Source organism: Roseicella sp. DB1501, assembly GCF_013112485.1.
Classification (GTDB): Bacteria; Pseudomonadota; Alphaproteobacteria; order Acetobacterales; family Acetobacteraceae; genus Paracraurococcus.
Genome location: NZ_JABFHG010000003.1, coordinates 1 through 223,116, shown reverse-complemented (window position 1 = coordinate 223,116; position 223,116 = coordinate 1). Strand labels below are relative to the sequence as shown.

The 223,116-nt window shown below is 71.6% G+C and carries 208 protein-coding genes and 1 tRNA gene (1 of these 209 only partly in view); 105 read left to right on the top strand and 104 right to left on the bottom strand.

What is annotated here, in order from left to right:
* Both HJG45_RS07350 and HJG45_RS07345 read left to right on the top strand, forming a co-directional pair.
* A protein-coding gene (locus tag HJG45_RS07350; RefSeq protein WP_171611453.1) for a sensor histidine kinase crosses the window boundary here: on the top strand, positions 1–521 show its 3' portion. The gene continues 172 nt to the left of window position 1, outside the view; 521 of the gene's 693 nt are visible here — the last part of the coding sequence; its start codon lies off the left edge, out of view; its stop codon occupies positions 519–521.
* 454 nt (positions 522–975) lie between these two features.
* Positions 976–1,347: a hypothetical protein gene (locus HJG45_RS07345; protein ID WP_171611273.1), complete on the top strand. Its 372-nt coding sequence runs from the start codon at positions 976–978 to the stop codon at positions 1,345–1,347.
* A 98-nt stretch (positions 1,348–1,445) separates the two neighbouring features.
* On the opposite strand, the gene HJG45_RS07340 is transcribed toward HJG45_RS07345, so the two are convergent.
* Positions 1,446–1,667: a hypothetical protein gene (locus HJG45_RS07340; protein ID WP_171611452.1), complete on the bottom strand. Its 222-nt coding sequence runs from the start codon at positions 1,665–1,667 to the stop codon at positions 1,446–1,448.
* Positions 1,668–1,952: 285 nt separating this feature from the next.
* On the opposite strand from HJG45_RS07340, the gene HJG45_RS07335 reads away from it, so the two are divergent.
* Together HJG45_RS07335 and HJG45_RS29170 are read left to right on the top strand one after the other, a co-directional pair.
* Positions 1,953–2,795 carry a DUF6502 family protein gene (locus HJG45_RS07335; protein ID WP_171611451.1) on the top strand — a complete coding sequence of 281 codons (843 nt, stop codon included), beginning with the start codon at positions 1,953–1,955 and terminating at the stop codon, positions 2,793–2,795.
* Positions 2,792–4,234 (top strand): DUF5666 domain-containing protein, encoded by a 1,443-nt coding sequence (locus tag HJG45_RS29170; protein WP_171611450.1) that lies wholly within the window; start codon positions 2,792–2,794, stop codon positions 4,232–4,234. Before HJG45_RS07335 ends, HJG45_RS29170 begins: the two co-directional genes overlap by 4 nt.
* A 14-nt stretch (positions 4,235–4,248) precedes the next feature.
* On the opposite strand, the gene HJG45_RS07325 is transcribed toward HJG45_RS29170, so the two are convergent.
* Positions 4,249–5,751, bottom strand: a complete 1,503-nt coding sequence (locus tag HJG45_RS07325) for an aldehyde dehydrogenase family protein (RefSeq protein ID WP_171611449.1) — start codon at positions 5,749–5,751, stop codon at positions 4,249–4,251.
* Between the two features lie 178 nt (positions 5,752–5,929).
* On the opposite strand from HJG45_RS07325, the gene HJG45_RS07320 reads away from it, so the two are divergent.
* Positions 5,930–6,121: a hypothetical protein gene (locus HJG45_RS07320; protein WP_171611448.1), complete on the top strand. Its 192-nt coding sequence runs from the start codon at positions 5,930–5,932 to the stop codon at positions 6,119–6,121.
* Positions 6,122–6,148: 27 nt separating this feature from the next.
* Here HJG45_RS07320 and lspA read toward each other — a convergent pair whose 3' ends face one another.
* The 4 genes from lspA to HJG45_RS07300 all read right to left on the bottom strand — a co-directional run bounded on the left by lspA (position 6,149) and on the right by HJG45_RS07300 (position 11,200).
* Positions 6,149–6,610, bottom strand: coding sequence for a signal peptidase II (lspA, locus tag HJG45_RS07315; RefSeq protein ID WP_171611779.1), 462 nt, complete (start codon positions 6,608–6,610; stop codon positions 6,149–6,151).
* A gap of 64 nt (positions 6,611–6,674) precedes the next feature.
* Positions 6,675–9,503 carry an isoleucine--tRNA ligase gene (gene ileS / locus HJG45_RS07310; RefSeq protein ID WP_171611447.1) on the bottom strand — a complete coding sequence of 943 codons (2,829 nt, stop codon included), beginning with the start codon at positions 9,501–9,503 and terminating at the stop codon, positions 6,675–6,677.
* A 294-nt stretch (positions 9,504–9,797) separates the two neighbouring features.
* Positions 9,798–10,736 carry a bifunctional riboflavin kinase/FAD synthetase gene (locus HJG45_RS07305; protein ID WP_171611446.1) on the bottom strand — a complete coding sequence of 313 codons (939 nt, stop codon included), beginning with the start codon at positions 10,734–10,736 and terminating at the stop codon, positions 9,798–9,800.
* Positions 10,733–11,200 (bottom strand): MaoC family dehydratase, encoded by a 468-nt coding sequence (locus HJG45_RS07300; RefSeq protein ID WP_171611445.1) that lies wholly within the window; start codon positions 11,198–11,200, stop codon positions 10,733–10,735. The genes HJG45_RS07305 and HJG45_RS07300 overlap by 4 nt, the downstream gene beginning before the upstream one ends.
* A gap of 234 nt (positions 11,201–11,434) precedes the next feature.
* On the opposite strand from HJG45_RS07300, the gene HJG45_RS07295 reads away from it, so the two are divergent.
* Both HJG45_RS07295 and HJG45_RS07290 read left to right on the top strand, forming a co-directional pair.
* Entirely contained in the window at positions 11,435–12,565 is a 1,131-nt protein-coding gene (locus tag HJG45_RS07295) for a M20 family metallopeptidase (RefSeq protein WP_171611444.1), read from the top strand.
* A gap of 82 nt (positions 12,566–12,647) precedes the next feature.
* A complete protein-coding gene (locus HJG45_RS07290; RefSeq protein WP_171611443.1) occupies positions 12,648–12,806 on the top strand; it encodes a hypothetical protein in 159 nt (52 codons plus the stop codon).
* Positions 12,807–12,909: 103 nt separating this feature from the next.
* On the opposite strand, the gene ptsP is transcribed toward HJG45_RS07290, so the two are convergent.
* The 5 genes from ptsP to HJG45_RS07265 form a co-directional block, all read right to left on the bottom strand.
* Positions 12,910–14,685 carry a phosphoenolpyruvate--protein phosphotransferase gene (gene ptsP, locus HJG45_RS07285; protein WP_408902017.1) on the bottom strand — a complete coding sequence of 592 codons (1,776 nt, stop codon included), beginning with the start codon at positions 14,683–14,685 and terminating at the stop codon, positions 12,910–12,912.
* Between the two features lie 112 nt (positions 14,686–14,797).
* Entirely contained in the window at positions 14,798–15,067 is a 270-nt protein-coding gene (locus tag HJG45_RS07280) for an HPr family phosphocarrier protein (protein WP_111469390.1), read from the bottom strand.
* Positions 15,068–15,129: 62 nt separating this feature from the next.
* Positions 15,130–15,570 (bottom strand): PTS sugar transporter subunit IIA, encoded by a 441-nt coding sequence (locus HJG45_RS07275; RefSeq protein WP_171611441.1) that lies wholly within the window; start codon positions 15,568–15,570, stop codon positions 15,130–15,132.
* On the bottom strand, positions 15,567–16,583 hold the full coding sequence (rapZ, locus tag HJG45_RS07270; protein ID WP_171611440.1) for an RNase adapter RapZ: 1,017 nt from the start codon (positions 16,581–16,583) through the stop codon (positions 15,567–15,569). The genes HJG45_RS07275 and rapZ overlap by 4 nt, the downstream gene beginning before the upstream one ends.
* A complete protein-coding gene (locus HJG45_RS07265) occupies positions 16,580–17,026 on the bottom strand; it encodes an HPr kinase/phosphorylase (protein ID WP_171611439.1) in 447 nt (148 codons plus the stop codon). Before HJG45_RS07265 ends, rapZ begins: the two co-directional genes overlap by 4 nt.
* Before the next feature lie 105 nt (positions 17,027–17,131).
* Here HJG45_RS07265 and HJG45_RS07260 point away from each other — a divergent pair, with 105 nt between their 5' ends.
* The gene (locus HJG45_RS07260) at positions 17,132–18,073 is read left to right on the top strand and encodes a threonine/serine dehydratase (RefSeq protein WP_171611438.1); all 942 of its coding nucleotides are present in this window, start codon (positions 17,132–17,134) and stop codon (positions 18,071–18,073) included.
* A gap of 66 nt (positions 18,074–18,139) precedes the next feature.
* On the opposite strand, the gene HJG45_RS07255 is transcribed toward HJG45_RS07260, so the two are convergent.
* Together HJG45_RS07255 and HJG45_RS07250 are read right to left on the bottom strand one after the other, a co-directional pair.
* A complete protein-coding gene (locus tag HJG45_RS07255; RefSeq protein WP_171611437.1) occupies positions 18,140–18,943 on the bottom strand; it encodes an undecaprenyl-diphosphate phosphatase in 804 nt (267 codons plus the stop codon).
* 104 nt (positions 18,944–19,047) lie between these two features.
* Positions 19,048–20,136, bottom strand: coding sequence for a TRAP transporter substrate-binding protein (locus HJG45_RS07250; RefSeq protein ID WP_171611436.1), 1,089 nt, complete (start codon positions 20,134–20,136; stop codon positions 19,048–19,050).
* A 30-nt stretch (positions 20,137–20,166) separates the two neighbouring features.
* Between HJG45_RS07250 and HJG45_RS07245 the strand changes: the two genes are divergently transcribed.
* Together HJG45_RS07245 and HJG45_RS07240 are read left to right on the top strand one after the other, a co-directional pair.
* Positions 20,167–20,871 (top strand): YoaK family protein, encoded by a 705-nt coding sequence (locus HJG45_RS07245; protein ID WP_171611435.1) that lies wholly within the window; start codon positions 20,167–20,169, stop codon positions 20,869–20,871.
* 94 nt (positions 20,872–20,965) lie between these two features.
* Entirely contained in the window at positions 20,966–22,042 is a 1,077-nt protein-coding gene (locus HJG45_RS07240) for a TRAP transporter substrate-binding protein (RefSeq protein WP_171611434.1), read from the top strand.
* Between the two features lie 34 nt (positions 22,043–22,076).
* Here HJG45_RS07240 and HJG45_RS07235 read toward each other — a convergent pair whose 3' ends face one another.
* The 8 genes from HJG45_RS07235 to HJG45_RS07200 form a co-directional block, all read right to left on the bottom strand.
* The gene (locus tag HJG45_RS07235; RefSeq protein ID WP_171611433.1) at positions 22,077–23,441 is read right to left on the bottom strand and encodes an MmgE/PrpD family protein; all 1,365 of its coding nucleotides are present in this window, start codon (positions 23,439–23,441) and stop codon (positions 22,077–22,079) included.
* A 79-nt stretch (positions 23,442–23,520) separates the two neighbouring features.
* Positions 23,521–24,495, bottom strand: a complete 975-nt coding sequence (locus tag HJG45_RS07230) for a hydroxyacid dehydrogenase (RefSeq protein ID WP_171611432.1) — start codon at positions 24,493–24,495, stop codon at positions 23,521–23,523.
* Between the two features lie 16 nt (positions 24,496–24,511).
* Positions 24,512–25,477 carry a tripartite tricarboxylate transporter substrate binding protein gene (locus HJG45_RS07225; RefSeq protein ID WP_171611431.1) on the bottom strand — a complete coding sequence of 322 codons (966 nt, stop codon included), beginning with the start codon at positions 25,475–25,477 and terminating at the stop codon, positions 24,512–24,514.
* The gene (locus HJG45_RS07220) at positions 25,474–26,091 is read right to left on the bottom strand and encodes a thiamine pyrophosphate-dependent enzyme (protein WP_171611430.1); all 618 of its coding nucleotides are present in this window, start codon (positions 26,089–26,091) and stop codon (positions 25,474–25,476) included. The genes HJG45_RS07225 and HJG45_RS07220 overlap by 4 nt, the downstream gene beginning before the upstream one ends.
* A 10-nt stretch (positions 26,092–26,101) precedes the next feature.
* Positions 26,102–26,650 (bottom strand): thiamine pyrophosphate-binding protein, encoded by a 549-nt coding sequence (locus HJG45_RS07215; protein ID WP_171611429.1) that lies wholly within the window; start codon positions 26,648–26,650, stop codon positions 26,102–26,104.
* 71 nt (positions 26,651–26,721) lie between these two features.
* A complete protein-coding gene (locus tag HJG45_RS07210; RefSeq protein WP_171611428.1) occupies positions 26,722–27,483 on the bottom strand; it encodes an SDR family NAD(P)-dependent oxidoreductase in 762 nt (253 codons plus the stop codon).
* Between the two features lie 20 nt (positions 27,484–27,503).
* The gene (locus HJG45_RS07205) at positions 27,504–28,322 is read right to left on the bottom strand and encodes a sugar phosphate isomerase/epimerase (RefSeq protein WP_171611427.1); all 819 of its coding nucleotides are present in this window, start codon (positions 28,320–28,322) and stop codon (positions 27,504–27,506) included.
* A 152-nt stretch (positions 28,323–28,474) separates the two neighbouring features.
* Positions 28,475–29,221 (bottom strand): sulfite exporter TauE/SafE family protein, encoded by a 747-nt coding sequence (locus HJG45_RS07200; protein WP_171611426.1) that lies wholly within the window; start codon positions 29,219–29,221, stop codon positions 28,475–28,477.
* Between the two features lie 85 nt (positions 29,222–29,306).
* Between HJG45_RS07200 and HJG45_RS07195 the strand changes: the two genes are divergently transcribed.
* Positions 29,307–30,191 (top strand): LysR substrate-binding domain-containing protein, encoded by an 885-nt coding sequence (locus HJG45_RS07195; protein ID WP_171611425.1) that lies wholly within the window; start codon positions 29,307–29,309, stop codon positions 30,189–30,191.
* A gap of 3 nt (positions 30,192–30,194) precedes the next feature.
* Here the strand turns inward: HJG45_RS07195 and HJG45_RS07190 are convergent, their stop codons facing one another.
* The 8 genes from HJG45_RS07190 to HJG45_RS07155 all read right to left on the bottom strand — a co-directional run bounded on the left by HJG45_RS07190 (position 30,195) and on the right by HJG45_RS07155 (position 37,304).
* The gene (locus tag HJG45_RS07190) at positions 30,195–31,046 is read right to left on the bottom strand and encodes an ABC transporter permease (RefSeq protein WP_171611424.1); all 852 of its coding nucleotides are present in this window, start codon (positions 31,044–31,046) and stop codon (positions 30,195–30,197) included.
* Complete coding sequence (locus tag HJG45_RS07185; RefSeq protein WP_171611423.1) at positions 31,043–31,828, bottom strand: ABC transporter ATP-binding protein; 786 nt, start codon at positions 31,826–31,828, stop codon at positions 31,043–31,045. Before HJG45_RS07185 ends, HJG45_RS07190 begins: the two co-directional genes overlap by 4 nt.
* A gap of 103 nt (positions 31,829–31,931) precedes the next feature.
* Positions 31,932–32,609, bottom strand: coding sequence for a DUF4198 domain-containing protein (locus HJG45_RS07180; RefSeq protein WP_171611422.1), 678 nt, complete (start codon positions 32,607–32,609; stop codon positions 31,932–31,934).
* Positions 32,610–32,634: 25 nt separating this feature from the next.
* A complete protein-coding gene (locus tag HJG45_RS07175) occupies positions 32,635–32,967 on the bottom strand; it encodes a DUF3325 domain-containing protein (RefSeq protein ID WP_171611421.1) in 333 nt (110 codons plus the stop codon).
* Positions 32,967–34,517, bottom strand: a complete 1,551-nt coding sequence (locus HJG45_RS07170) for a PepSY domain-containing protein (protein WP_217362857.1) — start codon at positions 34,515–34,517, stop codon at positions 32,967–32,969. Before HJG45_RS07170 ends, HJG45_RS07175 begins: the two co-directional genes overlap by 1 nt.
* The gene (locus HJG45_RS07165; RefSeq protein ID WP_368040534.1) at positions 34,514–34,831 is read right to left on the bottom strand and encodes a DUF3649 domain-containing protein; all 318 of its coding nucleotides are present in this window, start codon (positions 34,829–34,831) and stop codon (positions 34,514–34,516) included. The genes HJG45_RS07170 and HJG45_RS07165 overlap by 4 nt, the downstream gene beginning before the upstream one ends.
* 269 nt (positions 34,832–35,100) lie before the next feature.
* Positions 35,101–36,261 carry a hypothetical protein gene (locus HJG45_RS07160; protein ID WP_171611420.1) on the bottom strand — a complete coding sequence of 387 codons (1,161 nt, stop codon included), beginning with the start codon at positions 36,259–36,261 and terminating at the stop codon, positions 35,101–35,103.
* On the bottom strand, positions 36,258–37,304 hold the full coding sequence (locus tag HJG45_RS07155) for a hypothetical protein (RefSeq protein WP_171611419.1): 1,047 nt from the start codon (positions 37,302–37,304) through the stop codon (positions 36,258–36,260). The genes HJG45_RS07160 and HJG45_RS07155 overlap by 4 nt, the downstream gene beginning before the upstream one ends.
* 168 nt (positions 37,305–37,472) lie before the next feature.
* Between HJG45_RS07155 and HJG45_RS07150 the strand changes: the two genes are divergently transcribed.
* Positions 37,473–38,186: a metallophosphoesterase family protein gene (locus tag HJG45_RS07150; RefSeq protein WP_171611418.1), complete on the top strand. Its 714-nt coding sequence runs from the start codon at positions 37,473–37,475 to the stop codon at positions 38,184–38,186.
* A 177-nt stretch (positions 38,187–38,363) separates the two neighbouring features.
* Positions 38,364–39,737 (top strand): bifunctional heptose 7-phosphate kinase/heptose 1-phosphate adenyltransferase, encoded by a 1,374-nt coding sequence (locus HJG45_RS07145; RefSeq protein WP_368040533.1) that lies wholly within the window; start codon positions 38,364–38,366, stop codon positions 39,735–39,737.
* A 110-nt stretch (positions 39,738–39,847) separates the two neighbouring features.
* Here HJG45_RS07145 and HJG45_RS07140 read toward each other — a convergent pair whose 3' ends face one another.
* Complete coding sequence (locus tag HJG45_RS07140; protein ID WP_171611416.1) at positions 39,848–40,957, bottom strand: enolase C-terminal domain-like protein; 1,110 nt, start codon at positions 40,955–40,957, stop codon at positions 39,848–39,850.
* Positions 40,958–41,079: 122 nt separating this feature from the next.
* Between HJG45_RS07140 and glk the strand changes: the two genes are divergently transcribed.
* From glk to HJG45_RS07120, 4 genes are all read left to right on the top strand, one after another.
* On the top strand, positions 41,080–42,006 hold the full coding sequence (glk, locus tag HJG45_RS07135; protein ID WP_171611415.1) for a glucokinase: 927 nt from the start codon (positions 41,080–41,082) through the stop codon (positions 42,004–42,006).
* 227 nt (positions 42,007–42,233) lie between these two features.
* The gene (locus HJG45_RS07130; RefSeq protein WP_171611414.1) at positions 42,234–42,737 is read left to right on the top strand and encodes a helix-turn-helix domain-containing protein; all 504 of its coding nucleotides are present in this window, start codon (positions 42,234–42,236) and stop codon (positions 42,735–42,737) included.
* The gene (locus tag HJG45_RS07125) at positions 42,730–44,094 is read left to right on the top strand and encodes an MATE family efflux transporter (protein WP_171611413.1); all 1,365 of its coding nucleotides are present in this window, start codon (positions 42,730–42,732) and stop codon (positions 44,092–44,094) included. Before HJG45_RS07130 ends, HJG45_RS07125 begins: the two co-directional genes overlap by 8 nt.
* A gap of 97 nt (positions 44,095–44,191) precedes the next feature.
* The gene (locus HJG45_RS07120) at positions 44,192–45,130 is read left to right on the top strand and encodes a 3-hydroxyacyl-CoA dehydrogenase family protein (protein ID WP_171611412.1); all 939 of its coding nucleotides are present in this window, start codon (positions 44,192–44,194) and stop codon (positions 45,128–45,130) included.
* Positions 45,131–45,194: 64 nt separating this feature from the next.
* Here HJG45_RS07120 and HJG45_RS07115 read toward each other — a convergent pair whose 3' ends face one another.
* Together HJG45_RS07115 and HJG45_RS07110 are read right to left on the bottom strand one after the other, a co-directional pair.
* On the bottom strand, positions 45,195–46,367 hold the full coding sequence (locus HJG45_RS07115; RefSeq protein ID WP_171611411.1) for a M20 aminoacylase family protein: 1,173 nt from the start codon (positions 46,365–46,367) through the stop codon (positions 45,195–45,197).
* A gap of 286 nt (positions 46,368–46,653) precedes the next feature.
* Complete coding sequence (locus tag HJG45_RS07110; RefSeq protein ID WP_171611410.1) at positions 46,654–47,874, bottom strand: C1 family peptidase; 1,221 nt, start codon at positions 47,872–47,874, stop codon at positions 46,654–46,656.
* Positions 47,875–48,040: 166 nt separating this feature from the next.
* On the opposite strand from HJG45_RS07110, the gene HJG45_RS07105 reads away from it, so the two are divergent.
* Entirely contained in the window at positions 48,041–48,442 is a 402-nt protein-coding gene (locus tag HJG45_RS07105) for a protease inhibitor I42 family protein (protein WP_171611409.1), read from the top strand.
* Positions 48,443–48,581: 139 nt separating this feature from the next.
* Positions 48,582–49,997, top strand: a complete 1,416-nt coding sequence (locus HJG45_RS07100; RefSeq protein WP_171611408.1) for an acyclic terpene utilization AtuA family protein — start codon at positions 48,582–48,584, stop codon at positions 49,995–49,997.
* Positions 49,998–50,000: 3 nt separating this feature from the next.
* Here the strand turns inward: HJG45_RS07100 and HJG45_RS07095 are convergent, their stop codons facing one another.
* Positions 50,001–50,357, bottom strand: a complete 357-nt coding sequence (locus HJG45_RS07095; RefSeq protein WP_171611407.1) for a hypothetical protein — start codon at positions 50,355–50,357, stop codon at positions 50,001–50,003.
* Between the two features lie 112 nt (positions 50,358–50,469).
* On the opposite strand from HJG45_RS07095, the gene HJG45_RS07090 reads away from it, so the two are divergent.
* Both HJG45_RS07090 and HJG45_RS07085 read left to right on the top strand, forming a co-directional pair.
* Positions 50,470–50,811, top strand: coding sequence for a hypothetical protein (locus HJG45_RS07090; RefSeq protein WP_171611406.1), 342 nt, complete (start codon positions 50,470–50,472; stop codon positions 50,809–50,811).
* Positions 50,812–50,814: 3 nt separating this feature from the next.
* Positions 50,815–52,032, top strand: a complete 1,218-nt coding sequence (locus HJG45_RS07085) for a cytochrome P450 (RefSeq protein WP_171611405.1) — start codon at positions 50,815–50,817, stop codon at positions 52,030–52,032.
* A gap of 70 nt (positions 52,033–52,102) precedes the next feature.
* Here the strand turns inward: HJG45_RS07085 and HJG45_RS07080 are convergent, their stop codons facing one another.
* The 5 genes from HJG45_RS07080 to hpnA form a co-directional block, all read right to left on the bottom strand.
* Positions 52,103–53,326 (bottom strand): MFS transporter, encoded by a 1,224-nt coding sequence (locus HJG45_RS07080; protein ID WP_171611404.1) that lies wholly within the window; start codon positions 53,324–53,326, stop codon positions 52,103–52,105.
* A gap of 106 nt (positions 53,327–53,432) precedes the next feature.
* On the bottom strand, positions 53,433–54,089 hold the full coding sequence (locus HJG45_RS07075; protein ID WP_171611403.1) for a nucleoside phosphorylase: 657 nt from the start codon (positions 54,087–54,089) through the stop codon (positions 53,433–53,435).
* Positions 54,090–54,344: 255 nt separating this feature from the next.
* The gene (gene shc, locus HJG45_RS07070) at positions 54,345–56,420 is read right to left on the bottom strand and encodes a squalene--hopene cyclase (protein WP_408902012.1); all 2,076 of its coding nucleotides are present in this window, start codon (positions 56,418–56,420) and stop codon (positions 54,345–54,347) included.
* Between the two features lie 155 nt (positions 56,421–56,575).
* Positions 56,576–57,751 carry a glycosyltransferase gene (locus tag HJG45_RS07065; protein ID WP_171611402.1) on the bottom strand — a complete coding sequence of 392 codons (1,176 nt, stop codon included), beginning with the start codon at positions 57,749–57,751 and terminating at the stop codon, positions 56,576–56,578.
* Entirely contained in the window at positions 57,748–58,725 is a 978-nt protein-coding gene (gene hpnA, locus HJG45_RS07060; protein WP_254452340.1) for a hopanoid-associated sugar epimerase, read from the bottom strand. Before hpnA ends, HJG45_RS07065 begins: the two co-directional genes overlap by 4 nt.
* Positions 58,726–58,884: 159 nt before the next feature.
* Between hpnA and HJG45_RS07055 the strand changes: the two genes are divergently transcribed.
* The gene (locus tag HJG45_RS07055) at positions 58,885–59,511 is read left to right on the top strand and encodes an ABC transporter substrate-binding protein (RefSeq protein ID WP_171611400.1); all 627 of its coding nucleotides are present in this window, start codon (positions 58,885–58,887) and stop codon (positions 59,509–59,511) included.
* A gap of 40 nt (positions 59,512–59,551) precedes the next feature.
* Positions 59,552–60,697: a hypothetical protein gene (locus HJG45_RS07050; protein WP_171611399.1), complete on the top strand. Its 1,146-nt coding sequence runs from the start codon at positions 59,552–59,554 to the stop codon at positions 60,695–60,697.
* A 119-nt stretch (positions 60,698–60,816) separates the two neighbouring features.
* Here HJG45_RS07050 and HJG45_RS07045 read toward each other — a convergent pair whose 3' ends face one another.
* The 3 genes from HJG45_RS07045 to HJG45_RS07035 are packed head-to-tail and all read right to left on the bottom strand — an operon-like array spanning position 60,817 to position 66,536.
* On the bottom strand, positions 60,817–62,244 hold the full coding sequence (locus tag HJG45_RS07045; protein ID WP_171611398.1) for a TolC family protein: 1,428 nt from the start codon (positions 62,242–62,244) through the stop codon (positions 60,817–60,819).
* A 5-nt stretch (positions 62,245–62,249) separates the two neighbouring features.
* Positions 62,250–65,432: an efflux RND transporter permease subunit gene (locus tag HJG45_RS07040; protein WP_171611397.1), complete on the bottom strand. Its 3,183-nt coding sequence runs from the start codon at positions 65,430–65,432 to the stop codon at positions 62,250–62,252.
* A 6-nt stretch (positions 65,433–65,438) separates the two neighbouring features.
* Positions 65,439–66,536: an efflux RND transporter periplasmic adaptor subunit gene (locus HJG45_RS07035; RefSeq protein ID WP_171611396.1), complete on the bottom strand. Its 1,098-nt coding sequence runs from the start codon at positions 66,534–66,536 to the stop codon at positions 65,439–65,441.
* A gap of 337 nt (positions 66,537–66,873) precedes the next feature.
* Here HJG45_RS07035 and HJG45_RS07030 point away from each other — a divergent pair, with 337 nt between their 5' ends.
* Genes HJG45_RS07030 through HJG45_RS07020 form a run of 3 tightly spaced genes read left to right on the top strand, consistent with a single transcriptional unit; the run spans position 66,874 to position 69,349 of the window.
* A complete protein-coding gene (locus HJG45_RS07030; protein ID WP_217362856.1) occupies positions 66,874–67,116 on the top strand; it encodes an SDR family NAD(P)-dependent oxidoreductase in 243 nt (80 codons plus the stop codon).
* 5 nt (positions 67,117–67,121) lie between these two features.
* Positions 67,122–68,474, top strand: a complete 1,353-nt coding sequence (locus HJG45_RS07025; protein WP_368040532.1) for a cytochrome P450 — start codon at positions 67,122–67,124, stop codon at positions 68,472–68,474.
* On the top strand, positions 68,471–69,349 hold the full coding sequence (locus HJG45_RS07020; protein ID WP_171611395.1) for a lysophospholipid acyltransferase family protein: 879 nt from the start codon (positions 68,471–68,473) through the stop codon (positions 69,347–69,349). Before HJG45_RS07025 ends, HJG45_RS07020 begins: the two co-directional genes overlap by 4 nt.
* 37 nt (positions 69,350–69,386) lie before the next feature.
* Here the strand turns inward: HJG45_RS07020 and HJG45_RS07015 are convergent, their stop codons facing one another.
* Positions 69,387–70,478: a cellulase family glycosylhydrolase gene (locus HJG45_RS07015; protein WP_171611394.1), complete on the bottom strand. Its 1,092-nt coding sequence runs from the start codon at positions 70,476–70,478 to the stop codon at positions 69,387–69,389.
* 338 nt (positions 70,479–70,816) lie between these two features.
* Positions 70,817–73,429 carry a carbohydrate-binding domain-containing protein gene (locus tag HJG45_RS07010; RefSeq protein ID WP_171611393.1) on the bottom strand — a complete coding sequence of 871 codons (2,613 nt, stop codon included), beginning with the start codon at positions 73,427–73,429 and terminating at the stop codon, positions 70,817–70,819.
* Positions 73,430–73,916: 487 nt separating this feature from the next.
* Here HJG45_RS07010 and HJG45_RS07005 point away from each other — a divergent pair, with 487 nt between their 5' ends.
* The 7 genes from HJG45_RS07005 to HJG45_RS06975 all read left to right on the top strand — a co-directional run bounded on the left by HJG45_RS07005 (position 73,917) and on the right by HJG45_RS06975 (position 84,515).
* Positions 73,917–75,029 carry an acyltransferase gene (locus HJG45_RS07005; protein WP_171611392.1) on the top strand — a complete coding sequence of 371 codons (1,113 nt, stop codon included), beginning with the start codon at positions 73,917–73,919 and terminating at the stop codon, positions 75,027–75,029.
* Between the two features lie 231 nt (positions 75,030–75,260).
* Complete coding sequence (locus HJG45_RS29355) at positions 75,261–76,658, top strand: O-antigen ligase family protein (RefSeq protein WP_171611391.1); 1,398 nt, start codon at positions 75,261–75,263, stop codon at positions 76,656–76,658.
* A gap of 976 nt (positions 76,659–77,634) precedes the next feature.
* Positions 77,635–78,927 carry a glycosyltransferase gene (locus tag HJG45_RS06995; protein WP_171611390.1) on the top strand — a complete coding sequence of 431 codons (1,293 nt, stop codon included), beginning with the start codon at positions 77,635–77,637 and terminating at the stop codon, positions 78,925–78,927.
* 454 nt (positions 78,928–79,381) lie between these two features.
* Positions 79,382–80,845 (top strand): oligosaccharide flippase family protein, encoded by a 1,464-nt coding sequence (locus tag HJG45_RS06990; RefSeq protein ID WP_171611389.1) that lies wholly within the window; start codon positions 79,382–79,384, stop codon positions 80,843–80,845.
* 176 nt (positions 80,846–81,021) lie between these two features.
* Positions 81,022–81,672 (top strand): glycosyltransferase family 32 protein, encoded by a 651-nt coding sequence (locus tag HJG45_RS06985; protein ID WP_171611388.1) that lies wholly within the window; start codon positions 81,022–81,024, stop codon positions 81,670–81,672.
* Positions 81,673–82,063: 391 nt separating this feature from the next.
* Positions 82,064–82,801, top strand: a complete 738-nt coding sequence (locus HJG45_RS06980) for a glycosyltransferase family 32 protein (RefSeq protein ID WP_171611387.1) — start codon at positions 82,064–82,066, stop codon at positions 82,799–82,801.
* A gap of 130 nt (positions 82,802–82,931) precedes the next feature.
* A complete protein-coding gene (locus HJG45_RS06975; protein WP_171611386.1) occupies positions 82,932–84,515 on the top strand; it encodes a hypothetical protein in 1,584 nt (527 codons plus the stop codon).
* Positions 84,516–84,541: 26 nt separating this feature from the next.
* Here HJG45_RS06975 and HJG45_RS06970 read toward each other — a convergent pair whose 3' ends face one another.
* The 4 genes from HJG45_RS06970 to HJG45_RS06955 form a co-directional block, all read right to left on the bottom strand.
* Entirely contained in the window at positions 84,542–85,102 is a 561-nt protein-coding gene (locus HJG45_RS06970) for a NifU family protein (RefSeq protein WP_171611385.1), read from the bottom strand.
* 230 nt (positions 85,103–85,332) lie between these two features.
* On the bottom strand, positions 85,333–85,833 hold the full coding sequence (locus HJG45_RS06965) for a universal stress protein (RefSeq protein WP_171611384.1): 501 nt from the start codon (positions 85,831–85,833) through the stop codon (positions 85,333–85,335).
* Positions 85,833–86,585, bottom strand: a complete 753-nt coding sequence (locus HJG45_RS06960) for a TIGR02186 family protein (RefSeq protein ID WP_171611383.1) — start codon at positions 86,583–86,585, stop codon at positions 85,833–85,835. The genes HJG45_RS06965 and HJG45_RS06960 overlap by 1 nt, the downstream gene beginning before the upstream one ends.
* Entirely contained in the window at positions 86,579–87,487 is a 909-nt protein-coding gene (locus HJG45_RS06955) for a sulfite exporter TauE/SafE family protein (RefSeq protein ID WP_171611382.1), read from the bottom strand. Before HJG45_RS06955 ends, HJG45_RS06960 begins: the two co-directional genes overlap by 7 nt.
* Positions 87,488–87,690: 203 nt before the next feature.
* Between HJG45_RS06955 and HJG45_RS06950 the strand changes: the two genes are divergently transcribed.
* Both HJG45_RS06950 and HJG45_RS06945 read left to right on the top strand, forming a co-directional pair.
* Positions 87,691–88,605, top strand: coding sequence for a hypothetical protein (locus tag HJG45_RS06950; protein ID WP_254452339.1), 915 nt, complete (start codon positions 87,691–87,693; stop codon positions 88,603–88,605).
* A 170-nt stretch (positions 88,606–88,775) separates the two neighbouring features.
* Positions 88,776–89,030, top strand: coding sequence for a hypothetical protein (locus tag HJG45_RS06945; RefSeq protein ID WP_171611381.1), 255 nt, complete (start codon positions 88,776–88,778; stop codon positions 89,028–89,030).
* Positions 89,031–89,095: 65 nt separating this feature from the next.
* Here the strand turns inward: HJG45_RS06945 and HJG45_RS06940 are convergent, their stop codons facing one another.
* Positions 89,096–90,121 carry a VacJ family lipoprotein gene (locus HJG45_RS06940; protein WP_171611380.1) on the bottom strand — a complete coding sequence of 342 codons (1,026 nt, stop codon included), beginning with the start codon at positions 90,119–90,121 and terminating at the stop codon, positions 89,096–89,098.
* Positions 90,122–90,406: 285 nt separating this feature from the next.
* Here HJG45_RS06940 and hpnI point away from each other — a divergent pair, with 285 nt between their 5' ends.
* The 5 genes from hpnI (at position 90,407) to HJG45_RS06915 (ending at position 95,523) form a co-directional block, all read left to right on the top strand.
* Positions 90,407–91,603 (top strand): bacteriohopanetetrol glucosamine biosynthesis glycosyltransferase HpnI, encoded by a 1,197-nt coding sequence (gene hpnI, locus HJG45_RS06935; protein WP_171611379.1) that lies wholly within the window; start codon positions 90,407–90,409, stop codon positions 91,601–91,603.
* 72 nt (positions 91,604–91,675) lie between these two features.
* Positions 91,676–93,133, top strand: coding sequence for a hopanoid biosynthesis associated radical SAM protein HpnJ (hpnJ, locus tag HJG45_RS06930; protein ID WP_171611773.1), 1,458 nt, complete (start codon positions 91,676–91,678; stop codon positions 93,131–93,133).
* An 11-nt stretch (positions 93,134–93,144) separates the two neighbouring features.
* Entirely contained in the window at positions 93,145–93,693 is a 549-nt protein-coding gene (locus HJG45_RS06925) for a pyridoxamine 5'-phosphate oxidase family protein (protein WP_171611378.1), read from the top strand.
* A 40-nt stretch (positions 93,694–93,733) separates the two neighbouring features.
* Entirely contained in the window at positions 93,734–94,552 is an 819-nt protein-coding gene (gene hpnK, locus HJG45_RS06920; RefSeq protein WP_171611377.1) for a hopanoid biosynthesis-associated protein HpnK, read from the top strand.
* Entirely contained in the window at positions 94,549–95,523 is a 975-nt protein-coding gene (locus HJG45_RS06915) for a lysylphosphatidylglycerol synthase domain-containing protein (RefSeq protein ID WP_171611376.1), read from the top strand. The genes hpnK and HJG45_RS06915 overlap by 4 nt, the downstream gene beginning before the upstream one ends.
* Positions 95,524–95,777: 254 nt before the next feature.
* Here the strand turns inward: HJG45_RS06915 and HJG45_RS06910 are convergent, their stop codons facing one another.
* Complete coding sequence (locus tag HJG45_RS06910) at positions 95,778–97,958, bottom strand: GNAT family N-acetyltransferase (RefSeq protein WP_171611375.1); 2,181 nt, start codon at positions 97,956–97,958, stop codon at positions 95,778–95,780.
* 649 nt (positions 97,959–98,607) lie between these two features.
* On the opposite strand from HJG45_RS06910, the gene HJG45_RS06905 reads away from it, so the two are divergent.
* The 4 genes from HJG45_RS06905 (at position 98,608) to HJG45_RS06890 (ending at position 103,224) form a co-directional block, all read left to right on the top strand.
* A complete protein-coding gene (locus HJG45_RS06905) occupies positions 98,608–99,225 on the top strand; it encodes a sugar transferase (protein ID WP_254452338.1) in 618 nt (205 codons plus the stop codon).
* Entirely contained in the window at positions 99,131–101,566 is a 2,436-nt protein-coding gene (locus HJG45_RS06900; protein ID WP_368040531.1) for a GumC family protein, read from the top strand. The genes HJG45_RS06905 and HJG45_RS06900 overlap by 95 nt, the downstream gene beginning before the upstream one ends.
* Positions 101,563–102,411, top strand: coding sequence for a glycosyltransferase (locus HJG45_RS06895; protein WP_171611373.1), 849 nt, complete (start codon positions 101,563–101,565; stop codon positions 102,409–102,411). The genes HJG45_RS06900 and HJG45_RS06895 overlap by 4 nt, the downstream gene beginning before the upstream one ends.
* A 213-nt stretch (positions 102,412–102,624) precedes the next feature.
* Positions 102,625–103,224, top strand: a complete 600-nt coding sequence (locus HJG45_RS06890; protein ID WP_171611372.1) for a malonic semialdehyde reductase — start codon at positions 102,625–102,627, stop codon at positions 103,222–103,224.
* An 18-nt stretch (positions 103,225–103,242) separates the two neighbouring features.
* Here HJG45_RS06890 and HJG45_RS06885 read toward each other — a convergent pair whose 3' ends face one another.
* Both HJG45_RS06885 and HJG45_RS06880 read right to left on the bottom strand, forming a co-directional pair.
* Complete coding sequence (locus tag HJG45_RS06885) at positions 103,243–103,977, bottom strand: hypothetical protein (RefSeq protein WP_171611371.1); 735 nt, start codon at positions 103,975–103,977, stop codon at positions 103,243–103,245.
* A gap of 340 nt (positions 103,978–104,317) precedes the next feature.
* On the bottom strand, positions 104,318–105,034 hold the full coding sequence (locus tag HJG45_RS06880; protein WP_111469338.1) for a response regulator transcription factor: 717 nt from the start codon (positions 105,032–105,034) through the stop codon (positions 104,318–104,320).
* A gap of 218 nt (positions 105,035–105,252) precedes the next feature.
* On the opposite strand from HJG45_RS06880, the gene ribA reads away from it, so the two are divergent.
* The 3 genes from ribA to HJG45_RS06865 all read left to right on the top strand — a co-directional run bounded on the left by ribA (position 105,253) and on the right by HJG45_RS06865 (position 107,485).
* The gene (gene ribA, locus HJG45_RS06875; RefSeq protein WP_171611370.1) at positions 105,253–106,443 is read left to right on the top strand and encodes a GTP cyclohydrolase II; all 1,191 of its coding nucleotides are present in this window, start codon (positions 105,253–105,255) and stop codon (positions 106,441–106,443) included.
* 51 nt (positions 106,444–106,494) lie between these two features.
* Positions 106,495–107,025: a L,D-transpeptidase gene (locus tag HJG45_RS06870; RefSeq protein WP_254452336.1), complete on the top strand. Its 531-nt coding sequence runs from the start codon at positions 106,495–106,497 to the stop codon at positions 107,023–107,025.
* Positions 107,026–107,308: 283 nt separating this feature from the next.
* Positions 107,309–107,485 (top strand): hypothetical protein, encoded by a 177-nt coding sequence (locus HJG45_RS06865; protein ID WP_171611369.1) that lies wholly within the window; start codon positions 107,309–107,311, stop codon positions 107,483–107,485.
* A 59-nt stretch (positions 107,486–107,544) separates the two neighbouring features.
* Here the strand turns inward: HJG45_RS06865 and HJG45_RS06860 are convergent, their stop codons facing one another.
* Complete coding sequence (locus HJG45_RS06860) at positions 107,545–108,219, bottom strand: YggS family pyridoxal phosphate-dependent enzyme (protein WP_171611368.1); 675 nt, start codon at positions 108,217–108,219, stop codon at positions 107,545–107,547.
* A gap of 3 nt (positions 108,220–108,222) precedes the next feature.
* Between HJG45_RS06860 and HJG45_RS06855 the strand changes: the two genes are divergently transcribed.
* From HJG45_RS06855 to HJG45_RS06840, 4 genes are all read left to right on the top strand, one after another.
* A complete protein-coding gene (locus tag HJG45_RS06855) occupies positions 108,223–108,900 on the top strand; it encodes a thiamine phosphate synthase (RefSeq protein ID WP_368040530.1) in 678 nt (225 codons plus the stop codon).
* 225 nt (positions 108,901–109,125) lie between these two features.
* Complete coding sequence (locus HJG45_RS06850; RefSeq protein WP_171611367.1) at positions 109,126–110,553, top strand: porin; 1,428 nt, start codon at positions 109,126–109,128, stop codon at positions 110,551–110,553.
* A 131-nt stretch (positions 110,554–110,684) separates the two neighbouring features.
* Complete coding sequence (locus HJG45_RS06845; RefSeq protein ID WP_171611366.1) at positions 110,685–111,215, top strand: DUF3576 domain-containing protein; 531 nt, start codon at positions 110,685–110,687, stop codon at positions 111,213–111,215.
* Between the two features lie 129 nt (positions 111,216–111,344).
* Complete coding sequence (locus HJG45_RS06840) at positions 111,345–112,220, top strand: phosphonopyruvate hydrolase (protein WP_217362854.1); 876 nt, start codon at positions 111,345–111,347, stop codon at positions 112,218–112,220.
* Positions 112,221–112,345: 125 nt separating this feature from the next.
* Here HJG45_RS06840 and HJG45_RS06835 read toward each other — a convergent pair whose 3' ends face one another.
* Positions 112,346–115,492: an efflux RND transporter permease subunit gene (locus HJG45_RS06835; protein ID WP_171611365.1), complete on the bottom strand. Its 3,147-nt coding sequence runs from the start codon at positions 115,490–115,492 to the stop codon at positions 112,346–112,348.
* A 258-nt stretch (positions 115,493–115,750) separates the two neighbouring features.
* Here HJG45_RS06835 and HJG45_RS06830 point away from each other — a divergent pair, with 258 nt between their 5' ends.
* Both HJG45_RS06830 and HJG45_RS06825 read left to right on the top strand, forming a co-directional pair.
* Entirely contained in the window at positions 115,751–116,497 is a 747-nt protein-coding gene (locus HJG45_RS06830) for an AzlC family ABC transporter permease (RefSeq protein ID WP_171611364.1), read from the top strand.
* Positions 116,497–116,826 carry an AzlD domain-containing protein gene (locus HJG45_RS06825; RefSeq protein ID WP_171611363.1) on the top strand — a complete coding sequence of 110 codons (330 nt, stop codon included), beginning with the start codon at positions 116,497–116,499 and terminating at the stop codon, positions 116,824–116,826. The genes HJG45_RS06830 and HJG45_RS06825 overlap by 1 nt, the downstream gene beginning before the upstream one ends.
* Positions 116,827–116,913: 87 nt before the next feature.
* Here HJG45_RS06825 and HJG45_RS06820 read toward each other — a convergent pair whose 3' ends face one another.
* On the bottom strand, positions 116,914–117,336 hold the full coding sequence (locus tag HJG45_RS06820; RefSeq protein ID WP_368040529.1) for a DUF1489 family protein: 423 nt from the start codon (positions 117,334–117,336) through the stop codon (positions 116,914–116,916).
* A 281-nt stretch (positions 117,337–117,617) separates the two neighbouring features.
* On the opposite strand from HJG45_RS06820, the gene HJG45_RS06815 reads away from it, so the two are divergent.
* From HJG45_RS06815 to holA, 4 genes are all read left to right on the top strand, one after another.
* Positions 117,618–118,367, top strand: coding sequence for a carbonic anhydrase (locus HJG45_RS06815; protein WP_171611361.1), 750 nt, complete (start codon positions 117,618–117,620; stop codon positions 118,365–118,367).
* 102 nt (positions 118,368–118,469) lie between these two features.
* Positions 118,470–121,178: a leucine--tRNA ligase gene (gene leuS / locus HJG45_RS06810; RefSeq protein WP_171611360.1), complete on the top strand. Its 2,709-nt coding sequence runs from the start codon at positions 118,470–118,472 to the stop codon at positions 121,176–121,178.
* A gap of 4 nt (positions 121,179–121,182) precedes the next feature.
* Entirely contained in the window at positions 121,183–121,731 is a 549-nt protein-coding gene (gene lptE, locus HJG45_RS06805; protein ID WP_171611359.1) for an LPS assembly lipoprotein LptE, read from the top strand.
* 3 nt (positions 121,732–121,734) lie between these two features.
* The gene (gene holA, locus HJG45_RS06800; RefSeq protein WP_171611358.1) at positions 121,735–122,754 is read left to right on the top strand and encodes a DNA polymerase III subunit delta; all 1,020 of its coding nucleotides are present in this window, start codon (positions 121,735–121,737) and stop codon (positions 122,752–122,754) included.
* A gap of 10 nt (positions 122,755–122,764) precedes the next feature.
* On the opposite strand, the gene HJG45_RS06795 is transcribed toward holA, so the two are convergent.
* From HJG45_RS06795 to HJG45_RS06765, 7 genes are all read right to left on the bottom strand, one after another.
* Entirely contained in the window at positions 122,765–123,640 is an 876-nt protein-coding gene (locus tag HJG45_RS06795) for a ParB/RepB/Spo0J family partition protein (protein WP_171611357.1), read from the bottom strand.
* Positions 123,637–124,440 (bottom strand): ParA family protein, encoded by an 804-nt coding sequence (locus tag HJG45_RS06790; protein WP_171611767.1) that lies wholly within the window; start codon positions 124,438–124,440, stop codon positions 123,637–123,639. Before HJG45_RS06790 ends, HJG45_RS06795 begins: the two co-directional genes overlap by 4 nt.
* Positions 124,421–125,029, bottom strand: a complete 609-nt coding sequence (gene rsmG / locus HJG45_RS06785) for a 16S rRNA (guanine(527)-N(7))-methyltransferase RsmG (protein WP_368040528.1) — start codon at positions 125,027–125,029, stop codon at positions 124,421–124,423. The genes HJG45_RS06790 and rsmG overlap by 20 nt, the downstream gene beginning before the upstream one ends.
* On the bottom strand, positions 125,026–126,897 hold the full coding sequence (gene mnmG, locus HJG45_RS06780) for a tRNA uridine-5-carboxymethylaminomethyl(34) synthesis enzyme MnmG (protein WP_171611356.1): 1,872 nt from the start codon (positions 126,895–126,897) through the stop codon (positions 125,026–125,028). The genes rsmG and mnmG overlap by 4 nt, the downstream gene beginning before the upstream one ends.
* Before the next feature lie 64 nt (positions 126,898–126,961).
* Positions 126,962–127,585: a hypothetical protein gene (locus HJG45_RS06775; protein ID WP_171611355.1), complete on the bottom strand. Its 624-nt coding sequence runs from the start codon at positions 127,583–127,585 to the stop codon at positions 126,962–126,964.
* A gap of 4 nt (positions 127,586–127,589) precedes the next feature.
* Positions 127,590–128,936 (bottom strand): tRNA uridine-5-carboxymethylaminomethyl(34) synthesis GTPase MnmE, encoded by a 1,347-nt coding sequence (gene mnmE / locus HJG45_RS06770; protein WP_171611354.1) that lies wholly within the window; start codon positions 128,934–128,936, stop codon positions 127,590–127,592.
* Positions 128,917–129,279, bottom strand: coding sequence for a ferredoxin (locus HJG45_RS06765; RefSeq protein ID WP_171611353.1), 363 nt, complete (start codon positions 129,277–129,279; stop codon positions 128,917–128,919). Before HJG45_RS06765 ends, mnmE begins: the two co-directional genes overlap by 20 nt.
* Before the next feature lie 403 nt (positions 129,280–129,682).
* Between HJG45_RS06765 and HJG45_RS06760 the strand changes: the two genes are divergently transcribed.
* The 3 genes from HJG45_RS06760 to HJG45_RS06750 are packed head-to-tail and all read left to right on the top strand — an operon-like array spanning position 129,683 to position 132,195.
* The gene (locus HJG45_RS06760) at positions 129,683–130,264 is read left to right on the top strand and encodes a methylated-DNA--[protein]-cysteine S-methyltransferase (RefSeq protein WP_171611352.1); all 582 of its coding nucleotides are present in this window, start codon (positions 129,683–129,685) and stop codon (positions 130,262–130,264) included.
* Entirely contained in the window at positions 130,261–131,229 is a 969-nt protein-coding gene (locus tag HJG45_RS06755) for a quinone oxidoreductase (RefSeq protein WP_171611351.1), read from the top strand. The genes HJG45_RS06760 and HJG45_RS06755 overlap by 4 nt, the downstream gene beginning before the upstream one ends.
* A gap of 57 nt (positions 131,230–131,286) precedes the next feature.
* Entirely contained in the window at positions 131,287–132,195 is a 909-nt protein-coding gene (locus HJG45_RS06750) for a LysR family transcriptional regulator (protein ID WP_171611350.1), read from the top strand.
* A gap of 16 nt (positions 132,196–132,211) precedes the next feature.
* Here HJG45_RS06750 and HJG45_RS06745 read toward each other — a convergent pair whose 3' ends face one another.
* From HJG45_RS06745 to hemE, 7 genes are all read right to left on the bottom strand, one after another.
* Complete coding sequence (locus tag HJG45_RS06745; protein ID WP_171611349.1) at positions 132,212–132,985, bottom strand: N-acetyltransferase; 774 nt, start codon at positions 132,983–132,985, stop codon at positions 132,212–132,214.
* Positions 132,986–133,016: 31 nt separating this feature from the next.
* Positions 133,017–133,607, bottom strand: a complete 591-nt coding sequence (locus HJG45_RS06740; protein ID WP_217362853.1) for an HD domain-containing protein — start codon at positions 133,605–133,607, stop codon at positions 133,017–133,019.
* A 72-nt stretch (positions 133,608–133,679) separates the two neighbouring features.
* A complete protein-coding gene (gene rho / locus HJG45_RS06735; RefSeq protein ID WP_171611348.1) occupies positions 133,680–134,954 on the bottom strand; it encodes a transcription termination factor Rho in 1,275 nt (424 codons plus the stop codon).
* Between the two features lie 314 nt (positions 134,955–135,268).
* Complete coding sequence (gene hemJ / locus HJG45_RS06730) at positions 135,269–135,721, bottom strand: protoporphyrinogen oxidase HemJ (protein WP_171611347.1); 453 nt, start codon at positions 135,719–135,721, stop codon at positions 135,269–135,271.
* Positions 135,718–136,407 (bottom strand): HAD family phosphatase, encoded by a 690-nt coding sequence (locus HJG45_RS06725; RefSeq protein ID WP_171611346.1) that lies wholly within the window; start codon positions 136,405–136,407, stop codon positions 135,718–135,720. Before HJG45_RS06725 ends, hemJ begins: the two co-directional genes overlap by 4 nt.
* A complete protein-coding gene (gene hemH, locus HJG45_RS06720; RefSeq protein ID WP_171611345.1) occupies positions 136,404–137,528 on the bottom strand; it encodes a ferrochelatase in 1,125 nt (374 codons plus the stop codon). Before hemH ends, HJG45_RS06725 begins: the two co-directional genes overlap by 4 nt.
* 52 nt (positions 137,529–137,580) lie before the next feature.
* Complete coding sequence (gene hemE, locus HJG45_RS06715; protein WP_171611344.1) at positions 137,581–138,642, bottom strand: uroporphyrinogen decarboxylase; 1,062 nt, start codon at positions 138,640–138,642, stop codon at positions 137,581–137,583.
* A 302-nt stretch (positions 138,643–138,944) separates the two neighbouring features.
* On the opposite strand from hemE, the gene HJG45_RS06710 reads away from it, so the two are divergent.
* The 3 genes from HJG45_RS06710 to HJG45_RS06700 all read left to right on the top strand — a co-directional run bounded on the left by HJG45_RS06710 (position 138,945) and on the right by HJG45_RS06700 (position 141,294).
* Positions 138,945–139,868: a pyruvate, water dikinase regulatory protein gene (locus HJG45_RS06710; protein WP_171611343.1), complete on the top strand. Its 924-nt coding sequence runs from the start codon at positions 138,945–138,947 to the stop codon at positions 139,866–139,868.
* Positions 139,865–140,503 carry a Maf family protein gene (locus HJG45_RS06705; protein ID WP_171611342.1) on the top strand — a complete coding sequence of 213 codons (639 nt, stop codon included), beginning with the start codon at positions 139,865–139,867 and terminating at the stop codon, positions 140,501–140,503. Before HJG45_RS06710 ends, HJG45_RS06705 begins: the two co-directional genes overlap by 4 nt.
* Positions 140,504–140,763: 260 nt before the next feature.
* Positions 140,764–141,294 carry a hypothetical protein gene (locus HJG45_RS06700; RefSeq protein WP_171611341.1) on the top strand — a complete coding sequence of 177 codons (531 nt, stop codon included), beginning with the start codon at positions 140,764–140,766 and terminating at the stop codon, positions 141,292–141,294.
* Between the two features lie 20 nt (positions 141,295–141,314).
* Here the strand turns inward: HJG45_RS06700 and HJG45_RS06695 are convergent, their stop codons facing one another.
* The 9 genes from HJG45_RS06695 to HJG45_RS06655 form a co-directional block, all read right to left on the bottom strand.
* Complete coding sequence (locus HJG45_RS06695; RefSeq protein ID WP_171611340.1) at positions 141,315–141,680, bottom strand: helix-turn-helix domain-containing protein; 366 nt, start codon at positions 141,678–141,680, stop codon at positions 141,315–141,317.
* On the bottom strand, positions 141,677–142,291 hold the full coding sequence (locus tag HJG45_RS06690; protein ID WP_171611339.1) for a Smr/MutS family protein: 615 nt from the start codon (positions 142,289–142,291) through the stop codon (positions 141,677–141,679). Before HJG45_RS06690 ends, HJG45_RS06695 begins: the two co-directional genes overlap by 4 nt.
* A gap of 10 nt (positions 142,292–142,301) precedes the next feature.
* Entirely contained in the window at positions 142,302–143,066 is a 765-nt protein-coding gene (locus HJG45_RS06685; RefSeq protein ID WP_171611338.1) for an LUD domain-containing protein, read from the bottom strand.
* Between the two features lie 6 nt (positions 143,067–143,072).
* Positions 143,073–143,486: a GFA family protein gene (locus HJG45_RS06680; RefSeq protein ID WP_171611337.1), complete on the bottom strand. Its 414-nt coding sequence runs from the start codon at positions 143,484–143,486 to the stop codon at positions 143,073–143,075.
* Positions 143,487–143,489: 3 nt separating this feature from the next.
* Positions 143,490–144,923 (bottom strand): LutB/LldF family L-lactate oxidation iron-sulfur protein, encoded by a 1,434-nt coding sequence (locus tag HJG45_RS06675; protein ID WP_171611336.1) that lies wholly within the window; start codon positions 144,921–144,923, stop codon positions 143,490–143,492.
* A 48-nt stretch (positions 144,924–144,971) separates the two neighbouring features.
* On the bottom strand, positions 144,972–145,544 hold the full coding sequence (locus HJG45_RS06670; RefSeq protein ID WP_171611335.1) for an AAA family ATPase: 573 nt from the start codon (positions 145,542–145,544) through the stop codon (positions 144,972–144,974).
* Positions 145,545–145,590: 46 nt separating this feature from the next.
* Entirely contained in the window at positions 145,591–146,019 is a 429-nt protein-coding gene (locus tag HJG45_RS06665) for a low affinity iron permease family protein (protein WP_171611334.1), read from the bottom strand.
* Positions 146,020–146,080: 61 nt separating this feature from the next.
* Positions 146,081–146,959, bottom strand: coding sequence for a phytanoyl-CoA dioxygenase family protein (locus tag HJG45_RS06660; protein WP_171611333.1), 879 nt, complete (start codon positions 146,957–146,959; stop codon positions 146,081–146,083).
* A 49-nt stretch (positions 146,960–147,008) separates the two neighbouring features.
* Positions 147,009–148,346 (bottom strand): ABC transporter substrate-binding protein, encoded by a 1,338-nt coding sequence (locus HJG45_RS06655; protein ID WP_171611332.1) that lies wholly within the window; start codon positions 148,344–148,346, stop codon positions 147,009–147,011.
* 128 nt (positions 148,347–148,474) lie between these two features.
* Between HJG45_RS06655 and HJG45_RS06650 the strand changes: the two genes are divergently transcribed.
* A complete protein-coding gene (locus tag HJG45_RS06650; protein ID WP_217362852.1) occupies positions 148,475–149,728 on the top strand; it encodes an alpha/beta fold hydrolase in 1,254 nt (417 codons plus the stop codon).
* A gap of 10 nt (positions 149,729–149,738) precedes the next feature.
* On the opposite strand, the gene HJG45_RS06645 is transcribed toward HJG45_RS06650, so the two are convergent.
* Genes HJG45_RS06645 through HJG45_RS06635 form a run of 3 tightly spaced genes read right to left on the bottom strand, consistent with a single transcriptional unit; the run spans position 149,739 to position 152,883 of the window.
* Positions 149,739–150,554: a sugar phosphate isomerase/epimerase gene (locus HJG45_RS06645; RefSeq protein WP_171611331.1), complete on the bottom strand. Its 816-nt coding sequence runs from the start codon at positions 150,552–150,554 to the stop codon at positions 149,739–149,741.
* An 11-nt stretch (positions 150,555–150,565) separates the two neighbouring features.
* The gene (locus HJG45_RS06640; RefSeq protein ID WP_171611330.1) at positions 150,566–151,723 is read right to left on the bottom strand and encodes a dihydrodipicolinate synthase family protein; all 1,158 of its coding nucleotides are present in this window, start codon (positions 151,721–151,723) and stop codon (positions 150,566–150,568) included.
* 5 nt (positions 151,724–151,728) lie between these two features.
* Positions 151,729–152,883 (bottom strand): Gfo/Idh/MocA family protein, encoded by a 1,155-nt coding sequence (locus HJG45_RS06635; RefSeq protein ID WP_171611329.1) that lies wholly within the window; start codon positions 152,881–152,883, stop codon positions 151,729–151,731.
* A gap of 309 nt (positions 152,884–153,192) precedes the next feature.
* Between HJG45_RS06635 and HJG45_RS06630 the strand changes: the two genes are divergently transcribed.
* Positions 153,193–154,401: an MFS transporter gene (locus HJG45_RS06630; RefSeq protein ID WP_171611328.1), complete on the top strand. Its 1,209-nt coding sequence runs from the start codon at positions 153,193–153,195 to the stop codon at positions 154,399–154,401.
* Positions 154,402–154,419: 18 nt separating this feature from the next.
* Here HJG45_RS06630 and HJG45_RS06625 read toward each other — a convergent pair whose 3' ends face one another.
* The 9 genes from HJG45_RS06625 to HJG45_RS06585 form a co-directional block, all read right to left on the bottom strand.
* Positions 154,420–155,832 carry an amidase gene (locus HJG45_RS06625; protein ID WP_254452334.1) on the bottom strand — a complete coding sequence of 471 codons (1,413 nt, stop codon included), beginning with the start codon at positions 155,830–155,832 and terminating at the stop codon, positions 154,420–154,422.
* Positions 155,833–155,948: 116 nt separating this feature from the next.
* The gene (locus HJG45_RS06620; RefSeq protein WP_171611326.1) at positions 155,949–157,397 is read right to left on the bottom strand and encodes an amidohydrolase family protein; all 1,449 of its coding nucleotides are present in this window, start codon (positions 157,395–157,397) and stop codon (positions 155,949–155,951) included.
* A gap of 285 nt (positions 157,398–157,682) precedes the next feature.
* Positions 157,683–159,272, bottom strand: coding sequence for an ABC transporter substrate-binding protein (locus tag HJG45_RS06615; protein WP_171611325.1), 1,590 nt, complete (start codon positions 159,270–159,272; stop codon positions 157,683–157,685).
* 59 nt (positions 159,273–159,331) lie between these two features.
* Positions 159,332–160,345, bottom strand: a complete 1,014-nt coding sequence (locus HJG45_RS06610; RefSeq protein ID WP_171611324.1) for an ABC transporter ATP-binding protein — start codon at positions 160,343–160,345, stop codon at positions 159,332–159,334.
* Positions 160,346–160,355: 10 nt separating this feature from the next.
* Positions 160,356–161,210, bottom strand: a complete 855-nt coding sequence (locus HJG45_RS06605; protein ID WP_368040527.1) for an ABC transporter permease — start codon at positions 161,208–161,210, stop codon at positions 160,356–160,358.
* Positions 161,207–162,124, bottom strand: coding sequence for an ABC transporter permease (locus HJG45_RS06600; RefSeq protein WP_171611323.1), 918 nt, complete (start codon positions 162,122–162,124; stop codon positions 161,207–161,209). The genes HJG45_RS06605 and HJG45_RS06600 overlap by 4 nt, the downstream gene beginning before the upstream one ends.
* Positions 162,124–163,203, bottom strand: a complete 1,080-nt coding sequence (gene rutA / locus HJG45_RS06595) for a pyrimidine utilization protein A (RefSeq protein ID WP_171611322.1) — start codon at positions 163,201–163,203, stop codon at positions 162,124–162,126. Before rutA ends, HJG45_RS06600 begins: the two co-directional genes overlap by 1 nt.
* 91 nt (positions 163,204–163,294) lie before the next feature.
* A complete protein-coding gene (locus HJG45_RS06590) occupies positions 163,295–164,578 on the bottom strand; it encodes a PotD/PotF family extracellular solute-binding protein (RefSeq protein ID WP_171611321.1) in 1,284 nt (427 codons plus the stop codon).
* 817 nt (positions 164,579–165,395) lie between these two features.
* Complete coding sequence (locus HJG45_RS06585) at positions 165,396–166,301, bottom strand: LysR substrate-binding domain-containing protein (protein ID WP_171611320.1); 906 nt, start codon at positions 166,299–166,301, stop codon at positions 165,396–165,398.
* A 273-nt stretch (positions 166,302–166,574) separates the two neighbouring features.
* Here HJG45_RS06585 and katG point away from each other — a divergent pair, with 273 nt between their 5' ends.
* Together katG and HJG45_RS06575 are read left to right on the top strand one after the other, a co-directional pair.
* Positions 166,575–168,788 (top strand): catalase/peroxidase HPI, encoded by a 2,214-nt coding sequence (gene katG / locus HJG45_RS06580; RefSeq protein ID WP_171611319.1) that lies wholly within the window; start codon positions 166,575–166,577, stop codon positions 168,786–168,788.
* A 148-nt stretch (positions 168,789–168,936) separates the two neighbouring features.
* On the top strand, positions 168,937–169,335 hold the full coding sequence (locus tag HJG45_RS06575; RefSeq protein WP_217362851.1) for a hypothetical protein: 399 nt from the start codon (positions 168,937–168,939) through the stop codon (positions 169,333–169,335).
* Between the two features lie 137 nt (positions 169,336–169,472).
* Here the strand turns inward: HJG45_RS06575 and HJG45_RS06570 are convergent, their stop codons facing one another.
* Both HJG45_RS06570 and HJG45_RS06565 read right to left on the bottom strand, forming a co-directional pair.
* Complete coding sequence (locus HJG45_RS06570) at positions 169,473–170,618, bottom strand: mandelate racemase/muconate lactonizing enzyme family protein (protein WP_171611317.1); 1,146 nt, start codon at positions 170,616–170,618, stop codon at positions 169,473–169,475.
* A 29-nt stretch (positions 170,619–170,647) separates the two neighbouring features.
* Entirely contained in the window at positions 170,648–171,790 is a 1,143-nt protein-coding gene (locus HJG45_RS06565) for an FAD-binding oxidoreductase (protein WP_171611316.1), read from the bottom strand.
* Positions 171,791–171,974: 184 nt separating this feature from the next.
* Here HJG45_RS06565 and HJG45_RS06560 point away from each other — a divergent pair, with 184 nt between their 5' ends.
* Positions 171,975–173,198 carry an MFS transporter gene (locus HJG45_RS06560; protein WP_171611315.1) on the top strand — a complete coding sequence of 408 codons (1,224 nt, stop codon included), beginning with the start codon at positions 171,975–171,977 and terminating at the stop codon, positions 173,196–173,198.
* Entirely contained in the window at positions 173,198–174,463 is a 1,266-nt protein-coding gene (locus tag HJG45_RS06555; RefSeq protein ID WP_171611314.1) for an arsenic transporter, read from the top strand. Before HJG45_RS06560 ends, HJG45_RS06555 begins: the two co-directional genes overlap by 1 nt.
* 18 nt (positions 174,464–174,481) lie before the next feature.
* Here the strand turns inward: HJG45_RS06555 and HJG45_RS06550 are convergent, their stop codons facing one another.
* Positions 174,482–174,961 (bottom strand): hypothetical protein, encoded by a 480-nt coding sequence (locus HJG45_RS06550; RefSeq protein ID WP_171611313.1) that lies wholly within the window; start codon positions 174,959–174,961, stop codon positions 174,482–174,484.
* Between the two features lie 254 nt (positions 174,962–175,215).
* Between HJG45_RS06550 and HJG45_RS06545 the strand changes: the two genes are divergently transcribed.
* The gene (locus HJG45_RS06545; protein WP_217362850.1) at positions 175,216–175,614 is read left to right on the top strand and encodes a cupin domain-containing protein; all 399 of its coding nucleotides are present in this window, start codon (positions 175,216–175,218) and stop codon (positions 175,612–175,614) included.
* 113 nt (positions 175,615–175,727) lie between these two features.
* On the opposite strand, the gene HJG45_RS06540 is transcribed toward HJG45_RS06545, so the two are convergent.
* Together HJG45_RS06540 and mntR are read right to left on the bottom strand one after the other, a co-directional pair.
* Positions 175,728–176,051, bottom strand: a complete 324-nt coding sequence (locus HJG45_RS06540) for a hypothetical protein (protein ID WP_171611312.1) — start codon at positions 176,049–176,051, stop codon at positions 175,728–175,730.
* Between the two features lie 76 nt (positions 176,052–176,127).
* Positions 176,128–176,616, bottom strand: a complete 489-nt coding sequence (mntR, locus tag HJG45_RS06535; RefSeq protein ID WP_368040526.1) for a manganese-binding transcriptional regulator MntR — start codon at positions 176,614–176,616, stop codon at positions 176,128–176,130.
* A gap of 282 nt (positions 176,617–176,898) precedes the next feature.
* Here mntR and HJG45_RS06530 point away from each other — a divergent pair, with 282 nt between their 5' ends.
* The 15 genes from HJG45_RS06530 to HJG45_RS06460 all read left to right on the top strand — a co-directional run bounded on the left by HJG45_RS06530 (position 176,899) and on the right by HJG45_RS06460 (position 194,728).
* Complete coding sequence (locus HJG45_RS06530) at positions 176,899–178,917, top strand: TonB-dependent receptor (protein WP_171611310.1); 2,019 nt, start codon at positions 176,899–176,901, stop codon at positions 178,915–178,917.
* Between the two features lie 139 nt (positions 178,918–179,056).
* On the top strand, positions 179,057–181,201 hold the full coding sequence (locus tag HJG45_RS06525) for a hydantoinase/oxoprolinase family protein (RefSeq protein WP_217362849.1): 2,145 nt from the start codon (positions 179,057–179,059) through the stop codon (positions 181,199–181,201).
* Positions 181,201–182,892, top strand: coding sequence for a hydantoinase B/oxoprolinase family protein (locus HJG45_RS06520; RefSeq protein ID WP_171611309.1), 1,692 nt, complete (start codon positions 181,201–181,203; stop codon positions 182,890–182,892). Before HJG45_RS06525 ends, HJG45_RS06520 begins: the two co-directional genes overlap by 1 nt.
* A gap of 139 nt (positions 182,893–183,031) precedes the next feature.
* Positions 183,032–183,733: a cytochrome c3 family protein gene (locus HJG45_RS06515; RefSeq protein ID WP_368040525.1), complete on the top strand. Its 702-nt coding sequence runs from the start codon at positions 183,032–183,034 to the stop codon at positions 183,731–183,733.
* Positions 183,721–186,549 (top strand): 4Fe-4S dicluster domain-containing protein, encoded by a 2,829-nt coding sequence (locus tag HJG45_RS06510; RefSeq protein WP_171611308.1) that lies wholly within the window; start codon positions 183,721–183,723, stop codon positions 186,547–186,549. The genes HJG45_RS06515 and HJG45_RS06510 overlap by 13 nt, the downstream gene beginning before the upstream one ends.
* Positions 186,546–187,898 carry an NrfD/PsrC family molybdoenzyme membrane anchor subunit gene (gene nrfD / locus HJG45_RS06505; protein ID WP_171611307.1) on the top strand — a complete coding sequence of 451 codons (1,353 nt, stop codon included), beginning with the start codon at positions 186,546–186,548 and terminating at the stop codon, positions 187,896–187,898. The genes HJG45_RS06510 and nrfD overlap by 4 nt, the downstream gene beginning before the upstream one ends.
* Positions 187,895–188,416, top strand: a complete 522-nt coding sequence (locus HJG45_RS06500; protein ID WP_171611306.1) for a DUF3341 domain-containing protein — start codon at positions 187,895–187,897, stop codon at positions 188,414–188,416. The genes nrfD and HJG45_RS06500 overlap by 4 nt, the downstream gene beginning before the upstream one ends.
* Complete coding sequence (locus HJG45_RS06495) at positions 188,413–188,931, top strand: cytochrome c (RefSeq protein ID WP_171611305.1); 519 nt, start codon at positions 188,413–188,415, stop codon at positions 188,929–188,931. The genes HJG45_RS06500 and HJG45_RS06495 overlap by 4 nt, the downstream gene beginning before the upstream one ends.
* Positions 188,928–189,989 carry a hypothetical protein gene (locus HJG45_RS06490; protein ID WP_171611304.1) on the top strand — a complete coding sequence of 354 codons (1,062 nt, stop codon included), beginning with the start codon at positions 188,928–188,930 and terminating at the stop codon, positions 189,987–189,989. The genes HJG45_RS06495 and HJG45_RS06490 overlap by 4 nt, the downstream gene beginning before the upstream one ends.
* Before the next feature lie 13 nt (positions 189,990–190,002).
* Positions 190,003–190,365 carry a hypothetical protein gene (locus HJG45_RS06485; RefSeq protein WP_171611303.1) on the top strand — a complete coding sequence of 121 codons (363 nt, stop codon included), beginning with the start codon at positions 190,003–190,005 and terminating at the stop codon, positions 190,363–190,365.
* On the top strand, positions 190,362–191,105 hold the full coding sequence (locus HJG45_RS06480) for an SCO family protein (RefSeq protein ID WP_171611302.1): 744 nt from the start codon (positions 190,362–190,364) through the stop codon (positions 191,103–191,105). The genes HJG45_RS06485 and HJG45_RS06480 overlap by 4 nt, the downstream gene beginning before the upstream one ends.
* Entirely contained in the window at positions 191,102–192,040 is a 939-nt protein-coding gene (gene coxB / locus HJG45_RS06475) for a cytochrome c oxidase subunit II (protein ID WP_171611301.1), read from the top strand. Before HJG45_RS06480 ends, coxB begins: the two co-directional genes overlap by 4 nt.
* Entirely contained in the window at positions 192,037–193,719 is a 1,683-nt protein-coding gene (locus HJG45_RS06470; protein WP_171611300.1) for a cbb3-type cytochrome c oxidase subunit I, read from the top strand. Before coxB ends, HJG45_RS06470 begins: the two co-directional genes overlap by 4 nt.
* A complete protein-coding gene (locus HJG45_RS06465; protein ID WP_171611299.1) occupies positions 193,716–194,357 on the top strand; it encodes a cytochrome c oxidase subunit 3 in 642 nt (213 codons plus the stop codon). Before HJG45_RS06470 ends, HJG45_RS06465 begins: the two co-directional genes overlap by 4 nt.
* Entirely contained in the window at positions 194,354–194,728 is a 375-nt protein-coding gene (locus HJG45_RS06460) for a cytochrome C oxidase subunit IV family protein (protein WP_217362848.1), read from the top strand. The genes HJG45_RS06465 and HJG45_RS06460 overlap by 4 nt, the downstream gene beginning before the upstream one ends.
* A gap of 149 nt (positions 194,729–194,877) precedes the next feature.
* Here the strand turns inward: HJG45_RS06460 and HJG45_RS06455 are convergent, their stop codons facing one another.
* Together HJG45_RS06455 and HJG45_RS06450 are read right to left on the bottom strand one after the other, a co-directional pair.
* On the bottom strand, positions 194,878–195,507 hold the full coding sequence (locus tag HJG45_RS06455) for a TetR/AcrR family transcriptional regulator (RefSeq protein WP_171611298.1): 630 nt from the start codon (positions 195,505–195,507) through the stop codon (positions 194,878–194,880).
* A gap of 5 nt (positions 195,508–195,512) precedes the next feature.
* Positions 195,513–197,207 carry an acyl-CoA dehydrogenase family protein gene (locus tag HJG45_RS06450; RefSeq protein WP_171611297.1) on the bottom strand — a complete coding sequence of 565 codons (1,695 nt, stop codon included), beginning with the start codon at positions 197,205–197,207 and terminating at the stop codon, positions 195,513–195,515.
* A 64-nt stretch (positions 197,208–197,271) separates the two neighbouring features.
* Here HJG45_RS06450 and HJG45_RS06445 point away from each other — a divergent pair, with 64 nt between their 5' ends.
* The 5 genes from HJG45_RS06445 to HJG45_RS06425 all read left to right on the top strand — a co-directional run bounded on the left by HJG45_RS06445 (position 197,272) and on the right by HJG45_RS06425 (position 200,662).
* The gene (locus tag HJG45_RS06445) at positions 197,272–198,276 is read left to right on the top strand and encodes an SMP-30/gluconolactonase/LRE family protein (protein ID WP_171611296.1); all 1,005 of its coding nucleotides are present in this window, start codon (positions 197,272–197,274) and stop codon (positions 198,274–198,276) included.
* 68 nt (positions 198,277–198,344) lie between these two features.
* Entirely contained in the window at positions 198,345–199,322 is a 978-nt protein-coding gene (locus tag HJG45_RS06440) for an SMP-30/gluconolactonase/LRE family protein (protein ID WP_171611295.1), read from the top strand.
* Positions 199,323–199,455: 133 nt separating this feature from the next.
* Positions 199,456–199,656 carry a hypothetical protein gene (locus tag HJG45_RS06435; protein ID WP_171611294.1) on the top strand — a complete coding sequence of 67 codons (201 nt, stop codon included), beginning with the start codon at positions 199,456–199,458 and terminating at the stop codon, positions 199,654–199,656.
* A gap of 163 nt (positions 199,657–199,819) precedes the next feature.
* A complete protein-coding gene (locus HJG45_RS06430; RefSeq protein ID WP_171611293.1) occupies positions 199,820–200,308 on the top strand; it encodes an Hsp20 family protein in 489 nt (162 codons plus the stop codon).
* A gap of 18 nt (positions 200,309–200,326) precedes the next feature.
* The gene (locus HJG45_RS06425) at positions 200,327–200,662 is read left to right on the top strand and encodes a hypothetical protein (protein ID WP_171611292.1); all 336 of its coding nucleotides are present in this window, start codon (positions 200,327–200,329) and stop codon (positions 200,660–200,662) included.
* A gap of 40 nt (positions 200,663–200,702) precedes the next feature.
* On the opposite strand, the gene HJG45_RS06420 is transcribed toward HJG45_RS06425, so the two are convergent.
* The 3 genes from HJG45_RS06420 to ispH all read right to left on the bottom strand — a co-directional run bounded on the left by HJG45_RS06420 (position 200,703) and on the right by ispH (position 203,883).
* The gene (locus tag HJG45_RS06420) at positions 200,703–201,470 is read right to left on the bottom strand and encodes an SDR family NAD(P)-dependent oxidoreductase (RefSeq protein ID WP_171611291.1); all 768 of its coding nucleotides are present in this window, start codon (positions 201,468–201,470) and stop codon (positions 200,703–200,705) included.
* Positions 201,471–201,573: 103 nt separating this feature from the next.
* Positions 201,574–202,755, bottom strand: a complete 1,182-nt coding sequence (hpnH, locus tag HJG45_RS06415) for an adenosyl-hopene transferase HpnH (RefSeq protein WP_171611290.1) — start codon at positions 202,753–202,755, stop codon at positions 201,574–201,576.
* Between the two features lie 183 nt (positions 202,756–202,938).
* Entirely contained in the window at positions 202,939–203,883 is a 945-nt protein-coding gene (gene ispH, locus HJG45_RS06410; RefSeq protein ID WP_171611759.1) for a 4-hydroxy-3-methylbut-2-enyl diphosphate reductase, read from the bottom strand.
* Between the two features lie 148 nt (positions 203,884–204,031).
* Between ispH and HJG45_RS06405 the strand changes: the two genes are divergently transcribed.
* The 5 genes from HJG45_RS06405 (at position 204,032) to HJG45_RS06385 (ending at position 210,929) form a co-directional block, all read left to right on the top strand.
* On the top strand, positions 204,032–204,442 hold the full coding sequence (locus HJG45_RS06405) for a copper resistance CopC family protein (protein ID WP_217362847.1): 411 nt from the start codon (positions 204,032–204,034) through the stop codon (positions 204,440–204,442).
* 7 nt (positions 204,443–204,449) lie between these two features.
* Positions 204,450–206,111 (top strand): CopD family protein, encoded by a 1,662-nt coding sequence (locus HJG45_RS06400; RefSeq protein ID WP_171611288.1) that lies wholly within the window; start codon positions 204,450–204,452, stop codon positions 206,109–206,111.
* The gene (locus tag HJG45_RS06395) at positions 206,101–208,761 is read left to right on the top strand and encodes an MMPL family transporter (RefSeq protein WP_171611287.1); all 2,661 of its coding nucleotides are present in this window, start codon (positions 206,101–206,103) and stop codon (positions 208,759–208,761) included. The genes HJG45_RS06400 and HJG45_RS06395 overlap by 11 nt, the downstream gene beginning before the upstream one ends.
* Entirely contained in the window at positions 208,758–210,350 is a 1,593-nt protein-coding gene (gene lnt / locus HJG45_RS06390; RefSeq protein ID WP_368040523.1) for an apolipoprotein N-acyltransferase, read from the top strand. The genes HJG45_RS06395 and lnt overlap by 4 nt, the downstream gene beginning before the upstream one ends.
* A 123-nt stretch (positions 210,351–210,473) precedes the next feature.
* Positions 210,474–210,929 carry a helix-turn-helix domain-containing protein gene (locus HJG45_RS06385; RefSeq protein WP_171611286.1) on the top strand — a complete coding sequence of 152 codons (456 nt, stop codon included), beginning with the start codon at positions 210,474–210,476 and terminating at the stop codon, positions 210,927–210,929.
* A gap of 17 nt (positions 210,930–210,946) precedes the next feature.
* Here the strand turns inward: HJG45_RS06385 and HJG45_RS06380 are convergent, their stop codons facing one another.
* Complete coding sequence (locus tag HJG45_RS06380) at positions 210,947–211,456, bottom strand: DUF2244 domain-containing protein (protein WP_171611285.1); 510 nt, start codon at positions 211,454–211,456, stop codon at positions 210,947–210,949.
* 126 nt (positions 211,457–211,582) lie between these two features.
* On the opposite strand from HJG45_RS06380, the gene nth reads away from it, so the two are divergent.
* Entirely contained in the window at positions 211,583–212,224 is a 642-nt protein-coding gene (gene nth, locus HJG45_RS06375; RefSeq protein ID WP_171611757.1) for an endonuclease III, read from the top strand.
* Positions 212,225–212,238: 14 nt separating this feature from the next.
* On the opposite strand, the gene HJG45_RS06370 is transcribed toward nth, so the two are convergent.
* Positions 212,239–213,984, bottom strand: a complete 1,746-nt coding sequence (locus HJG45_RS06370; RefSeq protein WP_171611284.1) for a class I SAM-dependent methyltransferase — start codon at positions 213,982–213,984, stop codon at positions 212,239–212,241.
* A gap of 99 nt (positions 213,985–214,083) precedes the next feature.
* Between HJG45_RS06370 and HJG45_RS06365 the strand changes: the two genes are divergently transcribed.
* Positions 214,084–214,962, top strand: a complete 879-nt coding sequence (locus HJG45_RS06365) for an NAD(P)-dependent oxidoreductase (protein WP_171611283.1) — start codon at positions 214,084–214,086, stop codon at positions 214,960–214,962.
* Positions 214,963–215,052: 90 nt separating this feature from the next.
* Here the strand turns inward: HJG45_RS06365 and HJG45_RS06360 are convergent, their stop codons facing one another.
* The gene (locus HJG45_RS06360) at positions 215,053–215,796 is read right to left on the bottom strand and encodes a metallophosphoesterase (protein ID WP_171611282.1); all 744 of its coding nucleotides are present in this window, start codon (positions 215,794–215,796) and stop codon (positions 215,053–215,055) included.
* A gap of 119 nt (positions 215,797–215,915) precedes the next feature.
* Here HJG45_RS06360 and HJG45_RS06355 point away from each other — a divergent pair, with 119 nt between their 5' ends.
* Positions 215,916–216,875: a tripartite tricarboxylate transporter substrate binding protein gene (locus HJG45_RS06355; protein WP_171611281.1), complete on the top strand. Its 960-nt coding sequence runs from the start codon at positions 215,916–215,918 to the stop codon at positions 216,873–216,875.
* A 92-nt stretch (positions 216,876–216,967) separates the two neighbouring features.
* Here HJG45_RS06355 and HJG45_RS06350 read toward each other — a convergent pair whose 3' ends face one another.
* Positions 216,968–217,669, bottom strand: a complete 702-nt coding sequence (locus tag HJG45_RS06350; RefSeq protein WP_171611280.1) for a GntR family transcriptional regulator — start codon at positions 217,667–217,669, stop codon at positions 216,968–216,970.
* A gap of 281 nt (positions 217,670–217,950) precedes the next feature.
* Here HJG45_RS06350 and HJG45_RS06345 point away from each other — a divergent pair, with 281 nt between their 5' ends.
* The 7 genes from HJG45_RS06345 (at position 217,951) to HJG45_RS06315 (ending at position 221,941) form a co-directional block, all read left to right on the top strand.
* Positions 217,951–219,513 (top strand): hypothetical protein, encoded by a 1,563-nt coding sequence (locus HJG45_RS06345; RefSeq protein ID WP_217362846.1) that lies wholly within the window; start codon positions 217,951–217,953, stop codon positions 219,511–219,513.
* A 48-nt stretch (positions 219,514–219,561) separates the two neighbouring features.
* Positions 219,562–220,305: a TenA family transcriptional regulator gene (locus tag HJG45_RS06340; protein ID WP_171611279.1), complete on the top strand. Its 744-nt coding sequence runs from the start codon at positions 219,562–219,564 to the stop codon at positions 220,303–220,305.
* 23 nt (positions 220,306–220,328) lie between these two features.
* On the top strand, positions 220,329–220,658 hold the full coding sequence (locus HJG45_RS06335) for a 2Fe-2S iron-sulfur cluster-binding protein (protein WP_171611278.1): 330 nt from the start codon (positions 220,329–220,331) through the stop codon (positions 220,656–220,658).
* A gap of 8 nt (positions 220,659–220,666) precedes the next feature.
* Positions 220,667–220,978: a ferredoxin gene (locus HJG45_RS06330; RefSeq protein ID WP_171611277.1), complete on the top strand. Its 312-nt coding sequence runs from the start codon at positions 220,667–220,669 to the stop codon at positions 220,976–220,978.
* Positions 220,975–221,307 (top strand): 2Fe-2S iron-sulfur cluster-binding protein, encoded by a 333-nt coding sequence (locus HJG45_RS06325; RefSeq protein WP_171611276.1) that lies wholly within the window; start codon positions 220,975–220,977, stop codon positions 221,305–221,307. The genes HJG45_RS06330 and HJG45_RS06325 overlap by 4 nt, the downstream gene beginning before the upstream one ends.
* Positions 221,304–221,783: a heme-binding protein gene (locus tag HJG45_RS06320; RefSeq protein ID WP_171611275.1), complete on the top strand. Its 480-nt coding sequence runs from the start codon at positions 221,304–221,306 to the stop codon at positions 221,781–221,783. Before HJG45_RS06325 ends, HJG45_RS06320 begins: the two co-directional genes overlap by 4 nt.
* 83 nt (positions 221,784–221,866) lie before the next feature.
* Positions 221,867–221,941, top strand: a tRNA-Gly gene (locus HJG45_RS06315).
* Between the two features lie 213 nt (positions 221,942–222,154).
* Here the strand turns inward: HJG45_RS06315 and HJG45_RS06310 are convergent.
* Complete coding sequence (locus tag HJG45_RS06310) at positions 222,155–222,979, bottom strand: IS5 family transposase (RefSeq protein WP_171611755.1); 825 nt, start codon at positions 222,977–222,979, stop codon at positions 222,155–222,157.
* Between the last annotated feature and the right edge of the window lie 137 nt (positions 222,980–223,116).

Below are 223,116 nucleotides of genomic sequence, written 5' to 3'. Positions count from 1 at the left end.
CGGCCCTGCGGCAGACCGAGGCGAGCCGCGCGGTCGCGGCGGATCTGCACCGGCGCATCCTGCTGACGGCGGAGATCTCCGACGCGCTCTTCGGCCTGACGCATGAGCCGGCGCCCTTCGCCGAACGTCTCGCCGGGCTTTGCGAGGCGATGACGGCGCTGCTCGGCGCGCCCGGGCAGGATATCCGGCTGCGCCTCCGGCTCGCCGAACCTTGCCCCGAGCCGCTGCAGGAGGCGGTGCTGCGGGTGGCGCATGAGCTGGTCGGCAATGCCGTCAAGCACGGCCTGTATGCGCGGCTCGCGGGCGAGATCGAGGTGCGGCTGGAGAATGACGGCAGCGAGCTGCGCCTGCTGGTCCTCGACGATGGCTGGGGCTGGACGGAGCCCATGGTCGCGGGCGAGGGGCTGTCGCTCGCCCGTGTCATCGCCACGCGGGAGGCCGGCCGCGTGACGCTGGATCGCAAGGGCAACCGCACGGTGGCGATGCTGGCCCTGCCTCTGGTGGATGCCCCGGCTGGATAAAGGGGATCGCGGGAGGGCGTGAATGCCTGGACGCGCGGGGCCCCTGCGCTGCCCTCGCCACCCCGGCCCGCATCCCCTTCGATGGGAGGCCGCCGAAGCAGGAGCGGGTTGGTCAATCCGGGAGCGTCGCAACTTCGTCGCGCGAACTCCACCTTAAAAGAACTTATTCGTTGATGTGGGATATGATCCCACATATAATACTTGAATGCATCGCATCCGAACGACCAATCACATGGACAGCTCCGGATGTGTTCCCTGCCCGCAGGGAATGGCGGAACCGCGACCACTATAATACAAAGCCCACTACAGAGAGCCAATATCCCTTGGGGATACATGGCCTTCCTTCAACAAGGGTGCCAGGGATCAGGGCGAATTCTCGAATTCGCCTCGCCCGCCGGTTTCCGCGCGATGTCATGCCGACCCGGGCACCTGTCTTCTTACGGAGAACCATTCCATGGCGGACACCACCAGCACGGCCACCACCGAAGCCACGGACCCGACCTCCACCGCCGATACGACCACCACTCCCACCCTGCCGCCGGCCCGGCCGACTGCTCCGCCGGGCGCCGTTGCCTTGGGCGATCACCCGCCCGGCGGCCTCGGTGGCCATGCCTTCGTCTTCGGCCCCGGCCATGGCCCGGATCACCACCTGCCGCCAGCCGGCAGCAAGGAGGATGCCGGCGTCGGGACGGACGGCACCAATACCGCGGAGACACCGGAGACGGGCTCCGACACCGGCTCGGAGACGGCTGCCGCGCCGCCGGTCGAGACCGGGGACGGCCACCCGATGGGTGTCCCCTTCGCGCACGACGCGCTCTTCGCTTGAGACAGGCGGCGCCGGCACCCCGCCGGCGCCGCTGCTCGCGGTTTTCAGGCAGGGCCGGCCAGTGGACGACCAGTGGACGACCGGCTTGGCCCCTGCCTCTACCAGGGCTCGCCGAAGGGGACTGCGCGGATCTGCGCCCGCAGGCGCTGCCAATGCCGCAGCATCCAGCGGCCGCAGCGCCGCGCCAGTTGAGCCCAGCGCCCGGCTCGTGCCTCGGGCCGCGCCTCGGGCGGCCGCGGCAGCACGACCGGCGCCCGCCGGCGCGCCATGCGGGCCTGGCCCTGCCGGTTCGGCCGCCGCGGATGGACGCGCGGCATCATGCGCGGTGCAGGTCCGGCAGGACGGCAAGGCAGGAGGCGGCGCCAATCGGCGGCGCCGGCCGGGCAGCGTGGATCATGTCCGGGGTTCCGGGCCTGCGGGGCGAGGGATGGTCAGCACCCCCGTCATTGCATGGGACATTTTCCCACGTCAAGCGCCAGCGCGACAGGCATAGATCTTTCCGGCCCAACCTCCGGGTCGCCTCCCAACGCGCCTCCCACGGGCGCGTCAATTCTCCCGGCAGCAAAGCAATGCTATGGGGTGGGGAGCCGGCCGGAAGTCCTGGATTGACCGCATCACCCGAACGCCCGACCGCGGAGGCGCTCATCGGCCCCCTCCGGCGCATGCTGCGGCCTCTCGTCCGTTTCCTGATCCAGTGCGGCGTCACCTTTCCCGTGCTGGCCGACCTGCTCCGCGGCCTCTATCTCGACGTCGCCCGCGCCGACCTCCCCGGCGCCACGCCGCGCACCGACAGCCGCATCAGCCTGATCACCGGCATCCACCGCAAGGAGGTGCGCCGGCACCGCAGCGCCGCCGATCCGGAGGAGGCGCCGGCCGTGGTCACGCTGGGCAGCCAGATCCTCGCCCGCTGGCTGGGCGATCCGGGCTTCGCCGGCCCGGACGGGTCGCCGCGCCCGCTGGCGCGGCTGCGCACGCCCGGCGAGCCCTCCTTCGAGGAGCTGGTGGAGGCGACGACGAGCGACATGCGGCCGCGCGCCGTGCTCGACGAATGGCTGAGCCTCGGTCTCGTCCGCCTCGGCGAGGATGACCGCGTCACCCTCGACGCCACCGCCTTCCTGCCGCGGCCGGGCCAGGAGGCGCAGCTCTTCTACTTCGCCCGCAACCTGGCGGATCATCTGGCGGCGGCCACCGCCAATGTCGGCGCTGCGGCCAAGCCGCCCTTCCTCGACCGCAGCGTGCATTACGACCGGCTCGACCCAGGAGTCGCGGCGGCGCTCGAGGCCGTGGCGCGCGAGGCGGCGGAGCGGGTGCTGATCGAGGTCAACCGCCACGCCCTCGGGCTGGTCGGGGAGGAGGCGCCGGATCCCGGTGGGGACCGACCCAGGCGGCGGGTCAATCTCGGCGTCTACCTCTACGTCGAGGACGAGCCGCCGGGCGACGCGGCATGATGCGCCCCTCCCCCGCCTGGCAGGCGCTGGCGCTGCTGGTGGCGCTGGCCGGCTGTGCCCCGCGGCCGGAGGTGGCCGCCCCTGCCGGCAACGCCTCGGCGGGGCCGGCGGGGCCGCGATGCCAGGTTGGGCCGGATGGCGGCCCGGTGCTCGGCGAGCGCGGCATCGGCGGCACCGGCGCCCCGGCGGATGCGATGCGTCAGGCCGAGCGTGGCCTGGGCGGCACGGGCATCCGCCGCAAGGAGGGCGACCCCGTCCTCGCTGAGCGTGGGATCGGCGGCACCGGCGCGCCCACCTTCCAACAGGCCGAGCGCGGGATCGGCGGCACCGGCATCGTCGGCGTCATCACCGGCTTCGCCAGCATCTGCCTCGCTGGCCAGGAGGTCGCGCTGGACCCCAGCGTGCCGGTGATGGTGGAGAGCCGGCGCAGCACGCCGTCCGCCCTGCGGGCCGGCCAGGTTGCGGTGGTCGAGGCGACGGGCAGCGGCGGCGCCCTGCAGGCCCGGCGCGTCGAGGTGCGCTACGAGGTGACGGGGCCTGTCGAGGCGGCCGAGGCCGATGGCGCGCTGCGGATCGCCGGCCAGCGAGTGCTGTCGCCGGCCCGGGCAGCCGCGTCCGCAGCCGGGGAGGCCTGGCCGCGCCGCGGCGACTGGGTGGCGGTGAGCGGGTTGCGGCGGCCCGATGGGTCGATCCAGGCGACCCGGCTCGACGGCATGGCGCCAGGCCCGGCGCGGGTCCATGGCATGCTGCAGCGCGAGGCCGGTGCGGCGCGCATCGGCGGCCTCGAGATCCGCGGCGTGCCGCAGGATCTGCCGGAGACGGATCGCGGCGTGATCGTCGCCGGCCGCTACGAGAACGGCATCCTGCGCGCCGAGAGCGTGGTGCCGGACCCGCTGGTGACGGACCCGACGGCCTATTTCGGCCGGCAGGTCCGCGCCTTCGTGCTGGAGAGCTTCGTCGCGCCGGATGGTCGGATGCTGCGACTCGCGCCCGGGGTCGCTGCCGCGATGCCGCCGGGCCTCGGCAACTTCGCCGGTGGCCGCGCGGTGGTCGAGCTGGTGCGGGGCGGCGATGGCGGGCTGCTGGTATCCGCGCTGCGCACGGCGGGCGCCGCGCCGCCGGCCAGCGGGATGTCCCCCGGTGGGCGGGGCGGCGGTCCCGGTCACGGCCCAGGCCAAGCCCCCGGTGATCGCCCGTCATCGGGATTCCCGCCCTGGCGGGGCGGCGGCATGCCCGACCAAGCTAGGCCCGGCAGCCCCGGTCCCGGCGGCTTCGGCCCAGGAGGAGGGCCCGAGGGCGGTCCAGGGAGAGGACCCAGGAGCTTCGGTCCCGGCGGCTTCGGCCTGGGCGGCTTTGGGCGGGGCCCGGGCGGTTTCGGCCCGGGTCCAGGAGGAGGCGGCCCTGGTGGCGGTCCGGGCGGCGGTGGCCCTGGCCGCTGAGCGCGGCCGGGGGATCAACCGCGCGGCGGCGGCAGGTCGAGGTTCACGCTGACATTCTTGCGCTGGGTGAAGCTCTCCAGCATGCCCTCCAGCGAGAATTCCCGGCCGATGCCGCTCTGCTTGTAGCCGCCATAGGAATGGCCCGGCACCTGGCCGCCGGCCTGGTTCACCTGCACCCAGCCAGCCTCGATCCGATGCGCCGTGCGCAGGGCGGCGCCGATGTCGCGGGTGAAGACATAGGCGGCGAGGCCGTAATGGCTGTCATTGGCCATGCGCAGCATCTCCGCCTCGTCCTCCCAGGGGATCGCCACCAGCACCGGGCCGAAGATCTCCTCCCGCGCCAGGCGCCAATCGTTGGTGGCGTCGGCGAAGATGGTGGGGACGGCGAAATAGCCCTCGCTCAGCGGCCCCTCGCCTGGCGGCAGGCCGCCGGTCAGCAACCGCGCATCCTGCCGCTGCATCCCCTCCTTCACATAGCCGCAGACGCGGTCGAACTGCTTGCGGTTGATGATGGTGCCGATATCGCTGGCCTCGTCCAGCGGGTCGCCGAGCTTCAGCGTCCGCACCTTCGCCACCAGCCGCTCGAGGAAGCTGTCGAAGATGCGCCGGTGCAGGAACAGCCGCGAGCCGGCGGTGCAGGACTGGCTCTGGCGGGTGAAGCGCATCGCCGCGACGACGCCGTCCACCACCCAGTCCTCGTCGGCATCCGGGTAGAGGATGCAGGGCGACTTGCCGCCGAGCTCGAGCGAGACCGGCACGATGCGCTCCGCGGCCCAGCCCATGATCAGCTTGCCGACGGCGGTCGAGCCGGTGAAGGAGAGCTTGCGCACCGCCGGGTGGCGCGCCAGCGGCTCGCCGCATTCCGGGCCGGTGCCGGTCAGCAGGTTGAGCACGCCCGCCGGCAGGTGCTCCTGGCAGAAGGCGGCGAGCATCAGCACGCCGAGCGGCGCGTCCTCCGCCGCCTTAAGCACCATGGTGTTGCCGGCGCAGAGGGCGGGTGCGATCTTCAGCGCGGCCAGCAGCACCGGCGCATTCCAGGGGATGATGGCGCCGACCACGCCGAGCGGCTCGCGCCGCGTATAGCTCAGCACATGCTCGCCGAGCGGGATGGTCTCCCCCTTCAGCTCGCTGGCGAGGCCGCCGAAATAGCGGAAGATCTCGGCGAGGCCGCGCGCCTCCGGCCGCGCCTGGGTGCGGAGCGCGTTGCCGGTCTCGGTCGCCACCTGCCGGGCGATCGCCTCCGCCTCGGCCTCCAGCCGGTCGGCGATGCGCAGCAGGGCGCGGCCACGCTCGCGCGGCGGCACGCGCGACCAGGCGGAGAAGGCGGCCTGCGCCGCGGCGATGGCCACCTCGACATCGGCCGGCTTGCCGCGCGGTACCGCGGCAATGGTCCGGCGGTTGGCCGGGTTCTCGACGAGGATCGTCTCGCCATCCCGCGCCGGCACCCAGACGCCGTCGATGAGCATGGGGTGGAAGGGCGCGGCCGATGCCGTCGTTGCGGCGGCGGTGCTGCTCATGATGGCGTTTCCCTCGTTGCGGTGGACCGGGGCGCGACTCTTCCGGCCGCCGCCCCGCAACGCAAGGGGGCGGCGGGCGGTTGACCGGGCCGCGGCGGCAAGGGATGGCTATATTTGATCAAATATAACAATACGCCCGACCCCAAGGCGCGGAGGCCGGGGCGCGGCAGGAGGATCCATGGCGGCCTATCCGGAACTGCGACTCTGCATCAGCGGCGAGCGGCGCCGCCCGGCACAGCCGGCGTTCAACCCCTTCGATGACAGCGTGCTGGGCGAGCTGCCGCATGCGAGGCGCGAGGGCGGCAGCGAGGGGCTGGCCTGCTACACGGTGACGAAGAACGTCTTGCACCTGGCGACGCCGCCGGGCTGAGCGGCGACGCTGCGGCGCAGGGTTTACCTAACCCCGTGCCGGCCGGCGCAGCAGCGCATCGGCGAGCAGCGCGACGACGCCGCAGACGATGCCGGCATCGGCGATGTTGAAGACGTACCAGTTCCAGCCCCAGGCATGCGCCCGGATGAAATCGACCACCGCGCCGAAGCGCAGCCGGTCGATGACGTTGCCGACGGCGCCACCGATGACGGCGCCGAGGGCGAGCGCCACCAGCCGCGTCTCGGCGCGCCACAGCCAGCGCAGCAGGAAGCCGGCGATGGCGACCGCGACCACCGCCAGCAGCACGTGGTTCAGCGGCCCCTCCCCCGAGAGAAGGCCGAAGGTGACGCCGCGATTCCACACCATGGTGAGGTCGAGGCCGAAGGGCCCGACCTGCAGCAGCGGCAGGTTGCGCAGCGCCGGCAGGTCAAGCCGTTCGAGGATCCACCACTTGCTCGCCTGATCGGCCAGCAGCAGCAGCGCCGCCATGGCGAGGCCGAGGCGGACGCCGCCGCGGGCTGGCGCCACGGCGGCGGTGGTCGCGCTCAAGACCTCAGCCGCCCTGGGCTTCGACAACCGCCTCGCAGCGGCGGCAAAGCGTCGGGTGCCGCTCCGAGACGCCGACCTCGGGCAGCACGCGCCAGCAGCGGTCGCATTTCGTGCCGGGGGCGACTTCCACCGTCTCGCCCGTCTCCGCCGCCTCGGTGAGCGTGACCTGGGAGACGATCAGCACCTCCGCCCATTCCTCGGCGGTCAGCACATTCGCCGGCTCCTCCGGCGCGAAGCGCAGCAGCGCCTTCGCCTGCAGCGAGGAGCCGATGGTGCCGGCGCGTCGCTTCTCCTCGATGTCGCCGGTGACGCTGCGGCGGAAGCGGCGGATCTCCGCCCAGCGCTCGGCCAGCGCCGGGTCCTTCCATCCTTCCGGCACCATCGGGAAGTCGGTGAGGTGGATGCTGCCATTCTCATCCGGGAAGCGCGCCAGCCAGGCCTCCTCGGCGGTGAAGACCAGCACCGGCGCCAGCCAGGCGCAGAGGCAGCGATGCAGCACGTCGAGCACCGTGCGGGCGCTGCGCCGGCGATGGCTGTCCGGCCCGTCGCAGTAGAGCGCGTCCTTGCGGATGTCGAAGTAGAAGGCGGAGAGGTCGGTGGCGCAGAAATTGTGGATCTCGGGATAGACCCCGGTCCAGTCGTAATCCTCGGCCGCCTTGCGGATCCGCGCATCCAGCTCGGTCAGCCGGTGCAGCACCCAGCGTTCCAGCTCCGGCAGCTCGGCATAGGGGACGGTCTCCCCCTCCTCGAAGCCGGCAAGGTTGCCGAGCAGCCAGCGCAGCGAATTGCGGATGCGGCGATACAGTTCCGCCTGCTGCTTCAGGATCTCCGGCCCGATGCGCAGGTCCTCGGCGGTGTCGGAGTTCATCACCCAGAGCCGCAGGATGTCGGCGCCGTATTGCTGCATCACCTGCTGCGGCGCGGTGACGTTGCCGAGCGACTTCGACATCTTGCGGCCCTGCTCGTCGAGCACGAAGCCATGCGTCAGCACCGCCTTGAAGGGGGCGACGCCGTTGGTGCCGATGCTCTCGAGCAGCGAGGAATGGAACCAGCCGCGATGCTGGTCGGAGCCCTCCAGGTAAAGGTCGGCGGGGAAGGGCAGGCCGTGGTCGGGCAGCACGAAGGCATGGGTGCTGCCGCTCTCGAACCAGACATCGACGATGTCCATCACCTGCTCGTAATCCGCCGGGTCGCGTCCCTTTCCGAGGAAGCGCGCCGCGGCGCCCGGCTTGTACCAGGCATCAGCGCCCTCCTCGGCGAAGGCGGCGATGATGCGGTCCATCACCGTCGGGTCGCGCAGCGGCTCGCCCGTCGCCCTTTCGACGAAGACGGCGATCGGCACGCCCCAGGCGCGCTGGCGGCTGATGCACCAATCCGGCCGCGCCGCCACCATGCTGCCGATGCGGTTGCGGCCCTGATCCGGGACGAAATGCGTGGCGTCGATCGCCGCCAGCGCCTTCTCGCGGATGCGGTTGGCATCGTCCATGGCGATGAACCATTGCGGCGTCGCCCGGAAAATCACCGGCTTCTTGCTGCGCCAGCTATGCGGGTAGCTGTGCGTCAGCTTCGACTTGGCGACCAGCGTCCCCGCCGCCTCGCAGGCGGCATAGACGGCGTCATGCGCCTTGAAGACATGCAGGCCGGTGAAGCCCGGCGCCTGCACGGTGAAGCTGCCGTCGTCATTCACCGTCTCCGGCACCGCCAGCCCATGGGCGCGGCCGAGGTTGAAGTCGTCCTCGCCATGGCCGGGCGCGATATGCACGAAGCCGGTGCCGGCCTCGGTGGTGACGAAATCGCCCGGCAGCAGCGGCACCGGGAAGTCGTAGCCCGCATTCCAGCCGGCCAGCGGATGCGCCGCGACGGCGCCGGCGAGCTCCGCGCCCTTCAGCACGCGTTTCACGCTATGCGCGCCGAGCTTCGCATCCTTCTCGAATTGCGGCAGCAGCGGCAGCGCCACCAGCAGCCGCTCGCCCGGCACCAGATGGCTGTCCTCGCCCACCGCATCGACATGCAGCAGCGCGTAGTCGATCTCCTCGCCATAGGCGACGGCGCGGTTGCCGGGGATGGTCCAGGGCGTCGTCGTCCAGATCACCACGCTGGCGCCGACCAGGTCCTCCGCCGCCGCCCGCTGCAGCCGGAAGCGCGCCCAGAGCGTCGGCGAGACATGGTCGTGATACTCGATCTCGGCCTCGGCCAACGCCGTCTTCTCGACCGGGCTCCACATCACGGGGCGCAGGCCGCGATAGAGCGAGCCGTTCGTCAGGAACTTGCCGATCTCGCGCACGATCGCGGCCTCGCTGGTGAGGTCCATCGTGGCGTAGCGCCCGGCCCAGTCGCCGAAGACGCCGAGGCGCTTGAACTCCTCCCGCTGCACGTCCAGCCAGTGCGCGGCATAGGCGCGGCACTCGGCGCGGAACTCCAGCACCGGCACGTCGTCCTTCTTGCGGCCGCCCTGGTACTTGCCCTTGGGGTCGCGGTACTCCTCCTCGATCTTCCACTCGATCGGCAGGCCGTGGCAGTCCCAGCCCGGGACGTAATCCGCGTCCTTCCCCGCCATCTGGGCGGCGCGGTTGATCACGTCCTTCAGGATCTTGTTCAGCGCGTGGCCGATATGCAGCGGCCCGTTCGCATAGGGCGGGCCGTCATGCAGGACGAAGCGCTCGCGGCCCTTCGACTGCGCCCGCAGCCGCTCCCACAACTTCAGTTGCTCCCAGCGGGCGAGCCATTGCGGCTCCCGCTTCGGCAGGTCGCCGCGCATGGGGAAGGAGGTCTCGGGCAGGAAGACGGTGCCGCGATAGTCGCGGAGGGCGGTGTCGGCGGGGCTGTCGTTCATGGGTCTCGGTCCTGGCCGCGGGCGCCCTGGCGCCGGCGGAGCGGTGGATGCGCGCGATGGGTCCCGGCCCCGGCCTGGCGGCGGCTCCGGCGGTGCCGGAGGGCCTCAGGCGAGGACCGGGCCAGGAATTCGGCCGATGAGACGATATGGCGCCGAAGCGTGCATGGCGCGGTTATGCGGAGCGGAGCGGGGCCGGGTCAAGCGCGGGTTGTGCGCGGCTGCCCCTCTTCACCGCAAGTGGATACACGCCCGGCGTGATATGGCGGCGGGCGGGATGAGGCCGTCGCCGCCGGCTCAGCCCAGCGCCGCCCGCGCCGCCTCGGCATCCTGGGCGATCGCCGCCTTCAGCGTCTCAAGGTCGGCGAATTTGGCATCCGGCCGCAGGAAATGCATCAGCCGCACGCCGATCTCCCGGTCGTAGAGATCGCCCGACCAGTCGAAGACATAGGTCTCGAGCCGCGTCTCCGGATCGCCGCCAAGGGTCGGCCGCCGGCCGATATTGGCGACGCCCTTGGCCTCCGTGCCGTCCGGCAGCGCGACGGTGACGGCATAGACGCCGCGCGCCGGCTCCAGGTGCCGGCCTAGCCACATATTGGCGGTCGGCCAGCCCAGCACCCGGCCCAGCTTGTCGCCATGCACCACCGTGCCGCGGATCTCCCAGGGGCGGCCGAGCATGGCGGTCGCGCGCTCCGGATAGCCGTCCTGCAGCACCCGGCGGATGCGGGTCGAGGAGATGGGGCCCTGCGCATCGGTCAGCGGCGGGACGATGGTCACGCCGATCCCGGCCGTCTCGGCCAGCGTGGAGAGCCGCGCCGCATCCCCGCCCCGGCGATGCCCGAAGGCGAAATCCTGGCCGCAGGCGAGATGCACGGCGCCGAGGCCCCGGCACAGCACCTGCTCGAAGAAGGCCTCGGCCGGCATGGCGGCCAGCGTCTCGTCGAAGCGCAGCGCATAGACCACCGCCGCCCCGGCCGCCCCCAGCGCCGCCGCCTTGGCCGGTAGCAGGGTCAGCCGGAAGGGCGGGTCGTCGGGGCGGAAATGCTCGCGCGGATGCGGCTCGAAGGTGAGCGCCGCCAGCTTCGCGCCGGGCCGCGCCTGGTGCGCCGCATGCAGCACGGCGAGATGGCCGCGATGCACCCCGTCCATGTTGCCGAGCGCGATGGTGGCGCCGCGCAGCCCCTCCGGCACGTCGTGCCAGTCCGTGACGACCGCGGGGCGGGCCGGGGTGGTCATTCCGCCGCCCGCGTCCCAGAGGGGGGAACGGAGGCGGCAGCGGCGGCCCGGCTCGGGACGGAGACATAGGCCTCGCCCTCCAGCACCGGCTTGCCCCGCACGGCGCAGACGGTGCGCAGCGTCGCCCGGTGCTTCTCCGGGTGCAGCGCCAACACCTCGACGGTCGCGGTCACCGTCTCGCCGATCCGCACCGGGGCGCGGAATTGCAGGCTCTGCGACATGTAGATCGTCCCCGGGCCGGGAAGCTGCGTCCCCAGCACCTTGGTGATCAGCCCGGCGGCCAGCATGCCATGGGCGATGCGCTCGCCGAAGATCGTCTCCTTCGCGTAGTCGGCGTTGAGATGCATCGGGTTGGTGTCGCCGGTGACGGCGGCGAAGAGGACGATATCGGCCTCGGTGATGGTCTTGCCGAAGCTGGCCTTCTGGCCGACCGCGAGATCCTCGAAGAACATGCCGTCGGACATCGACACCCCTGGGGAGACTGCTATGCGCCGTCGCGCCCGGCGGCGCCGGAGGCGGCGTCCCAGGGGCGCGACGCCGCCCTCAGCCCCCCAGCTACAGCGGATCGCGGCGAGGCGGAAGCGCGGGCGGGCGGCCGGGCCGCGGCTTTCCAGCCCGACCGGCGCGGGCGAACATGCCGCTGGCCGACCCGTCCCAGGCCCCAGCTCCGGGATCCGGCCCCGAGAAAGGACCTCCGCATGCCCGTGACCGAGATCGGCTCCTCCGACCGCCTGCTCACCGAATTGCGGGGCTGGGTCGAGCAGGAGACGCCGAGCACCGATGCGGCGGCGGTCAACGCCCTGCTCTCGCGCGCCGAGGCGGAGCTCGGCGCCGCCGGCGCGGCGCTCGAGCGGCTGCCGGGGCGGGACGGCTATGGCGACACGCTGATCGCCCGCACCCCCGGGGAGGGCCCGCCGGTGGTGGTGGCCGGGCATCTCGACACCGTCTGGGACCACGGGACCCTGGCCGGGCCGATGCCCTTCCGGGTCGAGGGCGAGCGCGCCCATGGCCCCGGCATCTACGACATGAAGGCTGGCAGCTTCCTCGCCTTCCATGCGGTGCGGGAGATCCTGCGCCAGGGGACCCGGACGCGCCGACCGATCACCCTGCTGCTGACCCCGGACGAGGAGGTGGGCAGCCCGACCAGCCGCGCGCCGATCGAGGCGGCGGCGCGCGGCGCCTGCGCGGTGCTGATCCCCGAGCCGGCGGGCGGGCCGCAGGGCGCCTGCGTCACCGGGCGCAAGGGGACGGGCGGCTTCACCATGACCGTCGCCGGCCGCAGCGCCCATGCCGGCGGCAATTGGTCGGAGGGACGGAGCGCCGTGGTCGCCCTCGCCCAGGCCATCTTGAAGATCCATGCCCTGACCGATCTGGAGCGCGGCGTCACCACCAATGTCGCGCCCATCTGGGGCGGCACGCGGCCGAACGTCATCCCGCCCGAGGCCGGCTGCCGGATCGACTTCCGCGCCCCGAGCCTGGCGGAGGCGGAGCGGGTGGTCGCCGCCATCCGGGCCCTGGCCGGCGAGGCGGACGGCATCCGCATCACGCTCGAGGGCGGGTTGAACCGGCCGCCGCTGGAGGAGGGGCCGGCCAACCTCGCCCTCTACGAGACCGCCCGGGCGATCGCCGCGCGGCAGGGCTACGACCTGCCGCGGCAGCAGCGCGGCGGCGGCTCGGACGGCAATTTCACCGCCGCCCTTGGCATCCCGACCCTCGACGGGCTCGGCTGCACCGGGGCGGGGGCGCATGCGCCGGAGGAGCATATCCGCTGGCGCGACCTGGCGCCGCGCGGGGCGGTGCTGTGCGAGCTGCTGGAGACGCTGGGCTGAGGATCGGCGGCCGCCTGGCAACCTGGCCGGGAACAGCCCTCCCGCCGCCGCGTTGTGCGCCGCATCATCCGGGATGCGCGCCATGCCGAGGCCTTGGACGAAGAAGAACCCGCTGATGAGCCTCTGGCTCAGCGCGGCGAACCGCTGGGCGGCGCTGGCACAGCGCGGGGCGACGGCGACGATGAAGCGAGCGGCGACCAAACCCGCGAAGCCGCGACGGGGCAAGCTGCGGCGGAGCTAGACCATGATCCGTTCACTCTGGTTCACGGATCATGGTCCAGGCCGTTGTTTAATAGTGTGATTCACGCTTTTCGGTGTTTCCACCTCAAGTGATCACGCTCTAGTCAGCCTTTGTCCCCGCTCCCGAAATTCATCACGAGCTCATGGATACGCTGCGGGTCGGACTGTTCCATCACCCGCCGGGCGAAGCGGGCGCAGTCGCCAATATCGAGCGCCCGGACCATCTGCTTCACCCGCGGGATGGCGCTGGCATTCATCGACAGCGTCCGGATGCCGAGGCCGAGCAGCAGCGGCACCAGGCGCGGATTGCCCGCCATCTCGCCGCAGACCGAGACCGGCATGCGCAGGCGCAGCGCCGCCTCGGTGGCGAATTGCATCAGCCGCAGCACCGCCGGGTGCAGCGGGTCGTAGAGGTGCGAGACCTCGGCCTCGGCGCGGTCGACGGCCAGGGTGTACATGGCGAGGTCGTTGGTGCCGATGGCGAAGAAATCGGCCTCCAGCGCGATGGCATCGGCGGCCAGCGCGGCGCCCGGCGTCTCGATCATGCAGCCGAGCTCGGGCAGCTTGTCCGGCAGGTGCACGCCCTTGCGGCGCAGCCTCCGGGCGACGCGCTCATAGACTTCGCGCGCCTGCTTCACCTCGGAGGGGTTGGTGACCAGCGGCAGCAGGATGCGCGTGCTGCCGCGGTCGGCGACGCGGAGGATGGCGGCGAATTGCGCCTCCAGCAGCTCCGGCCGCTTCAGCAGCAGCCGCAACCCGCGCAGGCCGAGCGCCGGGTTGGGCCCGGCATGGGTCGGCGCGATGCCCTGGCTCAGCGCCTCCATGTCCTTCTCGCCGCCCCAGTCGAGCACGCGGATGGTGACCGGGTCGCCGCCCATCGCCTCCAGCACCTGGGCATAGGCCAGAGTCTGCGCCTCCTCGTCCGGCAGATCCTCGCGGTTCATGAAGAGGAATTCGGTACGCAGCAGCCCGATGCCCTGGGCGCCGGCCTGGGCGATCAGCGGCAGCTCGGCCGGGATCTCCAGATTGGCCTGCAGCTCCACCGGCTCGCCATCCGTCGTCACCGCCGGCAGGCGGCGCAGCTTGGCGAGCTTCTGCCGCTCCTTGGCGAAGGCGGCGAGCGCCTCCTTGCCCCGCTCGAGCGCCCGCTCGCCCGGCCGCAGCACGATGGTGCCGGCACTGCCGTCGAGCACGGCCCGGTCGCCGCGGGTCACGCTGCCGGTCAGCCCGACGCAGCCGAGGACGGAGGGGATGCCGAGGGCGCGCAGCATGATGGCGGTATGGCCATCGGCGCCGCCCTCCTCGGTGGCGACGCCGGCGATGCGAGCCGGGTCGAGCAGCGCCGCATCGGCCGGCGTCAGCTCCTCGGCCACCAGGATCGCGCCCTCGGGCACCTCCTTCAGGCTGCGGAAAGGGGTGGCGGTCAGGTTGCGGGTCAGCCGGCGGGCGATCTCCCGCACCTCGTCGGCGCGGCGCTTCAGCCCGGCGCGGTCGTCATCCTTCGCCGCCATGATCAGGGTGGCGATCGCCTCCGCCTCGTCCCCCACCGCGGTCTCGGCGGCGACCAGCCCGCTCTCGATGCGCTTGCGGGCGCCGCGCAGCAGCCGGGAATTGCCGAGCATGAGGACATAGGCGTCGAGCAGCGGCGACAGCTCCTCCTGCGCCTCCTCGGGCAGGATGCCGAGCCGCGTCTTCAGCTTGCCGATCTGCTTGCGCGACAGGGCGACGGCATCGGCCAGGCGCTGCCGCTCGGCCTCCACCTCGCCGGGCGCGATGCCGCGGCGCGGGGCCTCGGCGGGGATCTCGGTGGTGTCGTAGACCGGGCCGATGGCGATGCCCGGAGTGATCGCGATGCCGCGGATCTCCTGCTCCCGCAGCATCCGCCCGATCCGGCGCGGCGCCTCGGCGCTGCGCTCGGCCGTCCGGTCCGTGCCGCGCTCGGTGCCGCGCTCCGGGCCCTTGGCGCTCAGCCCTTCCGCCGGTTCGGTGCCGTCATTCTTCATGGAAACCGGCCTCGACCAGGCCGGCCACCGCCTCGAGCGCCTCCTTGGCGTCCCAGCCCTCGGCCTCGATCTCGATGGTAGTGCCCTGGCTGGCCCCGAGCATCATCAGCCCCATGATGGAGCAGGCCGGCACCCGCTGGCCGCCGCAGGAGACGTGCAGGCAGGCGGAGAAACGCTCGGCCAGCGTCACCAGCTTGGCCGCGGCGCGGGCATGCAGGCCGCGGCTGTTGCGGATGGTGAGGCTTCGTCGCAGCACCATCTCCCCCTCGCCGCAACCACAGGTGGCGGGCTGGCTGTCGATTGCCTGCGTCGCAGTATGGCTCACGGCTTGGTTCCTCCGTTCGCGCGGCCATTGACCCGGGCGATCCCGTTCGGGAGGTCGCCGGCGGCTGCGATGTATTTGCGCCCCGCCGCGGCGGCGTGGTCGACCGCCTCGGCCAGGGGCTCGGATGAGCGGATCTTGGCGAGCTTGACCAGCAGCGGCAGGTTCACCCCGGCGATCACCTCGACCTGCTTGCGGTCGGCGAGCGAGACGGCGAGGTTGCAGGGGGTGCCGCCCATGATGTCCGTCAGTACCACCACGCCATCCCCCTGGTCGACGGCGGCGATGCTCTCGCGGATATCCTGCCGCCGCCGCTCCATGTCGTCGTCGGGGCCGATGCAGACGGTCGAGACCGCCCGCTGCGGGCCGACGACGTGTTCCATGGCGAGACGAAGCTCGTCGGCGAGCCGGCCATGGGTAACGAGAACCAATCCGATCATGGGGTGCGTGTCAGGGCCTCCCGACCCCCCGTCCCGGCCTGAGGAGAGGGGACGGCATCTCCACCAGCCCCTTCGCGTGGTGCGGGGAGCGTGGCGCTGCGATGGCCGGGTAGCGCCCCCGGGTCCATCCCGGCAAGCTCCCTCTGGGCCAGTTCCCGATGCGTTACATCCGCACGCCATCCAGCCGAGCGAAGATGGTCAGCCAGGCGCTCCGCCACAAGGACCGAGCGGTGCCGGCCGCCGGTGCAGCCGAGCGCGATGGTGAGGTACTTCTTGCCCTCCGCCACGTAGCGTGGCAGCAGCGGGTCGATGAAGCCGGTCAGCCGGGCCCAGAAGGCAGCGAAGTCCGGGTCCTCCTCGACATAGGCGGCGACCGCCGGGTCGCGGCCGGTCTGCGGCTTCAGGGCCGGGACGTAGTGCGGGTTGCGCAGGAAGCGCATGTCGAAGACCAGGTCGGCCTCCCGCGGCAGGCCGCGCGGGAAGGCGAAGGATATCACCTGGATCGCTAGCCCGGTCGCCCCCTCCGGGCGGAAGCGGCGCTCGATCATCTGCCGCAGCGCCGGCAGCGGCAGGTCGGAGGTGTCCACCACCAGGTCGGCCGCGTCGCGCAGCGGGGCCAGCAGCGCCGATTCCCTGGCGATGCCGTCGATCACCCTATTGCCGAGCGAGCCGCCCGGCGCCAGCGGGTGGCGCCGCCGCGTCTCGGTGAAGCGGCGCAGCAGCACCGCATCCTCGGCGGTGGTGAAGATCAGCGTCACCGCGATGCCGGGCTTGCGCCGCAGGCGGGCCAGGGTGACCAGCGCCCCGGTCGGCACGAAGCCGCGGGTGCGGGTGTCGATGCCGGCGGCGATGGGCGCGTCGCCATCCTCGACCAGCTCCTCGAGCACCTTGAGAGGCGGGTTGTCCACCGTCTCGAAGCCGAGATCCTCCAGCACCCGGAGGATGGAGGCCTTGCCGGCCCCGGAGAGGCCGGTGACCAGCACCACCGGCCGGGCGGGCAGCGCCTCGCTCATGCGAAGGCGCCCGCCTGCTGCCGGGCGCAGCCGAGCGCGGCATCGAGCGCCAGGGCGAGCCGCGCCGCGGCCGAGGCGGCGAAGGCGTCCAGCCGGATCAGCGGCAGGGCGATGCCGGCCTCGCCCCAGCGCTCCGGCTCCGGCAGCCGGACGAGCTCGGCCCGCGGCACCAGCCGCGCCACCAGGCGGAGCGTCGCCGGCGCGGCCACCGGCAGGTCGCGGAACAGGCCGAGGCCGCGCACCTCTAGCATGCCGCGCAAGGCCGGCGGCGCCTCGGCGCGCAGCACGCCCGCCTCGGCCGTCAGCGCGACCTGGTCATCGGCCACCAGGCGCCAGCCGCGATCGATCAGGCGCAGCACGAGGTCGGACTTCCCGGAGCCCGAAGGACCCAGCAACAGGACGGCGTCCCCTTCGCGGGCGACAGAACTGGCATGAAGCAGCATCCTGGTCGCCACCACACAGGCGACCGACCTTGGCAGAAAGCCGACACCCTTCCAAGGGTACCGGCAGTTGCGTCGCAGCATCGCGCATGCCACCCCTGACGTGCCATGTCGACCTTTCCCAACCAGGCGGCGATCCGCGCCGCCGCGCACCGCATCGCCCCGCATGTCCGGCGCACCCCCCTGCTGCATCTGGATGGATCGGCGCTGGGCATCGATAACGATATTGTACTGAAATTGGAGGGGTTGCAGGCAAGCGGTTCCTTCAAGCCACGCGGCGCCTTCAACCGGATGCTCTCGAATCCCCTGCCGCCGGCCGGGGTGATCGCCGCCTCGGGCGGCAACCATGGCGCCGCCGTCGCCCATGCCGCCCGGGCGCTCGGCGTTCCGGCGGAGATCTTCGTCCCCGCCATCACCGGCGCCGCCAAGCGGGCCCGGATCGAATCCTACGGCGCCCGGCTGGTCGTGGGCGGCGAGGCCTATGACTCGGCGCGGCTGGCGAGCGAGGCGCGCGCCGCCGAGACCGGGGCGCTGCTCGTGCACGCCTACGACCAGGCGGAGGTGCTGGCCGGCCAGGGCACCGTGGCGCTCGAATTCCAGGAACAGGCGCCGGACCTCACCCATCTGCTGGTCGCGGTCGGCGGCGGCGGGCTGATCGGCGGCATGGCCGCCTGGTATGCCGGCAGCGGCGCGCGGGTGATCGGCATCGAGCCCGAGGCCTGCCCCACCCTCGCCAGCGCGCTGCGGGCGGGCCGGCCGGTGCCGGCCCCGGTCGGCGGCCTGGCGGCGGACAGCCTCGGGGCGAAGCAGGTGGGCGCGCTGATGTTCGCCGTGGCGCGGGAGCATGTGGCCGGGACCGTGCTGGTGCCGGACGAGGCTATCCGCGCGGCGCAGCGCCGGCTGTGGGATGCTGCGCGCATCGTGGCCGAGCCGGGCGGGGCGACCGCGCTGGCAGCGCTGCTCTGCGGCGCCTGGCGCCCGCCGGCGGGGGCGCGGGTCGGCGTGCTGGTCTGCGGCGCCAATTGCGACCCGGCCAGCCTCGCGGGGTAATCCCTGCGGCGGCTGCCCGGCCCGTCCCGTCTGCGGCCTCCGCATGGTTGCGGACCGGCGCCCGGCTCAGCCCGCCAGCAGCACGGCGAAGCCGATGAGGCCGAGCGCGATGCGGTACCAGCCGAAGGGCGTGAAGCCGATCCGCCCGATCACCGCCAGCACCCAGCGCACCGTCACCAGCGCCACCACGAAGGCGGCGACGAAGCCGACCGCGATCTGCCCGAGCCCGGTGAAGGCGATCTCGTGGCGCACCTTGAACAGGCTGTAGGCGGTGGCCGCCAGCATGGTCGGGATGGCGAGGACGAAGCTGAACTCGGCCGCCGTCTTCCGCTCCACCCCGAGCAGCAGGGCGGTGATGATGGTCGCGCCCGAGCGGGAGGTGCCCGGGATCATGGCCAGCGCCTGGCCGAAGCCGATCAGCAGCGCCGGCACCGGCCCGATCTCGGGCACCGAGCGGATGGCCGGCACCCGGCGCAGCCGCTCGATCAGGATGATGGCGACGCCGCCCGCGATCAGCGCGCCGCAGACCACCCAGGGGCTGAACAGCCGCTCGGTGATGGTCTTGTGCAGCGTCGCGCCGATCACCGCGGCCGGCAGGAAGGCGAGCAGCAGGTTCGTCACGTAGAACCGCTCCGGCCCCGGCCGCCACATGCCGCGGGCGAGGCCGAGCAGCGTCTCCCGGAACACCCAGATCACGGCGAGGATGGCGCCGAGTTGGATGGAGATCTCGAAGACCTTCCCCGGCGGCCCCTCGAAGCCGATGAGACGCCCGAGCAGGATCAGATGGCCGGTCGAGGAGATGGGCAGGAATTCGGTCAGCCCCTCCAGCACCCCCATGGCGAGGGCGGAGAGCAAATCGGCAATGGGCATGAAGACGGCTAATCCCGAGAGCGAAGCCGCCCAGATACCGCTGGTTGGGGGGCCGCGTCCAACGCAGAAGCGGCGGCGCCGACCAGCAGTATCTGGACGCCGCCTCAGCCCCGCCGCGCCGCCTCGGGGAAGGCGAAGTTGTCGAAGCTGCTCTCAGCCACGCGGAACCACTGGTATTCCTCGTCCCGGTAGGCCCGGTAGGCGGTCCAGACCTTCTTGAAGCGCTCGTTCTTCGCCGACATCTCGTCGTAGAGGGCGTGCGCCTCCTTCCAGGCGGCCTGCATGATGTCGCGCGGCCAGAAGCGGAGCTGCGCCCCAGCCGAGACCAGCCGGCGCAGCGCCTGCGGGTTCAGGTGGTCGTAGCGCGCCAGCATGTCGGCATTCGCCTCGCCGCAGGAGACCTCGAGCGCCGCCTTGTAGGCCGGCGGCAGCGACTCGAAGGCCGCCTGGTTGACCAGCAGGTGCAGATGCGCCCCCGCCTCCCAGAAGCCCGGGGCGTAGTAGAACTTGGCCACCCGCACGAAGCCGAGCTTCTCGTCGTCATGCGGCCCGACGAACTCGACGGCATCGAGGGTGCCGCGCTCGAGCGAGGGATAGATGTCGGCGGCGGCGATCTGCGTCGGCACCGCGCCCATGCGGCGGAAGATCTCGCCGGCCAGGCCGGCGACCCGGAATTTCAGCCCCTTGAGGTCGTCGATCGACTTGATCTCGCTGCGGAACCAGCCGCCCATCTGGGCGCCGGTGTCGCCGGCCGGGAAGCCGACGATGTTGTAGTCCTTGAACAGCTCCGCCGCGAGCTCGCCGCCGCCGCCCTGGGTCAGCCAGGCCATGTTCTGCCGGGCGTTCAGGCCGAAGGGCAGGGCCGTGAAGAAGGCGAAGGCCGGGTCCTTGCCCGTGTAGTAGTAGACCGGCGTGTGGCCGGCCTCGATGGTCCCGGCCTGCACCGCATCCAGCACCTGCAGCCCGGGGACGATCTCGCCGGCCGCGAAGAAGCGGATCTGGAAGCGGTTGTCGGTGAGCTGCGCGACCCGCTGGGCGATCCGGTCCCCGGTGCCGTAGAGCACGTCGAGATTGCGCGGGAAGGCCGAGGCGAGGCGCCAGCGCACCTCCGGATTGGCCTGGGCCAGGGCGGGGGCGGCGAGGGCGGCCGGCGCGGCGGCGGCCGCGGCGCCGAGGAGAAGGCGGCGGTTCATGGCGGATCTCCCGGAAGGAACGGCGGTGTAATGCGATTGTCCCCGAACGAAAAGCCCGTTGCGTCCCCCTCCCCCGCCCCCCGGAACGCCGCGCCGCGCCCGGCCATCCGCCCCGTCTCCCCCTGGGCCGCGGTGCCGCTGGTCGCGCTCGCCGGCTGCGTCGATGCCATCGGCTGGCTGCGCTTCGACCAGCTTTTCGTCAGCTTCATCAGCGGCACCAGCACCATGCTCGGCATCGCCGCGGCCGAGGGCGACCATGCGCGCGCCGCCGCCCTTGGCATGGTGGTCGGGCTGTTCGCCGCCGGGGCGCTGCTCGGCGCGGTGCTGGGCACGGCCGCCGGGCGCTGGCGCAGCACCGTGGTGCTCGCCGCCGTCACCCTGCTGCTCGCCGCCGCGCTGCTGGCGCCGCCCGGCGGCGGTTGGGAGCTGCCGCGCGCCGCCTGGACCATGGTGCCGGCCATGGGGATGCTGAACACCGCGCTCCCCGGGGTCGGCGGCATCACCTTCGTCACCGGCGCCCTCTCCCGCGCCATGGAGGGGTTGGTGCTGGGCCTGCTCGGCCGCGCCCGGCACGGCGCCTGGGTGCAGCAGGCCGCCTGCTGGGGCGCGATGGTGGCCGGGGCGCTGCTCGGCGGGGCGTTGCAGACCCGCTGGGGCGATGCGGCGCTGGCCGTGCCGGCGAGCGCGGCGCTGCTGGCGGCCATGCTCGCCGCGCTGGCGGCGCTGCGCGGCTGAGCGTTCCGGTCGCGGGCCTATTGCCGTGGCGACCGTCTGCCGGCAGGCTTCCGGCAAGGCGCCGCGATGCGCGACTGGGAGAAACATCCGAATCATGAACCGACGCCACCTCGTCGCCGGCACGGCCGGTGTTGCCCTCGCCGCCCCCCGCCTTGCCGCAGCGCAGCCGCGCCTGCGCTGGCGCTGCCCGAACAGCTTCCCCCGCACCCTGGATACGCTCTACGGCGCGGCCGAGATCGTGGCGCGGCGGGTGCGGGACATGTCGGAGGGCGCCTTCGAGATCACCGTCTCCGGCCCGGGCGAGGTGGTGCCGGCGCTGCAGATCCTCGACGCCGTCGGCCAGGGCTCGGTGGAATGCGGCTTCACCTCCTCGCTCTTTTACTTCGGCAAGGATCCGAGCTTCGCCTTCGGCTCCACCCTGCCCTTCGGCATGAACAGCCGCGGCAATTTCGCCTGGCTGAACTATGCCGGCGGCCGCGAGCAGCTGAAGGACGTCTTCGCCGAGGCGAATATCTGGCAGATCCCAGCTGGCTGCACCGGCGCCCAGATGGGCGGCTGGTCGAAGCGGGAGCTGAAGGGCCTCGACGACATGAAGGGGCTGAAATTCCGCATCGCCGGCCTGGGCGGCAGCGTGATGCAGAAGCTCGGCGTGGTGCCGCAGCAGATCGCGCCCACCGACATCTATCCGGCGCTGGAGCGCGGCGTCATCGACGGCGCCGAATATATCGGCCCCTATGACGACGAGAAGCTCGGCTTCGGCCGGGTGGCGAAATACTACTACTTCCCCGGCTTCCAGGAGGCCGGGCCGAATACCGACTTCCTGGTCAACCTGAAGGCCTGGGAAGCGCTGCCAAACGCCTACAAGGCGATGCTGGAGACGGCCTGCGCCGAGGCCTACCACGCGACGGCGGCGAAATACGACGTGGCGAACCCGCCGGCGCTGCGCCGCCTGGTCGCGGGCGGCACCGTGCTCAAACCCTATCCGCGCGAGGTGATGAACGCGCTCTACAAGGCGGCGCAGGAGCTCTATGCCGAAATCGGCGAGCAGAATGCGCGCTTCAAGAAGATCCACGCGCATTGGGACGCCTTCCGGGTCGAGCAGATCCAGTGGTTCCGCGTCGCCGAGGATTCGCTGGCCAATTTCCAGGCCGTCGCCACCGCGCCGAAATAGCGCGGCGGCAGGGGCGGAACGGGGCGCCGGCGCCCTATTCCGCCGCTTGGCGGAGCCGCCCCGGCAGGGCGCCGGGTGCGGCCGCGCCCTGCCACAGCGCCTCGAGCAGCGCCGCGGCCGCATCGGCGCCGATCACCGGGTCGCAGAGCTCGCGGAACTTCTCCGACAGCTCGGCATCCGAGAGCGGCGCGTCGGGATCGCCCTTGCGGGTCGGCTGGTAGCGATCGAGCACGCGCCCATCGGCCAGGGTGACCCGCAGCTTCGCCGCCCGCTTCGCCGGATAGGCATCGGCCAGCTCGGGGTCCAGCGTCACCGTCACCTTCGGCATGATGGCGCGGATCGCCGGGTTCGCCAGGTTCTCCGGCGTGAAGGCGGCGATGCGCACGCCGCCGAGCACCAGCAGCGCCCCCATGGTGTACTGGACGGAGAAGCGCGCCTCCTGCTCGGTCGCCGCCTCCGGCCGGTCGCAGATGCTCTTGGTCGGGCCGTAGCCGCCGACATGCACCGCGGCGACGTCGCCGGCCGTGAAGCCGTGCTCGCGCTGCAGCTCCCGCATGGCGTCGAGCGCGGCGAAGATATGGCCGCAGCAGCCATGGTTCTTGAAGGTCATCTCGGTGATGCAGACGCGGCTGCCGAGATCGGCCAGCGCCCGGTCCCACTTGCCGGTATCCTCGCTGGTGGCGGCGGCGAAGCCCTTCGGCCCGTGCAGCGCATCCAGCGCCCCGGTGACGCCCGCCGCGGCGCCGATCGCCGCCAGCGCCCCGGCATCGGCGGCATGGCCGGGATGCAGCGGCTTCGACATGGACTCCGAGAGGAAGGCCTGCTGCAGCCCGCCGGCGAAGGTGGCCGCCGTGGCGATGGCATGCGCGATCCGCTCCGCATCGCAGCCGAGCGCGACGGCGGTGGCGACGGCGGCGCCGAAGGTGCCGACCGTGCCGGTGGTGTGCCAGTTCTTGTAATGGCTTGGCTGCACCGCCATGCCGATGCGGCAGGAGACCTCGTAGCCGGCGATGATGGCGCGCAGCAGGTCCTCCATCGTGCCGCCCTGCTGCTGCACGGCGGCGAGCGCGGGGGCGATGGTGGGGCAGCCGGGATGGTAGCCGGCATCGCGGAAGATGTCGTCGAACTCGACCGTGTGGCTCGCCGTCGCGTTCAGCAGCGCGGCATGGCGCAGCGGCGAGGGTTGCCCATCCACGTAGCAGATGGAGCGACCCGGCCCCCGCTCGGCGGCCAGCGCCGCGGCGAGCAGCGTCGCTGGCGGCTTGCCGAGGCCGGGCAGCAGCGCCGCGAACCAGTCGACGAGGGCGCGGCGGGCATGGCGGGCAACCGCCTCGGGCAGCGGCCGGCTCCGCCAGGAGGCGGCATGCTCGGCCAGGATCAGGAGCGGGTTGTCGGCCATGGCGCTTCTCCCTTGGTTGCCCTCCGGAGCGGATTCACGCCTTCAGGCGATGCCACCCTGCGGCGATCCGCTCCCGGCGCTACGCGTTGCCGCGCAGCACCTCCTTGTTGATCACCACATCCTCGTCCAGCCGGTTCTCGAAGCAGGCGAGGATGCTCTCGGCGCAGGACAGGCCCATGCGGCGGAAGGACTGCTCGGTGGCGGCCGCGGAATGCGGCGTCAGCACCACGTTCGGCAGCTTCAGCAGCGGGTTCTCCGCCCGCGCCGGCTCGTCCCAGAAGACGTCGAGCCCGGCGGCCGCCAGATGGCCGTTCGCCAGCGCGGCGGCCAGCGGCTTCTCCTCGACCAGCGTGCCGCGGGCGGTGTTGATCAGCACCGCGCCGGGCTTCATGGCGGCGATGAACTCGCCATTCACCAGCCCCCGCGTCTCGGCATTGCTGGGGAGGTGGATGGTGACGATGTCGGCCGCGGTGAGGCCGGCCTGCAGGTCCTTCACCGGGGTGAAGCCGGCGCCCTTGATGGTGTTCTGCGCCACATAGGGGTCGCGCACCAGGACGTTCATGCCGAAGGCGGCGCAGAGCCGGGCGACGCGGCCGCCGATGCGGCCGAAGCCCATCACCAGCACGGTGCGGCCGGCGAGGTCGAAGGTGGTCGGCACCGGCGGGGTGATCCAGGTCAGCGCCCGCACCTTGGCATCGTACTGCGCCGTGCCGCGGGCGATGTTCAGCATCAGCATCATCGCATGCTCGGCGACCGAGACGGCATTGGCATCCGGCGTCACGGTCAGCGGGATGCCGCGCTCGGTCAGCGCCGGCACGTCGACCGCGTCGTAGCCGACGCCGTGCCGGGCGACGATGCGCAGGTTCGGCGCGTGCTTCAGGAAGTCGCGGTTGATCGGCGTCGCGCGCACGATCACCGCATCGGCCTTGGGCACGGCGGCGGCGATGGTCTGCTCGTTCACCGGGTCGAGTACCTCGAGGGTGACGCCGGGGGCGTTCCGCAGCATCGCCAGCGCCTCCTCATGGACGGAGCGGAGGCAGACGACATGGGGCATGCGATGGGTCCTCGGTTCAGTCGGCGGTGGCGCCGGAAAGGCGGACGATCTCCGCCCAGCGCGGGATCTCGGCGCGGATGAAGCTGGCGAATTGCTCCGGCGTGCTCGGCGCCGGCTCGCTGCCCTGCTCGGCCAGCCGCGCCCGCAGCGCCTCGCTCCGCAAGGCGGCGTTGGTCTCGGCGGAGAGCCGGGCGACGGCGGCGGGGGGCGTTCCGGCCGGCGCGAGGATGCCGTTCCAGAGCGGGATCTCGAAGCCCGGCAGCGTCTCGGCGAGCGCCGGCACCTCGGGCAGCAGCGGCGAGCGGCGGGCGGTCGTCACCGCCAGCGGCCGCAGCTCGCCCGCCCGCACCGCGCCGATCACCTCGACCATGGGGGAGGCGATCATCTGGATCTTGCCGGCGATCAGGTCGGTCGCCGCCGGCGCGCCGCCGCGATAGGGCACGTGCACCAGCGTGATGCCCGCCCGCGCGGCGAAGCTCGCCGCCGCCAGGTGCAGCGAGGTGCCGGCGCCGGCGCTGCCGTAGAAGACCTGCCCGGGATGCGCCTTCGCATAGGCGATCAGCTCCGGGATGCTGCGCACCGGCAGGCCGGGATGCACCACGATCAGGTTCGGGATGAAGGCGACCTGCGAGACCGGGGCGAAGTCCTGCAGCGTGTCGAAGGGCAGGCTGCGGTAGAGGGCGCGGTTCGCGGCCAGCGTGCTGCTGACGCCGAAGAGCAGCGTATGCCCGTCGGGCGTCGCCCGTGCCGCCGCCTCGGCCGAGATGTTGCCGGCCGCGCCGGGGCGGTTCTCGACCAGCACCGGCTGGCCGAGCCGGTCGGAGAGCGCCTGCGCCACCAGCCGGGCGGTGACGTCGCTGCTGCCGCCGGCGGCGAAGCCGACTAGCAGGCGGACCGGCCGCTCCGGCGCCCAGGCGGGCGCCTGGGCGCGCGCCGCCGCCGGCACGGCGAGCCCGGCCAGCAGCAGCGCACGGCGCCTCATTGCAGATGCGCCGCCGGGCCGAGGATGGCCTCGCGCATCCGCGCCTGCAGGATCGAGGCCTCGCGCGGCGGCAGCACCAGCGGCAGGGAGGCGTCGTCGATCTTCACCTGGGCGAAGAGCGGCCCGGCGCCGCCGCGGATGGCGTCGCGCAGCGCCAGCACCTCGTCCGGCTTGTCCACCCGCCGGGCGTCGGTAATGCCGGCCGCCCGGGCCATGCCGGCGAGGTCGACGCCGTGACGCGTCGCCGTCTCCTGCATGCCGGTCTCGCCGTAATGCTCGTTGTCGAGCACGACGACCGAGAGGTTGCGCGGCTGCTTGGTGGCGATGGTGGCGAGGCTGCCGATGCCCATCAGCATCTCGCCGTCGCCGGTGATGACCAGCACCCGGCGCGAGGGCTGCGCCAGCGCCAGGCCGAGGCCCATCATCGCCGCGCCCCCCATGCCGCCCCAGAGCGGCAGGTTCAGCGGGCTGTCGCCGGCGGCGGTGATGTCCCAGGCCGGCGCGCCAAGGCCGCCGATCGCCAGCATGTCGCCGCGCTCGGCGAGCAGCGCCCGCACCACGGAACGCCGCTCCAGCCGGCCGCTCTTGCCGAGTTCGATCGCATCGAGGCTCATCGCTCGCCCCCTACTTGCCGAAGGTCTTGGCGCCGATGACGCGCTGGCCGATCAGCGTGGCGGTCGGGCGGAAGGTGTTGAAGGCGAGGCGCAGCGTCGCATCCACGGTGGGGGCGATGTCGGCCGGCGTGTCGGCGCGCTTCACCAGCGTGCCCATCGCCTCCAGCACCGCGCCGGTCGCGTTGCCCATCGGCACCTGGAACGGGTTGAACTCGCCGAACTCGCCCCGCATGGTCACGATCATCGGGCAGGGCGTGCGGTGGGCGATCGGCACCGAGAGCATGTTGATGCAATTGCCGACGCCCGAGCTCTGCATCAGCAGCACGCCCTTCTCGCCGCCCAGCCAGGCGCCGAAGAGCATGGCGATGCCCTCCTCCTCGGTGGTCAGCGTCACCACCTGCATGTCGTTGTCGGCGAGGCAGCGGCGGATCAGCCGGGCATGGCCGGCATCCGGCACCAGCGCCACCTGGCGGATGCCGTGCTGCTTCAACAGGTCGTAGATCTGGTCGGGCCAATCGGCCGCCGCATCCGGCGCCGATTCCAGCGTGTCGCGCTGCATGCATTTCCCCTCGGGCTTGGCCAAGCTTCCCGCGCCGGGCGCCCGCTGGCAAGAGCGGGCCCCCGGCCGCTTCAGCCGAGCCCGATGCGGCGGCGGAACTCCTCCTCGCGCATCGAGACATCGGTGCCGTGCAGGTCGTCCGCCGCCTCGGTGCAGAGATAGACCAGGCCGCGCACCGCATGCTCGACCGGCGAGAGATCGGCGCGCGGGATCTGGCTGATGACGTTCATGCCCGAGGCGCGGATCTTCACCTGCATCTCGGTGTCGATGGTCCCGGGCGAGAAGCCGAAGACGCGCACACCCCGGCCCGCCGTCTCCAGTGCGATGGCGCGGGTGAGCATGGCGAGCCCCGCCTTGCCCGAGCAATAGGCGCTCCAGCCCTCGAGCGGCCGGTATGCGGCGCCGGAGGAGACGTCGACGATGGTCCCGCCGCCGCCCGCCAGCATCCCCGGCAGCACCGCCCGCACCACGTGGTAGGCGCCGGTGAGGTTGATCTCGATGTTGCGGGCCCAGGCGGCGGGGTCGGAGGTGGCGATCTCGGCGATCGGCTCGATGACGCCGGCATTGTTCACCAGGATCTGCAGCCCGCCGAAGCGCTCCCGCGTCGCCGCGACCAGCCGCTCCACCGCAGCATAGTCCGAGACGTCGCAAGCGGCCGAGGCGGCGCGGTCGCCCTCGGCCGCGATGCCCTCGGCCACCGCCGCCACCGCGGCGCCGTCGCGCGCCGCCAGCATCACCGCCACGCCGCGCGCCGCCAGCGCCCGCGCCACGCCCTCGCCGAGCCCCCGGCTGGCGCCGGTGACCAGCGCCACCTTGTCCTTCAACGCGTCCATCCTTGCCTCCCTCTCGCGGTTCAGCCCTGCCGCGCCGCCGCGATCGCCTGGCGCGCCGCCGCCGCGGCCCGCCGCACCCGCTCCTCCGGCCCCATGGTCCGGGCGAGCGTCACGGTCGGGATCTCGAGGCTCACCAGCAGCTCCGGCGGCAGGGCGCGGATCAGCGGCGCCAGGGCAAGCCCGCCCTCGCCCGGAAACAGTCGTTCCTCCCGCGCCGTGTGCAGCAGCCCCTCGGTGGTGCCCGGATGCGCCGCCGGCGCGTCGCAGAGCTGCCAGTAATGCAGCCAGCCGCGCGGCACCGCGGCGAGGTCCCCGACACGGCTGCGCGAGCGGTCGAAGTGCAGGGCATCGACCAGCACGCCGGCATTCGGCTGCGCCGCTTCGCGCACCACCCGGATGGCGGCAGCGAGGTCCGGCACCGCGGTCCAGGGCATGAACTCCAGGTCGGCGGTCAGGCCGAAGCCGGCCGCGGCTTGGCAAAAGCCGGCGAAGCTGGCGGCGAGCCGCGCCGGCTCCGGGTCGTAGCCGGCGACCAGCACATGCCGCGCGCCGAGCCGCGCCCCGGCCTCGAGGACGGGCAGGAAGCCGGCGATCTCCGTCTCCGGCCGCAGCATGACGATCTCGAGGTCGGCGACCGCGACGCCGGTCTCTGCCATCGCCGCCAGCGTCTCCCGCATCAGGGCCGGATCGTCCTGCAGCGGGTAGCCAGCGGCGCCGGGGGCCACCGGCAGCAGCCGCAGCCCGGCAGCGGCGCAGCCCGCCCCGGCCGCGACCCGCAGCACCGCCGGCGGCGGCAGGTCGAGCACGGTCAGATGCGCAAGGGCGAGGGCCGGCTGCATCCGACGTTACCTGAGCGGCGGGGCGGCGACCGGCAAGGCGGCGCCGATGCTGATGAAGTGCGTGGCGCGTTCGCAGCGCTGCATGGTCGTATCCCCCGGCCGGCCGGGATGGTGGTCCGGCCCCGCCTGCCGCGCAACCGGGCCCGCTCGGCTCAGCCGAGGCCGCGCCAGAGCAGCTCCGCCCCCAGCCCCAGCAGACCGAGGAAGAAGCAGAGGCGGAAGGTGGCCGGCCGCACCCGGGCCCGCAGCCAGCCGCCGAGCGCCATGCCGGCCAGCGCCGGCAGCAGGGCGAGCAGCGAGACCCCGGCCAGCTGCGCCGGCAGCGCGCCATGCCAGGCGAGACCCAGCGCCAGGGCCAGGGTCGAGACGGTGAAGGAGAGGCCGAGCGCCTGCACCAATTCATCCCGCTCCAGCCCGAGGGAGCCGAGATAGGGCACGGCGGGGATGACGAAGACGCCCGTCGCGCCGGTCACCAGCCCGGTCGCGGCGCCGACCAGAGGCCCGGCCCAGGGCTCGGCGCGCGGCGGCAGGCGCAGCCGCGGCGCCAGCAGCCCGACCACCCCGTAGAGGATCAGGGCACCGCCGAGCCCGGCCGTCGCCGCGCCGCCGCCATGGCCGGCGATCAGCCCCGAACCGGCGAGGGTGCCGGCCAGGATGCCCAGCATCATCAGCCGCAGCCGGTGCAGCAGCGCGCCGAAGCACGGCCCGGCGAGGAGCTGCCAGAGATTCGTCACCAGCGAAGGCACCAGCAGCAGCGCCGCGGCCTGGGCCGGTGGCATGACGAGGCCGAGCAGCCCCATCGCGACGGTCGGCAGGCCGAGGCCGATGACGCCCTTCACCAGTCCGGCCAGCAGAAACGTCGCGGTCACGAGCAGCAGGGTGGGGAGCGCGTCGGTCATGGGCCGGAATGCTGCGGCCGGGCGGGCTCGCCCCACAATGCGGGAGTGGCATAGCCTGCCTTCGTCAGAGACGAAGGCAGGCCAGGTGCATTTCGACCTCACCGACCTCCGCCTGTTCCTCGCCATCGCCGAGGCGGGCAGCATCACGGCGGGCGCCGGGCGGGCAGGGCTCGCCCTCGCCTCGGCCAGCGCCCGGGTCCGCGGCATGGAGGCGCAGGCCGGGCTGCCGCTGCTCGAGCGCAGCCGCCGCGGCGTGGTGCCGACGCCGGCCGGCCGGGCGCTGCTGCACCATGCGCGGCTGGTCGCCGGGCAGGTGGAGCGGATGCGCGGCGAGCTCGGCGACTATGCGCGCGGGCTGAAGGGGCATGTGCGGCTGCTCGCCAACACCGCCGCAGCGGCGGAATTCCTGCCCGAACCGCTGGCCCGCTTCCTCGCCGCCAACCCGAACATCGACATCGACCTCGACGAGCGGCCGAGCCCGGAGGTGGCGCGGGCGGTCGCGGAAGGGCTGGCCGAGCTCGGCATCGCCGCCGGCCATGCCGATCTCTCCGGCCTGGAGGCGCGGCCCTTCCGGGACGATCGGCTGGTGCTAGTGGTGCCGCGCGACCATGCGCTGGCCGGGCGCGGCGAGGTCGGCTTCGCCGAGGCGCTCGGCAGCGACCTCATTGGCCTCGCCGGCGACACCGCGCTCGGCGAGCATCTCGACGGCCATGCGGCGCGCAGCGGGGTGCGGATGCGGCTGCGCCTGCGGGTGCGCGGGCTGGAGACCGCCTGCCGCATGGTGGCGGCGGGCGCCGGCATCGCCGTAGTGCCGGCGGTGACGGCCGGGCGCTTCGCCGCGACGGGCGCGCTCGCCATGCTGCGCCTGGCCGACCCCTGGGCGGAGCGGCGGCTGCTGCTGGTGACACGGCGGGGCGCGGCGCTGCCCTCGCATGCCCGGCGGCTGGTAGAGCACCTGGTCGGTGGGTAACGCTTATTCCCCGATGTTGAGCAGCGCGCCGCGCACCCGCGCGCCCTGGAACTGCCGCATGAAGATCCAGCCCATCACCGCCAGCCAGAGCGCGTCCAGCAGGAAGGCCGCCAGCAGGTGGCCCCAGGCGATCTGGTGCTGCAGCAGCGCCATGCGCATGCCCTCGAAGACATGCGCCGCCGGCAGGGCCAGCGCCACCGGCTGCAGCCAGGCCGGCAGGATCGCCACGGGGTAGAAGACCGCGGCAACGGGCGTCAGCCCGAACAGCACCGACCAGGCCAGCGCCTCCGCCCCCGCGCCGTAGCGGAGGAGAAGCGAGGTGACGCCGAGCGCGACGGCCCATCCCATCATCAGCAGCGCGGCGAAGAAGGCGACCACCACCGGGCCCATGGCGAAGAGGCCGAAGGCGTAGAGCAGCCAGGCCAGCAGCACCGCCGGGGTGACGCCGACGATCACCCGGATCACACTCATCGCCATCAGCCCCGCCACCAGCTCGCGCGGCCGCAGCGGGCTGACGAAGACATGGCCGAGGTTGCGCGACCAGATCTCCTCGAGGAAGGAGATGGAGAAGCCCATCTGGCTGCGCAGCGCCACCTCCCAGAGCAGCACGCCGCCGAGCAGCACGCCGGCGGCGACGCTGGTGACGTCGTTCTGCACGCCGGCGAGATAGGCGGTGACGAAGCCCCAGACGATCATCTGCAGGACCGGCCAGTACATCAGCTCCAGCACCCGCGGCCAGGAGCGGCGGTAGAGGGCGAGATGGCGGTAGACCAGGCCCCAGATGCGGCGCAGCGCGGCGCGCCCCTCGTCGAGCAGGCTTGTCTGCCCTGTGGCCTGCCCCGTCTCCGGCCTCATGCCGGCATCTCCTCGCGCCGGCGACCGCGGGCGATGTCGAGGAACACCTCCTCCAGGTCGTCGCGGCCGTATTTCTCGAGCAGCGAGGCCGGGCTGCCCTGGTCCACCACCTGGCCCTGCTTCAGCATCAGCACATGCGCGCAGAGCCGCTCCACCTCGCCCATGTTGTGGCTGGCGAGCAGGATGGAGCAGCCGGTCTCAGCCCGGTAGCGCTCCAGCCAGCTCCGCACCCAGTCGCCGGTATCGGGGTCGAGGCTGGCGGTCGGCTCGTCGAGCAGCAGCAGCTCGGGGCGGTTGACCAGCGCCTTGGCGAGCGCGACGCGCGTCTTCTGCCCGGCCGAGAGCTGCCCCGCCGGCCGGTCGAGCAGCTCGGTGAGCTGGAGCTGCGCCGCCAGTTCGGCGATGCGCTTCTCGGCCAACGGCACGTCGTAGAGATGCGCGTAGACCCGCAGGTTCTCACCCACCGAGAGGCGCGAGGGCAGGGCGATGTAGGGCGAGGAGAAGTTCATCCGCGCCAGCGCCGCGAAGCGGTTGCGCGCCATGTCGTGGCCGAGGCAGGTGATGCGGCCGGCGCTCGGCACCAGCAGGCCCAGCAGCATGGCGATGGTGGTGGTCTTACCGGCACCGTTGCCGCCGAGCAGGCCCCAGGTGGCGCCGCGCGGCATGGCGAAGGAGAGGTCCTCCACCGCCGGCGGCGCATCGGGCGCGTAGCGCTTGGTCAGGTGGTCGGCGAGGATCGCGGGCGCACCGGCGGCCGGTTGGGCGGGGACTGGCTTGGTCATTGCGCCCGATATGCGGGCGGCGTGGGGCTACGCCAACCCGCATTCGGCCGCCGCATCGCTCGCCAACCGGCCCGATGCGGCCGGATACGCGTGCTGGATGCGCCTACTTCCCGGTCCAGGCGATCCCCTTCTCCGCGGTGAAGGACAGGGTCGAGACGTAGCGGATCTTGGCATAGGCGCCGTCGCCGCTGCCGCCGGGGCTGTCCACCACATGCACCGCCTCGGCGACGTAGCGGCCGGCCCAGGGCGTCTCGAAGCTCACCCGCCCCGTCGTGTCGGTGCGCAGCCGGCGCTCCCAGCGCGGCGGCGCGACCAGCGTGACCTCGGTGCGGGGCAGCGGCTCGCCGCGCAGCAGCAGGACGAAGTTGTTGCCGCCGGCCGCGACGGGAACCAGCTCCAGATCCATCGCGTGGCGCGTCTCCGTCCGGCCCTCGCGGGCGAGCATGACGGATTTCACCTTTTCGGCGCCGGGGCGGCCGAAAGGCGGCAGGCCGTCCTCGATCATCCGCACGTCGCCGGCGCCGCGCGGCAGGGCGACGGCGAAATGGTCTGCCTGCCGCTGCGCCGGCAGCGGGGAGGCCGGGTCGGCGACGAAGACCTTCGGGTTCGGGATGCGGTCGAGCAGCCCGCCGGTGCGCTCGCGCTGGTTCTCGACCGGCTCGCCGAAATAGAGGCGCGCGGCATCGCCCTCGCGTTCCAGCCAGAGCTGGTGCGCGGTGGCGGGCAGGGCCAGCGCGACGGGAATGGCGGCCAGGGCGGCCAGCAGCAGGCGTCTCGGCATGGGGGCTCTTCTCCGGGAGCGATGATCAGGCGACGAGGATTGGCCAAGCCAGCAGCCCGGCCAGCGGCAGCAGCGGCCCGAGCCAGAGCGCGAGCCGCGGCGCATAGGGAATGAGGAGGATCAGGCCGAGCCCGGCGGCGGTCAGCAGGCCGAGCCAGCTGACGAGGCCGATGCCGGTGCCCCAGAGGGCGAGGCAGGGCAGCAGCGACAGGCCGAGCAGCCCCCAGCCCAGGCCGCGCAGCAGCCGGCGCCGCGCCGTGGCGGGCCGGCCGCCTAGCAGCTCGGCATGGTGGCGGTCCATGGCGAGGCTGAGGCCGAGGAAGCCGGCATAGGCGAGGCCGAAGCCGAGCAGCGCCATCACGCCCCCTCCGCCCGCGCCAGCCGCGCGCCGCGCAGCGCCTGCCGCGCCGGGGCACGGTGGACCAGCCGCCAGGCGAGATAGCCGAGCAGCAGGCCGAGCCCGGCCGCCACCAGGTCGGTGCCGGCCATCGCCCAGTCGCCCGCCGGCAGGCTCGCGCCGAGATGCCGGTCGGTGGTCAGCAGGTTGAGGACCGGCAGCAGCAGGCCGAGCAGCGCCGCGGCGCCGAACTGCGCCGCCCAGCTCCGCAGGCCGGGCCAGAGCACCGCCTGCAGCCCCGCCAGCGCCCAGATCAGGAAGAAGCAGCGCACCTCCCACTCGGCGCGGTCGGCCAGGTGCAGCGGCAGCAGGCGGTTCGCCCAGAGGAAGCCGAACATCGCGGTCGGCAGCCCGGCGATGGTGGCGAGGTTCAGCGCCTCCACCAGCCGCAGGCCGAAGCCGGCGCGGCCGTTCCGCGCATGGCGGTGGCGGTGCTTGGCGGCCCAGAGCACGAGGCCGGTCGCCACCATCGCGGTGCCCGCCAGGCCGGAGAGGAAGAACAGCCCGCGCAGCAGCGGCGAGGCGAAGCGGCCGAGATGCAGCCCATAGGCGACGCCGCGCGTCGCCGCCGCCGCCGCCGCCTCGCCGCTCGCCGAGAGCAGCGTGCCGCGCAGGCCGTCGAAGGTCAGGGTCTGCGGATTGGCGGAGATGCTCTCGGCATCGCGCCGCGTCATGCGGATGACGGCGCTGGCATCGCCCGGCTGCTGCACGTCGATGCGGCCCGGCGGCCCGCCCCAGCGGCGCGTCGCCTCGTCCAGCAGGGGCGCGATGGGGGTCAGCGGCGCCGGCTGGTTGGCCCGCTTCACCAACGCCGCGGTGCCGAAGACGTCGTTCACGAAGGCCTGCCGGTCGCCCTGATAGGCCGCCTGGATGCCCCAGGGCATGTACATCACCATCAGGGTGATCAGCCCGGTATAGGTGATCATCAGGTGATAGGGCAGCGCCAGCACCCCGAGGGCGTTGTGCGCGTCCAGCCAGGAGCGGCCGGCGCCCTTGCCGGGGCGGAAGGTGAAGAAGTCGGCGAAGATCCGCCGATGCGTGACGATGCCGCTGATGATGGCGACCAGCATCATCATGGCGCAGAAGCCGACGATCCAGCGGCCCCAGAGCGGCGCCATGTGCAGCTCGAAATGGAAGCGGTAGAAGAAATTGCCGCCCAGGCTCTCGCGCGTCCGCACCGGCTCGCCCGTCGCCGGGTCGAGCACCGCCGTGGCGAAGCGCCTGGCGCCCGGCTCGCGCCAGAAGACGCGCAGCTCGCCGCCACGCTCGTCCGGCGGGGAGATGATCCAGCTCGGCGAGTTCGGCGCGGTGCGCTGCAGCGTCTCGATCGCCAGCCGCACCGGCTCGGCGCCGGGCGCCGCGGCCTGCAGCTCCGGCCGCATCCAGGCGGAGATCTCGTTGCGGAAATAGCTCGCCGTGCCGGTGAGGAAGACGGCGAAGAGGATCCAGCCGACCAGCAGGCCGGACCAGATGTGCAGCCAGGACATGCACTGGCGGAAGCCCTGCCTCATGCCAGCCCCCCGGTGAGCCAGAGCAGCGCGGCGAGCACCAGGACCGGCGGCAGCAGCCCGGCCCAGGCGCGGCCGGCGCTGCGCGCGGCGAAGACCCAGATCACGGCGCCGGCATAGATGAGGAAGCTCAGCATCATGCCGGTCAGCACCGCTTCGGCCCGGCTCGCCGGCAGCCAGGCGGCGAAGGCCGTCGCGACCAGCGCCGCCAGCGCATAGCCGCCGAGCACCGCGGCGATGGTGCGGGACAGCACGCCGGGCCAGTGCCAAGCCCGCAGCCGGCGCCAGCCGGCCGGGATGCGCGCGGCGAGGCTCACGGCCGCTCTTGCCCGGTGCGCCGGTCAGCCTGGGCGGGGTCCGGCGGAGAGGGGCGCGCGGCGGCCGGGCCCGCCGGCCAGGTCGGGCACCAGCCCCGGCAGCGTGCTGGGGAATGCTTCATTGCGTCGGTCACCACCGGCCTGTCTCGCCGGGCGACAACGCCGCCCGGTGCAGGCCAATTGCAACTGATTCTCAACTTGAGCAAGGGGGGTTGAGCCGCCCTGCGTCGGCCGTCCTGAGCTGGCGGTCGTCCGGATGCTGACCAGCCTCAGCGCCGCGGCTGCAACAGCCGGCCCTCGAACAGGGTCACCCCGGCCTCCCAGCCCCAGCCGATTGCCGCCGCCTGGTCAGCGCCGGTCAGCACCACGCGGCCATGCGGCAGCGCCGGCGCCAGGGCCGCCAGCGCCGGCGACCAGGCGAGGCGCAGCAGCTCCACCCCGCCTTCCGGGGACAGCGCCGGCCGCAATGCCGGCACCAGCGCCGGATCGGGCAGATCGAGCGCGAGGCGGTAGCCGCGGGCGCGGGCGAAATCCCGGGCGAAGGCGAAGCCCTCGGCATCCGCCAGCGCATCCTCGGCCGGCAGCGCCAGCACCGTCGCGGCGCGCAGGGCGGGATCGAGGCGGGCATCGAGGCGGAGGAACTCCGCCTCCCCCAGCGTCCGCGCCGCGAGACAAAGGCCGAGCGGGCCCGGCCCCGCCCCGCCGGGCCTCTCCCCAGGCCGCATAAGCTCGGCCAGCAGCCGCCGGTCCAGCAGCCGCCGCAGCCGGCGGGCGAGCCAGGGCGCCGCCGCCGGATCGGCCTCCGGCGCGATCACCGCGCGCAATTCCGGCCAGGCGAGACGCCACTCCTCCCAGGCAGGCTCCGGCGCCTCGGCGCCGCGGTCGAGGCGGCAGACCGGCCTTGGGCGCAGGAACCGCGCCAGGCTGGCGGCGTGCAGCACCTGCTCGAGCGAGGCGAGGTCGCCCGGCGTGAAATCCGCCGGCGGCAGGGCCGGCAGCGGCGCCGCCGGCGGCGGCCCGAGCGCGGCCTCGACCGCCGCGAGCAGCGCCGCCGCGTCGCGCGGCAGGTCGAGCAGGGCGTGCAGCCCGCTATCGGCCAGCATGTCCTCGCCCAGCACCACCGCCAGCACCGCCTCGGCATCGCGCAGATGCCGGCCGCCCGGCGGGGCGATGGCGACGAGGTCGCCATTCGGCAGTTCGAAGAGCCGGCTGCGCAGGGGCCGCAGCGCCGGCTCCAACGCCTCCCGCAGCAGCCGGTGGTGATGGCCGCGCCGCAGCGTCGGCGCCAGGCGCGAGAGGCGAAGATGCAGCGCCTGGCGCGGCACCTCGGCGGCGACGGCCTCGCGCACGAGCTGCGCCAGCGCCAGCGCATCGGCCGCGCTCCGCGCCTCGGCGGCCGGCCTGGATGGGGCGGGCCGCAGCGCCGTCATGCCGCGCCCGTCCGCAGCAGGCCGCCGGCGCGGGCGAAGGCCAGCGCCGCGGGATCGGCCCCGGCCTCGAGCATCAGCCGCGCCGGGCCGATCGCCCGCAGCCGCTCCGTCAGCTCGGGCGCCGCCAGCGCCGGCGACCAGCGCAACAGCAGGTGCGCCGCCGGCAGCGCCGCGGGGTCGACCAGGGCGAGCGTCGCCGCCTCCAGCCCCTCCAGCGCCACCGCCCAGCCGCGCTCCGCGAGACGGGCCTGGAAGCCGGTGAAATCCGGCCCGGCCGCAGCGGCGAGCGGCAGCACCCCGACGGCGCCGGGCCGCAGCGCCGGCACCGGCAGCGCATCCCGCGCCAACGGCACCAGCCGCAGGCCGGGCAGGTCGCAGGCCCAGGCGGCGAGGCCGGGGCGCAGCCGCGCCGCCATCCGCTCCATCGCCTGCGCCAGCAGGTCGGGATCCGCGGCGAGCGGGCCGATCGCCGCGGCCAGGCTGCGGCGGGACAGGCGCAGGCGCTGGCCATGCCGCTCGCCGGCGGCATCCCGGATCGTCTCGGCCCGCAGCACCGCCTCGGCGGACAGCGCCTCCAGCGCCGCATGCAACGATGCGGGAGAGGGGGGCACCGGCGGGGGCAGGAGATCCGGCGCCGGAACCTCGGCCGCCGCCCAGGCCAGCACCGCATCGGCATCGCGCGGTAGCCGCCAGACCGGCAGCGGCGCCTCCGCGCCGAGCAGCGTGCCGAGCGCCGCCGCCGCCCGGCGGCCGGTCGCCTCCGAGACGCCGAGCAGCAGCGTGCCGCCCGCCGCGCGCAGCAGGCCGCCGCCGCCCATCGCCGCGGCATCCCGCAGGATCGCCTCGGCCATGCGGCGGCGGGGCAGGCCGGCGCGGAGTCGCGGATGGTCCGGCAGCAGCAGCGCCGCCCGCCCCTGCGCCGCCGGCAGGGCGGCCAGGACGGCGGCATGCAGCGTCGGGACCTGGCGCAGGCCCAGCAGGCCGGCGGGCGGGAGGGCGGCGAGGGCGATGCCGGTGCCGCCAGCGGTCATGGTCATGGTCATGCGCAGTCCTTGCGCGATGCGGCGCGGCGGGGGACCCAATTCCTGTTTTCAGTGATCGTCATCCGATCAGACGATCGCGCCCGGCAGCATGAAACTGCTCTGCGAACAACGAGATAGAGCGCATTCCACCGTTCCGGTCGGGGCGAATGCGCTCTAAGGTCGCGCCGGATGGTTAAGGACGCGATAGCGCCCGGCGCCCTGCGCCCCGGGCTCCGCATCTATGCGATCGGCGACGTGCACGGCTGCGCCGACCGGTTGGCGGGGCTGCATGCCGAGATCGCCCGCGATGCCCGCGACCGTCCGGCGGACACGGTGGTGATCGTCCATCTCGGCGACTACGTGGACCGCGGCGCGGACAGCGCCGGCGTGCTGCAGCGGCTGCTGGCGCCCGCCCCCGTGCCGGGCGCCGAGATGGTGACGCTGCTCGGCAACCACGAGGCCATGATGCGCGAGGCCTGCGACCCGCGGGCGCCGGCCGATGCGCTGCCCTACTGGCTGGAGAATGGCGGCGCGGCGACGCTGGCCAGCTACGGCACCTCGGCCACGGACCCGGATTTCCGCGCCGCCATCCCGCCCGCGCATCTGGCGCTGCTGCATCGCTGCCCGCTGCGCTGGGCGGCGGGCGACTATCTCTTCGTCCATGCCGGCATCCGGCCGGAGGTCGCGCTCGACCGCCAGGACCCCTTCGACCTGATCTGGATCCGCGAGCCCTTCCTCTCCTTCGACGGCGACCTGCCGCAGATCGTGGTGCACGGGCACACCCCGGCGCCGGCGCCGGTCATCCGGTCGCACCGCATCGGCATCGACACCGGCGCCTGCTTCGGGGGTATGCTCACCTGCCTGGTGCTGGAGGGGCAGCGGCTGCGTTTCCTGGTCGGCTGAGCCGGCATCGGTCGGCAGCCGGCACGGTCAGCCCTGCGCAACAATTTTGCCGGCAGGCTCTGCCGCTTCGAATCGAGGTCCCGTGCCTTGCACCTTGACCCGCGACTGCGCTACCGCAGAGAGATGCACGGACCCGCGCCCGCCCCCCGCCCCGGCCCACCTGGTCCGTTGCCCGCCGTGCTGTCCGATGCCGTCCGCCAGCTGAAGCGCGGCACCGTCCTGGTGGTCGGCGACGCCATGCTCGACCGCTACGTCTATGGCCGGGTCGAGCGGGTGAGCCGTGAGGCACCCGTTCCGGTTCTGTCGGTGGAACGCGAGGTGGCGCTGCCCGGCGGCGCCGGCAATGTCGTGCGGAACCTGACCGCGCTCGGCGCCGCCGTCGCCTTCGTCTCGGTGGTGGGCGACGACCAGGCCGGCAGCGACCTCACCGGGCTGATCGGCGGTCAGCCGGGCGTCGAGCCCTGGCTGCTGGTGCAGGGCGGCCGCGCCACCACGACCAAGACCCGCTTCGTCGCCACCGGCCAGCAGTTGCTGCGCGCCGATCACGAGCAGACCGCGGCCATCCACCAGCGCCTCGCCGACCGGCTGGTGCGCATCGCCGGCGACGCGGTCGCGGCGACCGCGGTGATGGTGCTCTCCGACTACCGCAAGGGCGTGCTCGCCGGCGACACGCCCACGCGCCTCATCGCCGCGGCGCGCACCGCCGGGCGGCGGGTGCTGGTCGATCCGAAGGGCGGCGACCATGCGCGCTATGCCGGCGCCGACCTCATCATGCCCGATATCGAGGAGTTGGCCGAGGCGACCGGCCTGCCCACCGCCACCGAGGCGGAGATCGCCGCCGCCGCCGCCGCGCTGCGCCGCACGCACGGCTTCGGCGCGGTCATGGTCCAGCGCGGCGAGCAGGGCGTGACGCTGATCGAGGGCGAGGCCGAGGGCGAGACCGTCCAGCACATGCCGAGCGACGTGGCGGAGCTGGTCGATCCGTCCGGCGCCGGCGATGCCGTGGTGGCGGTGGCCGCGGCCGGCCTCGCCGCCGGGCTGCCGATGCCGGTCATCGCCCGCCTCGGCGCGCTGGCGGCCGGCATCGTGCTCGGCAAGACCGGCATCACCGTGGTGCGGGAGGACGAGTTCCTCGAGGTGCTGACCCCCGGCCGCCTCGCCACGCGCAAGCTGGTGACGCGCTCCGAGGCGGCGGAGCGGGTGGAGCGCTGGCGCCGCGCCGGTTGCCGCGTTGGCTTCCTGGTCTGCCGCGGGGCGGAGGGGGCGGCCGAGCTGGTGACCGGGGCGCGGAGCTGGTGCGATCGGCTGGTGGTGGCGCTCGGCGATGCCGATCCCGCGGCGGCGGCGCTGGCGGAGCTGCCGGGCGCCGACCTGATCGCCCGCTTCGGGGCCGAGACGCCGCTGGAGCTGATCCGCCTGCTGCGCCCGGACGTGCTGGTGCAGGCCCCGGGCAGCAACGCCTTCAGCCAGCCGGGCGGCGAAGTGGTGCAGGAATGGGGCGGCACGGTGCGCAACGCCACGCCCGAGGTCGCGGCGCCGACCGCGGCTTAATCCGGCACTGGACCATGATCCGCTCACACAGGGTCGCGGATCATGGTCCAGGCCGTTGCTTGATCGCGTGAGTCACGCCTTTCGGTGAGTCCACCTCAAGCGATCACGCCCTAATCCAGCACCACCACCGTCTTCCGCGCGATGAGGTCGAAATCGATCTCGGCGCCGAGGCCGGGGCCCTGCGGCGCCTGCACCATCCCGTCGCGCCCTACCTCGATTTCCTGCGCAAGCCCGTATTTATGCGCGCCGTCGGGCAGCAGCACCTCGAAATAGGTGGTGTTGCGGATGGCGCAGGCGACATGCAGGTTCGCCAGGTTGTTCAGGCTGTTGCCGCCGTGGTGGATCTCGTAGGTCATACGGAAGGCCTCAGCGAGATGCGCGGTCTTCAGCAGCGTGGTGATGCCGCCCTTCACCGCGACGTCGCCGCGCAGATAGTCGGTCGCCTGCAGCATGATCCAGGGCGCGTAGCTCTCCAGCCCGGCGGCCGGGTATTCCGTCGCCATGATCGGGATATCGAGCTTCTGCCGCAGCTTGACGTAGTTGGTGATGTCCTGGTCGTGCAGCGGGTCCTCGTACCAGAGGAAGCCGAGCCGCTCGATGGCGCGGCCGACCCGCAGCGCGGCCGGGAAGTCGTAGGACCAGGTGGAATCGAGCATCAGCGGGAAGTCGTCGCCGACGGCGCGGCGCGCCGCCTCGCAGACCTTGATGTCGGTGGCGGGGTGCTGCGGCGGGTGGATCTTGTAGGCGGCCCAGCCGGCCTCGCGGAAGGCGACCGCCTCCTCGGCATAGGCCTCGGCGCCGTCCAGCACCTGCGAGCTGGCATAGGCCGGGATGGCGTGGCGGCAGGTGCCGAGCAGCCGGTGGATCGGCATCCCCGCCGCCTTCCCCGCCAGGTCCCAGAGCGCGACGTCCACCGCGCCGATGGAGCGCACCGAGACCAGGCGCGAGAAGGGCCAGAGCTTCGCGTTGATCGCCTCGCGCTCCAGCGGGTCGCGGCCCATGAGCAGCGGCTTGAGGAAACGGATCAGACCCGGCCCGTCATTCGCCGCCGTATGCGTCGCCGAGCCGAGGAAGGCATGGCCGGTCAGCCCGGCATCGGTGCCGATGCTGAGCAGGCCGAGGGCGGAGGAGCCCGTCTCCATGCGCGAGGCGGCGTGGTAGCGGGTCGGCGGGATGCCGTCCCAGGCGAAGAGGGTGAGCGAGACCCGGTCGATCCTCATGGCGGCGTTCCTCCTGCTGGCCTTCCCTTTGGGGGCCTTGCGGCGACGGTAGTGGCACCGTGCCCGGCGCGCCACCGCGCGGGATCGTCGCCTCGGCTCCCCAGGCACGGTAGAAAGGGCGCATGAACACGCTCATCGCCGATATCGGCGGCACCAATGCCCGCTTCGCGCTGTTCGACGGCCGGACCTACACCCCGCCGCTGCGGCTGGCGCTGGACGAGGTCGACAGCATCGCCGAGGCGGCCGCCGGCTATCTCATCGACCGGCCGCGGCCGGTGGCGGCGGTCTTCGCCGTGGCCGGCCCGGTCCAGGACAACCGGGTCACGCTGACCAATCGCGGCTGGGTGGTCGACGGGGCGGAGATCGCCGCGGCCCTCGGCATCCCCCGCGTTCGGGTGGTGAACGACTTCGCGGCGCTGTCCGCCTCGCTGCCGGACCTGGCGGGGGAGGACCTCTTCCCGCTCGGCGGCGCGCAGGCCGAACCGGGGGCGCCACTCGCGGTGCTCGGCCCCGGCACCGGGCTCGGCGTCGGCGCCTTCCTGCCGCCGGACCGGGTGCTGGTGACCGAGGGCGGCCATTCCAGCATCGCCGCGCACGACCCGCGCGAGGCGGCGGTGATCGAGTGGCTGCGCGGCCGCTTCGGCCATGTCTCGGCGGAGCGGCTGCTCTCCGGCCAGGGGATCGAGAACATCCATGCGGCGCTGGTCGCGCTCGATGGCGGCGGCGGCCCGGAACTCGAGGCGGCGGCGATCACCGCCCGGGCGCTGGCGGGCGAGTGCCCGGTCTGCCGCGAGGCGCTCGAGATCTTCTGCGCCGCGCTCGGCGGCGTCGCCGGCGACCTGGCGCTGCTCTACGGCGCGCGCGGCGGCGTCTATGTCGGCGGCGGCATCTGCCCGCGCTTCCCGGAATTCATCGCCGCCTCGCGCTTCCGCCAGCGCTTCGAGGCGAAGGGTCGCTTCTGCGGCTGGCTGGAGCCGATCCCCGCCTGGATCATCATGCGCCCGGATGCGGCGATGGTCGGGCTCGCCGCGCTCGCCCGGCAGGACTGACAGCTCCCCACGACGTCGCTACGCGCCGTCGCGGGGGCCCCGCCATTCGCTCCTGACCCTTGATCCGTCACAGCCCGCCGCGGCGAAGCCGCGGCAGGGCAACGGGTGGCGACGGTTCCAGCAGGCGCTTGAGGGGGAGAGACGGACGGTTGGCTTGCGGCGGGGAAGCAGCTTGCAAGTCGCAAGCTTTGATGCTTGCATGACGCAAGCCAAGAGGAAGCCCGTCCATGAGCCGCACCGATTTCCTGCGGATGCGCTGCCCCGTCGCCCGCTCCATGGCGGTGCTCGGGGAGCGCTGGGCCATGCTGGTCCTGCGCGAGGCCTTCTACGGCACCACGCGCTTCGATGCCTTCGAGCGGCATCTCGGCATCGCCCCCAACATCCTCGCCGCCCGGCTGCGCGACCTGACCGAGCACGGGCTGCTGGAGCGGGTGCCGCTCGGCGATCCGAAGAGCCCCGGCGCCCGGCACGAATACCGCCTCACCGAGAGGGGCCGCGACTTCTTCCCCGTCTATGTCGCGCTGAAGGCCTGGGCGGATCGCTGGATGACCGGGCCGGAGGGGCCGCTGGTGCTGCTGCAGGAAGCGGCGACGGGCCGCCCGGTCGAGGCGCCCCGACCGCTCGGCGCCGATGGCCGGGCGCTGCGGCCGGAGGATGTCCGCGTGCTGCCCGGACCCGGCGCCGGCCGCGCCACGCGCGCGCGCTTCGGCGGGGAGGCCGCGCATGGCTGACGCCGCCATCGCGGCCCCGGCCGCCCCCGCGACGGCCGCCGCCGCGTCGCCGCCCCTCTCCGTCCTGCTACGCCGCGTGCTGCAGCTCGCCGCCCCGACCACGCTGGTCGCCGCGGTGCAGTCGCTCTGCCAACTCTTCGAGCCCTGGCTGGCCGCGCGGCAGGGCACCGCGGCGCTGGCCGGCTGGGCGGTGGTGCTGCCCTTCGCCCTGCTGCTGCAGCAGATGTCGACGGGGGCGATGGGCGGCGGCGTGGTCTCGGCCATCGCCCGGGCCCTCGGGGCGCAGCGGCGGGAGGAGGCCTCGGCGCTAGTGCTGCACGCCGTGGTCATCGCCCTCGGCTTCGGCCTCGCCTATGCCGTGCTGCTGGCCGGCTTCCCGCGCGAGATCCTCGGCCTGATCGGCGGGCCGGAGGCGGCCGAGGCGGCGGCGGCCTATTGCGCCTGGCTCTTCGGCCTCGGCGCCATCCCGGCCTGGCTGGCCAATACCCTCGCCTCGGTGCTGCGCGGCGGCGGGCGGCATGCGCTGGCCTCGCGCGTGCTGCTGCTCGCCTGGCTCGGCTATCCGCCGCTCGCCTGGGCGCTGATGGAGCCGGCCGGGTTCGGCCTCGCCGGTGCCGGCATCGCCTTCGCGGCGATGATGACGGTGGCGACGCTCGGCATGGCCGCGGTGGTGCTGCGCGGCGGCGCCGGCTTCCGCCCGACGCTGCGCATCCGGCTGCAGGCGGCGCTCTTCGGCCGCATCCTCTCGGTCGGGCTGATCGCCTGCGTCATGGCGACCATCGCCAATCTCACCACCATCCTGGTGACCGCCCGCATCGCCGCGCATGGCGCCGCCGCGGTCGCCGCCTATGGCGTCTCGGCGCGGCTGGAATTCCTGATGGTGCCGCTCGCCTTCGGCGTCGGCTCGGCGCTGACCGCGCTGGTCGGCCGGGCGGTCGGCGGCGGCGACTGGGCAACGGCGCGGCGCACCGCCTGGTCAGGCGCGCTGCTGGCCCTGGCCGTCACGGCGAGCGTCGGCTTCGGCGTCGCGCTCTTCCCCGGCGCGACGGCGCGCGCCTTCAGCGGCGATCCGGCGGTGGTGGCGATCGCGACCGAGGCGCTCGCCATCATCGGCTGGGCCCTGCCCGGCTTCGGCGTCGGCATGGCGCTCTACTTCGCCGCCATGGGTGCGGGGCGGATGCGTTGGCCGGTGGTGGCGGCGGTGTCGCGCATCACGCTCGCGGTCGGCGGTGGCTGGCTGCTGGCGGATGTGCTCGGCCTCGGCCTGCCGGGGCAGTTCCTCGCCGTCGCGCTCGGCATCACCGCCTATGGCGCCATCACCGCGGCGGCGGTGCGGCCGGGCAACTGGTCCGGCTGAGCGGGGCGGCGGCGCGACCCCGCCGCTGGCGATGTCCCGCGATTTCCCCCGGGCCGATCACGCTCTATAGCGTCCGGAACTAGGAGGAACGCCATCCATGCCAACGGATCCCGAGCCGCCGCAGCGGCACGCCGCCATCATCGGCTTCGGCCTGATGGGCTGCGACATCGCCGCCATCTTCCTGGCCGGGGGCTGGCGGGTGACGGCGGTGGAGCCCGACCGCGCGAGCTGGCCGGCGCGGCTCGACCGCGTCGCCCTCTCGCTCTCGCAGCTCGGCGCGCCGCCGGCGCGGGTGGACGCGCTCGACCTCGTCGCGGCTATGGAGGATGTCGGCTTCAACGACGCCGAAGCGGTGATCGAGGCGGTGCCGGAGCGGCTCGACCTCAAGCGCCAGGTCTTCGCCGCGCTCGACCGGCTGGTGCCGGCGGGCATCCCGGTGGCCAGCAACGCCTCCGGCTTCCGCATCACCGACATCGCCGAGGGCTGCGCGACGCGCGACCGCATGGCCAACCTGCACTTCTTCCTGCCGGCGCATCTGGTGCCCGGCGTCGAGGTGGTGAAGGGCGAGCATACCGAGGACGCCGCCTGCGAGCGGCTGGCGGAGATCATGGCGGGCCTCGGCCGGGTGCCGATCCGGGTCGCGCGCGACGTGCCGGGCTTCCTCGCCAACCGCATCCAGCACGCCATGGTGCGCGAGGCCTTCAACGCGCTGGATGAGGGCCTGGCCTCGCCCGAGGATGTGGACAAGGCGGTGCGCTTCACCTTCGGCATGCGCATCATGGGCGCCGGGCCGATCCTGCAGAAGGAGCTGGCGGGGCTGGAGACGCAGCTCGCGGCGCAGGCGACGATCTATCCCTCGCTCTGCAACCGCGCCACGCCGGGCCCGACCATCACCCGGCTGGTCGAGGCGGGGAAGCTCGGCGCCAAGACCGGCGAGGGCTTCTGGGAGTGGACGCCGGAAAGCGCGAAGGCGGCGCGCGAGCGCTACGAGCGGATGCTGCTCGCGGCGCTGGAACTGCTGCGGCGGGAGGGGTGAGCGGGCGCGTGATCGCTTGCGGCGACATCGCCGATAGGCGTGCATCACGCGACCAGAGGATGCTTCAGCCCCGCGGCAGCTCCTGCTCGACCAGCGTGGCGAAGTAGCTGGCGCCGACCGGCAGCATGGCGTCGTTGAAGTCGTAGCGCGGGTGATGCACCGGCACGTCGCCGCGATCCGCCTCCTTCTGGCCTATCATGACGAAGGCGCCGGGGCGGGCGAGCAGCATGAAGGAGAAATCCTCGCCGCCCATGATCGGCGGCGCGTCGCCGATCACCTTCGCCGCCCCCAGCACCCGCGCCGCCGCCTGGGCGGCGCGGGCGGTCTCTTCCGGGTGGTTCACCGTCGGCGGGTAGAGCCGGGTGTAGACGACCTCCGCCTCCGCCTCATGCGCCGCCGCCGTGCTCTCGGCGACGCGGGCGATCAACCGCTCCATCATGTCGCGCGTCTCCGGCCGCAGGGTGCGGACGGTGCCCTTCAGCTCGGCCGCGTCGGGGATGACGTTCATGGCGCTGCCGGCCTGGAACATGGTGATGCTCAGCACCGCGCTGTCCAGCGGATCGGTCCGCCGCGACACCAGCCCCTGCAGCGCCACCAGCACATGCGCGCCGACCAGCACCGGGTCGACCGCCACATGCGGCCGCGCCGCATGGCCGCCGATGCCGCGGATGGTGATCGAGACGCGGTCGGAGGCGGCCAGCACCGTGCCCGGCACCACCTTCGCCTCACCGAGCGGCAGGGTCGGATCGTTGTGGATGCCGTAGACGGCATCGCAGGGGAAGCGCTCGAACAGCCCCTCCTGCACCATGACCTGGCCGCCGCCGCCGCCCTCCTCGGCCGGCTGGAAGATGAAATGCACCGTGCCGTCGAAATTCCGCGTCTCCGCCAGGTAGCGGGCGGCGCCGAGCAGGGTCGCGGTATGCCCGTCATGGCCGCAGGCATGCATCCGGCCGGGCACGGTCGAGCGATGCGGGACGTCGTTCTGCTCGGTCATCGGCAGGCAGTCCATGTCGGCGCGCAGCCCGATGCTGCGGGTGCCGCTGCCGTTGCGCAGCACGCCGACCAGCCCGGTGGTGGCGAGGCCGCGATGCACCTCGATGCCCCAGGATTCGAGCTTGCGCGCGACGATGTCGCTGGTCCGCCGCTCCTCGAAGCCGAGCTCGGGATGGGCGTGGAAGTCCTGGCGCCATTCGGTCATCTCGGGCGCGAGGGCGGCGATGCGGTTGATGACGGGCATGGGAACCCTCCGGGTCGGCAGGCCAGTGTAGCGCCCGGCATGGGCCGGGTCTGCCATGGCGCGATCAGCTTCGCCGGCGCTCCCCGGGACCGGACCCCGGTCGGGCGGCGCTTCGCCAGGACGGCAACCTCGGCGCATGGCGATGGCCCCGATGCGCAACCGTATCGGGGCCTCCCCCTGCCGGCCATTCCCGGCCGGTTGCGACCCATTCCTGGACCATGGTCCAGGCCGTTGTTTGAGCGCGTGATTCACGCTTTTCGGTGAGTCCGCCTCAGGCGATCACGCTCTAGCCGTTGGGCCGCAGGATCGGGTTCGGCGGCTCCGGGCGCGGCAGAGGCTGCACCTTCAGGTCGAGCTGCTTCATCTTCTGCAACCACTCGGGCCGCAATGCGAAGCGGGTGCTGACCGCATCCACCCAGGCCGTGGCGATGCCGATGTTGTTGGAATTCCACGCGACCCAGGCATAGCCCCGTTCGGTGCCGAAGCCGCCGGTCCCGCCCCAGGCAGGCCCCCAGGAATTCTTGATCAGCCAGGCGCGCTTCGCATCGTCCCAGCCGATGATGACGACGCCGTGGTTGATCCAGTCGAAATGCTGGCTGCTCTCGTCGAACACCGCATCGGTGCTGTCATAGGCCTGGAAGGCCGGCGTCGCCTGCAGCGCGGTGGCGAGCGGCCCATGCGCGCACAGCGCCTGCTTGATCGCCTGCACCGTCGGGATGGTGCCGACATCATTGGCGACGAAACCCCAGCTCGCCGCCCGGAAGGGAGTGGCGATGCTGCCCGGGCAGGCCTGGTGGTCATCGCCGGTGAAGGGCGCGCTCTGCTCATGGGCCGCGCCATGCGTCAGCATGTAGTCATAGACCGGCATCCACCAGCCGCCCGCGCAGGTGCCGGCGCCGGCGCAGTTCAGGATGTGCTGCTCGGAGGTGTCGATCTGCGCGCCGTTGCGGATGGCGTAGCTGCCCTCATAGGCACCCATGGCGGTGAAGTCCCAGCAGGTGCCGCAGCTCTGCGCCTTCACCGGCGTCACCTTGCCGCTCCGCCGCCAGTCGAAGGCCGCGGCCCGCGGCGAGCAGGCGGCCAGCAGCTTCGAGAGGTCGACCCGCCCGAGGCGCGCGCTCTCGACGTCGATGCTCCGGAGCGCCGCCGCGCGCCGGTTGACCGTCGCCGCGATCCCCGGCTGCGACCGCGGGATGCGGGTGCCGGCGAGCACTTCGAGCGGCAATTCGAGGGCCGGCGTATAGCCGACGCTGAAGCGGCCGCCCTGCTGCTCCACCTGGGCGCGGATGCTGGCCAGCCTGTCCCGGATCTCCGGCGAGAGCGCCTGCTCGCGCGCCACCGCGTCCTGGGGCGAGAAGGACAGGATGCGGCGCACCTCGGCCGGCGCGATCGCCTGCGTCGTGGCGGGAGAGGCGGGCTGGCCGCGCGCCCCCGCGAGGCCGAGGATCGCGGCGCAGAGGCCCGCGATGCCAATCCGGACTGGGTTTCGGACCGTACCGTTCTGCATGCAGTGTCCTCCTCCTGGCATGGTCCGCCGATCCGCGGCCCCTCACGCCGCGGGCGGGACACATGCTGGAATCACCGGCCCGGACAGCCGAGGATGGGCGCCCCCCTGACGGAAAGCCGCCATTGGCGACCCTTCGGCCTGGCCGGCCGGACAGGAGTAACGAGACATGGAAAGGCGCGCTGTGCTGCTGCACACCGTCGCGGCGGCCCTGGGGGCCGCGGGATGCCAGGCCGCGACGCAGGAGGCGTCCCAGATGGTCGTCGTCTCGCCCGACCAGGACGGCGCAACCGTCGCGCTCCGGGTCGGTGGCCAGTTGCAGCTCCGCCTGCCGGCCCAGCTCGGCACCGGCTATTCCTGGGCGCCCGATCCGTCACCCGGGCTGCTGCGGCTGGACGGCCAGCGGGTCGAGTCGCCGGAGGGCCTGCGGCCGGGCGGAACCGAGACGCAGGTCTTCGACTTCACCGCGACGGGCGCCGGCAGCGAGACGCTGCTTCTCGCCTATCGCCGGCCCTGGGAGCCGGCGGCGCCGGCGCGACGCTTCCGCCTCCGGGTCGAGATCACGCCCTGAAGCCGCGGCGTCGCCCCAAGGCATTACCCCGGGGCGTTGCCCGGCGGGCAGGCGAAGGGGATGATGGCCGGGACGATGGCCGCCGGCGCCCGCTCGGCGCGGCAGGACCCCATTCGCGGCGGAGGACCCGGACACGCCCATGAGCAACACCTTCCTCGTCGGCAATGGCGGCGGCTTTTCCGGCGACCGCGTCGATGCGCCGATCCCGGTCGTGCGCAGCCTGATCGCCCGCGGCCTGCCGGCGGCGATGTTCTTCGAGACGCTCGGCGAGCGCACCGTGGCGCTGGCCCAGCTCGAGCGGCGGCGCGACCCGGAGCTCGGCTACGAGCCGATGCTGGAGCGGCTGCTGGAGCCGATCCTCGCCGATTGCGTGGCGCACCGCATCCCGATCCTCGGCAATTTCGGTGCTGCCAACCCGGCGGCCGCCGGGCGGCTGGTGGCGCGGCTGGCGCTGCGGCTCGGCCTGCCGGACTGCCGCATCGCGGTGGTCACCGGCGACGACGTCACCGCCTCCATCGCGCTCGACCAGCTGCCGGTGCACGAGGCCGATGACAGCCTCGACATGAAGTCGGCGCGACTGGTCTCGGCCAATGCCTATATCGGCGCCGGGCCACTGGTGGAGGCGCTGCGGCAGGGCGCCGATGTGGTGGTGGCCGGCCGCACCTCGGACCCGGCGCTCGCCATCGCGCCGCTGGTCCACCATTTCGGCTGGTCCTTCGAGGACTGGGAGAAGCTCGCCCTCGGCGCCGCCTGCGGGCATCTGCTGGAATGCGGCAGCCAGGTGACCGGCGGCGTCTTCTGGGACCCCGGCTGCAAGGACATCCCTGATCCCTGGAACATCGGCTTCCCGATCGCCGAGGTGACGGCGGAGGGCGGGCTGGTCATCACCAAGCCCGAGGATACCGGCGGGATCGTCGACCTGCGCACGGTGAAGGAGCAGCTTCTCTACGAGTTGCACGATCCCTCGCGCTACATCACGCCCGACGTGGTGCTCGACATCTCCGGCTGCTCGGTGGAGCAGGTGGGAAAGGACCGCGTCGCGGTGCATGGCCTCGCCGGGCATCCGGCGCCGGACACGCTGAAGGTGACCGCCTGCTTCGAGGGCACCTGGCTCGGCGAGGGCGAGGTCTCGGTCGCCGGGCCGAACGCGCTGGCGCGGGCGCGGGCGACGGCGGATGTGCTGCTGCGGCGGATGGAGATGCGTGGCCTGCCGGTCCGGGTGCGCGTCGATCTCATCGGCGTCGCCTCAGTGCATGACAGCGACGATGGCGCGCTGTGGCGGGCATATCGGGGGCCGGAGCCGCCGGAGGTACGCATCCGCCTCGCCGCGGAAGGCAATGACCGGGATGCGGTGGACCAGGCCTCGCGGGAGGTGCTGGCGTTGCTCTGCTGCGGCACCGCCGGGACGGGCGGCGCCCGCTGGCGGGTGACGCCCCGCATCCTGACGCGCAGCTATCTGGTGCTGCGCGAGCGCGTGCCGACGCGGGTGGTCACCCGCGCGGCGCGCGAGATGGCGGGACAGGAGGTGGCGGGCGCCACCTCCCGGGCCGTTTAGGCCTCAGCCGCCATGGCCGCGCTCGTCGATATCGGCCGGGGTGCCGGCCCAGCGATGCGGCTGGCCATCGAGATAGCGCACGACGGCATCCGGGCCGCCGCCGAGCAGCACGCCGATGCGGCCCTCGCGGGCTTGGCCGCCGGGCGCGGCCGTATAGCCGGTCTGCTTGCGGCCACCGCCCTCGATGCCGGCGACGGCGCCGCCGACGATGGTATCGCCCGGCATGCCGCCATAGGTGACCTGCTGGTCGTCATCGCCGCCCGAGAGCCGCGGATAGGCGTCTGCCGCGAGCGGCACCGTCGCGCCGCCGAACAGGGCAGCCAGGGCGAGGGCCGGAAGGGGCAGGCGTCGCATGAACATGGGTAGGATCCGATCTCCTGCAGGCAGGTGGCGCGGCCCGATGCCGCACCTGTCGTTTGCCTTACACGAAGATTAACTTAGTTTCATGTGAATGGTTCCACAAGAGGGGCGCATGGACAGGATCGAGCTGCCGCTGCACGCGGTCGCGCATAGCCGGGCCGGGGACAAGGGCAACCGCTGCAACCTCTCGCTGATGCCCTACGACCCGCGGCTCTGGCCGCTGCTGGCCGAGCAGGTGACGGAGGCGCGGGTGCTGGAGCTGTTCCGGCACCGCGGCGCAACGCGGGTGACGCGCTACGACCTGCCGCGGCTGCAGGCCTTCAACTTCGTCGTCGACGACGTGCTGGAAGGCGGGGTGAATGGCAGCCTCAACCTCGACGGCCACGGCAAGACCAACTCCTTCCGCCTGCTGTCGCTGACCGTCGCCGTGCCGCGCGAGCTGGCGCCGGGCTGAGCCATGGCCACGCCGGAGGCGATGGCGGCGGGCTTCGACCTGCGCGCGCTGCCGCCCGCCTTCTACGAGGACCCCTACCCGGTCTACCGGCTGCTGCGGGAGCGGTGGCCGGTGCGGCGCATGCCCGACGGCTCGCTCTTCCTCACCCGCTGGACCGATCTCGACCGGGTCTATCGCGACACGCGGACCTTCACCTCCGACAAGCACGCCGAATTCGCCCCGAAATACGGTGCGACGCCGCTCTACGAGCACCACACGACCAGCCTCGTCTTCAACGACGCGCCGCTGCACGGCCGCGTCCGGCGGCTGATCACCGGCGCGCTCACGCCGCGCGCCATCGCCGGGATGGAGCCCGCCCTCATCGCCCTGGTCGATCGCCTGCTGGATGCCATGGCGCGCCGCGGCGAGGCGGACCTGATCGAGGATTACGCGGCGGCGATCCCGATCGAGGTGATCGGCACCCTGCTCGGCGTGCCGCCGGAGGAGCGCGGGCCGCTGCGCGGCTGGTCGCTGGCCATCCTCGGCGCGCTGGAGCCGGTGCTGACGCCGGAGGCCGCGGCGCGCGGCAATGCCGCCGTCACCGCCTTCCTCGCCTACCTCCGCGGCCTGGTCGCGCGCCGGCGGGCGGCGCCGGGCGATCCGGCAACCGATGTGCTCACCCGGCTGATCGGCGGCGAGGCGGATGGCGAGCGGCTGAGTGAGGCGGAGCTGCTGCACAATTGCATCTTCCTCCTCAATGCCGGGCACGAGACCACCACCAACCTGATCGGCAACGGGCTCGAGGCGCTGCTGCGCTTCCCGGCCGAGAAGGCCCGGCTGCTGGCCGAGCCCGGGCTGATCGGCAGCGCGGTCGAGGAGGTGCTGCGCTTCGAGAGCTCGAACCAGCTCGGCAATCGCGGCGTCGCGGCGGATTGCGAGATCGGCGGCGTCGCGGTGACGCGCGGCACGCTCGTCACCCTCTGCATCGGCGCGGCCAACCGCGACCCGGCGCATGTCGCCGATCCCGAGCGCTTCGATGTCGCCCGCAGCCCGAACCGCCACCTCGCCTTCGCCGCCGGCCCGCATCAATGCGCCGGCCTCGCCCTGGCGCGGCTGGAGGGACGGGTGGCGATCGGCCGCTTCCTCGCCCGCTTTCCCCGCTATGCGCCCGCCGCGCCGCCGGTGCGCGGCGGCCGGGCCCGCTTCCGCGGCTTCCTGCACCTGCCGGTGCGGCTGGGCTGACCTGTTGGCCCTCGGGCGCCGGACGCGAACCTCCGGCTTGCCCGGGCCGTCGCGTCCCTGCCGGCTGCCGTCAGCGCCGCCCGATCACCGCCAGCGCGGCGCCGAACAGGGCGACCCCGGCGGCGAGCGGGCCGAAGCCGGCGAAGCCGAACTCCGCCATCATCCAGCCGCCGAGCGAGGCGGCGCCGAGCCAGCCGAAGCTCGCCGAGGTGACGTTGAGCCCGAGCACCGTGCCCCGCACCTCGTCCGGCACATTGGCCAGCGCCGCCATCAGGCTCGGCCGGGCGATGGCGTTGACGAGGACATAGGCGAAGCCGAGCGCCACGCTGGCCTCGAGCGTCGGCGTCCAGCCGAAGAGCGCGAGCGCGACGAAGGCCGAGCCCGCCATGGCGATGGCGAAGGTCAGCATGCGGTTGCCCAGCCGGTCGGCGAGCTGGCCGCCGAGGATGGTGCCGGCGATGTTGCCGAGCGCGAAGAGCGCCAGCGGCAGCGCTACCTGCCCGAGGCCGAGGCCATAGGTGGATTGCAGGAAGGTGGCGAAATAGACCGCCGTCAGCCCGTAGCAGATGCGCTCGGCCACCCCCATGGCGAGCAGGTTCAGCACCCGCGGCGACAGCGCGGCCGAGAGACGCGGTGCCGGCTGCCCCGCCGCGCGCGGCCCGTCCACCGGCCGCAGCGTCGTCAGGAACAGGCCTAGCGCGGCGAGCAGGGCGAGGGCCGCGACGCAGAGATTGACGCCGCGCCAGCCGACCAGCTCGCCGATCGCCGCCGCCATGGGCACGCCGACCAGCAAGGTCAGCGACTGCCCGGCCATCACCCAGCCCAGCGCCCGGCCGCGCTGGCGGTCCACCGTGCGGGCCGAGGCCTCGGCCATCAGCACGCCGGTGAAGGCCCCGGCGCAGGCGCCGGCGAGCGTCGCCCAGCTGGCGGCCCCCAGATAGCTCTCCGCGGTCGAGACCCCGGCCATGCAGAGGGCGAGCCCTACCGGCCCGCCGACCAGGAAGGGCCGCCGGCCCCAGCGGTCCGACCCGGCGCCGGCGCAGAGCGAGGCGGCGCCCCAGGCGATGGAGGTCAGCGCCATCAGGTTGGCGATAAGCGGCAGCGAGGTGCCGAGATCGCGCGCCATGACGATGAGGAAGGGCGCCCGCGTGGTGCCTGAGGAGGAGGCGGCGAACATGCCGAGGCAGGCCGCCGCCAGCAGCGCCCAGGGCATGCGCGGCAACGGCTCGACCGGCGTGACGGGCGGAGAGACCGGGGCGACGGTGGCGGGGGCGGCGGTCAGGACCGAGGACATGGCGGCAGCCTAACCCGGTCGGCCATGGCGACGCAGATACCCCGGATGCGGGGCTGGGCGGCGTCTCCCGCCCTCAGCGCATGGCAGAATGTGGCCGGCCGCCGCTTCAGGCGGCGCAGGCCTGGCGCACCGCATCCCGCGCGCCGCCGAGCGCCTGCAACGCCACCCGGCTCCGCCGCGCGACGGTCAGCAGCGCCGGCAATTCCTGCGGCTGGCGCAGCAGGGCGAGTGCGACCTTTCCCGCCGCGGGGCGGCCGTCGCGGGTGAGGCCGACCGCGGCGGCGCGCGGCAGCACCTCCTCGGCAGTGTCCGCCACCGCCCGCAGCGCCGCGAAGGGCAGCCCGCGGGAGGCAGCGAAGGCGGCCGCCGCCTCGGTTTCCAGGTCCACCACGATGGCGCCGGTCGCCGCCCGCAGCACCCGCTTGCGCGCCGGCTCGCCGACCACGGCGGGGCTGCCGGCCACCATGCCGAGCCGCGCGCCGCAATGCCGCGCCAGCGCCGCCGACCAGCGCGGATCGGCGGCATAGGCGCCGCCCGCGCCGCGCACCCGCGTGGCGACGACGAGGTCGCCGCAGGTGAGGGTCGGGTCGAGCCCGCCCGCGATGCCGAAGCTCAGCACGCCCGCCAGCCCCTCGGGCGCCGCGCGCAGCAATTCGCGCAGCCGCGCCGGATCGCCGCCGCTGACGATGACCGGCATCTCGCGCGGCAGCAGCGCCGCCTCGGACCGCATGCCCACGACGGCAAGGATCGAGGAGAGGGTCATGGGCGGCAATTCGTCTCCGGGAAGTGATGTTGCTGGAAAGTATATAGAGGTCACGCGCGTTGCCGGGCAGGCGGAAATTCACAATGTCGCCGCAATCCGCGGAGTGTGGCCCGGCGCCACGCCCGCCGCCGCGCCATGGTGCCAGGGCTTGCCGAGCAAGGGCTTAGGTCCCAGGTCCACCGCCCACCGCCTGCCGCGGCGCCGTCGAGGAAGCCGGGACCGCACCAATTGACGAGATGCGTCCCCGCGGCGGCGTCAGAGCCCGTGCATCACCTGCCGCGAATTGCCCCGTCGCAGGTTGCGCAGCCGCGCCAGTGCCCAGAGCGGGAACAGCCGGGCATAGCCATGGTAGCGGAGGTAGAAGACTCGCGGGAAACCCGTGCCGGTATAATCCTCCTCAGGCCAGTCGCCATCGGCGCGCTGCTGGCGCATCAGCCACTGCGCGCCGCGCTCCACTGCCGGGTCGTCCACCGCGCCGGCCGCCATCAGCGCCAGCAGCGCCCAGGCGGTCTGGCTCGCCGTGCTCGGCCCCATGGCGAGATCGGTATCGGCGCGGGTGCCGCCGCAGCGCGGATAGGTGAAGCCGTCCTCGCCCCAGCCGCCATCCGCGTTCTGCCGCGCCTTCAGCCAGGCGACGGCCTTGCGCATGGCCGGATGCTCGGGCGCCAAGCCGGCGGCGTTCAGCGCCGTCAGCGCCGACCAGGTGCCGTAGACGTAATTCACGCCCCAGCGGCCGTACCAGGACCCATCCGGCTCCTGCTCGGCCAGCATGTAGTCGATCGCCGATCGCACCGCCGGGTGGTCCGGCCCATGGCCGAGCTGCGCCAGCATGGCGAGGCAGCGGCCGGAGACGTCGCTGGTCGGCGGGTCGAGCAGCGCGCCATGGTCGGCGAAGGGGATGGAGTTCAGGTGGTGATGGGTGTTGTCGGCATCGAAGGCGCCCCAGCCGCCGCCCTTCGACTGCATGCCGACCACCCAGTTCGTGGCGCGGGAGACCGCCTCGGCCATCCGGCGGCCGGCCGGCCCGATCTGCCGCTCCGCCCGGTCGAGGGCGAGCACCACCACGGCGGTGTCGTCCACATCTGGGTAATGCGGGTTGGCGTATTGGAAAGCCCAGCCGCCCGGCGCCACACCCGGCCGCGCCTCGGCCCAGTCGCCGGCGACATCGGTGATCTGCCGGTCGAGCAGCCAGGACAGGCCGCGAGTGACCGCCGCCTCGGCCCGGGGATCGCCGGTCTCGAGCAGCGCATGGCTGACCAGGGCGGTGTCCCAGATGGGCGAGAGGCAGGGCTGGACGTAGCTCTCGCCGGGATTCTCCTCCGGCGTGCCGGCCTCGGGCCGGTCCAGTACCAGCTTCTCGACCGCCGACCAGGCGGTGACCACGCGCGGGTCGTCCTCCGGCACGCCGAGGCAGTGATACATCCAGATGGCGTTGGCCATGGCGGGGTAGATGGCGCCGAGCCCGTCCTCGCCGTTCAGCCGCTCAGTCACGAAGGCCTCCGCCTTCGCCTCGGCCCGGGCGCGGGCCCCGGCCGGGAAGTGGTGCTGGGTCCGCTGCAGCACCCAGTCCAGCGCGGCGAACAGCGTCTTCCAGGGCTCGGCGGCATGCGCCCCGCCGGGCCAGCGGCGCACCCGCTCGGGCGGCGTGCGGAACAGCTCGCGCAGCGAGACGCCGGTCGGCACCAGGGGCGTCGGCCGGCGCGCCATCACCACCGTCAGCGGCACCAGCACGGTGCGCGCCCAGTAGCTGACCTTGGAGAGATGGAAGGGGAACCAGCGCGGCAGCAGGCAGATCTCGGGCGGCATCACCGGCACGGCATGCCAGGGCACCTCGCCGAACAGCGCCAGGGTCGCGCGGGTGAAGACGTTGCTCCGCTCCGCCCCGCCGGCGGCGAGGATCGCCGCTCGGGCGCGCGCCATATGCGGCGCCTCCGGCGCGTCGCCGATCAGGCGCAGCGCGAAATAGGCCTTCACCGAGCAGGAAACGTCGAGCGGCCCGCCATGGAAGAGCGGCCAGCCGCCGCCGGCGGTCCTGGTCTCCTGCGCCTGGATGCGGCGGAGATAGCGGCCGATCCGCGCCTCCCGCGCCGGATCGCGCCGGCCGAAGAAGCGCCGCAGCATGATGTACTCGGCCGGGATGGTGGCATCCGCCTCCAGCTCGAACACCCAGTGGCCATCCGCCTGCTGGCAGCGCAGGAGGTGGTCGGTAGCGCGCCCGATAGCGGAATCGAGAGCGGTCCCGGAATGGCCCTCGATCAACCCCTCGGCGAGAGCGAAGTCCGGCCGCGCCGCTGCCGCGGCAAGGTCCTGCATTTTCGACAACGCGAACATACTCCTTGCCAGCCCCGTCGTGCCCGCCCCGCGAGGAGGGCTGCGCCGATGCGGCATGGCGCCATTCCAGATCGCATACGTCCGTTCTTCGCGCTTGCGAAGACCGGCTCGGCATATGGTGCGACTTTAATGCGGCACTGTGCCTTGGTGCGAGGTCACACTGGTCCCGGATCAGTCCGCGGCCCGGCCTCTCCTTTCCACATGCCGCCACGGCCACGCCACTCGGCCAGGGCCGAGTCCAGCGTGAACGCCATGTAGGTGGCGGCGATGCCCGGCAGGAGCAGGCCGCGCAGGGGCGAGAGGCCGAATCGCCGCAATGTCGGCGCGAAAGCCACAGCCATGGCGAGCCAGGCCAGGCCCCCGAGCAGCGCCGCCAGGCCATCGGCCAGCAGCGCCAGCAACGGCGGCGCCAGGAAGACCAGCGCCAGCGCCAGCATCATCCCGGCCAGCGCCACCAGCCGGTAGCCGAGCTGGGCATAGGCGGTGCGGGCGACCATGCGGCGGATCGGCCCCACCGTCTCATAGGGGCGGAGGCTCTCCACCCGCTCCGTCAGCCCGGTCCAGATCGGCCCCACCGCCTTCATCCGCCGCGCCAGGGCGCAATCGTCGATCAGGGCGCCGCGAATCGGCGCCAGGCCGCCGGCGCGCTGGAAGGCCGCGCGCTCCAGCAGCACGCAGCCGCCGGCCGCGGCGGCGGTGCGGGCGCGCGGGTCGTTCGACCAGCGGAAGGGGTAGAGCATCTGGAAGAAGAAGATGAAGGCCGGGATCAGCCAGCGCTCGGCCGGGCTCTCGCAGCGCAGCCGCGCCATCAGCGAGACCAGCACCCGCCGCTCGGCGGCGGCACGGCGGACCAGCATCCGCAGGCTGTCCGGCGCGTGGCGGATATCGGCGTCGGTGAGCAGCAGGTAGTCCGGCGCCCCATCGGGTGTCGCATTGGGCGTCTCGGCGAGCGCCGCCCCGAGCCCCTGCTCCAGCGCCCAGAGCTTGCCGGTCCAGCCCGGCGCCCGCGGGCCGCCGCGCAGCACGGTCAGCCGCGGGTCGCCGGCGGCGGCGGCCCGCGCGGCCTCGCCGGTGCCGTCGGTGGAGCGGTCATCCACCACCACCAGCCGGAACTCTCCCGGATAGTCCTGGGCAAGCAGCGAGGCGACGGTCGCGCCGATCGTCGCCGCCTCGTCGCGCGCCGGAACCACGGCGGCGACGCGCGGCCAGGATGGCGGGTCGGGCAGGCGGGCGGCGTCGCGGTCGTCGTTGCGCGCCAGCCAGAAGAAGCCGCGGCCGAGCAGCAGCACCGCCCAGGCAAGGCAAGCGGCCAGGGCGATCCAGAGCGTCATCGCAGCATGCCCTCGGCGCGGAACCAGGCGAGGGCATCCGCCACGCCCTCCTGCCAAGGCCGGGCGCGGTAGCCAAGCACCCGCTCCGCCTTGGCCGAGGCGAAGTACATGTGGTGGCCGGCCATGCGCAGCCCGTCGCGGGTCAGCATCGGCTCCCGCCCCGTCACCCGCGCCGAGGCCTCGGCGGCGAGCGCCAGCGGCCAGAGCGGCGCGCGCGGCAGCCGCACCGGCGCCCGGCGGCCGAACAGCCCGGCGATATGGCCGAGCAGCGCGCCGAGCGGCACGTCCTCGCCGCCCAGGATGTGCCGCTCGCCGACCGCGCCCCGCCGCAGCGCCGCGACGCAGCCGGCGGCGACGTCCTCGACATGCACGAGGTTCAGCCCGGTATCGACATAAGCCGGCATCTTCCCACGCGCCGCCTCCAGGATGACGCGGCCGGTCGGGGTCGGCCGGCGGTCGCGCGGCCCGATCGGGGTGGAGGGGTTGACGATCACCGCCGGCAGCCCGGCCTCGGCCACCAGCCGCTCGACCAGCCGCTCCGCCTCGGTCTTGCTGCGCTTGTAGGGGCCGATCGCCTCCTCCGGCCGGGCGGCATCCGCCTCGGTCGCCGGCCGGCCATCGGCGCGCGGCCGGAGCGTGGCGACGGAGGAGACATGCACGACGCGCCGGCAGCCGGCGGCCTGTGCCGCTCGCATCACTGCCTCGGTGCCGGCGACGTTCACCGCCGTCATGCGCGCCGGGTCGGGCACCCAGATGCGATAATCGGCGGCGCAGTGGATGAGCGCGTCGCAGCCCCGCGCCGCGGCGGCGAGGGAGGCGGCATCGGTCAGGTCGCCGGGCGCGAATTCCACCGGCACGCCCGCCAGCACGTCGCGCGGCGTGCCGGGCCGGGCCAGGACCCGCACCGCATGCCCCGCCGCCGCCAGGGCGCGGGCGATGGCGGAGCCGAGGAAGCCGGTCCCGCCGGTCAGCATCACGCGCTCCCGCCCGGCGCCCCCGCCGGGCGGCGGCGCCTCGTTCGGTCCAGAGGATGTCATGGGTCCGGGTTGTGGCCCGGCCGGGGCCACATTTCCAGCCGGCTTGATCCGCGGCCCCGTCGCCGCCCGGCCGGACGGCGTGGTAAGCCCCGCGGCATGCGCCCCCTTCCCCGCCGCCCCCTGTTCCTCGCCGCCGCGCTGCTGCCGCTCGCCGCCCGGACGCGCCCCGCCCTGGCCCAGGCCGCGGCGGGCTCGCCCACCGCGGTGATCGAGGGCTTCCACGCGGTGCTGCTCGACATCATGCGCAATGCCCAGCGCCTCGGCATCCGCGGCCGCATGCAGCGGCTGACCCCGGCCATGGGCACGGCCTTCGACCTGCCGGCGATGACCCGCATCTCCATCGGCCCGGCCTGGACCCAGATCGCGCCGGCCGAGCAGGAGGCGCTGATCCGCGCCTTCTCCGAATGGTCGATCGCCACCTTCGCCAACCGCTTCGACGGCTATGCCGGGGAGAGCTTCCGCATGGAGGGCGAGAGCGAGCTGTCGAACGGCGACCGGCTCGTGCGCTCCATGCTGGTCCGGCCGCGCGACGAGCCGGTGGCGCTGAACTACCGGTTGCGCAACGCGGGCGGCGCCTGGCGCGTGGTCGATGTCTATCTGAGCGGCACGGTCAGCGAGCTGGCCAGCCGCCGCGCCGAGTTCACCACCCTGCTGCGCGAAGGCGGCGCGCCGCGGCTGACGGCCGAGCTGCAGCGGCGGACGCAGGCGCTGCTCCGGGGCTGAGCCTGTGCCGTGCGCGCCGGGACCGGCCGGCCCCATCCTGATGTGGGGCCGCCTCGGCGCCGCGCTGCTCGCCCTCGGCCTTCCGGGCTGCTCCCTCTCGGGCGCGATCGGCGCGCACAGCATCGACTACAACCACAGCGTCGAGGTGGCGACCGACACGTTGCTGGTGCTGAACCTGCTGCGGGCGCGCGACCGGGCGCCGCTGCACTTCACCACCATCGGCGCCATCCACGGCGCCTTCACCCTCTCGGCCGGCATCGGCTACGACCTGACGGCGGTGAACAACGGCGTGCAGCCGGCCGGCCTCGTCGCCACCAATCCGAGCTTCGACATCGGCCCGCTCGACCGCCAGGAATTCGCCCGCGGGCTGCTGCGGCCGATCGACCCGGCGCTGTTCCGCCTGCTCGCCGATCGCGGCCTGCCGGATCCTCTGCTGCTGCACCTGCTGGTCGCGCGCTTCGACGAGGGGCCGGGCGGCCGCAGCATCCCGAACGACCCGGAAAGCCCCTCGGCGGAGGAGTTCGCCGCCATGGTCGAGCGCCTGACGCGCTACGGGCGCCTGCAATTCAACGGTTATACCCGCCTCGTCCCGCTCGGCCCGCGCCTCACCGCGGCGCAGGCGGCAGCGCCCGAGGTGCTGGCCGAGCTGCGCCAGCCCGGCATCTCGCTGCGCCCGGACGGGCCGGGCTGGCGCATCTACCGCCCGGTCGGGCAGCTCGCCCTCTGCGTCGCCGGGCCGGACGGGCGCTACCAGGCGCTGGCGATGGACAACGAGGCGCCGCAGATCTCGCCCATGGCGCAGGCCGGCAATCCCTGCACCGCGGAGGAGGTGGCGGACCCGGCCATCACCCCGGGCCATGCCGCGGCGCCTGGCTTCGGCTGGTATCTCCGCTCGGTGGACGAGCTGATGCGCTATCTCGGCGCGGTGCAGCGGCGGGAGGAGGCGGGCCGGCCCTACCGGATCCGCGTCGGCGAGGCGACGCCGCGCCTCTTCCGCCTCTGGCCCGCGCCGCCGCCGCGCCCGCGCTTCGCGGTCGAGTATCGCGGCCAGCATTGGTGGGTGGCGGCGCAGGACGACCGGGAGGACATGACCCTCTCGGTCCTGGCGCTGACCGCCGAGCTGCTGAACCTGCAGAAATCGGCCGGCGAGATCCCGAGCACCGGGACGCTGCGCCTCGTGCGGTAGAGCGTGATCGCCTGAGGTGGACCACCGAAGGCGAGACTCACGCGATCAAACAGCGGCCTGGACCATGATCCGCGACCCTGTGCGGGCGGATCATGGTCCAGGGCGGGTGCTGCCCAGCCTCAGCCGGGCGCCAGGCCGAGCGCCTGGTTCAGCCGGCTGCGCGCCCGGCCGACCTCGACCTCCGCCCGCGCATCCACCGCCGCCGCCTCGATCTGCAGCTGCCGGATGCGGAAGAGGTCGAAGGCGCCGATCTCGCCCGAGCGGAAGGCGGTGCGCCCGGCGGCGAGCTGGCGCTCCGCCACCTCGCGCCGGTCGGCCGCGAGCTGCCGCGCCCGCTCGGACGCGGCAAGGGCGAGACGGGCCAGCCGGACCTCGCCCTCCACCAGGCGGCGCGCCTGCAGCAGCTCGCCCTCGGCCCGCGTGCGCTCCGCCTCGGCATCCGCCCGCCGCGGCGCGTTGCGCGCCTCGGTCGGCAGCGGGATGCGGACGCGGAGGCCGAGCGAGGTGCCGTTCTCGGTCAGCGGCCCGCCCTGGCCGCGAGTGAAGAGGCCGAGCTCGGGATTGTCGATCGGCGTCGCCGCCACCAGCCTGGCGCGCGCCTCGGCGGTGGCGAGCGCCGCCTCGGCGGCACGGATCGCCGGATGCGCCTCGCCATTCGCCGGGCCGGCGAGCGGCCTCGGCGTGCGGCCGCCCGCCTCGAAGGCGGCCTCGCTGCCGCCGGTCAGCGTGCGGTAGGCGGCGCGGGCGGCGGCCACCGCCGCCTCGGCGCGGGCGAGCTCGAACTCGGCGGTCAGCTCCTCGTTGCGGGCCAGCAGCGCCTCGGTCGCCGGGATATCGCCGAGCTCGACGCGGCGCTGCACGTCGCGGCCGATGTCGCGCGCGGTGGCGAGCCGGTCGCGCGTCACGCCCCATTCGCGCTCGGCCAGGCCGACCGCCCAGAAGGCGTCGCGGAGCTGCGCGGCGAGCTCGAGCCGGCGGAGCGCGAAGCGGCGCTCCTGCTCCTCGACACCGGCATTGACCGTGCCGGCGAGGGCGCTGCGCTGGCCGGGCAGCCAGAGCGGGGCGCCGATCTCGACATCCCATTCATTGGCCAGGCGCGGGCCGCGCGTGTCGGAGCGGAAGGAGCTGCCGATGGCCGGCGAGCCGGCGATGGGCGAGCGGACCTGGGCGTCGCGCGAGCGCACCGCGTCGCGCTGGCCGCGGATCGCCCGCGCCCCGGCATCGATGGCGAGCGCGGCATCGAGATCCTCGGCGAGGCCGGCCGCCTCCGCCGGCGCGTTGCGCACGGCCGCCGCCGGAGCCGGAGCCGGCCTCGGATGGCTGCGCTGCGCGCGGCGGTTGGGCGGCGCCTTGGGGGGGGTCTCGGGCGGCGGCCGCACCACGGGGGGCAGGATGCGCGTCGAGGGGTTGCCGGCCTCGGGAAAGGTCGGGAGCGGCGGCCGCGACAGCGGCGTCTGCTGCGCCAGCGCGCCGCGGGGATCGGTGGCCAGCAGCGCCGTGGCGCCGGCCAGGGCGAGGAAGGCCAAACCCGGGAGAGAGCGTCGCATGGTGGTTACTTCGCCACCACCGGCTGGTGGCTGGCGGCCGAGGGTGGCGGCGGCAGCGGCGTCCCGTCGGCGGCAGCCGAGGAGGGCGGGTCCGCCGTCTCGTCCGACGCGCCGCCCCGGACCGCGAAGCGGGCGTAGAGGATCGGCAGCAGCACCAGGGTGAGGACGGTCGCGGTCACCAACCCGCCGATGACGACGACGGCGAGCGGCCGCTGGATCTCGGAGCCCGGCCCCTCGGCGAAGAGGAAGGGCACGAGGCCGAAGGCGGCGATGGTCGCGGTCAGCGTCACCGGCGTCATGCGCCGCTTCGCGCCCTCCAGCACCGCCTCCTGCAGGCCGAGCCCGGTCTCGGCAATCAGGCGGTTGATATAGGAGATCAGCACCACGCCATTCAGCACCGCGATGCCGATGAGCGCGATGAAGCCGACCGAGGCGGGGACGGAGAGGAACTCGCCCGAGACATAGAGGCCGATGACGCCGCCGATGGCCGCGAAGGGCACGTTGCAGAAGACCAGCAATGCCTCCCGCACCGAGTTGAAGGTGAAGTAGAGCAGCAGGAAGATGAGGGCGAGGGCGATGGGCACGACGATGGCCAGCCGCGCCGAGGCGCGCTGCTGGTTCTCGAACTGCCCGCCCCATTCCAGCCGGTAGCCCGCCGGCAGCTTCACCTGCTGCGCGACCGCCGCCTGCGCCTCGGCGACGAAGCCGACCAGGTCGCGGCCGCGGACGTTGGAGAGGATGGTGGCGTAGCGCTGCGTGCCCTCGCGGATCACCTGGATCGGCCCTTCCTCCTCGGTGATCTTCGCCACCTGCGAGAGGGCGACGGTGCGGCCGCCGGGCAGGGCCAGCATGACGCGGGAGAGATCGGCCGCCGAGCGGCGCAGGCTGCCCTCGCCGCGCAGCACCAGCGGGATGCGGCGCTCCTGCTCGAGCACGATGCCAAGGTCGCGGCCATCCACCCAGACGCGCAGCGCCTGCTGCACGTCCCGGACGTTGAGGCCGAGCCGCCCGACATTGAAGCGGTCGATGGCGACCTTGAGGTACTTCATGCCCTCGTTGCGCAGGGCGAAGACCTCCGAGGAGCCCTGGATGCCCTCGACCACCTTCTCGATCTCGGTCGCGATCCGGTTGAGCTCGGGGATGGAGTAGCCGAATACCTTGATCACCACGTCGCCGCGGGCGCCGATGATCATCTCCTGCACCCGCATGTCGATCGGCTGGTTGATCGCGTAGCTGATGCCCGGGATGTGGTCGAGCACCTTGCGGAGCTCGTTGACGACGAAATCGGGGTTCTTCGGCTCGCGCCACTCGGAGCGCGGCTTGATGTCGAGGAAGTGGTCGCTGTCGTTCAGCCCGACCGGGTCGATGCCGATCTCGTCGGCGCCGGCGCGACCCATCATGCCGCGCACTTCCGGCACCGCGGCCATGATCTGCTGCTGGATCACCAGGTCGGTCGCGGCGGCGGATTCGACGTTGATCGTCGGGTGCTTGCGCACGGTGATGACCGGCGTGCCCTCGTCCATCACCGGCATGAAGGTGGAGCCGATGCGGGTGAAGAGGAAGCCCGCCAGCACCAGCCCGGCCAGCGCCGCCGCGCCGACCTTGAACGGGTTGCGCATCGCCCAGCCGAGGAAGGGGTCGTAGACCCGGTGCAGCAGTCGCACCAGCCAGGGCTCCCGCGCATGGCCGCCGACCTTGAGCAGCGTCGCGGCCAGGGCCGGGACGAAGGTGAGCGAGATGAACAGCGCCGAGCAGAGGGCGAAGGCGATGGTCAGCGCGACCGGCGCGAAGAGCCGCCCCTCCAGCCCCTGCAGCGAGAGCAGCGGCAGGAAGACGGTGATGATGATGATGACGCCCGAGACCAGCGGCACGGCGACCTCGCGCACCGCCTCGGCGGTGATGCGCATGCGGCCGAGATAGTCGGCCCGTCCATGCGCGGTGCCGAGCTTGTGCGCCGTGTTCTCGACGATGACGACGGCGCAGTCCACCAGCAGGCCGATGGCGATGGCGAGGCCGCCGAGCGACATGATGTTGGCCGAGATGCCGGTCATGCGCATGATGCCGAAGGTGCCGAGCACCGCTAGCGGCAGGGAGAGCGAGACGACGAGGGCGGCGCGCAGGTTGCCGAGGAAGAGGATCAGCAGCACGACGACGAGGGCGATCGCCTCCAGCAGGACCTTCTGCACGGTCCAGACCGCCTTCTCGATCAGGTCGTTCCGGTCGTAGAAGATGTCGATCTTCACGCCCTCGGGCAGGGTCTTCTGGATCTCCGCCAGTTTCGCCTTGGCGTTGTTGACCACCGTCTTGGCATTGGCGCCGCGGATGCCGAGCACGATGCCCCAGACCGCCTCGCCCTCGCCGTCGCGGGTGACGACGCCATTGCGCGCCAGCGCCCCGAAGCGGACATCGGCGACGTCGGAGACCCGCACCACGCCGGTCGGGTGGGCGGCGACGACGATGTGGCGGATGTCGTCGAGGTTGCGGATGCGGCCCTCGGCGCGCACCAGCAGCGCCTCCTCGCCGTCCCGCACCCGGCCGGCGCCGTCGTTGCGGTTGTTCTCGCCGAGCGCGTTGGCCAGCATCTCGGTGGTGATGCCGCGCGCCGCCATCGCCGCCGGGTCGGGCGCGACCTCATAGGTGCGGACGAAGCCGCCGAGGGTGTTCACGTCGGCGATGCCGGGCAGGCCGCGGAGCTGCGGGCGGATCACCCAGTCGAGGATGGTCCGCCGCGCCATGGGCGAGATGCTGCCGCCCTCGAGGGTGAACATCAGCATCTCGCCAAGCGGCGTGACCACCGGCGCGAGCCCCCCCGAGATCCCGTCCGGGAGCTGCGATTCCAGGTCGTCCAGCCGCTGGTCGACCTGGGTGCGGGCCCAGTAGACGTCCGTGCCGGGGGCGAATTCGAAGGTCATCAGCGCGATGGCGTAGCGCGTGATGGAGCGGATCCCGACCAGGTTCGGGATGCCGCGCATGGCGATCTCGATCGGGTTGGTGACCTGCGCCTCCAGCTCCTCGGGCGGCAGGCCGGGCGCCTGCATCGCCACCAGAACCTGCGTCGGCGAGACATCAGGGAAGGCGTCGATGGGCAGCTTGCGATAGGAATCGACGCCCCAGACGATCAGCCCGAGGGTGACGATGAGCACGATCAACCGCTGGCGCAGCGCCAGCTCGACGAGACGTCCGAGCATGGCGGTTCAGCCCCCGTAGACTTCGGTGAGTTCGGCGAGCAGGGTCAGGATGCCGCGGGTGGCGACCTGGTCGTCCAACGTCAGTCCGGCCCGGATCGAGGTGTTGCTCGGGGATTCCGAGATCACCGTCACCGGCTTGGCGCGGAAGCCGTCGGCGGATCTGACGAAGACCCAGGAGCGGCCGGCATGCCGCACCACCGCCCCGGCCGGCACGCTCCATTGCGGCGTGCCGTTCGGGCGCAGCGCGACGGCGGCGGTCACCACCTGGCCCGGGCGCAGCATCTCCGCCCCGTCCGAGACCTCGACCACCGCGGTCACGCTCTGCGTCGCCGGATCGACGCTGCGGCCGAGGCGGATGACCTCGCCCTGCGCGGCGGTGCCGGGGATGCTCATCCGCGTGCCGGGCTCGATCACCATCGCCTGCGGCAGCGGCACCTGCAGGTTGACCCAGAGCGGCTTCAGCCGGGCGATGGAGAACAGCGGGGCCGAGGCGGCGACGCGCTCGCCGGCGCTGGTCCGGGTCTCGAGCACCACGCCGTCCTCGGGCGCGGTGACGGTGAGCGCGGCGGCCATGCGCCGGCTCTTGCGCAGCGCCGCCACGTCGCTCGCCGCCATGCCGAGGAGCGAGAGCATCTGCTCGCGCTCCTGCAGGTTGGTGCGGGCGAATTCGTGGTCGGCGCGCGTGGTCAGCAGGCGCCGCTCGGCGATGATCCGCTCGCGGTACATCTGCTCGTCGCGCGCCAGGCGCTGCTTCGCCAGCTCCTCGGCCGAGAGGGCCTGCAGATAGGTGCGCTGCGCCTCCAGCAGGTCAGTGCTGCGCAGCCGGGCGAGCGCCTCGCCGGCCTTCACCGGCTCGTTCGGCGCGACCAGCACGCTCTCGACCAGACCGGCCGCCGGGGCGGCGACGATCCGCAGCTGCTGCGGCGGCACCGCCACGGTGCCGGGCAGCATGGTCTGCGCCGTCCCGGCCTCCGCCTGCACGCGGGTGACATCGATGCCGGCGGCGCGGGCGCGCCGCTCATCCATCGGGATGAGAATGTCGCTGACCGGCCCCTCAGCCGCTCGGGCAGCCATCGTCAGCACGAGCGAGGCCAAGGCCAGCATGCCGAGCCAACGCCGCGCCGCATTCCCAGAAACCACAGATTCAGCCCCCAACATGCCGGGATGGGAGGCGCACGGCTCAGCACCCATAGCAGTGCGCACCGATGGACGAAGGCACGCGTCGGCTCAATTTGGGTCCGTTTTCACCGGACGCGCCGTCTTGCGACGGTCTGCAACGCCGGCCGACGCGCCGGATAATGGACACTTTGTAAGGCTTTTCAACCCTCCGGGTCTGGCCTGGGCATCACGCAGCCGAGAAGGATGCCCCTCGTCACCGGCGCGACGGTCGGCTGCGGCCTCGCCATCGCCCACCGCCCCAGGGCCAAGCTCGGGGCCAAGGGTGCTGGTCGCCGATCGCACGACGATGGAAGGAGCGATCGACGCCTTACCTGCGGGCTTTGCCGAAATCGACCTATTGGTGAACAATGCCAGCCTGGCTCGCGGGCTGGAACCGGCGCCGTCCACTTGGCTGGATGATGGGGAGGCCATGGTCGATACCAAGGTAAAAGGCCTGCTCTACATGACCCGCGCCGTGCTGCCGGTGCGCCAGAGCTTCGCGCCGCTGCGTGTCCTTCGCGAATGAACAGCGTGTCCGGCTTCTTCATCCCGCCCTATCCCGAGCGCCCGAAAACCCGCCTGCCGCTGCCCGAGCTGCTGCGGCGGGCGCGGCGGAGCTTCCTCGAGGTCTGGCTGGACGCGCATTTCGAGCAGGAGATCATCCCGACGCGGCTGCTGGCGCGGCGGATCCTCATCTGCAACAGCCCGGACAGCGTGCAGGACGCCTTCATCGACCAGCACGCGGCGCTGGAGCGGAAGAGCCCGCAGATGCGCCACGCGCTGGAGCCGCTGCTGGGCGACGGGCTGTTCATCTCGGACGGGCTGGTCTGGAAGGAGCGGCGGCGGGTGGTCGCCGCCGTCACCCATCCCTCGCGCCTTGCCTCCCTCACCCCGGTGATGACCGAGGTCGCCGCGGAGTTCCGCGAGGCCTGGCGGGCGCGGCCGGCCGGGCAGCCGATCGACCTGCTCGCCGCCATGGGCCAGCTCGCGGCCGAGGTGATCTGCCGCACCCTCTTCGGCCGGCGCCTCGGCGGCGAGGCGGCGGCGACGGTGGTGCAGGCCTTCGCCCGCTACCAGGCGCGGATCGGGCATCTCGACCTGTTCAGCGTGCTCGGCCTGCCGGACTGGCTGCCGCGGCGGCGCGGCGGCGTGACCGCGGAGGTGCGGCGCATCCACGACGTGATCGAGGGGCTGGTGCAGGAGGCCATGCAGGGCGGCGAGACCTCGCTGATCCGCGCCATGGCCGAGGCGGCGCTGCCGGGCAGCGGCCGGCCGATGGATGCGACCGCCTTCCGCAACGAGGCGGCGACGCTCTTCATGGCCGGGCACGAGACCACGGCCAACGCGCTGGCCTGGGCCTTCTACCTGCTTTCCCAGGCGCCGGCGGCGGAGACGCGGGCGGTGGCCGAGGCGCGCGCCCTCGGCGGCCGCGCCGCCGGCTGGGACGATCTGCCGCGCCTGCCCTTCCTCCGCGCCGTGGTCGAGGAGACACTGCGTCTCTACCCCCCAGTACCCCTGCTGGCGCGGCAGGCGCAGGAGGCGATCGAGATCGGCGGCCATGCGGTGCGGCCCGGCGACCTTGTCATGGTGGTGCCCTGGCTGCTGCACCGGCACCGGCGCTGGTGGCGCTGGCCGGACCAGTTCCTGCCCGACCGCTTCCTGCCCGGCGGCCCGGAGCGGCCGCGCCATGCCTACGTCCCCTTCAGCCTCGGCCCGCGGGTCTGCACCGGCATGGGCTTCGGCCTCGCCGAGGCGGTGATCGTGCTGGCGACGCTGCTGCCCGCCTTCCATCTGCGCCTCGCCCCGGGCGCCCAGGTCTTCCCGGTCTGTCGGCTGACCCTGCGGCCGGGCGAGACCCTGCCGATGCTGCTGACGCCGCGATGACACCGCGCCGCTGGCTGGTGGGCGGCTTCGACCGCAGCGTCGTCGCGGCCATGCGGCACCTGCCGACGCCGGCCGGTCAGGCGCTGGCCGGGGCCATCGCCCGGCATGTGGCACCAAAACTTTATCCGCGGCTGGACGCCATGGCGCGGGCGGCGGTGCCGCGGCTGCGGCCGGACCTCGCCCCGGACGCGACGGTCGCGGCGCTATGGGATGCGACCACCCGCACCGCCTGCGAGGTCCCTTGCTACATCCGCCTGCACGACGAGGGGCGGGTGACGACGCGGGGCGAGGCGACGCTGCTGGCGCTGCACCGGGACCGGCGGCCGGTGATCGTCGCCGGGCTGCATCTGGGCAATTGGGAGATCCTCGGCCTGGCGGCGCATCGGCTCGGCATCCCGGTCGCGGTGGTGCACGACCCGCCGCCGGCGGCCGAGTTCCGCGGCCAGCTCCTGGTGCGCGAGCGCCTGCGTGCCGGGGCGCGCCTGCTGCCGCTCGGCCGCGAGGCGACCTGGCCGGCGCTGCGGGCGGTGCGCGAGGGCCGCGAGGCGCTCTACATGCTGGTGGACGAGGTCACCGAGGGCCGGGTGATGGCGCCGCGCCTCGGCCGGGCGGAGCCGCTCGGCGGCAACCTCGTGCAGGCGGTGAAGCTGGCCCGGCTGGCGGGCGCGGCGATCCTGCCGGGCTATGCGCTGCGCCTGCCCGGGCCGGCGGGCGACCCGCGCTTCGAGGCCTGCTTCCTGCCGCCGATCGAGGTGCCGCGCACCGCCGACCGGGCGGCGGATGTCGCGGCGGGCGCCGCCGCGCTCGACGCGGCGATCGCCCCGGCGGTGCTGCGGCATCTCGAGCAGTGGTTCCCGCTGCTCTACTGGCGCTGATGCCAGTGCGGAGGCCAATGCGAGGACCGGGGCGGGCTCAGCGCTGCGGCCGCGGCTTCTCCTGCCTGCCCGCGGCGCCGGTGGTGCGGAACAGGTCGTAGGCCGGCTTGCGCTCGCCGCGCGGGCCGACCAGGCCGAACCAGTTCTCGGTATCCGTGCGGCTGCCGCCCTTGTCGCGGTAGGAGTACCAGAAGATCGGCCCGGCCCAGGGCTCGCGGCTGACGCGGTCGATCGCCTGGCGGAGGATCTCGGCCTGGGCTTCCGGCGAGACGGCGTTCTTGCCGCCATCGGTCGGGGCGCCGAATTCGGTCAGCCAGATCTTCTTCTCGCCGTCGCCCTGCTCGACCATGATCTGGCGAATGTTGCGCTCCATGATGTCCCAGCCATTCCAGGGCACCGCGTCCCGCGGCGTGAGGGGCCAGGAATAGGGGTGGAAGCCGAGGGCGTCGAAATGCCCCTTGCCGCCGCTCGCATACATCCCCTTCACGAAGTCGATGGCGCCGGTATGGTCTCGGGCCGTCTCCGGCGCCGGGGACAGGCCGCCCGAGACGATGAAGCAATCGGGGAATTCGCGCTTCAGCGCCGTGTAGGTGTCGCGCATGACGCGGGTGTAAAGCGCCGCGTTCGGCGGGCTGCCCCAGATGTCCTGCAGGTTCGGCTCGTTCCAGATCTCCCAGTAGCGGATCCGGCCGCGGAAGCGGCGGGCGGTGGCCAGCGCGTAGTCGATATAGGCGCTGCGGTTGCCCTCGAAGCCCATGCCGCCGCTATCGGCGACGAAGGAAGGCATGCCGTGCAGCTCGGCCAGGACCTCGAGACCATGCCGCTTCGCCGCGGTCACGATGGCCTCGAACTTGTCGAAGTCGTAGATCGGCCGGCGATAGGGCTGGATGTGGTCCCACCAGAAATCGGTGCGCAGCCAGGTGGCGCCGAGCCGCGCATAGTCGGCGATCTGCTGCTGCATGTCCGAGGGCGAATTTCCCAGCAGGTCCTGCAGCGGCGTTGCCAGGCCGAGCTCGACCCGCTTCCCGGCCGCGGCGGCCGGCGCCGGCGCGGCCTTCTGCCGGGTCTGGGCCAAGGCCGGCCCGGCCAGGAGGCTGGCAAGACAGCCCTTGATCAGTGCGCGTCGCATCTTGCTCCTCCGTCCGCGTCGTCGTCCCGTGCCGGTGGAGCGGTCGCGACAGCCTGCCGTTCCGTACCGACACGCCATTGTCGCGTCGGGCGGACCGGCCAGGGAAGCGGCAACGCCCAGCGCGGCGGCCTGGCCCGAAGGCCGGCGGGCCGCGCCCGGCGCCGCGATCCCCTTGAGATGTGGCCGGTTTTCCGCCGCTGTCCAAGCCTTGCCGGCCCGGCATGGCACAAGCGCTCGTGTCCGGACAGGATAACGCCCGGCCGCGACCCATGGCAGGTCCCGACCGGGCGAGAGGCGCCGCCGGGCCTGCGGGCCCGGCGGGAAGGCACAGGGTCGACTCAGGCGAAGACCATGTCGGCGGCGGCGATCTTCGTCACATGCGCGAGGAAGACGTTGTCGCCGGCCGAGTCATAGGTGACCTTGAGGCCGGAGACGCCGTTCTCGGTCGCCAGCCTGGTGGTCACGCTGCCCGAGGCGATGCCCGTGAAGCGCAGCTTGTCGCTGCCCGAGGCGAAGTCCTCGATCACCGCATGGCCGCTGTCCTGGGTGATGATGTAGAGGTCGTTGCCGACGCCGCCGGTCAGGTCGGCCGTGCCCTTGCCGAGGAAGAAGCTGTCGGAGGCAGCCCCGCCCGTCGCCGTCACCGCGCCGGCGCCGGCATGCAGCACCAGGCGGACGGTGCCCTCCACGGTGACGGTGTCGGTGCCAGGGCCGACATAGACATCGGCGGTTGAGTATTTGCCGTTGTAACCAGCGTTGAACAGGCTGCCATTGTTGCTCGTATCGTACTGATCGAGCGTGGAGACGCTGGCCGCGGTGACCTTGACGGTGTCGTTGCCGGACCCGGTGGTGATGAGCATGGTGTTGCCCGAGCCCGAGGCATCGGTATGGGCCAGCCAGGTGATGAGGTCGTTACCATTGCCGGTCGTGATGGCGCCGCCCTTCGCGGCGACCGCCATGACGTCGAGCCCGGTGCTGCCCGCCGCGCGGAGATCGAGCTGCACCTGCTTGAAATTGTCGACCGCGAGATGCGTGTTGTTCGTCGCCGCCCAGCTGGCCGGCGCGGATTTCACGGTGTCGACCGTGCCCCAGGAGGCGGTGGCGCGGAAGGCGTGGTAGTCCTGGCCGCCATAGGTGAGGTGGCTCTCCGAGACCTTGCTGTCCTGCCCCCAGGTTCCGACGGTGCCGAACTGCATGGCCGGCGCGGTATCGTTGCTCGTGCCAGAGGATTTGGCGAAGGTGAAGTTGGCCGGGCCGTTCGCGCCGAGCGTCGCGGTGCCGCTGGCGAGCGCGGTGCCGTTGAAGGTGATGCCGTCGACATGCAGGTTGCGGTCCTTGTCGGCGGAGCCGCCCCAGATATCGTTGAGGAAGGTCACGGTCACGGTGTGGTTGCCCGCGCCCCAGTCGCCCTTCACGGTGATGGTGTCATCGCCGCTCTTGTAGAGGGCGCCGGCGGTCTGGGTGTCGCCGATCTGCTTGCCGTCGACCGCGATGGTGTATTGCGCGCTGCCCTGATAGGCTTCCTGCGAGATCTTCAGCACCAGCGTGTCGCTGCCGGTGCCGAGGGTCTTGGTGATGGCGCCGTTGGTATCGACCGCGGCCTTGGTGAAGGTGAAGTTGGCCGGGCCGTTCGCACCGAGCGTCGCGGTGCCGCTGGCGAGCGCGGTGTTGTTGAAGGTGATGCCGTCGACATGCAGGTTGCGGTCCTTGTCGGCGGAGCCGCCCCAGATGTCGTTGAGGAAGGTCACGGTCACGGTGTGGTTGCCCGCGCCCCAGTCGCCCTTCACGGTGATGGTGTCATCGCCGCTCTTGTAGAGGGCGCCGGCGGTCTGGGTGTCGCCGATCTGCTTGCCGTCGACCACCGCGATGGTGTATTGCGCGCTGCCCTGATAGGCTTCCTGCGAGATCTTCAGCACCAGCGTGTCGCTGCCGCTGCCGAGGGTCTTGGTGATCGGCGTGGTGTCCGTACCGGGGGTTATGGTTCCGGCGCCGTTCTTGAACACGTCGTAGGCGGCCTTGTGCGAGCCATCGGTGCGGATGAGGCCGAAGAAGCTCTCGGTGGAGTAGCCGGACCAGCTGCCGCTGCCGCGATCCTGGTAGGAGTAGTAGAGGAGCGGGCCGGCCCAGGCGGTGTTCTGCTGGAAGGTGATGGCCTGCTGCAGCATCGTGGCCTGGTCGGCCTCGCTGACGGCGCCGCTGCCGCCATCGGTCGGGGCGCCGAACTCGGTCATCCAGATCTGCTTGTCGGCATCGCCGTTGGCGACCATCAGGTCGCGGATGCCGGTCTGCATGATCTGGAAGCCGTTCCAGGATGCCGTGTTGTTCGGCATGAGCGGCCAGGAATAGGGGTGGAAGCCGAGGGCATCGAAATAGTCCGCGGCGCCGTTGGCGTACATCTGCTGCAGGAAGGAGACGGCGCTCTGCCAGCCGCTGCCTGAATCCGGGGCGGGGGAGAGGCCACCGGAGATGACGAAGTCGTCGGCATCGACGGATTTGATGGCGGTGTAGGCGGCCTTGAGGATCTGGGTATAGGCCGCGGCGTCGGGCTGGCCGCCCCAGAAGCCGGAGAGGTTCTGCTCGTTCCAGACTTCCCAGTAGTCGACCTTGTCGCCGAAATGCTCGGCGGCGGCCTTGGCGAAGCCGGCATAGGCCGAGACATTGCCCGCGACGCCGCCGCTGTTGATGACCCAGGAGGGCAGGCCGAGCAGCTCGCCGATCACCTTCAGTCCCTGGGCGTTCGCTGCGTTCACCACCCGATCGAGGGTCGACCAGTCATAGCCGCCATTGGCGGTCGGCTTCACCAGGTCCCACCAGAAATCGGTACGGACCCAGGTCGCGCCGGCTGCCTTGTAGTCCGCCAGCTCGGCGGCCAGCTGGGCATCGGTGCCTCCCGTCAGCTCGCCGAGCGGCGTGGCGAAGCCGAGCGAGCCCAGGGTCGAGGAAACTGCCATGCGTGTTTGCCTCCGTTGGAAGGCCTGAGCTTCCACTTATGGTTGAATAACTCAGGCTCCAGCACGACTAACACGACGATTTTACAACCACAAAGAAAAAATCACGGATCAGTTATGATCATTGTCAATCAATAATTTTGCTGTCGGTGCGGTGATCGCTTATTCTTCCGGACCCGGACTGTCCGCTGGCCACCCATGACCTCCGCTCCAGCCCCCCGCCGTCCATCCATGGTTGATGCTGCCTCTGCCCAGCGCCCTCGCGTCCAAGCCCACCGGGCGCGACGGGCATGGCGGCAATGGCATGGCCCCGGGAAGCCGGTTCTCACGGGATGCTGAACCGTCGCGTCGGCGCGGGCACGAGCCGGCCATCACGCGCCGTTCATGCAGGGAGACTGAACGTGACATGGAATCACGCAGCGCGTCATTGTCGGAGTGATTGTGCCTGTGGCACACGCATCGACATGGCTGCCACTGCTCAGAGACGTCGATGACAGAGCCGCGATCCATCTTACACAACGTGCAGGTGCTGCGCTTCATCGCCGCCAGCGTGGTCCTGTTCGGCCATGTCCAGCATGAGGCGATGGAGCTGGGCTATGCCAGGCCGGATACCTTCGGCCTGCTGTCGGCGATCGACTGGGGAATGGGCGTCGACCTGTTCTTCATCATCAGCGGCTTCATCATGTACCTGATCGGCAAGGACGAATTCGGTCGCCGCGGCGCGCCGGGCAAGTTCATGAGCCGCCGCATCCTGCGCGTGGTGCCGCTCTACTGGTGCTTCACCCTGGCGATGATCGCGGCGCTGACCCTGATGCCGGGGCGCGTCACCGCCGGCATGTCCAGCCCGCAGCACATCATCGCCTCCTTCTTCTTCCTGCCCTGGCCTGGCCCTTCGGGCGAGTTGCTGCCGGTCCTCGCCCTTGGCTGGACCCTGAATTTCGAGATGCTGTTCTACGCCGTCTTCGCCCTGGCCCTGCGCTTCGAGCGGAAGACCGGCATCGCCGTCCTGCTGGCCGCCTTCGCCGGCCTGATCCTGCTTGGCATGCTCGTGCCCGCCACGGTCTGGCCGCTGCACTTCTGGGGCAGCCCGATCATCCTGGAGTTCCTCCTCGGCATCGGCCTGGCCATGCTCTATTCCAGAGGCTGGCGGCTGCCGATGCCGACGCGCGCCCTGCTGGTCGGCGCTGCGGTCGTGCTGACGATTGCCTTCGGCTTCTCGGCCATGGCGCATATCGCGCCGGACCGCGCACCCTTCGAGACGCCATCCCGCCTGATCCGCAACGGGTTGCCGAGCCTGCTGCTGGCCGCCGGCCTGATCCTGGGCAGCCAGCCGGCCCGGATCGGTCCGATCGGGCGGTGGCTGCGCCTCGGGGGCGACGCCTCCTACTCGCTCTACCTGTCGCACCCCTTCTCGATCAACATCTTCGCCATCCTCTGGCGCTGGCTGCGTATCGACGACCCTTGGGCTTTCGTGATCGCGGCGAGCATCTTCGCCATGGGCGTCTCCATCGCCGTCTATTACGCGCTCGAGAAGCCGATCCTGCTGCTGCTACGGCAGCAGCGGCCACGCCCCCGGGTGGATCCGGTGGCCGCAGCGCCATGATCTGCCTCCGGCCCCTGCGGCCGGAGCACCGCCACCAGGCGGCAGCGTGGTCGGCCATGCCGACCCGCCTCGCCCGGCGGCCAGCCTGCTGACCATGCCCGCAGAGACCATGCCCGCGGACAGCGACCTCGCCTTCAGCGTCGGAGATCAGCCTTGGCCATAGAACTCGGGGCAATGCGCCCGCCGCTCGCACGCTCCCAACCGCAGGCCAGGCCGGCGGCCCGCACCGGCGTGACCGCGGCGCTGATCGCCCTCTCCATTGTGCTGGTCGCCTTCAACGACCTCGTCGAGTTCCTGCCGCTGGGTGAGATCGCGCACGACGCGTTCATCCTGATCCTGCCGATCCTCATGCTGCGCCTGATGCTCTGGGAGGGCGGGCTCGAGATCCCGCAGCCGGTGGCGCGCTTCGTCCTGGCCTTCAGCCTCGTCGTGCTCGCCGGCATCGCCATGAATTTCGGCGAGATCTCGAACGCCTTCTTCAAGGGCCGTTCCGGCGTCGGGCGCATCCTCACCCAGAGCATGATCCTCGCCTTCGGCGTCCTGATCATCATCGTCTACTACCGGGTCGCGCGGATCGGCATGGTCACCGCCGTAGTGAAGGGCGCGCGCGGCGCCATCCTGGTGATGGCGTTCATGGGCGTGCTGGAGTTCGCCTCCTGGTACTCGGTGCCGGGGCTGACGGATATCCACACGGCGCTTGCGAACGTCATCCACTCGGATTCCGGCCCGGTCTACGTGGAACGGCTCCGCATGACGGCCTTCGAGGTCTCCTGGGCGGGCGCGCTGCTGAGCTTTTTCCTGCCCTTCGCCGTCGTCCGGCTGCCAGGTGAGCGCAACGCCTCGCGCTTCTACGCGCCGCTGGCCCTCGTCCTGGTCATCCTCGCCCAGTCCCGCACGGCGATGCTCGTGGTCGGCATCCAGTTCGTCATCGTCTTCTGGGCCCATGCCCAGTCGCGGATGGACAAGGTGGTCTATGCCCTGGCCGGGCTCGGCGTGGCGGTCGTGCTCCTCGCCGGCAATACCGGCTTCTACCAGAGCACCGCCACCCTGGTGACGAACCTCATCGAGTACGGCACGCCGAAGCCGATCGAGACCGACAGCGACGAGAACACCTCGAACATCACCCGCTCGGTCGGCATCCGCTCCGCCTTGTCCATGTTCCGGTCACGGCCGCTCCTCGGCGTGGGCTTCGGCCAGTTCGGCTATCATTATCCCGATTACATCCGGGCCGATGATCTCCGCAGCTGGGAGGTGCGCGAATACATCGACGACGGTAACATCAAGTGGCCACCGAGCTACTCGATCCATGCGCGCCTGCTGTCGGAAACCGGGATCCTCGGCTACCTCGTCTGGCTCGGCTTCATCGGCACGCTGACCCTGCGGGCCTTCCGCAGCGCGCGTAACCAGGCGCTCGACGCCAGCCTGCGCGACATGCATTTCGCCGTGGGCATGACCTTGCTGGGTGTGCTGCTGCTCGGGCTCAGCATCGACAGCTTCCGCTTCTTCGGCGGCTGGATCGCCATGGGCATCGGGCTCGGGCTGCCGATGCAGCCGCGCCGCCCGGCGCCCGGCACGCCGCGCCAAGCGCCGCCTGCCATCGATGCGCAGCTCCGGCGCCGGATGGCATAGGCGGCAGAGCCCGATCGGCTGGACGCCGCCGATCGGGCAGCGAGGCTTTGCAATCGCTTGGCCTGACCAGGGCATGAACCGCGCGGCCCCGCCACAGGTTCGAAACGTCTCGCCGGCTTGCGCCGTGGGGATAACGCTTTATGGCGCGATGTGACATCACGTCCTTAAGAGGTTCCGCTAACACGATTGGCATCGGTTGCAGTGCAGCAATTGCATTGACCTGACCGGCACGCTGCGCGAGAGAATCGGTGCCAAGCCGTGTCACTGCCAAGCTCAGGCATGCCGGTGGGCGACAAGCTCGGGTTTGTCTGCGCGGGATGCGCGGCGGCAGGCTGCTGGATGGCACGCCATGCCGAAATCATGAGGAGAGAGGCGCACACGCCGTAGGAGGCATCCGGTGCACGACCAGCTTGCCGCGGTTCGCATGCCGCCAGAGATGGACAGGGTGCAAGTCGTTTGCCGCCGCGCCAACATGGCAGTCTGCGCAATGCGGAGGAATCGTCCGAACTTCGCGTGACTGTCCCCGCTCCGTCGGGTGACGGGATGGCGGACGCGGCAACTGGTGAGCGGGGCCGTGGTTGTAGCGGCGTAGGGCGCCGCCGCGGGATATGGAAGGGAGCCGTGGGCCGGGCGGTCACCTTCATCACAGCAACGATTCTCAGCGCATGACGCAACAGGTGAAAACCGGAGCGCCTTTCAACCATGAGGTGCAAGACTCTTGGGAGAGCTTTATCCGTGCGGTTTGGATTCGAGGTTCGTCACGTCTGGTCACAGAGATGTAACGTACATCACTTCAGTTCGCGTGATTTCGTTATACTTGTGCAGGCTAGCGACCCCTCAACCGCTGATTATTGTTGCTGTTAGTTGAAAGCGGTAAAGTTATTGTTTGTTGTGGCGAATACAGTCCGGCAGTCCAAATGCGGCGCGATTGTGGCTTGGACGAGCTCGCTCGCTCAGTGATCGCGGGGATAGTGTGATGGCAAGGATGATGGATGTGCGCGCCGATCGCGCCCTTCCGGCGGCTTGGTTGCTCAGGACGTCGCAGGCCGACCGGGCCGGGCGGGCCGAGGCACGGCGCCTGCAGTCGAGCGCGGCGGAAGCCTGCCGTCCGCCGCGCATCCTGCAGGTCGTGGAATGCGCGGCGACCGGCGTGGGCCGGCACGTGCTCGACCTGACGGAGGGCCTGCTGCAGCGGGGCTGCGAGGTTCATGTGGTGTATTCCTCGGGTCGTTGCGACCGCGTGTTCACCGAGCGTCTCGCGCGCCTGCCCAATGTGCGGCAGAGCGTGGTGACGATGCGCAGCCGGCCGCACCCGGCCGATGCCAAGGCGGTGCTCGCGGTGCGTCGGGTGATGCGCGAGCACGGGCCCTTCGACGTCGTGCATTGCCATAGCTCGAAGGCGGGGCTGCTGGCGCGCTTCGCCGCCAGCGGTCTCGGCGCGCGCGTCGTCTACACGCCGCACGCGATCTACACCATGTCGCCGAACCTCTCGCCGCGGATGCGGCAGCTCTATCAGACGGCGGAGGTCTCGCTGTCCTGGCTGACCGACAAGATCATCGCCGTCAGCCGGGCCGAGTTCGAGGAATGCCGCCGCCTCGGCATCCGCGACACGCGCCTCGCCCTGGTGCCGAACACGGTCGGCGAGCCGAATTGCCTGCCGCGCGAGGCGGCGCGGCAGCAGATCGGCCTGCGCGACGAGGAGGTCGCCATCGGCTTCGTCGGCCGGCTCAGCGAGCAGAAGGGCATCGACCGGCTGCTCGACTGCTTCGCCCGCGTCCCGGCCGAGGCCCCGGCGCGGCTGGTGGTCATCGGCGATGGCGAACTGGCCTCCGCGGCGCGGCGCCAGGCCGAGACGCTCGGCATCGGCGCCAAGGTGCTCTGGCTCGGCGCCCGCCCGGCGGAGCCGCTGCTGCGCGCCTTCGACATCTTCGCCATGCCGAGCCGCTACGAGGCGGCGAGCTACAGCCTGCTGGAGGCAATGGCGGCCGGCCTGCCGGTCATCACCACCGCGACCGGCAGCGCCTCCGACCTCATCCTCGACGGACATAACGGCTATTGCGTGCCGGTCGAGGATGTCGATCGCTTCGGCGCATGTCTCGCCACCCTCGTGACGGATGGCGCCCAGCGCGAGGCGATGGCGGAATCGGCACGGCAGCCGCGCCGCGAGACCGCCGGCGTGCAGCAGATGGTGGAGGACATCCTCTCGGTCTATGAAGCCGCCACGCCCTCCCGCCCGTCCTGGCGCACCGCCACGATCGATGCGACGTGACCCTGCGTGAGACGCGGTCGGGCGGGGATGGGCGACTGGCTTGCGGTCGCCGCATCCTTGCCCATTTCGGGCGTCGGATTGAGTTCTCTCGTCGTCGGCATCGACGCTGACGCGAATCGCAGGCGTGTTGACCTCACCCTTGGGCGAGGCCTGACCTGGTGAATTGACTTGGATACCCGCATATGGGCCTGTCATGCCTGTAGGTGGAATGGTCGCAGTGGCCTTCACGACGCATCGAAGCGCGGATCAGGGCAGCAGGAATGCCGCTTGATGTTCCGGTCTCGCCGGGGACAAGGCGGTCCGGAGCGGGTGGAAGCGGTGGCGTCTGCCCATGCGGATCTGGCTGCGGGACGCGGATCGGTCATCGGATGCGCGGAGATGGCAGAGCAGGGCATGCGGCAGAGGATGACCCAGGGATGAGGGTGGATGCAGGCATGGTGCGGCGGGTGACGGCGTGACCACGATCTCGACACGGCAGGTCCTGACCGGCCTGCTGTCGTCATCGGCTGCGGCCTGGGTGCGTCAGGCATCGACGCTGGTCCTCTACATCATGGCCGCGCGGCTGCTGGCGCCGGATGAGATCGGCGTCTTCGCCTTGGCCAGCGCCCTGGTGCTGGCGCTGGAATACGGCGTCTTCGACGCGGTCTCGGAGACGGTGGTCCAGCGCGCCGTGCTCGAAGACGGGCATATGGGCGCCGCCATCGGCATGGCGACGGCGCTGGCGGCCCTCTTCACGCTCCTCGGCGTGCTCGCCTCGGGCCCCCTGGCGACGCTGTTCTCCGTGCCGCAGCTGGCGCATGTGCTGCCCTGGATGATCGGCAGCGTCGCGTTGCTCTGCATCGCCTCGGCGCATGTCGGCACGCTGCGGCGGCAGGCGCGTTTCCATCTCATCTCGCTGCTGCAGGTGGTGGGCGCGGTGTCGGGCTGCGCCATCGGCGTTGTGCTGATGCTGCTCGGCTGGGGCATCTGGTCGCTCGTCGCCTACTTCCTCACCGAGAAGGTGGTCTATGCCGCCGGTGCCCTGGCCTGCGCCATCCGCCAGCCGGTCGGCCGCTTCTCCCGCCGGCATGTCACCGAACTCTACGGCTATTGCGCGGCGATCGGCGGCCAGCGGATCGCCTTCTTCCTCCGCAACCAGATGGACCGGCTGCTGATCGCCTGGCTCTGGGGGCCGGATGTGCTCGGCGCCTATCAGCTCGCGGCGCGCATCTTCGAATCCGTCGGCTCGACGCTGCTGGCGCCGGCCTCGAAGCTGTTCTTCGTCACCTATACGAGGCTGCAGGGCAATCCGGTGCAGCTGCGGACGAATTTCCTCCGCAGCCTCGAGGGGTTGGCCTTCGTCGCCTTCCCGGCCTTTGTCGGCCTCGCCGCCGTCGCGCCGCAGGCCGTGCACGTGCTCTTCGGCAAGACCTGGGGCCAGAGCGAATTGCTGTTGCAGCTCCTCTCCCTCGGCGGCATCCCGTTGGCGCTCAATATCATGTCGGGCACCGCCATCTCGGCGATCGGCCGCGCCAAGCTCTATCTCGTCGTCGAGATGGCGGCGGCCGTGATCGGCGCCGTGTTGCTGGCGACGATGGCCGTCTTCGGCATCCTCGGCATCGCCCTTGCGCTGCTGGTCCGGGAATCGCTTGTCGCGGCGACCTATGCCGTCCTGCTCCGCGCCTGCCTCGGCATCCGGATCCGAAGCTTCGTCGGTGCCCTCGCGCAATGCCTGGCCGTGTCGCTCGCCATGGGCGGCTTCGTGATCCTGTGTCTCTCCAAGGTCGTCCCGACCATGCCGGCACCGCTCATGCTTGCTGTCGGCGTCGTACTTGGGGCAATCTTCTACGGAGCGATCATGTCGGCGACGCGCTGGCAGCAGATCAGCCAGACCGTCGCGACCCTGCGAGGCGGCAGGACCGCATTCCCGGTGGAATGACGAAGCATAATTGGCCTCGGCGCAAGCCGAAGGGGGGGGGGAGCGTCAGGCAGGACATGAGGTCTGCCGGCTACGTCCGTTTCGAGGGGAATGGTGAAGTGAACACTGAAAACCACGCCGCTCAACAGGAGCAAATCCCGCGGCAGATCCATTACTGCTGGTATGGTGGCTCGCCTTTGAGCAGCCTCAGCCAGCGCTGCCTGCAGACCTGGCGCGACATCATGCCGGGCTACGAGATCCGACGCTGGGACGAGAATGCGCTCGATCTCAACAGCCCTTATGTGGCAGCGGCGTACAAGCTGAAGAAATTCGCCTTCGTCGCCGACTACATGCGACTGCGGATCCTCTACGATGTCGGCGGCATCTATCTCGACACCGATATCGAAGCGGTCCAGTCGATGGACGAGCTGCTGCCTCTCTCGCTGTTCTTCGGCCTGCAATCGCCGGGCAGCGTTGGCGTCAGCGTGATTGGCGGCGCCAAGGGGCATCCCTTCCTGCGCCTGCTGATGGAGGCCCTCGACAAGGAGGCGATGACGGGGAAGCTCACCTTCCAGCCCTTGCCGGAGCTGGTGACGGAGCTGGTCGCGTCGCATGGCCACCAGGATCTGAACATTTTCCCCGAGGATTACTTCTACCCCTACAATCCCTATAGCGAGGTGACGCTGCGCAAGAAGCCGCTCCAGTGCAACATCTCGGCGAAGACCTACTGCATCCATCACTGGGAAGGCACCTGGCTCGGCGATATGTCGCTGCGCATGATGGTCGGTCTGCGCCTCAAGAACGCGCTGCGGAAGGCGAGCCTGCGGTTCCAGCACCTCAGCGCCTGAGACCGGCCAGCGAGCATCAGCCTGGCCCTGCTGCAATCCGGTGACGGCGTTGAAGAAGCGAGGCGGCCAACGGCCGGGAGGTGTTGCCTCGCGCATCGATGAATGGTCGGCTGGCCCGCCTCACCGTGTGGTGTCTTCGCAACCGGCGTCATTTCCTGACCCAATATCGTTCCGTAATACTGGGTTGGGCTGCCCGTAATGTGCTTGTGCCAATCAGCCGGAAAGATGCAGTTTGGATATCTTACCAATCATGTAACGTAATTATGAGATCAGTACAGGTGAGTTTAGATGCGCGTCCCGCTGCGAAACCTATAATGGCAAATATGCGGGACATATCGCCTATGCGCGCTGCACCAAGAGGATTGACGGATGTCGGGGGAGGCAAGGCCGGATGACACACGATAACGGTATCCCGAAGGTGATACATTATTGTTGGTTCGGCGGCTCCCCGATCAGCGAACTCAGCCGGCATTGCCTGGAGACGTGGCGCGCGGTCATGCCCGACTACACGGTCGAGGCCTGGACCGAGACGCGCCTCGATCGGTCCATCCCCTATATCGACATGGCCTACCGGCAGCGGAAATTTGCCTTCGTGGCGGATTACGTGCGGCTGAAGGTGCTCTACGAGCATGGCGGCATTTACCTCGATACCGATGTCGAGGCCCTGAAGCCCTTCGACCAACTCCTCGACGCGCGCTTCTTCATCGGCCTGCAGCTGCCGGACAGTGTCGGCGCTGGCGTCATCGGCGCGGTGAAGGGCCATCGCTTCCTCAAGCTTGCCCTTGAGCAGCTCGATGCCGAGGCCGCCTCGGGCACCCTGAGCTTCGAGCCGCTGCCCGAGATGGTGACGCGCCTCCTGGCCACGCATCGCTTCGACGATGCATTGGTGCTGCCGGAGGATTATTTCTATCCGTATAATCCCTACAGCTCCACTGTCCTGAAGCAGAAGCCGCTGCAGTCGAACATCTCGCCGCGGACCCTCTGCATCCATCACTGGGAGGGCACCTGGCTCGGCGACATGTCGCTGCGCATGATGCTCCGCCTGCGGTTGAAGCAGACCCTGCAGAAGCTCCGGCCGATGCGCCTGAACCGGCCGTCCCTGCCCCGCCCACGCATCCACCGCGCCTGACCACGAGGCCCATCCAGCAGCATCCGCATCGCGATATCTCCCGCATCCATCGTGAGGCTACTGAGGGAAGGGGCAGCGACATGTCTTGGACGATGCTGCGGGCCGATGCCCGCTTGACCACGCCTGCCGCATGAGCGGGCCTGCCACGCGCCTCGCCGGCGACGCCCTGGCCAGCGGCCCGATGCCACACCAGGCCGCCGCACCGGGTGAAGTCATTCTCCTCGCGCCGTCCGACCGGATGCGGGCCTGGCTGCCGCGCCTCGCCGAAGCCCTCGGGCAGCGGCTGTCCGTGCCGGTCCGCCTCCTGCGCTCGCCGGTGCCGCTGCCGGCCGAACTGCCCCTGCCCTCCGAGCCGATGGAGCGCCGCCTCTTCGGCACCACGGCGCAGGACCTCGCCGCCTGGATGCCGACGGCGGCCTTGCCGCCCGCCGCGGCCGTCGCGCCGACGGCGCTGGTCGTCAACGCCACCGGGCGGGATCCAAAATCCCTGCCAGACAGTCTGCGGACAGCCTGGACCCTTTCGCCGCTCCATCACGGGCGCTTCGAGACCGGCGGCCTCGCCGCGCCGCTGCTCGCCGGCGAGGCGCCGCATCTCGGCGTGCTGCTCAGCACGCCGGAGGCCAGCCGGCTGCTGCTCGGGGCACGGCTCGCCGTGCCGCAGCGCGACGCGCTCGGGCATGCGCTCGACAGCATCCTCGGCCGCGCCGTCACCCTGCTCTGCCTGGCCGCCGAGCATCTGCTGACCGGCCGGCCGCTGCCGGAGCCGACACCGCTGCCCGATCCGGATGCCGGCCTGCCGGCCGCCGGTTACTGGCCGCGCCGCTTGGCCTCCGCCACCCTGCCCAAATTCGGCCGGCAGTTCACCAAGCCTCTGCTGCGCTACGAGGATTGGTGCTTCGGCTATCGGCGGCAGCAGGGTGCCGGCTCACCGCTCGATCTCTCCCTCGATGCCGCGAGCTTCCGCATCCTCGAATCTAGCCCGGATCGCTTCTACGCCGACCCCGTGATCTTCGCGCATGGGGACGTGACGGCGATTTTCTTCGAGGATTACGACTACGCGACGCATCGCGGCCGGATCAGCCATGTCGTGCTCGATGCCGAGGGCCGTGCCAGCGCGCCAGTCGAGACGCTGACCCTGCCTTACCACCTCTCCTATCCCTTCGTCTTCCGGGTCGGCGAGGATGTGCTGATGATCCCGGAATCCAGCGAGAACCGCACCATCCAGCTCTGGGAGGCGGAGCGCTTCCCCGATCGCTGGCGCCTGCGCTCGGTGCTGCTTGAGGATATCGAAGCCGCCGACACCACCCTGCATTTCGATCGCGGCACTGGCCTGTGGTGGATGTTCGCGGCGGTGACCGAATATGGCAGCTGCTCGCACGACACGCTGTCGCTCTTCAGCAGTGAGCGGCTCGAAGGACCCTGGGTGCCGCATCCCGGCAATCCAGTGAAGCTCGATCCCGGCACCGCGCGGCCGGCGGGGCCGCTGGTCGAGTGGGAAGGGCGGCTCTTCCGGCCGGCTCAGGACTGCACGGCCTCCTACGGCGCCGGGTTGGTCTGGTGCGAGGTCCAGGAATTGTCGCGGGAGCGGTACCGCGAGACGGTGGTCGCCCACCATGCCGCGCCGCGCGGCTATACCGGCCTCCACACCTATGGCCGTGGCAGCGGCTTCGAGGTGGCAGACTTCAAGCGCAACCGTCGGCGCCGTGGCGGCTGACTCGCCGCCGCCTCGCTTGCTGGACCTCAGGCCTCCACCTGCTCCACCGCCACCACTTCCGGCACGTAGTGCCGGAGCATGTTCTCCACCCCGTGCTTCAGGGTGGCGCGGGAGGAAGGGCAGCCCGAGCAGGCGCCCTGCAGGTGCAGCCGCACGATGCCATCCCGGTAGCCGCGGAAGACGATGTCCCCGCCGTCACCGGCCACGGCCGGGCGGACGCGCGTATCAAGCAACTCCTTGATCTGTTCCACCACCTCGGCGTCATCTGGGTCGTAATCGTCCTCGCCCTCCTCCCCGCCGGCCTCGAGCACCGGCAGGCCGGAGACGAAATGGTCCATCAGGGCGCCGAGCACCTGGGCCTTCAGCGCTCCCCAGCCCTGCTCCCCATCCTCGGTCACGGTCACGAAATCGCCGCCGAGGAACACCCTCGCCACGCCCGGCAGGGCGAAGAGCCGGGTCGCAAGGGGGCTGCGCAGCGCCGCTTCGGGCGAGGCGAAATCCGCCGTGCCGCGATCCCCCATCACCTCCCGGCCCGGAAGGAACTTCAGCGTCGCGGGGTTCGGGGTGCCTTCGGTCTCGATGAACATGCTCGCATCCTGGCGTCGGACTTTCCGGACCAAATTGGTCGGGTTCCCCCCGCTGCGCAAGGCTGCGGCCATGCGACGGGCGCGCTGCGCGCATGCGGGACGCCGCGGGCCGCCTCATACCAGCGGGCCGGTCGCCTGACCGGTCCGAGGCTCCGAGCGGGGCCCTGCGCCTTATGGCGCGAAGGCCTCGGCAAACCGCAGGTTTGCGCCCGGCGACCGGAGACCCGGCATCAGGTCACCCGCTCGAGCTCCTTGTCATCCAGCCCGCCCGGCACGATGGTCAGCGGCACCCGCACCCGGCTGGCATAGCGCCCGGTGAGGGCCGAGATCAGCGGTCCCGGCCCGCTGCCGGTGGCGGCCGAGGCCAGGACCAGGATGGAGATCCGCGGATCCTCCTCGAGCAGGGCGAGCAGCTCGTCGCGTGGATCGCCCTCGCGGATCAGGACGATGGGCAGCCCGCCGGTGATCTCCTGCACCTGCGCGCCGAGGCCGGAGAGCAGCTTCTCCGCCTCCTCCCGCCGCTCCTCGGCCATCAGCACGCCGACCCCGGCCCATTCAATCATGTCGGCCGTCTCGAGGACCCGCAGCAGCGCCACCCGCCCGCCGCCGTTGCGGGCGCGCAGGCAGGCATAGCGCAGCGCCACCTCGCGCTCCTCGCTGTCGTCGACGACGACCAGGAAGACCCGGTCCCGCTTGGCGGTGGCGGCAGTCTCCGCTGCGGTCGCGCCCATCAGCCCCTCCGGAACAGCACGCTGCCAAGCCACCCGGCCAGGGCGGCGACGGCGATGCAGGCCAGACCGTAGAGCAAGGGCTGGACCTGCGCGACGGTCGCGATGCGGTCCGCGGCGCCAACTCGGTCGACGCGGAAGAGCAGATCCTCCCGCGCGATGATCTGGCGGGAGCGGACGAGCAGCACCTCCACCCGGTAATCGCCGGTCGGCACCTCGGCGGGCAGCGGCAGGCGGACGAAGAACAACCGGCTGCCGGCGATCTCGACCGGCGTGCTGTCCTCGATCCAGAGGCCGGAATCGCGCTCGAGTTCCAGCAGCGCCCGGCGGAAGGCGGGCGAGCGGGCGCCGGTGCTGGCCAGCGGCAGCGCGTCGAGCCCGAGGGCGTGCCGCTGCCGCTGGTCCTCCGGCAGGATCTGCCAGGCCGGCCGGGTGCCGGCGAGCACGTAATAGCCCGGCACCCCGGCGAAGCGGGCGGAGGGGCCGTTCACCCAGATCAGGCCGGCGACCGCGACCTTCCGCCGCACCACCACCGGCCGCGTCGGGCCGCGGGCGACGACGATCACCTCGTCGCCGCCCGGCCCGATCGGCTGCTCGGTGCTGCCGAAGACGACGAGCGAGGCGCCGGTGAAGCCGGTGGTCACCTCGATATCGGTGCGCGAGAGGGCGGCGACGAGCGGCTGCTCCTGCGCCCGGGCGGCACCGGCGAGGGCCAGGCCCAGCAGCGCCCCCGCCAGGATGCGGCGCATCACCATGCCGGGCCGGCGCTGAAGAGGTTCTCCGGCCGCCGCAGCAGCCCCCAGAGCAGGCTGAGCGCGACGCCGAGCACGAGCAGGCCGAGCAGCGCCCGGGTCTCCTCGCCTCGCAGCCGCGTGCCCATGGAGGCGCCGAATTGCGCCCCGGCGACGCCGCCGACCAGCAGCAGCAGGGTCAGCAGCACATCCACCGTGCCGAGCTGCACCGCGGCCAGCAGCGTCACATTGGCGGCGACGAAGACCACCTGGAAGAGCGAGGTGCCGATCACCACCGAGGTCGGCATTCCCAACAGGTAGATCATGGCCGGCACCAGCATGAAGCCGCCGCCCACCCCCATCACCGCCGAGAGCAGGCCGATGCCGGCGCCGATCAGGAAGGGCGGGATGACGGAGATGTAGAGTCGCGACTTGCGGAAGCGCGTCTTCAGCGGCAGCCCGTGCATCCAGGTATGCGCGTGCAGCTTGCGCCGGGTGGCGCTGCGGCGGCGGCGAATCGCCCGCACGCTCTCCATCACCATCAGCCCGCCGACGGTGCCGAGCACCACCACGTAAAAGACCGAGACGGCGAGGTCGACCTGGCCGATGCGGCGCAGCAGCGCGAAGAGCTGCACGCCGAGCACCGAGCCGGCGAAGCCGCCGACAAGCAGCACCGCACCCATCTTCGCATCGACATTGCCGCGCCGCCACTGCGCGATCAGGCCGGAGACGGAGGCGCCGAGGGTCTGGTTGGCGCCGGAGGCAACGGCGACGGGCGAGGGAATGCCGATGAGCAGCAGCAGCGGCGTCAGCAGGAAGCCGCCGCCCACACCGAACAGGCCCGAGAGCCAGCCGACGCCGAACCCGATGGCCATGAGGAGAAAGGCATCCACCGACATCTCGGCGATCGGCAGATAGACCTGCATCGCATGTTCCGGATCAGCAGCGGGGCGGGCTCAGGCCGGGTTTGGACCGGGGCCGCGGCAGGGGCAAGGCCGAAATCACCGGGGACGGTGCAGTCAGGCCACAGCGTGGCCCGGCGGACATGCCGGCTGGTCATATGCTGGTGCACCAAACCGGCGGCCCGGATGGGCGTTTTGCGGCAGTAACACAACCGGAGGTCGCCACCATGCCTACACCGACAACTGGCGCCGCCAGCTTCGGCACCGCCGTGCCGGACGGCGGGCCGGCCCTGCCAAGCCGCATCTCCTGGGGTGCGGTCTTCGCCGGCGGCGTCGTCGCCGTCGCCGTTGGGACGATGCTGAACATCCTCGGCGTGGCCATCGGTGCCAGCACCGTCGATGCCACCGCCGGCAGCACGCCCGGCGCATCCGCCTTCAGCATCGGCGCCGGCATCTGGCTGCTGGTCGCCAACCTCATCGGCCTTGCCACCGGCGGCTATGTCGCCGCGCGCCTCTCCGGCTCGGCGGATGTGACCGACAGCGTGCTGCACGGCCTCTCGGTCTGGGCAGTCGGCTTCCTGCTCTCGGCGGTCCTGCTCGGAAACGCCATCGCCGGCGCGGCCAGCACCACGGCGCAGGGCGCGTCCTCGGTGATCGGTGGGCTGATGCAGGGTGCGGGGAATGCCGCTTCGGCCGCGGCCGGCCCGGCTGGGCAGGTGGCGCAGCGGGTCGATCCCAAGCAGCTTGCCGAACGCGCCCAGAACGCGCTGCGCACCGGCGGCGACCCGGCGCAGATGACCAGCGACCAGCGCAATGCCGAGATCGCCCAGCTCCTGACCCGCAGGGTGACCGGCGGCAATCTCGACCAGGGCGACCGCGACCGCCTCAGCCGGCTCGTCGCCACCGAGTACAACATCCCGCCGGAGGAAGCGTCGCGCCGCTTGCAGCAGGTGGAAGCCCAAGCCAACCAGACCCTGCAGGAAGCCGAGACCCGGGCCCGCGAGGCGGCGGATGCCACGGCGACGGCCGGCGCCGTCGCGGCCTACTGGGTCTTCGCGGCCATGCTGCTCGGCGCCGTCGCCGCGGTGCTCGGCGCCCGCGTCGGTACCCGGAACACGGTGGCGGCGCGCCGCTACGCCTGAACCCGGCCCCCGCATCGCGGGCCGAAAGCCTCCTGGGCGGAGCCGTTCGGTCGGCTCCGCCCGGGTTCCATGGCGGGCAGGCGCCCCGGCAATGCGCGGATCTCGGGGGATGCGGTCCAACCGGCCAGGCGCGGCGACGTTGTCATGCCGCAGCAACCGGAGACTGGATCATGCGCAACATCATGTTCGCCGCCCTCCTTGCCCTGGCCGCCGGCACCGCGCCGGCCCTGGCGGAGAAGGGGGGGTGCCTCAAATACGGTGCCGCCGGCGCCGTCGCCGGCCATATGGTCGGCAGTGGCCATGGTGTCGCGGGCGCTGCCGCGGGTTGCGCGCTCGGCACGCACGAGCGGCACAAGGCCGAGAAGCAGGCGGCGCAGAAGCAGCAGCAATCCGCACAGCCACAGCAGGACAACACGTCGCACTGATGTACCGATCGGTCCCGCACCGGCTTGTGGCCGTCGCGGGATCGATCAGCTGCCTGAGCCGGCGTTCAGGCGCCCGGCCGCTGCCGTCCGGCGGCGATTCGTTGCGGCGCCGCAGCCGGCGCCGCCTTCTTGGCCGCACGCGCCGTCCGAACCACCGGCTGCGCCGGTGCCCGTTTCGCCTGCGGCCGCACGGCGCTCGCGCTCGGCCGGCGAACCGGGCGCGGGGCCACCGCCGGAGCGGCGGCGCCAGGATCCTCCAGCAGTTCAGGATCCATTTCGGTGGCCCGGCCCAGCTCGGCATCGCGGTTCTGCCGCCAGAGGCTGCGCAGCCGGGCATAGACGTCGAGGGAGCCGGAGCGCAGCTCGTCGATCGCCTCGATGTTGCGTTCCCGTTGGTCGAGTCCGGTGCCGGCCAGAATGCCGAGATTGGCGCCGACCGACATGGTGTAGCTGAGCGGGTTGATGAAGCCGTCGGCAACCATGCCGGCGAAGTCGCGCGGGTTCGAGGGCCCTATCATCGGCACCATCAGATAGGGCCCGTCCGGCAGCCCCCAGTGCGCCAGGGTCTGGCCAAAATCCGCGATCTGCTTCGGCGGACCACCGATCGGCGCCAAGTCGAACATCCCGCCGATCCCGAGCGTGGTGTTGATGACGAAGCGCATGAAGGACGTGCCGGCCTCGATCGGCCGGCCCTGCAGCAGGCGGTTCGCCGCGACCACCGGCTCGTTGATGTTCTCCAGCACGTTGTGGATGCGCGCCCGCGGCCAGGGCCCCAGTACCGCCCGGTACCCCTCGGCGACCGGCTTGAACAGCGCGTCGTCCATGGTGAAGTTGAAGGCGAGGATGCGGCGGTTCGTCACCTCGAAGGGATCGGACGGATCGGTCGGCTGGCTGGCCACCGGCGCCGCCGCGGCGACCGACGGCTTGCCCGGCTGCACGCCCCTCTCCATACCCCCTTGCGCAGCCTGCTGCGGCGGGCCGGCCGGGCGCGCGTCCGCCGGCTGCGGGCTCGTCCGCTCCGTGCTCGTCTGCTGCGCGCAGGCGGCGAGGAGCAAGCCAAGGCTGAGAAGGGCGATGTGGGGGGGCGTCATGCGGCAGGGACTCGGCGGCGGGAGCGGCACCCTAGAGCAGATCGCGGAAGGGCGCGAACGCCCGGACGCGCGAATCTGCTCTGAAAACAACAGGCTACAGCGGAGCAGCGTGCATTCTTGAACGCCATCCGCTGTGGAGCGGGTCGCAGCAGGGCGCGAACGCCCGGACGCGCGACTCTGCTCTGCGTACAACGGGATAGGGCGCATGCCGCGCTTCCGGCCAGGGTCAATGCGCTGTAACGCAGGCCGGGGCCGCGCCGCGATGTTGGGTGGTGCTGAAATTTCATGACGGAGCTTCTGTTCGGGATCCTCGGCCTGCTTGCCGGGCTGGCGGCGCTTGCCGGCAGCGTGACGGCGCTGCTCGCGGCGCGCGCCGTGGCGCGGCTGGCCGCGACCCCGCCCGTCACCCCTCCGGTCACCCCTCCGGTCACCCCTCTGGCCACCGGCCCGGCCCTCGCGGCGAGCATCCTGAAGCCGCTGCATGGCCGCGAGCCGGGGCTGGAGGGGGCGCTGGCCTCGACCCTGGCGCAGCGCCATGCCGCGCCCTTCGAGGTGCTCTTCGCCGTGCGCGACCCGGCGGACCCGGCGGCCGCGCTGGCCGAGGCGGCGATGGCCGCCGCCCCCGCGATACCGGCGCGGCTGATCCGCGACCCGCGGCTGCACGGGGCCAACCGCAAGGTCTCGCAGCTCGTGAACCTCGAGGGCCTGGCGCGGCACGAGGTGCTGGTGGTCGCCGATGCGGACATGCTGGTGCCGCGGTACTGGCTGACCGCGGTGACCGCGCCGCTGGCCGATCCTGCGGTGGGGCTGGTGACCTGCCTCTACCGGGGCGAGGCGGGCGATGCCGGGCTGTGGTCGCGCCTCGCGGCGCTCTGGATCGACTGGCAATTCCTGCCCCATGCCGCGCTGGGCGAGGCGATGGGCCGGGCCAATGGCTGCTACGGCGCGACCATGGCGCTGCGGGCGGAGACGCTGAAGCGGATCGGCGGCTTCGCGGCGCTGTCCGAGCTGCTGGCCGACGACCACGCCCTCGGCGCGGCGGTGCGCCGGCTCGGCCTCCGGGTGGTGGTGGCGCCGGTGCTGCCGGGGCACGTCATGACCGAGCCGGGGCCGGGCGCGCTGGCGCGGCACGAGCTGCGCTGGGCGCGGACGCTGCGGCTGCTCGATCCGGGCGGCTATGCCGGGATGGGGGTGACCTTCCCGCTCGCCTGGGGAGGGCTGACCATGCTGCTGCTGCCCGCCGCCCTGGCTCCGGCGGGCTGGGCGGCGCTGGCGCTGGCGGCGCTGGCGCGGCTGGCGCTGGCGCTTCGGGTCGACCAGGCGTTGCAGCGCCGCCTCAGTCCGGCGCGGCTCGCGCTGCTGCCCCTGCGCGACGGCCTGTCTTTCGCTATATGGGCCTTTGGGCTGGCCCGCGGCACGGTGACGTGGCAAGGCCGGCGGTACCGGATGCGCCCCGACGGCACGATGGTTTCGGCAGGATGATGGCGGTCCGATGCGGGGCCGGCCCTGCCGGGAGTGATGTCGAGGCATGATGAAGGGCGATAGCCAGTGACGATGCGGACCCTGTTCCTCCAGGCGCCTTCCTTCGACGGCTTCGACGGAGGCGCCGGCTCGCGCTACCAGGCGAAGCGCGAGATCAAGAGCTTCTGGTTCCCGACCTGGCTGGCGCAGCCCGCCGCCCTGATCGAGGGCTCGAAGCTGGTGGACGCGCCGCCGCATCGCCAGACCATGGCGGATGTGCTGCCGATGGCGCGGCAGCACGACCTGGTGGTGCTGCACACCTCGACCCCCTCCTTCGCCTCCGACGTGAAGGTGGCCGAGGCGCTGAAGGCCGAGAACCCGAACCTCAAGGTCGGCATGATCGGCGCCAAGGTGGCGGTGCAGGCGGCCGAGAGCCTGCGCGACGCGCCGGTGATCGACTTCGTTGCCCGCAACGAGTTCGACTTCACCATCAAGGACGTGGCGGACGACCAGAACTGGGCCTCGATCAAGGGGCTCAGCTACCGCAATGCCGAGGGCGTGGTGGTCCACAACCCGGACCGGCCGATCCTCGAGGACATGGACAGCCTGCCCTTCGTCTCGCCTGTCTACCGGCGCGACCTCGCCTACGAGAAGTACTTCATCGGCTACCTGAAGCATCCCTATGTCTCGATCTATACGGGCCGGGGCTGCAAGAGCCGCTGCACCTTCTGCCTCTGGCCGCAGACCGTCGGCGGGCATCGCTACCGCACCCGCTCGGTCGAGAACGTCATCGAGGAGATCCGCTACATCAAGGCCAATTTCCCTGGCCTGAAGGAGATCTTCTTCGACGACGACACCTTCACCGACAACCTGCCGCGCGCCGAGGCGATCGCGCGCGAGATGGGCAAGCTCGGCGTCACCTGGTCCTGCAACGCCAAGGCGAACGTGCCGCGCGAGACGCTGAAGGTGCTGAAGGATGGCGGGCTGCGCCTGCTGCTCGTCGGCTATGAGAGCGGCAACCAGCAGATCCTGCACAACATCAAGAAGGGCATGCGGATCGAGGTCGCCAAGAAGTTCAGCAAGGATTGCCACGAGCTCGGCATCGCCATCCACGGCACTTTCATCCTCGGCCTGCCCGGCGAGACGAAGGAGACGATCGAGGAGACGATCCGCTTCGCCATCGAGACCAACCCGCACACGCTGCAGGTCTCCCTCGCCGCCCCCTATCCCGGCACGCACCTGTTCGAGCAGGCGGCGAAGGAAGGCTGGCTGGACACGGCGAACACCGAATATGTCGATGCGCATGGCGTGCAGATCGCGCCGCTCGCCTATCCGCATCTCAGCCATACCGAGATCTTCGACAGCGTCGAGACCTTCTACCGGCGCTTCTATTTCCGCGCGCCGAAGATCGCCTCGATCTGCGGCGAGATGATCCGCGACCGGCAGATGCTGGTGCGCCGGCTGCGCGAGGGCGTGGAGTTCTTCGGCTTCCTGCGCGAGCGGGCGAAGGCCAGCGCCCAAGGGAAGCTCACGCAGAAGGCGGCGGCCTGAGCCGGCTGCGCATGGCTCGCCGCTTTCCCCGCATCGAGGAAGCGCACCGCGCCTTCATCGCCCGGCAGCACATCTTCTTCGCCGCCAGCGCGGCGCCGGGCGCGCGGGTGAACCTCTCGCCGCGCGAGGGCGCCGCGCTGCGCGTGCTCGGCCCCGATGCCGTCTGCTGGCTCGACCGCACCGGCAGCGGCGCCGAAACGGCGGCGCATCTGGCAGCCGATGGCCGGCTGACGCTGATGTTCTGCGCGTTTTCCGGGCCGCCCATGATCCTCCGCCTCTATGGCCGCGGCGAGAGCCTGAGGCGGGGCAGCGACGCCTATGCCGCGCTCCTCGCCGGGGCCTATGGCGGCGAGGAGGTGCCCGGCGCGCGGCAGATCGTGCGGCTCGCGGTCGATCTCGTGCAGACCTCCTGCGGTTATGGCGTGCCGCTCTTCGAGCATGTCGGCGAGCGCCGCACGCTCGAGGACTGGGCGCGGCGCAAGGGCGAGGCGGGTCTCGCCGATTATCGCACGAAGAAGAACGCCCGCAGCCTGGACGGCCTGCCGACAGGGCTGGCGTGAGCGCCTGCCGCTCCCGGCCGCCGGCGCGATCCGCCGCGCCATGACCGCGCGCGTCATCCTCAATGCCGACGATCTCGGCCTGGCGCCGGAGGTGAACGACGCCATCGAGCAGGCGCACCGCGAGGGCGTGCTGACATCGGCGAGCCTGATGGTGGGCGAGCCGGCTGCCGCCGCGGGCGTGGCGCTGGCCCGCCGCAATCCGGGCCTCGCGGTCGGGCTGCATCTGACGCTCACCGACGGCACTCCGAGCCTGCCGCCCGGCCGCATCCCGGCGCTGGTCCGGCCCGATGGCCGCTTCCGCGACGACATGGCCGGGCTTGGCCTCGCGCTCGCCGTCTCCGGCGCGGCACGGGCGCAGCTTCGGGCCGAGATCGCCGCGCAATTCGCCGCCTTCCGCGCGACCGGCCTCGCCTGCGACCACCTCAATGCGCACAAGCACTACCACCTGCACCCGGTGATCGCCGGCATCGCCTTCGCCGAGGCGGCGCGGCAGGGCATCCGCGCCGTGCGCATCCCCTGGGAACCGCCCTCGCTGGTGCCCGGCGCCGGGCGGGCGCTTCTGCCCATGCTGCTCTGGTTGCGGCGCCTCGCCGCGCGGCATGGGCTGCGGGCGCCGGATCGGGTGGTCGGGCTGCGCTGGACCGGCGCCTTCACCACCAAGCGGCTGGCCGCCATCCTGCCCCAACTGCCGGCGGGCGTGACCGAGATCTACCTGCATCCCGCGACGGCCGGCGGCTTTCCCGGCGCGGCGCCGGGCTACCGCTATGCCGAGGAGCTGGCCGCCCTGACCGATCCGCGCGTCCGCGCCGCCGCCGCCCGGCACCGGACCGGCGGCTATGCCACGATGCTCGCCGCATGAGCCGCCTCGGCCCGTTGCTGGCCCTCGGCGGCCTCGCTCTGGCGCTGCTGCTGCTGGCGCAGCAGGACTTCACCGAGGTCGGCGCCCTGCTGGCGAGCGCCGGGCTTGGCCTGGTGCTGGCGGCGCTGGCGCATATCCCTTCTATGGCGCTGAACGGCCATGCCTGGCGGCTGCTGCTGCCGCACCGGCGCCGGCCCTCCCTCGCTGCCATGACGGCGAATGTCTGGATCCGGGAATCGGTGAACGGGCTGCTGCCGGTGGCCCGCGTCGGCGGCGAGATCGCCTCCTACCGCCTGCTGCGCGGCGAGGGCGTGGCCGTCGCCCCGGCCGCGGCCAGCCTGATGGTCGATATGGCGATCTCCATTCTCAGCCAACTCATCTTCGCGCTGCTTGGCCTGGCGCTGCTGGCCTGGGCCGGGGCCGGCATCGGCTGGGGCGGGATCGCGCTGGCGATGCTCTGCGGCCTGGCGCTTGCCGCCGGCTTCATCCTGGCGCAGCGGGCGGACATCCTCTCGCGCCTGGCGCGGCTGCTGAACGGGGTGGCGGCGGGGCGCTTCCCCGCCCTCGAATCGCATTCGGCCCGCATCGACCGGATGACGCGGCGGCTCTGGCGGGTGCGGAGCGCCATCCTCGGCTGCTTCCTCTGGCAGCTCGCCGGCTGGGCAGCCGGGGCCATCGAGATCTGGCTGGCGCTGTATTTCCTCGGCCACCCCGTCGGCATGGCGGAGGCGCTGGCGATCGAGGCGCTGATCCAGGCGGTCTCCTCCGCTGCCTTCCTGGTGCCGGGGGCGCTGGGGTTGCAGGAGGCGGGCTTCCTCGGCCTCGGCCTGCTGCTCGGCCTGCCGGCGGAGATGGCGGCGGCGCTCGCCATTGCGCGCCGGCTGCGCGACCTGATTGTCTTCCTGCCGGGGCTGCTGGCCTGGGTCTGGGCGGAGCGGCGAATCGCCGCGGCGGCGCCGGGCCTGGGCTAGAGCAGATCCCGTTCGAGTGGAAACACTCGGACGGGTGAAGATGCTCCGAAAACAAGCGGCTGGAGCGTGATCGCTTGAGGTGGACTCACCGAAAAGCGTGGATCACGCGATCAAACAACGGCCCGGACCATAATCCGCGACCCTGTGTGAGCGGATCATGGTCTAGAAGGGTCATCGCGCTCCCGGCCAGCGGCGCCGCCGGGATCTGCGCAGCGACATCCGGGCGGGCGCGTCTCGGCGCCCGCCCGGGCATGTCAGGGCGTCGCGTGCGTCCCTTCCGACATGGCCACGCCATGCGGCGCGCCGACGCCAAGCGCCATGCTGGCCTCCATGCCGGCCTCGCCGGCGGGCTGCGGCGCCCGCTGGCGACGGGCCTGCAGCCAGTCCCGCAGCCGATGCCGCTCGGCGCGGGCGCGGTCGAGCGCGATCGCCATCCGGCCGAGCAGCGTGCCGGCCCCGACGCAGGAGGTGAGCACCTCCTGCCGGTTGGCGAGACGCCCCTTGTAGCTCTCGTCGCCGCGCAGGAAGTCGACCTCGGTGAAGCCGTGCTCGATGGCCCAGCGGATATAGTCCACCAGGATCAGCGTGCCGGGCGAGGCGCGGTTGAACTCGGGGTCGAAGGCCGAGAGGAAGCCGCTCAGGCGCCGGCCCTCGACCATGCTGACGAGGCCTGCGGCGAGCCGGTCACCCGCCTCCAGCACCATCAACCGGAGGCTGCCCTTCGCCACCAGCGCATCGATCAGCGCCCGCAGCAGCGTGCCGTCATCCTGAAGCAGGGGCGAGGTCAGGCCCTCGCGCTTCAGCCAGTCGGTCTTCAGAAGCCGCATCTGCTCGACGATCCGCGCGAGTTCCGCGGGATCCTCGACGGTGCGGAAGCGCACCGGCCCGGTCTGGGCGAGGATGCGGCGGCCGCGCAGGTCGTTGTTGCGGCCCTTCTTGCCGAGATCCTGGAAGAAGGCGGCGGAGTCGCGCCAGGCATCGAGGCGCACGCCGGTGGCCAGCACGGTCCGCCGGTCCGGCTGCAGCCGCACGCGCCGGCTGAGCGACGGCAAGGCCCGCGCCGCCGCATTCGCCCGCAGATGGTTGATGCTGGCGATGTCAAAACCGCCCTGCCGCTCGACCTCGCGCCAGAGCGCTTCGAGCACGGTGGGGGCCGCCAGGCCGGGGGCCAGCAGGGCGTCACAATAATCCGTGCAGTCATTCGCGGCCCAGCCGAGCATGCGCAGGCCGCGCCGCCGCTGCACCACCAGCGGCAGCACACCGACCAGATCGGCGCCGCGCCAGGCGAGGGCGATGTGGAGATCGAAGCCCTGCGTCTCGCCGCCGCCGCGCCACCAGGCGGCGATCCAGGCATGCGACTGGAAGACATCGGCCTGGGCGCGGCGCTCAAGCGCCTCCCAGCCCTCCCGCACCGCATCAAGGCGCGCGGAGTCGCGGACGATTTCGAGCGTCAGCCCGTCCTGCCGCGCCCGCGGTGCCGGACGGAACCAGGAGAGCGCGGTTTCCGCCATGCGCCGCAACGGCAGGATGTAGAGCCCGTACAGCGACTGGTACTCCCGTCCCTCGCGCGGCCCGATGCCGAATTCGAAGCGCTCATTGGGTTCCGGCACGCAGGCGGTGCCGAACATGCGGTCCCAGACCGAAAGCAGCAGGCCGAAATTGCGGTCGTAGTGCTTCGGGTTGACGCTGTGATGCAGCTGATGCCAGTGCGGGCACAGGATCACGCCATTGAGAGGCCCGAAGGAGACGCGCAGATGCGTGTGCCGGATGAAATCCATCATCAGGATGTTGCGGATCACGTAGACGCTAACGCCGAGGACGGTCGCCTCGACGAGGTCGACGGCGAAGTAGTACCAGACGCCGTAGACGACGCCGACGAAGAGGCCGTCCCACACCCGGTTCATCAGCTCATCAACCGGATGGATCCGATCCTTGGTGATGCCCACCATGACCTCGGCCGAATGATGAACCTTATGTAACTCCCACAGGATGGGAATTTTGTGCTGGGCGAGGTGATAGAGGTAATAGGATAGGTCGTAGGCGAGCAGGCCGGTGATCGTGAAGAAGACGATCGTCCAGGGACCTGCCGGCGCGGCGTCGTGGTAATCGCCGCCCAGCACATGGTTCAGCAGCGAGGCGGTGGCGTAGCCGACCACGAAGATGACGCTGGCGGAGGCGGGGATGAACATCACCCGCATGACCAGCTTGCGCGTCACCCAGAAGAAAAGGTCCGCCCGGGCCGAGGGATGCGTCAGGATCTCGCGCGGGAAGGCGAAGCGCAGCCAGTTGCGGAGATCGCGCGGCCCTGGATGCGACCAGAGGTACATCGCGACCGACGCGATCAGGCTCGTCGCCAGCACGGCGGCGAAAGCGAGGGCGTTGGGGCCGGTCAGCTTGCTGGCGATGGTCTCGGCCAGACCTGCAAGTTGCGTCATGAGGTCCTTCTCGTAGCAGGCGGCGTGGAACGGAGCCTGGTACCAACGGGTGGTCGTCTGCGGCCCAAAGATAGTCTACAGGAGCGCAATCGTAGACGATGAAAAGATTACGTAACCTCTCAAGCCATCACCCGTGGTTGTATTCCCACGATCGCGTGATGGCGCCGCAGTCCCGTCACTCGGTGGAACGGCGCTGTTCACCTTTCGAGACATGACATGGCCCTTCGACCGCACGCATTGACAACACAGTGAGACCTTTGCGGTGCAGCACCGCCGGTAATCGTGAGGTCGCGGCGGCAACGATTTGCGCGGTGATTGCGTGAGAACTTGGCCTTGTCAGTGGTTTGGCGAGGTCGCGCGGCGACCAGTATGAAACCGTGAAGAGTCCTAACTCGGATCGTTTTGCTCACCGAGGAATGATAAAGGGTTGCTGTCACTCAACCTTTAGGCGGTGTATGAGGTCCTTGTTATTGGGATGGGGTTTTCGTGTATTGCTGATCGAGGGAGCATACGCTGCTATATGGCGTCGCAGCAAACCTGCCGATCTGAGGAAGAAATGGCGCAAGTCTCCTGGACGCACGATACATCTTTCTCCTCCGACACGGCGCAAGAACAAGATCTCCGGTGGCACTACAGACTCCGGAAAGCCATGCGCCCGACCGTGAAGCGCGGAATGGACGTGGTCGGTGCCGCTGGCCTGCTGTTGGTTCTGGCGCCTGCGCTCCTGCTGCTTGCTGCCTGCGTGGCGGCGGATGGCGGTCCGGTATTCTTCGTCCACCGGCGGATCGGCCGCGGTGGCCGGGTCTTCGGCTGCCTCAAGTTCAGGAGCATGCGCATCGATGCCGAGCAGGCGCTGCAGGCCCTGCTCGAGCGCGATCCGCAGGCCCGGGCCGAATGGAACGAGCGGCGGAAGCTGCGCGCCGATCCGCGGGTGACGCGCATCGGCCGCATCCTGCGCGCCACGAGCCTCGATGAGCTGCCGCAGCTCATCAACGTGCTGCGCGGCGAGATGAGCCTGGTCGGGCCGCGTCCCGTCCTGCGCGAAGAGCTCGATCAGTACTACGTGCCGGCGGGTGCAGCCGACGACTACATGTCGGTCCGGCCGGGCCTCACGGGGGCATGGCAGGTGAGCGGCCGGAGCGACACCAGCTTCGCGCAGCGCATCGCCCTCGATGTTGCGTATGTGCAGTTCCCATCCTTGCGAAAAGACCTTGCGATCCTGGCATGTACCGGTGCGGTCGTGGTACGTCGCCGTGGCGCGTATTGAGGGCCCAGAGGCGATGTTCTTCGCAGCCGATGCCAACTTTGACCGCTTCACGAATCGCGAAGCCTTTGGTCTTTCCGATCTGGTCAGCTCCCTGCGTCAACGGAAGCTGCTGCTTCTTGCGATGTGCGGGATCGGCGCGATCGGCGGGCTGGCCTTCTCGCGGGTCCTGACGCCGTCCTATTTCGCCGAGGCGACCATGGTCGCCGAGCCGCCGAGCGTGCGCACGCGGACGGTGTCCGAACTGGCGCCCGACGGCGTGCAGATGCCGCCCGATCCGGCGATCACCCGCACGGCGGTCGAGACAATCAGCTCACCGCTGATCATCGACCGCGCGCTGCGCTCGCTGCCGCCCGCGATCCAGGCGAACCTCACCCGGGAAGCGCTCGGCGACAACAACGGCAAGTCTTCCTGGTCGCCCTGCGCGCCCGGCGCCGCAGGCCTGGTCGGGCATCTCCCGACGGTGCTGCAGCAGCCGGCGCAGTCGGTCTGCGACTTCCTCACGCCGCCCGCCGAGCCGGTCTCGAACGAGCCGCCGGAGGTGCAGGAGCGCCGCCGCCTCGCCGCCTTCGTCGCGAAGAAGCTGCAGGTGGAGAACACCGGCCGCTCCTACACCGTCCGCGTCGCCTACACCGCCTCCGACCCGCAGGTCGCGGCGGCGGTGGCGAATGCCGTGGTCGATCAGTATCTCGCCTACCGGACCGAGGTGACGAACAACAACAACGAGGAGACCGCGGCGACGCTGGCGAGCAAGCTCGCCTCGCTCTCCGACGAGCTGCGCGCCGCCGAGCGTAACACGCAGCAGATGCGCGAGCAGGTGCGGCTGCAGGAGCTGCGCTCGGGCGCGTTGACGCAGCAGCAGGCGACCGAACTCATGACCGGCCTTCTCACGGTCCGCATGAAGCTCACCAATGCCGAGGCGCGGCTCGACGCCGCCTCGAAGGGGTCCGGCGCCGCCGGCGGCGCGGCCGCGACCGAAGTGCTCAGCTCGCCGACCATCCAGCAGCTGCGCAAGCAGGAGGCCGAGCTCGACCGCCAGGAGGCGCAGCTCTCCTCGACCCTCGGCCCGTCGCACCCGAACGTGCGCTCGGTCCGGCAGGAGCTGTCGCAGACACGGCGGCTGATCGCCGACGAGGTGTCGCGCGTCACCCGCAGCCTGCAGACCGAGGTGAATGCCGCACGGCGGCAGGAGGTCAACATCGTCGAGACCCTGCGCCAGCAGGAGAAGGCGATCGCAGCCAATGCCGATGCGCATGCCGCGCTGCGCCAGGCGGAGCGGCAGGCCACGGCGCTCGCCCAGGTCTACGACCACTTCCTGCTGCGCCAGCGGGAGCTGAACGGCCGGCGCGACCTGCCCGAGCTCAGCACCCGGCTGCTCTCCTCCGCCGCCGTTCCGCTGCGGCCGAACGGCGCGACCGCCCCGGCCCTGGCCGGTCTCGGTGGTCTCGGCGGCCTGATGATCGGCGCCTCCATCGCCGTCTATCGCGGCCGGCGGCAGCGGCAGAACGACCCGGTGATCCTCGGCCAGCAGGCGCTGAGCGACGCGCTCGACGTCACCTACCTGCCGAAGATCCCGCAGCATCGCGGCTCGATCTCGCGCTTCGTCTCCGAGAACCCCTACTCACCCTATGCCGAGGCGCTGCACTGGGCCCGCGCCTCGCTGCAGGTGCGGCTCGAGGGGATGAGCCGGCGGGTGATCATGGTCACCTCCTCGCAGCCGGGCGAGGGCAAGAGCTCCTTCTGCATGGCGCTGGCCGCCGCGCTGACGCTGACCAAGCAGACCGCCGTCGTCGTCGACTGCGACCTGCGCAAGCCGCAGCCGGCGAACCTGCCGCAGCAGTCGAGCCATCTCACTGAGTGGCGCGACCTGCCGGAGGAGGACAGCGACCTCGAGGTGCGGATGTACTGGGCGGGGGCGGAGCACCCGAACACCGTGCGGTTCAGCGCCGCCGTGGCGCACCCGCACGTCATCCTTTCCTCGCCCAAGTTCCGGGCGTTGATCAACTCGCTGGCGGCGAATTTCGACTACGTCATCCTCGACACGCCGCCGCTCTCGGTTGCCTCCGACAGCCTCTTCGTGGGCTACAATGCCGATGAGTGCCTGATGGTGACCAAGTGGCGCTCCACGCCGCTCAGCACCGTTCGGGCCGGCGTCGCCGATCTGCGGGCGCGCGGCATCCGGGTCTCCGGCCTCATCGTCAACCAGGCCGAGATGATCGACACGACGGGCCTGAACCGCCCGCTGCTGCGCGGAGCCGCTAGCGCCGATGCCTCGGCCTATCGCTACCCGCCGCGCGCGATCCCGCTCGACCATCATTCGGCGACGGAGACGGAGCGCGCGTGAGCACGCAGGCCATGCCGTCGGATGCCGGTGGCCGCGCGGACGCCTCAGCGCCGGCGGCCCCTGGGATCTGCGTCCTCCTGCCGGTCTACAACGACCAGGAGGGGCTGGAGCGGACCTTCGAGGTGCTGGCCGCCGATCCGCATCCCTTCGACATCGTCGTGGTGGATGACGGCAGCCGCACGCCGATCCAGGCGCCGGAGCGGTGCGGCAGCCATGCCGTCACCCTCCTCCGGCTCACGCCGAACCGGGGCATCGAGCACGCGCTGAATGCCGGGCTCGAGGCGATCCTCGCTCGTGGCTACGACTACATCGCCCGGCTCGATGCCGGCGACACGCCGATCCTGGGCCGCTTCGAGGCGCAGGCCGCCTATCTCGACGCGCATCCGGAAGCCGGCATCGTCGGCAGCTGGGTGCAATGCGTCGACGATGATGGCGAGTATCTCTATACCCTGCGCTTCCCAACTGAGCATGCGGCGATCCTGCGCAAGCAGCGCTACGTCCCGGCGCTGCTGCATCCGGCCATCATGATGCGGGCAACGGCCCTGCGGGAGGTCGGGCTGTATTCCGACCGCTACAAGGCGGCCGAGGATTACGACCTCTTCGTGCGCATCGGGCGGCGCTACCGGCTCGCCAACCTGCCGCAGGTGCTGACCACCTATATCGTCAGCAGCCGCGGCATCACCTCCTCCAAGCGCAACCGGACCCTGGTCTCGCGGCTGAAGATCCAGCTTCGGGATTTCTCCTGGATCGATCCGCATGCCTATCTCGGTGTGGCGCGGACCGTGACCTTCATGGCGATCCCCTTCCGGACGCTGACAGCCGCCAAGCGCCTGCTCTGGCGCTGAGCCCTCGCCCTTCCGTTCCCGCCTGAGCCGGGTACGGAAGGGCGCACTCTCCCCCAGCGCTTCGATCATCGCCGTCACGCATCGCCCCTGGACTTGCAACCGCGCCGGGGCGATGGAACCGGCCGCCGCAGGCCGGGTTGCGCGCTTCGGTCCGGAGGCGGGCATTGCGCGAACGGGCCATGCTCCCGGTCCGCCAACCACCAGGAGAGGCGCATGACCACCGATGCCGCGACGCTCGACGAGGCCGGGCGCGAATTGCTGTTCCGGGCCGCGCGGACGCATTACGCCTGGACCGACCGGCCGGTCCCCGACACTCAACTTCAGGAGCTTTACGACCTGCTGAAATGGGGCCCGACCAGCGCCAATACCTGCCCGGCCCGCTTCCTCTTCATCCGGACCCGGGAGGGCAAGGAGAAGCTGCGGCCCGCCCTCTCGGCCGGCAATGTCGAGACGACGATGCGCGCGCCGGTCACCTGCATCGTCGCCCATGACGAGCGCTTCTACGATGCCCTGCCGCGATTGCTGCCGGGCATCGATGCGGTCGGCTGGTTCGCCGACAATGCCCAGCTGGCGCGTGAGACCGGCTTCCGCAACGGCACCTTGCAGGGCGCCTACCTTATCCTGGCCGCCCGCGCCGTCGGCCTGGATGCTGGGCCGATGAGCGGCTTCGACAATATCCGAGTCGATGACGCCTTCTTCCCGGGCGAGACCTGGAAATCCAATTTCCTGGTCAATCTCGGCCATGGCGATGCGACGGCGTTGCCACCCCGCGCGCCGCGCCTCGGCTTCGACGAGGCCTGCCGGCTGGAATAACGCGGTACGCGGCCGCGCTCAGTCCTCGGTGGTGCCGTCCGGCCGCCCCAGCCCATGCGCGTCGAAGACGCCGTGCAGCCATTGCAGGACACGGTCCTGGTTGCAGGGCCGCCGCTCCCGCTGGGTCGGGCCGCCCAGGCCGTGCAGATCGGCCTCCGGCGCATAATGCGGGTGGATCGTCACCGCCAGCACCGGGACACGCGCCCAGCTCTGGCGGATGCGCTTGATGACCGCACGGCCATCGCCACCGAATTGCGGCATCTGCAGGTCGATGACGACGCCGGCGAGGTCGAGGCCGGGCACCAGCACCGCCTCGGGATCGGCGCAGGGCGCGAGCAGCGTATCGAAGCCGGTGATCGTCGCCAAATCCTGGATCTCGGCGGCCGAGGTCTCGTCCAACCCGAAGAGCAGCAGGCAGGGCCGTGCCTGCAGTTGCGAGGAGCGCCGTTCCGCATCCTCCCAGACCGCCAGCAGCGCCTCGTTCACGCTCGGATAGGGCCCGACCGGGCGGGCCTCCTCGGCGAACTGCACGAGGATGTCCGAGTCGCGGCGCGCCAGGTTCCAAGTCAGCACCTTCCGCCCGGGGGCGCGGCTGACCGTGATTTCGAGATAGGGGTCATTTAGCACATCCTGCCGCTCGGCCACCCTCCAGCCAGGCCGGGCGAAGACGAAACGTGCGGCGATCCGGGCGTCCTGAGCCGTTGTGCCGCTGCGGCGATGGCGGTTCGTCAGAGAAAAAACATTCATGCTCACGCCCTGAACAAGCTCCTATGGAGCGGTGGGCCCATGGTCCGTTAGCAACTTATAGTAGATAGACACGCTGGAGTACGCGTAAAAAATTCAGCGGATGGACGTGGCACAAATGTCACGAAATTAACATGTGGGGGAAATTAGAAAACAATCCGGAACAAAACCCCGGCCATGATGGGCGTCCAGGTCGCAGATCGCCCTTATCTCGTTAGGCCTTCGCATCTTCCCCGTTCGGACAACAGCACGCAAGCCCCGGCACGGCCAGGTTTTCCACGCCCGTCCCGAGTCGCGCCCGTCTGTCCGCCGCCCTCGTTATGGGCTGCGATGCGCCCCCACGGCCGGCTCAGGCCGCGGCCTGGCCGGCCGCCGGATCTAGCCGGTAGCCGCCGCCCTCGGTCAGCAGCAGCTGCGCATTGCTGGGATCGGGTTCGATTTTCTGCCGCAGGCGGTAGATATGGGTCTCGAGCGTATGGGTCGTGACCGCGCTGTTGTAGCCCCATACCTCGTTCAGCAGCACCTGCCGCCCGACCGGCCGGCCGCCGGCGCGGTAGAGGTATTTGAGGATCGCGCTCTCCTTCTCGGTCAACCGGATCTTCCGGTTGCGCGCGGCCTCCATCAGCAGCTTCGCCGAGGGCCGGAAGGAATAGGGGCCGATGATGAAGGTGGCGTCCTCGGAATTGTCGAAGACGCGCAGCTGCGCCCGCAGCCGGGCCAGCAGCTCGTTCAGCCGGAAGGGCTTGGCGATGTAGTCGTTGGCCCCGGCATCCAGCCCCCGCACCACGTCCTGCTCGGCATCGGCGCCGGTCAGCATGATGATGGGGATCTTCAGCCCCTGCCGCCGCAGGCGGATGCAGAGCTCCCGGCCATCCCCGTCCGGCAGGCCGATATCCAGCAGGACCGCATCAAAGCGGCTGCTCGAGCCGGTGAGGATCTGCTCCGCCTCCGAAGCCGTGCCAGCCTCCTCCGGCGCGAACTCTCCCTCAAGGGAAAGCTGCTCGGCCAGCGTCGCACGCAGCGCGGCGTCGTCATCCACAATCAGCACGGGGCGCGGACCGGCCATGCCTTCTCCCAGTTCGCTCAGCGTTTCGATACGACGCTCTCTTCCGACAACTCGATGGCGAAGCTATGGCGTCGCTGTCAAGTTTAGATGGGAATCCCCTCCCGCCGCGCGCAAGCGGGGCGATAGCCGGATTATTTCGTTCATCTCGTCGTCGGCCGACGTCTCAATGCCACATTCCCCCTGCGTCATGCCCGGAACTTGGACCTACAGTCTTGACCATGACAATCCCTGAGGCCCCGCATCGTAACACGGTTGAGTCCCCGGCGCTGCCGGACGCGGAGGCCCTTGCCCTCCGGGCCGTCCACCGCGCCGCGGCCGAGCTGCGCCGCGGCACGCCGGTCCTCCTGCAGGGGATGCGGGGCGCGGAGCAGGGGTCGCCACCGGCATGGCTCGCCATCGCCGCGGCGGAGACGGTCGGCGCGACCGGCCTCGCCGAGCTCGCCGCCCTCGCCGGCGCGCCGCCGGTGCTGCTGCTCGCCCCGGCCCGGGCGGCGGCCATCGCCCTGCCGGCTCGCCACCCGCGGCAGGCGCCGGAGGAGGTGGTGGCCCTGCCCCTGCCTGCCACGCTGCTCTCGCCCGAGGCGTTGCGCAGCCTCGCCGATCCCACCGCCGAGCGGCTGCTGCCGGAGACGCCGCGCCCCGCGCGCCTGGCGCCGCCGCCGCTCGCCGCCGCCGCGATCGCCCTCGCCAAGCTCGGCCGCCTGCTGCCCGCCCTGGTCGCGCTGCCGCTCGAGCGGGAGCCGGCGCCACCGTCGCACCACCTGCTGGCGATCGAGGCGGCAAAGGTCCTCGCCTATCCTGCCAGCGCCGCCGCCACGCTGCGGAAGGTGGCCGAGGCCGCGGTGCCGCTCGAAGCCGCCGCCGATGCCCGCATCGTCGCCTTCCGCGCCGCCGATGGCGGGATCGAGCATCTGGCGATCCTGATCGGCCGTCCGGAGGCGGCGACGGACCCCGCCCCCCTGGTCCGGCTGCATTCCGAATGCTTCACCGGCGACCTCCTCGGCTCGCTCCGCTGCGATTGCGGGCCGCAGCTTCAGGGAGCGATCCGGCGCATGGCGGCCGAGGGCGCCGGCGTGCTGCTCTACCTGGCGCAGGAGGGGCGCGGCATCGGGCTGGTCAACAAGCTCCGCGCCTATGCGCTGCAGGATGCCGGGCTCGACACGCTGGACGCCAACCGCGCCCTCGGCTGGGGCGCCGATGAGCGCAGCTTCCTCGTCGCCGCCACCATGCTGCAGCAGCTCGGCATCGAGCGAGTGCGGCTGCTGACCAACAACCCGCAGAAGATCGCCGCCCTCACCGCCTGCGGCATCGTGGTGGAGGGGCGGGAGGCGCATGCCTATCCGCCCAACGGCGTGAACGACGACTATCTCGCCACCAAGGCCCGCCGCTTCGGCCATCTCCTTGCCTGAGGCCGCGCATGACCGGGCTCCCCATGACCCTCGCCGCCGGCCGTCCCGCGCATGAGCCTCCTCGCCGCCATGGCCGCGCCTGATCCCGGCCGCGCCAGCCTCGGCCCGGACGGGGTGCTGCGCCTCGGCCGGCAGGCCTGGCGCTGCGCCCTCGGCCGCGGCGGCATCCGCGCCGACAAGCGCGAGGGGGACGGCGCCACGCCCGTCGGCCTCCTGCCGCTCCGCCGCCTGCTCTACCGGGCCGACCGGGTGGCGGCGCCAACCTGCCGGGTGCCCGTCGAGCCGCTCTCGCCCGAGGATGGCTGGTGCGACGATCCCGGCGACGCCGCCTACAACCGCCGCATCCGCCTGCCGCATCCGGCGCGGCACGAGGTGCTCTGGCGTGAGGATCACCTCTACGACCTGATCGGCGTGCTCGGCTGGAACGACGCGCCGGTGGAGCGCGGCCGCGGCAGCGCCATCTTCCTGCATCTGGCCCGGCCGGACCTGGCGCCGACCGAGGGCTGCATCGCCCTGCCCGAATCGGAGTTGCGGGCGGTGCTGGCGGCAGGGCTGACCTCGATCGAGGTGCGGCCGGGCTGATTGCCGCCGCCCTGTTCGCAGGACATTCCACGAACATGGCGGTGGCAGCGTTGAGACCCGGGCCGAGTCGCGCCGCTCACCATGACGTGCGGCCTGACGGCCGTCGCCCCGTCGCGCGACCCTTCGGAATAAATGCAATTCCAATTCGAAACCGCATGAACCGGCATGCGCAATTTGCTGGACGTCGCCCTTATCGGCGCGGCAGTGTGCGGCCCCTAAATTACCGTCCGTTCATGCTGGCTACAGAATCGGGCAAGGGACGGGCGAGAGGGGAGGTCGGACCATGAAAGCCCTGCTTCAGGCCGCATACGACAATGCCTTCGTCGTGGCGCCGTTGCTCTTCTTGGCCGGGCTCGGCCTGGCCGCGATCGGCCTCGACGAGCCGGCGGTCATCGCCATGCTCGGCTGCGGCATGCTGCTGATGTTCAAGTCGGCCCTGACGCCTGACCGCCGGGCCTGACGGTCCGCGGCCGGCCGGCGGCCGGTCCGCCGATCATACAGGCGGCCGGCCGGCGCATCTCACCCACGCGCGCCGAAGATCGCCGAGCCGACGCGCACATGCGTCGCACCGCAGGCGATGGCCTGCTCGAAATCGGCGCTCATGCCCATGGAGACCACGGGCAAGCCGTGCCGCGTGGCGCGTTCGGCCAGCCATTCGAAATGCGGGCGCGGATCGCCCTCGGCGGGCGGAATGCACATCAGGCCGCAGATCGGCAGCCCATGCTCCTCGCGGCAGGCGCGCAGGAATTCGTCGCACTCGCCGGGCGGGATGCCGGCCTTCTGCGGCTCCTCCCCGACATTCACCTGGATGAGGCAATCCGGCCGCCGCCCCTCCTTCGCCATGGCCTCGGCCAGCGCCGCCGCCAGGCGCGGCCGGTCCAGGCTCTCGATCATATCGGCGAGGCGGACGGCGTCGCGCGCCTTGTTGGTCTGCAGGGCGCCGATGACGTGCAGGCGCAGCCCGGGCCAGGCCGGACGCAGGCCGGGGAATTTCGTCTGCGCCTCCTGCACCCGGTTCTCGCCGAAGACGCGCTGCCCGGCGGCGAGCGCGGCCTCGACCGCCGCGGCGGGGTGGGTCTTGGAGACGGCGACGAGGCTGACGGCGCCGGCGGGCCGGTTGGCGCGGGCCACCGCCTCGGCGATCCTGTCCTGGATCCGGGCGAGGTTGCGGGCGATGTCGTCGGAAGGGCTCATGGGGTGCCGAGGCTAGACCGTGGCGCCGATGGCTGGAAGCGGCGGCGGCTGCTGGCGGCGGCGCGGCGGCTGCGGCCGAAGGCCGATGGCGCCGCCGCACCGCTGCCCCGCCCCGCTCTGCCCCGCCCCACTCTGCCCAGCCTGTGGCTGCTCGGCGATCCGCGGCGCCTGCCCGATCCCCGGACCGCCGCCGCGCGGCTGCCGGCCGGCGCCGCAGTCATCGCGCGCGGCCTCGCCCCCGATGTGGTCGCCGGGCTGGCCAGCGTGGCCCGGCGGCAACAGCTCCGGCTGCTGCTGGCGGCGGATGGCCGGGCGGCGCTCCGCCTCGGGGCCGGGCTGCACCTGCCGGACCGTCACGGCACACCGGGGCTGCTGCCCTTCCTGCTGGCTCGCCGCCGCCGCCGCCGGCTGCTGCTGACCGTCGCGGCGCATGGCCGGGCCGGCCTCGCCCGCGCCCGCCGGCTCGGCGCCGATGCGGTGCTGCTCTCACCGGTCTTCCCCACCGCGAGCCATCCCGGCGCGCCCTCCCTCGGCCCCTGCCGCTGGGCGGCGCTCGCCCGGCGCGCCGGGCGGCCGGCCCTGGCGCTGGGCGGCATCGATGGCGGCAATGCCGGGCGGCTGCCGCGCTGGGCCGGCGGGATCGCCGCCATCGGCGCGCTCGGCCTCCCACCCAGCGTGTAACTGCACTGCAGCAAGCGCATGTGGCGACGCCGCCACAGTGTTTCGGGGAAGTCGCGGTCCCGCTATCCGACCGGTTGTCGGTCATTGTCGCCGTGCATCATAGTCTGGCGGGACCCGGGCGCATCCGTGCTTGGCGCAGGCTTTTGCTGGGTTCGCGTCCTGTCAGGGGGCAGGGCAGGGGTCAAGGGAACAGCCGGGCGCCTCCGGCGCGTGAGGAGGATTGTGATGCGTAAGATTCTGCTGGGCACGACCGCTGTGGTCGGCGCGGCGCTCCTGGCTCCGTCCATCGCGGCGGCGCAGGAAGCCCCGACGGTGCGGATCGGCGGTTTCTTCCGGGCTTACTACGGCAACACGCAGCAAAGCGCTCGGAACTCGACGTCGCCGTCCGGCCTGGCAACCAACACCGCGGGCGCCACCGGCAACCTGGCGCAGCAGGGCAGCGGCACCACGGTGATCGGCACCAACTCGACCGAGAGCGCCGGCCACACCGCGCGGCTGGATAAGAACGACTTCTCGACCGATGCCGAGGTGCATGTCTTCGTCAACGGCAAGACGGCGAACGGCCTGTCCTACGGTGCGGTGATCGAGATCGCCTTCAACCAGCAGGAAGGCCGCAACATCGTCCAGCAGCGTGCCAGCACGGGCAAGACGACGGCCTCGATCGACGAGTACTACGCCTTCATCGCCTCGCCCACCTTCGGCCAGATCCGCTTCGGCGACGAGGACGGCCCGGTCGGCGGCCTGATGAACTCGGGCGTCATCACCAACTTCGGCACCGGCGGCGTCTACGGCGACCGCGAGTCCTTCGTCACCCGCCAGGGCAACGACCGCACCACCACCTCGCCGGGCGGCCTCGGCGACAACACCAAGATCATCTACCTCTCGCCGCAGTTCTTCGGCTTCGACTTCGGCGCCTCCTTCGCCTTCAACTACGGCGTTGGCGAGGATACGGGCTGTTCCTCCAACCAGTCGAGCGGCTGGTGCGACAGCTCCTATGCCTTCACCGGCGCCTCCAACTTCGGCGTCGCCGCCGCTGGCCCGGAGATGTCGGTCCGCCGCAACGAGTACCAGGGCGCGCTCCGTTGGCGCGGCAGCCTGGCCGGCGTCGGCCTCTCCGTCACCGGCGGCTATGTCGGCTCGGGCGCGGCGAAGGAGCTCAGCCCGATCACCAACACGCAGCGCTCGGTCTTCCAGCCGCTCGGCGTCTGGCAGGTGGGTGCGCAGGCGACCGCCTACGGCCTGACGGTCGGCGCGCAGTATGAGCACGGCACCTCGAACTTCTTCTGGGGCAACCCGATGAAGGGCGACCGGCCAATGGATCAGTTCTTCGCCGGTGCCAGCTACACCGTCGGGCCCTTCACCATCGGCGGCAACTACGTGATGCAGACCGTCGAGGGCGCGAGCCGCACCTCCTATGGCTATACCGGCGGCGTGCTGACGGCGACGCCGAACCCGGCCGGCGCCGGCCTGATGCGCCGCCTCGGCTACGGCATCGGCGGCAACTACCGCCTCGCCCCGGGCCTCGACATCGTGGCCGAGTACAGCAGCTACACCGTCGCCGAGCGTGGCCGCGACCTCGACCCGTCCAACCCGGGCGTGCAGGATCGCAGCACGGCGAAGGTCTTCATCCTCGGCACCCGCCTCGCCTTCTGATCGGCGGACCGAACCGGACGAAGGGGGCGGCGGAGCAATCCGCCGCCCTTTTCGTCATCTTTGTTTACGGAAGATTTCCCGTGCCTTTTCGCCCTTGATCCTGCCCGGGATCAAGCCATAGTGCGGCCGCCATGAAGCCCTTTCTCGCCGCCATCGCCCTCATGCTGCCGCTGCTCGCGGCCTGCGGCGATGCGAATCAGCGCCTGGTCAACAACGACGAATACGGCGATTGGCGCAACGGGCGGGCGCGCAACCGTCCCCAGGGCGCGAGCGCCGGCCTGGTCGTCTTCGGCGTCGACAAGGACCGCGAGGCGCGCGAGGCGGCGGCCGCCGGCACGGGCCTCTCGGTGAACGCCTATCTCTGGCGCGCGACGCTCGACACCCTCTCCTTCATGCCGCTCGCCTCGGCCGATCCCTTCGGCGGCACCATCATCACCGATTGGTACACGCCCCCCGGCAGCGGCGGCGAGCGCTTCCGGGCCCAGGCCTATGTGCTCGGCCGGCAACTTCGCTCGGATGGCGTGCGGGTGCAGGTCTTCCGCCAGAGCCTGGATCGCGGGCAGTGGGTCGACAGCCCGGTCTCGACCGCCACCAATTCCGAGATGGAGGACAAGGTCCTCGCCCGGGCCCGCGAGCTGCGGAGCCAGTCGGCCGCCCGCTGACACTGGCGCCGGCACCGCCCGGCGCATCCTTTCGACGCATAGGATCGTAGCCGCGCGCCGGCAGGCTGCTGGCCTTTGCCATGCCGGCGGACGCGGGGAAGGCCGCGCCGGCCTGTCGGAGGATCCTGCATGACCATGCTGAGCCCAAGGGCCGCGGCCCTGCGCGCAAAACTGGACGTCGCCCGCCCGGCGGTGGCGATGGCGGCGCACAACCCGCTGGCGGCCAAGCTCGCCGCCGAGGCGGGCTTCGATGCCGTCTGGGGCAGCGGCTTCGAGCTCTCGGCCGCGCATGCCGTGCCGGATGCCAGCATCCTGCCGATGGGGACGCATCTCGAGATGATGCGGGCGATGGCGGAGGCGCAGCCGGCGCCCGTCATCGCCGATATCGATACTGGCTTCGGCAATGCGGTGAACGTCGCCTATGCCGTGCCGCAATACCGCGCCGCCGGCGTCGCCGCCGTGGTGATGGAGGACAAGACCTTCCCCAAGGACAGCAGCCTACGCCCCGGCGGGCGGCAGGAGCTGGTCCCGCTGGGCGAGTTCCAGGGCAAGCTGGAGGCGGCGAAGGCCGCGGGCGGCCTGCTGGTCATCGCCCGGACCGAGGCCCTGATCGCCGGGCTGGGGCAGGAGGAGGCGCTGCGGCGCGGCACCGCCTATGCCGAGGCCGGCGCCGATGCCGTGCTGATCCACAGCAAGCAGAAGACGCCGGAGGAGATCCTCGGCTTCTGCCGCGCCTGGCCCGGCCGGGTGCCGCTGGTCCTGGTGCCGACCAGCTATCCGCAGCTCTCCTTCGCCGAGGTTGGGGCGCTGGGCAAGGTCGGCCTGATCATCTGCGGCAACCACGCCATCCGGGCCGCGGTCCGCGCCATGCAGGAGACCTTCCACCGCATCCTGGCCGAGGGCGGCATCGCCGGGGTCGAGGCGCAGATCGCCCCGGTGGCGGAGATCTTCGCCCTGCAGGGCGATGCGCGGATGCGGCAGATCGAGGCGAAGTACCTGCGATAGGCCCCGCCGCTGGAGCATGATCGCTTGAGGTGGACTCACCGAACAGCGTGCCTCACGCGATCAAACAACGGCCTGGACCATGATCCGCGAGCCTGTGTGAGCGGATCATGGTCCAGGGCCGTCCGTCACCGCACGACCGCCCTGGCCCCCCGCGGCTCCCTCCGGCGCAGCGAGGCGGGCTTGCCGAAAAGGTCGATCATCGCCGGGAACACCACCAGGATGAAGATCGGCAGTAGCGTCGTGCCGCCCACCACCACCACCGCCAGCGGCTTCTGCAGGTCGGAGCCGATGCCGGTCGCGACCGCCGCCGGCAGCAGGCCGACCATCGCGGCGAGGCAGGTCATCATCACCGGCCGCATCCGGTCCACGCCGGCCTGGTCGAGGGCCTGCCGCCAGGGCATCCCGGCATCGCGCAGCCCATGGAAATGCGAGAGCAGGATGATGCCCTCCATCACCGTGATGCCGAACAGGGCGAGGAAGCCGATGGCCGCCGGCACGCTGAAATGCAGCCCCATCAGCTCGAGCGCGGTGACGCCGCCGATGCAGGAGAGCGGCAGCAGGCCGAAGATCAGCAGCGTGTCGCGCAGGCTGCTGAACTGCACGTAGAGCAGCATGGCGATGAGGGCGAGGGCGATCGGCACCACGATCTTCAGTCGGGCGATCGCCTCCTGCAGGTTGCGGAACTCGCCCACCCATTCCAGTTTGTAGCCGGGCGGCACCACCACGTTCTGCTCCACCAGCGCCTGCGCCTCCTCGACCGCCGATTGCGGATCGCGGCCGCGGACCGAGAATTTCACCGGCACGTAGCGCGAGGCATCCTCGCGGTAGATGTAGCTCGCGCCGGAGATCAGCCCGACCGTCGCCACGTCGCCGAGCGTCGCGCCGGATTGCGGGCTGATCGGGATGCGCCGGATGGCGTCAAGCCGGGTGCGGTAGGGTGCGTCGAAGCGGACGATGATCGGGAAGTTGCGGTCGCCGCCCTCCTCATACAGCCGCGCCGCCTCCTGCCCGCCGATCGCCGCCTGGATCACCTGGTTGATGTCGTTGATGGCGAGGCCGTAGCGCGCCGCCTTGGCGCGGTCGATGCGGATGGAGACGGTCGGCTGGCCAAGGGTGCGGAAGACGCCGAGATCGGCGATGCCGTCCACCTTCTCCATCTGCTGGCGGATCTGCTCCGCCACGCGCGCGAGCACGTCGAGATCCGGGCCGATCACCTTCAGCGCGTTGGCGCCCTTCACCCCCGAGGCCGCCTCCTGCACGTTGTCCGAGATGTACTGGGAGAAATTGAAGTCGACCCCGATGAACTCCTGGGACAGCCGCGCCTGGATCTTCTCGACCAGCGCATCCTTGCTGCTCGCCGTGGTCCACTGGTCCATCGGCTTCAGCGGCACGAAGAACTCCGCATTGAAGAAGCCGGCACTGTCCGTGCCGTCATCCGGCCGGCCCTGCTGCGAGGTGACGGTGATGACCTCGGGGAACTCCTTCAGCACCATGCGCATGCGGTTGACGTAGCGGTTGCCCTCGGCGAGCGAGATGGTCGCGGGCATGGTCGCCCGCATCCAGATGCTGCCTTCCTCGAGCGTCGGCAGGAACTCGCCGCCCATCCGGCTGAACTGCACGACGGCGCCGGCCAGCAGCAGGCCGGAGACGGCGATGGTGGCGATCCGCCGCCGCATGGCGAGGCCGTGCAGGTATTCGTGCGCCCGCCCAAGCCAGCGCACGATCGGCATCACCTTCTCCTTCGTGTTGTCGCGGAACAGCGTGCCGGCCAGCGCCGGGGCGACGGTGAAGGTGGCGAAGAGCGCGCCGCCGATGGCATAGGCATAGGTCTTGGCCATCGGGCCGAAGATCCGCCCCTCGATCCCGCCCATGGTGAAGAGCGGGATGAAGGCGGCGACGATGATCAGCGCCGAGAAGAAGATCGCCGTGCTCACCTCGCCGGCCGCCCGCAGCACGATCAGCGGCACGCCCGAGAGGCCGCGGGAGGCGGTGGGGTGGGCGATCCGGTGGCCAGGCACGCCATGGGTCAGGTGCAGGTGGCGGTAGACATTCTCCACCATGATCACGGTGGCATCGACCAGCAGGCCGAAATCCAGGCTGCCGAGGGAGAGCAGGTTGGCGCTCTCGCCCCGCAGCAGCATGACGATGACGGCGGTGAAGAAGGCGAAGGGGATGGTCGCGCCCACCACGATCGCGCCCTTGAAGTCGCCGAGGAACAGCCACTGGATGAACACCACCAGGGCGATGCCCATGATGATGTTCTTCACCACGTGGTGGGTGGTCACCTCCACCAGGTCCTTGCGGTCGTAGATCGGCACGATGTGCACGCCGGGCGGCAGCACGCCGCCGGCATTGATCGTCCGCACCTCCTGCTCCACCGCGCGGATGGTCGGCAGGGTCTGCTCGCCGCGGCGCATGAGCACCACGCCCATGACCACGTCGTCATCCGCCTCCTGCCCGGCGATGCCGAGCCGGGGCAGGTTGCCGACCTCCACCCGGGCGACGTCGGAGAGCAGGACCGGGAGGTTGTTGTTCACCCCGAGCACGACGTTGCGGACATCGTCCATGGAGCGGATCAGACCAACGCCCTGCACCACGGCGGATTGCGGGCCGACATCGATGATGCCGGCGCCCGTCGTCGCATCGCCGTTGCCGATGGCCTGCACCACCTGCGGCAGGGAGAGGCCGTAGGCGGTCAGCTTCGGCAGGTCGACGATGACGTTGTAGGACTTGGTCGGGCCGCCATAGGCGGTGACGTCGATCACCCCCGGCACGCGCTTGAAGCGGCGTTGCAGCACCCAGTCCTGCAGCACCCGGAGGTCGCTGACGGCGAAGCCGGGCGGGCCGATCACGCGGTAGCGCAGGATCTCGCCGATCGGGCTCCAGGGGCTGATCTGCGGCTGCACCCCATTCGGCAAGCCGCTGATCTGGCCGAGCCGGTTCAGCACCTGCTGCAGGGATTGCTCGTAATTATAGGCGAAGGTGAACTGCGCCGAGACCACCGAGAGGCCGAAGAGCGAGGTCGAGCGGACCTTCGCCAGGTTCGGCATGCCCGAGAGCCCGACCTCGATCGGGATGGTGATGTAGCGCTCGATCTCCTCCGCGCTCTGCCCCTGGTTCTGGGTGATGATCACCACCGTCGGCGGCACCGGATCCGGATAGGCCTCGATGTTGAGTTGCCGGAAGCCCGCGAAGCCGATGCAGAGGAAGGCGATGTAGAGCAGGATCACGAGCGCCCGCTTCTGCAGGGCGAAGGCGACCAGGTGGCGCATGCGGGTTCCAGTCCAGACGGCCGCGATGCGGCACGGGCAGAGGGCTTGGGCACTGCTGTGGGCGCGGCCATGCCTTGCCCGGCCTGGTTTTTTCGCACGCGCCGGCTTGCCGCACCCATTGGGCGAGGCTTAAGACTTCGCCATCCCCCAGGGCAGCCGGGTTACGGCGGCGCCATGCCGGTGGGTGGCGCCCTGGCTGGCGCCTAGCTGGCGCCTAGCTGGCGCCCCTGGCCCGGCATGGCAGGATGCCGGCGCGGCATGTCCTCCGAATCCCCCTCCTCCCCCTTCCGCGCCGGTGCCGGCGCCGCGCTCGGCGCCCCGGCCATCGCCATGGGCGTCAGCTTCCTCGCCTTCGGGGCTGCGGTCGCTGCCGCCGGGCTGGGGCCGGGCTGGGCCCTCGGCGCCTCGCTCGGCGTCTATGGCATGGCCGGGCAGCTTGTGCTGCTGCAGGCCGGCGCCGGCGATCCGGCGGGCGCCGCGCTCGGCGCGACGGCGGCCAATGCGCGCTTCCTGCCGATGGCCATGGCGATCGCCCCCTGGCTCGGCCCGCCATCCGGGCCTGGGCCAGGATGGCGTTGGCTGGCGCTGCCCTTCATCGCCATCACCCCCTGGGCGGCGGCGATGCGGGTGCTGCCCGGCCTGCCGGAGGCGGCGCGGCTGCGCTGGTTCCTCGGCTTCGCCCTGGCCTCCTGGCTGGTCGCCGGGCTGGCGACCTGGCTCGGCCTGCTGGCGGCACCCTGGCTGCGGCCCTCGCTGCTGGCGGCCCTGCTCTTCGCCAACCCGCTCTATTTCGCCCTGCTGCTGGCGGCCGAGGGCCGCATGCCCGCCTCGCGGCTGCCGATCCTCGCCGGCATCGCCGCGGCGCCGCTCGCCATCCTGCTGCCGGCCGCCTGGGGGCTGCTGGCAGCCGGGCTGGTCGGCGGCACGCTGGCCTTCCTGCTGCGCCGTCCCGCCCGGCGTGGCGGCAGGGCCAGAGGCGGGGGCGGGGGCGGGGGCCGAGGCTGATGCTCGATGGCCGCGGCCTGGCGCTCGCGCTGAGCATCGCGGCGATGCTCGGCCTGCGGGCCGTCGGGCTGCTGGTGGCGGGCCGGCTGCGGCCCGATCATCCGTTGATCGCCTGGGCCTCGGCGGTCAGCCAGGCGACGCTCTCGGCCTTCGTCGCCCTCGCCGTGGTCCTGCCCGGCGGCGCCGCGGCCAGCCTGCCGCTCGCCGCGCGCCTGGCCGGGCTGGCGGCCGGGCTGCTCGCCTGGTGGTGGGGACGCGGGCGGCTGCTGCCGGCGCTGCTCGCCGGGCTGGCGGCACTGGTCGCGGTGCGGGCGCTGCTCGGCGGCTGAGCGCGCCGCGGCAGGCTGTGCCGCCCCTTGGGCCCTGAGCGAATCACGGGGTCCCCGCAGAGCCCGCCGCGGCTTCGCAGGGAAGTCTCAGATCAGGCCAAGGGACCGCAGCTCCTGCCGCAGCCGGGCCGGCAGCGCCTCGATCCCCTCCGCTTCCGCGCCGGCCGCGACATCCAGCGGGGCCGCCGCCGGCTCGAGATAGCGCCAGCCCTGGAAGGGCTTCACCGGCCGGGCCGCCACCGGCACCAGGGTCGGGTCCAGCACCAGCCCGGCGCAGCTCGTGCCGTCCTCCCAGGCCTCGTCGCGGATCTCGAGGATGCGCTGGCGCACCTGCACGAAGCCCGCGACCACCCAGTAGATGGAACCGCCGGCGGTGATCTCGGCCGCCCGCTTCGGGACCATGCGGGTCTGGTGGCGCAGCGGCGGGTCGGCGACGGCCCGGCGCGCCTGCAGCTCGCGGAGCTGGCCGACATCCTTCGGGCCGACGGAAAGCTTGATGAGATGCAGCACCCGGCGGGTGTACCGCCTGCGGCGACGGCCGCAAATCAGCATCGCGGCGACGGCCGCAAATCGGCATCTGGCGGCGGCCGCAAATCGGCATCGCGCCGCCGCCGCCCTCCGGCCCATTGCAGGCGAGCGGCGGGCACCGGCCGCCCCGCGCCGCGTTCGACCTGCCGGCCGATGCCCGTGCGCGGCCCGGCTGCCGGCCCCTCCGCCGGCGGCTGCAACGAGGAGAGCGGCGCAACCGGGCCCGCCCGTCGCAGCCGCGTCCCGCCGGGACTGTCCAGACCATGCATCACCTCGATCCCGCCTGCCCCTGCTGCCGGACCGGCAGCCGCCTGCCGGTCGCGCCAGGCCGGCGCGGCCTCGCCGGGCTCGCCGTCGGGGCGATCCTCGCTGGCCTGCCCCGGCCGCTGCGCGCCGCCGATCCGGTGCCGCGGACCAACCTCACGCCCGACCAGGCGCTCGCCCTGCTGCGCGACGGCAACCAGCGCTTCCAGACCGATGCCCCCTTCCGCGCGGTCCAGGGGCGGGAGAGACGGTTGGAGTTGGCACGCGGCCAGGCGCCCTTCTGCGTCCTGGTCGGCTGCTCGGACAGCCGGGTGCCGCCCGAGCTGCTCTTCGGCCGCGGCCTCGGCGAACTCTTCATCGTCCGCAATGCCGGCAACACGGTCGATACCGCGGCGCTCGGCAGCATCGAATACGGCGTCGGCGTGCTGGGCTGCCCGCTGATCGTGGTGCTCGGGCATGAAAGCTGCGGCGCCGTCGCCGCAGCGGTCGATGTGGTGGACCGCAATACCAACTTCCCCGGCGTGATCGGCGAGATGGTGCAGCCCATCCTGCCGGCCGTGCTTTCGGCGCGGCGCACGGGCGACACCACGCTCGATGCCGCGGTCCGCGCCAATGCGCGGCGCGTCGCCCTGCGGCTGCGCACGCAGAGCCCGGTGCTACAGGAGGCGCTGGGCCGCGGCCGGCTGCAGATCGTGCCGGCGCATTACGACCTGGACGACGGCGAGGTGCACTGGCTCGAGGCGAGCTGAGCCGGGCGGGCGGGACCGGTGTTTAGGCGGGGCGCAAGCGCGCCCTTCCCAGGCGCCGGACCACGGCTTATTCCCTTGGCCGAGCAGCAATATCGATGGCCGATGAACGACGCCAGCACCACCACCCGCCGGGATACGCAACGCCAGGAGATCCGGCACGATTTCCGCTCCGCGGAGCCGCGCTGGCAGGCGGAATGGGAGCGGCGCGGCTGCTTCGCCGTGCCGGACGTGCCGCCGGCCGACGCGAAGAAGTATTATGTTCTTGAGATGTTCCCGTACCCGAGCGGGAAGATCCATATGGGGCATGTCCGCAACTACACGCTGGGCGACGTGGTCGCCCGCTACAAGCGCGCGCGCGGCCATATGGTCATGCACCCGATGGGCTGGGATGCCTTCGGCCTGCCGGCGGAGAATGCGGCGCGCGAGCGCGGCGTCCATCCCGGCACCTGGACCTATCAGAACATCGCCAACATGCGCGCCGAGCTGAAGCGCATGGGGCTTTCCATCGAATGGGCCCGCGAATTCGCCACCTGCGACGCCGAGTATTACGGCCACCAGCAGAAGCTCTTCCTCGATTTCTACCGGGCCGGCCTGGTTGAGCGGAAGGAGAGCTGGGTGAACTGGGACCCGGTGGACGGCACGGTGCTGGCCAATGAGCAGGTGATCGACGGCCGCGGCTGGCGCAGCGGCGCGCTGGTCGAGAAGAAGCAGCTCAGCCAGTGGTTCTTCAGCATCACCAAATACGCCGACGACCTGCTACGGGCGCTGGACGGGCTCGACCGCTGGCCCGAGCGGGTGAAGCTGATGCAGGCCAACTGGATCGGCCGCAGCGAGGGCGCGCGGGTGCGCTTCCGCCTGACCGAGCCGGTGGCGGCGAGCCGTCCCGATGATCCGCGGGGCGACAGCCCCGAGGCTCTGAATCGGGCCGGCGCACCACAGGTGCTATCGGAGGTGGAGGTTTTCACCACGCGGCCGGACACGCTGTTCGGCATGAGCTTCCTCGCCGTCGCCGCCGAGCATCCGTTGGCCGCCGCCGCCGCGGCGCGCGACCCGAAGGCGGCCGAGTTCGTCGCCGAATGCCGCCGCATGGGCACCAGCGAGGCCGCCATCGAGCAGGCGGAGAAGCGCGGCTACGACACCGGCTTCCGCGTCGCGCATCCCTTCATCGAGGGGGCGAGCTTCCCAGTCTGGATCGCCAATTTCGTGCTGATGGAATACGGCACCGGCGCGATCTTCGGCTGTCCCGGCCATGACGAGCGGGACTTCGAATTCGCCCGCAAATTCGGCCTGCCGATCACCCCGGTGGTGCTGCCGCCGGGCGCCGATGCCGCCAGCTTCGCGCTGGGCGATGCCGCCTATGTCGGCGAGGGCAGCATCATCAATTCCGGCTTCCTCGACGGGCTCGAGGTGGCGGCGGCCAAGCGCCGGGCGATCGAAGCGCTGGAGGCGAAGGGGCAGGGCACCGGGGTGGTGAACTGGCGCCTGCGCGACTGGGGTGTCTCGCGCCAGCGCTACTGGGGCTGCCCAATCCCCTTCATCCATTGCGCGGCCTGCGGCGTGGTGCCGGTGCCGGACGACCAGCTGCCGGTGCGGCTGCCGGAGGATGTGGACTTCTCCAAGCCCGGCAACCCGCTGGACACGCATCCGAGCTGGAAGCACGTGGCCTGCCCGAGCTGTGGCAAGCCGGCCCGGCGCGAGACCGATACCTGCGACACCTTCGTCGACAGCTCCTGGTATTTCGCGCGCTTCTGCTCGCCGCGGGCCGGGGTGCCGGTGACGAAGGCGGCGGTCGATGCCTGGCTGCCGGTCGACCAGTATATCGGCGGCATCGAGCATGCGATCCTGCACCTGCTCTACAGCCGCTTCTTCACCCGCGGCATGCGCGACACCGGGCATCTGGCGATCGCCGAGCCCTTCGCCGGCCTCTTCACCCAGGGCATGGTGACGCATGAGAGCTACAAATCGGCCGATGGCCGCTGGCTCTATCCGGAGGAGGTGGAGTTCAGCACCGCCGCCGACGGCTCGCGCACCGCGGTGCTGAAGGGCGGCAACGCGCCCGTCACCATCGGCCGCGTCGAGGCGATGTCGAAGTCGAAGCGCAACACGGTCGATCCGGGCGCCATCATCGACCGCTACGGCGCCGATACCGCGCGCTGGTTCATCCTCTCCGACAACCCGCCGGAGCGGGATATGGAGTGGACGGAGGCGGGCGTTGCCGGCGCCTATCGCTTCAGCCAGCGCCTCTACCGCCTGGTGGCGGCGGCGCTGGACGGTCTGCCGCCTGCCAGCAGCAGCGCGGAGGGGGCGACCGGCGCGGCGCGGAAGCTGCGCCAGGTGACGCACCGGACCATCGCCGCGGTGACCGAGGCGCTGGAGAGCTTCGCCTTCAACGTCGCCGTCGCCCGCATCCATGAATTCGCCAATGCCATCGGCGAGGCGGATGCGGCTTCGGATACGGTCCTGGGCGCGGCGAAGCGGGAGGCGCTGGAGGCCATCGCCCGCCTCATCGCGCCGATGATGCCGCACCTGGCCGAGGAGTTGTGGTCGCTGCTGCAGCCGGGCGAGACCGCACTGGTCGCGGAGCTGCCCTGGCTCGAGGCCGACCCGGCGCTGATGCAGACGGAGACGGTGACGCTCGCCGTGCAGGTGCTCGGCAAGCTGCGTGGCACGATTGAGGTGGCGGTGGATGCGGATGAGGCGACGATCTTCGCCCTGGCCGAGGCGGAGGAGAATGTGCAGCGAAGCATCGCCGGCAAGCCCATCCGGAAGCGGATCCATGTGCCGGGCCGCGTCGTCAACTTCGTTGTCTGAGGCCGTGACGCGCCGCGGCTTGCTGGGCGCGGCGGGGCTGCTCGGCCTTTCAGGCTGCGACTTCCGACCGCTCTACGCCCCGGGCACGGCGGCTGATGGCGGCAACGGAGACCTCGTCACCGAGCTCGCCGCGGTGCGCGTCGGGCCGATTTATGAGCGGACTGGCCAGTTGCTGCGGCGGAACCTGCAACGGAGGCTGGAGGACGCGGCGCCGGGCACCTCGGCCCGCTACCAGCTCAACGTCTCCTACACGCCGGGGGTGGAGGTGCTGGGCTACCGGCGCGACGGCACCATCACCCGGGTCCGCTACACCATCACCGGCACCTGGGACTTGGCGACGCTCTCGGTCCCACCGGTGCCGGTGGCGCGATCCGACATTCCCTATCGGACGATCGACTCCTTCAACATTCCCGATCTGCAATTCTTCTCTGCCGACAGCGCCCGCGATGCGTTGGAAAGCCGCGCGATGGAGGAAATGTCCGAGGCAATCGTCCGTCAGGTCGCGCTCGCCCTCCGCCGGCGCATGGAGGCCCAGGCGAAGGCCAAGGACTGAGCCGTGGCGAAGCTCGATGCGCGGCGCGTCGGCGCCTTCCTCGCCAATCCTGGCGCCTGTCGCGTGGCGCTGCTGCATGGCGACGATCCCGGCCTGATCCGTGAGCGCTGCGAGGCGCTGATCCGTACCGTCACCGAGGGCGATGCGCTGCGGCTGGTCGAGGCCGCGAAGGACATGCTGCGGGCGCCGCAATCTCTCGCCAATGAGGCGGCGAGCGCGCCGCTGACCGGCGGCCGCTGCCTGGTGCGGCTGCGCGATGCGGGCGATGGCAAGCAGGTGGTCGAGGCCGCCAGGGCGGCGCTGGCCGGGCCGGGACCGGGCTTGGTGGTGATCGAGGCGCCGGAGCTCCGCACCAGCGCCGCGCTGTTCAAGGCGGTGGAAGGCTCGCCCGCCGGCGCGGTGATCGCCTGCTACCGGGAACGGGGCAGCGAGCTCGCCGGCTCCATCGCGCGCATCCTGCAGGAGCTGGATGTCACGGCCGAGCCTGCGGCCACCGAATGGCTGGCGCAACGGCTGGGCGAGGACCGGATGCTGCTGCGGCGCGAGCTGGAGAAGCTCGCCCTCTTCGTCGGCCAAGGCGGCAAGGTGACGCCGGATGCCGCCATCGCCTGCATCGCCGAGGGCTCGGCCCTCGACCTTGAGGAAGCCCTGATGGCGGCGATGGCGGGGGAGGTGGCCACGGCCGACAAGGCGCTCGACACCGCCTTCGCCGAGGGCGCCAATGCCGTGCAGGTGGTGCGGGCGGCGCTGCGGCATGTGCAGCGCCTGCACCTCGCGGCGCTGGCCGTGGCGGCCGGAGCGGCGCCGGCCGGGGCCTTGGAGACGCTGCGGCCGCCGGTCTTCTTCCGCCACCGCCCGGCCATGGAGCGTGCGCTCCGGCTGTGGCGGCCGGATGCGCTGATGGCCGCTGGGGCGGCGCTGCTGGAGGCTGAGCGGCGCACCAAGACGACCGGCCTGCCGGCGACAACCGTGGCCCGCAACGCGGTGACGGGCTTGGCGCGGCAGGCCGCCAGCCGCCGGTAAGGTCTACGCCTTAGGGAGTCAGCAGGCGGACCAAGCCGTCGAGTTGGTCCAGATCGCGATACTGGATCGTCACCTGGCCGCCACGGCCGCCATGGCGAATGCTCACCCGCAGCCCCAAGCGCGTGGACAGATCGCGCTCCAGCGCCTGGGTTTCCGGCGCGACCGCGGGCCGGGCATTGGGCTCGCGCGGCTTGGCGGCGACCAGCGCCTCGGTCTGCCGCACGTTTAGCCCGCGATCGACCACCTGCAGCGCCAGCGCCTCGGCATCCGGGGCGGTCAGCAGGGCGCGGGCATGGCCGGCGGTCAGCGCCCCGTCGCGCAGCAACTCTCGCACCCGCTCCGGTAGGGCGAGCAGACGAAGCGTGTTCGCCACATGGCTGCGGCTCTTGCCCACCGCCTGGCCAAGCTGGTCCTGGGTAAGGCCGAATTCGTCGATCAGGCGGCGGAAACCCTCGGCCTCTTCCAGAGCGTTGAGGTCCTGACGCTGCAGGTTCTCGACCAACGCCGCCGCCATGGCCGCCCGGTCATCGAGGTTGCGCAGCAGGACCGGCACCTCGTGCAGTTGCGCGAGCTGCGCGGCTCGCCAGCGGCGCTCGCCGCCGATGATCTGATACTGGCCAGGACTGCCCGGCTTCTCCCGCACCAGGATCGGCTGCAGTACGCCATGTTCCTTGATGCTGTCGGCAAGCTCCTGCAACGGGCCCTGGTCGATCGGGCCGCGGGGCTGAAAGGGGCCGGGCTCCAGCATCTCGACAGGCAGGGTGCGGATCCCGCCCTCGCTGGGGGCGCTCGCAGGAGCCTGCGTCGCGGGCATCGGCGCAGCTGCGTCGCCGAGCAGGGCGGAGAGACCACGGCCCAGTCGCATCGGCTTCTTGGCGCCGCTCATGCCCGCTTCTCCCGCCGCAGCAATTCAGCGCCGAGGGCGGCATAGGCCTGCGCCCCGGGCGAGCGGGCATCGTAGAGGCTGACGGGCAGACCATGCGAGGGCGCCTCGCTGATCCGGATGTTCCGCGGGATCACCGTCTCGAATACCTTGTCCTTGAAAAAGCCGCGCACGTCCTGCGCTACGAGTTCGGAGAGGTTGTTCCGGCGATCGTACATGGTCAGCAGGATGCCTTCGAGCGCCAGAGTTGGGTTGAGGGCGCGCCTCACCCGCTCGATCGTCTGAGTGATCTGGCTGACGCCCTCCAGTGCGAAGAATTCGGTTTGCAACGGCACAAGCACGCTATGCGCCGCGACGAGGGCATTGAGCGTCAGAAGCCCAAGGGAAGGCGGGCAATCCAGCAAGATGTAGTCAAACTGAGCCATCAGAATCGGATCCGCCGTCAGGGCCTGGATCAGCCGGCGCTCGCGGTCCTCCATGGTCACCAGTTCGACCTCCGCACCAGCCAGGTCGGCATCGGCCGGGACGAGTTGCAGCGTCGGCACCGGCGTCGGTCGCAGCAATTCCGCGAGCGGCCGGCCATCGACCAGCAGCGCATAGGTGCCAGCCCCGCGTTCCGCCCGCTCGATCCCGAGCCCGGTGGAGGCATTGCCCTGTGGATCGAGGTCCAGGAGCAGAACCTTGTGCTGCGCCGCCATGACGGTGGCGAGGTTGATCGCGGTCGTGGTTTTGCCGACGCCACCTTTCTGGTTGGCGAAGGCGATGACGCGGGGGCGGGCCCGGTCAGATGGGGGAGCCGGCAGGACGAATCTCGCTGATACGAAGGATGGTGGCGGCCGGATCGGTGCGGCTCGGAATGCGCTCGACGCGCATGATCCAGTCGCGTGCAGCGTCCGTCAATTCCTGCTCGACGCTCCGGCCCTTTGGAAACAGCGCAACGCCGTCCGGGGCCAGGATCGATGCGGCATAGCCCAACAGGGTCGTGAGCGGGGCGAGGGCGCGGGCGGTGAGGATCGTCGCCTTCGGCAACGTCGCAGCCTCGATCCGCTTCGGATGCACGGTCACATGGCGCAGCGCCAGGGCGCGGCTCGCCTCGATCAGGAAAGCCGACTTCCGGCGGTCGGATTCGATCAGATGCGTCTCGTGGCCGGTGGCCATAGCGAGGATCAGACCGGGAAACCCGGCACCTGACCCGAGATCGACCAACGGGCTCGACCGATCCGGCAAGAGCGGTGCGAGTTGCAGCGAATCCAGCACGTGCCGCTGCCATAGGTCTTCGGCATTGCGTTCGGCTGTCAGGTTGATGCGCGCGTTCCAGCGCTGCAGCAAAGCGACGAAGGACCGAAGCCGTTCCTCGGTTTCACGTGGAACATCCAAGATCGGCTGTTTCACGTGAAACGCACCTCGCCACGCCGAAGGTGAACGGCCAGCGCTGCCAGCGCGGCGGGCGTAATGCCGGGGATGCGTCCCGCACTACCAAGCGTAGCCGGTCGGGCTTGCATCAGACGCTGCCGCATCTCTGCCGAAAGACCTGGCACCAAGGCGAAATCAATCCCCTTTGGGATGGCGAGTTGCTCCTCCCGCGCCAGGGCCCGCAGTTCTGCGGCCTGACGCTCGAGATAGGGCGCATAAAGGGCCTGGGCCTCAAGCTCGGACCGCACCCGACGCGGCAATTCGCGCAGCCAAGGGAAGATACGGTCTGCATCGGTCCGCGTCATCACCGGCAAGGCCAGCGCCTCCAGCGCGCTGCGCCAACGGCCATCCTGGTTCACCGTCACCCCAGCCGCTGCATACCAGGCTGGCGAGCCTCCTTCCGTACGCGCGCGGGCCATGGCCGCTTCCAACGCGGCGACAAAGGCCCGGTGCGCTGCGGCGCGGTCGCTGCCCACCACGCCCCAGGCGATGCCTTTCTCGGTCAGGCGCAGCCCGGCATTGTCGGCGCGTAACGCTAGGCGGAACTCGGACCGAGCTGTGAGCATCCGATAGGGTTCGGTCACCCCTTGCAAGATCAGGTCATCGACCATCACGCCGGCATAAGCGTCGCTCCGGCCGAGCATCCGATCGGGGACTGCTCCTCCAGCCCGGCGCGCGGCATTGATCCCCGCCAGGAGACCTTGCGCCGCCGCCTCCTCGTAGCCCGTGGTGCCGTTGATCTGACCGGCGAGGAACAGGCGCGGTGTGGTGCGAACCTCCAGCGCTGGCGTCAGCGCGCGGGGGTCCACATGGTCATATTCGATCGCATAGCCGGGCCGCAGGATGCGGGCCCGCTCCAGCCCCGGAATCGAGGCGATCAGCGCCGCCTGCAGCGCCTCGGGTAGGCTGGTGGAGATGCCGTTCGGATAGACCGTGTCATCCTCCAGCCCCTCCGGTTCGAGGAAGATCTGGTGGCGCTGGCGGTCGGCGAAGCGCACCACCTTGTCCTCGATGGAAGGGCAATAGCGCGGTCCGACCCCCTCGATCCGCCCACCATAGACGGCGGTGCGATGCAGGTTGGCGCGGATCAGGTCATGGGTCGCCGGCGTGGTGGCGGTGATGGCACAAGGGCGCTGCGAGTTGGTGATCCGCTCCGTCATCCAGGAGAGCGGCTCGGGCGGATCGTCACCCGGCTGCGGCTCCAGCGCCGCCCAGTCGATGCTGCGTCCATCCAGCCGCGGCGGCGTGCCGGTCTTCAGCCGGGCGAGTGGCAGGCCCAACCGGCGCAGCGTGTCCGAGAGGCCGATGGATGGCGCCTCGCTGACCCGGCCCGCCGGGATACGCGTCTCGCCAATATGGATCATGCCGCGCAGGAAGGTGCCGCTCGTGATGACCACCGCGCCGGCGCGGATCTGCTGGCCAGTCGCCGTGACGACGCCGATGACCTCGCCCTCCGCCCCGGTCACCAGATCCTCGGCCGCCTCCGCCGCGATGGTCAGGCCCTCGGTCGCCCGCAGTAGGGCCTGGATCGCCTGGCGGTACAGCGCGCGGTCGGCCTGGGCCCGCGGCCCCCGTACGGCCGGGCCCTTGCTGCGGTTCAGCAGCTTGAAATGGATGCCGGCAGCATCGGCCGCGCGGCCCATGAGCCCGTCCAGCGCATCCACCTCGCGCACCAGATGTCCCTTGCCCACCCCGCCGATCGCCGGGTTGCAGGACATCTCGCCCAGTGTCTCGATCCGGTGGGTCAACAGCAGGGTATGGGCGCCGCAGCGCGCGGCGGCCGCGGCGGCCTCGCAGCCGGCATGGCCGCCGCCGATTACCACCACATCGAAGAATGCGTCGAACATGGCAGGGGTATAGCGAAGCCGCGCCATGCCACGAAGTGGGGCCGTGACCAGCCTGACCGCGATCTCACCCGATGCGGAAGCCGAGCCCGTCCTGCCACATCATGGTAGCGAAGCGCGGATCCTCCAGCAGGGTCTCGGCCGCCACCCCGCTGCGGGAGATGATGGCGTTGATGCCGGCGAGGCGGTTCTCGTCGAGCTCCGCTACCACCCCGGTGGTGATACAGAAGCCAAGGACGCGGCCGATGCGGCTGGCGATCACCGTCCCCTGCGGCACCGTCTCGGCGATGGACTGGTCCACCAGCCAGACCTCGCCGCCGAGCAGTTCATCCTTCAGGATCAACCCTTCCTCCGGATGCTGGTCCAGCACGCGGAAGATGGAGAGCCAGGCCCGGCTCAGCGCGTTCAGCACCAGCGCCGCCTCGCTCGGCAAGCCGGCATGGCGGCGGACCACACGATCGATGGCGCGCGAGCGCCCTGGCGCCGCGGTGTAGACGGCGAGGTCGAAGGCGTAGGCCAGATCGGCATCCGAGACCTGGCCCATCTCTGGATCCAAAGCGAGGCCCAACCGCTCCATCTGGTCCAGCACCTTCTGCTTCGGCAGGGATTGCACGGCCATGTCCTGGAAGCGCTGCCGCGCTGCGGCGCAGCGGGCATAGAAATCGCGGATCTCGTCGCCGGTCATCGCCATGGCGTCATTTCCCGATGCAGAATTCGCCGAAGACCGCGTCGAGCACGACCTCGACGCCGACCCGGCCGGTGATGCGACCGATGGCCCGCAGCGCCGCCCGCAGCGCCTCGGCCCGCAGCTCCGGCAGTGGCGCGGCCCCTAGCTCGGCCAACCAACCCGCCGCCTCGGTCAGGGCGGCGCGGTGCCGCGGCCGGGTGAGGCTGGCCTCGGCGGCGAGCCCGGCCCGGGCAATGGCCTCCTCGGCAAGGCGGCTGCGCAGCGCCTCCAGCCCCTCGCCTGTGTGGAGCGAGAGGGGGAGGGGCGCGCTGCCGCCGATCGCGGCGGGGGCCGGCGCCAGATCGACCTTGTTCACCACCACCAGCGCTTCGGGCCCAACCCAGCCCAGGGTCCCGGCATCCGGTGGCCGGTCGGCGGCGAAGAGGGCGAGCACCAGATCGGCCTCCTCGGCCCTACGGCGGGCGCGGCGGATGCCCTCGGCCTCGATCTCGTCCGTCGCCTCTCGCAGCCCCGCCGTATCGGCCAGTGTCACCGGCACCCCCGCGAGGTCGAGCCGCACCTCCACCACATCGCGGGTGGTGCCGGCGCGGGCCGAGACGATCGCCGCCTCCCGCCCCGCAAGCGCGTTCAGCAGCGAGGATTTCCCGGCATTCGGTGCTCCCAGAATGGCGACCAATAGCCCCTCCCGCAGCCGCTCGCCGCGGCGGGCATCCGCCAGATGCGCCAGCATCTCTGACCGCAGCGCCGCCGCCGAGGTCGCCACCGCGGCATCCAGCCCGGCCGGCAGGTCCTCGTCCTCAAACTCGATGAAGGCCTCCTGCCGGGCGAGCAGCGCGGTCAAGCGCCGGGTCCAGCCCTCATAGAGGTCGGCCAGGGCGCCTTCCGCCTGCCGCAGGGCCTGGCGCCGCTGGCCCTCGGTCTCGGCGGCGATGAGATCGGCGATCCCCTCGGCAGCGGTGAGGTCGATCTTGTCATACAGGAAGGCGCGGCGCGTGAACTCGCCGGGCTCGGCCGGGCGCAGGCCGGTGGCGACCAATGCCTCCACGACGCCGGCGATGACGGCAGGGCTACCATGCAGATGCAGCTCGGCGCTGTCCTCGCCGGTATAGCTGGCCGGGCCGGGAAACCAGAGCACCAGCGCCCGGTCGAGCAGCTCGCCTGTCTCCGGGTGCCGCAGGCGCCGCAGCGAGGCAAGGCGAGGCGCCGGCAACCGGCCGGCGAGGGCAGCCACCGCCATCGCCGTGCCCGGCCCGGAGAGCCGCAGCACGGCGACAGCCGCCCGGCCGGCCCCGGAAGCGAGGGCGAAGATCGTCTCGCCGGTCACGGCCGCCGCCTCATCCCTTCGGCACGACATCCTTCTCGGTCAGCATCAGCCGCCGCACCCGGCCGCCGCCCCGCAGATGCGTCTCCAGGATCTCGTCGATATCGGCCGGCGTCTCCGGCCGGTACCAGATGCCTTCGGGATAGATCACCAGGGTGGGGCCGAATTCGCAGCGGTCGAGGCAGCCCGCCTGGTTGATCCGAATCCCTGCCAGCCCAAGCTCCTTCGCCCGGGCCTTCATGTAGTCCCGCAGCTTCTCCGAGCCCCGCGCCGCGCAGGAGCCCCGCCGGTGCCCATCCGGCCGGCGGTTGCAGCAGACGAAGACATGGGCGCGGAAATAGGGCGGCGGATCGGGGGGAACGGACGTATCGGGCAAGGCGTCTCTCCGCAGGGGTTGGTGGGCTGCCGGTACCGCCTTCCCCATGTAGCCATCCCCTCCTGCCGCGGCCAGGGTGCCCCGGCGCCGATCCTCCCTCCCGGGAACTTGCTGCGCGACGCCACCTCGCCCCATGTGCTGCAACATGCCGGCAACTCGTTGCAGTGGCATCCCTGGGGTCAGCCGGTCCGAGCCCAGCCAAAGGCAGGGGCATGGTCGAGGGCCGTCCGGCGGCCTAAGTCTGCCGTGCTGGCCGCTGCGGCCTGCCGCTCACCGACCCGGCCCTCCCACCATCCGCCCTGCTCCATCCGTTATCACACCAAATTCTTGAAATCGCATGGGTTTGACCCAGGACTGCCTCGTCTTGACGAGGAGGCGGGGCCGGTGTGCCATCAGGCGCTTCATGCCCCACCTGACCATCCATACCCCGCTCGGCGAGCTCACCCTCTTCGAGGGTCCCGGCCAGGACGGCACGCCTGACGGGTCCGGCGCCATTGTCGCGCTGGACTGGGGCCGCGCCCATTGGCCCGAGGACCTGCCGCCGGAGCCGGTGACCCCGTTGCTGCGCGAAGCGGCGCGGCAGCTGCAGGAATATTTCGACGGCCGACGCCTGGAATTCGACCTGCCCCTGGCGCCGGAGGGCAGCGCCTTCCGTCGCCAGGTCTGGGATGCGCTCCGCCGCATCCCGCCCGGAGAGACGCGCAGCTATCTCGACATTGCCCGCGAGATCGGCTGCCGCTCGCCGCGAGCCATCGGCCAAGCCAATGGCAGCAACCCGATTCCGATCCTGATCCCCTGCCACCGCGTGGTGGCGGCGAATGGGACGCTTGGCGGCTATTCGGGCGGCGAGGGTGCGGCTACGAAGCGTTACCTGCTCGCCCTCGAGGCCCGGGCCTCGGCCGGCGCCAGGACAGGAGAGCTGCCGCTCGCCCCTCCGCGGCCCGAAGCGCCGCCGCGCGGCCAACACCAGGGAACCCCTCGATGAACCACGCCATCCGCGTCCATGAGTACGGCGGTCCCGATAAGCTGGTCTGGGAGGAACTGCCCAAGCCGGAGCCGAAGCCAGGCGAGGTGCGCGTGCAGCAGCACGCCGTCGGGCTGAACTACATCGACGTCTATTTCCGCACCGGCCTCTACAAGGCGCCCTCGATGCCGGTGACGATCGGCATGGAAGGCGCCGGCGTCGTCGATGCCGTGGGCGACGGCGTGACCGAGCTGAAGACCGGCGACCGTGTGGCCTATGCCGGCGCGCTCGGCGCCTATGCCGAGGCCCGCTGCGTGCCGGCCGAGAAGCTGGTGAAGATCCCGGAGGGGATCGACTTCACCCAGGCCGCGGCGATGATGCTGCAGGGCATGACCGCGCGCTTCCTGGTCAAGGAGACCTATCCGGTCCAGCGCGGCGACACGATCCTGGTGCATGCCGCCGCGGGCGGCGTCGGCAGCATCCTGGTGCAATGGGCGAAGCATCTCGGCGCGACGGTGATCGGCGTGGTCTCGACGCCGGAGAAGGCGGAGCTCATCCGCTCGCTCGGCGCCGACCATGCGCTGCTGACGAGCGAGAACATCCCGGCGCGGGTGAAGGAGATCACCTCCGGCGCCATGCTGCCCGTCGTCTATGACAGCGTTGGCCGCGACACCTTCGTCACCTCGCTCGACTGTCTCCGGCCGCGCGGGCTGATGATCTCCTTCGGCAACGCCTCCGGCCCGGTGACCACCGATCTCGGCGTGCTCGCCGCCAAGGGCTCGCTCTACGTCACCCGGCCGACGCTCAACACCTATACGGCGAAGCGCGAGGACCTCGTGCGGACCGCGCAGGACCTGTTCGATACAGTGAAGTCGGGCGCGGTGAAGATCGCGGTGAACCAGAGCTTCCCGCTGAAGGACGCCGCGAAGGCGCATGAAGCGCTCGAAGCCCGGAAGACCACGGGCAGCACCGTTCTTATTCCTTAATTCTTCGGGGAACATTGCGGCTCGACCGGAGGGCTTCCGCCGGTCGGCGGACCAACCATGGACAAGCTGCAACAGCTCCAGGTCTTCCGTCGCGTGATGGAGACCGGGAACATCACGCGTGCGGCGCGCGACCTGGCGATGAGCCAGCCTAGCGTCTCCCGCATCATCGGCGAGCTCGAGCACCGGCTCGGCGTGCCGCTCCTCCTGCGCTCGCCGCGCGGGCTTTCCCCGACCGAGGCCGGCGCCGCCTTCCATCAGGAGGCGGTGCGCATCCTCGACGCGCTGGAGGAGGCCGAGGCGGCGGCCCGCGGGCTGCAAGGCGCGCCCACCGGGCTGGTCCGCATCTCCTGCGTCGCCTCCTTCTTCAACAGTGTTGTCATGCCCTGGCTGGGCCCCTTCCTGGCGACGCATCCGGGCCTCTCGATCGATGCCCGGCTGCAGACCAAGACGGTCGACCTGGTGGAGGAGGGGATCGATCTCGGCATCCGCATCGGCCCGATCCGCCAGCAATCGCTGATCGCGCGGCGGCTGGGACGGGTGGATTTCGCGCTCTTCGCCGCACCCGCCTATCTCGCCCGGGCCGGCACGCCGGAGACGCCGGACGACCTGGTGAAGCATGATTTCTGCATGCTCCGTGGCAACCGGCCCGGCGAGGGGCTAACCCTCGAAGGCCCGGACGGCGCCGCGGCGACGGTCCCGGTGCATGGCCGCATCACTTCGGACGAGGTGGAGACGGTGCTGGTCGGGGCGGAGGCCGGGCTTGGCCTAGCGCTGCTCGCCCCCTGGCGGGTGATGGGCCAGGTGGCGACGGGGCGGCTGGTCTCGGTGCTGCCGGGCTGGCGGGCCGAGCCGCGCGAGGTGAACGCGGTCTGGCCGGGCGGCCGGGCCCTGCCGCGCCGGGTGCGCGCCGTGCTTGACCTGCTGGTGGAGAAGGCGGCGGCCGAGCCGCGGCTGCGGGCGCGTTAGGATCGGGCCTGCGCCCTCAGCCGGGCGCGGGCTTCACGTAGTACCGGTAGCGATAGGCCTCCCGCATGCCGAGCCGCGCCTGCAGGGCGCAGGAGGCGAGGTTGTCGGAGGCCACCTGGGCGTAGAGCCATTGCGCCCCGAGGCCGCGCGCCCAGTCCGCCGCGGCGCCGATGATCCGGGCGCCCAGGCCGCGGCGGCGGAATTCCGCGCGCGTCGCCAGGTCGAAGATGCCGCAGAACGGTCCGTCCGTCACCGCGGCGAGGCAGGCCGCGTCCACCCCCTCCTCGCGCAGCACCAGCCAGGCGCAGGGCACCGCCAGCAGGTCCTTGTTGCCGAGCTTCTCGGCGCGTCGCGCCGGGGTCTGGTATTCCGCCGTCGCCACCAGACCCATCCAGGCCTCGCTCGGCCCGTCCTCGTCGCGCACCGCCGCATCGGCCCGGGCGACCGGGGCGAGGGGCCCGCAATTGACCAGGCTCTCGGCCTTCTCCTCGGCATAGCCGCGCGCCTCCAGCGCCGCGCCGAGCCCCGGCGGGTCGAGCGGCGTGGAGCGGAAGCGGCTGATGAGGCCAAGGCGGTGGTAGAGTGCCTCGATCCGGGCGATGCGGTCGGCAAGCTCCGGATCGAGTGCAGGATCGAGCGAGCAGCAGGCATTGGCGCGGCCGGTGCCGCCGAGGAAGGCCTTCAGCACGAAGGGCCCGTCCCAGGCTTGGCGCGGCGCGGGCAGGGCGGTGAGGCAGGCACGCTCCAGCGCGCCGGTCGGGGGCAGGTCGGGGGCGAGGGGATCGGGCATGCCGCCAGCATGCCGCGCCGGGCGGCGGCGGTCAGCCCTCGGCGGCGAGGCGGGCGACGGCCTCGCGGTAGGTGGCCTCGAACAGGGCGTCGAGCGCCGGGTTCACGCCGCGCAGCCCGGCCGCCACCCGCCCGGCCCAGCCGACATATTCCAGCCGCCGGGCATGGTCCCAGCCCTTCGGTGGGCTGGCCGCGATGGCGCGGAGATTGGAGATCTTGTCGGCGAGGCGCACCTGCCTGGCCGCCGCCGTGGCGCCGCGCGCGCCGCGGATCTGCAGCCCCTTGCGTACCTCCTTCGGCAGCGACTTGTCATCCGAGACCTCGGCGACGATCGCCGCGACCTCGGGCCCGAACTCGGCCTCGATGCGCGGCAGGGTGCAGGGATCGGGATCTTCGTCGCTATCCTCGACCGTGTCGTGCAGCAGGGCGGCGATGACGGCGACGGGCGGTGCGCCATGGGCGGCGAGGATCTCCGCCACCTCCAGCACGTGGTTCACATAGGGCTCGGCCGCGTCGCCCTTGCGGCGATGCGTGGCATGGACGCGGGCGGCGAAGCTGGCGGCGCGGAGGATGCGGGCGAGGTCTGTCTCGGCGGGCGGGGCGATGTCCATGGCTGCCGACAAGATCGGGAGTCGCCTTCGCTGATGGAAGAGGCCAGGTGCGGCCGCCGGCGCGCTGCCGGCGGCCCCGCCCGTTCAGGTATTCATCGCGTCGAAGAAGTCCTGGTTGGTCTTGCTGTACTTCAGCTTGTCCAGCAGGAACTCCATCGCGTCCTGGGTGCCCATCGGGTTCAGGATGCGGCGCAGCACCCACATCTTCGACAGGGTGTTGCGGTCGACCAGCAGCTCCTCCTTGCGAGTGCCGGACTTGGTGATGTCGATCGCCGGGAAGGTGCGCTTGTCGGAGAGCTTGCGGTCGAGGATGAGCTCGGAATTGCCCGTGCCCTTGAACTCCTCGAAGATCACCTCGTCCATGCGGCTGCCGGTGTCGATCAGCGCGGTGGCGATGATGGTGAGGCTGCCGCCTTCCTCGATGTTGCGCGCCGCGCCGAAGAAGCGCTTCGGCCGCTGCAGCGCGTTGGCGTCGACGCCGCCCGTCAGCACCTTGCCCGAGGAAGGCACGACCGAGTTGTAGGCGCGGCCGAGACGCGTGATGGAATCGAGCAGGATGACGACGTCGCGCTTGTGCTCGACCAAGCGCTTGGCCTTCTCGAGCACCATCTCCGTCACCTGCACGTGCCGCGTCGCCGGCTCGTCGAAGGTGGAGGCGACCACCTCGCCGCGCACGGTACGGGCCATGTCCGTCACTTCCTCCGGCCGCTCGTCGATGAGCAGCACCATGAGGAAGACGTCCGGGTGGTTCGCCGTGATGGACTTGGCGATGTTCTGCAGCATCACCGTCTTGCCGGTGCGCGGCGGCGCGACGACGAGGGCGCGCTGGCCCATGCCGATCGGCGCGATGAGGTCGATGACGCGGTGAGTGTAGTCCTTGGTCGGACCCTTGGCCGCGTTCTCGAGCTCGGGATTCTCCATCTTCAGCCGCCGGTTCGGGTAGAGCGGCGTCAGGTTGTCGAAGTTGATGCGGTGCCGCAGGTTCTCGGGCGGCTCGAAATTGATGGCGTTGACCTTGAGCAGCGCGAAGTAGCGCTCACCATCCTTGGGCGCCCGGATCTGGCCTTCCACCGTGTCGCCGGTGCGCAGGCCGAAGCGGCGCACCTGGGCGGGGGAGACGTAGATGTCATCGGGGCCGGGCAGGAAATTGGCCTGCGGGCTGCGCAGGAAGCCGAAGCCGTCGGACAGGATCTCGAGCGTGCCTTCGCCGTAGATGGCCTGGTCGTTGTCGGCGAGCTGCTTGAGGATCGCGAACATCATGTCCTGCTTGCGCAGGGAGGATGCGTTCTCGACCTGCAGCTCCTCGGCGAAGGAGAGGAGGTCCGCGGGGCTCTTGGCCTTGAGATCGGAAAGATGCATGGCGCTGTGCGTCCGGATGCGGGGAGCGGGAGACTTCCCAGTAGGGCCGGCAGTGGCGCGGAGGAGCCGCACCGATGCCCCGGCCGTTCCGCCACTGCCACGAACACGATCAGGTCCCGGGGGCCAGGAATTGATCGGAGCCGTCGGCCGGCGAAGTCCCGAGGAGAGGAAGGGAGATGGGCAGCACGGCGCGAATCGCCCCAGGCTGCCCGGGCGAGCAGCGCGACCCTAGGGACCGCAACACCACCCGTCAACTGCCGATTTGGGTTGCCGGCCACGCCGGATCAAGGCTAGGCGGGAGGCAGGGCGAGGATTCAGAAGGGCTTCACGATCACCATGAGCACGATCGCGACCATCAGCAGGGTCGGCAGCTCGTTCATCGCTCGCCAGTAGCGCGCACCGTGCCGCCGCTCGCCGCGGGCGAGGGATTTCCGCGCCAGGGAGAGGTGGTGGTGGAAGCCGGTCATGCCGAGCACGCCCGCCAGCTTCACATGCCACCAGCCGGCGCTCCAGTTCACCACGCCCGGCGTCAGCACCAGGGTGATGCCGCAGAGCCAGGCGAGGATCATCGCCGGGTTCATGATGCCGCGGATCAGCCGCCGCTCCATCACCGCGAAGAGCGCATCCTGATCGCCGCCGACCGGCACGTCGCTGTGATAGACGAAGAGGCGCGGCAGGTAGAACAGCCCGGCCAGCCAGGCGATCACCGCCATCAGATGGACCGATTTCACCCAAAGGTACCAGGGCGCCAGCGCCGCGACGGTCATGCCGGCGCCCCGCCCAGGCCGAGCAGGCCCGGCAGCTCGGCCATCGCCGCGAAGGGCCGCGCCCCGATCGCGGCCAGCACCGCGGCATCGGTGCCGCGGGCGAAGCCGAACACCCGACAGCCGGCAGCGATGCCGGCCCGGGCGCCGAGCAGGCTGTCCTCCACCACCGCGCACTCCGCCGGCGGCACGCCGCAGGCCTCGGCGGCGGCGCGGTAGAGGTCGGGCGCCGGCTTCGGCCGCGCGACATCCTCGAAGCTGAGGACGCGATCCCCGAAGGCCTCGGCCAGGCCGAGGCGCCGCAGCTTGGCCTGCAATTCCTCGCGCCCGGAATTGGAGGCGACCGCGACCGGCAGCCCGGCGGCGATCACCGCCCGCACCGCCGCCTCCGCCCCCGGCACCGGCTCCAGCTCGACCAGCATCGCCCCGGTGATGCGATGCGCCAGCTCCTGTGCCCAGTGCGGCGGCAGCCTGCCAACCCGCGCCTCGATCACCGGCAGCATGTCGGGCAGCGCCATGCCGAGGAAGGCCTCATGCGCCTCCTCGCCGGAAAGGCGCCAGCCGCGCGCCGTGAGGTCCTCGGCGACGATGCGGTTCACCAGCCCCTCGCTATCAGCGAGGACGCCGTCGCAATCGAACAGCACGGCCCGCGGCGGGCCCGGCGGGCGGGCGGGCGGCGGGACGCTCATGCGGCGACGGTCTCCTGCCGGGCGCGGGCATGCGGGCAGTCGCCGAAGGGCTTCGGGCATTGCCGGCCGCCGGCGAAGCTGCAGAGGGCGCGGCCGCCGGCCCGGGCGCCGCGCACGAGGCCGGCCAGGGCGGCGATGAAAGCCGGGTCGCTGTTCTGCGCCGGCACGCGGAAATAGCCCGGCAGGCCGAGCCGCTCCGCCACCTCCCGGTATTCCACGTCGAGCTCGACCAGCGTCTCGGAATGCTCGGAGACGAAGGCGATCGGGCAGACCAGCACCGCCACCCGGTCCCGCGCCGCCTCTTCCAGCGCCGTCTCGATGGAGGGGCCAAGCCAGGTCTGCGGCGTGACCCGCGACTGGTAGCAGACCTGGTGGTCGAGCTCCGGCAAGTCGAGCCGGGCGGTCACCGCGGCGACGCTCCTCTCCACCTGCCACTGATAGGGATCGCCGGCCTTCACGATGCTCTCGGGCAGGCCATGGGCGGAGAAGAGCAGCCGCAGCCCCACCCCGGCCGGCAGCGCCGCCCGCGCCGCCTCCCAGGCCTGGCGCACCAGCCCGGCCGTCGCCGCGGCGAAGCCGGGATCGGAATGCCAGCAGCAAAGCGTGGTGGTCGGCACGGCAAGTCCGGCCGCCCGCGCTGCCGCCTCCCAGGCAAGCAGGCTGCTGCCGGTCGTCGTGGTGGAGAATTGCGGGTAGAGCGGCAGCAGCAGCACCTCGTCCGGCCGCCAGGCGGCGACGTCGCGGGCGCATGCCTCGCTCATCGGGTGCCAGTAGCGCATGGCGACGAAGCAGCGATAGGTCGCGGCGTCCCCGGCCAGTGCCGCCTCCAGCGCCCGCCCCTGCGCCTCGGTGAGGGCGAGCAGCGGCGAGCCGCCGCCGAGGATGGCGTAGTTCTCCGTCGCTGCCCGGGTCCGCCGCCAGGCGATCAGCCGCCCCAGCCAGGGCCGGACGAAGCCCGGCACCCGCAGGATGGCGGGATCGAGGAAGAGGTTCCGCAGGAAGGGCCGGACGCTCTCGGTGCGGTCCGGGCCGCCGAGGTTGAACAGCACGATGGCGACGCGCCGGCCGCCGGCCTGGCCTTGGGACTCGGCCGGCGGGCCGGCGGGCGCGGTTTGGTCCATGCGGCGGAGATGACATGCCGGCGGGGCAGGTCAAGCCCGCCCCGCGACCTGTTCAGCCCGTCCGCACCAGCCGCACCAGGGCCGAGACATGCTCCGGCGGCGTCACCTTCTCGATGCCATGCCCGAGGTTGAAGATGTAGGGCCGGCCGCGCATGGCACCGAGGATGCTGCGCGTCTCCGCCTCCAGCGCCATGCCGCCGCCGACCAGGGCCAGCGGGTCCAGGTTGCCCTGCAGCGCCTGCCCCGGCGCCACCGCCCCCGCGGCCCAGCGCAGCTCCATCGTCGTGTCGAGGCCGAGGCACTGCACGCCGGTGCGCTGCGCGTATTCCGCCAGCATCGGCCCGGCGAGGCGCGGGAAGCCGATGATCGGGATGGTTGCGTTCACCTTGCGGATGGCGCGGACGATCTGCCCCGTCGGCTCGATCACCCAGCGGCGGAACTGCGCCGGCGGCAGCAGCCCGGCCCAGCTGTCGAAGAGCATCAGCGCCTCGGCCCCCGCCTCGGCCTGGGCCAGCAGATAGGCGGTGGTGGCGTCGACGAGCTGGCGGATCAGCTTGCCGAAGAGCAGCGGCTCGGTGAAGGCGAGGCTGCGGGGGATGGCGAAGTCGCGGCTTCCATGGCCTTCCACCATGTAGCAGGCGACGGTGAAGGGGCTGCCGGCGAAGCCGATCAGCGCGACGCGCGGCGCATGGGCGTCGAGGGCGGCGCGGACCAGCCGCACCGTCTCGAAGATCGGCGCCGCCCGCTGCACCACCAGGTTGTGGTCGAGCGCCGCCATCGCCTCGGCATCGCGGACCGGGTCGAGCTGCGGCCCCTCGCCCTCGGCGAAGCGCAGGCTCTGCCCCATCGCCCAGGGCACCATGAGGATGTCGGAGAAGAGGATCGCCCCGTCCATGCCGAAGCGGCGAATGGGTTGCAGCGTCACCTCGGCCGCCATCTCGGGCGTGGTGCAGAGCGTGACGAAGTCGCCGGCCTGGGCCCGCACCTCCCGGTATTCCGGCAGGTAGCGGCCAGCCTGGCGCATCAGCCATAGCGGCGGCGGCCAGACGGCCTCGCCGCCCAGGGCGCGGAGCAGGGGCTTGGGCAGGCCTGCCGCGGGACGTTCGCTCTCCATGGCCGCACTCTCTCGCAAGAAAACAGGAGTCTTAAAAGGTGGTGGGGCTTGTAGAGGCCTGTGGACAATGTGGAGACAATTGTTTCGCGAACCATCCACAGCCCGGTCCACAGGCGCGTGAGTCGGCGACTCGGTGGAATCCTGGGGATGAATTGGAGTCGTGCGGATTCCCCCATCAGACCCCGTCGCGATCCTCCCGCCGGTCGGTTCGGACCGGACTCGTCAACCCGTTTCCCAGGCAACCCGCCGGGACGCCAGGGTTTTCCCCGGTATCCCCCGCGGTCCACGCTATTCTCCACCCCATGTCCCAGCGCGCCATCAACCTCCACCTGGTCTCCGACAGCACGGGCGAGACGCTGAACTCGATCGCCCGGGCCACCCTCGCCCGCTTCGAGGACCATCACGTCGTCCACCATCGCTGGAGCCTCATCCGCTCCCGCCTGCAGCTCGACCGGGTGCTGGAAGGATTGCAGCACGAGCCCGGGCCGGTGCTTTTCACCCTGGTGGACCGCAGCCTGCGGCATGCGCTGGAGGAGGTCTGCGAGCGGCTCGGCGTGCCCTGCCTCTCGGTGCTCGACCAGGTGATGGACCTGCTGCAGGGGCAGATCGGCGCCCAGGCCAAGGAGAAGCGGGCGGCGCAGCACGTGATGGATGCCGACTACTTCCGTCGGATCGACGCCATGCATTTCGTGCTGGCGCATGACGACGGCCAGGGCACGGCCGGGATCCATGAGGCGGAGGTCTGCCTGGTCGGCGTCTCCCGCTCCTCCAAGACGCCGACCTGCTTCTACCTCGCCAATCGCGGCATCAAGGCGGCGAACGTGCCGATCGTCCCCGGCGCGCCGCTGCCGCCGGAGCTGGAGACGCCGCGCTGCCCGGTGGTGGGGCTGACCATCGAGGCGGCGGCGTTGATCGAGATCCGCCGCCACCGGCTGCGGCTGATCGGCGCCGACGGCGTGCGGCAGAGCACCACCGACTATATCGACCCCGACAGCGTGAAGGCCGAGATCCTGGCGGCACGCCGGCTCTGCACCGCTCGCGGCTGGCCGGTGATCGACGTCACCCGCCGCAGCATCGAGGAGACGGCGGCGACCGTGCTGCAGCTCATGGAGGCCTGGCACATGCGCCGCAACCAGGAGGGCCCGCAGGCGACGCCGCCCCCCGGCCAGAACGGCGGCCAGGGCTCGGGCGGGGCCGTGGCGCAGCCGGCGGGCCAGAGGGCATGACCGCCGTCCGGCTGCAGCGCGAGGACCCGCCCCTGATCCTCGCCACCGCCTCATCCGCGCGGCAGGCGGTGCTGCGTGGCGCCGGCCTCGCCTTCACCGCCGTGGCGGCGGCGGTCGACGAGGCGGCGATCAAGGCGAGCGCCCAGGCCGAGGGCATCCCGCCCGAGGATGCCGCCATGCTGCTCGCCGAGGCCAAGGCGCAGCGGATCGCCCGCCGGCATCCCGAGGCGCTGGTCATCGGCGCCGACCAGATGCTGGTCTGCCCGGATGAGGCGGGGCGCCCGCGCTGGTTCGACAAGCCGGCGGACATGGCGGGGGCGCGGGCGCATCTCCGGGCGCTGCGCGGCCGCACGCATGAGTTGGTCTCTGCCGTGGTCTGCTGGCGGCGCGGCGCGCGGGTCTGGCAGCACCTGGCGCGGCCGCGGCTGACCATGCGCGCCTTCGGCGACGAGTTCCTCGAAGCCTATCTGGCGGCCGAGGGCGAGGCGGTGCTGTCCTCGGTTGGGGCCTATCGGCTGGAGGGGCCGGGGGTGCAGCTCTTCGCCCGGGTCGAGGGCGAGCACAGCGCCATCCTTGGCCTGCCGCTGCTGCCATTGCTGGATTTCCTGCGCGGGCACGGGGTGTTGCTGCGGTGAGACAGCGCGGCGAAACCGGGGGGCGGTGCCGCAGGCCGGGGTGAAGGCCCGGCACGGGCGGGGTATAGGGCTTCCCGCAGTGAGCCCCTCACCGGGACGAGACGAAGGCTGTCCCCAGCCCCCCGTCCCTGTGGCCTCGGCGCATCACGCGCTGGACCGCTTGGCCTCTGTCCGAGCTCACTGATTGACAGAAAAGTGAATATACACGATTCTGTGATCTTACGCGGTCCCGCGACCGCTGCGATGCGGAATCCGACCTTATGGTCCAGTCCTCCCGGCCAACCGATGCGACAGACGAGGACCAGGCGGGCCATCGCAAGGACCAGCCGGTCCAGATGCGCGGGCACCTGGCGCTGCTCGAGGAGAATCAGGGCGAGATCCCCTGGTGCGGCCCGGCCGCCCTCGCCCTGGCCACTGGCCGTGGCTATGCCGAGACCAGCCATCTGCTTCGCAGCGTCGCGCCGGGCTGGTATCCGCCCGAAGGGCCCATCGTCACCGCCTATTGGCGGGATCTGCTCGGCGTGCTGGACGGGCTCGGCATCCCCTACGAGCCGGTCGCGCTGCCGGAGCGGCGCCGCAGCCTGCTGCGTTTTGTCCGCGACGGGCTGGAGGAGGGCTGGTACCTGCTCCGCATCACCGACCATTTCCTGCTGCTGCGCAGCCATGGCTTCGGCCTCGCCGTGCTCTACGACAATCGCCATACCGGCGTGCTGGTGGGCAAGAAGACGCATGGCATGCGGCATGTGACGCATGCGGTGCGGCTGCCGGGCGGGCCCTCCGGCGCGGTTTGAGGCCGGGCTTGGCCGCGGCCTCACTCCCGCTCGGCGGCCCGTTCCAGCACCGCGGTCAGCGCCGCGATCGTCTCCGGCTTCAGGCAGCGGATCTCCCGCGCCAGGCGGTTGGCCAGCGCCGTCGCCTCGGCCGAGAGCCCGGCCGTGTCCACCACCACCCGGGGATGCGAGAGCCGGGCGAGGCGCACCATCTCCTCGGCATCGTCCCAGATCAGGCCGAAATACTCGTTGAGCTGATGGATCAGGCCCGGCGAGGGCCGGCCGCGATGCCCGTGTTCCAGCGCCGAGAGATAGGCCGGCGAGACGTGCAGGGCGCGGGCGAGCTCCGCCTGGGTCACGCCATAGGCCTCGCGCAAGGCGCGCAGCCGGGCGCCGAAGGGCGTCATTCCCGCAGGCCCCGCAGCCGGCGCAGCAGCAGCACCACGGCGCCGGGGTTGCCGGCGGCGTAATGCGCTGCGCCGAGCAGCAGGTGCCGCAGCTCCGGCGCGTTCAGCCAGTGCGGCAGCTCCCGCCGCAGCACTCCCGGCTCCTGCCCCCCGGATCCCTTGCCGGTGACGATGGCGACGCAGCGCAGCCCGTCGAGCTGCGCCTCGTGCAGAAAGCGGCGGACTGCGGCATGCGCGTCCTGGGCCCGGCGGCCATGCAGGTCGAGGGTGCGCTCCGGCCGGGTCTCGCCGCGGCGCAGCGCGCGCCAGCGCCGGGCATCGAGCCCGGCCGGCGCCTGGCCGATCTGCAGCTCCACGCCGCGATGCGGCGCCGCGCGCTCGGCCGGCTTCGGCAGCGGCAGCCGGGCCTGGCGCGGGGTGGGCGGCGGCTCCGGCGCGGCCGGGGCTTCGGGCCGGGGCGGGGCCGGCAGCGCCTTGCCCGGCAGCGGCGCCACCTGCGCCCGCACCGTGTAGAGCTGCCAGAGCGCCCGTTCCGCCTCGGTCAGGCCGTGGCGTGGCCGGGGCTGGACGGGCGCGGGACGCCCCGCCCCCGTCGCCCCGTTGCGCCGCATCACCCCCGCCTCAGTCGCCCGGGGCGGCGGGCCCGCCGGGCACCGCCACGGGCGGCGGCGGGGTGGCGTCGCCGGGGGGCAGGGCGGCGGCATCGTCATCCACCAGGATGACGTGCAGGCGGCGCGGGCCATGCGCGCCGAGCTCCAGCGTCTGCTCGATATCGGCCGAGCGCGAGGGGCCGGTGACGAACATGATGTTGCGCGGCATGAAGCCGCCCGAGCGGACGTCGTGGCTTTCCGCCCGCAGCCGGTCCCAGGCCTCCTCATAGGCGCCGACGATGGTGCTGGCGCGCAGCACCACCACCTCGGTCTCCGCCAGCAGGTTCAGCGTCGTCGGCCGGCCAGGGCCGGAGGGCAGCATGAGCGTCCCGGTCTCGGCGATGCCGGCCCAGCCATGCTGCAGGCTGACCTGGTCGCTCGCCTGCGCCCGGCGGCGCTCGAAGGTGAGCAGCGGCCGATCGGTCCAGGGAATGCCCTCGAAATCCGGGTTGGGCGCGAGGACGAAGCGCGAGGGCAGGTTCTGCGCCGCGAGGTATTCCGCCAGCGCGGCCGGCACCGCGGCAAGGTCCGGCACCCGCTCGACCGTGCCGAACTCCTTCTCGACATTGCGCACGAAGAGCGCGACCTGGTCCGGCCGCGGCAGGCGGGAGCGGGCCGGGATCAGGTGGCGCGGATGGCTGGCCAGCCGCCCGGCCAGCATCGCCTGCTGGTCGGCCGGCAGCGGGCCGCGCTTCAGCCCGCGGCGGATGGCGCCGAGGATGGCGTCCTTGCTCATCGCGGCTCAGCCCTCACCCGGCAGGGTCTCGTATTGCGGCAGGTCATCGGTGATCTCGTACCATGGGGCTTTCGAGCCGACGAAGACATGCAACGCCGGGCGCAGGCCGGGATCGTCGTCCAGCGTGCCGAGGGCGAGCCCCAGCACCTCCGGCCGGTCGTCGAAGGAGGAGAGGAGGCTGGAGCCGCAGACCCGGCAGAAATGCCGGGTGGTGCCGGGCGAGGAGCGGTAGCCGGCGAGCAGGTCCTCCCCCTGGATCCAGCGGAAATCGGCCCGGCGCAGGGCGGCGCGGGAGCGGAAGACGGCGCCGTGGGCCTTGCGGCAGAGGCTGCAATGGCAATGCAGCGCGCCGCTCAGCGGGCCGGCGATCTCGTAGCGCAGGCCGCCGCAGAGGCAGCTGCCGCGCAGCGGCGGGGCCATGCGTCAGACCCGCTGCCCGCGCCGCGCCTTGGCGTAGCGGGCCATGAAGGTGCCGCCGGGCTCGGGCACCGGCAGGTCGCGCCCCTTGGTCCAGCCGCCCGCGAGCGGCAGGGAATGGAAGGCGCCCTTGCCGCGGCCGAGCAGGCCGAGCGCGCCGATCGCCGCCCGCGTCGCCCAGCGATAGACGGTGGGGCGGCGGGCGAACCAGGCCCAGAGGCCGATATTGGTCCGCTGCGCCGCGGGCGTCAGGTGCCGCTCAAACTCCCGCTCCCGCCAGTGGCGCATCATGCCGGGCAGCGGGATCTTCACCGGGCAGACGCTCTCGCAGCGGCCGCAGAAGGTGGAGGCGTTGGGCAGCAGCCCGGTCTTCTCGATGCCGACGAGGGAGGGCGTGAGCACCGAGCCCATCGGCCCGGGATAGACCCAGCCATAGGCATGGCCGCCGACCGCGCCATAGACCGGGCAGTGGTTCATGCAGGCGGCGCAGCGGATGCAGCGCAGCATCTCCTGGAACTCGGTGCCGATCATGTTGGAGCGGCCGTTGTCCACCAGCACCACATGGTACTCGTCCGGCCCGTCGAGGTCGCCCTCGCGCCGGGCGCCGGTGCTGAAGGTGGTGTAGACGGAGAAATCCTGCCCGGTCGCGCTGCGCGCCAGCAGCCGCAGCATGTTGCAGGCATCCTCCAGCGTCGGCACCACCTTCTCGATGGAGGCGAGGGCGATATGGACCCGCGGCAGGGTCTGGGTCAGGTCGCCATTGCCCTCGTTCGTGACGATGACGCTGCTGCCGGTCTCGGCGATGAGGAAATTGGCGCCGGTGATGCCGACATCGGCGGCGAGGAATTTCTCCCGCAGCTTGGTACGCGCCTCGGCCAGGATGTCGCGCCGCTCGTGGAAGACGCGGTCGGGCGGCAGGTCGGTGTGCAGGCGGCGGAAATCCGCCTCCCAATCCTCGCGGTTGAGGTGGAAGGCGGGGGCGATGATGTGGCTCGGATGCTCCTGGCGGAGCTGCAGGATGTACTCTCCGAGATCGGTCTCGACCGGGCGGATGCCATGGGCTTCCAGATGCGCGTTGATCCCGAGCTCCTCGGAGATCATCGACTTGCCCTTGGTGACCGTCCTGGCGCCGGCCTTACGGCAGATCTCGAGCACCGCGGCGCGGGCGTCGTCGGCGGTGCTGCACCAGTGCACCTGACCGCCGGCCGCCTTCACCTTGCTCTCATAGGCTTCCAGGTAGAAGTCGAGATTGGCGAGGGTGTGGTTCTTGATGTCGCGGCCGATATTCCGGAGCTGCTCGAACTCCGGCAGGTTGGCCACGGCCTGGGCGCGCCGTTGCAGGAAGGCGCCCTTGGCGGTGCCGAGCGCCTTCTGCAGGCCGGGATCGGCCAGGGCGCGGGCGGCATTCTCCTTGAAGGCGGGCGAGGTGATGGCGACCACGGGCAGGCTCCTGTCTGGCCGCGAGTGTAGCGTCTCGGTGGCGCCGGGTCAGCGGCTCCCCGGCGATGTCCCGATCCGCGCGAGCACGAAGCCGACCCGTACCTCGACCGGCGCGAGCGGCAGCGGCACCGGCCGGTAGCCGAGCGCCGCATAGGTCTCGAGCATCGCCGCATGCGTCGCCGCGGCCTCGGCGAAGGACTGCCGGCGTTCCCGGTCCTGGCCGAAGATCGCCGGCCAGGGCGGGGCGACGAAGACCTCCGGCGCGTAGCGGCAACGCGCGGCGCGGTGCAGATGCGCCAGCACCGGCAGGCCGCAGACCGCGAGGTAACCGATGACATCGGGGATGCCGCGATCGAAGAGCACGGGACCGCCGGTGGCCCTCGCCTGAGCAAGCGCCTCGGCATGGCTACGGAGCTCGGCGGCGAGCATCAGCTCGGCGAAGAGGGCGCGGTCGCCCCAGGGCAGGGCGGGACCCTCGATCGCCATCTGGTCCTGGATGATCGCCCGGCCGGTCTCAGGCCGGTGGGCGAGGCCGCGCGCCGCGAGGGCCGCGATGAGCGTGCTCTTGCCGGCGCCGGGGCCGCCGGTGATCACGAAGAGGCGGGTCTCCGGGGTTTGCATCCATCCCTCGTCCTGCCGGGCCGGTGCGGACGGGACCGGGCCGCCGTCACCTGGCCGGGTGGCGACGCCCGTGCCGCTCCTGCACCTGCATCAGCCGCGTCGCCTCGTCGGCCTTCTCCGCCACGCGCCGCAGCTCCTCGCGCGCCTTGGCGAGCTCCTCCTCGCTCTGGTCCTCGAGCGCGATGAGGCGGTTGTGCGCGCCCTTCGTCGCCCGGATCAGCTCGTCGAGCTTCACATGGATCGCCTGGGTGTCGCGGTTCTGCGCGTGCTGGATGAGGAAGACCATCAGGAAGGTGATGATGGTCGTGCCGGTGTTGATCACGAGCTGCCAGGTGTCGGACCAGGCGAAGAGCGGCCCGGTCACCGCCCAGACCACCACCGTCAGCAAGGCAAGGATGAAGGCCCAGGGCCGGCCGGTCTGGCAGGCGGCCCATTGGGCGATCCGGGCGAAACGGGAGTGTTCCGAGGAAGACATGGGCGGCCGAACGTCCGTGCCCGGATATTTGTTGCGATACTGGTGATTAAACCTTCGCCATCTACTCGGCCGCTGCGGCGAAGTAGCGGTTCTTTAGCCCCTTCTGGTTCTCGTAGATCGAGCCCTGCTTGCCCGCCGGCGGCAGCGGCAGGCGCACCGGCACCGGGGCGAGGCGGGGCGAGAGGCCCGGCTGGCCCGAGACCATCAGCCGGTCATAGGCCTCGATCCCCTCCGGGAAGCCGAGCAGCGGCCAAGCATCGGCGGCGCGGAATTGGAACAGCAGCAGCCGCCGGTCGCGGTTCGAGGTGTTGGGCGCCGAGCCATGCACCGCCCGCACATGGTGGATGGTGATGGAGCCGGCCCGGCCGGTCAGCGGCACGGCGGCGCGGTAATCCACCTCCTTCCTGCCCGGGTCCATGGCGCCGCAGAAGCAGCCATCCTCGCCGTGATGGTCATGGACGACCGGGTCCTTGTGGCTGCCCGGGATGATCAGCAGCGGCCCGTTCTCGAGCTCCATGTCGTCCATCATGACGCCGACCGCGGCCAGGTCGTCATTGGTGTGCGGGTAGAAGGCCCAATCCTGGTGCCATTCCACCGCGGCGCCGAAGCCGGCCGATTTCAAGTTCAGCTTCGCCGTGTCGAAGCGGATATCGGGGCCCCAGAGGGATTGCAGGCAGGCGACGATGCCGGGGTGGCGCACCAACCGGCCATAGGCCTCGTGATGCAGGTGCGGCGCCTTGATCCGCCGCACCCGGGGCTGCTGCGGCGTGTGGCTGTCCTCGAGGTCGTAGATCGCATCATGCGCCGTGACCTGCCGCGCGCGCTCGACGAAGCCGTCGGTCACGGCGCGCAGCTCGGCGACTTCCGCCGCACTCAACACATCCGGCACGACGATGGCGCCGACCCGGTCGTATTCCGCCTTCTGGGCTTCGGTGAGCATGGTGCGTTTCCCGTTCCTCTGTTCCGTTTTGCCGTGGCGCGGTTGGGGCTCAGCCCCGGTACCAGCGCCGCGCCGCGCGCTGGGCTTCGCGCATGCTCTCGGCCGGGGCCTGCTGGCCGGTGACGACGCGCGCGAACATGTCGACCACGACCCAATTCTCCACCACCGCCCCGGCCGCCGCGCTGATCGGGCCATGGAAGCCCTCGTAGAAGGGCGTGTCCATGCCCGTGCGGTAGACGGCGAGCTTGGAGTCGGAGGACCAGACCGCACTCTCGGCATAGGCCTTCAGCGGCTGCGACCAGTAGCCGAGGCAGCCGCTGAGCCAGGGATCGTACTGCTCCGCCTCCATCATGAAGCGGATATACTCCTTCGCCGCCTGCGGGTAGCGGGTGTAGCGCGGCACCATGGCGTTCAGCGTCAGCGCCGTCGAGGGCGCCTTGGCCGAGCTGCCATGCGGCATGTCGGCATGGTCGGTATCGGCGGCGACCGCGTTCTGCGCCGCATCCTTCGCGGTCTTGGCCGAGAAATAGATGGAGACGCCGTTCTGCGTCAGCCCGATCTCGCCGGCGACGAAGGCGCGGTTGTTGGAGGCGCCGTTCCACGCCATGGTCCCCGGCACCAGCGTCTCCTGCAACGCGCGGGCGTAGTCGAGGGCGCGGGCGGTGGCCGGGCTGTCCAGCGTGACCTTGCCCTCCTCGTCCACCAGCGCCGCGCCATGCGACCAGAGCAGCCAATTGGCGTAGGCCGGCGCGTCGCCCGGAGCGTGGCTGAGGGCGAAGCCGGCGGGGTGGCCGATGCGCTTCAACCCCTGGCAGAGCTTGAGGAATTCGCCGAGGTCGTTCGGCATCGCCGCGAACCCCGCCTCCTGCATCCAGGAGCGGCGATAGACCACCGGGCTGCTGCTGCCGCCCATCGGCAGGCCGAGCCAGGTGTCGCTGCGGTACTTGCGGCCATAGACCTGCGCCAGCTCGTACCAGCCGCCATACTTGGCGCCGAGATAGGTGGCGAGGTCGGTCATCTCCGTCACCTTGTCGGCGTAGAGATGCGGGTCGGCGCCGAAGCCGATGATGACATCGGCGCCTTGCCCGGTGTTGTAGGCCACCGCCACTTGCACCGGCATGTCCGGCCAATTCACGTAATCGACCCGCACCTCGATGCCGGTCTGCTCGGTGAAGCGGCGGGAATTGGCGTTGAAGATCGCCTCGTCGGGGTCGATGAACTTGGCCGGGCGCAGCACCCGCAAGCGGGCGCCCTGCTCTGGACGGTAGCTGGGCGGGGCGACATTCGCGGCGGGGATGGCGCGCGCCGCGCGGGCGCCGAGGAGGAGCCCGGCGCCGAGCGCAATGGCCCTGCGCCGGCCGGGCCGGCGCATCTCTGGACCAGTCATTCCTTCCTCCCGCGATTGGACATTCCGAGGCAGGCTAGAACAGGCTGGCGCAGGGTGGAATGACCTGCCCGTCGCGCCCCGTGGCGATCTGTCCTAGCCTGCTCCGGAACGAAGGGGAGGGAAGGAGCATGGACCAAGCCATGGCCGGCTGGCCGGGGCGCGTCGCCGCGGCGCCGGGGCTGGCGCGCCGCGGGGCGACGCTGGATGCGGACCTGCTGCTCGAGATCGGTGACCGGAGCTGGCTGGTGGCGATCCGCCGCGGCCTGATCGCCGAGCTGCGCCGCGGCCCCTTCACCCTGCCCGCCTGGACCCTGGCCCTGCGCGTCTCGGCCGAGGGCATGGCGCGCTTCCTGGCGCCGGAGCCGGTGCCGGGCTGGAACGACCTGCTGGCGCTGCGCCGCCAGGGCGCGCTCGCCATCGAGGGCGACACCGCGGTCTTCTTCGCCCATCTCGCCTGGTTCAAGGCGGCGCTCGCCCTGCTGCGCCAGGGACCGCCGCGGCCGCGCGAGCTGGTGCCGGCGCAGCCCTGGGGCGAGCCGGAATTCGAGCCGGTCACCGGCCGCTATCTCCGCCTCGACATCGAAGGCCGGCCGCACCGCCTCTATGTCGAGGAGGCCGGGAGCGGCAGGCCGCTGCTGCTGCTGCACACCGCCGGCAGCGATGGCCGGCAGTGGCGCGAGATGCTGAACGATGCCGAGATCACCCGGCAGTTCCGCTGCATCGCCTTCGACATGCCCTGGCACGGCAAGTCTTCGCCGCCGCCGGGCTGGGAGCAGGAGGAATACCGGCTGACCACCGCCGCCTATACCGGCCTGGTCATGACGGTGGCGCGGGCGCTCCGGCTGGAGCGGCCGATCGTCATCGGCTGCTCCATCGGCGGCCGCATCGTGCTCGACCTCGCGGCCGAGCATGCCGGGGCGCTGGGCGGCGTGGTCGGGCTGCAGGGCAGCGCCTTCACCGGCAGCTATTACGACCTCTCGGTGCTGCACCATCCACGCATCCATGGCGGCGAGGTCTGCGGCGCCATGGTCTCCGGCCTGATCGGCCCGGCGGCGCCGGAGGCGGCGCGCTGGGAGACGCTCTGGCACTACATGCAGGGCGGCCCAGGCGTGTTCCGCGGCGACCTGCATTTCTACGCCGAGGAGGGCGACCTGCGCAGCAAGCTCGGCCGCATCGACACCGCGCGGTGCCCGGTGGCGCTGCTGACCGGCGAGTTCGACTATTCCTGCCGGCCGGAGGATACGCGGGCGACAGCGGCGGCGATCCCCGGCGCGCAGGCGGTGATCATGCCCGGGATCGGGCATTTCCCGATGAGCGAGAATTTCGCCGGGCTGAAACCGCATCTGCTGCCGGTGCTGCAGGAGATGGCGGGGCGGGGCTGAGCCGCCGGCCTCAGCAGGCGGTGGCGTGTCGCTCCCGCATGAGGCGCAGCACCTCCTCCGGCTCCTCCCGCCACCAGCGATGCGAGAGGATCTCGACCTCGACGGCGCCGGCATAGCCGGCCGCCTGGGCCAGGGCGCGGATGCGCGGGATGTCGATGACGCCATCCCCCATCATGCCGCGGTCGAAGACCGTGTCGGTGGTCGGCACCAGCCAGTCGCAGGCATGGAAGGCGGCGATGCGGCCGGCCGCCCGCGCCATCTGCGCCTCCAGCGCCGGGTCCCACCAGACATGGTAGACGTCGAGCGCGACGCCGGTGCCCTCGCCCAGTGCCTCGCAGAGATCGAGCGCCTGGCCGAGCGTGCTGAGAACGCTGCGATCGGCGCAGGTCATCGGGTGCAGCGGCTCCAGCGCCAGGGTCACGCCGGCGGCGCGGGCCTCGGGCAGGATCGCCTCCAGCCCGTCGCGCACCATGGCCCGCGCCCCGGGCAGGTCCTTCGAGCCGGGCGGCAGCCCACCGCAGACCATGACCAGGCAGGCGGCCTGCAGCGCATGCGCCTCGGCGATGGCGCGGCGGTTGTCCTCGATGGCGCGGCGCCGCCCTTCGGCATCGGCGGCGGGGAACATGCCGCCGCGGCAGAGGCCGGTGACGCTGAGCCCGGCCTCGCGGATGCGCCGCGCGGCGGCATCGACGCCCATGGCGGCCAGCACGTCCCGCCAGGGGGAGATGCCGGGGATGCCGTGCCGGGCGCAGCCCTCGATGCATTCGGCGAGGTCCCAGCGCTCCTTCACCGTGACGGTGTTGAGGCTGAGCGGACCCGGGCCCATGCCGGCGGCGCTCATGCGATGCCGTGCAGCGCCAGCAGCAGCCGCATCCGGTGGGTGGCGAGATCCGGGTCGCGCAGCAGGCCGGCGGCATCGGCGAGGCGGAAGAGCTCGGCGAAATGCCCGATGCTGCGCGCCGATTGCTGGCCGCCGACCATGGTGAAATGCGCCTGGTGATCGTTCAGCCAGGCGAGGAAGACGACGCCGGTCTTGTAGAAGCGCGTCGGCGCGCGGAAGACATGGCGCGAGAGCGGCACGGTCGGCGCCAGGATGGCGTGGAAGCTGGCGAGATCCTGGTGCGACAGCGCCGCCAGCGCCCCTCCCACCGCCGGCGCGATCGGGTCGAAGATGCCGAGCAGCGCGTCCGAATACCCCTCGGCATCGCCGGCGATGAGCTCCGGGTAGTTGAAGTCGTCGCCGCTGTACATGCGCACGCCCACCGGCAGGCGGCGGCGCATGGCGATCTCCTTCTCCTTGTCGAGCAGGCTGATCTTGATGCCGTCCACCTTCCCGGCATGCGCGGCGATGACAGTCAGCGCCGTCTCCATCGCCTTGTAGTGGTCCGCCGCGCCCCAGTAGCCGTCGAGCGCCGGGTCGAACATCTCGCCGAGCCAGTGGATGATCACCGGCTCACGCACCTGGCACAGGATGCGGTCATAGACCCGCTCGTAATCGGCCGGGCCGCGCGCCGCCTTCGCCAGCGCCCGCGAAGCCATCAGGATCAGCCGCCCGCCCAGCCGCTCGATCGCCGCGCACTGCTCCTCATAGGCGCGGATGACGTCGTCGATGGTGACATCGGGGCCGGGCGCCAGCTGGTCGGTGCCGGCGCCGCTCGCCATCACTGCGCCGGGGATGTCGCGCATGGCATCGAGGCTGCGGCCGATCAGCTCCAGCGCCGCCGGCCAGTCGAGCCCCATGCCGCGCTGCACCGTGTCCATCGCCTCGGCGACGCCGAGGCCGAGCGACCACAGGTGCCGGCGATAGGCGATGGTGCGGTCCCAGTCGAGCTTCGCATCCAGCCAGGGATCCTGCTCGGCCAGCGGGTCGGCCACCACATGCGCGGCGGCGAGGGCGATGCGCGGGAAAGGCGGCGTCGCCTGCGGGAAGTCGCGCGGCGGGCTGAGGGTGAAGGAGCGCAGCCCCTCGGCGCCCGGCAGGGTGATGCTCGGCATGGTCCTCAGGCCTCCAGCATGGGCAGGTCGATCCAGCGGCGCTCGCGCCAGCTCCGCAGCCCGGCCTCGGCGAGTTGCACGCCGCGGGCGCCGGCCATCAGGTCCCAGGGGAATTCCGCCACCTCCCCGGCGAGGTGGCGCAGGAACAGCTCCCATTGCACGCGGAAGCCGTTCGGGTAGTCCTGCGTCGCCGGCACCTCCTGCCAGCCGGCGAAGAAGTCGATGGCCTGCGGGATGTCGGGGTTCCAGACCGGCTTCGGCGTGTTGACGCGGCCCTGCGTCCAACACCGCTGCAAGCCGGCGATGGCGCTGCCATGCGTCCCGTCCACCTGGAAGGTGGCCAGGTCGTCGCGCCGGACGCGCGTCACCCAGCTACTGTTGATATGCGCGATGACCCCGCCGCGCAGCTGGAAGGTGGCATAGGCCGCGTCGTCCACATCGGCCTTGTAGGGCTTTCCGTCCTCGCCGATCCGCTCCGGGATATGCGTGGCGCCGAGGCAGGAGACCGCCTCAACCTCGCCGAAGAGGTTGTCCAGCACGTAGCGCCAGTGGCAGAGCATGTCGAGGATGATGCCGCCGCCCTCGGCCGCCTTGTAGTTCCAGGACGGCCGCTGCGCCGGCTGCAGGTCGCCCTCGAAGACCCAGTAGCCGAACTCGCCCTTCACCGCGCAGAGGCGGCCGAGGAAGCCGCTGTCGATCACCATTTTCAGCTTGCGCAGCCCGGGCAGGAACAGCTTGTCCTGCACCACGCCATGCTTGATCCCGGCCGCGCGGGCGCGGCGGGCGATGTCGAGCGCATCCTCCAGCCGGTCGGCGGTCGGCTTCTCGACATAGATGTGCTTGCCGGCGGCGATGGCGCGGCGGATCAGCCCGGCGCGGAGCTGCGTGGTCGCGGCATCGAAGAAGAGCTCGTCCCGCGGGTCGCGCAGGCAGGCTTCCAGATCGGTGCTGGTACGGGCGATGCCATGGGCGCGGGCGAGCGCCTCCAGCTTCTCGCGGTTGCGGCCAACCAGGATCGGATCGGGCATCACCCGGTCGCCATTGGCGAGGCGGACGCCGCCCTCGGCGCGAATGGCGGCGATGGAGCGGACCAGGTGCTGGTTGGTGCCCATGCGGCCGGTCACGCCGTTCATGATGATGCCGATGCGGCATTCCGCCATTGCTTCGTCTCCCCCCGGGTAACCGGTTGGTTACTTTGATCCGGGCGGCGGCCGCAGGTCAAGCGCGCCGCGCACCCACGGGCGAGGCAAGCCGCGGCAGGAGCCGGACATGGCCCCGGCATGCGGGCCGGATGCAGAAGGCCGTTCTGCATCGCGGCCGCTTCCGCTCCCGCTATCGCCGCCGCGAGGTGCCGTCATGCATGGCGCCTCTGCGAGATCACCGTTTGCCACCTGGCGGCGATCTGGGACGATGCCGGTCTGGCAGGATCCAGCCTTCGCCAGCGCGGATCCTGTGGGAGGAAAACGCGCATGCAACGACACTATGGCTGGGTCATCGTGGCCGCCGGCGCGGTGATGGGCTGCATCGGCATGGGGTCGATGTTCTCCCTCGCCGTGTTTCTCGATCCGATCACTGCGGCGACGGGTTGGTCGCGCGTCGGCATCTCCGCCTCCATGACCATCGCCTTCCTGGCCATGGGCGTCGGCGCCTTCGGCTGGGGCTGGGTCAGCGACCGCCATGGGCCGCGCATCGTCGGCCTCGCCGGGGGAGTGCTCCTTGGCACCGGGCTGGTGCTGGCGAGCCGCGCGACGAGCCTGCTGCAATTCCAGCTCGCCTATGGCGTCTTCCTCGGGCTGGCAGCCGGCGCCTTCTTCGCGCCGATGATGGCGACGGCCAGCGCCTGGTTCGATCGGCATCGCGCCCTCGCCGTCTCCCTCGTCTCGGCCGGGCTTGGCATGGCGCCGGTCATCGTCGCGCCATTCGCGCAATGGCTGCTCACCCGGCACGACTGGCGGAGCGCGCAGCTCATCATCGGCCTCGCCGCCTGGGCCGTGGTCCTGCCCGTCGCGTTGCTGCTGCGCCGCCCGCCGGTGATGACCCTCGCCGGCGCCGCGACGAGCCTGCCGGGGCACCAGCGTCTCACCGCGCGCGAGGCCCTCGGCACCCGGCAGTTCATGGTGCTTGGCGCAACCTTCTTCGCCTGCTGCCTCGCGCATTCGGGGCCGATCTTCCATGTGGTGAGCTACGCCATGGTGTGCGGCGTCTCCGCGATGGCCGCGGTCAGCGTCTACAGCCTGCAAGGCCTGGCGGGCCTCGGCGGGCGGTTGCTGCTCGGCCTGCTCGCTGACCGCCATGGCGCCAAGCCGGTGCTGATCGGCGGGCTGGTGCTGCAGGCGCTGGCGATCGCGGCCTTCCTGCCGGCCCGGAGCCTCGGCGAGTTCTACGCCGTCGCCGCCCTCTTCGGTCTCGCCTATGGCGGCGTGATGCCGCTCTACGCGGCCCTGGCGCGCGACTATTTCGGCCCGCACATCATGGGCACAGTCTTCGGCGCCGCGACCATGCTCTCCTGTCTCGGCATGGCGATCGGGCCGGCGGTCGGCGGCTGGATCTTCGACAGGTTCGGCAGCTATGCGGGGATGCACCTCGCCTCGCTCGCCGTCGGTCTCGGCGCGGTGGCGATCGCCCTCGCCTTCCCGCCCTTGCCGCGGCTGCGGGCCGGGCGTCTCAGCCCGGCCTGACGCAGGGCTGCCGCCGCGTCAGCGCGCGAGCGGCGGCCGATGCTGCGCCCAGGGCCGCGCCGCCTCGAAGGCCGCGCTCGCCTGCAGCACGCCGAGATCGTCGAAGCGCCGGCCGACGATCTGCAGCCCGACCGGCAGGCCGGCCGGGGTGAAGCCGCAGGGCAGGCTCGCCGCCGGGCTGCCCGACCAGTTGAAGGGGTAGGAGAACTCGGCCCACATCAGCCAGTCCCATTCGTGCTGCGGCCAATGCTCCGGCTGCAGCCGGTCCGCCGGGAAGGCGGCGACGCTCACCGCCGGCGACAGCAGGAAATCGTAGCCCTCCATGAATTCGTGGATCGCCTGGATATAGGCGAAGCGCCGCTCACGCATCTGCATGAACTGCGGCACGGTGAAGCCGGCGGCCGACTTGATCATGGCGACGAAGCCGGGATCCATGCGGCTCTCGAATTCCGGCAGGTAGCGCAGCCGGGCCGTGAAGGTCGCCGGCCAGAAGAAGCGCGCCAGCTCCGGGCCGAGCGGCCCCCAGGGCGGCGTCACCTCCTCGACATGCGCGCCCATCGCCTCGAAGGCCGTCACCGCCTTGGCCACCAGCTCCGCCACCTCCGGGTCGACCCGGGCATGGCCAAGGTCGCGCGTGAAGCCGATCCGCTTGCCCTTCATGCTCGCCGCGCCGAGCTGCCCGGCATAATCCTGCGGCGGCGATTCCAGCGAGGTGAAGTCCCAGGGATGCGGCCCGGCCATCGCCTGCAGCATCAGCGCGGCATCCTCCACGCTCCGCGTCAGCGGCCCGACATGGGTGGCGAGATCGTTGTTCGAGATCGGCCAGCTCGGCACGCGGCCATAGGTCGGCTTCAGCCCATAGACGCCGGAGAAATGCGCCGGCATGCGGATCGAGCCGGCGCCGTCGCCGCCCTGGTGCAGCGGACCGTAGCCGCAGGCGGCGGCGACACCGGCACCGGAGGAGGAGGCGCCGGCATTCAGCCCCTTGCCCCAGGGATTGTGGGTGATCCCCGAGATCGGCGCCTGGCTGACGCCCTTCCAGCCCCATTCGGAGGCGGAGGTGGTCTTGCCCAGCATCATGCAGCCGGCATCGAGCAGCCGCGTGACCACCGGCGCATCGGCATCCGGGATCGTGCCCTGCATCACCGCCGTAGCGTAGTCCGTCTGCACGCCCTTGGTCGGCTGCAGGTCCTTGATGGTGACCGGAATGCCCTCGAGCAGGCGGGCAGCACCGCCTTGCTGGAACACCGCCTCGGAGTGGCGGGCCGCGGCCAGCGCATGCTCCGGCGTGCAGCGCATCATGGCGTTCACATTCGGCTCGATGCGCTCGATGCGCGCGAGCACCGCCTTCGCCGCCTCGACCGGCGAGAGCTTGCGCGCCCGGTAGAGCGCGCCGAGCTCGGTCACGCCCAGATAGCCGATCTCATCCATATCCATCGCCCGCTGCCCCTGAAACCAGACCGGTCGTTCCGTCCCGGCGGCTAGCTTCGGGGGTCCGGCTCGGCTGTCAACCGGATGGCCGGCGGGTCTGGCCCGTTACTGGCCCGTTATGCGCCGAGGGTGTTCTTGTGGATCACGCCCCCCTTCATGATGATCTGGAAATTCCGGGCGGGGTCGGCAACGAGACCGAGATCGGCCAGCGGATCGCCATTGACCAGGATCAGGTCGGCCAGCGCGCCCGCCTGCACGACGCCGAGCTTGCCGGGATAGGGGTTGCGCGGTCCAGAGCGCGCCAACAACTCGCCATTGACCGAGGTCGCCATGCGCAGCGCCTCGGCATTCGAGTACCATTGCCCGAGATGCGCCAGCATCGTGCCCTGGCGCGGCGTCATCTGCGGCGAGAACAGGATGTCCGATCCCCAGGCCGTCTGGATGCCGTGCTTGCGCGCCAGCGCATAGACCCGCGGCGTGCCGGCGATGACCTGTGCCAGCCGGTCGCGGCTCGGGCCGGTCAGCGGCACGGAATCCGCTTCCGACAGGAAGGGCTGGGTGCTGAGCCAGACCTTCTTCTCGGCCATGAGTTCCGCCGTCCGGTCGTCCATCAGATGCGCATGCTCGATGCAGGCGACGCCGGCGGCGATGGAGCGCTGAACGGTGTTCGGCGCGAAGGCATGGACCGTCATGTAGGTGTTCCAGTCCTGGACCACCTCCACCGCCGCCCGCAATTCGGCCTCGCCGAAGGTCGACATGTCCAGCGGGCTGCGCGGCGAGGAGACGCCGCCGCCGCCGACCAGCTTCACCTGCGACGCGCCCTGCAGCAATTGCTCCCGGATGCGCATCCGCAGCTCGCCGAGGCTGTCGGTGATCATGGCGCCGCCGACCTTCTCGATCAGGCTGAGCCTGTCGGGGTTGCGCGGCAGCTCGGACAACATGCGCAGGTCGGCATGCCCACCGGAGGTTGTGATCATCGCGCCCGATGGGTAGATCCTCGGCCCCGGGATCACCCCGCGATCGATGGCCTGCTTGAAGGTGAAGGCCGGCCCGCCGAGGTCGCGTATCGTGGTGAAGCCGCGCAGCAATGTCCGCTGCGCCTCGGCGGTCGAGGCCGTGAAGATGGCGCCGGGATCGCCCGTGAGCAGCTCCGTCACTGGCACGGCCGCGAAGAGCGAATGCCAATGCGCGTCGATCAGCCCTGGCATGAGCACGCGGTCCGCACAGTCGATGACAAGTGCAGCCTGCGGCGGAGGATTGCCCGCCGCATCGACCGCGGCAATCGTGCCGTCCTGGACGAGCACCTGCATGCCGGAGCGCAACCCATCGGCGGTGCCGTCGAACAGCCGGGCCTGACGGAACAGAATTGACTTCGGCGGCGCCGGCTGCGCCATGGCCGGCGTCACGGCGCTGGCGGTCAGCCAGGCTCCGCCGATCCCTGCCATGGTCTGGCGGCGGCTGAACGCGTCCAGCCGCCGCGATGCCTGCTGCAATTCCGGCCGGTGGCAGACGCAGCCGATCCCATGGAAGGGGTGCTTGCCGGCGGTTCGGCTTCCGAATGCCATGTCGTTTCCCCCTTGGTTCTGAGCCCCTCGATGTCCGCAGCCCTGCCCTGACTCTGCAAGCTAGAAATGCACCCACCAGCGATCGGCGCAGCGAGCTGCGCCTCCGGTGCGGCGGTCGTCCGCTGCATGACGGGCAGAAAATGATCGTTGCTGACGAAGCTGATGCCGTCGAGATCAACCTGCGAAGTCAGGTCTCGCGGCAGGCGCGGCTTCGCCGCGATGCGGGTCATGCCGCCGGCCGACGGCAGCCCCACCGGCAGCGCGCCGACATCGCCGAAGGCCGGATCAGGCCTTGCGGATGTTGGTGAAGAGCGGCACGCCGGGTAGCATGCCGGTCAGCACCTTGCGGTAGGCGACGGGCTGGATGAACTGGCCGAGCGGCACGAAGGGCACGTCCTGCCAGGCCTGAAGCTGCAGCGCGCGCGTCGCCGCCTTTTGCCCGGCGAGATCAGGGGCGGCGAAGAATTGCGCCCGCAACTCCTCGATGCGGGCGCTGCTCGGCCAGCCGGCCGGACCGCCATTGGTGCCGTTGCCGCGCAATGCCGAATGCACCGCCGGGCTCATCGCATCGATGCCGCCGACATAGGTGCAGTAGCAGCTCCAGCCGCCGCGCTCGACCGGCTCCTTGCTCGTGGTGCGAGCGCCGATGGTACCCCAATCCGCCTGCACGTAGTCGACATTGACGCCGAGCCGTGAGAGCACGTCGCGCGTCACCTCGCAGACCGCGCTGATGCGCGGCACCTCGGCGGCGGCGAGCATGACCACGCGCTCGCCCTTGTAGCCCGCCTCAGCCAGCGCCCGCTTCAGCGGCGCCAGATCCGCGGGCGGCGCTGGCGGCTTGCCGGCATCGGTCTCGAAGGGCGAGCCCGGCGTGTAGATGCCGACCTGGCTGTTGGCGATCGCCTCCTCACTGCCGACCACCGCCTTCATGCAATCGGCCTGGCTGATCGCGGCGAGGATGACGCGACGGATTGCCGGCTTGTCGAAGGGCGGGTGCAGATGGTTGAAGCGGAACTGACCAAGATAGCCGGAGCGGTCCTTCACCTCCACGGTGATGTCGCGCGAGCGGCGCAGCAGCGGCAGCAGGTCGATCAGCGGCTGCTCGATCCAGTCCACCTCGCCGGCCTGCAGGGCCGCGGCGGCGGCGGCCGGGTCGGGCATGACGTTGAAGACGACGCGGTCGAGAAGGGCGAGCCGCGGCCCGGCGGTAAAGCTCGGCCTGCCCTCGCTGCGCGGCCGGTAGGCGGCGTGCTTCTCGTAGACCACGCGCGCGCCGGGCACGCGCTCGGCGGACAGGTAGCGGAAGGGACCGCTGCCGATCACCTCCGGCATCTGGGTGTAGGGATCGGTGCGGGCGATGCGTTCCGGCATCATGGCGCAGACCAACGCGCTCGGCCGCGCCAGCGCGTCTGGCAGCATCGGGAAGGGGCGCCTGAGGCGGAAGACGATGCGGCGGTCATCCGCCGCGCTCAGCTCCTCCGTCGCCGCCAACAGCGCCTGACCGAAGCCGTCCCTTCGGCCCCAACGCTGGATCGAGGCGACGCAATCGCGCGCCAGCACCCGCTCGCCATCGTGGAAGACCAGGCCGTCGCGCAGCGTCAGCGTCCAGCGCTTGCCGTCATCCTCGACGACATGGCCCTCGACCATCTGCGGCCGGGCGACCAGCGTCTCGTCCACGCCGTAAAGCGTGTCGAAGACGGCAAGCGCCGAGGTCCGCGTCGCATAGGTGCTGCTCCAGATGGGATCGGTCGCGGCGACATCGGCATAAGGCACGAAGTTCAGCACGTTGCCCGCTTGGCCGCGCGCAAGGCGGGGCGTGGCAAGCGGCGCCGCGGCCAGGGATGCGGCGGCGAGGAAGAGGCTCCGGCGATGCATGGGCTTGGTTCCCATCTTTCCCTGGTTGGCATCTGTCGCCATGGACCCCGGCGAAGGAGTCAGGCGCGTTCGGGGATGGCGTGCGCGTCCTGCGCCGACCAGCTGAGCGCCGCCTCCTCGCCCGGCTGCACCGGCCCGGCGAAGAAGCGGTCATCCGGCATGACGACGGACAGCGCCGGCCCGTCATCCACCGCGAGGGCGACACGCACGCTGCTGCCCTGATACTCCACCGCCGCGACGCGGCCGCGGATGTGCGGGGCGCCCGCGGCCATGCCGAGCCGGCAGCGGTCGGCCCGCACGGCAACCATGCCGGTATCGTCGCGCAGGATGTTGTGGCCGCCGATGAAGCGGGCGACGAAGGCATCGGCCGGCCGCTCGAAGACCTCGCGCGGCGGCCCGGCCTGGCGGATGCGGCCGGCCTCCATGATGACCATCATGTCGGCAAGCGCCATTGCCTCGTCCTGGCTGTGCGTCACATGGATGAAGGTGATGCCGAGCTCGCGCTGCAGCCGCTTCAGCTCCTCCCGCACCTGGCCGCGCAGAAAGGGATCGAGCGCCGAGAGCGGCTCATCGAGCAGCAGGATGCGCGGCTCGGTGATGAGGGCGCGGGCGAGCGCGACCCGCTGCTGCTGACCGCCGGAGAGCTGGCCCGGCAGCCGCTCCGCATAATCCTGCAGATGCACCCGCGCCAGGTAGTCGCGCGCCCGCCGGTGCCGCTCGGGTTTCGGCACGCCGCGCGCCTTCAGGCTGAAAGCGACGTTGTCGAGGCAGGTCAGATGCGGGAAGAGGGCGTAGCTCTGGAACATCATTGCCGTGCCGCGCCGGACGGGCGGCAGGTCGGTGACGTTCGTGTCGTGGATCAGCACGTCGCCTTCGGAGACCACCTCGTGACCGGCGATCATGCGGAGCGTGCTGGTCTTGCCGCAGCCGCTGGGACCGAGCAGGCAGCAATAGGTGGCGCGGGGGATGCGGAGCGAGATGCCGTCCACCGCGACGGTGCCGCCATAGCGCTTGGTGACCGCGACCAGCTCGACATCGTACCGGTGCTCGAGGCGCAGACCGCTGGTATCCATGGATCGATCCTCAGCCCGTCCGGGCCAGTGCGCGACGCCGCTGCATCCGCAGCACCAGCGCCAGGGTGATGCCGATCACCACGAAGGAAACGGTGGTGGTCAGCGTGCCGATGGCGAAGAGCGTCGGCGAGGTGGAGCTCGAGATCAGGGCGTAGATCTCGAGCGGCAGGGTGTTGCGGTTGCCGGCCACCAGCGTCGTGCGGGCATACTCGTCATAGGACAGGGTGAAGGCGCCCATGGCGACGCCGAGGATGCCGGGCAGCAGGATCGGCAGCGTCACCCAGCGCAGCCGCTGCCAGGCATTCGCCCCCAGATCCGTTGCCGCCTCCTCGTAGGAGCGGTTGAAGCGATTGAAGACCGCGAACATGGCGAAGAGGCCGAAGGGCAGCGTCCAGGTGAGCTGCGCGGCGAGGGCCGAGCTCAGCAGGTCGGGCTGCCAGCCGAAAAGCTGGAAGCCGAGGCCGATGCCGAAGCCGACCAGCAGGCTCGGCATCACCAGGCTGGCGACGGCGAGGTAGAAGAGGATGCCCGAGCCGCGGAAGCGGCGACGGAAGCCGAGGCCGGCCGCGACCGAGACCAGGACGGTGATGAGGCTGACGATGCTGGCGAGCAGGATCGAGCGGCCGAAGGAGACCGGGATGTTCGCCATCTGGCCCGGCTTCACGATGTCCTCGAACCAGACGGTCGAGAACCCGACCATCGGGAAGGTGACGCCGCCATTCGGCCCCTGGAAGGACAGCAGGTAGATGACGAACATCGGGCCGTAGAGAAAGAGCAGGAAGGTCCCCATCAGCACCGCGAGCGCGTAGAAGGTCCAGGGGCGTCTCTCGCGCGGGTCCCGGCCGCGGGCGCCGATGGCGATCACCGCACCAACTCCTGCCGCACATCGACCACGCGCATCATCCCAGCCACCATGATGGCGACGAAGAGGACGAGCAGCATCGCGCTGGCCGCGGCGGGCGGGTACTGCATGGCCTGGATCTCGGTCGCCAGCGCCGAGACGATCGAGGCGCTTTGCCCGCCGCTCATCTGCTTGACGACAAAGAAGTCGCCCATGACCTGGGTGAAGACCAGGATCGAGCCAAGGGCGATACCGGTCTTCGACAGCGGGATCACCACGTCGACCATGGTGCGCCAGCGGCTGGCCCCGGCATCGCGCGCCGCCTCGAGCAGGGCCGGGTCGATCTTCGCCATCGAATTGGCGATCGGCCCGATCATCAGCAGCGTGAAGAGATGCACATAGGTGACGCAAACGGCGAAGGGCGAGAAGAGCAGGAAATCGAGCGGCCGGTCGATGAGGTGCAGCTCCATCAGCCCCTGGTTGAAGGCACCGTTGCGGCCCAGGAAGGGAATCCAGGCGATGGTGCGGATGATGCCCGAGGTCCAGAAGGGAATGGCGCAGAGCAGGAACAGGATGGTTCGCACCGCCCCACTGCGGACATGGAAAACCAGGAAATGCGCGATGCTGAAGCCGAGAAGGAGGGTGACGCCCCAGACGATGAAGGCGAATTTCAGCGAGCTGAGATAGACGCGCAGCGTCGCCGGCGTGGTCAGCACCTCGCGGTAATTGTCCAGCATGAAAGCCGGGTAGATGCCGACGCGGTCGTAATCGAAGAAGCTGACGACGAGGAAGAGCAGCGTCGGCAGCGCGAAGAAGACGATGAGGATGAAGGCCAGCGGCCCGACCTGCAGCCAGGAGACCGCCTCCGGCGTCAGCCGCAGCGACCGGCGCGGGCGCGCCGGGGCGGCGAGAGCCGGGGCCTGTTCGACCGCCTCCATCACGCGGCCCGGCTGACGGCGTCGCGGCAGCGCATCAGCGGCAGGATGCGGGTGCCGAACTGCTCCATGCCGATGACGAAGTCGTCGAAGGTCAGCATGACGCCGCGAACGCCCGGCACTGTCGCCATCTCGTCCAGCATCCGCGCGACGGAGGCATAGGAGCCGCAGAGGACGCCCTGGTTGGTCGGCAGCGGCTTGCCGTTCTCGGCCAGCGTCTTGCGGCGATTCGGGCCGGCATAGGGGTCGCGGCTGGGATCGTCGCCCGCCTGCGCGTCGCGCCAAGCCAGCGCTTCGAGATCGGCGCCGGCCTTGTAGTGCTCCCACTTCGCCATCGCCGCCGCATCGGTCTCGTCGGCGATGATCATGGTGAGCACCAGGGCGCCGCAGTCCCGGCCCGTCGCCTTCACCAGCCGGGCGACGCTGGGCGCGACCGCCTTCGGCTGGTTGACGCCGAAGGCGGCGCAGAAATTGTAGTCGGCATGCTCGGCGGCATAGCGCGTGCCGGCATCGCTCTGCGCGGCGCAGATGATGGGGATATGGGCCTGCGGCAGCGGGCTACAGCGGCAGTCCTCCATCTGGAAGAAATCGCCCTTGAAGTCGGAGCGGCCGGTGGTCCAGAGCTCCTTCATGACGGTGACGTATTCGGCGCAGTAGTCGTAGCGCCGCTGGTAGTGCGAGGCGCCGGGCCAGAGGCCCATCTGCGTGTATTCCGCCCGCTGCCAGCCGGTGATGAGGTTCACCCCGAAGCGGCCCTGCGAGATGCTGTCGATGGTCACCGCCATGCGGGCGGCGATGGCCGGCGGCAGGGTGAGGACGGCGCAGGTGGCGAAGAGCTGGATGCGGCTCGTCACCGCCGCCAACCCGGCCATCAGGGTGAAGCTTTCGAGGTTGTGGTCCCAGAAGCCGCTCGGTCCGCCGAAGCCGCGCAGCTTGATCATCGACAGGGCGAAGTCGAAGCCGAAGCGCTCCGCCTTCTCGACGATGGTGCGGTTCAGGTCGAAGCTCGGCATGTACTGGGGCGAGGTGGTCGAGATCAGCCAGCCATTGTTGCCGATGGGGATGAAGACACCGAGTTGCATGCGACATCGCTCCTGGAGCTGAGCACCCGGGGCGATGCTGCCGGCGGGGCTCGATCACGCGGTCGAAGGAAAGGGCGGGGCGCGGCCGGCTTCAGGACGAGATGAATTCGTTCCAGCGGCGGGTGAGGTAGCGGTCCTCGTCCATCACCGAATTCCACACCGCGATGTTGCCCATGCGCTCCCAGAAGGCGCCGCCGTCGCGCAGCTCGCCAGCCTTGATCGAGGGCTTGCCGAAGGGGTCCGGCAGGTCGGTCGCTGCGGGCTTGCCGGCGTACCAGTAGTCCCACTCGGCCGGGGTGAGGTACTTGCGGGCGGTCTCCGGCTGGGCGGAGTAGTAGCCCTGCCGGGCGATGAAGGCGCCCTGGAAGCCCGAGGCGTACCAGTTGGCGTATTCGATGGCGCAGTCGCGCTTCAACCCGGTCAGGTGCTTCATCATGCCGAAGGTGTAGCCCCAGCCGCGATAGCCCTCCTTCAGCGGCTGGAAGGTGCAGGGGATGCCGCGGGTGCGCACCGCCGAGACGGCCGGCGACCACATGGACTGGATCACCACCTCGCCCGAGGCCATCAGGTTCACCGACTGGTCGAAGGTGGTCCAGAAGGAACGGAACTGGCCGCTGCGCTTGATGTCCATCATCAGGCCGATCGTCTTGTCGATCTCGGCCTTGGTCATGTTGCCCTTGTTGCCATAGGTCGCGGCGCCGCGCGCCTCGACCGCGAGGGCGACGTCGATGATGCCGATCGTCGGCTGGTCCTGCAGCGCCGCCTTGCCCTTGAAGGCGGGGTCGAGAAGGTCGGCCCAGCTCGTCACCGGCCGCCCGACGAGATCGGGCCGGATGCCGAGCGTGTCGGCATTGGTGACGGAGGGGATGCCGCTCAGCCAGTCGCTCGGGCCGTCGGAGAAGGACTTGGCATCGGCGCCGGTGACGTAGAGCACGCCATAGGGCGCGATGCCCTGCGTCGAGGCGCGCCGCCCGTCCGGGTACTCGCCCTTGGTGAAGAGCGGGATGGTCTGATCCCAGTACTTGATCTTCGCCAGCGGGATCGCCTGCAACACGTTGCGGCCGACCAGGTACCGCAGATAGGTGAGCGCCACATCCGCCACGTCGATCGCGCTCGACTGCGACAGGAAGCGGTTCAGCAGGTCGGCGCCCTCGACCGCCTGCATGCGGACGGTGAAGCCGAGATCCTTGCTCGCCTGCTCCGCGATCTGCCCGATCGCCGTCACCGGCGGCCCGGCATGCTGCAGGGTGATGTCCTTGATGTTCTGCGCCCAGATGGTGGGGAAGCCGGTGAGGGCGCCCGATCCGGCGGCGGCGCCGAGCGCGGCTTTGATCAGGGTGCGGCGCGGTGTCCCGGGCGGCGGATCGTGCGGCATCGGCAGGGCCTCCTGTCACGGCGGCGGTGCGGTGCCCCATCGGTCGGCCAGCACCGTTTTGCGATGCACAAAAGTGAATATCCTACAGGCAATTTGGGAAAGTAACGTGATGGTGGCGATAAAATTATGCCATATGTACGCGTTGATGATGATAACGCAGGCATTTGCGTTTCAGAAATGCGGCCACAACTATCAGACCGAGATCCGAACATGGATGGCCCAGCACGGGCGTAAGCGCAGCGGCGCGATCAGGCCATGGAAACACTCAAGGGCGCCGTGATGATCACGAAGCCGGTGCAACCTAAGCGTTTAGCGGAGCGGATAGTGGCTGGGGGGTTGCCCAGAAGGGCACCAGGGCGGGCATCGGGCCTGTCGATGCGCCGATACCCTGTCGGTGCCGGCCTATGCGGCCAGGGCAGCGCGCGATCCATGGGGGATCGCTGATTTCCGGATCAGGTCACGGGACCTGATGCTTGGCAGGTGCCGCGTTCCCGGGGATGAACCTACGAACGCGGCGGCCGGGACATCAATCGTCGTCATTCTCCACTGCGGGCCCGGGCGGGGCGGGGCCGGGATCCTGCGGCGTCGAGGCCGGCTTCTGCTTCGGTCCATGGACGGCAGGTCCCACCGGCGCTGGGCCAGGTTCCGGCAGCGGGCCGTGATCCGGATTCTGCGCGCCCGTCTTGCCTGCGGCGCTTGTGCTCTTCCCACCGGATGCCATGCTTGATCTCCTTCTGGACGTGTTCCCAACGTAGCAGATGCGTCTCCGACTACGCCGTTCAAGCGGGTTTTCATCCCGTCGCCCGGCACGATCCGTCTAGACCGTCCCCGCCGCCGCGCCCTCGGCGAAGCCGCGCAGCCGCGAGGCGATGACCTCGCCCACCGCTTCCAGCGCGGCGCGGCGCGGGAAGCTGGCGCGGCAGGCGATGCGGACCGTGCGCCCGACCCGCGCCGCCAGGGGCCGCAGAACGATGCCGGCATCCTGCGCCGCACCGGCCGCCAAGGCCGGAATCAGCGTGGTGCCATAGCCCGCCGCCACCATGTTGAGCAGCGTCGAGAGGCTCGCCGCCCGCAGCGTGTTGCCGAGCGCTCCGCTGCGTCCGCAAGCGGCGAGGGCCTGGTCGCGCAGGCAGTGGCCCTCGGCGAGGATGAGGATGTCGCGCGCCAGCTCCGCCTCCGTCACCACCTCGCGCGCCGCCAGCGGGTGTTCGGGTGGCAGCGCCGCGAGGAAGGGCTCGGCGAAGAGCGGCCGGCTGGTCAGGTCGGGCCCGTCCACCTCCGTCGCCAGCAGCGCCGCATCCAGCTCGTGCGCCCGCAGCCGGTCGAGCAGCGCGGTGGTCTGGTCCTCCCAGGGCTCAATCTCCAGTGCCGGCAGGGCCTCGCGCAGCGGCGCGAAGACCAGCGGCAGCAGATAGGGCGCCAGCGTCGGGATGATGCCGAGGCGGAAGCGGCCGGCCAGCGGGTCGCGCAGGTTGCGGGCGAGGGCCAGCATGGCATCGGTCTCGGCGACCGCGGCGCGGACATGGCCGATCAGCCGCTCGCAGGCCGCGGTCGGCGCCACCCGCTTGCTGGTGCGCTCGAACAGCACCACGCCGAACAGCTCCTCCAGCTTGCGGACCTGCACCGAGAGGGTGGGCTGGCTGATGCCGCAGGCCTCGGCGGCGCGGCCGAAATGCGCATGCTCGGCGACGGCGAGCAGGTAGCGCAGATCCCGCAGGTTCATCGGGTCAGCCCCACTGTCATTATAGCCGTCATCTATTGCACCCATTCGGGACTAGGGCTTCCTATTATCCTCGGATTGCCGCTAGCGTCCTGCAAGGCCAAGCACATTGGCGGGGCGATGGCGGCCGAGAACCCCCCGGCCGCGCGGACCGGCGGGGCTCCTGGCAGCCCGAACACCAAGCCAAGATTTAAAGTGCTGACTGTCATTGGGTCGCCCATGGCCGCTCGCCTCGCGGACCGGGTGCAGTCACCGCAAGCACGAAGGGAGAGAACGATGGACGGAAGTGGTGGTCAGCCCGCGGGCAAGTGCCCCTTCATGCATGGCGGCCTGCCGAATGCGATCCTCGGCGGAAGGTCGAACCGGGACTGGTGGCCGAACCAGCTCAATCTGGAGATGCTCCACCAGCACTCCTCCCTGTCCAATCCGATGGACGAGACGTTCGACTACGCCGCGGAGTTCAAGAAGCTCGACCTGCAGGCCCTGCGGCAGGACCTCTTCGCGCTGATGACGGACAGCCAGGACTGGTGGCCCGCCGATTTCGGCCATTACGGCCCGCTCTTCATCCGCATGGCCTGGCATAGCGCCGGCACCTACCGCATCACCGACGGCCGCGGCGGCGCCTCCACCGGCACGCAGCGCTTCGCGCCGCTCAACAGCTGGCCGGACAACGGCAACCTCGACAAGGCGCGGCGCCTGCTCTGGCCGATCAAGCAGAAATACGGCGACAGCATCTCCTGGGCGGACCTCATGGTCTTCGCCGGCAACTGCGCCCTGGAATCCATGGGCTTCAAGACCTTCGGCTTCGGCGGCGGCCGCGCCGATGTCTGGGAGCCGGAGCAGGACATCTACTGGGGCTCCGAGGACACCTGGCTCGGCGACAAGCGCTACACCGGGGACCGCCAACTCGAGAATCCCCTCGGCGCCGTGCAGATGGGGCTCATCTACGTCAATCCCGAGGGGCCGAACGGCACGCCGGACCCGGCCGCCGCGGCGCGCGACATCCGCGAGACCTTCGCGCGAATGGCGATGAACGACGAGGAGACGGTCGCTCTCATCGCCGGCGGCCACACCTTCGGCAAGACCCACGGCGCCGGTGATGCGTCGCTTGTCGGCCGCGAGCCCGAATCCGCAAGCATCGAGGAGCAGGGCCTCGGCTGGAAGAACGGCCACGGCACCGGCAAGGGCCCCGACGCCATCACCAGCGGGCTCGAGGTCATCTGGACCACAACGCCGACGCAGTGGAGCAACAACTTCTTCGAGAACCTGTTCGGCTTTGAATGGGAGCTGACGAAGAGCCCGGCCGGGGCGCATCAATGGACGCCGAAGGGCGGCGCCGGCGCCGGCACGGTGCCCGACGCCTTCGACCCGAACAAGCGCCACGCGCCCTCCATGCTGACCACCGACCTCGCGCTGCGCACCGATCCCAGCTACCTCGAGATCTCGAAGCGCTTCCATGCGAATCCCGACCAGTTCGCCGATGCCTTCGCGCGCGCCTGGTTCAAGCTGACGCATCGCGACATGGGTCCGCGCGTGCGCTATCTCGGCCCCGAGGTGCCGGCCGAGGAGCTGATCTGGCAGGACCCGATCCCGGCGGTGACGCATCCGCTGATCGATGCGGCGGATATCGCGGCGCTGAAGGCGAAGATCCTCGCCTCAGGCCTCACCATCCCGCAGCTCGTCGGCGCCGCCTGGGCCTCGGCCTCGACCTTCCGCGGCTCCGACAAGCGCGGCGGCGCGAATGGCGCGCGCATCCGCCTGGCGCCGCAGAAGGACTGGGAGGTCAACCAGCCGGCGCAGCTCTCGGAGGTGCTGGCGAAGCTCGAGACCATCCAGTCGGCGTTCAATGCCGGGCAGAGCGGCGGCAAGCAGGTCTCGCTCGCCGACCTCATCGTCCTCGGCGGCTGCGCCGCGGTGGAGCAGGCGGCGAAGCAGGCCGGGCATGACGTGACGGTGCCCTTCGCGCCGGGCCGCGCCGATGCCTCGGCCGAGCAGACCGATGCCGAGTCCTTCACGCCGCTCGAGCCGGCTGCGGACGGGTTCCGCAACTACGAGAAGGACCCGTCCATCGCCCCGACCGAGGAGAAGCTGGTCGACCGGGCGCAGCTCCTCACCCTGACCGCGCCGGAGATGACGGTGCTGGTCGGCGGCATGCGGGCGCTGGATGCCAATACCGGCCAGTCGCAGCACGGCGTCCTCACCAAGCGGCCGGGGACGCTGACCAACGACTTCTTCGTCAACCTGCTCGACATGCGCACGGCCTGGCAGCCGGTCTCGGATGCCGGGCTGGTCTTCGAGGGGCGCGACCGCAAGACCGGCGCGGTGACCTGGACCGCGACGCGGGCCGACCTGGTCTTCGGCTCGAACTCGCAGCTCCGCGCCATCGCCGAGGTCTATGCCTGCGCCGGCTCGGAGAAGCGCTTCGTGCGCGACTTCGTCGCGGCCTGGACCAAGGTGATGAACCTGGACCGCTTCGACCTCGCCGCCTGAGGGCGGTGGAAGCAGCGGGCGCGGTCCGTGCGGCCGCGCCCGTATGACAGCCGCCGGACCCGGGCCTTTCTGAAGGCCGGCGGGGTCCGGCGCACAGGGCGGGAAATCTCGCATGCCACAAGCGAGGGACGCCGCGTTTCGGGAGGAGATGCGTCGTGCCGGCCTGCCGGGCCAGGGGCCGCTGGCACGGCTGCTCGCCCGGTTGCGCGCCGCGCCGGATACGCATCTCAGCCTTGCCGAGGTGACCCGCCTCGTGGCCGGGACCGGCCTCGCCGCCTCCCCCCGCGACCTTCTCCGCCAGCTTGAGACGCTCGTCGCCTGCGGGCTGCTCGGCCGGCTGCCCAGCACCGCCGCCGAGCCGGTCTTCGACACCGTGCCGGAGCCGCATTCGCACCTGGTCTATGAGGCGACGGCGCAGACCATCGATCTCGACGTCTCGCCCGAGACCCTGCTCGCCATCCTGCGCCAGGCGCTCGCCGAGCGGCCGGGCGAGGTCGAGATCCTCATCCGCTTCCGCGGCGCCCGGCTCCCGGCCCCGTCGCCCTGACCACGCGCCCCCGCGGCTGGCAGCCTCATGCCGAGCGCCCGAATGGGCGCCGCCGCGTGTGCGGCGAAGCCAAGCAAACCAGAGGTTTGCGCCCGGCGACGGAGGGGCACGAAGGTGAAACCTTCGTGCATTCGGTATCAAGCGTCGCGGCAGGTGCGCAGGACGAGGAAGCGTTCGAGCGCCGCGAGATCCGGCTCGGTGCCGAGGCCCGGTCCCTCCGGCAGGGCGACCTGACCCTCGGCCACCCGTAGGACGGGGTCGATCACCAGGCTTCGCAGCGGGTTGGGGTTGGCGTCCATCTCCAGCAGCCCCTCGCCGCGCACCGCCGCCAGCAGATGCAGCGAGGCGAGCTGGCCGACGCCGCCGCCGAGGAAATGCGGGCAATAGCGCCGGCCGGAAGCGGTGATCGCGCGCGCCACCGGCAGGGTGGCCGAGGCGCCACCCCACTTGCAGCAATCCGGCTGCACCACGCCGAGATGGCACTGCGCCAGGGCCTGATGGAATTCCAGCGTACCGCGCAGATTCTCGCCGGCCGCCAGCGGCGCCGCGCTGGCGCCGGCGACCTGCGCCCATTCCCAGGCCGGCCGGTCGGCGGCCAGCGGCTCCTCGATCCAGTCGAGCGGGAACTCCGCCAGCCGCTGCACCATCTGCGCGGCGGTGCGCAGCGCCCAGCCCTGGTTGATGTCCACCATCACCCGCTCGCCGGCCCGCAGCCCGGCGAAGACCGGGCGCAGGGTGGCGAGGTCGCGCGTCTCGCCGAAGCCGATCTTGATCTTGAAGGCGCGGTGCCCGGCGGCCCGGGCCTGCTCCACCTGCGCCAGGGCCTGCGCATCGGGGTTGAGGCCGCTGGCATAGACCGGCACCGGGGCGTCATCGGCGCCGCCGAACCAGCGCCAGAGCGGCAGCCGGGCGCGGCGGGCGCAGAGGTCGTGCAGCGCCAGGTCAGCCCCGGCCAGGGCGGCGGCGAAGGCCCCCGGCTCGCCCGCCTGCAGCCCCCAGAGATGCAGCGCGCGATCCGTCTCGGCCCAGAAACCGGCGGGATCGGCGATGGCGCGGCCGAGCAGCCGCGGCGCGATGAAGGCATCGAAGAGCCGCGCCCGGTGCTCGGCGCCGAGGGTCGGGAAATTCGACCAGATCTCGCCCCAGCCGCTGACGCCCGCCGCATCCGTCAGCCGCAGGAAGACGGCGACGCGCTCGGCCATCGCACCGAAGGCGTTGACGACCGGAACCGCGATGGGCGCGCGGCAGACGAAGGCCTCGGCGCGGACGATGTGCTCGGTCATGGCGTTTTCCCCCTGTCGGATCCCGGCGGTCAGCGGATGCGGTCCATCTCCCCGCTCGGCGCATCCGGGACGGGCCGCAGCGGCGCATAGTCGGCGAGGTCGATGGCCGGCGCCTCGCCGAGGGCGAGCTGCGCCAGGACCTGCCCGGCGAAGGGGCCGATCGTCAGGCCCGAGGGGCCGAGGCCGTTGCCGATGATCAGCCCCTCCGTTCCGGCGCGGCCGAGCAGGGGCTGCAGATCCGGCCCGGCCGGGCGGAAGCCGATGCGCGTCTCCAGCAGGGTGGCGCGGCCGAGCCCGGGCGCAACGGCCAGCGCCTCGTTCAGCACCTCGGTCTGGCCGGCGGCGGTGACGCGGTGGTCGAAGCCCGAGCCGGTCTCGCGCGTCGCCCCAACCACGATGCGCGAGTCGCCGAAGGCCAGCAGGTAGTGGCTGCTCTGCGGCAGCACCACCGGCCAGGCCTCCGTCGCCGTGCCCTCGAGCCGCAGATGCGTGATCTGTCCGCGCTGCGGCGCGACCGGCAGGGCGAGGCCGAGCGGCCGCAGCAACTCGGGCGCCCAGGCCCCGGCGGCGGCGATGACGCAATCGGCCGCGATGCTCTCCCCGGCCAGGCGGATGCCGGTCACCCGGTCCGCGCCGGTCAGCAGCCCCGCCTCGCCCGCGACGAAGTGCACGCCATGCCGCTCGGCGGCACGGCGCAGCGCGGCGGTGAGCAGCCGGCCATCCACCCGCGCCCCGCCGGAGAGGAAGACGCCGCCGAGCGCCGGGTGCAGCGGTGGGAACAGGGCGCGCGCCTCGGCGGGCGAGAGGCGGGTGAGCTCGCCCGCCTCCGGCGCCGCCTGCTGTCGCGGCCGGATCGCCGCTTCCAGCGCGTCGAGCTCGGCATCCTCGGCGGCGACGGAAAGGGCGCCGACGCGGCGATAGCCGGTCTCGGTCTCGCCATCCGCGGCGAGGCGGTCGATCAGCCTTGGGTAGTAACGGGCGCCCGCCTCGGCGATGCGGCGCCAGCCGGCATCGGTCCGGCCGGAGGACCAGGGGGAGACGATACCCGCCCCGGCAGCGGTGGCGCGGCCGGGATGCGCCGCATCCGCCACCACAACCTCGGCCCCTGCGAGCGCCAGATGATAGGCGGCGCTCGCCCCGAGGATGCCCGCGCCGATGATTGCCACTCGCATGCCATGCCCCCGCAGCCGCCCGATCCGGTGGCGGACGCTACGCCCTCCCGCCGGGTGCTCCAACCCGGCGACCATCAGGGAAGGTTGCGCAAGCTTCATGGCAACCGGCAGCGGCGATGGCCGCTTGCGCATGCCATGGCCGCGCGCGGCCTTGCGCCCTCCCGCCGATCCGGAATCCCTCCGCATGCGCACCGCCCGCAGCCTCGATGCGCTGAACTTCTTCCTGGCCGATGTGCGGGACGGGCTCGGCCCCTATCTCGCCGTCTACCTGCTGGCGGTGCATCACTGGGACCAGGCCGCGACGGGGCTGGTGCTGTCGCTCGCCGGCATCGCCGGGCTCGTCGCCCAGACGCCGGCCGGGGCGCTGGTGGACCACAGTCGCGCCAAGCGCGGGCTGATCGCCGCGGCGGCCGTCACCGTCACGCTGGTCTGCCTGGTGATCCCGCTCTGGCCGAGCTTCTGGCCGGTCGCCCTGGCCCAGCTGGCGAGCGGTGCTGCCTCCGCGGTGTTCCCGCCGGTGATCGCCGCCGTCACCCTCGGCCTCGTCGGCCATGCCGCCTTCACCCGCCGAACCGGCCGCAACGAGGCCTGGAACCATGCCGGCAACGCCTTCGCCGCCCTCGCGGCCGGCGCGCTCTCGCTCTGGTGGGGGCCGATCGCGGTGTTCCGGCTGCTCGGCGCCATGGCGTTGGCGAGCCTCGCCGCGGTCTTCGCCATCCCGGGCCATGCCATCGACCACGACCTTGCCCGCGGGCTCGACCACGGGGCCACGGGCGGCGGGGCGGAGCAGCCCTCGGGCTGGCGCGTGCTGCTGACCTGCCGGCCGCCGCTGGTCTTCGCGCTCTGCGTGGCGCTGTTCCACTTCGCCAATGCGGCGATGCTGCCGCTGGTCGGGCAGAAGCTGGCGCAGCAGGATCTCAACCGCGGCACCGCGCTGATGTCGGCCTGCATCGTGGCGGCGCAGATCGTCATGGTCCCGATGGCCTGGCTGGTCGGCGCGCGCGCCGATGCCTGGGGCCGCAAGCCGCTCTTCCTCGCCGGCTTCGTCGTGCTGGCGGCGCGCGGCGCCCTCTATACCCTCTCCGACGACCCGTACTGGCTGCTCGCCGTGCAGGCGATGGACGGGGTCGGGGCCGGGCTCTTCGGCGCGCTCTTCCCCATCATCATCGCCGATCTGACGCGCGGCACCGGGCATTTCAACGTCAGCCTCGGCGCGGTGGCGACCGCCCAGGGCATCGGCGCCTCGCTCAGCAACGCCGCGGCCGGGCTGGTCGTGGTGGAGGCGGGCTACGACGCCGCCTTCCTCACCCTCGCCGCGATCGCCGCCATCGCCGGCCTGCTCTTCTGGTGGGCCATGCCGGAAAGCCGCGTTCCGGCACGGCGCGGCGCGGAGACGGTCGCAGCCTGATGGGCGGCACGCTGGCCGCGCAATCCTGGCCGGCCTGGAGCATCATCGGCCTGGCGACGGCGGGCGTGATCCTACGTCCCTTCGCCTGGCCGGAATGGATCTGGGCCACGACCGGCGCCGCGTTGCTGGTCGCGCTCGGCCTGCTCCCGCCGCTGGCGGCCTGGGAGGGGATCGCCCGCGGCACGGATGTCTACCTCTTCCTCCTCGGCATGATGCTGCTGGCCGAGCTGGCGCGGCTGGAAGGGCTGTTCGACTGGCTGGCGGCGCGGGCCGTGCGCCTGGCGCGCGATTCCGCCACGCGGCTCTTCACGCTGGTCTACGGCGTCGGCGTGCTGGTGACGGTCTTCCTCTCGAACGACGCGACGGCCGTTGTGCTGACGCCTGCCGTCGCGGCCGCGGCCCGGGCCGCGCGGGTGCAGGACAAGCTGCCCTATCTCTTCGCCTGCGCCTTCGTCGCCAATGCCGCGAGCTTCGTCCTGCCGATCTCGAACCCGGCCAATCTCGTGCTCTACGGCAGCCGCATGCCCTCCCTGCTGGAATGGCTGCCGCGCTACGCGCTGCCCTCGGCACTCGCCATCGGCGCCACCTATCTGGCGCTGCGCTGGACGCAGCGGCACCGGCTGCGCGAGAGCGTCGCTTCCGACATCGCCCTCCCGCATCTGTCCGGCGGCGGCCGCCTCGCCGCCACCGGCATCGCGGCGACGGCGGCGGTGCTGCTCGCCGCCTCGGCGCTCGACCTGCGGCTGGGGCTGCCGACCTTCCTGGCCGGCCTCGCCACCACGCTGCCGGTGCTGCTGCGGGCGCGCCGCGGCTTGCGGGCGGTGGTCGCCGGCATCGCCTGGGGCGTGCTGCCGCTCGTCGCCGGCCTCTTCGTGGTGGTCGAGGCGCTGGAGAAGACCGGCGTCACCGATGCCCTGGCCGCCCTGCTGCGCAACCTGGTGCGCACCCAGCCCGATCTTGCGCCCTGGATCGCGGGCGGCCTGCTCGCGCTCGGCAGCAACCTGGTGAACAACTTGCCGGCGGGCCTGGTGGCCGGGCGCGTGGTGGAGCTTGCCGCGGTGCCGGAGCCGGTGCGCGCGGCGCTGCTGATCGGCGTCGATCTCGGTCCCAACCTGTCGGTGACCGGCTCGCTGGCGACGTTGCTCTGGCTGGTCGCGCTGCGGCGCGACGGGCAGGCCGTCGGGGCCTGGACCTTCCTCCGGCTCGGCCTGGTGGTGATGCCGCCGGCCCTGCTGCTGGCGATCGCCGGCGCGACGCTGGGCTGACAGCGGCCGGCCGCGCCGTCAGGCCGGGCCAGGCCCTGGTGGGACAGGATAGGGATGCGCCGCGATGCGATCGAGGAGGCACTGCATCCGGGCCGCGTCGCCGCGCTTCCCCTCGGGTCCGAGACCAAAGATCTCGTATTGCGGCGCATCCGGATTCGGCTGCCACCACAGCGTGTAGGGTATGACGACGGCGAGCCGGCGATTGGCGAAGGTGACCCTGGCCATCGAGACCGGCAGGTCTCGGCATTCCTCGAGGAAGGCGATGGCGATCTCGCCACCATCGCCGCCGGGCTGCGTGGCTGCCGCGCGCTGCAGGCGCTCCCACAGCAAGGGATGCCCGGCCCAGGGCAGGTCGTCGAAGCTGATGCGGTCCACCGGCGCGATGGACCATGTGCGCCGCACGTAGTCGTCGCATCGCGCCCAGGCCGCGGGGTCCTGCTCGCGCAGCCGGCATGCGACGTCCCGCCAGCCGCCGGGGATGTGGGACGGCCGCGTCATGGGCCGGGCCTGCCTGTCGGTGGGGCGATGCGCATTATCGGGCCATCCGCTGGATCGGCCGTAATGTCTGCTCTCCCCGCGGCCGGCCGCGCTGTGCCGCAAGTCATAGTCCGTGGCCCCGGCGCCGCTGCGCTTCGGGCCAGGGCATGCCGAACGAGCAGGAGGGGGGACGTGCAGCATGCGAAGCACGGGGCCTGGCCGTTCTCGGCGCCACGGTCCTCGGGGCGAATGGCCTCGCCGAGGAGCACGGATCCATGGTCCTGATACCGGCCGGGACCGCCATCGCCTGGCAGCCTGGCCCTGCCGATCTACCGAAGGGCACGCAGATCGCCGTGCTGGTCGGCGATCCGGCAAAGCCCGCCCCCTTCGTGCTGCGCGTCAAATTCCTGCCCGATACTGTGGTCGGACCGCATCGCCATGCGACGGCGGAGAATCTGACCATCCTCGTGGGCGAGGTGCATCACGGCATGGGCGAGACGCTGGACTGGAAGCGCGGCGAACGCCTGGCGCCGGGCGGCTTCGTCTTCCTTCCGGCCATGATGCCGCATGCCGTCTGGACGACGACCGGCGAGGCTGTCCTGCAGGTGACCGGCACCGGGCCCTTCAGCCTGCTCTACGTCAACCCGAAGGACGATCCCAGCAAGGCGCGCTGAGATCCCGCGATACGCATATCGCCCGACCCGGCGAAGCTGCCGGACCGGGCGAGGATAGGCTGATGATCGCCCGCACCGGCAGCCGCCGCGGCTGCAGGCTCGAGGACGCTCCCTCAGCCGCCGCTGTTGCTGCCCGCCGTCGGCGACTTGCCGGGCTGGATGGCGCCGTTCGGGGTCAGCGTGGTCGTGCCGGTGCCGGTGGCTCCGCCCGGTATCGCGCTGCCGCCGCCGGCCGGCGGCGCACCGCGCGGCGCGACCATGCTGCTGCCGGCGGCGCTGTTGGTGGCCGAGCTGGGTGCGCCCGGCCCGCTGACCACGCCGCCACCGGGCTGCGGCTGGGTCTGCGGCGTGCCGAGATTTGTCCCTGAAACCTGCGCCTGGGCCGTACCGAGCGCCAGGCCGAGAGCAACCGTACCAAAGAGAACCGATCGAAGCATTCTGCCCTTCCCTTGCTGTGGTCAGGCCCAGCGCTACAACGGCGTTACTTGGGTGGCGGTTTGATACAGGGTCAGGTCACTCTTCCGCGGGCGGCATGGCGGCCGGAATGCGCGCCGCACCTGTCGCCGACGACCCGGCAAGGAAGCGCTCGAAGGCCGCCAGGGTCGGGCCGCTCACATGATGCTCGATCCCCTCGGCATCGAGCTCGGCCACCTCCGGCGGCACGCCGAGCGCCTGCAGGACATCGACCACTGTCTGGTGCCGCGCCCGCACCCGGCGAGCCAGGGCATGGCCGGCCTCGGTGAGGAAGACGCCGCGATAGGGCTTGCCATTGGCGAGCCCGTCGCGCTTCAGCCGGCCGATCGTCTTAATGGCGGTGGCATGCGTCACGCCGAGGCGGCGGGCGATGTCGGTCGCCCGCGCCTCGCCCTCCGTGTTCAGCAGATCGGCGATGATCTCGACATAATCCTCGGCCAACGCGCTGGCCCGGGCCGACCGGGCGGAAGCGTGCCGCATGGCCTCGGCCGGCGGGCCGACTGTCCTGGCGTCTGGGGGCGAACTCACCGTCTGAGATCAGCATTTCTACCGGCCTGGGTCAATTTGTAGCCAAAGCTACACTATCCAATCCAACCATGGAGATCGGGTGTGACGATCACCGACCTTGCCATGCAGGCACCGCTCTATAGTGTTCCATAGGCTACATTATGGGGGTGAGGCATGCCGGGCTGGATCGATCGCAGGAGGCCATCGCATGGGTGGCGGCACCGTATCCCCTGCTGCCTGCTGCTCCTCGCCGGCGGCGGCCTGCCGATCGCCCCGGAAGCCAGGGCCGAAGGCGAGGCCGATATGGTGACCGAGTTGCCCGAGATGGTCGTCGAGGCCGGTCGCGCCGAGACGGCGCGCAGCCGCATCGCCCCCGCCCTCGGCGCCAGCGTCACCGAGATCGACCGCGAGGCGATCGAGCGCCTGCCGCTGGGCGATTCGGCCCCGCTCAACCAGGTGCTGCTGCAGGCGCCCGGCGTCGCCGGCGATGCCCAGGGCGACATCCATGTCCGCGGCGACCATCGCAACCTGCAATACCGCATCAACGGCGTGACGATCCCGGAAGCCATCGGCGGTTTCGCGCCGCTCTTCGAGGCGCGCGGGCTGAGCTCGGTCAGCCTGATCACCGGCGCCCTGCCGGCGCAATTCGGCTTCCGCACCGCCGGCATCATCGACCTGCAGCTCCGCTCCGGCGCCGAGAGCCCCGGCGGTTCGGCCGGGCTCAGCGGCGGCAGCTACGGCACCGTGCAGCCCTTCCTGTCCTATGGCGCGGCCATCGGCCCCTTCGAATACTACGTGACTGGAAGCTTCCTCCGCAGCGATCGCGGCTTCGAGAACCCGACGCCGGCCTACACCGCCCGGAACAACGAGACGGAGCAGCTCCGCGGCCTCGGCAGCTTCGGCTACCGTCTCGACGACCGGACGCGGCTCGCCCTCATCGCCGGGACCAGCCAGTCCCGCTTCCAGGTCCCCGCCGTGCCGGGCCAGCCTGCCCGCTTCACGGCCTTCGGCCAGAGCAGCCTGGACAGCGCCGATCTGCGCGCCCGGCAATGGCAGCGCGGCAGCTTCGGCGTGCTGGCGCTGCAGCATGCCGCGGGCGCGCTGGACACCCAGCTCTCGGTCTATGCGCGGCAGAGCTCGGTGAACTACCTGCCCGACCTGCTCGGCGAGATGCTGGTGAACGGCGTCGCCGCCGAGACGCGCAAGGCCAGCCTCTCCCTCGGCCTGCAGGCGGATGCCACCTGGCGGGCCGCCGAGGACCACACGCTGCGCTTCGGCCTCCTGGCCTCGACCGACACCACCCGCAACCGGATGGCGACCACCGTGCTGCCGCTCGACGCCGTCGGCGGCACGATCGACGCGCCCTTCACCATCGCCGATCGCGCCACGCTCACGCAGCAGCTCTATGGCCTCTACCTGCAGGACGAGTGGCGCCTCACCGAACGGCTGACCGCCAATCTCGGCGCCCGCTTCGACATCCTGCAGGGACCGGCCGATGGATCGCAGCTCAGCCCGCGCGCCAACCTGGTCTGGCGGGCCACCGACAGGACAACCCTCTCCCTCGGCTATGCCCGCTACTTCACGCCGCCCCCGGCCGAGCTGCTTGCCCGGCCGGACCTCGCCCTCTATGCCGGCACGACGGCCGCGCCCGCCGTGCCGGCGATCGGCGCCGTGCTGCCGGAGAGCGCGCATTATTTCAACCTCGGCATCCGGCAATCCGTCGGCGAGGCGCTGACGCTCGGCGCCGAGGCCTATTACCGGCAGTCGCGGAACCTGCAGGATCTCGGCCAGTTCGGCTCGGCCTACATCTTCTCGCCCTACAACTACCGCGACGGCCGGCTCTATGGGGTGGAGCTGACGGCGAGCTATCGTGACGGCCCGTGGCTCGCCTATGGCAACCTCGCCTATGGCCGGGCCGAGGGCCGCGACCCGGTCTCCAACCAGTACCTGCTCGACGCCGAGGAATACGCCTATGCGCGGGGCAAGTATGTCCGCCTCGATCACCTGCAGACCATCTCGGGCTCGGCGGGGCTGAGCTACCGGCCCTGGCCTGGCGGCACGGTCGGCGGCACGCTCATCTATGCCGGCGGGCTGCGCAAGGGCTTCGCCAATAGCGAGCATGTGACGCCCTACCTGACCGCCAATCTCGGCATCGCGCAGCAATTCGAGCTGCCGCGCATCGGGCGCTGGACGGCGCGGCTCGACGTGATGAATATCGGCGACCGGATCTACCAGCTCCGCGACGGCACCGGCATCGGCGTCAGCGCGGAGCAGTACGGGCTGCGGCGCGCGGTCTTCGTCAGCCTGTCCAAGACGCTGTAGGCGGCATCCCTGCCGCTCGCCTGGGCAGCGCTGCCGGCCTGCCGGGCAACCAGCGTCGCAACGGCCTTATCTTCCGCTCTCCGTGTCCCGATGGGTGCTTCCCAGCGGCCGGCATCGCCGGTTTGATGGCGCGACCGCGATGGATGGAGGACCGGCCCATGACGCCACCGCACGCCCGCCCCTCGCCCCGCTGGCGCGGCTGAGCATGGCCTGGCGCATCGGCGTCGATATCGGCGGCACCTTCACGGATGTGGCGCTGGTCGAGGAGGGCACGGGGCGCATCGCCGTCGCCAAGGTGCTGACCACGCCGCCGGATTTCGGCCAGGGCGTGCTGGAGGGCTTGCAGCAGGCGCTCGCCGCGAATGACATCGCGGCCGGCGAAGTGTCGCTGCTGGCGCATGCGACGACCATCGTCACCAATGCGCTGCTGGAGCGGAAGGGCGCCAACGCCGCCTTCGTCTCGACGCGCGGCTTCCGCGACCTGCTGGAGCTGCGGCGCAGCGCCCGGGCCGATCTCTACGACCTGTTCCAGGACGGGCCGGGCGTGCTGGTCCCGCGCCGGCGCCGCTTCGAGGTCACCGAACGGATCGACGCCCAGGGCGAGGTGGTCACGCCGCTCGCCGAGGCGGAGGTGCCGGCGCTGGTCGAGGCGATCCGGGCCTCGGGCGCCGAGACGGTCGGCGTCTCGCTGCTGTTCTCCTTCCTCAACGACGATCATGAGCGGCGGCTGGGCGCGCTGCTGCGCGCCGCCCTGCCGGGGGTACAGGTCTTCCTCTCCTCCGAGGTGCTGCCCGAGATCCGGGAATACGAGCGCGCCAGCACCACGGCGGTCTGCGCCTATGTCGGGCCGCTGCTGGATGGCTATCTGGCGCGGCTGCAGGCGGCGACCGGCCAGCTCGGCCTGCCGCCGCTGCATGTCATGGGCAGTGGCGGCGGCGTGCTGGATGTGGCGGAATGCCTGCGCATGCCGGCGGCGATCGTCGAGAGCGGCCCGGCCGCCGGCGTCGTCGCGGCTGCGCTGGTCGGCCGGCAGCTCGGCCTGCCGAACCTCCTCTCCTTCGACATGGGCGGCACCACGACGAAGGCCAGCGTCGTCGTCGATGGCGCGGTGACGGTCACCGCGGAATACGAGGTGGGCGGCAGCGTCAACGGCAAGCGCTTCGTTGCCGGCACCGGCCATCCGATCCGGGTGCCGGTGGTGGACCTCGCCGAGGTGAGCGCCGGCGGCGGCAGCATCGCCTGGGTCGATCCGGGCGGCGCGCTGAAGGTCGGCCCGCACAGCGCCGGCGCCATGCCCGGCCCCGCCGCCTATGGACGCGGCGGCACCCGGCCGACGGTGACTGATGCCAACATCCTGCTCGGCTATCTGGACGCGACGGCGCTGCTCGACGGCCGGCTGCGGATCGACCGCGCCGCCGCCGAGCGTGCGGTCGCCGAGCATGTCGCCGGGCCGCTCGGCCTCACGGTGCTCGAGGCCGCGGCCCGCATCGTCGAGGTGGTGAACGCCAATATGTGCGACGCGCTGCGCATCGTCTCCGTCGAGCGCGGCCATGATGCGCGGGAGTTCAGCCTGATGGCCTTCGGCGGCGCCGGGCCGGTGCATGCCGCCTTCCTGGCCGAGGAGCTGGCCGTGCCGGAGGTGGTGGTGCCGCCCGGCCCCGGCGCCTTCTCGGCGCTCGGCCTGGTGGCGACCGATCTGCGGCGCGACTATTCCCGCACCCTCTACGCCACGCTCGATGCCGCCGATCCGGCGCGCCTCGCCGAGGTGGTGGAAGCGATGGAGGCGGAGGGGCTCGCCATGCTGGAGGCGGCCGGCGTGCCGGCGGATCGCCGCGCCCTGCTGCGCCAGGCGGATTGCCGCTATCGCCGGCAGGCCTATGAGCTGACGGTGCCGATGCAGGACGGGCCGGTGACGGCGGAAACCCTCGCCGCCCTCGCCGCCGCCTTCCATGCCCGGCATGCCCAGACCTACGGCCATGCCAATGAGCGGGAGCCGGTGCAGCTCGTGAACCTGCGGCTGAGCGCGCTCGGACGGCAGCCGCCGCTCACCCTCGCGCAGCCCTCCCGCGCCGGCGCCGCGCGCGAGACGGAGCGGCCCGCCTGGTTCGACGGCGCCCTGCGGCCGACGCGGGTGCTGTGGCGCGAGGGGCTGGCGCCCGGCGATGCGGTGCCGGGCCCGGCGGTGATCGAGGCGCTCGATTCCACCATCGTGGTGCCGCCGGGCTGGCGCGCGGCGGTGGCGGCGCAGGGCCTGCTGCGCATGACCCGTGGAGGCGATCGCTGATGACCGACCCGTTGCACGGCATCGACCCCGCCCGCTTCGAGGTGGTGAAGAACGCGCTGCTCTCCGCCGCCGAGGAGATGAAGATCGTCCTGGCGAAGACCGCCTATTCGCCGCTGCTGAAGGTGGCGGGCGACTATTCCTGCGGCATCTTCAATGCCCGCGGCGAGATGGTGGCGCAGGGACCCGACCTGCCGATCCATCTCGGCTCCATGCCCGATGCGGTCGGCAGCGTGGCGCGCGCCTTCCCGGATGTCGCGCCGGGCGACGTGTTCATCCACAACGATCCCTATCGCGGCGGCTCGCACCTGCCGGATGTCAATGTGGTGATGCCGGCCTTCCATGAGGGGCGGCTGCTCGGCTTCGGCTGCGTCCGCGCCCATTGGCCGGATATCGGCAGCGCCACGCCGGGCAGCTACGGCGCGGTGACCGAGATCTATGGCGAGGGGCTACGCCTGCCGCCGGTCCGCCTCTACCGCGACGGCAAGCCGGATCCTTCGGTCGAGGCCATCATCCTGGCCAATGTCCGCACGCCGGAGGAGCGGCTCGGCGATATCCGTGCCCAGGTTGCCGCCAACCGCCGCGCGGCGGAACGGATGGCCGGGCTGGCGCGGAAATACGGCACCGACACGCTGCTCGGCATCATGGATGCCGTGCTCGACTATTCCGAGGCGATGATGCGGCGGGCGCTGGCGGCGCTGCCGGATGGCGATGCCGGCTTCGAGGACATCATCGACGGCGACGGCATCCTCGAGCCGGGGGAGGAGGCCGACCGGCCCTTCCGCCTGCGGCTGGCACTGCGCAAGCGCAGCGACACGATCACCGCCGATTTCGCCGGCTCCGACCCGCAGGTGCCGGGACCGATGAACGCGCCGCTCAGCGTCACCGCCTCCGGCGTCTTCGCGGCGCTGAAGATGATCGTCGACCCGGACAGCCTGATCCCGCCGAATTCCGGCTGCTGGCGGCCGGTGACGGTGACGGCGCCGCCGGGCAGCGTGGTGAACGCGCAGGAGCCGGCGCCGGTGGTCTATGCCAATCACGAGATGTCGCACCGCATCTCCGAGATGGTCTTCGCCGCCATGTACGGCATCACGCCGGACCGCGTGCTCGCCGGCTCGCAGGGCACCAGCGGCATCACCACCTTCGGCGGCATCGACTACCGCAGTGGTGAGCGCTTCGTCAGCTATGAGAGCACCAAGGGCGGCTTCGGCGCGCGGCCGGTGAAGGATGGCATCAACGCCGTCTCGGCGGTGATCAGCAACATGCTGAACACGCCGGTCGAGGTGCTGGAGATGAGCGCGCCGCTGCGCGTCGAGGAATACGCGCTGGTGCCGGACAGCGGCGGTGCCGGCACCTGGCGCGGCGGTCTCGGCGTGCGGCGCTCCTGGCGGGTGCTCGGCCGTGAGCTGCGCGGCGCCATGTGCTTCGAGCGGCAGGTGACGCCGCCCTTCGGCCAGGCCGGCGGCCTGCCGGGCAGCCAGGCGCGGCTCTGGATCACCCTGCCCGACGGCACGCGGCGGACGCTCACCGGCAAGGGCGCCTTCACCGCGCCGCCGGGCGCGCTGGTGACAGTGGAAGCGCCGGGCTCGGGCGGCTTCGGCCCGCCCGCCGGACGCGACCGGGCCGCGCTGCGCGAGGACGTGCTGGATGGCTATGTAACGCCCGAGACCGCGGCGCGCGACTACGACGACTGACCGGCGGCGCCGTGCCCTTCCCGCCACGCCCCTGATTGCGCGGCGTCGAGAGCAAACCGTTCCCTGCTGCCGGCGTTGGCACCCCGCGCAGCCGGGCCGGGGGCGAAGCGCCTGCAGCCAGGGGTGGGACAGATGAGCGGTGCAGGGTGATCCCGATGATCTCCGGTCGCCACGCGACTCGGTGCATGCGCAGCTTTTCCCACGCTGGTCGACACTGGTGGCGCGCCTCGCCCTGTTCGCCCTGGTGCTGGTGCCGCTCGGCCTTCTCGGCATGCTGATGGCATTGCAGTACACGCCCTATGTCACCGGCCAGGGCATCACCCCCGACCAGCCCGTGCCCTTCAGCCATGAGCACCATGTCGGCGGCCTCGGCATCGAGTGTCGCTATTGCCATGGCGGCGTCGAGACCTCGCGCTTCGCCGGGCTGCCGCCGACCCATACCTGCATGACCTGCCATTCCCAGCTTTGGACCAATGCCGGGATGCTCGCCCCGGTGCGGCAGAGCCTGGCGGAGGACCGGCCGATCCGCTGGCGGCGGGTGAACGCCCTGCCCGATTACGTGTATTTCGATCACAGCGTGCATGTGCGCAACGGCGTCGGCTGCACGAGCTGCCACGGGCCGGTGGACAGCATGCCGCTGATGCGTCAGGCGGCGCCGCTCACCATGGGCTGGTGCCTCGATTGCCATCGTGACCCGGCGCCGCATCTGCGGCCCGAGGCGGAGATCTATGCCGGCCACTGGATGCCGCCGGCCGACCAGGCGGCGCGCGGCGCGGCGCTGCTCCGGCATTACGGCATCCGCACCGCGCATCTGACGGATTGCTCGGTATGCCACCGGTGAGCGCGCCCGGCCTCGGCCGCCGGCAGGCGGCGCTCGGCCTGCTCGCCGCCGCGCTGTCGGGCAGCCTCGTCGCCTGTTCCAAGCCGGAGGAGGAGATCCTCCCCTATGTGGAGGCGCCCGAGGGCCTCACGCCGGGCGTGCCGCAGCGCTACGCCACGGCGCTGCCGCTGAACGGCTACGGCCGCGGCGTGCTCTGCACCGCCTTCGAGGGGCGGCCGGTCAAGGTCGAGGGCAATCCGCTGCACCCGGCGAGCCTCGGCGCCACCGACCTCTTCGCCGAGGCGGAGCTGATGCAGCTCTACGACCCCGACCGGTCGCGCAGCCCGCGCCGGCGGGACCGCATCGCAAGCTGGGAGGATTGCCTCGCCGCGTTCCTGCCGCGGCTCGATGCGCTACGGGCGCGCCAGGGCGAGGGGCTGCGGCTGCTGACCGGGCCGCTCACCTCGCCGACGCTGCTGCGGCTGATCGCTGCCGCGCGGGAGCGTTTCCCCCGCCTGCAATGGCACGCGCATCTGCCGGTCGACGAGGCGAATGCGCGCCGTGGCGCCGAGCTCGCCTTCGGCCGGGCGTTCGACCTGCTGCCGACGCTCGAGCGCGCCGCGGTGGTGCTCTGCCTCGATGCCGATCCGATCGGGCCGGGTCCGGACCAGATCCGCCTGGCCCAGGGCTTCGCCCGCCAGCGCCAGGCCCGGGCAGAGGGCACGCGCTTCGGCCGGCTCTATGCGCTGGAGCCGGCGATGTCGCTCACCGGCGCCAATGCCGACTATCATCTGGCTGCGACGCCGGCGGAGCTGCATGCGATCACCGCCTGGCTGGCGGCCGAGCTCGGCGCTCCGCTGCCGCGGCCCGGATTGCCGGCGGCGCAGGCGCGACTGCTGCGCGCCGCGGCGGCCGACCTGCAGGCCAATCGCGGCGCGGCGCTGGTCCTCGCCGGGGAGGCGCTGCCGCCCGAACTGCAGGCCGCGGTGCACTGGATCAATGCGCGGCTCGAAGCGCCGCTGCGGGCGGTGGCGCCGGTGCGGCAGGAAGCGGCGCCGCTCGCCGAACTCGTCGCCGCGATGCGCGGCGGCGCGGTGGATACGCTGCTCATCCTCGGCAGCAACCCAGCCTATGACGCGCCGGCCGATCTCGGCTTCGCCGAGGCGCTGCGCCGGGTGCCCTTCGCCCTGCATCACGGGCTGCATGCCGACGAGACCGCGGCGGAATGCGCCTGGCACCTGCCGGCGCCGCATGCGCTGGAGGATTGGGGCGACCTGCGGGCGCGCGACGGCACCGCCGCCATCGTGCAACCGCTGATCCGGCCGCTCTACGGCACGCGCTCGCCGGCGACGCTGCTCGGGCTGTTGCTCGGCGAACTCGATCTCTCCGGCTACGACGCCGTTCGGGAAACCTGGCGCGGCGACCGGAGCCCGGAGGCCTTCGAGGGCTGGTGGCGCCAGGCGGTGCAGGACGGCGTGGTGCCGGACAGCGCCGCCCCTGCCATCGCGCCCGGCGCGCCGCGCCCGCCCGCGCTGTCGGCGCCGCCGCCCGGGACGGGGCTGACGCTGCTGCTGCGCCCCGATCCGGTCACCTGGGATGGCGGCTTCGCCAACAATGCCTGGCTGCAGGAATGCCCGCAGCCGTTGACCCGACAGGTCTGGGGCAATGCCGCGCGCCTGGCGCCGGAGGAGGCGGCGCGGCATGGCATCGCAGCGGGCGACGTGCTGCGGCTCGAGATCGAGGACCGCAGCCTGGAAGCGGCGGCGATGCCGGATGCGGGCGTCGCGCCCGGCCTGGTGGTGCTGAGCCTGGGCCAAGGGCGGCGACGGGCGGGCGCGATCGGCGACGGCATCGGCGCCGATGCCTACCGGCTGCGGCACTCGGCGATGCCGTGGGTACGACCGGGGCTGCGCCTGACGCCGACGGGGCGCCGCGCGCCGTTGCTGCTGGCGCAGCAGGAGCAGCGGCTCGAAGGCGAGGCGCGGAACCTGCTGCCGCTGCTCTCGCTCGAGCAGTTCCGGCACGACGCGGCGGCGCCGCGCGCGGCGCCGCCCGACCTGCCGAGCCTCCTGCCGCCGGCCAGGCCGGAGGCCGATGCCGCGGCCTGGGCGATGGCGATCGACACCACGCTCTGCATCGGCTGCAACGCCTGCGTCCTGGCCTGCCAGGCCGAGAACAACATCCCCGTGGTCGGCCCGGAGGAGGTGGCGCGCGGCCGCGACATGCATTGGCTGCGCATCGACACCTATCAGCAGGAGGTGGGCGGCGCGATGCGACCGGGCTTCCAGCCGGTGCCCTGCATGCATTGCGAGGCGGCGCCCTGCGAGCCGGTCTGCCCCGTCGCCGCCTCGGTGCATGACCATGAGGGGCTGAACCTGCAGGTCTACAACCGTTGCATCGGCACCCGCTTCTGCCAGAGCAACTGCCCCTACAAGGTGCGGCGCTTCAACTACTTCGGCTATGCCGACGGGCAGGAATACGCGAATCAGGGCGCGCCGGTGGTCGCCGCGCAGCGCAATCCGGAGGTCTCGGTCCGCGCCCGCGGCGTGATGGAGAAATGCACCTATTGCGTGCAGCGCATCAGCGCCGCGCGGCGGGTGGCGGAGAAGGCGGATGGCGGCCTCGCCCCCGATGCGGTGGTCACCGCCTGCCAGGCCGCCTGTCCCACCCGCGCCATCCAGTTCGGCGACCTGCGCGATGCCGCCTCCGGCCCCGCCCGCCTGCGCCAGGAGCCGCACCACTACGCGCTGCTCGGCGAGCTCGGCACCCGGCCGCGCACCACCTATCTCAAGCGCCTGCGCAACCCGAACCCGGCGCTGGAGGAGGGCGGGGCATGAGCGGCGCGGCGACGCAGCCCGCCTTGCCGCCGGACCCCCACCCCGCCGCGGTGATCGGCCTGGTCGCCGACACGGTGCTGGAACGTCGCGCCGGCCGGCGCTGGTGGATCGCCTTCCTCCTCGCCGGCCTCGTCACGCTCGGCTTCCTCGGCTGCGTCACCTGGCTGCTGGTCGCCGGGATCGGCATCTACGGCAACAACACCACCGTGGTCTGGGGCTTCCCGATCGCCAACTATGTCTGGTGGATCGGCATCGGCAATGCGGGAACGCTGATCTCCGCCCTGCTGCTGCTGACGCGCCAGCCCTGGCGCGCTGCCATCAACCGCTTCGCCGAGGCGATGACGCTGTTCGCCGCCAGCATCGCCGGCCTCTTCCCGATCCTGCATCTCGGCCGACCCTATCGCGCCTACTGGCTGGCGCCCTACCCGAACAGCATGGAGCTCTGGCCGCAATGGCGGAGCGCGCTGGTCTGGGACTTCGCGGCGATCGCCACCTACCTGATCTTCTCCTTCCTCTTCTGGTATCTCGGCCTGATCCCCGACCTCGCCACCTTGCGGGACCGCGCGCGGTCCCGTGGCGCGCGCCTCGCCTATGGCGTCCTCGCCTTCGGCTGGCGCGGCTCGGCGCGGCATTGGCAGCGGCACGATGCGGTCTACCGGGCGATGGCCGCGCTGGCCGTGCCGCTCGTCGTCTCGGTGCACAGCGTGGTCGGGCTCGACTTCGCCGCGAGCCTGATGCCGGGCTGGCAGGAATCGATCTTCCCGCCCTATTTCGTGGTCGGCGCGCTGTTCTCCGGCTTCGCCATGGTGGTGACGCTGGCGGTGATCCTGCGCTGGGGCCTCGGCCTGCAGGCGCTGATCACCGATCGGCATTTCGATGCCATGGGGAAGATCATCCTCGCCGCCGCCTGGGTGATGGGACTCTCCTACCTGACCGAGTGGTTCATGGCCTGGTATGGCGGCGACAGCGCCGAGCGCGGCGTGCTGCGCTTCGAATTCGGCGGCCCCTATGCGCCGCTCTATGCGGCGATGCTCGCCTGCAACCTGCTGGCGCCGCAGCTTCTCTGGTGGCGGCGGCTGCGCACCAACCTGCCCGTCATCCTCGGCGTCGCCGTGCTGGTCAACATAGGCATGTGGCTGGAGCGTATCCTCACCATCTGGAACACGCTCTCGCATGGCTACCTTCCCAGCATGCGGCGCGTCTTCCAGCCGACGCTGTGGGACTGGCTGACCCTCGCCACCTCCTTCGGCGTCTTCGCCTGCCTGTTCCTGTGCTTCGTACGGCTGCTGCCGGCGGTGGCGATGCATGACGTGAACAAGCAGCGGCACGAGCAGGGAGGGGCTGCATGAGCGCGGCGCCGCTGCTGCTGGCCGAATTCCGCGACCCGGCGACGTTGCTCGATGCCGCGCGGCGCGCCCGGGATGCCGGCTGGCAGGGGCTCGACGCGCATGTGCCCTTCGCGGTGGAAGGGCTGCCCGAGGCGCTCGGCCTGCGCCCGACCCGGTTGCGCCGCGTCATGCTCGCGGGCGGCCTCGCCGGCGGCCTCATTACCTATGGCCTGCAATGGTACAGCGCGGCCCTGGCCTATCCGCTCGATTCCGGCGGCAGGCCGCTGCATAGCTGGCCTGCCTTCCTGGTGCCGACCTTCGAGGCGGTCGTGCTCGGTGCCGTCCTCGCCGGCATCCTTGGCTTCCTCGTCGCCACCGGCCTGCCGCGGCTGCACCACCCTGCCTTCGCCGCGCATGGCTTCGAACGCGCCAGCCAGGACCGCTTCTTCCTCGCCGTCGCCGATCCGGCCGTGGATGCCGCCCGCCTTGCCGCGGCGCTCGATGGCCTCGGGCCGCTCTCGATCCGCGAGGTGGGATGAGGCGCGCGGCGATCCTGCTGCTGCCGCTCGCCCTCGTCGCATGCCGGCAGGAGATGGCGCAGCAGCGCCGGCTCGACACCGAGGGCCGGTCGAGCCTCTGGCCGGACGGCGCGGCGGCGCGGCTGCCGCCGGCGGGCACCGTCGCCCGCGGCGCCCTGGCGCGCGAGGCCGCGGCTGCGACGCCGCCAGCGGTGACGCCTGCCCTGCTCGCGCGCGGGCAGGAGCGCTACGGCATCTTCTGCGCCCCCTGCCACGGGCCGGTTGGGGATGGCGACGGCATGGTGCCGCGCCGCGGCTTCCCGCGCCCGCCGAGCTACCATTCCGTGCGACTGCGGGCCGCGCCCGCCCCGTATTTCTTCCGCGTCATCACCCAGGGCTATGGCGTGATGTACGGCTATGCGGCGCGCGTGGCGCCGGCCGATCGCTGGGCGATCATCGCCTATATCCGCGCGTTGCAGCTGGCGCAGTCGGCGCCGCTCGCGGCGGTGCCGGATGCGCGGGAGCACCTGCCATGACCCCGCTCAACTGGCTTCAGGCCCGCGCCGGGCGCCTTGTCCTCGCCGGCCTCGTCGCGGCGGCGCTGCTCGCCGCCTGGGGACTCGCCGCGCCGCGCCTCGCCCTTGCCGGGTTGTTGGCAGGATGGCTGTTCTGGCTCGGCCTCGCCCTCGGCGCCTATGCGCTGCTGGCGGTGCATGCCCTGACCGGCGGGCGCTGGCTGGCGCCCTGCCATGGCGTGCTGGCCCCGGCGGCGGCGACCCTGCCGCTGCTGGCCCTCGCCGCGTTGCCGCTGCTGCTGGCGCCGGGCGCGATCTGGCCCTGGATCGCCGATCCGGGCGCCGCGCCGCAGCCGGATGTGGCGCGCTGGTATCTCAACCTGCCCGGCCTCGCCCTGCGCAGCGCTGTCGCGCTCGCCGGCTGGAGCCTGTTCGGCCTGCTGCTCGCCGGCCGCGCCGCGCCGCGCCCGGGGCTGGGTGCGGCGGCGCTGATCTTCCATGGCGGCGCGGTGAGCCTGCTCGGCCTCGACTGGGTGCTGGCGCTCGATCCGGGCTTCCGTTCCAGCGCCTTCGGCATGTGGCTCGGGGTGCTGCAAATCCTCTCCGCCCTCGCCTGGTGCGCGCTGCTGCGGGCGGCACCGGCGGGCGATGCGGGGCGGGCCGGGGACCTCGCCCGGCTGCTGCTCGCCGCCGCGCTCGGGGCCGCCTATCTCGGCTTCGCCCAGTATCTGGTCGCCTGGTACGGCAACCTGCCAGAGAAAGCCGCCTGGTACCTGCGGCGCGAGGCATGGCCCTGGCCGCTGGTCGAGGCCGGCTCGCTCGGCCTCGCCGCCATCCTGCCGGTGCTGGCGCTGCTCTCCAGCGCCGGCCGCCGCAGTCCACGCCGCCTCGCCTGGGTCGGGGCGGTGGCGCTGCTGGGCGTCCTGCTGCACATCCTCTGGCTCGTCGGGCCGCCCTTCGGCCCCTGGGCGCTGCTCACCGGCCTGCTCGGCTGCCTGGCCCTTGGCGGGCTCTGGGCCGGCCTCGCCGGCGGGCCCTTCGCCACCCGGCTGCGCCGCGAGGTGCCGCATGGCGCCTGAGGCGACACCGAGGGTGCGGCGCCAGCCACGGGATGTCCGCTCCTGGATCGTGGTCGGGATCGGCCTCGGCACGCTGGGCCTCGTGCTGGCCACGCTCGGTCTCGCCTGGCTCTTCGCCCGCTTCATGGGCATCGCAGGTCCGAGCGCGCTGCCGCCCACCGCCTTCCCGCCGCCGGCGCTGCAGAGCGACCCGGCCGGCGAACTGCGGGACTACCAGGCGGCGCAGCGGGCGCGGCTGGAGGGCTATGCCTGGGCGGACCGCGAGGCCGGCCGTGTCCGCATTCCGGTCGCGCGCGCCATGACGCTGCTTGCCACGCGCGGCGCCGCCGCATTCGACCCGCTCGATCCGCCGCAGATGCCGGATCCGCGGCGATGAGGCGGCGCAGCCTCCTGGCGCTGACCGCGCTGGCACCTGTCGCGGCCGCGCGGGCGGAGGCCCCCGCCGCCGCGCCGCCGCCCGGTGCCGCCCTACCGATGGACCTGCCGCTGCGCGACGCATCGGGCCGGCGCCTGACCCTGAGCGCGGCGCTGGGCGGCCTACCTGCCCTCTTCGCCTTCGCCGATTACGACTGCGCCGCGCTCTGCGGCACCGCGCTCGGCCTCGCCGCCGCGACTCTGCCGGGCACCGGGCTGCGACCCGGCGCGGATTACCGGCTGGTGGTGCTCGGCCTCGATCCCGGCGACGGCCCGGCCAAGGCCGCGGCGATGCGGCGCGCCTGGCTGGGCGAGGACACGCCGCTGGCCCGCAGCGCGCGCTTCCTGACCGGCGACGCGCCGGCGCTGGCGCGGGCGGAGGCGGCGCTCGGCTACCAGGCCCTGCGACAGGGAGAGGGCTTCGTGCATCCCCTCGTGCTCTTCGCGCTGCGGGCGGATGGCCGGCTCGCCGCCATGCTGCCGGCGCTCGGCGCGGCGCCCGAGGAGTTGCGCGCCGCGCTGCTGGCGGCGGCGGAACCGGAGGGGCCGGGTCTTGTCGAGCGGGTCGGGCTGCTGTGCCAGGGCATCGCCTCCAGCCGTGCCGGGGTGTTGCGCGTGGCCCTCGCCTTCGGCGGGGCGACGACGGTCGCGCTTCTCGGCGGCGGGTTGTGGCTGCTGCGGCGACAGGAGCGTCGGGCATGAACCCTCTCACGCTCTGGCCCGTCGCGGCCTCCGAACAGGCGGCGCGCATCGATACCCTCTTCGCCGGTCTGCTGGTCCTTTCCGGCGCCATCCTGCTGCTGGTCGGCGGGTTGCTGCTGGCCTTCGGCGCCCGCTACCGCCGCGGCTCGCATGTCCGGCGCGGCGAGCTGCCCGGATTCCTGCGCCGCGACGTCGAGATCGGCTGGACGGCGGGGACGCTGTTCCTCGCCCTCTTCCTGTTCTGGTGGGCAAGCACCCTCGCGCTCCGGGGCAATGCGGCGCCGCCGGATGCGCTCGAGATCCATGTCCTCGCCAAGCAGTGGATGTGGAAGGTCCGGCACCCCGGCGGCGCGCGGGAGATCGACGCGCTGCATGTGCCGCGTGGCGAGGCCGTGCGGCTGGTGATGACAGCGCAGGACGTGATCCACAGCTTCTACGTGCCGGCCTTCCGGCTGAAGCAGGACGTGCTGCCCGGCCGCTTCACCGAGATGTGGTTCCGGGCGACGCGGACCGGCGACTACCGGCTGTTCTGCGCCGAGTTTTGCGGCACCCAGCATTCGCATATGGGCGGCATGGTGACGGTAATGGAGCCCGAGGATTATACCCGCTGGGCCGCCGTCCAGCCGCGGGAGCAGGACCTGGCAGGGGAGGGCGCCGCGCTCTTCACCGCCCTCGGCTGCGCCGGCTGCCACGCGCCCTCGGCGGCGGTGCATGCGCCGCGGCTGGAAGGCCTCTACGGCCGCAGCGTGCCGCTCGCCGATGGCAGCCGGGTGCAGGCGGATGCGGCCTATCTGCGGGATTCCATCCTGCAGCCGAAGCGCGCGGTGGTGGCGGGCTACGAGCCGATCATGCCCTCCTTCGAGGGGGTGGTGGACGAGGCCGACCTGCAGCGCCTGGTCGCCTATATCCAATCCCTTGGGGAGGCGGCGCGGTGAGCGAGGCCCTGGTGCAACGTGACATCCCCGATGCGCCGGCGCCCGGGGAGAGCTACCTGACGGCCGAGACCGGCCTCGCCTCCTGGCTGCTGACCACCGACCACAAGCGGATCGCCCTGCTCTACATGGCGGCGATCACGATCTTCTTCTTCCTCGGCGGCGCCGCCGCGGTGGCGATGCGGATCGAGCTGTTCACGCCACAGGCCGACCTGCTCTCGGATGATGCCTACAACCGCGCCTTCACCTTCCATGGCGTGGTCATGGTGTGGTTCTTCCTGCTGCCCTCCATTCCGAACATCCTCGGCAATTTCCTGCTGCCGTTGATGATCGGCGCGAAGGATCTCGCCTTCCCGCGGCTCAACCTGCTGAGCTGGTACATCTTCATCATCGCCGGCACGCTGGCGATCTACACGCTGCTCGCCGGCGGCGTGGATACCGGCTGGACCTTCTACACGCCGCTCTCGACCGCCTTCGCCAACGGCCATGTGCTGGCGGCGGCCGGGGCGGTCTTCATCGCCGGCTTCTCGACCATCGCCACCGCAGTCAACTTCATCACCACGGTCCATCTGCTGCGGGCGCCGGGGATGCGCTGGTTCCGCCTGCCGCTCTTCGTCTGGGCGATCTACGCGACGAGCATTGTCATGGTGCTGGCGACGCCGGTGCTGGCCATGGTGCTCCTGCTGATCTTCGCCGAACGGGCCTTCGACATCCCGATCTTCGACCCGCTGCGCGGCGGCGACCCGATCCTGTTCCAGCACCTGTTCTGGTTCTACAGCCATCCGGCCGTCTACATCATGGTCCTCCCCTCCTTCGGGGTGATCTCGGAGCTGGTGGCCTGCTACGCGCGGCGGCGGGTCTTCGGCTATTCCTTCATGGTCTACGCCATCCTCTGGATCGCGCTGGTCGGCTTCCTGGTCTGGGGTCACCACATGTTCGTCTCCGGCCAGTCGATGCTGGCCAACCTCGCCTTCTCCTTTCTCTCCTTCGTCGTCGCCGTGCCCTCGGCCATCAAGGTGTTCAACTGGACCGCCACGCTCTATCGTGGCCAGATCGTCTTCGACGCGCCAATGATCTACGCGCTCGGCTTCATCGGGCTGTTCACCATCGGCGGGCTGACCGGGCTGTTCCTCGCCTCGATCCCGGTCGATGTGCATGTGACCGACACCTATTTCGTGGTGGCGCATTTCCACTACATCATGGTCGGCGGTGCGGTCTCGGCGCTCTATGGCGGGCTGGCCTTCTGGTGGCCGAAGATCACCGGCCGGCTCTACCCGGAGGGCTGGGCCCGCTTCGGCGCGGTGATGATGTTCTTCGGCTTCAGCTTCACCTTCTTCCCCATGTTCGTCATGGGCTTCCTCGGCATGCCGCGGCGCTACCATGTCTATGTGCCGGAGTTTCAGGTCTGGCACGTGCTCGCCTCGGCAGGCGCCGTCGTGCTGGCGGCCGCCTATCTGCTGCCAATGGGCTATTTCGCCTGGTCGCTGGTCTGGGGCCGGCGCGCGCCGGCCAATCCCTGGGAGGCGACGGGCCTTGAATGGCAGACCGCCTCGCCGCCGCCGGTGGAGAATTTCGTCACCCCGCCCGTGGTGACGCAGGCCCCCTATGGCTACCACCCCGAGGATGCCGGGCCGCCGGCTCTCGACCGCGCGGCGCATCGGCCGCAGGGCCACCAGCCATGAGCGACGCCGCCATGCCGGGCGCCGCGCTGCGCAAGCCCTGGCGCAGCCTGCGGCGGCAGCGGGAGGCGGCCGGCTTCGGGCTCTGGGTCTTCCTCGGCAGCGAGGTGATGTTCTTCGCCTGCGCGCTGACCGGCTATGCGGTGTACCGCACGCTCTGGAGCGAGGATTTCGCCGCCGCGGCGCGGGAGACCAATGTGGTCTACGGCACCCTCAACACCGCCATCCTGCTGACCAGCAGCCTGACCATGGCGGCGGCGGCCGAGGGCGCGCGGGCCGGGCTGCGGCGGCTGACGCTGGCCTGCCTCGCCGCGACCATCGCCTTCGGCCTCGCCTTCCTCGTCGTCAAGGGCTTCGAGTACCGCGAGGATATCGAGAAGCATCTCGTCCCCGGTCCCGGCTTCGCGTTGGAGGCCGCGGCGGCGCAGGTCTTCTTCGCCTTCTACTGGCTGCTGACCGGGGTGCACGCCCTGCATATGAGCATCGGGCTCGGCGTCACCGGCACGCTGCTCTGGCAGGCCTGGCGCCGCCGCCGGCCGCTGCGCAGCCCGGCCTTCGAGGCGGCCGGGCTGTACTGGCATTTCGTGGATATCGTCTGGATCTTCCTCTATCCGCTGCTCTACCTCGCGGGACGGTCGTGACCGGGCTCGGCGAGGCCGCCCCGGCCGGGGCCATGGCGATCTGGCGCCGGTTGCTGCCGGTCTGGGCGGCGCTGCTGGCGCTGCTCGGCGCCACCCTCGCGCTCGCCTATGCCCCACTCGGTCGCTTCAGCCTCGTCGTCGCGCTCGGCATCGCCGTGGCGAAGGCGCTGCTGGTCGTGCTGCTGTTCATGCAGCTCCGCAAGCCGGACCCGCTGCTGCGGCTGACCGCCTTCGCCTCCCTGCTCTTCGTCGCCTTCATGCTGATCCTGACCTTCGCCGACGTGCTGACCCGCGCGGCGCCGACCCAGGCCGGGACCGTGCTGCCGCGCAGCGGCCCGGACCTGCCGGCGATGGGCCGGCGCGCATTTTGATGTTGGCAGGCCGGTCACTGACCGGCCCGAGGCCCCGGATGGGGCCCGCCAGTCGCGCCTTTCGGCGCGCCTGACGGCGCGACGCGGCGAAGCCAAGCGAACGGAGGTTCGCGCCCGGCCGTTGAGGGCGTCAGTATAGGCCGTAGGCATCAGGGCCGCAGATAGCCGAGCACCACCTCCACGCAATGCGCCTCGCGCGCCCACAGGGCGGGCGCCGCGCCGAGGTCGCTGCCGAAGATCGTGGAGAGGGTGTGCCGGTTCGCCAGGTAGAAATGCCCGAGCGAGACGATGGTGATGTAGAGCTGCACCGGATCGACGCCAGTACGGAAGACGCCCGCCGCCTCGCCGCGCGCGAGCACGGCGCGGAGCTGCTCGAGCAGCGGCGAGTAGAGCGCCGGCACCTGGCCGCTGCGGCGGAGATAGGCGGCCTGGTGGATGTTCTCCTGGTTCAGCAGCGCGACGAATTCCGGATGCGCCGCTGTGTAGTGCAGGTTGAAGGCGACGAGGCGGCGCATGGCCTCGGCCGGCGGCAGCGCCTCCACCTCGAGCGCCCGCTCCTCCGTGCGCTTGGCGGCATAGGCGCTCTCCAGCACCGCCAGCCAGAGCTCCTCCTTGCTGCCGAAATAGGCGTAGATCATGCGCTTGTTGGCGCCGGCGCGGGCCGCGATCTCGTCCACCCGCGCGCCGGCGAGGCCCTTGGCGGCGAATTCCGCGGTCGCCGCCTCGAGGATGCGCCGGCGCGTCGCCGCCGCGCGCGGCGAGAGGGCGGTCCCGTCCATCGGCGTCAGGCGAGGATCTTGGCCAGCAGCGCCTCCGGCACCGGCTCGTCCGCCTCGGCCAGCGGGTCGCGCGGCAGCACGCGATGCCGGATCACCAGCCGCGCCAGATCGAGCCGCTCCGCATCCTCGAGCCGCGCCGCCTCCCAGGCCATCGCCGCGGCGCTGGTCAGGTGATAGAGCGCGCTCGCCGCCTGCCGCGCCAGGGCTGGGTTCTCCTGCGCCCGCATGGCGAGGGCGGCGGCACGGTCCAGCAGCGGCAGCGCCTCCGGCAGCCGCGCGCCGTTGCCGAGCAGGGTCGCGACATGCGCCCGCAGCACCGGCAGCGAACCCTCGCGCTGCGCCGCCCGCAGCACGTCGAGCGCGACGATGTTGCTCGTCCCCTCCCAGATGCTGCCGAGATGGCTGTCGCGCAGAAGCCGCGAGTCGGGCCATTCCTCGATGTAGCCGCAGCCGCCGCGGACCTCCATGGCGTCGCCCGTCACCTTGCGGGCGTCGCGGCAGGCGCGGAATTTCAGCAGCGGCGTCAGGATGCGGAGCAGCGCAAAGGCGCCCTCCTCCCCGGCATCGCTACGCCGCAGCGCCTCGGCCGCCTGGAAGACCATGCTGCGGGCCTGCTCCATCGGCAGGACCAGCTTGAGGAGCTGGCGGCGCATCAGCGGCATCTCGACCAGCCGCTTGCCGAAGGCGATGCGGTGGCGGGCGACGAACATCGCCTCCGTCACCGCCCGACGCATCAGCCCGGCGGCGCGCATGCCGTTCGAGAGGCGCGAAGCGTTGACCATATCGGCCATCTGCTTGAAGCCGGCCTCCGGATTGCCGACCAGAAAGGCGGTCGCGCCCTCCAGCCGCACCTCGCCCGAGGCCATGCTCTTCGTGCCGAGCTTGTCCTTCAGCCGTACGATCCGGTAGGCGTTGGGGCTGCCATCGGGCCGCTCGCGCGGCAGCAGGAAGAGCGAGACGCCGCGCAGCCCGGCCGGCCCGCCCCGGCGGCGCGCCAGCACCAGCGCCATGCCGGCATCGGCATTGCTGCAGAACCACTTGTCGCCGGTCAGGCGCCAGGTGCCGTCCTCGGCCTCCTCCGCCAGCACGGCGGTCGCCGAGATGTCCGAGCCGGCGCCCTGCTCGGTCATGAACATCGCGCCCTGGCGCAGCGCGTCCAGGTCGGTCTCGGTCAGCGCCGGCAGGTAGCGCGCGACCAGCGCCGGATCGCCGAAGCGGCGCAGCGTGCGGGCCAGCGCATCGGTCATCGAGAGCGGGCAGCAGAGGCCGAATTCCGCCTGCACGAACAGGTAGGTGAGCGCGTATTTGGCGGCCGGCGGCATCGGATCGGGCCAGCCGAGCACGCCGCCCCGGTGCGACATGGCGGCCAGCCCGTACTCGCCGAAGGCCACCTGCTCCAGCGCGCGGTAGGCCGGATGGTAGTCGATGGATTGCGCATCCTCGCCGCGGCGGGTGCGATGGCGCAGCACCGGCGGGTTGCGGTCGGCGATGCCGGCGAACTCGTCGAGCCGGCCGCCGGCGAGCGCGCCCATGCGGTCGAGATGCGGCGCGAGATGCGCGAAGAGGTCGGGCGGCAGGTAGAGGCCGAAGAGCGGCGCCGCCCAGGGATCGGCGCGGTAGAGGTTGAGCCCGCGGCTGTCCGGCACGGCCTCGGCCCCCGAGGGGGCCGCGGTGGGCGGTTCTGTTGCGCGGATGTGCATGGCCGGTATCCTCCCCGAGGCCCGGCAGGGTAGCGCCTGAGGCGGGCCTTGGGGAGGAATGCCAATGCATCCGACAACCCGTCGCGGCCTGCTGGCCGGGGTTGGGGCGCTTGCCGCCGCGCCCGCCTTCGCCGCCTGGCAGCCCGCCGAGCGCTATCCCGACCCGCGGATCCAGGATCTCGATCCCGCCTTCGCCCGCTACCGGCTGTTCAACGCGGCGGTGGAACAGATCTGGGCCGGGGATTCGCGCTGGAACGAGGGGCCGGTCTGGTTCGGCGATGCGCGCAGCCTCATCTGGAGCGACATCCCCAACAACCGCATGCTGCGCTGGAGCGAGACCACCGGCCGGGTGGACGAGTTCCGCAAGCCCTCCGGCCAGTCGAACGGCAATACGCGCGACCGGCAGGGCCGCCTCGTCACCTGCGAGCATGCCGGCCGCCGCGTCTCCCGCACCGAATGGGACGGGCGCGTGATCACGCTCTGCGACAGCTACCAGGGCAAGCGGCTGAACAGCCCGAACGACGTGGTGGTGAAGTCGGATGGCAGCATCTGGTTCACCGACCCACCCTTCGGCATCCTCGGTGAGTACGAGGGCGACCGCGCGACACCAGAGCTGCCGACCAATGTCTATCGCATCGACGGCCAGAGCGGCGCGGTCAGCGTGGTAACGGGCGACATCAACCGCCCGAACGGGCTCGCCTTCAGCCCGGATGAAAGCCGGCTCTACATCGTCGAGAGCGGCGTCGCCCCGCGCGTCATCCACGTCTTCGACGTGGTGGAGAACGGCACGAAGCTCGCCCGGGGCCGCGTCTTCCACCAGTGCAAGCCGGGCGAGGCGCCGGACGGGTTCCGCGTCGATACCGACGGCAATCTCTGGTGCGGCTGGGGCACCGGCGAGGGGCTGGACGGGGTGCGGGTGCTGGATCCGGAAGGCAAGCCGATCGGCTTCATCGCGCTGCCCGACCGCTGCCCCAACCTCGCCTTCGGCGGCCGCAAGCGGAACCGGTTGTTCATGCTGACGGGGCGGGCGGTCTACAGCCTCTATGTCGGCGCCACCGGGGCGGCATGAGTGCCGCGCGCGCTTGACCCGCCGCGCCAGCCCGGCAGGATCGGCGGAGACACGGAGAGGAAATGCCGATGCCGAGCCCCACCCAGGCCCCCCCCCAGACATCCTCCCAATGGCAGCCCAGCGCGCGCTATCCCGATCCTTCGATCGAGGCGCTCGACCCGGCCTTCAAGAAGCACCACCTGGCACTCTCGGCGGTGGAGCGGCTCTGGACCGGCAGCCGCTGGGGAGAAGGGCCGGTCTGGCTCGGCGACGTGCGCTGCCTGCTCTGGTCCGACATCCCGAACAACCGGGTGCTGAAATGGGAGGAGGAGACGGGCGCCGTCTCCATCTGGCGCAAGCCCTCCAACAATGCCAATGGCCATACCCGCGACCGCCAGGGGCGCATCATCGCCTGCGAGCATGAGGGGCGGCGCGTGGTGCGCTTCGAGTATGACGGCAGCATCACCGTGCTGGCCGACAGCTACCAGGGCAAGCGGCTGAACAGCCCGAACGACGTGGTGGTGAAATCGGATGGCAGCATCTGGTTCACCGACCCGCCCTTCGGCACCTATGCCTTCTACGAGGGCCTCAAGGTGGAGGCCGAGCTGCCGCACACCCATGTCTACCGCATCGACGGCCAGAGCGGCGAGATCTCGCTGGTGGCCGACGACATCGACCACCCGAACGGCCTTGCCTTCAGCCCGGACGAGAACATCCTCTACATCATCGAGAGCCGCAGCGAGCCGCGCAACATCCTCGCCTTCGATGTCGCGGGCGGGAAGACGCTGACCAAGCGGCGGGTCTTCTACGGCTGCAAGCCAGGCGAGACGCCGGACGGCTTCCGCGTCGACATCGACGGCAATCTCTGGTGCGGCTGGGGCATGACGCCGGAATACGACGGCATCCGCGTGCTCGACCGCGGCGGCACGCCGATCGGGCATGTCCACCTGCCGGAGCGCTGCGCCAATGTCTGCTTCGGCGGCCGCCACCGCAACCGCCTGTTCATGGCGGCGGCGCAGTCGCTCTACGCGCTCTACGTCAACACCCAGGGGGCGCCGGGCGGCTGAGATCCCCTTGATGGCAAGGTTGGCGCGGCCCAGATTCGCGCCCGGCCGGGTGCGCGTCGCGGCCCGGCCTGGAGCCGCCCGGGCATAGCCGGGCGGACCGTCACTTCCATGTCGCTCCGAGGAGGATGTGGTCATGACGACCAGGCGCCTTGCATCCGGTATTCCCGCCTTTCCCTCTCCGGCCCCCCGGTCAGCCCCTCGGCCGAAGCGTCGGCCGCCACGCCGCTCCTTCCCGCCGCTCGGCGAGTGGGGCGAGATGGCGCTGCGCCTGGCGGTCACCGTGCTCGCCATGGCCGGCCTGCTGCAGATGCTCGGCCTGGCCGAGCTGCGATGAGGCAGGGCAGCCAGCGCCGCGCCAATCGTTGCAGGGACTTGACCAAGCGCATCGCAGACACCATTCGATCCCTGCCGGCGCCCATTCCGGGGCCGGCGAAAGCCGACGGCGCCGAGGTCCGGCGCCGCCCTTGTCCATGTTGCTTCGCAAGGAGGATGTGGAGATGAGGACCGAATTCGATTTCGAGCCGCTGTTCCGTGCCACAGTGGGCTTCGACCGCATGCTGGACGCGCTGCGCGCCGCCATGCAGGCCGGGCAGCCGGATGGCTTTCCGCCCTACGACATCGAGCGCATCGGCGAGGACCGCTACCGCATCACCCTGGCCGTCGCCGGCTTCTCGCCCGAGGAGGTGGCGGTCACGGTGCAGCCCAATCTCCTGGTCATCGCGGGCGAGCAGCACCGCCAGGCCGAGAGGCAGGCGCGGCAGGTCCTGCACAGCGGGATCGCCACGCGCGCCTTCGAGCAGCGTTTCGACCTGGCCGACCATGTCCGGGTGACGGGCGCGCATCTGGAGAACGGGTTGCTGACCATCGAGCTCGAGCGCGACCTGCCCGCGGCGATGCGGCCGCGCCGCATCGAGATCCGCCAGGCCGGCACCTCCGCGCCGCCGCGGATCGAGGGCTACCGGGAGGAGCCGCGCACCGCGGCCTGAGGCAGGGAGGACGGCACCATGGCCAATCCGGAGCCCATGGGGTTCGGCGGGTCGGTGGCGCTGATCCGGCCGGCCGATCCCTCGCGCTGCGGCGCCAGGCGCCGCGAATGGCTCCTCTCCTGGCGCCCGCCGCCCGGTGGCACGGAGCCGCGCTGCGCGGTCGTGCTCCGCTTCCACAGCCTCGATGCTGCGCTGGCGCATGCGCGCGCCGAGGGTTGGCCGGTCGAGGTCAGCACCGCACCGGCGGCGCGCCCGCGGCGGGCAGCCGACACGGCGCCGCCTCTGGAGCCGCCGCCGCCGCGCTACTGGTGGGCGCTGGAAGGCCGCGCCGCGCCCTATCCGGAGGCGGCCTGAGCGGACCGGGGACGCGGCGCCTCCGCCGCGGCCATCGGGGCTACATCTTCTTGCCGGTGGTCCAGCCGCCATCCACGGTGAGCAGGCTGCCAGTCATGAAGCCGTTCTCCTCGGCCCCGAGGAAGAGGATGGCGCGGGCGATGTCGGCCGGCTCGCCCCAGCGGTTCATCGCATGGATGCCGCGGATGGTCGCCGACATCTCCGGGTCCTGGAAGTAGCGCTCGGTCATCGGGGTGCGGATGACGCCGGGCGCGACCGCGTTCACCCGGATGCCCTTCTCGCCGAGCTCGAGCGCCATCTCCTTGGTCAGCCCGACCACGCCGTGCTTCGAGGCGACATAGGCGGCGCGGTTCGGCGCCGCCATGATGCCGAGAGTCGAGGCGAGGTTGACGATCTGCCCGGGCTTCCCGGCCGCGATCAGCCGCCGCGCGAAGGCCTGGCTCGGCAGGAAGGTGCCGGTCAGGTTCACGGCGATCACCCGCTGCCATTCCTCCGGGGAGAGGTCGAGCACCGAGACGATCTCGCGGATGCCGGCGGAGTTCACCAGCACGTCGAGGCGGCCGAGCGTCGTCTCGGCGCCCTCGACGAAGGCGTTCACCGAGGCGGGCTCGGTGACGTCGATGCGGAAGGCCTGCGCCTCGCCTTTGCCCTTCCCCTGGCCAATCTCCGCCGCCACCGTCTCGGCGCGCTCGAGATCGAGGTCGCCGACCGCGACGCGGGCGCCCTCCGCCGCCGCCATGAGGCAGACCTGCCGGCCGATGCCGCTGCCACCACCCGTGACCAGCACGGCGCGATCCTGGTACCGCATGTGTCCCTTCCTCCCGGATTATCATGTCCGGCGGTATTCTGCGGCCTTCCGACCGTGGCCGAGAAGGGGTGCGGCTCGGAGCCGGCAGCCCGGCCGGATCAGGCTACTCGGCCGCGACCGCCGGCGACTCGCCCGAGCCGCCATGCTTGGCGCCGCGCTTCGCGCCCTTCGGTGGCTCATGCGCCATTTCGGACATGGCCTTCTGGACGTGCCGGCTGAAGACGTATTCCGCCGGCCGCTGCCGCGAGAGGTCGATCTCGGGCGCCATCTCGCCCGTCGTGCGCGGGCCGCGCATCTGCACCGCCATCGCCTTCCAGGGGCGCTTCACCGCATCGACCACCGCCGTCGCCTCGAAGCCGCTATGGACCATGCAATCGGCGCATTTCTCGTAATTGCCGGTGCCGTACTTGTCCCAGTCGGTGGTGTCCATCAGCTCGCGGTAGGTCTTGGCGTAGCCCTCGCCGAGCAGGTAGCAGGGGCGCTGCCAGCCGAAGATGTTGCGCGTCGGGTTGCCCCAGGGCGTGCAGTGGTAGCTCTGGTTGCCGGCGAGGAAATCGAGGAAGAGCGGGCTGTTGCCCATCTTCCAGCCCTTGCCCTTGCCGCGGGCGAAGATGCCGCGGAACAGCTCCTTGGTCTTGCGCCGGTTGAGGAAGTGCTGCTGATCTGGCGCCCGCTCATAGGCATAGCCGGGCGAGACCATGATGGCGTCGACGCCCATGGCGGTGACGTCGTCGAAGAAGCGCGCCATGCGCTCCGGCTCGGCATTGTTGAAGAGGGTGGCGTTGATGGCGACGCGGAAGCCCTTCTCCTTCGCCAGCTTCAGCGCCTTCACCGCGCGGTCGTAGACGCCCTTCTGGCTCACCGCCCAATCATGCTGCTCGCGGTCGCCATCCAGGTGGATGTCCCAGGTGAAGCGCGGATGCGGCTTGTACTGCTCGATCCGCTTCTCCAGCAGCAGGGCATTGGTGCAGAGGATGATGATCTTGCCGCGCGCCAGGATCTTCTCGACGATCTCCGGCATCTCCTTGTGCAGCAGCGGCTCGCCGCCGGCGATGGCGACGACCGGCGCGCCGCACTCATCGACCGCCTGCAGGCAGTCCTCGACCGAGAGGCGCTTGTTCAGGATGGGATCCGGGTAGTCGATCTTGCCGCAGCCCGCGCAGGCCAGGTTGCACTTGAACAGCGGCTCCAACATCAGGACCAACGGGTAGCGTTTCCGCCCGGCCAGATGCTGTCTCAGGATATAGGCGCCGACCTTGATCTGCTGCCGCAGCGGGATACCCATACGCCTTCCACTCCTCCTCGGGCGGCGCGCCGTGCGAGCGGCGCGGCCTTCCCGCGATCCTGCGCCATCCATGGCATAGTGCCCGTGGCCGGAACCAGACCGATCCGGGCAAGGCAGGGTCGCGCCTGGCGGCGGCCTGCTTGCCGGATCCCTTGCATTCTTCCCGCGCCCTGCGCCTCCCGCTCAGGAGGCGGCGCTCGCCTGCGGTTCCAGCAGAGCCGCCGGCAGCTTGAACTGCACATCCTCGACGATGCCGGGCATGGCCGAGACCTCGACCGGCACGAGCCGGGCGATCGCCGCGATCACTTCCTGCACCAGGGTCTCCGGGGCGGAGGCCCCGGCCGTGATCCCCACCGTCTCCGCCCCTTGCAGCCAGTCCGGCCGCAGCGCCGCCGCATCCGGGATCAGGTGGCAGGGCACGCCCTGCTCCGCCCCGATTTCGCGCAGCCTGTTGGAATTGGAACTGTTGGCCGCGCCGACAACCAGCAGCACGTCCACCAGCCGCGCCAGTTCCCGCACGGCCGATTGCCGATTCTGCGTGGCGTAGCAGATATCGCGCGTGTCCGGGCCCTGGATGTCGCGGAAGCGGCGGCGCAGCGCCGCGATCGTTGCCCGCGTGTCATCCACCGAGAGCGTGGTCTGGGTGACATAGGCAACGGGACGGTCGACCGGGATGGGCAGTCGCTCGACCTCGGCGGCGGAGGCGACGAGATGCACCTCGCCGCGGATCTGGCCGAGCGTGCCCTCGACTTCCGGATGCCCGGCATGGCCGATGAGGATGAGCGTCCGGCCCGCCGCCACGTAGCGCCGGCCCTCGCTGTGCACCTTCGAGACGAGGGGGCAGGTGGCGTCGAGCACCGGCAGGCCACGGGCATCCGCCTCCGCCTCCACGGCGCGGGAGACGCCATGGGCCGAGAAGACCGTCACCGCGCCGGGCGGCACCTCATCCAGCTCCTTGACGAACCGGGCGCCCTTCGCTTCCAGCGATTCGACGACGCGGCGATTGTGAACGATCTCGTGCCGGACATAGACGGGCCGACCATATCGTTGCAGGGCACGCTCGACGATATCCACGGCCCTGACAACGCCCGCACAAAATCCCCGGGGCTGCGCCAGCAGAATGCGCATCTCCTCGCCCTCGTATAGATGCGCCTCCTTAATGCCATGGCGCTGGGGAAGGTACATGCCGGCATCTTGCACCGCGCGAATTTTGCTGCACCTTGCGGCGCCCTTGCAACCGCGGGAGGCGGCAGCCCTTCCCGAGGAGGTCTACAGCGTGACGTCTCCCACCCTTCCGGCCCGATCCGGCCGGCACCTGCTGCTCGGCTTCCTTGCCCTGCCCCTGCTCTGGCTGTCCCTGCTCTGGCCGGGCGCCGCCGCGGCCCATGCGGTGGTCGTCAGTTCCGAGCCGACCGCCGGCGCGGAGCTTGCCGCCCTGCCGAAGCGGTTCGTGATCCATTTCAACAGCCGCATCGACCATGCCCGCAGCCGCCTGGTGCTGGTCGGGCCGGACGGCGCGCAGAAGGCGCTCGACCTGGCGCCGGAGTTGGAGCCGACCCTGCTCGAAGCGGTGCCCTCGGCCGGTGCGGGATCGGCCCCAGGGGCCTGGCGCATTCGCTGGCAGGTGCTGGCGGTCGATGGGCATATCACCCGTGGGGATATTCCCTTCACCCTGAAGTCTCGCTGAGTTCCACGTGGAACAACTCCTGGACCTCTACGGCTTCGCCAGCGTGGTGCTGCACGCGGTCGAGCTGCTGGCGCGGACCGCCCTGATCGGCGGCGTGGTCTTCTGGGTGGCGCTCGCCATGCCGCTGTCCCGCCTGTTGCCGCCCGGCGACGCCACGGGGCTGCGGCGGATCGGGCGCGGTGCCGTGCTCTGGGCGGTGGCCGCGAGCCTGCTGGCCATCCTCCTCAACACCGCGCTCTCCCTCGGTGCCCTCGCGGCCTCGCTCGACATGCCCGTCGCCTCCCTGCTCGGGGCGGATTTCATGCGGGCCGCGGCCGTCACCTTCATCGCCACGCTGCTGGTCCTGGCCCTGGCGCTCGGCCCCGACCAGGCCTCCCCGGTGCGGCGCTGGGGCCTGCTGGCGGCCGCGCTCGCCGTGCTGATCGGCGCGACAGCGGGCAGCCATGCCATCGCCCGCACCGAGGAGCGGCCGATGCTCCTCGCCGCGACGGCCCTGCACCAGCTCGGCGCCGCGCTCTGGATCGGCGGGCTGCCGGCGCTGCTCGCCAGCTTTCGCCTGACCCCCGCCTCGGGCCGCCGGGTCGGGCGCCGCTATTCCCGCTTCGCCGCGGCCGGGGTCGGGCTGATCCTGCTCGGCATCCTTGGCTACTGGATCGGTTTCATCGGCAGCGTCGAGGCGGTCTACGGCACCGCCTATGGCGCGATGTCCGCGACCAAGGGGGTCCTGCTCGGCCTGCTGCTGCTGCTCGGCGGCGCCAATTGGCTGCTGCTGCACCGGCTGACCACGGGGGAGGAGGGGCTGCTGCGGGTGCGCCGCTTCATCGAGGCGGAGATCGCGATCGGCATCGCCGTGCTCGCGGTCGCCGCCTCCCTCACCTCGGTTCCGCCCGCGGCCGACCTGCCGGATGACCGGGTGAGCTGGGCCGAGGTGGTGGAGCGCTTCACCCCGGCCTGGCCGCGGCTGGAGAGCCCGAGCCATGCCGACCTGGCGATTCCCCGCCTGCAGGCGCAGCTCGATGCCGAGTGGCAGCAGCGCCAGGCGGCCCAGGCGCGCAAGCCCGAGGCCTTCACCCCCGGCGAGGGGCTGCTGCCGCCGCGCAATGCCCAGGACATCGCCTGGAGCGAGTACAACCACCACTGGGCCGGCATCATGGTGCTGCTGGTCGGCCTCGCCGCCCTGCTGGACGCCACCGGCCGGGTGCCGCTCGCCCGGCACTGGCCGCTGGTCTTCATCGGCCTTGCCGGCTTCATCTTCCTCCGCTCCGACCCGGAGGCCTGGCCGCTCGGCGAGATCGGCCTGCTGGAGAGCCTGCGGGACCCGGAGGTGGTGCAGCACAAGCTGGCTGGCCTGCTGGTGGTGGGCTTCGCCGTCACCGAATGGTGGGTGCGCCTCGGCCGCATCCGGGGGCGGGCGCGCTACGTCTTTCCACTCGCCATGGTCGCCGGCGGCGTGCTGCTGCTCGCCCATACCCATGCCATCTCCAATGTGAAGGAGCAGCTCCTGGTGGAGCTGTCGCACCTGCCGCTGGCGGTGCTGGCGGTCATCGGCGGCTGCGCCCGCTTCGCCGAACTGCGGGGGCCGGCGGAGGTCTCGCGCATCGCCCGCTGGGTCTGGCCGGTCTGCCTCATCCTCATCAGCGTCGTCCTGATCCTCTATCGTGAAGCCTGAGACCCCGGCCGCGGGAGGCGGGCGGCGCATCGCCCTCGCCTCCCGCCTCGCCTCCATCCTGGTTGGCTGGAGCATCCGCCGGCCGCGCCTCGTGCTGGCGCTGGCGCTGCTGGCCGGGCTGGCCGGCTGCTGGGTGGTCGCCACCCGCTTCGCCCTCAACACCGACGTCGTCGCGCTCTTCCCCGAGGACCTGCCCTGGCGGCAGACCGAGGAGGCGATGGACCGCGCCTTCCCGCAGCGCACCGACCTGATCGCCGTGGTGGTGGACGGCGCGACGCCCGACATCGCCGACCGCGCCGCCGCCGCCCTGGCCGGGGCGCTGGAAGCGCAACCGGCGCTGTTCCACACCGTCACCCGCCCGGATGCCGATCCCTTCTTCCGGCGCGCCGCCCTGCTGTTCCAGGACGAGGCCGAGCTCCGCGCCACCACCGAGCGCATCATCGCGGCGCAGCCGCTGCTCGGGACGCTCGCCGCCGATCCCAGCCTGCGCGGCGTCGCCCGCACCCTCGAGCTGCTGGCCGAGGGGCTGCAGCGCGGCGAGGGCGATCCAGCCGTCCTGCGGCCGGCGCTCGAGGCGCTGGCGACGACGGTCGAGGGGACGGCGGCGGGGCGCTTCGCGCCGCTCGACTGGAGCCGCCTCTTCACCGGCAAGCCCCCCGACCCGCTGGCGCTGCGCCGCTTCGTGCTGGTGCAGCCGGTGCCGGACTATGGCGCGCTGGCGCCGGTGGCGGCGGCGACCTCGGCGGTCCGGGCGGCGGCGGCGCGGCTCGGCCTGACGCCTGAGCACGGGGTCCGGGTGCGGCTGACCGGCGACCTGGTGATGGGCGACGAGGAGTTCTCGACCGTCTTCGGCGGGGCAATCACCGAGAACATCCTCTCCTTCACCGCCGTCGCCTTCCTGCTCTGGCTCGGCCTACGCTCGGGGCGGCTGATCTTCCCCATCCTCGGCACGCTGGTGCTCGGCCTGCCGATCACCGCCGCCTTCGGGCTGCTGGTGGTCGGGCCCTTCAACCCGCTCTCCATCGCCTTCGCCGTGCTCTTCATCGGCTTCGGCGTCGATTTCGGCATCCAATTCGCCGTCTCGCTCCGGGAACAGCGCTACGAGCTGGCCGACCGGCCCCTGCCGGAGGCGCTGGTCGCGGCCGGGCATCATGCCGGCGAGGCGATCGCGCTTGCCGCCATGGCGCTCGGCTGCGGCTTCCTCGCCTTCCTGCCGACCAACTATCGTGGCGTCTCCGAACTCGGGCTGATCGCCGCGGCCGGCATGCTGGTCGCCGTGGTGCTGAGCCTGACCGCGCTCCCCGCCTGGCTGACCTTCACCCGGCCGCGGCCGGAGCGGGAGCCGGTCGGTTATGCCGCGCTCGCCCCGCTCGACCGCTTCCTCGCCCGCCATGCCCGGCCGGTCGCGGCGCTGCTGCTGGTGCTCGCCATCGGCTGCGGCATCAGCCTCGCCTGGCTGCGCTTCGACACCAACCCGCTCGACTTGCGGGATCCGCATACCGAGGCGGTCTCGACCTTCCGCGAGCTGATGCACAATCGCGACACCACGCCGAACACCATCGACGTGCTCGCCCCCGACCTGCCGGCCGCCGAGGCCCTGGCGCATCGCCTCGCCGCCCTGCCGGAGGTTCATGGCACGGTGACGCTGGCGAGCTTCGTGCCCGAAGGGCAGGAGGCGAAGCTGGCCCTGATCCAGGACGCCGCCGACCTGCTCGGCGTCACCCTGGAGCCAGGCGAGACTTCGCCGCCGCCCGACGATCCGACGATCGCCAACGCCCTTGCCAAGGCGGCGACGGCGCTGGGGGGGATTCGGGGCGGGCTCGCCGCCGAGGCCGCGCGGCTCTCCGCCGCGCTGCAGGCGCTCGCCGCCGGCCCACCAAAGGGGGAAGAGGGGCGGGAGCGGCTGCGCGCCGCGCTCATCCCCGGGCTGGAGACGGTGCTCGGCGACCTGCGGCTGGCGCTCGGCGCCCGCAAGGTGACGCTCGAGACCCTGCCGGATGCGCTGAAGCGGGATTGGATCGCGCCCGGCGGCCAGGCGCGGATCGAGGTGCGGCCGCAGGACCTGTCCGACGACTACGCCGTTATGGCCCGTTTCGCCCGGGCGGTGCAGACCGTCGCGCCGGCGGCGAGCGGCCCGGCCATCTCGATCCAGGCGAGCTCCCGCACCATCGAGACCGCCTTCTTCCAGGCCGGGCTGATCGCCACCGGGGCGACGGTGCTGCTGCTGCTGCTGGCGCTGGGGTCGCTGCGTCTGGCCCTGCTGGCGCTGGCGCCGCTGACGCTGGCCGGGCTGCTGACGCTCGCCACCTGCGTCGCCATCGGCCAGCCGCTCAATCTTGCCAATATCATCGCCCTGCCGCTGCTCTTCGCGCAGGGGGTCGCCTTCAAGATCTACTACGTCGTCACCTGGCAGCATGGCGAGCGCTCGCTGCTCGCCTCGCCGCTCACCCGGGCGGTGCTCTACAGCGCGTTGACCAACGGCACCGCCTTCGGCTCCCTCGCCGTCTCGGCGCATCCGGGCACGGCGAGCATGGGGCTGCTGCTGATGCTGAGCCTGCTCTTCGCCCTCACGGCGGTGATGCTGACCCTGCCAGCACTGCTGCCGCTCTTCGCGCCCAGCCAGCCGGCGCCGGCGGAGGGCAGGGGGTGAGGCGGCCCCGATCCGGCGTCCAGGCCCTGTTCGCCTGGCTGGTGGCGCTGTCCTGGCGGCGGCAGCTCCTGGCGGCGCTCGGCCTCGGCCTGCTCTCGGCCCTGGCCCTGCCGCCGCTGCATCTGGTGCCGGTGCTGCTGCTCTCGGTGCCTGGCCTGCTGGTCCTCGCGGCGGCGCAGCCGCGCTGGCAGCGGGCCGCCTGGATCGGCTTCCTCTGGGGCTGGGGCCAGGGGGTCGCCGGCATCTGGTGGGTCACCGAGGCGATCCTGATGGATGCCGCCACCTGGTGGTGGCTGGTGCCGCTGGCGGCGCCGGCGCTGGCGGCCGGGCTGGCGCTCTTCGCCATTCCGCCGGTATTGGTGGCGCGGGCGCTGCCGCCGGGCTGGCCGCGCCTCGCCGCCTTCGCCGGCCTCTGGGTGCTGGGGGAGATGGCGCGCGGCTGGCTTGCCACCGGCTTCCCGTGGAACCTGACCGGCACGGTCTGGGCCTTCGCGGCGCTGCCGGTGCAGGGTGCCGCGCTCATCGGCGTGCACGGGCTCTCGCTCGTCACCATGCTGCTCGCCGGGCTGCCGCTGTTGCGTGGCTGGCGCGTCTGGGCGCTGGGCGGGCTGGTGCTGGCGGGCTTCGCCGGCTTCGGTGCCTGGCGGCTGGCGCAGCCGGCGCCGCCCGACCAGCCGGTGGAACTCGTCCTGGTCCAGGGCAATGTCGCGCAGGAGGTGAAGTGGCGGCAGGACCGCCGCATGCCGATCTTCCAGCACTACCTGGCGATGACCGAGGCGGCGGCGCGGGCCGCCCGCGCGGCGGCGCCGGGGCGGCACATCGCCGTCATCTGGTCGGAGACCGCGAGCCCCTTCCTGCTCACCCAGGATCCCGAGGCGCGGCGCATGGTGGCCGCCGCCCTGCCCGAGACTGCAACGCTGCTCGCCGGCACCGTCCGCGCCGCCTGGGACCCGCAGGGCCGGCTGAGCGCGGTCTGGAACAGCCTCGCCGTCCTCGATGCCTCGGGCGAGGTGGCGGCGGTCTACGACAAATCGCATCTCGTACCCTTCGGCGAGTACATGCCGCTCGCTGGCATCCTGCCGATCCGGCTGGTGGCGGGGAGCATGGACTTCTCCGCCGGTCCCGGCCCGGTGACACTGCAGGCGCCCGGTCTGCCGCCCTTCGGCGCGCTCATCTGCTATGAGGTGATCTTCCCCGGCGCGGTGGTGCCTCGGCCTCGGCCGGACTGGCTGGTCAACATCACCAACGATGCCTGGTTCGGCGTCTCCTCCGGCCCCTGGCAGCATCTCGCCGCGGCGCGGCTGCGGGCGGTGGAGGAGGGGCTGCCGCTGGCGCGTGCCGCGCAGACCGGCATCTCGGCCCTGTTCGACGCGAAGGGGCGGCGGCTGGCCATGCTGCCGACCGGGGAGACCGGCACCCTGACCCTGCCGCTGCCGGGGGCGGAGCCGCCGACGCCCTTCGCCCGCTTCGGGCTGGCGCTGCCCGGCCTCGCGGCGGCGATCTGCCTGCTGCTCGGGATCGGATGGGGAACCCGCAGGGGCGTGCAGCGTCCCGGACGAGGGGTAGCGGGGCGAGATTCTCGTTTTTGAGAAAACTCTATGGTATTGACGAGTTGGTAATCCTCCCGTATAGCGGGTGTTGATGGGTTGCGCAGCGTCGGCACGTTGAGTGCTTTCCGTAACCAGACGCGGCCCGCGAGCAGGATGGACGCCATGCCGAGCGACGAAACCGGCGAACGCAGCGAGCGAGAGCATCGGCCCAGCCCAATCGACGTGCATGTGGGCGGCCGGGTGCGGCTGCGGCGCACGCTCCTCGGCATGAGCCAGGAAAAGCTCGGCGACGCCCTCGGCCTCACCTTCCAGCAGGTGCAGAAATACGAGCGCGGCGTGAACCGCATCGGCGCCAGCCGGCTCTTCGACCTCTCGCGCGTGCTCGACGTGCCGATCGGCTTCTTCTTCGACGACATGCCGGATGCACTCGGCGGCGGTGGCGGCAGCATGGCAACGCGGCGGAGCTTCGGCCTCGCCGAGCAGCAGGAAGGCTTCGACGACGACACGCTGCACCGGCGCGAGACGCTGGAGCTGGTCCGCGCCTATTACCGGATCAACGACGCCTCGGTGCGCAAGCGTGTCTTCGAGTTGATCAAGAGCCTGACGCCAACCGAGTAGCGACCGGGGGCGGCGCTTCAGTCCTCGCGCAACTGTGGGTTGTCGAAGACTGGCTCGCGATAGCGCCGGAGTGCGGCCTCCAACGCCTCTGCCAGGTCGCGCTTCTGGTCCTCGCCGAGAAGCTGCCCGATCTCCACCCGCCGCTGCCGCTGCTGCAGCACCAGCAGGCTGACCCGGCCGGGCCGCTCCTCCAGCCGCAGCCGCGCCCAATAGGGGTCGAGGGTCAGCGCCTCCTGCCGGCCATGGGCATCGGTGCGGCGAATGGTCAGCCGCCCCTCGGTCAGCACCAGCATCTCCATGCTGCGCGCCGACCAGCGCCGGTGCAGGGCCAGCAGGCTGAGGACGAGCACCGATTCGAGGCCGGTGAAGCCGAGCACCGGCCAAGCGCCGAAGAGCGAGAAGATGCCGCCGATCGTCAGCGAGCCGGCCAGCACCCCGCCCGCCACGGCGAACATGCCGCGCCGCCCCAGGCTGCGGGCCGGGGTGCAGATCGCCTCGAACAGGATAGGGTCCGTCTGGGCTGACATCGGATGCGGGAGATGGGTAGGACGAAGGGTGCTGTCACCGTCGGAGCAGTGAGGATGCCGCGTCAACCCGTCCGGGAGCCCTCGCCGCTGCACGGCTCCGCGCGCGCGCCACGGCGGGCGCGGCTGATGTCGCGCGAGCAGGCGGCCGCCTTCCTGCGGGCGCTGGCCGTCGCCAACCCGGTGCCGGAGACCGAGCTGGCCTATCAGGACCCCTTCTCCCTGCTGGTCGCGGTGGTGCTTTCGGCCCAGACCACCGATGCGGCGGTGAACCGCTGCACGCCCGCCCTCTTCGCCGCGGCGCCGACGCCGGCGGCCATGGCGGCGCTTGGGGCCGAGGGCATCGCCCCCTTCATCCGCCGCATCGGGCTCTGGCAGGGCAAGGCGCGCAACGTGGCGGCGCTGGCCGCCCTGCTGGTGGAGCGGCATGGCGGCACGGTGCCGGCCGACCGCGCCGCGCTGGAGGCGCTGCCGGGCGTCGGCCGCAAGACCGCCAATGTCGTGCTCAACGTCGCCTTCGGCGAGAGCACCATGGCGGTGGACACCCACATCTTCCGTCTCGGCAACCGCACCGGCCTAGCGCCGGGCCGGACGCCGCGGGAGGTGGAGGACATGCTGGTGAAGCGCTGCCCGCCGGAGCTGCTGCGGGACGCGCATCACTGGCTGATCCTGCACGGGCGCTATGTCTGCAAGGCGCGGCGGCCGGAATGCTGGCGCTGCGTCGCCATCGCGCATTGCAACTACCGCGACAAGGTGCTGGCGCCGGCCTGACGCTGGCGGATCGGTCAGGGAACCGGTCCGCCGGCCCGGGCGCCCGGCCATTCCGGCAGCTGCGTCTCCTGCAGCAGCCGCAGGCGGCGGAAATCCAGCGCCGCGAACAGCTCCTCCGGCAAGGGGTCGCGCTCCGGCGGCAGCGGCAGGGTGGTGCGCGCCTCCTCGGCGAAACGGGCCCGGATCGCCGGATCCCCACCGAGATAGGCCGCGTCCCACCAGGCGAGGATGCGAGGCCGGGCCTCGGCCAGCGCCGCGGCGCCGATGATCTGCCCGGCCTTGCGCCGGTTCGCCTCGCGCGAGGCGGGCAGCAGGTTCCACAGGTCGTTGCAGGCCCAGGCGGACCAGGGCAGGCAGTGGTCGATCTCGACCGTGCCGGCGGCGAGCGGCCGGCCGGACCAGACGCAGGCCAACCTCTGCCCCGCCGCCAGGCGTTGCGCGGCGAGCTCGCGGACGACGAGCGTGTCGCGCTCCGGCTCCTGCCAGCGCAGCGCCTGCAGCACCGTGTCTGCGAGGAGGGGCTGCCCCCTGCGGGCGGCATAGCCGAGGGTGAGGCGCGCCCATTCGGCCACCAGCATCGGCTCGATCCAGGCGGCCATGCGGCGCAGTGCCTGCCAGACAGGCAGCGGCACCCCGATGGTGCCGTAGCTGCGCAGCAGCGCCCGGTCGAGCCGCAGCTCGGCGGCCATGGCAGGCATGCGGCCGTATTCCGCCGGGAAGACCGGGGTGCGGCCATCGGCATAGGTCAGGTGGGTCGCCGGCATGGCGCGGATGAGCTGCGCCGCATCGGCCAGCGCCTGGCGCAGCGCCATGGCCTCGGCGCCGGCGAAGGCGCGGCCTGGGCGCAGCATGGGGGGCAAGATGCTCCCCAGCGCCCGGAAGGCCGCGGTCAGGAAACCCATGCGGCCATCCGGCGTCTGCGGCAGGCCGAGCGCGACGAGCGGCTTGAACAGGCGGATCCAATAGAGCGCGACCAGGCCGAGCGGCAGGACCACGCCGCTCTCCGTCTCCTCCGCGACATTCGGCGAGAGATCCGCGATGCGGGCGATGCAGCGCAGCAGCGCCAACTTGTAGGTCGCCGACTTCTCTTGCCGCAGGATCACGCCGCGCAGCAGGGGCAGCGCGCCGGCGCCGTCATCGGGCAGGTCGAGGATGACGGTCTGCCAGGTGACGTCCGGCAGGCCGAGCGCGCTCGGGCGGCGCGCCGTCGCCACCCGCAGGGCCAGGCCATGGTCGAGGCCGAGACGCGCCACCTCATGCGCATCCACCGGCCACATCGGCCGGTCCGCCGGGGCCGGGCCATGGCGCAGCGTCAGCACCATCCGCCCGCCCGGCTTCAGCAGCGTCGCCAGCTTGCGCATGGCCCTCGGCCGCTCCTCCGGCGGCAGGTGCTGCCAGACGCCGCTGAGCCAGACGAGGTCGAAGCCGAGGCCGAGCCGGTGCAGCGTGGCGAGGGCCGGCAGCCGGTCGTCGAGCCAGCGGATCCGCGGCGAGGGGTGCCGCCGCGCCGCCTCCCGCCGCAGGGCATCCGCCGGCTCGGCGGCCACGACCTCCCAGCCGCGGGCGGCGAACCAGGCGGCATCGCGGCCGCTGCCGGCGCCGACATCCAGCACCAGGCCGGGAGAGGCGGGCAGGAAGGGCAAGGCATCGGCATGGATCGCCTCGAAGCCCTGCCCCTCATAGGCCTCGGCGATCTCCCGGAAGCCGCGATGATAGGGCGTCACGGTATCCCAGGCCCGGGATGGGAGATCCTCACTCACGCGGCGAAGGCTATCCCCCCGGCGGCCCGGGCCGGAAGGCTTGCCTGCGCCGCGCCGCGATGCCCTGATGCCAGGCAAGGAAAAAGGAGGAAACGCGCCATGCGGATCGGCTTCGTCGGCCTTGGCAATATGGGCGGCCCGATGTGCCGCAACCTGGTGAAGGGCGTGAACCACGAGGTGCTGGTGCACGACCTGAATGCCGAGGCTGTGCGCGCCTGCACCGCCGAGGGGGCGCGGGAGGCGGGCAGCCTCGCCGCGCTCGCCGAGGGGTGCGAGGTGATCTTCACCTCCCTGCCGACGCCGCGGCATGTCGAGGCCGTGGTGGCGGAGATCGTGCCGCGGGCGCGGCCGGGCACCGTGCTCTTCGACCTCAGCACCAATGCCCCGGCGGTGGTCAAGCGGCTGCAGGAATCGCTGTCGGGGCGGGGCATCGCCTTCCTCGATGCGCCGGTCACCGGCGGCGTGGCGCGGGCGACGGATGCCAGCATCGTCGTCATGGTCGGCGGCGAGGAGGCGCTGTTCGAGCAGCATCGCGCCATCCTGGCGAGCTTCAGCGGCACGCAGGTGCATGTCGGGCCGGTGGGCAGCGCCTCGGTCGCCAAGCTCGTCAACAACATGCTCGTGCTGTGCAACATGGCCGTCGCCTCCGAGGGGATGATGATCGGCCGCATGGCCGGCATCGATCTCGGCAAGCTGGTCGAGATCATAGGCAATGGCTCGGGCGACAGCTTCGGCTTCCGCGGCTTGCAGGCGCGGGCGCTGCACGGGCAATTCGCGCCGAGCTTCGCCCTCGACCTCGCGCATAAGGACCTCGCCCTCGCGGTCGAGCTGGCGGCCGAGCACGGCGTGCCCGGGCTGATGGCGCCGCAGGCCCTGGCGCTGCTGCGCATGGCGCGCGGCATGGGGCTCGGGCAGGAGGATACCAGCGCCATGCTGAAGGTGTACGAGCGCATCCTGGGGCAGGAGGCGCGCCTTTAAACTCCCCACGACGTCGCTGCGCGTCGTCTCGGGGGCCCCCGGCTTCGCCTTGGGCCCGAAGCCGCGGCAGGGCGACGGGGGCGAGGCAGGCTATTCGGTTGCCGGCCGGGCCAGGCCGGTGCGGAGGGCGAGCGCCCAGTCGGCGAAACCCTGCGCCTCGGCCGCGGCGGCAGAGTGCGCGTGGTCGTAGGCGAGACGGATCGTCGCGGCCTGCCGGAGGCGGCCCTCCGCGATATCGGCGATGGCATAGCAGGCGAGCGGCGTGCCGGTCTCCGAGACATGCGCCGGCGCCGTCGGGTCGATATAGGCGGGGCAGCCGACGCTGCCGGGATTCAGCACGGCGCGGCCATCGGGCAGGCTGACCAGGCCGGACTGGTGGCTATGGGCGCAGAGCAGGACCGTGGCCTCGGTGGGGCCGAGGCGGGTTGCGATCGCGGCCGGCGCCGAGGCGACGAGACGGCCGCCGGCGACCTCCTCGAGCAGATAGGCATTGTCGTCATCCGGCCGGGCATGGAAGGCGAGCACCCCGGGCAGCGGCGCCAGATGGGCGGGCAGGTCCCCGAGCCAGGCGATCTGCGCCGGGTCGAGGCGCTGCCGCGCGAAGACGTCGGACGCGCCTTTACCGCCTTCGGCCACCCAGCGGTCGTGGTTGCCGCGCAGGCTCGGGATGCCGGCCGCCTGCAGACGCTCGAGGCATTCCCGCGGCCAGAGCGGCCCGGAGACGCTGTCGCCGAGATTGACGATGCGGCGCAGGCCGCGCCTCTCGATATCCGCCAGCACCGCCTCCAGCGCCGGGAGGTTGCCGTGGATATCCGCGATGATGGCGATGTCCATGCGCGCCAGCATAGGCCGCCGGCCGGTGCGCGGCATCCCGGCCTTGCCGGCCGGGACCCATGCCCATACAGACTCCATAATCATGGCGCCAGGTGCGCCGCCGGGAGGAGACAAGACCCATGAGGCGACGCCCCTTCGTCACGACCCTGCTCGTCCTCATGCTCGCCGCGCTGCCGGCAATGGCGCAGGACCGCACGGTGCGGATCCTGAGCGGCGCCTCGGCCGGCGGCTCCTCGGATTTCGCCACCCGGCTCCTCGCCGAGGCCATCGGGCCGATCATCGGCGCGCGCGCCGTGGTGGAGAACCGCACCGGCGCCAATGGCGTGGTCGCGGCGCAGGAGACGGCGCGCAGCGCGCCGGACGGCACGACGCTCTTCGTCTGCCCGATGAGCACCATGTCCATCACGCCGCAGCTCATCAACGCCAACCTGCCGCTCGATCCGGGCGCCGAGCTGCTGCCCATCGCCAATGTCGCGCTGTCCTCCTACGGCTTCGTCGTCGCGGCGAACGGGCCCTATCGCAGCGTGCAGGACGTTCTGGCGGCGGCGAAGGCGCGGCCCGGCCAGGTGACCTTCGGCTCGGCCGGCGTCGGCTCGGCGCAGCACCTGCAGGGCGAGCTGCTGAAGCAGAAGGCCGGCCTCGACATGGTGCACGTGCCCTATCGCGGGGCGAGCCCGGCCATCGTCGACATCCTCGGCGGCCGCACCGATTTCATGATCACCAACATGGCCGACGTGACCCGCCAGGTGCAGGAAGGTGCGCTGCGGCTGCTGGCGATCTCCGACGATGAGCCCTTCCCGCTCTTCCCCGAAGTGCCGCCGCTGTCGCGGCTGGTGCTGGGCTTCAACGTCGTCGGCTGGTTCGCACTCTGCGGCCAGAAGGGCATGACGCCGGCGCTGGTCGATCAGCTCGAGGCGGCGGTGCGGCAGGCGATGAGCGACCCGGCGCTGGTCCATCGCATGGCGGAGGGCGGCCTGACGCCGCGCTTCGAGGATCGAGCGACCATCACGCGGCGCCTGGCGAAGGACCGCGCGCTCTGGCTGGGGGTGATCCGCGCGGTCAATCTTCGCGCGAACTAGAGCGTGATCGCTTGAGGTGGACTCACCGAGAAGCGTGACTCACGCGGTCAAGCAACGGCCTGGACCATGATCCGCGACCCTGTGTGAGCGGATCATGATCTAGCGGCCTGAACCTGGGTGGTCTGAGCTTGGGGCGCTCGCGCCGCCCGACGGACATGGCGGGCGGCGAGCAGCGCCGCCAGCTCCTCGTCGCCCTCGGCGACCGCCGTCAGGATGAGCGCATGTTCCTGCCAGTCCAGCGCGGCGCGCTCGGTGCTGTTGCGGCGGAACACCATCTCCGTCCGCTCGCGCAGGGGGCGCATCAGTTCCTGCAGCACGCGGTTGGCGCCGGCCTCCGCCAGCAGCGCATGGTAGTCGGCGTTCAGCTCCGCCCGCGCCTCGGCCGCGCCCTCCTCCGGCAAGGTCCGGCCGCGGGCCAGCAGCGCCGCGATCCGTGAGAGCTTGTCCGGCGCCTGGTTGCGGGCGGCGAGGCGGGCATTCAGCCCTTCGAGGACCGCCCGCACCTCGATCAGCTCCGCCGCGGCATCGGCGGAGAGGGTCGCCACCTGGGCGCCGCGGCCGCCTGGGGCATCCGCCGCCGGCACCGCCAGGCCTTCGACCACGAGTTGCTTGATCGCCTCGCGGATCGGCACCCGGGACATGCCGAGCTCGGTCGAGAGCCGCTCCTCGACCAGCCGCTCGCCCGGGGCGAGGCGGCCGGCCAGGATCGCCTCGCGCAGGCTTTGCAGCGCCTGCTGGCTGAGCGGCGCGCTGCCGGTCCTGATGGGACGGGGGAGGGGGAGACGTCTGCTCATCCGGTCCTGACCATGGCTCCAGTGTGGCTCTGCCGCGACTATACCGTATACGGAAATCGTCCAGGCCGGAACGCCGTTGCCGATTGATGCCCTAAATCGGCACAATTTGCACCTGATATTGGCATATATGCGCGAAAACCATGCAATGAATGCGGCTTTCCAGCCTGGAGGCACGCGCAATCTCGTTGACAGGCGGATTTGCCGTATACGAGAATGCGCCATCCGCCGCCGGGGCGGTCCGTGGGCGCCGCGCCGGGCGCCGGGTTCGGGATGCGCTGAGCATGCAGGTCCAGCTCGATTCGGTGCATACCGTCTATCTCTTCGGCGTCGCCGCCATCGTGCTGTCCATGGCGCTGCGCGCCAATGTTGTCGTCCCCGCGATCATCGCCACCTTCGCCGTCGCCGCCACCTACTCCGGCAGCCTGATCGGCGCCACCATCGCGGTCTTCAACGGCTCCCTCGTCGCGGCGAAGGAGCTGTTCAGCATCTTCCTCGTCATCGCGCTGATGACCGCGCTGCTGAACGCGCTGCGCGCCCTCGGCGCCGACCAGTTGATGGTGCGCCCATTCCGCCGGGTGATGACCAGCGGCCATGTCGCCTTCGCGGTCATTGTCGCGGTCACCTACGTGATCTCGCTGTTCTTCTGGCCGACCCCCGCCGTGCCGCTGGTGGCGGCGACGCTGCTGCCGGCGGCGATCGTCGCCGGCCTGCCGCCGATGGGCGCCGCCATGGCCATCGCCATCGCCGGCCAGGGCATGGCGCTCTCCTCCGACTACGTGATCCGCGTCGCGCCCGGCATCAGCGCGCGCGCCGCCGGCATGCCCGAGGCGGCGGCGGCGATCGCCGACAAGGCGCTCGTCCTTTCCCTCGTCACCGGCGCGGTGGCGCTGCTGCTCGGCTATCTCGCCATCCGCCAGCAGATCCGGCGGCCGGGCCAGATCCACCTGGATCGCTGGCAGTCCGGCGCCTCCCTGGCGGAAGGCCTCGCCGCGCAGCGCGAGCAGGTGGCGCCCAATATCGGCTCCTTCGACAAGTCCGTCCTGGCGCTGCAGGCCGCGGAGGGCCTGGAGGTCGACCCGCCGGCTGCGGGCGAGGCGGCGCTGGCCGGCGGCGGGACCCTCGCCGCCGCGGCCCCGGCCCGCTGGGGGCAGGTGCTGGCGATCGCCACGCCGCTGGTCTTCGGCAGCCTCATCCTCTTCATGCTGGCGCCGAAGCTGATCCCCGGCCTGCCGGAGCTGAAGGGCGGTGATGCCGCGGCGCTGGTCGGCGGCACCGCGGCGCTGATGATGCTGATCGCCAGCTTCGCCGCCGACGGCGCCAAGGCCATGCACACGGCGGCCGACCACATCATTGACGGCCTGGTCTTCTCCTTCCGCGCCATGGGCACGGTGCTGCCGATCGCAGGCTTCTTCTTCCTCGGCGCCGGCGAGACGGCAGGCGCCATCCTCGGCCTGCCGGCTGGGGCGGCGGCGCCCGACCTGCTCTTCGAGGTGATCCGCGCCGTCGACCACCTGATCCCGCACAGCCCGGCCGTGGTCGCCTTCGGCGTGCTGCTGGTCGGCATGATCACCGGCATCGACGGCTCCGGCTTCGCCGGGCTGCCGCTGACCGGTGCGCTGTCGGGCGCGCTCGGGCCGGTCGCGGGCATTCATCCGACGACGCTGGCCGCGGTCGGGCAGATGGGCGCGGTATGGACCGGCGGCGGGACGCTGATCGCCTGGTCCTCGCTCATCGCGGTCGCGGGCTTCTGTCGCGTGCCGGTGCTGGAACTGGTGCGGATGCTGTTCCTGCCGGTCTGCGGCGGCCTTGTCCTGTCCACCCTTCTCGCCGTGCTGCTCTGGTGAGCCCGCGGCGACGTGCCTGCCTGTCCTGACCCCCCGAGGAGACCCGTCATGCCCGAGCTGATGAACCACGACGAGTTCCGCACCGCGCTCGAGAACGCCATCAAGGGCAAGAGCGCCAACAAGTCGCCCTTCAGCGTCGCCTGGGCGACCGGCAAGCTGACGCGCGCGCATCTCGCCCGCTGGGCGGAGAACCACTACCACTATGTCGGGCCCTTCGCCGACTATCTCGGCTATGTCTATGCTCGCATGCCGGCGAAGTATGTGGAGGCGAAGGACTTCCTGCTCGCCAACATGTACGAGGAGGAAATTGGCGGCGACCGGCACACCGACCTGCTGATCCGCTTCGCCGAATCCTGCGGCACGACGCGCGAGCGGGTCGAGGACGAGGACAACATGTCGGCGACCACGCGCGCCTTGCAGTCCTGGTGCTATGCGGTGGCAATGCGCGAGGACCCGATCGTCGCCGTGGCGGGCCTCGTCGTCGGGCTCGAGAGCCAGGTGCCGAGCATCTATCGCCGGCAGACCCCGACGCTGCGCGAGACCTATGGTTTCACCGATGAGGAGGTCGAGTTCTTCGACCTGCACATCGTCTCCGACGAGATCCATGGCGAGCGCGGCTACCAGATCGTGCTGGAGCATGCGAACACGGTGGAGCTGCAGCAGCGCTGCCTCAGGATCTGCGAGATCGGCGCCGAGATGCGGCTGCTCTACACCACCGCGCTTTACCGCGACTATGTCGAGAAGGACCTGCCGCTCTCGGCGCTCGGTCTCGACATGCCGCTCGCCGCCTGAGGCGGGGCCGCGCAGGGCGCCGCATGCCGATCGTCACCTTCCGCAAGGGCGAGGAGACCTTCTCCGAGGACATGCCGGAGAACACCAACCTCGTCGTCCGCGCGGGCATCAGGAAGTTTCCCTGGCCGCATCTCCGCTACGGCTGCGGCATGGGCAAATGCGGCAAATGCACCTGCCGGGTCCTGCAAGGCGCCACGGCATTGCCCGAGCCCAATTGGAAGGAGCAGAAGGTGCTGGGCGAGGAGAAGCTCGGCCAGGGCCTTCGCCTCGCCTGCCAGCTCTGGCTGCACCATGATGTCACGCTCACCCAGGATGGCGTGCCGCTGCCGGCGCCCGCCCTCCCGAAGCGCTGAGGCCCGCCATGTTCGTCATCCTGACCAGCAAGCCCGGCCAGTTCCGCACCGAGCCGGTGGACGGCATCCGGGCGGTCGAGGCCTATGACTACCTGTTCGGCGGCACGGCGAAGGCGCGCTTCGTCATCGCCGCGCTGGAGCGCGAGACCAAGATCCGCGTCATCGACGAGGCGGAGCCGCCGGTGCTCAACCTCGTGCCCTCAAAATTCCTGCCACGTTTCGAGAGCCTGGAGGCGGCGCGCCACGAGCTCGAGCACCTCATCGCCTTCGGCAGCGTCCGGGCCGCGCTGCGCCCCGTGCCCGTGGCCGCCGCGGCATGATCACCGTCACCTTCCTCTCGAATGACGGCAAGACTGCGGAGGCGCCGGAGGACAGCAACCTGCTGCGCGTGTCCTTGCGCGAGAAGGGCGGCATTCCCTTCAAATGCGGCGGCGGCATCTGCGGCACATGCAAGTGCCGGATCGAGCAGGGGATCGAGAACACCGATGCGATCAAGCCGAAGGAGCGCAAGCACCTGACGGAAGCGGAATTCGCCGAGGGCTGGCGCATGGCCTGCCAGACCTTCCTCAAGGGCGATGTCAGCGTCTCCTGGCCGCCCCCGGTGGCGCGGGCGCGTCCCGCGGCATCGACGGGAGTGCGCGAGCCATGAGGCAGGCCTTCAAGCTGGAGCTGGCCGAGGCGCGCGCCATGGTGGCGGGTGCCCTGGCCAGGGCGGCGGCGATCGCGGTGCCGGAGACGGTCTGCATCTGCGACGAGGGCGGCCATCCGCTCGCGCTCGAGCGGATGGATGGGGCGCGGGTGACGGGGCCGCAGATCGCCTGGAACAAGGCCTTCACCGCGGCCTGCCACCGGCGTTCGACCCATCTGTTCAATGCGCCGCCGAACGGGCCGGCTTTGCCCGGCAACGAGGCCTTTGGCATCCAGTGGAGCTTCGAGGGGCGCTTCTCGGTCTTCGTCGGCGGCTTCCCGATCGTGGTGGATGGGGCGGTGGTGGGCGGCATCGGCCTATCCGGCGGGACCGGGGAGCAGGACATCGCCTGCGGGCTCGCCGGGCTGGAGGCTCTGCGGGGCCTGCTGGGTCCGGCCGGGCACCAGGTGGTGGTGGAGGCGGATATCAAGCGGTAGGCGGCGAGGGGTGAAAATTCCGGGGCCCGGGCGCTTGCATTGCCGGCGCCGCCTGTTAAAAGCTCCTCCACCGACGACGGGGCGCGGGCGTAGCTCAGGGGTAGAGCACAACCTTGCCAAGGTTGGGGTCGAGGGTTCGAATCCCTTCGCCCGCTCCAGTCTTCAGGGACTTAGCAGCCGATCCGCCATCGAGCTGCCCAGGCACTAGCACGCAGCTAGCACGCACATGGTTAGGTATCATTGGCCGGGTTGCTGCCCGGCCGATTTCGTTTGCGAGGTCGTCAAGCGACCTGCGGGCGATAGCAAGCCGCTCTGGCGCTACATGCAGATACCTCCCCGTGGTTCGGCTGTTAGACCCCGTTTGAGAATGGCTACGGGTGAGCGACGCGCCGGAGCAGGAGCGCGCCGAGACTGACGCGGATCATGGCTTCGCTGACGTCGCAGCGGCGCTCGTAGTCACGGACGAGGCGGCGCCAGCGCGTCATCCAGCCGAAGGTCCGCTCGACCACCCAGCGTCTGGACAGGACATGGAAGCCCTTCTGGTCGGCCAGCTTGCGGACGATCTCGATGATGAAGTCGCGGTAGGCGGCCCGGCTCATCAGCTTGCCCCGATCGTAGGCGCCGTCAGCAAACAGATGCTTCAGCCAAGGCCAGCGCTTACGCACCGCCTCGATGATCCGCTCCGCCCCGGCCGCGTCCTGGATGTCAGCTGGGGTCAGGTTGACCATCAGCAGGCGCCCATCCGTATCCACGGCGACATGCCGCTTGCGCCCCTTGATCCGCTTGGCGGCGTCGTAGCCCCCGCCGTCAGGCGCGTGCGGCGCCTTCACCGTCTGGCTGTCGAGCACGCCTCCGCTTGGGCTGGCCTCCCGGCCTTGTCGCTCGCGGTCCAGCATCAGCGCAATGTCGTGGATGGTCTGGAACAACAGGCGCCGGGCGAAGCGTCGGAACCACCAGTACACCGTCTGCCACGGCCCGAAATGCACCGGCAGCATCCGCCAGCCGCAGCCCGCGCGGGCCAGGTAGCGGATTGCGTTCAGCATCTCCCGCATGTCCGCGCTCGGCGGCCTGCCACGTCCTGCAGGAGGCGGCAGCAGCGGCTGCAACGCAGCCCATTCCTCGTCCGTCAAATCGGTCGGATAGCGCCGCCGACGATCAAACGCCGTCTGCCGCGCACGGTGCTCCTTGGTCCACATCCCATCCATCGTAAGCGCGGCGACGAGGCCCATCTTCCGAGGTGAGGCCTGAATGTGCTGGGTCGGCCTGGAGCGAGGAGCTTCAGGTCGACGTTATGGATAGCGTTAACGACGACGCGAAGGGTGTCGGGTATCGC

Bases quoted from the DNA above. Each gene is read 5' to 3' on its own strand.
- HJG45_RS07345 (WP_171611273.1), top strand. From the start codon at position 976: ATGGCGGACACCACCAGCACGGCCACCACCGAAGCCACGGACCCGACC.
- HJG45_RS07340 (WP_171611452.1), bottom strand. From the start codon at position 1,667: ATGATGCCGCGCGTCCATCCGCGGCGGCCGAACCGGCAGGGCCAGGCC.
- HJG45_RS29170 (WP_171611450.1), top strand. From the start codon at position 2,792: ATGATGCGCCCCTCCCCCGCCTGGCAGGCGCTGGCGCTGCTGGTGGCG.
- HJG45_RS07325 (WP_171611449.1), bottom strand. From the start codon at position 5,751: ATGAGCAGCACCGCCGCCGCAACGACGGCATCGGCCGCGCCCTTCCAC.
- HJG45_RS07320 (WP_171611448.1), top strand. From the start codon at position 5,930: ATGGCGGCCTATCCGGAACTGCGACTCTGCATCAGCGGCGAGCGGCGC.
- lspA (WP_171611779.1), bottom strand. From the start codon at position 6,610: ATGGCGGCGCTGCTGCTGCTGGCCGATCAGGCGAGCAAGTGGTGGATC.
- ileS (WP_171611447.1), bottom strand. From the start codon at position 9,503: ATGAACGACAGCCCCGCCGACACCGCCCTCCGCGACTATCGCGGCACC.
- HJG45_RS07305 (WP_171611446.1), bottom strand. From the start codon at position 10,736: ATGACCACCCCGGCCCGCCCCGCGGTCGTCACGGACTGGCACGACGTG.
- HJG45_RS07300 (WP_171611445.1), bottom strand. From the start codon at position 11,200: ATGTCCGACGGCATGTTCTTCGAGGATCTCGCGGTCGGCCAGAAGGCC.
- HJG45_RS07295 (WP_171611444.1), top strand. From the start codon at position 11,435: ATGCCCGTGACCGAGATCGGCTCCTCCGACCGCCTGCTCACCGAATTG.
- HJG45_RS07290 (WP_171611443.1), top strand. From the start codon at position 12,648: ATGCCGAGGCCTTGGACGAAGAAGAACCCGCTGATGAGCCTCTGGCTC.
- ptsP (WP_408902017.1), bottom strand. From the start codon at position 14,685: ATGCTGCGGGAGCAGGAGATCCGCGGCATCGCGATCACTCCGGGCATC.
- HJG45_RS07280 (WP_111469390.1), bottom strand. From the start codon at position 15,067: ATGGTGCTGCGACGAAGCCTCACCATCCGCAACAGCCGCGGCCTGCAT.
- HJG45_RS07275 (WP_171611441.1), bottom strand. From the start codon at position 15,570: ATGATCGGATTGGTTCTCGTTACCCATGGCCGGCTCGCCGACGAGCTT.
- rapZ (WP_171611440.1), bottom strand. From the start codon at position 16,583: ATGAGCGAGGCGCTGCCCGCCCGGCCGGTGGTGCTGGTCACCGGCCTC.
- HJG45_RS07265 (WP_171611439.1), bottom strand. From the start codon at position 17,026: ATGCTGCTTCATGCCAGTTCTGTCGCCCGCGAAGGGGACGCCGTCCTG.
- HJG45_RS07260 (WP_171611438.1), top strand. From the start codon at position 17,132: ATGTCGACCTTTCCCAACCAGGCGGCGATCCGCGCCGCCGCGCACCGC.
- HJG45_RS07255 (WP_171611437.1), bottom strand. From the start codon at position 18,943: ATGCCCATTGCCGATTTGCTCTCCGCCCTCGCCATGGGGGTGCTGGAG.
- HJG45_RS07250 (WP_171611436.1), bottom strand. From the start codon at position 20,136: ATGAACCGCCGCCTTCTCCTCGGCGCCGCGGCCGCCGCCGCGCCGGCC.
- HJG45_RS07245 (WP_171611435.1), top strand. From the start codon at position 20,167: ATGCGATTGTCCCCGAACGAAAAGCCCGTTGCGTCCCCCTCCCCCGCC.
- HJG45_RS07240 (WP_171611434.1), top strand. From the start codon at position 20,966: ATGAACCGACGCCACCTCGTCGCCGGCACGGCCGGTGTTGCCCTCGCC.
- HJG45_RS07235 (WP_171611433.1), bottom strand. From the start codon at position 23,441: ATGGCCGACAACCCGCTCCTGATCCTGGCCGAGCATGCCGCCTCCTGG.
- HJG45_RS07230 (WP_171611432.1), bottom strand. From the start codon at position 24,495: ATGCCCCATGTCGTCTGCCTCCGCTCCGTCCATGAGGAGGCGCTGGCG.
- HJG45_RS07225 (WP_171611431.1), bottom strand. From the start codon at position 25,477: ATGAGGCGCCGTGCGCTGCTGCTGGCCGGGCTCGCCGTGCCGGCGGCG.
- HJG45_RS07220 (WP_171611430.1), bottom strand. From the start codon at position 26,091: ATGAGCCTCGATGCGATCGAACTCGGCAAGAGCGGCCGGCTGGAGCGG.
- HJG45_RS07215 (WP_171611429.1), bottom strand. From the start codon at position 26,650: ATGCAGCGCGACACGCTGGAATCGGCGCCGGATGCGGCGGCCGATTGG.
- HJG45_RS07210 (WP_171611428.1), bottom strand. From the start codon at position 27,483: ATGGACGCGTTGAAGGACAAGGTGGCGCTGGTCACCGGCGCCAGCCGG.
- HJG45_RS07205 (WP_171611427.1), bottom strand. From the start codon at position 28,322: ATGCAGCCGGCCCTCGCCCTTGCGCATCTGACCGTGCTCGACCTGCCG.
- HJG45_RS07200 (WP_171611426.1), bottom strand. From the start codon at position 29,221: ATGACCGACGCGCTCCCCACCCTGCTGCTCGTGACCGCGACGTTTCTG.
- HJG45_RS07190 (WP_171611424.1), bottom strand. From the start codon at position 31,046: ATGAGGCCGGAGACGGGGCAGGCCACAGGGCAGACAAGCCTGCTCGAC.
- HJG45_RS07185 (WP_171611423.1), bottom strand. From the start codon at position 31,828: ATGACCAAGCCAGTCCCCGCCCAACCGGCCGCCGGTGCGCCCGCGATC.
- HJG45_RS07180 (WP_171611422.1), bottom strand. From the start codon at position 32,609: ATGCCGAGACGCCTGCTGCTGGCCGCCCTGGCCGCCATTCCCGTCGCG.
- HJG45_RS07175 (WP_171611421.1), bottom strand. From the start codon at position 32,967: ATGGCGCTGCTCGGCTTCGGCCTCGCCTATGCCGGCTTCCTCGGCCTC.
- HJG45_RS07170 (WP_217362857.1), bottom strand. From the start codon at position 34,517: ATGAGGCAGGGCTTCCGCCAGTGCATGTCCTGGCTGCACATCTGGTCC.
- HJG45_RS07160 (WP_171611420.1), bottom strand. From the start codon at position 36,261: ATGACGGCGCTGCGGCCCGCCCCATCCAGGCCGGCCGCCGAGGCGCGG.
- HJG45_RS07155 (WP_171611419.1), bottom strand. From the start codon at position 37,304: ATGACCATGACCATGACCGCTGGCGGCACCGGCATCGCCCTCGCCGCC.
- HJG45_RS07150 (WP_171611418.1), top strand. From the start codon at position 37,473: ATGGTTAAGGACGCGATAGCGCCCGGCGCCCTGCGCCCCGGGCTCCGC.
- HJG45_RS07140 (WP_171611416.1), bottom strand. From the start codon at position 40,957: ATGAGGATCGACCGGGTCTCGCTCACCCTCTTCGCCTGGGACGGCATC.
- glk (WP_171611415.1), top strand. From the start codon at position 41,080: ATGAACACGCTCATCGCCGATATCGGCGGCACCAATGCCCGCTTCGCG.
- HJG45_RS07130 (WP_171611414.1), top strand. From the start codon at position 42,234: ATGAGCCGCACCGATTTCCTGCGGATGCGCTGCCCCGTCGCCCGCTCC.
- HJG45_RS07125 (WP_171611413.1), top strand. From the start codon at position 42,730: ATGGCTGACGCCGCCATCGCGGCCCCGGCCGCCCCCGCGACGGCCGCC.
- HJG45_RS07120 (WP_171611412.1), top strand. From the start codon at position 44,192: ATGCCAACGGATCCCGAGCCGCCGCAGCGGCACGCCGCCATCATCGGC.
- HJG45_RS07115 (WP_171611411.1), bottom strand. From the start codon at position 46,367: ATGCCCGTCATCAACCGCATCGCCGCCCTCGCGCCCGAGATGACCGAA.
- HJG45_RS07110 (WP_171611410.1), bottom strand. From the start codon at position 47,874: ATGCAGAACGGTACGGTCCGAAACCCAGTCCGGATTGGCATCGCGGGC.
- HJG45_RS07105 (WP_171611409.1), top strand. From the start codon at position 48,041: ATGGAAAGGCGCGCTGTGCTGCTGCACACCGTCGCGGCGGCCCTGGGG.
- HJG45_RS07100 (WP_171611408.1), top strand. From the start codon at position 48,582: ATGAGCAACACCTTCCTCGTCGGCAATGGCGGCGGCTTTTCCGGCGAC.
- HJG45_RS07095 (WP_171611407.1), bottom strand. From the start codon at position 50,357: ATGTTCATGCGACGCCTGCCCCTTCCGGCCCTCGCCCTGGCTGCCCTG.
- HJG45_RS07090 (WP_171611406.1), top strand. From the start codon at position 50,470: ATGGACAGGATCGAGCTGCCGCTGCACGCGGTCGCGCATAGCCGGGCC.
- HJG45_RS07085 (WP_171611405.1), top strand. From the start codon at position 50,815: ATGGCCACGCCGGAGGCGATGGCGGCGGGCTTCGACCTGCGCGCGCTG.
- HJG45_RS07080 (WP_171611404.1), bottom strand. From the start codon at position 53,326: ATGTCCTCGGTCCTGACCGCCGCCCCCGCCACCGTCGCCCCGGTCTCT.
- HJG45_RS07075 (WP_171611403.1), bottom strand. From the start codon at position 54,089: ATGACCCTCTCCTCGATCCTTGCCGTCGTGGGCATGCGGTCCGAGGCG.
- shc (WP_408902012.1), bottom strand. From the start codon at position 56,420: ATGTTCGCGTTGTCGAAAATGCAGGACCTTGCCGCGGCAGCGGCGCGG.
- HJG45_RS07065 (WP_171611402.1), bottom strand. From the start codon at position 57,751: ATGACGCTCTGGATCGCCCTGGCCGCTTGCCTTGCCTGGGCGGTGCTG.
- hpnA (WP_254452340.1), bottom strand. From the start codon at position 58,725: ATGCTGACCGGCGGGACCGGCTTCCTCGGCTCCGCCATCGCCCGCGCC.
- HJG45_RS07055 (WP_171611400.1), top strand. From the start codon at position 58,885: ATGCGCCCCCTTCCCCGCCGCCCCCTGTTCCTCGCCGCCGCGCTGCTG.
- HJG45_RS07050 (WP_171611399.1), top strand. From the start codon at position 59,552: ATGTGGGGCCGCCTCGGCGCCGCGCTGCTCGCCCTCGGCCTTCCGGGC.
- HJG45_RS07045 (WP_171611398.1), bottom strand. From the start codon at position 62,244: ATGCGACGCTCTCTCCCGGGTTTGGCCTTCCTCGCCCTGGCCGGCGCC.
- HJG45_RS07040 (WP_171611397.1), bottom strand. From the start codon at position 65,432: ATGCTCGGACGTCTCGTCGAGCTGGCGCTGCGCCAGCGGTTGATCGTG.
- HJG45_RS07035 (WP_171611396.1), bottom strand. From the start codon at position 66,536: ATGCTGGCCTTGGCCTCGCTCGTGCTGACGATGGCTGCCCGAGCGGCT.
- HJG45_RS07020 (WP_171611395.1), top strand. From the start codon at position 68,471: ATGACACCGCGCCGCTGGCTGGTGGGCGGCTTCGACCGCAGCGTCGTC.
- HJG45_RS07015 (WP_171611394.1), bottom strand. From the start codon at position 70,478: ATGCGACGCGCACTGATCAAGGGCTGTCTTGCCAGCCTCCTGGCCGGG.
- HJG45_RS07010 (WP_171611393.1), bottom strand. From the start codon at position 73,429: ATGGCAGTTTCCTCGACCCTGGGCTCGCTCGGCTTCGCCACGCCGCTC.
- HJG45_RS07005 (WP_171611392.1), top strand. From the start codon at position 73,917: ATGACAGAGCCGCGATCCATCTTACACAACGTGCAGGTGCTGCGCTTC.
- HJG45_RS06995 (WP_171611390.1), top strand. From the start codon at position 77,635: ATGGCAAGGATGATGGATGTGCGCGCCGATCGCGCCCTTCCGGCGGCT.
- HJG45_RS06980 (WP_171611387.1), top strand. From the start codon at position 82,064: ATGACACACGATAACGGTATCCCGAAGGTGATACATTATTGTTGGTTC.
- HJG45_RS06975 (WP_171611386.1), top strand. From the start codon at position 82,932: ATGAGCGGGCCTGCCACGCGCCTCGCCGGCGACGCCCTGGCCAGCGGC.
- HJG45_RS06970 (WP_171611385.1), bottom strand. From the start codon at position 85,102: ATGTTCATCGAGACCGAAGGCACCCCGAACCCCGCGACGCTGAAGTTC.
- HJG45_RS06965 (WP_171611384.1), bottom strand. From the start codon at position 85,833: ATGGGCGCGACCGCAGCGGAGACTGCCGCCACCGCCAAGCGGGACCGG.
- HJG45_RS06960 (WP_171611383.1), bottom strand. From the start codon at position 86,585: ATGGTGATGCGCCGCATCCTGGCGGGGGCGCTGCTGGGCCTGGCCCTC.
- HJG45_RS06955 (WP_171611382.1), bottom strand. From the start codon at position 87,487: ATGCAGGTCTATCTGCCGATCGCCGAGATGTCGGTGGATGCCTTTCTC.
- HJG45_RS06950 (WP_254452339.1), top strand. From the start codon at position 87,691: ATGCCTACACCGACAACTGGCGCCGCCAGCTTCGGCACCGCCGTGCCG.
- HJG45_RS06945 (WP_171611381.1), top strand. From the start codon at position 88,776: ATGCGCAACATCATGTTCGCCGCCCTCCTTGCCCTGGCCGCCGGCACC.
- HJG45_RS06940 (WP_171611380.1), bottom strand. From the start codon at position 90,121: ATGACGCCCCCCCACATCGCCCTTCTCAGCCTTGGCTTGCTCCTCGCC.
- hpnI (WP_171611379.1), top strand. From the start codon at position 90,407: ATGACGGAGCTTCTGTTCGGGATCCTCGGCCTGCTTGCCGGGCTGGCG.
- hpnJ (WP_171611773.1), top strand. From the start codon at position 91,676: ATGCGGACCCTGTTCCTCCAGGCGCCTTCCTTCGACGGCTTCGACGGA.
- HJG45_RS06925 (WP_171611378.1), top strand. From the start codon at position 93,145: ATGGCTCGCCGCTTTCCCCGCATCGAGGAAGCGCACCGCGCCTTCATC.
- hpnK (WP_171611377.1), top strand. From the start codon at position 93,734: ATGACCGCGCGCGTCATCCTCAATGCCGACGATCTCGGCCTGGCGCCG.
- HJG45_RS06915 (WP_171611376.1), top strand. From the start codon at position 94,549: ATGAGCCGCCTCGGCCCGTTGCTGGCCCTCGGCGGCCTCGCTCTGGCG.
- HJG45_RS06910 (WP_171611375.1), bottom strand. From the start codon at position 97,958: ATGACGCAACTTGCAGGTCTGGCCGAGACCATCGCCAGCAAGCTGACC.
- HJG45_RS06905 (WP_254452338.1), top strand. From the start codon at position 98,608: ATGCGCCCGACCGTGAAGCGCGGAATGGACGTGGTCGGTGCCGCTGGC.
- HJG45_RS06900 (WP_368040531.1), top strand. From the start codon at position 99,131: ATGTTGCGTATGTGCAGTTCCCATCCTTGCGAAAAGACCTTGCGATCC.
- HJG45_RS06890 (WP_171611372.1), top strand. From the start codon at position 102,625: ATGACCACCGATGCCGCGACGCTCGACGAGGCCGGGCGCGAATTGCTG.
- HJG45_RS06880 (WP_111469338.1), bottom strand. From the start codon at position 105,034: ATGGCCGGTCCGCGCCCCGTGCTGATTGTGGATGACGACGCCGCGCTG.
- ribA (WP_171611370.1), top strand. From the start codon at position 105,253: ATGACAATCCCTGAGGCCCCGCATCGTAACACGGTTGAGTCCCCGGCG.
- HJG45_RS06870 (WP_254452336.1), top strand. From the start codon at position 106,495: ATGAGCCTCCTCGCCGCCATGGCCGCGCCTGATCCCGGCCGCGCCAGC.
- HJG45_RS06865 (WP_171611369.1), top strand. From the start codon at position 107,309: ATGAAAGCCCTGCTTCAGGCCGCATACGACAATGCCTTCGTCGTGGCG.
- HJG45_RS06860 (WP_171611368.1), bottom strand. From the start codon at position 108,219: ATGAGCCCTTCCGACGACATCGCCCGCAACCTCGCCCGGATCCAGGAC.
- HJG45_RS06850 (WP_171611367.1), top strand. From the start codon at position 109,126: ATGCGTAAGATTCTGCTGGGCACGACCGCTGTGGTCGGCGCGGCGCTC.
- HJG45_RS06845 (WP_171611366.1), top strand. From the start codon at position 110,685: ATGAAGCCCTTTCTCGCCGCCATCGCCCTCATGCTGCCGCTGCTCGCG.
- HJG45_RS06840 (WP_217362854.1), top strand. From the start codon at position 111,345: ATGACCATGCTGAGCCCAAGGGCCGCGGCCCTGCGCGCAAAACTGGAC.
- HJG45_RS06835 (WP_171611365.1), bottom strand. From the start codon at position 115,492: ATGCGCCACCTGGTCGCCTTCGCCCTGCAGAAGCGGGCGCTCGTGATC.
- HJG45_RS06830 (WP_171611364.1), top strand. From the start codon at position 115,751: ATGTCCTCCGAATCCCCCTCCTCCCCCTTCCGCGCCGGTGCCGGCGCC.
- HJG45_RS06825 (WP_171611363.1), top strand. From the start codon at position 116,497: ATGCTCGATGGCCGCGGCCTGGCGCTCGCGCTGAGCATCGCGGCGATG.
- HJG45_RS06815 (WP_171611361.1), top strand. From the start codon at position 117,618: ATGCATCACCTCGATCCCGCCTGCCCCTGCTGCCGGACCGGCAGCCGC.
- leuS (WP_171611360.1), top strand. From the start codon at position 118,470: ATGAACGACGCCAGCACCACCACCCGCCGGGATACGCAACGCCAGGAG.
- HJG45_RS06795 (WP_171611357.1), bottom strand. From the start codon at position 123,640: ATGAGCGGCGCCAAGAAGCCGATGCGACTGGGCCGTGGTCTCTCCGCC.
- mnmG (WP_171611356.1), bottom strand. From the start codon at position 126,897: ATGTTCGACGCATTCTTCGATGTGGTGGTAATCGGCGGCGGCCATGCC.
- HJG45_RS06775 (WP_171611355.1), bottom strand. From the start codon at position 127,585: ATGGCGATGACCGGCGACGAGATCCGCGATTTCTATGCCCGCTGCGCC.
- mnmE (WP_171611354.1), bottom strand. From the start codon at position 128,936: ATGTCGTGCCGAAGGGATGAGGCGGCGGCCGTGACCGGCGAGACGATC.
- HJG45_RS06760 (WP_171611352.1), top strand. From the start codon at position 129,683: ATGCCCCACCTGACCATCCATACCCCGCTCGGCGAGCTCACCCTCTTC.
- HJG45_RS06755 (WP_171611351.1), top strand. From the start codon at position 130,261: ATGAACCACGCCATCCGCGTCCATGAGTACGGCGGTCCCGATAAGCTG.
- HJG45_RS06750 (WP_171611350.1), top strand. From the start codon at position 131,287: ATGGACAAGCTGCAACAGCTCCAGGTCTTCCGTCGCGTGATGGAGACC.
- HJG45_RS06745 (WP_171611349.1), bottom strand. From the start codon at position 132,985: ATGCCCGATCCCCTCGCCCCCGACCTGCCCCCGACCGGCGCGCTGGAG.
- rho (WP_171611348.1), bottom strand. From the start codon at position 134,954: ATGCATCTTTCCGATCTCAAGGCCAAGAGCCCCGCGGACCTCCTCTCC.
- hemJ (WP_171611347.1), bottom strand. From the start codon at position 135,721: ATGACCGTCGCGGCGCTGGCGCCCTGGTACCTTTGGGTGAAATCGGTC.
- HJG45_RS06725 (WP_171611346.1), bottom strand. From the start codon at position 136,407: ATGAGCGTCCCGCCGCCCGCCCGCCCGCCGGGCCCGCCGCGGGCCGTG.
- hemH (WP_171611345.1), bottom strand. From the start codon at position 137,528: ATGGACCAAACCGCGCCCGCCGGCCCGCCGGCCGAGTCCCAAGGCCAG.
- hemE (WP_171611344.1), bottom strand. From the start codon at position 138,642: ATGGAGAGCGAACGTCCCGCGGCAGGCCTGCCCAAGCCCCTGCTCCGC.
- HJG45_RS06710 (WP_171611343.1), top strand. From the start codon at position 138,945: ATGTCCCAGCGCGCCATCAACCTCCACCTGGTCTCCGACAGCACGGGC.
- HJG45_RS06705 (WP_171611342.1), top strand. From the start codon at position 139,865: ATGACCGCCGTCCGGCTGCAGCGCGAGGACCCGCCCCTGATCCTCGCC.
- HJG45_RS06700 (WP_171611341.1), top strand. From the start codon at position 140,764: ATGGTCCAGTCCTCCCGGCCAACCGATGCGACAGACGAGGACCAGGCG.
- HJG45_RS06695 (WP_171611340.1), bottom strand. From the start codon at position 141,680: ATGACGCCCTTCGGCGCCCGGCTGCGCGCCTTGCGCGAGGCCTATGGC.
- HJG45_RS06690 (WP_171611339.1), bottom strand. From the start codon at position 142,291: ATGCGGCGCAACGGGGCGACGGGGGCGGGGCGTCCCGCGCCCGTCCAG.
- HJG45_RS06685 (WP_171611338.1), bottom strand. From the start codon at position 143,066: ATGAGCAAGGACGCCATCCTCGGCGCCATCCGCCGCGGGCTGAAGCGC.
- HJG45_RS06680 (WP_171611337.1), bottom strand. From the start codon at position 143,486: ATGGCCCCGCCGCTGCGCGGCAGCTGCCTCTGCGGCGGCCTGCGCTAC.
- HJG45_RS06670 (WP_171611335.1), bottom strand. From the start codon at position 145,544: ATGCAAACCCCGGAGACCCGCCTCTTCGTGATCACCGGCGGCCCCGGC.
- HJG45_RS06665 (WP_171611334.1), bottom strand. From the start codon at position 146,019: ATGTCTTCCTCGGAACACTCCCGTTTCGCCCGGATCGCCCAATGGGCC.
- HJG45_RS06660 (WP_171611333.1), bottom strand. From the start codon at position 146,959: ATGCTCACCGAAGCCCAGAAGGCGGAATACGACCGGGTCGGCGCCATC.
- HJG45_RS06655 (WP_171611332.1), bottom strand. From the start codon at position 148,346: ATGACTGGTCCAGAGATGCGCCGGCCCGGCCGGCGCAGGGCCATTGCG.
- HJG45_RS06650 (WP_217362852.1), top strand. From the start codon at position 148,475: ATGGACCAAGCCATGGCCGGCTGGCCGGGGCGCGTCGCCGCGGCGCCG.
- HJG45_RS06645 (WP_171611331.1), bottom strand. From the start codon at position 150,554: ATGGGCCCGGGTCCGCTCAGCCTCAACACCGTCACGGTGAAGGAGCGC.
- HJG45_RS06640 (WP_171611330.1), bottom strand. From the start codon at position 151,723: ATGCCGAGCATCACCCTGCCGGGCGCCGAGGGGCTGCGCTCCTTCACC.
- HJG45_RS06635 (WP_171611329.1), bottom strand. From the start codon at position 152,883: ATGGCGGAATGCCGCATCGGCATCATCATGAACGGCGTGACCGGCCGC.
- HJG45_RS06630 (WP_171611328.1), top strand. From the start codon at position 153,193: ATGCAACGACACTATGGCTGGGTCATCGTGGCCGCCGGCGCGGTGATG.
- HJG45_RS06625 (WP_254452334.1), bottom strand. From the start codon at position 155,832: ATGGATGAGATCGGCTATCTGGGCGTGACCGAGCTCGGCGCGCTCTAC.
- HJG45_RS06620 (WP_171611326.1), bottom strand. From the start codon at position 157,397: ATGGCATTCGGAAGCCGAACCGCCGGCAAGCACCCCTTCCATGGGATC.
- HJG45_RS06615 (WP_171611325.1), bottom strand. From the start codon at position 159,272: ATGCATCGCCGGAGCCTCTTCCTCGCCGCCGCATCCCTGGCCGCGGCG.
- HJG45_RS06610 (WP_171611324.1), bottom strand. From the start codon at position 160,345: ATGGATACCAGCGGTCTGCGCCTCGAGCACCGGTACGATGTCGAGCTG.
- HJG45_RS06600 (WP_171611323.1), bottom strand. From the start codon at position 162,124: ATGGAGGCGGTCGAACAGGCCCCGGCTCTCGCCGCCCCGGCGCGCCCG.
- rutA (WP_171611322.1), bottom strand. From the start codon at position 163,203: ATGCAACTCGGTGTCTTCATCCCCATCGGCAACAATGGCTGGCTGATC.
- HJG45_RS06590 (WP_171611321.1), bottom strand. From the start codon at position 164,578: ATGCCGCACGATCCGCCGCCCGGGACACCGCGCCGCACCCTGATCAAA.
- HJG45_RS06585 (WP_171611320.1), bottom strand. From the start codon at position 166,301: ATGAACCTGCGGGATCTGCGCTACCTGCTCGCCGTCGCCGAGCATGCG.
- katG (WP_171611319.1), top strand. From the start codon at position 166,575: ATGGACGGAAGTGGTGGTCAGCCCGCGGGCAAGTGCCCCTTCATGCAT.
- HJG45_RS06575 (WP_217362851.1), top strand. From the start codon at position 168,937: ATGCGTCGTGCCGGCCTGCCGGGCCAGGGGCCGCTGGCACGGCTGCTC.
- HJG45_RS06570 (WP_171611317.1), bottom strand. From the start codon at position 170,618: ATGACCGAGCACATCGTCCGCGCCGAGGCCTTCGTCTGCCGCGCGCCC.
- HJG45_RS06565 (WP_171611316.1), bottom strand. From the start codon at position 171,790: ATGCGAGTGGCAATCATCGGCGCGGGCATCCTCGGGGCGAGCGCCGCC.
- HJG45_RS06560 (WP_171611315.1), top strand. From the start codon at position 171,975: ATGCGCACCGCCCGCAGCCTCGATGCGCTGAACTTCTTCCTGGCCGAT.
- HJG45_RS06555 (WP_171611314.1), top strand. From the start codon at position 173,198: ATGGGCGGCACGCTGGCCGCGCAATCCTGGCCGGCCTGGAGCATCATC.
- HJG45_RS06550 (WP_171611313.1), bottom strand. From the start codon at position 174,961: ATGACGCGGCCGTCCCACATCCCCGGCGGCTGGCGGGACGTCGCATGC.
- HJG45_RS06545 (WP_217362850.1), top strand. From the start codon at position 175,216: ATGGTCCTGATACCGGCCGGGACCGCCATCGCCTGGCAGCCTGGCCCT.
- HJG45_RS06540 (WP_171611312.1), bottom strand. From the start codon at position 176,051: ATGCTTCGATCGGTTCTCTTTGGTACGGTTGCTCTCGGCCTGGCGCTC.
- HJG45_RS06530 (WP_171611310.1), top strand. From the start codon at position 176,899: ATGGTGACCGAGTTGCCCGAGATGGTCGTCGAGGCCGGTCGCGCCGAG.
- HJG45_RS06525 (WP_217362849.1), top strand. From the start codon at position 179,057: ATGGATGGAGGACCGGCCCATGACGCCACCGCACGCCCGCCCCTCGCC.
- HJG45_RS06520 (WP_171611309.1), top strand. From the start codon at position 181,201: ATGACCGACCCGTTGCACGGCATCGACCCCGCCCGCTTCGAGGTGGTG.
- HJG45_RS06510 (WP_171611308.1), top strand. From the start codon at position 183,721: ATGCCACCGGTGAGCGCGCCCGGCCTCGGCCGCCGGCAGGCGGCGCTC.
- nrfD (WP_171611307.1), top strand. From the start codon at position 186,546: ATGAGCGGCGCGGCGACGCAGCCCGCCTTGCCGCCGGACCCCCACCCC.
- HJG45_RS06500 (WP_171611306.1), top strand. From the start codon at position 187,895: ATGAGCGCGGCGCCGCTGCTGCTGGCCGAATTCCGCGACCCGGCGACG.
- HJG45_RS06495 (WP_171611305.1), top strand. From the start codon at position 188,413: ATGAGGCGCGCGGCGATCCTGCTGCTGCCGCTCGCCCTCGTCGCATGC.
- HJG45_RS06490 (WP_171611304.1), top strand. From the start codon at position 188,928: ATGACCCCGCTCAACTGGCTTCAGGCCCGCGCCGGGCGCCTTGTCCTC.
- HJG45_RS06480 (WP_171611302.1), top strand. From the start codon at position 190,362: ATGAGGCGGCGCAGCCTCCTGGCGCTGACCGCGCTGGCACCTGTCGCG.
- coxB (WP_171611301.1), top strand. From the start codon at position 191,102: ATGAACCCTCTCACGCTCTGGCCCGTCGCGGCCTCCGAACAGGCGGCG.
- HJG45_RS06465 (WP_171611299.1), top strand. From the start codon at position 193,716: ATGAGCGACGCCGCCATGCCGGGCGCCGCGCTGCGCAAGCCCTGGCGC.
- HJG45_RS06455 (WP_171611298.1), bottom strand. From the start codon at position 195,507: ATGGACGGGACCGCCCTCTCGCCGCGCGCGGCGGCGACGCGCCGGCGC.
- HJG45_RS06450 (WP_171611297.1), bottom strand. From the start codon at position 197,207: ATGCACATCCGCGCAACAGAACCGCCCACCGCGGCCCCCTCGGGGGCC.
- HJG45_RS06445 (WP_171611296.1), top strand. From the start codon at position 197,272: ATGCATCCGACAACCCGTCGCGGCCTGCTGGCCGGGGTTGGGGCGCTT.
- HJG45_RS06440 (WP_171611295.1), top strand. From the start codon at position 198,345: ATGCCGAGCCCCACCCAGGCCCCCCCCCAGACATCCTCCCAATGGCAG.
- HJG45_RS06435 (WP_171611294.1), top strand. From the start codon at position 199,456: ATGACGACCAGGCGCCTTGCATCCGGTATTCCCGCCTTTCCCTCTCCG.
- HJG45_RS06430 (WP_171611293.1), top strand. From the start codon at position 199,820: ATGAGGACCGAATTCGATTTCGAGCCGCTGTTCCGTGCCACAGTGGGC.
- HJG45_RS06425 (WP_171611292.1), top strand. From the start codon at position 200,327: ATGGCCAATCCGGAGCCCATGGGGTTCGGCGGGTCGGTGGCGCTGATC.
- HJG45_RS06420 (WP_171611291.1), bottom strand. From the start codon at position 201,470: ATGCGGTACCAGGATCGCGCCGTGCTGGTCACGGGTGGTGGCAGCGGC.
- hpnH (WP_171611290.1), bottom strand. From the start codon at position 202,755: ATGGGTATCCCGCTGCGGCAGCAGATCAAGGTCGGCGCCTATATCCTG.
- ispH (WP_171611759.1), bottom strand. From the start codon at position 203,883: ATGCGCATTCTGCTGGCGCAGCCCCGGGGATTTTGTGCGGGCGTTGTC.
- HJG45_RS06385 (WP_171611286.1), top strand. From the start codon at position 210,474: ATGCCGAGCGACGAAACCGGCGAACGCAGCGAGCGAGAGCATCGGCCC.
- HJG45_RS06380 (WP_171611285.1), bottom strand. From the start codon at position 211,456: ATGTCAGCCCAGACGGACCCTATCCTGTTCGAGGCGATCTGCACCCCG.
- nth (WP_171611757.1), top strand. From the start codon at position 211,583: ATGTCGCGCGAGCAGGCGGCCGCCTTCCTGCGGGCGCTGGCCGTCGCC.
- HJG45_RS06365 (WP_171611283.1), top strand. From the start codon at position 214,084: ATGCGGATCGGCTTCGTCGGCCTTGGCAATATGGGCGGCCCGATGTGC.
- HJG45_RS06360 (WP_171611282.1), bottom strand. From the start codon at position 215,796: ATGGACATCGCCATCATCGCGGATATCCACGGCAACCTCCCGGCGCTG.
- HJG45_RS06355 (WP_171611281.1), top strand. From the start codon at position 215,916: ATGAGGCGACGCCCCTTCGTCACGACCCTGCTCGTCCTCATGCTCGCC.
- HJG45_RS06350 (WP_171611280.1), bottom strand. From the start codon at position 217,669: ATGAGCAGACGTCTCCCCCTCCCCCGTCCCATCAGGACCGGCAGCGCG.
- HJG45_RS06345 (WP_217362846.1), top strand. From the start codon at position 217,951: ATGCAGGTCCAGCTCGATTCGGTGCATACCGTCTATCTCTTCGGCGTC.
- HJG45_RS06340 (WP_171611279.1), top strand. From the start codon at position 219,562: ATGCCCGAGCTGATGAACCACGACGAGTTCCGCACCGCGCTCGAGAAC.
- HJG45_RS06335 (WP_171611278.1), top strand. From the start codon at position 220,329: ATGCCGATCGTCACCTTCCGCAAGGGCGAGGAGACCTTCTCCGAGGAC.
- HJG45_RS06330 (WP_171611277.1), top strand. From the start codon at position 220,667: ATGTTCGTCATCCTGACCAGCAAGCCCGGCCAGTTCCGCACCGAGCCG.
- HJG45_RS06325 (WP_171611276.1), top strand. From the start codon at position 220,975: ATGATCACCGTCACCTTCCTCTCGAATGACGGCAAGACTGCGGAGGCG.
- HJG45_RS06320 (WP_171611275.1), top strand. From the start codon at position 221,304: ATGAGGCAGGCCTTCAAGCTGGAGCTGGCCGAGGCGCGCGCCATGGTG.
- HJG45_RS06310 (WP_171611755.1), bottom strand. From the start codon at position 222,979: ATGTGGACCAAGGAGCACCGTGCGCGGCAGACGGCGTTTGATCGTCGG.